At 39.0% G+C, this 230,686-nt stretch carries 223 protein-coding genes, 11 tRNA genes, 1 pseudogene and 1 riboswitch (1 of these 236 only partly in view); of the genes and pseudogenes, 85 read left to right on the plus strand and 150 right to left on the minus strand.

Translation table 11 applies throughout. From position 1 onward, the window contains the following. The first annotated feature begins 98 nt into the window (after nt 1-98). From nirB to cobA, 4 genes are all read left to right on the plus strand, one after another. Nucleotides 99-2,705 carry a nitrite reductase large subunit NirB gene (nirB, locus tag ACLKML_RS10160; protein ID WP_413285233.1) on the plus strand — a complete coding sequence of 869 codons (2,607 nt, stop codon included), beginning with the start codon at nt 99-101 and terminating at the stop codon, nt 2,703-2,705. A gap of 2 nt (nt 2,706-2,707) precedes the next feature. Then, nucleotides 2,708-3,031: a nitrite reductase small subunit NirD gene (gene nirD, locus ACLKML_RS10165; RefSeq protein ID WP_413285234.1), complete on the plus strand. Its 324-nt coding sequence runs from the start codon at nt 2,708-2,710 to the stop codon at nt 3,029-3,031. Between the two features lie 162 nt (nt 3,032-3,193). Next, on the plus strand, nt 3,194-4,003 hold the full coding sequence (gene nirC / locus ACLKML_RS10170) for a nitrite transporter NirC (RefSeq protein ID WP_413285235.1): 810 nt from the start codon (nt 3,194-3,196) through the stop codon (nt 4,001-4,003). A 112-nt stretch (nt 4,004-4,115) separates the two neighbouring features. Next, nucleotides 4,116-4,874, plus strand: coding sequence for a uroporphyrinogen-III C-methyltransferase (gene cobA, locus ACLKML_RS10175; RefSeq protein WP_413285236.1), 759 nt, complete (start codon nt 4,116-4,118; stop codon nt 4,872-4,874). A gap of 13 nt (nt 4,875-4,887) precedes the next feature. Here cobA and ACLKML_RS10180 read toward each other — a convergent pair whose 3' ends face one another. The 6 genes from ACLKML_RS10180 to ACLKML_RS10205 all read right to left on the minus strand — a co-directional run bounded on the left by ACLKML_RS10180 (nt 4,888) and on the right by ACLKML_RS10205 (nt 8,907). Continuing rightward, nucleotides 4,888-5,523, minus strand: coding sequence for a hypothetical protein (locus tag ACLKML_RS10180; RefSeq protein WP_413285237.1), 636 nt, complete (start codon nt 5,521-5,523; stop codon nt 4,888-4,890). Continuing rightward, on the minus strand, nt 5,520-6,617 hold the full coding sequence (locus tag ACLKML_RS10185; protein WP_413285238.1) for a class I SAM-dependent DNA methyltransferase: 1,098 nt from the start codon (nt 6,615-6,617) through the stop codon (nt 5,520-5,522). Before ACLKML_RS10185 ends, ACLKML_RS10180 begins: the two co-directional genes overlap by 4 nt. A gap of 152 nt (nt 6,618-6,769) precedes the next feature. Then, nucleotides 6,770-7,792, minus strand: coding sequence for an AI-2E family transporter (locus tag ACLKML_RS10190; RefSeq protein ID WP_413285239.1), 1,023 nt, complete (start codon nt 7,790-7,792; stop codon nt 6,770-6,772). Between the two features lie 85 nt (nt 7,793-7,877). Further along, nucleotides 7,878-8,126, minus strand: coding sequence for a hypothetical protein (locus ACLKML_RS10195; RefSeq protein ID WP_413285240.1), 249 nt, complete (start codon nt 8,124-8,126; stop codon nt 7,878-7,880). Beyond that, a complete protein-coding gene (locus tag ACLKML_RS10200) occupies nt 8,110-8,610 on the minus strand; it encodes a hypothetical protein (RefSeq protein ID WP_413285241.1) in 501 nt (166 codons plus the stop codon). Before ACLKML_RS10200 ends, ACLKML_RS10195 begins: the two co-directional genes overlap by 17 nt. A gap of 48 nt (nt 8,611-8,658) precedes the next feature. Then, a complete protein-coding gene (locus ACLKML_RS10205; RefSeq protein ID WP_413285242.1) occupies nt 8,659-8,907 on the minus strand; it encodes a hypothetical protein in 249 nt (82 codons plus the stop codon). A gap of 402 nt (nt 8,908-9,309) precedes the next feature. Here ACLKML_RS10205 and ACLKML_RS10210 point away from each other — a divergent pair, with 402 nt between their 5' ends. Continuing rightward, complete coding sequence (locus tag ACLKML_RS10210; RefSeq protein WP_317718257.1) at nt 9,310-9,723, plus strand: hypothetical protein; 414 nt, start codon at nt 9,310-9,312, stop codon at nt 9,721-9,723. A 66-nt stretch (nt 9,724-9,789) separates the two neighbouring features. Here ACLKML_RS10210 and ACLKML_RS10215 read toward each other — a convergent pair whose 3' ends face one another. From ACLKML_RS10215 to ACLKML_RS10240, 6 genes are all read right to left on the minus strand, one after another. Further along, nucleotides 9,790-10,698 carry a mechanosensitive ion channel family protein gene (locus ACLKML_RS10215; protein ID WP_413285243.1) on the minus strand — a complete coding sequence of 303 codons (909 nt, stop codon included), beginning with the start codon at nt 10,696-10,698 and terminating at the stop codon, nt 9,790-9,792. A 69-nt stretch (nt 10,699-10,767) separates the two neighbouring features. Further along, entirely contained in the window at nt 10,768-12,381 is a 1,614-nt protein-coding gene (locus tag ACLKML_RS10220) for a diacylglycerol kinase family protein (RefSeq protein ID WP_413285244.1), read from the minus strand. A gap of 127 nt (nt 12,382-12,508) precedes the next feature. Further along, a complete protein-coding gene (locus ACLKML_RS10225) occupies nt 12,509-12,937 on the minus strand; it encodes a hemerythrin domain-containing protein (RefSeq protein WP_413285245.1) in 429 nt (142 codons plus the stop codon). 87 nt (nt 12,938-13,024) lie between these two features. Then, on the minus strand, nt 13,025-13,222 hold the full coding sequence (locus tag ACLKML_RS10230) for a hypothetical protein (protein WP_317718253.1): 198 nt from the start codon (nt 13,220-13,222) through the stop codon (nt 13,025-13,027). A gap of 8 nt (nt 13,223-13,230) precedes the next feature. Further along, a complete protein-coding gene (locus tag ACLKML_RS10235; RefSeq protein ID WP_413285246.1) occupies nt 13,231-13,401 on the minus strand; it encodes a DUF1328 domain-containing protein in 171 nt (56 codons plus the stop codon). A gap of 76 nt (nt 13,402-13,477) precedes the next feature. Further along, complete coding sequence (locus ACLKML_RS10240) at nt 13,478-14,026, minus strand: BON domain-containing protein (RefSeq protein ID WP_317718251.1); 549 nt, start codon at nt 14,024-14,026, stop codon at nt 13,478-13,480. Nucleotides 14,027-14,413: 387 nt separating this feature from the next. On the opposite strand from ACLKML_RS10240, the gene ACLKML_RS10245 reads away from it, so the two are divergent. Further along, a complete protein-coding gene (locus tag ACLKML_RS10245; RefSeq protein ID WP_413285247.1) occupies nt 14,414-15,754 on the plus strand; it encodes a sigma-54 interaction domain-containing protein in 1,341 nt (446 codons plus the stop codon). Nucleotides 15,755-15,925: 171 nt separating this feature from the next. Here the strand turns inward: ACLKML_RS10245 and ACLKML_RS10250 are convergent, their stop codons facing one another. After that, complete coding sequence (locus ACLKML_RS10250) at nt 15,926-17,053, minus strand: zinc-binding dehydrogenase (RefSeq protein WP_413285248.1); 1,128 nt, start codon at nt 17,051-17,053, stop codon at nt 15,926-15,928. Between the two features lie 233 nt (nt 17,054-17,286). Between ACLKML_RS10250 and ACLKML_RS10255 the strand changes: the two genes are divergently transcribed. From ACLKML_RS10255 to ACLKML_RS10270, 4 genes are all read left to right on the plus strand, one after another. After that, entirely contained in the window at nt 17,287-18,186 is a 900-nt protein-coding gene (locus ACLKML_RS10255; RefSeq protein WP_413285249.1) for a LysR family transcriptional regulator, read from the plus strand. 56 nt (nt 18,187-18,242) lie between these two features. Further along, nucleotides 18,243-18,650: a GFA family protein gene (locus tag ACLKML_RS10260; RefSeq protein ID WP_413285250.1), complete on the plus strand. Its 408-nt coding sequence runs from the start codon at nt 18,243-18,245 to the stop codon at nt 18,648-18,650. Nucleotides 18,651-19,248: 598 nt separating this feature from the next. Next, nucleotides 19,249-20,271, plus strand: coding sequence for a Fic family protein (locus ACLKML_RS10265; RefSeq protein ID WP_413285251.1), 1,023 nt, complete (start codon nt 19,249-19,251; stop codon nt 20,269-20,271). 1,145 nt (nt 20,272-21,416) lie between these two features. Beyond that, nucleotides 21,417-21,698 carry a hypothetical protein gene (locus ACLKML_RS10270; RefSeq protein WP_413285252.1) on the plus strand — a complete coding sequence of 94 codons (282 nt, stop codon included), beginning with the start codon at nt 21,417-21,419 and terminating at the stop codon, nt 21,696-21,698. Between the two features lie 545 nt (nt 21,699-22,243). Here ACLKML_RS10270 and ACLKML_RS10275 read toward each other — a convergent pair. From ACLKML_RS10275 to ACLKML_RS10285, 3 genes are all read right to left on the minus strand, one after another. Continuing rightward, a tRNA-Leu gene (locus ACLKML_RS10275) sits at nt 22,244-22,328 on the minus strand. A gap of 184 nt (nt 22,329-22,512) precedes the next feature. Continuing rightward, nucleotides 22,513-22,932 carry a hypothetical protein gene (locus ACLKML_RS10280; RefSeq protein ID WP_413285253.1) on the minus strand — a complete coding sequence of 140 codons (420 nt, stop codon included), beginning with the start codon at nt 22,930-22,932 and terminating at the stop codon, nt 22,513-22,515. Then, complete coding sequence (locus tag ACLKML_RS10285) at nt 22,932-24,392, minus strand: methyl-accepting chemotaxis protein (RefSeq protein WP_413285254.1); 1,461 nt, start codon at nt 24,390-24,392, stop codon at nt 22,932-22,934. The genes ACLKML_RS10280 and ACLKML_RS10285 overlap by 1 nt, the downstream gene beginning before the upstream one ends. A 270-nt stretch (nt 24,393-24,662) precedes the next feature. Between ACLKML_RS10285 and ACLKML_RS10290 the strand changes: the two genes are divergently transcribed. Continuing rightward, a complete protein-coding gene (locus ACLKML_RS10290; protein WP_413285255.1) occupies nt 24,663-25,136 on the plus strand; it encodes an RDD family protein in 474 nt (157 codons plus the stop codon). A gap of 126 nt (nt 25,137-25,262) precedes the next feature. Here the strand turns inward: ACLKML_RS10290 and ACLKML_RS10295 are convergent, their stop codons facing one another. Genes ACLKML_RS10295 through ACLKML_RS10305 form a run of 3 tightly spaced genes read right to left on the minus strand, consistent with a single transcriptional unit; the run spans nt 25,263 to nt 30,338 of the window. Further along, nucleotides 25,263-28,364 carry an efflux RND transporter permease subunit gene (locus ACLKML_RS10295; protein WP_413285256.1) on the minus strand — a complete coding sequence of 1,034 codons (3,102 nt, stop codon included), beginning with the start codon at nt 28,362-28,364 and terminating at the stop codon, nt 25,263-25,265. Further along, nucleotides 28,361-29,686, minus strand: a complete 1,326-nt coding sequence (locus ACLKML_RS10300; RefSeq protein ID WP_413285257.1) for an efflux RND transporter periplasmic adaptor subunit — start codon at nt 29,684-29,686, stop codon at nt 28,361-28,363. Before ACLKML_RS10300 ends, ACLKML_RS10295 begins: the two co-directional genes overlap by 4 nt. Further along, the gene (locus ACLKML_RS10305; protein ID WP_413285258.1) at nt 29,676-30,338 is read right to left on the minus strand and encodes a TetR/AcrR family transcriptional regulator; all 663 of its coding nucleotides are present in this window, start codon (nt 30,336-30,338) and stop codon (nt 29,676-29,678) included. The genes ACLKML_RS10300 and ACLKML_RS10305 overlap by 11 nt, the downstream gene beginning before the upstream one ends. 478 nt (nt 30,339-30,816) lie before the next feature. Between ACLKML_RS10305 and leuA the strand changes: the two genes are divergently transcribed. From leuA to ACLKML_RS10330, 5 genes are all read left to right on the plus strand, one after another. Then, complete coding sequence (leuA, locus tag ACLKML_RS10310) at nt 30,817-32,370, plus strand: 2-isopropylmalate synthase (RefSeq protein WP_317718239.1); 1,554 nt, start codon at nt 30,817-30,819, stop codon at nt 32,368-32,370. A 43-nt stretch (nt 32,371-32,413) separates the two neighbouring features. Then, the gene (gene leuB / locus ACLKML_RS10315) at nt 32,414-33,502 is read left to right on the plus strand and encodes a 3-isopropylmalate dehydrogenase (protein WP_413285259.1); all 1,089 of its coding nucleotides are present in this window, start codon (nt 32,414-32,416) and stop codon (nt 33,500-33,502) included. Between the two features lie 73 nt (nt 33,503-33,575). Then, nucleotides 33,576-34,973, plus strand: coding sequence for a 3-isopropylmalate dehydratase large subunit (gene leuC, locus ACLKML_RS10320; protein WP_413285260.1), 1,398 nt, complete (start codon nt 33,576-33,578; stop codon nt 34,971-34,973). 11 nt (nt 34,974-34,984) lie between these two features. Further along, the gene (gene leuD / locus ACLKML_RS10325; RefSeq protein WP_413285261.1) at nt 34,985-35,587 is read left to right on the plus strand and encodes a 3-isopropylmalate dehydratase small subunit; all 603 of its coding nucleotides are present in this window, start codon (nt 34,985-34,987) and stop codon (nt 35,585-35,587) included. A gap of 175 nt (nt 35,588-35,762) precedes the next feature. Continuing rightward, nucleotides 35,763-36,551 carry a DUF547 domain-containing protein gene (locus ACLKML_RS10330; protein WP_413285262.1) on the plus strand — a complete coding sequence of 263 codons (789 nt, stop codon included), beginning with the start codon at nt 35,763-35,765 and terminating at the stop codon, nt 36,549-36,551. Between the two features lie 111 nt (nt 36,552-36,662). On the opposite strand, the gene djlA is transcribed toward ACLKML_RS10330, so the two are convergent. After that, on the minus strand, nt 36,663-37,526 hold the full coding sequence (djlA, locus tag ACLKML_RS10335) for a co-chaperone DjlA (RefSeq protein ID WP_413285263.1): 864 nt from the start codon (nt 37,524-37,526) through the stop codon (nt 36,663-36,665). 264 nt (nt 37,527-37,790) lie between these two features. Here djlA and lptD point away from each other — a divergent pair, with 264 nt between their 5' ends. From lptD to ACLKML_RS10365, 6 genes are read left to right on the plus strand one after another with little or no spacing between them, the layout of a single operon-like run. After that, the gene (lptD, locus tag ACLKML_RS10340) at nt 37,791-40,124 is read left to right on the plus strand and encodes an LPS assembly protein LptD (RefSeq protein WP_413285264.1); all 2,334 of its coding nucleotides are present in this window, start codon (nt 37,791-37,793) and stop codon (nt 40,122-40,124) included. Nucleotides 40,125-40,167: 43 nt separating this feature from the next. Continuing rightward, a complete protein-coding gene (gene surA / locus ACLKML_RS10345) occupies nt 40,168-41,463 on the plus strand; it encodes a peptidylprolyl isomerase SurA (RefSeq protein WP_413285265.1) in 1,296 nt (431 codons plus the stop codon). Continuing rightward, nucleotides 41,463-42,452 carry a 4-hydroxythreonine-4-phosphate dehydrogenase PdxA gene (gene pdxA, locus ACLKML_RS10350; RefSeq protein ID WP_413285266.1) on the plus strand — a complete coding sequence of 330 codons (990 nt, stop codon included), beginning with the start codon at nt 41,463-41,465 and terminating at the stop codon, nt 42,450-42,452. The genes surA and pdxA overlap by 1 nt, the downstream gene beginning before the upstream one ends. Further along, entirely contained in the window at nt 42,449-43,264 is an 816-nt protein-coding gene (gene rsmA / locus ACLKML_RS10355; protein ID WP_413285267.1) for a 16S rRNA (adenine(1518)-N(6)/adenine(1519)-N(6))-dimethyltransferase RsmA, read from the plus strand. The genes pdxA and rsmA overlap by 4 nt, the downstream gene beginning before the upstream one ends. A 59-nt stretch (nt 43,265-43,323) precedes the next feature. Then, the gene (gene apaG, locus ACLKML_RS10360) at nt 43,324-43,704 is read left to right on the plus strand and encodes a Co2+/Mg2+ efflux protein ApaG (RefSeq protein ID WP_413285268.1); all 381 of its coding nucleotides are present in this window, start codon (nt 43,324-43,326) and stop codon (nt 43,702-43,704) included. Between the two features lie 29 nt (nt 43,705-43,733). After that, nucleotides 43,734-44,546 carry a symmetrical bis(5'-nucleosyl)-tetraphosphatase gene (locus ACLKML_RS10365; RefSeq protein WP_413285269.1) on the plus strand — a complete coding sequence of 271 codons (813 nt, stop codon included), beginning with the start codon at nt 43,734-43,736 and terminating at the stop codon, nt 44,544-44,546. A 118-nt stretch (nt 44,547-44,664) separates the two neighbouring features. On the opposite strand, the gene folA is transcribed toward ACLKML_RS10365, so the two are convergent. From folA to rplU, 6 genes are all read right to left on the minus strand, one after another. Next, on the minus strand, nt 44,665-45,144 hold the full coding sequence (gene folA / locus ACLKML_RS10370) for a type 3 dihydrofolate reductase (protein WP_413285270.1): 480 nt from the start codon (nt 45,142-45,144) through the stop codon (nt 44,665-44,667). Nucleotides 45,145-45,167: 23 nt separating this feature from the next. Continuing rightward, nucleotides 45,168-45,632: a threonine/serine exporter family protein gene (locus ACLKML_RS10375; RefSeq protein ID WP_413285271.1), complete on the minus strand. Its 465-nt coding sequence runs from the start codon at nt 45,630-45,632 to the stop codon at nt 45,168-45,170. Next, nucleotides 45,632-46,399 (minus strand): threonine/serine ThrE exporter family protein, encoded by a 768-nt coding sequence (locus ACLKML_RS10380; protein WP_413285865.1) that lies wholly within the window; start codon nt 46,397-46,399, stop codon nt 45,632-45,634. The genes ACLKML_RS10375 and ACLKML_RS10380 overlap by 1 nt, the downstream gene beginning before the upstream one ends. A 207-nt stretch (nt 46,400-46,606) precedes the next feature. Further along, the gene (gene cgtA / locus ACLKML_RS10385; RefSeq protein ID WP_413285272.1) at nt 46,607-47,785 is read right to left on the minus strand and encodes an Obg family GTPase CgtA; all 1,179 of its coding nucleotides are present in this window, start codon (nt 47,783-47,785) and stop codon (nt 46,607-46,609) included. A 262-nt stretch (nt 47,786-48,047) separates the two neighbouring features. Next, the gene (rpmA, locus tag ACLKML_RS10390; RefSeq protein ID WP_317718224.1) at nt 48,048-48,305 is read right to left on the minus strand and encodes a 50S ribosomal protein L27; all 258 of its coding nucleotides are present in this window, start codon (nt 48,303-48,305) and stop codon (nt 48,048-48,050) included. 21 nt (nt 48,306-48,326) lie between these two features. After that, entirely contained in the window at nt 48,327-48,638 is a 312-nt protein-coding gene (gene rplU, locus ACLKML_RS10395) for a 50S ribosomal protein L21 (protein WP_317718223.1), read from the minus strand. Nucleotides 48,639-48,908: 270 nt separating this feature from the next. Here rplU and ispB point away from each other — a divergent pair, with 270 nt between their 5' ends. Then, a complete protein-coding gene (gene ispB / locus ACLKML_RS10400; protein WP_413285273.1) occupies nt 48,909-49,880 on the plus strand; it encodes an octaprenyl diphosphate synthase in 972 nt (323 codons plus the stop codon). 124 nt (nt 49,881-50,004) lie between these two features. Here ispB and ACLKML_RS10405 read toward each other — a convergent pair whose 3' ends face one another. Next, complete coding sequence (locus ACLKML_RS10405; protein ID WP_413285274.1) at nt 50,005-50,841, minus strand: MurR/RpiR family transcriptional regulator; 837 nt, start codon at nt 50,839-50,841, stop codon at nt 50,005-50,007. A gap of 168 nt (nt 50,842-51,009) precedes the next feature. Further along, nucleotides 51,010-51,945: a malate dehydrogenase gene (gene mdh / locus ACLKML_RS10410; protein ID WP_413285275.1), complete on the minus strand. Its 936-nt coding sequence runs from the start codon at nt 51,943-51,945 to the stop codon at nt 51,010-51,012. Between the two features lie 336 nt (nt 51,946-52,281). Here mdh and argR point away from each other — a divergent pair, with 336 nt between their 5' ends. The 4 genes from argR to ACLKML_RS10430 all read left to right on the plus strand — a co-directional run bounded on the left by argR (nt 52,282) and on the right by ACLKML_RS10430 (nt 57,472). Further along, complete coding sequence (argR, locus tag ACLKML_RS10415; protein WP_413285866.1) at nt 52,282-52,752, plus strand: transcriptional regulator ArgR; 471 nt, start codon at nt 52,282-52,284, stop codon at nt 52,750-52,752. A 380-nt stretch (nt 52,753-53,132) separates the two neighbouring features. After that, complete coding sequence (locus ACLKML_RS10420; RefSeq protein WP_413285276.1) at nt 53,133-54,095, plus strand: TAXI family TRAP transporter solute-binding subunit; 963 nt, start codon at nt 53,133-53,135, stop codon at nt 54,093-54,095. A gap of 195 nt (nt 54,096-54,290) precedes the next feature. Continuing rightward, nucleotides 54,291-56,870, plus strand: coding sequence for a TRAP transporter permease (locus tag ACLKML_RS10425; RefSeq protein WP_413285277.1), 2,580 nt, complete (start codon nt 54,291-54,293; stop codon nt 56,868-56,870). 164 nt (nt 56,871-57,034) lie between these two features. Next, complete coding sequence (locus ACLKML_RS10430) at nt 57,035-57,472, plus strand: universal stress protein (RefSeq protein WP_413285278.1); 438 nt, start codon at nt 57,035-57,037, stop codon at nt 57,470-57,472. Nucleotides 57,473-57,485: 13 nt separating this feature from the next. Here the strand turns inward: ACLKML_RS10430 and rluA are convergent, their stop codons facing one another. Both rluA and rapA read right to left on the minus strand, forming a co-directional pair. Then, complete coding sequence (gene rluA / locus ACLKML_RS10435) at nt 57,486-58,214, minus strand: bifunctional tRNA pseudouridine(32) synthase/23S rRNA pseudouridine(746) synthase RluA (RefSeq protein WP_413285279.1); 729 nt, start codon at nt 58,212-58,214, stop codon at nt 57,486-57,488. Nucleotides 58,215-58,318: 104 nt separating this feature from the next. After that, entirely contained in the window at nt 58,319-61,222 is a 2,904-nt protein-coding gene (gene rapA, locus ACLKML_RS10440; RefSeq protein ID WP_413285280.1) for an RNA polymerase-associated protein RapA, read from the minus strand. 439 nt (nt 61,223-61,661) lie between these two features. Between rapA and ACLKML_RS10445 the strand changes: the two genes are divergently transcribed. Continuing rightward, nucleotides 61,662-63,038 (plus strand): PhoH family protein, encoded by a 1,377-nt coding sequence (locus tag ACLKML_RS10445; protein WP_413285281.1) that lies wholly within the window; start codon nt 61,662-61,664, stop codon nt 63,036-63,038. A gap of 146 nt (nt 63,039-63,184) precedes the next feature. Here ACLKML_RS10445 and ACLKML_RS10450 read toward each other — a convergent pair whose 3' ends face one another. The 7 genes from ACLKML_RS10450 to mpl all read right to left on the minus strand — a co-directional run bounded on the left by ACLKML_RS10450 (nt 63,185) and on the right by mpl (nt 71,807). Continuing rightward, nucleotides 63,185-64,201: a class I mannose-6-phosphate isomerase gene (locus ACLKML_RS10450; protein ID WP_413285282.1), complete on the minus strand. Its 1,017-nt coding sequence runs from the start codon at nt 64,199-64,201 to the stop codon at nt 63,185-63,187. A 226-nt stretch (nt 64,202-64,427) separates the two neighbouring features. Continuing rightward, entirely contained in the window at nt 64,428-65,888 is a 1,461-nt protein-coding gene (locus tag ACLKML_RS10455; RefSeq protein ID WP_413285283.1) for a mannitol dehydrogenase family protein, read from the minus strand. A 276-nt stretch (nt 65,889-66,164) separates the two neighbouring features. Then, on the minus strand, nt 66,165-66,890 hold the full coding sequence (gene thiQ / locus ACLKML_RS10460; protein ID WP_413285284.1) for a thiamine ABC transporter ATP-binding protein: 726 nt from the start codon (nt 66,888-66,890) through the stop codon (nt 66,165-66,167). Next, nucleotides 66,877-68,466, minus strand: coding sequence for a thiamine/thiamine pyrophosphate ABC transporter permease ThiP (gene thiP, locus ACLKML_RS10465; RefSeq protein WP_413285285.1), 1,590 nt, complete (start codon nt 68,464-68,466; stop codon nt 66,877-66,879). Before thiP ends, thiQ begins: the two co-directional genes overlap by 14 nt. Before the next feature lie 4 nt (nt 68,467-68,470). After that, a complete protein-coding gene (gene thiB, locus ACLKML_RS10470) occupies nt 68,471-69,454 on the minus strand; it encodes a thiamine ABC transporter substrate binding subunit (RefSeq protein WP_413285286.1) in 984 nt (327 codons plus the stop codon). Between the two features lie 48 nt (nt 69,455-69,502). After that, nucleotides 69,503-69,633, minus strand: a riboswitch (TPP riboswitch). Between the two features lie 93 nt (nt 69,634-69,726). Further along, nucleotides 69,727-70,344: a flavin prenyltransferase UbiX gene (locus tag ACLKML_RS10475; RefSeq protein ID WP_413285287.1), complete on the minus strand. Its 618-nt coding sequence runs from the start codon at nt 70,342-70,344 to the stop codon at nt 69,727-69,729. A gap of 74 nt (nt 70,345-70,418) precedes the next feature. Further along, nucleotides 70,419-71,807: a UDP-N-acetylmuramate:L-alanyl-gamma-D-glutamyl-meso-diaminopimelate ligase gene (mpl, locus tag ACLKML_RS10480; RefSeq protein ID WP_413285288.1), complete on the minus strand. Its 1,389-nt coding sequence runs from the start codon at nt 71,805-71,807 to the stop codon at nt 70,419-70,421. A 393-nt stretch (nt 71,808-72,200) separates the two neighbouring features. Between mpl and fbp the strand changes: the two genes are divergently transcribed. After that, nucleotides 72,201-73,214, plus strand: coding sequence for a class 1 fructose-bisphosphatase (gene fbp / locus ACLKML_RS10485; protein WP_413285289.1), 1,014 nt, complete (start codon nt 72,201-72,203; stop codon nt 73,212-73,214). A gap of 159 nt (nt 73,215-73,373) precedes the next feature. Here fbp and ACLKML_RS10490 read toward each other — a convergent pair whose 3' ends face one another. Continuing rightward, nucleotides 73,374-77,147: a translocation/assembly module TamB domain-containing protein gene (locus ACLKML_RS10490; RefSeq protein WP_413285290.1), complete on the minus strand. Its 3,774-nt coding sequence runs from the start codon at nt 77,145-77,147 to the stop codon at nt 73,374-73,376. Further along, a complete protein-coding gene (locus tag ACLKML_RS10495; RefSeq protein ID WP_413285867.1) occupies nt 77,144-78,856 on the minus strand; it encodes an autotransporter assembly complex protein TamA in 1,713 nt (570 codons plus the stop codon). The genes ACLKML_RS10490 and ACLKML_RS10495 overlap by 4 nt, the downstream gene beginning before the upstream one ends. A gap of 447 nt (nt 78,857-79,303) precedes the next feature. On the opposite strand from ACLKML_RS10495, the gene msrA reads away from it, so the two are divergent. After that, on the plus strand, nt 79,304-79,936 hold the full coding sequence (gene msrA, locus ACLKML_RS10500; RefSeq protein WP_413285291.1) for a peptide-methionine (S)-S-oxide reductase MsrA: 633 nt from the start codon (nt 79,304-79,306) through the stop codon (nt 79,934-79,936). A gap of 40 nt (nt 79,937-79,976) precedes the next feature. On the opposite strand, the gene ACLKML_RS10505 is transcribed toward msrA, so the two are convergent. Continuing rightward, a complete protein-coding gene (locus ACLKML_RS10505) occupies nt 79,977-80,186 on the minus strand; it encodes a DUF1107 family protein (protein ID WP_413285292.1) in 210 nt (69 codons plus the stop codon). Between the two features lie 428 nt (nt 80,187-80,614). On the opposite strand from ACLKML_RS10505, the gene ACLKML_RS10510 reads away from it, so the two are divergent. The 8 genes from ACLKML_RS10510 to ACLKML_RS10545 all read left to right on the plus strand — a co-directional run bounded on the left by ACLKML_RS10510 (nt 80,615) and on the right by ACLKML_RS10545 (nt 88,466). Beyond that, on the plus strand, nt 80,615-80,926 hold the full coding sequence (locus ACLKML_RS10510) for a DUF2607 family protein (RefSeq protein WP_413285293.1): 312 nt from the start codon (nt 80,615-80,617) through the stop codon (nt 80,924-80,926). A gap of 30 nt (nt 80,927-80,956) precedes the next feature. Beyond that, a complete protein-coding gene (gene zrgA / locus ACLKML_RS10515) occupies nt 80,957-81,655 on the plus strand; it encodes a zinc uptake protein ZrgA (RefSeq protein ID WP_413285294.1) in 699 nt (232 codons plus the stop codon). A 191-nt stretch (nt 81,656-81,846) separates the two neighbouring features. Next, the gene (locus ACLKML_RS10520; protein WP_413285295.1) at nt 81,847-82,563 is read left to right on the plus strand and encodes an ABC transporter ATP-binding protein; all 717 of its coding nucleotides are present in this window, start codon (nt 81,847-81,849) and stop codon (nt 82,561-82,563) included. Continuing rightward, nucleotides 82,560-83,819: an ABC transporter permease gene (locus ACLKML_RS10525; RefSeq protein WP_413285296.1), complete on the plus strand. Its 1,260-nt coding sequence runs from the start codon at nt 82,560-82,562 to the stop codon at nt 83,817-83,819. The genes ACLKML_RS10520 and ACLKML_RS10525 overlap by 4 nt, the downstream gene beginning before the upstream one ends. Nucleotides 83,820-83,833: 14 nt before the next feature. After that, nucleotides 83,834-84,358 (plus strand): DUF3299 domain-containing protein, encoded by a 525-nt coding sequence (locus tag ACLKML_RS10530; RefSeq protein ID WP_413285868.1) that lies wholly within the window; start codon nt 83,834-83,836, stop codon nt 84,356-84,358. Between the two features lie 345 nt (nt 84,359-84,703). Beyond that, nucleotides 84,704-85,609, plus strand: a complete 906-nt coding sequence (locus ACLKML_RS10535; RefSeq protein WP_413285297.1) for a TIGR03899 family protein — start codon at nt 84,704-84,706, stop codon at nt 85,607-85,609. 314 nt (nt 85,610-85,923) lie between these two features. Further along, entirely contained in the window at nt 85,924-87,885 is a 1,962-nt protein-coding gene (gene cpdB, locus ACLKML_RS10540) for a 2',3'-cyclic-nucleotide 2'-phosphodiesterase (protein WP_413285298.1), read from the plus strand. A gap of 128 nt (nt 87,886-88,013) precedes the next feature. Beyond that, a complete protein-coding gene (locus tag ACLKML_RS10545) occupies nt 88,014-88,466 on the plus strand; it encodes a GNAT family N-acetyltransferase (protein ID WP_413285299.1) in 453 nt (150 codons plus the stop codon). Nucleotides 88,467-88,486: 20 nt separating this feature from the next. Here the strand turns inward: ACLKML_RS10545 and ACLKML_RS10550 are convergent, their stop codons facing one another. Beyond that, entirely contained in the window at nt 88,487-89,101 is a 615-nt protein-coding gene (locus ACLKML_RS10550) for a LysM-like peptidoglycan-binding domain-containing protein (RefSeq protein ID WP_413285300.1), read from the minus strand. Nucleotides 89,102-89,301: 200 nt separating this feature from the next. On the opposite strand from ACLKML_RS10550, the gene ACLKML_RS10555 reads away from it, so the two are divergent. From ACLKML_RS10555 to ACLKML_RS10565, 3 genes are all read left to right on the plus strand, one after another. Beyond that, nucleotides 89,302-89,922 carry an FKBP-type peptidyl-prolyl cis-trans isomerase gene (locus ACLKML_RS10555; RefSeq protein WP_413285301.1) on the plus strand — a complete coding sequence of 207 codons (621 nt, stop codon included), beginning with the start codon at nt 89,302-89,304 and terminating at the stop codon, nt 89,920-89,922. A gap of 266 nt (nt 89,923-90,188) precedes the next feature. Further along, complete coding sequence (locus ACLKML_RS10560) at nt 90,189-90,686, plus strand: DUF2780 domain-containing protein (protein WP_413285302.1); 498 nt, start codon at nt 90,189-90,191, stop codon at nt 90,684-90,686. Nucleotides 90,687-90,823: 137 nt separating this feature from the next. Beyond that, a complete protein-coding gene (locus tag ACLKML_RS10565; RefSeq protein WP_413285303.1) occupies nt 90,824-92,092 on the plus strand; it encodes an O-acetylhomoserine aminocarboxypropyltransferase/cysteine synthase family protein in 1,269 nt (422 codons plus the stop codon). 129 nt (nt 92,093-92,221) lie between these two features. Here ACLKML_RS10565 and rplQ read toward each other — a convergent pair whose 3' ends face one another. The 37 genes from rplQ to tsaE form a co-directional block, all read right to left on the minus strand. Beyond that, entirely contained in the window at nt 92,222-92,608 is a 387-nt protein-coding gene (gene rplQ, locus ACLKML_RS10570; protein ID WP_171754184.1) for a 50S ribosomal protein L17, read from the minus strand. 26 nt (nt 92,609-92,634) lie between these two features. Beyond that, nucleotides 92,635-93,627, minus strand: a complete 993-nt coding sequence (locus ACLKML_RS10575) for a DNA-directed RNA polymerase subunit alpha (protein ID WP_413285304.1) — start codon at nt 93,625-93,627, stop codon at nt 92,635-92,637. Nucleotides 93,628-93,650: 23 nt separating this feature from the next. Continuing rightward, on the minus strand, nt 93,651-94,271 hold the full coding sequence (gene rpsD / locus ACLKML_RS10580; protein WP_272131842.1) for a 30S ribosomal protein S4: 621 nt from the start codon (nt 94,269-94,271) through the stop codon (nt 93,651-93,653). A 32-nt stretch (nt 94,272-94,303) separates the two neighbouring features. After that, entirely contained in the window at nt 94,304-94,693 is a 390-nt protein-coding gene (rpsK, locus tag ACLKML_RS10585; RefSeq protein WP_171754181.1) for a 30S ribosomal protein S11, read from the minus strand. A gap of 21 nt (nt 94,694-94,714) precedes the next feature. Next, the gene (gene rpsM / locus ACLKML_RS10590) at nt 94,715-95,071 is read right to left on the minus strand and encodes a 30S ribosomal protein S13 (protein ID WP_272131843.1); all 357 of its coding nucleotides are present in this window, start codon (nt 95,069-95,071) and stop codon (nt 94,715-94,717) included. A 148-nt stretch (nt 95,072-95,219) separates the two neighbouring features. Continuing rightward, nucleotides 95,220-95,333, minus strand: a complete 114-nt coding sequence (gene rpmJ, locus ACLKML_RS10595; RefSeq protein WP_000868186.1) for a 50S ribosomal protein L36 — start codon at nt 95,331-95,333, stop codon at nt 95,220-95,222. Nucleotides 95,334-95,376: 43 nt separating this feature from the next. Beyond that, a complete protein-coding gene (gene secY, locus ACLKML_RS10600) occupies nt 95,377-96,711 on the minus strand; it encodes a preprotein translocase subunit SecY (protein ID WP_413285305.1) in 1,335 nt (444 codons plus the stop codon). 20 nt (nt 96,712-96,731) lie between these two features. After that, nucleotides 96,732-97,166, minus strand: coding sequence for a 50S ribosomal protein L15 (gene rplO, locus ACLKML_RS10605; RefSeq protein WP_413285306.1), 435 nt, complete (start codon nt 97,164-97,166; stop codon nt 96,732-96,734). Nucleotides 97,167-97,171: 5 nt separating this feature from the next. Then, nucleotides 97,172-97,348, minus strand: a complete 177-nt coding sequence (gene rpmD, locus ACLKML_RS10610) for a 50S ribosomal protein L30 (RefSeq protein WP_195706529.1) — start codon at nt 97,346-97,348, stop codon at nt 97,172-97,174. 7 nt (nt 97,349-97,355) lie between these two features. Then, complete coding sequence (gene rpsE / locus ACLKML_RS10615) at nt 97,356-97,862, minus strand: 30S ribosomal protein S5 (RefSeq protein ID WP_272131972.1); 507 nt, start codon at nt 97,860-97,862, stop codon at nt 97,356-97,358. Nucleotides 97,863-97,877: 15 nt separating this feature from the next. After that, entirely contained in the window at nt 97,878-98,231 is a 354-nt protein-coding gene (gene rplR / locus ACLKML_RS10620; RefSeq protein WP_317718093.1) for a 50S ribosomal protein L18, read from the minus strand. Between the two features lie 9 nt (nt 98,232-98,240). After that, nucleotides 98,241-98,774, minus strand: a complete 534-nt coding sequence (gene rplF, locus ACLKML_RS10625; RefSeq protein ID WP_413285307.1) for a 50S ribosomal protein L6 — start codon at nt 98,772-98,774, stop codon at nt 98,241-98,243. Between the two features lie 12 nt (nt 98,775-98,786). After that, nucleotides 98,787-99,179 (minus strand): 30S ribosomal protein S8, encoded by a 393-nt coding sequence (gene rpsH / locus ACLKML_RS10630; protein WP_317718095.1) that lies wholly within the window; start codon nt 99,177-99,179, stop codon nt 98,787-98,789. 29 nt (nt 99,180-99,208) lie between these two features. Then, nucleotides 99,209-99,514 (minus strand): 30S ribosomal protein S14, encoded by a 306-nt coding sequence (gene rpsN / locus ACLKML_RS10635; RefSeq protein WP_317718096.1) that lies wholly within the window; start codon nt 99,512-99,514, stop codon nt 99,209-99,211. A gap of 17 nt (nt 99,515-99,531) precedes the next feature. Then, the gene (gene rplE, locus ACLKML_RS10640) at nt 99,532-100,071 is read right to left on the minus strand and encodes a 50S ribosomal protein L5 (protein WP_317718097.1); all 540 of its coding nucleotides are present in this window, start codon (nt 100,069-100,071) and stop codon (nt 99,532-99,534) included. Nucleotides 100,072-100,094: 23 nt separating this feature from the next. After that, entirely contained in the window at nt 100,095-100,412 is a 318-nt protein-coding gene (gene rplX, locus ACLKML_RS10645; RefSeq protein WP_317718098.1) for a 50S ribosomal protein L24, read from the minus strand. 14 nt (nt 100,413-100,426) lie between these two features. After that, complete coding sequence (gene rplN / locus ACLKML_RS10650) at nt 100,427-100,798, minus strand: 50S ribosomal protein L14 (RefSeq protein ID WP_017036074.1); 372 nt, start codon at nt 100,796-100,798, stop codon at nt 100,427-100,429. A gap of 164 nt (nt 100,799-100,962) precedes the next feature. Then, nucleotides 100,963-101,220, minus strand: coding sequence for a 30S ribosomal protein S17 (gene rpsQ / locus ACLKML_RS10655; RefSeq protein WP_317718099.1), 258 nt, complete (start codon nt 101,218-101,220; stop codon nt 100,963-100,965). Continuing rightward, nucleotides 101,220-101,411, minus strand: a complete 192-nt coding sequence (gene rpmC, locus ACLKML_RS10660) for a 50S ribosomal protein L29 (protein ID WP_272131987.1) — start codon at nt 101,409-101,411, stop codon at nt 101,220-101,222. The genes rpsQ and rpmC overlap by 1 nt, the downstream gene beginning before the upstream one ends. Beyond that, nucleotides 101,411-101,821 carry a 50S ribosomal protein L16 gene (rplP, locus tag ACLKML_RS10665; protein ID WP_413285308.1) on the minus strand — a complete coding sequence of 137 codons (411 nt, stop codon included), beginning with the start codon at nt 101,819-101,821 and terminating at the stop codon, nt 101,411-101,413. Before rplP ends, rpmC begins: the two co-directional genes overlap by 1 nt. A gap of 11 nt (nt 101,822-101,832) precedes the next feature. Next, complete coding sequence (rpsC, locus tag ACLKML_RS10670) at nt 101,833-102,531, minus strand: 30S ribosomal protein S3 (protein WP_317718101.1); 699 nt, start codon at nt 102,529-102,531, stop codon at nt 101,833-101,835. A gap of 18 nt (nt 102,532-102,549) precedes the next feature. Continuing rightward, nucleotides 102,550-102,882 carry a 50S ribosomal protein L22 gene (gene rplV, locus ACLKML_RS10675; RefSeq protein ID WP_413285309.1) on the minus strand — a complete coding sequence of 111 codons (333 nt, stop codon included), beginning with the start codon at nt 102,880-102,882 and terminating at the stop codon, nt 102,550-102,552. Between the two features lie 10 nt (nt 102,883-102,892). Further along, nucleotides 102,893-103,171: a 30S ribosomal protein S19 gene (gene rpsS, locus ACLKML_RS10680; protein WP_001138114.1), complete on the minus strand. Its 279-nt coding sequence runs from the start codon at nt 103,169-103,171 to the stop codon at nt 102,893-102,895. Nucleotides 103,172-103,190: 19 nt separating this feature from the next. Further along, nucleotides 103,191-104,015 carry a 50S ribosomal protein L2 gene (gene rplB / locus ACLKML_RS10685; protein ID WP_317718103.1) on the minus strand — a complete coding sequence of 275 codons (825 nt, stop codon included), beginning with the start codon at nt 104,013-104,015 and terminating at the stop codon, nt 103,191-103,193. A 15-nt stretch (nt 104,016-104,030) separates the two neighbouring features. Continuing rightward, entirely contained in the window at nt 104,031-104,333 is a 303-nt protein-coding gene (gene rplW, locus ACLKML_RS10690; RefSeq protein ID WP_317718104.1) for a 50S ribosomal protein L23, read from the minus strand. After that, on the minus strand, nt 104,330-104,932 hold the full coding sequence (gene rplD / locus ACLKML_RS10695; protein ID WP_413285310.1) for a 50S ribosomal protein L4: 603 nt from the start codon (nt 104,930-104,932) through the stop codon (nt 104,330-104,332). The genes rplW and rplD overlap by 4 nt, the downstream gene beginning before the upstream one ends. Nucleotides 104,933-104,948: 16 nt before the next feature. Further along, complete coding sequence (rplC, locus tag ACLKML_RS10700) at nt 104,949-105,578, minus strand: 50S ribosomal protein L3 (protein WP_317718106.1); 630 nt, start codon at nt 105,576-105,578, stop codon at nt 104,949-104,951. 14 nt (nt 105,579-105,592) lie between these two features. Then, a complete protein-coding gene (rpsJ, locus tag ACLKML_RS10705) occupies nt 105,593-105,904 on the minus strand; it encodes a 30S ribosomal protein S10 (protein WP_017053625.1) in 312 nt (103 codons plus the stop codon). 488 nt (nt 105,905-106,392) lie between these two features. Further along, nucleotides 106,393-106,584: a DUF2065 domain-containing protein gene (locus ACLKML_RS10710; RefSeq protein ID WP_413285311.1), complete on the minus strand. Its 192-nt coding sequence runs from the start codon at nt 106,582-106,584 to the stop codon at nt 106,393-106,395. 97 nt (nt 106,585-106,681) lie between these two features. Continuing rightward, nucleotides 106,682-107,662: a protease modulator HflC gene (gene hflC / locus ACLKML_RS10715; protein WP_413285312.1), complete on the minus strand. Its 981-nt coding sequence runs from the start codon at nt 107,660-107,662 to the stop codon at nt 106,682-106,684. A 2-nt stretch (nt 107,663-107,664) separates the two neighbouring features. Beyond that, nucleotides 107,665-108,864, minus strand: a complete 1,200-nt coding sequence (gene hflK / locus ACLKML_RS10720) for an FtsH protease activity modulator HflK (RefSeq protein WP_413285313.1) — start codon at nt 108,862-108,864, stop codon at nt 107,665-107,667. Nucleotides 108,865-108,889: 25 nt separating this feature from the next. After that, on the minus strand, nt 108,890-110,197 hold the full coding sequence (hflX, locus tag ACLKML_RS10725; RefSeq protein ID WP_413285314.1) for a ribosome rescue GTPase HflX: 1,308 nt from the start codon (nt 110,195-110,197) through the stop codon (nt 108,890-108,892). Nucleotides 110,198-110,226: 29 nt separating this feature from the next. Beyond that, nucleotides 110,227-110,493 (minus strand): RNA chaperone Hfq, encoded by a 267-nt coding sequence (hfq, locus tag ACLKML_RS10730; protein WP_413285315.1) that lies wholly within the window; start codon nt 110,491-110,493, stop codon nt 110,227-110,229. A 168-nt stretch (nt 110,494-110,661) separates the two neighbouring features. Next, on the minus strand, nt 110,662-111,597 hold the full coding sequence (miaA, locus tag ACLKML_RS10735) for a tRNA (adenosine(37)-N6)-dimethylallyltransferase MiaA (protein WP_413285316.1): 936 nt from the start codon (nt 111,595-111,597) through the stop codon (nt 110,662-110,664). After that, nucleotides 111,590-113,557, minus strand: a complete 1,968-nt coding sequence (gene mutL, locus ACLKML_RS10740; RefSeq protein WP_413285317.1) for a DNA mismatch repair endonuclease MutL — start codon at nt 113,555-113,557, stop codon at nt 111,590-111,592. The genes miaA and mutL overlap by 8 nt, the downstream gene beginning before the upstream one ends. Continuing rightward, the gene (locus ACLKML_RS10745; protein WP_413285869.1) at nt 113,554-115,281 is read right to left on the minus strand and encodes an N-acetylmuramoyl-L-alanine amidase; all 1,728 of its coding nucleotides are present in this window, start codon (nt 115,279-115,281) and stop codon (nt 113,554-113,556) included. Before ACLKML_RS10745 ends, mutL begins: the two co-directional genes overlap by 4 nt. Continuing rightward, nucleotides 115,275-115,739, minus strand: coding sequence for a tRNA (adenosine(37)-N6)-threonylcarbamoyltransferase complex ATPase subunit type 1 TsaE (gene tsaE / locus ACLKML_RS10750; protein WP_413285318.1), 465 nt, complete (start codon nt 115,737-115,739; stop codon nt 115,275-115,277). Before tsaE ends, ACLKML_RS10745 begins: the two co-directional genes overlap by 7 nt. 323 nt (nt 115,740-116,062) lie before the next feature. On the opposite strand from tsaE, the gene queG reads away from it, so the two are divergent. After that, complete coding sequence (gene queG, locus ACLKML_RS10755; protein ID WP_413285319.1) at nt 116,063-117,205, plus strand: tRNA epoxyqueuosine(34) reductase QueG; 1,143 nt, start codon at nt 116,063-116,065, stop codon at nt 117,203-117,205. Nucleotides 117,206-117,720: 515 nt separating this feature from the next. Here queG and ACLKML_RS10760 read toward each other — a convergent pair. The 11 genes from ACLKML_RS10760 to orn all read right to left on the minus strand — a co-directional run bounded on the left by ACLKML_RS10760 (nt 117,721) and on the right by orn (nt 119,908). Beyond that, nucleotides 117,721-117,797 (minus strand) — tRNA-Met (locus ACLKML_RS10760). 66 nt (nt 117,798-117,863) lie between these two features. Further along, nucleotides 117,864-117,940 (minus strand) — tRNA-Met (locus ACLKML_RS10765). A 63-nt stretch (nt 117,941-118,003) separates the two neighbouring features. After that, nucleotides 118,004-118,094 (minus strand) — tRNA-Gly (locus tag ACLKML_RS10770). A 32-nt stretch (nt 118,095-118,126) separates the two neighbouring features. Then, nucleotides 118,127-118,202: transfer RNA gene (locus ACLKML_RS10775), tRNA-Gly, on the minus strand. Nucleotides 118,203-118,238: 36 nt separating this feature from the next. Then, nucleotides 118,239-118,315: transfer RNA gene (locus ACLKML_RS10780), tRNA-Met, on the minus strand. A 128-nt stretch (nt 118,316-118,443) separates the two neighbouring features. Continuing rightward, nucleotides 118,444-118,531 (minus strand) — tRNA-Gly (locus tag ACLKML_RS10785). Nucleotides 118,532-118,563: 32 nt separating this feature from the next. Beyond that, nucleotides 118,564-118,654, minus strand: a tRNA-Gly gene (locus ACLKML_RS10790). Between the two features lie 32 nt (nt 118,655-118,686). Continuing rightward, nucleotides 118,687-118,762 (minus strand) — tRNA-Gly (locus ACLKML_RS10795). A 36-nt stretch (nt 118,763-118,798) separates the two neighbouring features. Continuing rightward, nucleotides 118,799-118,875: transfer RNA gene (locus ACLKML_RS10800), tRNA-Met, on the minus strand. Between the two features lie 127 nt (nt 118,876-119,002). Beyond that, a tRNA-Gly gene (locus ACLKML_RS10805) sits at nt 119,003-119,078 on the minus strand. A 284-nt stretch (nt 119,079-119,362) separates the two neighbouring features. Then, nucleotides 119,363-119,908 (minus strand): oligoribonuclease, encoded by a 546-nt coding sequence (orn, locus tag ACLKML_RS10810; RefSeq protein ID WP_413285320.1) that lies wholly within the window; start codon nt 119,906-119,908, stop codon nt 119,363-119,365. Between the two features lie 85 nt (nt 119,909-119,993). On the opposite strand from orn, the gene rsgA reads away from it, so the two are divergent. The 4 genes from rsgA to ACLKML_RS10830 all read left to right on the plus strand — a co-directional run bounded on the left by rsgA (nt 119,994) and on the right by ACLKML_RS10830 (nt 125,066). Continuing rightward, nucleotides 119,994-121,043, plus strand: a complete 1,050-nt coding sequence (gene rsgA / locus ACLKML_RS10815; RefSeq protein WP_413285321.1) for a small ribosomal subunit biogenesis GTPase RsgA — start codon at nt 119,994-119,996, stop codon at nt 121,041-121,043. A gap of 241 nt (nt 121,044-121,284) precedes the next feature. Further along, nucleotides 121,285-122,163, plus strand: a complete 879-nt coding sequence (gene asd / locus ACLKML_RS10820; protein ID WP_413285322.1) for an archaetidylserine decarboxylase — start codon at nt 121,285-121,287, stop codon at nt 122,161-122,163. 495 nt (nt 122,164-122,658) lie between these two features. Beyond that, nucleotides 122,659-124,077, plus strand: coding sequence for an SLC13 family permease (locus tag ACLKML_RS10825; RefSeq protein WP_413285870.1), 1,419 nt, complete (start codon nt 122,659-122,661; stop codon nt 124,075-124,077). 101 nt (nt 124,078-124,178) lie between these two features. Beyond that, nucleotides 124,179-125,066 carry a DMT family transporter gene (locus ACLKML_RS10830; RefSeq protein ID WP_413285323.1) on the plus strand — a complete coding sequence of 296 codons (888 nt, stop codon included), beginning with the start codon at nt 124,179-124,181 and terminating at the stop codon, nt 125,064-125,066. Nucleotides 125,067-125,090: 24 nt separating this feature from the next. Here the strand turns inward: ACLKML_RS10830 and epmA are convergent, their stop codons facing one another. Further along, nucleotides 125,091-126,065 carry an elongation factor P--(R)-beta-lysine ligase gene (epmA, locus tag ACLKML_RS10835; RefSeq protein ID WP_413285324.1) on the minus strand — a complete coding sequence of 325 codons (975 nt, stop codon included), beginning with the start codon at nt 126,063-126,065 and terminating at the stop codon, nt 125,091-125,093. Between the two features lie 270 nt (nt 126,066-126,335). Between epmA and frdA the strand changes: the two genes are divergently transcribed. Genes frdA through frdD form a run of 4 tightly spaced genes read left to right on the plus strand, consistent with a single transcriptional unit; the run spans nt 126,336 to nt 129,648 of the window. Next, a complete protein-coding gene (frdA, locus tag ACLKML_RS10840) occupies nt 126,336-128,147 on the plus strand; it encodes a fumarate reductase (quinol) flavoprotein subunit (RefSeq protein ID WP_413285325.1) in 1,812 nt (603 codons plus the stop codon). Beyond that, a complete protein-coding gene (locus ACLKML_RS10845) occupies nt 128,147-128,887 on the plus strand; it encodes a succinate dehydrogenase/fumarate reductase iron-sulfur subunit (protein ID WP_413285326.1) in 741 nt (246 codons plus the stop codon). Before frdA ends, ACLKML_RS10845 begins: the two co-directional genes overlap by 1 nt. 4 nt (nt 128,888-128,891) lie before the next feature. Then, nucleotides 128,892-129,275, plus strand: coding sequence for a fumarate reductase subunit FrdC (gene frdC, locus ACLKML_RS10850; protein WP_413285327.1), 384 nt, complete (start codon nt 128,892-128,894; stop codon nt 129,273-129,275). 10 nt (nt 129,276-129,285) lie between these two features. Further along, the gene (gene frdD / locus ACLKML_RS10855; RefSeq protein WP_413285328.1) at nt 129,286-129,648 is read left to right on the plus strand and encodes a fumarate reductase subunit FrdD; all 363 of its coding nucleotides are present in this window, start codon (nt 129,286-129,288) and stop codon (nt 129,646-129,648) included. Between the two features lie 124 nt (nt 129,649-129,772). On the opposite strand, the gene efp is transcribed toward frdD, so the two are convergent. Then, a complete protein-coding gene (gene efp / locus ACLKML_RS10860; protein ID WP_317716599.1) occupies nt 129,773-130,339 on the minus strand; it encodes an elongation factor P in 567 nt (188 codons plus the stop codon). 35 nt (nt 130,340-130,374) lie between these two features. Between efp and epmB the strand changes: the two genes are divergently transcribed. Then, nucleotides 130,375-131,415: an EF-P beta-lysylation protein EpmB gene (gene epmB / locus ACLKML_RS10865; RefSeq protein WP_413285329.1), complete on the plus strand. Its 1,041-nt coding sequence runs from the start codon at nt 130,375-130,377 to the stop codon at nt 131,413-131,415. A gap of 124 nt (nt 131,416-131,539) precedes the next feature. On the opposite strand, the gene ACLKML_RS10870 is transcribed toward epmB, so the two are convergent. The 16 genes and pseudogenes from ACLKML_RS10870 to pilM form a co-directional block, all read right to left on the minus strand. Continuing rightward, nucleotides 131,540-132,334 carry a DUF1338 domain-containing protein gene (locus ACLKML_RS10870; RefSeq protein WP_413285330.1) on the minus strand — a complete coding sequence of 265 codons (795 nt, stop codon included), beginning with the start codon at nt 132,332-132,334 and terminating at the stop codon, nt 131,540-131,542. Nucleotides 132,335-132,407: 73 nt separating this feature from the next. Beyond that, nucleotides 132,408-133,880 carry a succinylglutamate-semialdehyde dehydrogenase gene (gene astD / locus ACLKML_RS10875; protein ID WP_413285331.1) on the minus strand — a complete coding sequence of 491 codons (1,473 nt, stop codon included), beginning with the start codon at nt 133,878-133,880 and terminating at the stop codon, nt 132,408-132,410. Nucleotides 133,881-133,975: 95 nt separating this feature from the next. Next, nucleotides 133,976-134,995, minus strand: coding sequence for an arginine N-succinyltransferase (gene astA, locus ACLKML_RS10880; RefSeq protein ID WP_413285332.1), 1,020 nt, complete (start codon nt 134,993-134,995; stop codon nt 133,976-133,978). A gap of 46 nt (nt 134,996-135,041) precedes the next feature. Then, a complete protein-coding gene (locus tag ACLKML_RS10885; RefSeq protein WP_413285333.1) occupies nt 135,042-136,253 on the minus strand; it encodes an aspartate aminotransferase family protein in 1,212 nt (403 codons plus the stop codon). 472 nt (nt 136,254-136,725) lie between these two features. Next, nucleotides 136,726-137,304: an aminodeoxychorismate/anthranilate synthase component II gene (locus ACLKML_RS10890; RefSeq protein WP_317716593.1), complete on the minus strand. Its 579-nt coding sequence runs from the start codon at nt 137,302-137,304 to the stop codon at nt 136,726-136,728. A gap of 144 nt (nt 137,305-137,448) precedes the next feature. After that, nucleotides 137,449-138,453 carry a tryptophan--tRNA ligase gene (gene trpS / locus ACLKML_RS10895; RefSeq protein ID WP_413285334.1) on the minus strand — a complete coding sequence of 335 codons (1,005 nt, stop codon included), beginning with the start codon at nt 138,451-138,453 and terminating at the stop codon, nt 137,449-137,451. Between the two features lie 89 nt (nt 138,454-138,542). Next, nucleotides 138,543-139,220 (minus strand): phosphoglycolate phosphatase, encoded by a 678-nt coding sequence (locus ACLKML_RS10900; RefSeq protein ID WP_413285335.1) that lies wholly within the window; start codon nt 139,218-139,220, stop codon nt 138,543-138,545. Nucleotides 139,221-139,300: 80 nt separating this feature from the next. Continuing rightward, nucleotides 139,301-139,975: a ribulose-phosphate 3-epimerase gene (rpe, locus tag ACLKML_RS10905; protein ID WP_413285336.1), complete on the minus strand. Its 675-nt coding sequence runs from the start codon at nt 139,973-139,975 to the stop codon at nt 139,301-139,303. Nucleotides 139,976-140,066: 91 nt separating this feature from the next. Next, entirely contained in the window at nt 140,067-140,927 is an 861-nt protein-coding gene (locus tag ACLKML_RS10910; RefSeq protein ID WP_413285337.1) for a Dam family site-specific DNA-(adenine-N6)-methyltransferase, read from the minus strand. A gap of 63 nt (nt 140,928-140,990) precedes the next feature. Beyond that, nucleotides 140,991-142,451, minus strand: coding sequence for an AAA family ATPase (locus ACLKML_RS10915; RefSeq protein WP_413285338.1), 1,461 nt, complete (start codon nt 142,449-142,451; stop codon nt 140,991-140,993). A gap of 44 nt (nt 142,452-142,495) precedes the next feature. Continuing rightward, nucleotides 142,496-143,581 carry a 3-dehydroquinate synthase gene (aroB, locus tag ACLKML_RS10920; protein ID WP_413285339.1) on the minus strand — a complete coding sequence of 362 codons (1,086 nt, stop codon included), beginning with the start codon at nt 143,579-143,581 and terminating at the stop codon, nt 142,496-142,498. Between the two features lie 22 nt (nt 143,582-143,603). Continuing rightward, nucleotides 143,604-144,122 carry a shikimate kinase AroK gene (aroK, locus tag ACLKML_RS10925; RefSeq protein WP_317716586.1) on the minus strand — a complete coding sequence of 173 codons (519 nt, stop codon included), beginning with the start codon at nt 144,120-144,122 and terminating at the stop codon, nt 143,604-143,606. 246 nt (nt 144,123-144,368) lie between these two features. Then, a pseudogene (gene pilQ / locus ACLKML_RS10930) lies at nt 144,369-145,349 on the minus strand (type IV pilus secretin PilQ); the annotation flags it as partial. 223 nt (nt 145,350-145,572) lie between these two features. Beyond that, entirely contained in the window at nt 145,573-146,205 is a 633-nt protein-coding gene (locus ACLKML_RS10935) for a type 4a pilus biogenesis protein PilO (RefSeq protein WP_413285340.1), read from the minus strand. A gap of 64 nt (nt 146,206-146,269) precedes the next feature. Next, nucleotides 146,270-146,815, minus strand: a complete 546-nt coding sequence (locus ACLKML_RS10940; RefSeq protein ID WP_413285341.1) for a PilN domain-containing protein — start codon at nt 146,813-146,815, stop codon at nt 146,270-146,272. Beyond that, nucleotides 146,815-147,807 (minus strand): pilus assembly protein PilM, encoded by a 993-nt coding sequence (gene pilM, locus ACLKML_RS10945; protein ID WP_413285342.1) that lies wholly within the window; start codon nt 147,805-147,807, stop codon nt 146,815-146,817. Before pilM ends, ACLKML_RS10940 begins: the two co-directional genes overlap by 1 nt. Before the next feature lie 139 nt (nt 147,808-147,946). Here pilM and ACLKML_RS10950 point away from each other — a divergent pair, with 139 nt between their 5' ends. From ACLKML_RS10950 to ACLKML_RS11025, 16 genes are all read left to right on the plus strand, one after another. Continuing rightward, nucleotides 147,947-150,577: a penicillin-binding protein 1A gene (locus tag ACLKML_RS10950; protein ID WP_413285343.1), complete on the plus strand. Its 2,631-nt coding sequence runs from the start codon at nt 147,947-147,949 to the stop codon at nt 150,575-150,577. Between the two features lie 560 nt (nt 150,578-151,137). After that, entirely contained in the window at nt 151,138-152,259 is a 1,122-nt protein-coding gene (hybO, locus tag ACLKML_RS10955) for a hydrogenase 2 small subunit (RefSeq protein WP_413285344.1), read from the plus strand. 2 nt (nt 152,260-152,261) lie between these two features. Further along, complete coding sequence (hybA, locus tag ACLKML_RS10960) at nt 152,262-153,272, plus strand: hydrogenase 2 operon protein HybA (RefSeq protein ID WP_413285345.1); 1,011 nt, start codon at nt 152,262-152,264, stop codon at nt 153,270-153,272. Continuing rightward, complete coding sequence (gene hybB / locus ACLKML_RS10965) at nt 153,272-154,534, plus strand: Ni/Fe-hydrogenase cytochrome b subunit (RefSeq protein WP_413285346.1); 1,263 nt, start codon at nt 153,272-153,274, stop codon at nt 154,532-154,534. The genes hybA and hybB overlap by 1 nt, the downstream gene beginning before the upstream one ends. Further along, nucleotides 154,531-156,231 carry a hydrogenase 2 large subunit gene (gene hybC, locus ACLKML_RS10970; protein ID WP_413285347.1) on the plus strand — a complete coding sequence of 567 codons (1,701 nt, stop codon included), beginning with the start codon at nt 154,531-154,533 and terminating at the stop codon, nt 156,229-156,231. The genes hybB and hybC overlap by 4 nt, the downstream gene beginning before the upstream one ends. A gap of 83 nt (nt 156,232-156,314) precedes the next feature. Further along, the gene (locus tag ACLKML_RS10975; protein ID WP_413285348.1) at nt 156,315-156,809 is read left to right on the plus strand and encodes a HyaD/HybD family hydrogenase maturation endopeptidase; all 495 of its coding nucleotides are present in this window, start codon (nt 156,315-156,317) and stop codon (nt 156,807-156,809) included. Next, the gene (locus tag ACLKML_RS10980; RefSeq protein WP_413285349.1) at nt 156,800-157,057 is read left to right on the plus strand and encodes a HypC/HybG/HupF family hydrogenase formation chaperone; all 258 of its coding nucleotides are present in this window, start codon (nt 156,800-156,802) and stop codon (nt 157,055-157,057) included. The genes ACLKML_RS10975 and ACLKML_RS10980 overlap by 10 nt, the downstream gene beginning before the upstream one ends. Beyond that, nucleotides 157,029-157,511, plus strand: a complete 483-nt coding sequence (gene hybE, locus ACLKML_RS10985) for a [NiFe]-hydrogenase assembly chaperone HybE (protein ID WP_413285350.1) — start codon at nt 157,029-157,031, stop codon at nt 157,509-157,511. The genes ACLKML_RS10980 and hybE overlap by 29 nt, the downstream gene beginning before the upstream one ends. Before the next feature lie 18 nt (nt 157,512-157,529). Continuing rightward, nucleotides 157,530-158,738: a hypothetical protein gene (locus tag ACLKML_RS10990; RefSeq protein ID WP_413285351.1), complete on the plus strand. Its 1,209-nt coding sequence runs from the start codon at nt 157,530-157,532 to the stop codon at nt 158,736-158,738. Continuing rightward, nucleotides 158,731-159,072, plus strand: coding sequence for a hydrogenase maturation nickel metallochaperone HypA (gene hypA, locus ACLKML_RS10995; protein WP_413285352.1), 342 nt, complete (start codon nt 158,731-158,733; stop codon nt 159,070-159,072). Before ACLKML_RS10990 ends, hypA begins: the two co-directional genes overlap by 8 nt. Beyond that, nucleotides 159,072-160,130 carry a hydrogenase nickel incorporation protein HypB gene (gene hypB / locus ACLKML_RS11000; RefSeq protein WP_413285353.1) on the plus strand — a complete coding sequence of 353 codons (1,059 nt, stop codon included), beginning with the start codon at nt 159,072-159,074 and terminating at the stop codon, nt 160,128-160,130. Before hypA ends, hypB begins: the two co-directional genes overlap by 1 nt. A 1-nt stretch (nt 160,131) precedes the next feature. After that, nucleotides 160,132-160,455, plus strand: coding sequence for a HypC/HybG/HupF family hydrogenase formation chaperone (locus ACLKML_RS11005; protein WP_413285354.1), 324 nt, complete (start codon nt 160,132-160,134; stop codon nt 160,453-160,455). Continuing rightward, nucleotides 160,455-161,711, plus strand: a complete 1,257-nt coding sequence (gene hypD, locus ACLKML_RS11010; protein ID WP_413285355.1) for a hydrogenase formation protein HypD — start codon at nt 160,455-160,457, stop codon at nt 161,709-161,711. The genes ACLKML_RS11005 and hypD overlap by 1 nt, the downstream gene beginning before the upstream one ends. Continuing rightward, nucleotides 161,708-162,721, plus strand: a complete 1,014-nt coding sequence (gene hypE, locus ACLKML_RS11015) for a hydrogenase expression/formation protein HypE (protein WP_413285356.1) — start codon at nt 161,708-161,710, stop codon at nt 162,719-162,721. Before hypD ends, hypE begins: the two co-directional genes overlap by 4 nt. A 2-nt stretch (nt 162,722-162,723) precedes the next feature. After that, nucleotides 162,724-165,138 (plus strand): carbamoyltransferase HypF, encoded by a 2,415-nt coding sequence (hypF, locus tag ACLKML_RS11020; protein ID WP_413285357.1) that lies wholly within the window; start codon nt 162,724-162,726, stop codon nt 165,136-165,138. Between the two features lie 10 nt (nt 165,139-165,148). Then, nucleotides 165,149-165,319 (plus strand): hypothetical protein, encoded by a 171-nt coding sequence (locus tag ACLKML_RS11025; RefSeq protein WP_413285358.1) that lies wholly within the window; start codon nt 165,149-165,151, stop codon nt 165,317-165,319. A gap of 108 nt (nt 165,320-165,427) precedes the next feature. Here the strand turns inward: ACLKML_RS11025 and oxyR are convergent, their stop codons facing one another. Continuing rightward, nucleotides 165,428-166,312, minus strand: coding sequence for a DNA-binding transcriptional regulator OxyR (oxyR, locus tag ACLKML_RS11030; RefSeq protein ID WP_317716581.1), 885 nt, complete (start codon nt 166,310-166,312; stop codon nt 165,428-165,430). Between the two features lie 172 nt (nt 166,313-166,484). On the opposite strand from oxyR, the gene ACLKML_RS11035 reads away from it, so the two are divergent. The 3 genes from ACLKML_RS11035 to ACLKML_RS11045 all read left to right on the plus strand — a co-directional run bounded on the left by ACLKML_RS11035 (nt 166,485) and on the right by ACLKML_RS11045 (nt 170,445). Next, nucleotides 166,485-167,213 carry a redoxin family protein gene (locus ACLKML_RS11035; RefSeq protein ID WP_413285359.1) on the plus strand — a complete coding sequence of 243 codons (729 nt, stop codon included), beginning with the start codon at nt 166,485-166,487 and terminating at the stop codon, nt 167,211-167,213. Between the two features lie 259 nt (nt 167,214-167,472). Continuing rightward, nucleotides 167,473-168,924 (plus strand): dihydrolipoyl dehydrogenase, encoded by a 1,452-nt coding sequence (locus ACLKML_RS11040; RefSeq protein ID WP_413285360.1) that lies wholly within the window; start codon nt 167,473-167,475, stop codon nt 168,922-168,924. A 186-nt stretch (nt 168,925-169,110) separates the two neighbouring features. After that, the gene (locus tag ACLKML_RS11045) at nt 169,111-170,445 is read left to right on the plus strand and encodes an MATE family efflux transporter (RefSeq protein WP_413285361.1); all 1,335 of its coding nucleotides are present in this window, start codon (nt 169,111-169,113) and stop codon (nt 170,443-170,445) included. Between the two features lie 70 nt (nt 170,446-170,515). Here the strand turns inward: ACLKML_RS11045 and cysE are convergent, their stop codons facing one another. The 4 genes from cysE to ACLKML_RS11065 form a co-directional block, all read right to left on the minus strand. Further along, entirely contained in the window at nt 170,516-171,337 is an 822-nt protein-coding gene (gene cysE, locus ACLKML_RS11050) for a serine O-acetyltransferase (RefSeq protein WP_413285362.1), read from the minus strand. Nucleotides 171,338-171,339: 2 nt separating this feature from the next. After that, nucleotides 171,340-172,371 (minus strand): NAD(P)H-dependent glycerol-3-phosphate dehydrogenase, encoded by a 1,032-nt coding sequence (gpsA, locus tag ACLKML_RS11055; protein ID WP_413285363.1) that lies wholly within the window; start codon nt 172,369-172,371, stop codon nt 171,340-171,342. A gap of 229 nt (nt 172,372-172,600) precedes the next feature. Continuing rightward, on the minus strand, nt 172,601-173,074 hold the full coding sequence (secB, locus tag ACLKML_RS11060; protein ID WP_317716575.1) for a protein-export chaperone SecB: 474 nt from the start codon (nt 173,072-173,074) through the stop codon (nt 172,601-172,603). Between the two features lie 111 nt (nt 173,075-173,185). Then, complete coding sequence (locus tag ACLKML_RS11065) at nt 173,186-173,620, minus strand: rhodanese-like domain-containing protein (protein ID WP_413285364.1); 435 nt, start codon at nt 173,618-173,620, stop codon at nt 173,186-173,188. Between the two features lie 386 nt (nt 173,621-174,006). Here ACLKML_RS11065 and gpmM point away from each other — a divergent pair, with 386 nt between their 5' ends. Both gpmM and ACLKML_RS11075 read left to right on the plus strand, forming a co-directional pair. Continuing rightward, on the plus strand, nt 174,007-175,536 hold the full coding sequence (gene gpmM / locus ACLKML_RS11070) for a 2,3-bisphosphoglycerate-independent phosphoglycerate mutase (protein WP_413285365.1): 1,530 nt from the start codon (nt 174,007-174,009) through the stop codon (nt 175,534-175,536). A gap of 394 nt (nt 175,537-175,930) precedes the next feature. Continuing rightward, nucleotides 175,931-177,007 (plus strand): murein hydrolase activator EnvC family protein, encoded by a 1,077-nt coding sequence (locus ACLKML_RS11075; protein ID WP_413285871.1) that lies wholly within the window; start codon nt 175,931-175,933, stop codon nt 177,005-177,007. A 123-nt stretch (nt 177,008-177,130) separates the two neighbouring features. Here the strand turns inward: ACLKML_RS11075 and ACLKML_RS11080 are convergent, their stop codons facing one another. From ACLKML_RS11080 to ACLKML_RS11100, 5 genes are all read right to left on the minus strand, one after another. Continuing rightward, nucleotides 177,131-178,084 (minus strand): DHH family phosphoesterase, encoded by a 954-nt coding sequence (locus ACLKML_RS11080; protein ID WP_413285366.1) that lies wholly within the window; start codon nt 178,082-178,084, stop codon nt 177,131-177,133. An 8-nt stretch (nt 178,085-178,092) separates the two neighbouring features. Next, nucleotides 178,093-178,728, minus strand: coding sequence for a TetR/AcrR family transcriptional regulator (locus tag ACLKML_RS11085; protein ID WP_413285367.1), 636 nt, complete (start codon nt 178,726-178,728; stop codon nt 178,093-178,095). Between the two features lie 401 nt (nt 178,729-179,129). Next, on the minus strand, nt 179,130-180,296 hold the full coding sequence (locus ACLKML_RS11090; protein ID WP_413285368.1) for a nucleotide sugar dehydrogenase: 1,167 nt from the start codon (nt 180,294-180,296) through the stop codon (nt 179,130-179,132). Between the two features lie 20 nt (nt 180,297-180,316). After that, nucleotides 180,317-180,868, minus strand: coding sequence for a sugar transferase (locus ACLKML_RS11095; protein WP_413285369.1), 552 nt, complete (start codon nt 180,866-180,868; stop codon nt 180,317-180,319). Nucleotides 180,869-180,977: 109 nt separating this feature from the next. Then, the gene (locus ACLKML_RS11100) at nt 180,978-181,931 is read right to left on the minus strand and encodes a UDP-glucose 4-epimerase family protein (protein WP_413285370.1); all 954 of its coding nucleotides are present in this window, start codon (nt 181,929-181,931) and stop codon (nt 180,978-180,980) included. Between the two features lie 162 nt (nt 181,932-182,093). On the opposite strand from ACLKML_RS11100, the gene ACLKML_RS11105 reads away from it, so the two are divergent. Together ACLKML_RS11105 and ACLKML_RS11110 are read left to right on the plus strand one after the other, a co-directional pair. Beyond that, complete coding sequence (locus ACLKML_RS11105; protein ID WP_413285371.1) at nt 182,094-183,965, plus strand: polysaccharide biosynthesis protein; 1,872 nt, start codon at nt 182,094-182,096, stop codon at nt 183,963-183,965. After that, nucleotides 183,966-185,069 (plus strand): glycosyltransferase, encoded by a 1,104-nt coding sequence (locus ACLKML_RS11110; RefSeq protein WP_413285372.1) that lies wholly within the window; start codon nt 183,966-183,968, stop codon nt 185,067-185,069. It abuts the gene before it with no gap. Nucleotides 185,070-185,071: 2 nt separating this feature from the next. Here ACLKML_RS11110 and ACLKML_RS11115 read toward each other — a convergent pair whose 3' ends face one another. The 18 genes from ACLKML_RS11115 to ACLKML_RS11200 all read right to left on the minus strand — a co-directional run bounded on the left by ACLKML_RS11115 (nt 185,072) and on the right by ACLKML_RS11200 (nt 204,712). Next, nucleotides 185,072-186,256 carry a glycosyltransferase family 4 protein gene (locus tag ACLKML_RS11115; protein ID WP_413285373.1) on the minus strand — a complete coding sequence of 395 codons (1,185 nt, stop codon included), beginning with the start codon at nt 186,254-186,256 and terminating at the stop codon, nt 185,072-185,074. Beyond that, nucleotides 186,246-187,130, minus strand: coding sequence for a GDP-mannose 4,6-dehydratase (locus ACLKML_RS11120; protein ID WP_413285374.1), 885 nt, complete (start codon nt 187,128-187,130; stop codon nt 186,246-186,248). Before ACLKML_RS11120 ends, ACLKML_RS11115 begins: the two co-directional genes overlap by 11 nt. 92 nt (nt 187,131-187,222) lie before the next feature. After that, nucleotides 187,223-188,257: a GDP-mannose 4,6-dehydratase gene (gmd, locus tag ACLKML_RS11125; protein ID WP_413285375.1), complete on the minus strand. Its 1,035-nt coding sequence runs from the start codon at nt 188,255-188,257 to the stop codon at nt 187,223-187,225. An 11-nt stretch (nt 188,258-188,268) separates the two neighbouring features. After that, entirely contained in the window at nt 188,269-189,369 is a 1,101-nt protein-coding gene (gene rffA, locus ACLKML_RS11130) for a dTDP-4-amino-4,6-dideoxygalactose transaminase (protein ID WP_413285376.1), read from the minus strand. Between the two features lie 35 nt (nt 189,370-189,404). Beyond that, nucleotides 189,405-189,947 (minus strand): acyltransferase, encoded by a 543-nt coding sequence (locus ACLKML_RS11135; protein WP_413285377.1) that lies wholly within the window; start codon nt 189,945-189,947, stop codon nt 189,405-189,407. 9 nt (nt 189,948-189,956) lie between these two features. After that, complete coding sequence (locus ACLKML_RS11140) at nt 189,957-190,262, minus strand: EamA family transporter (protein ID WP_413285378.1); 306 nt, start codon at nt 190,260-190,262, stop codon at nt 189,957-189,959. Continuing rightward, the gene (locus ACLKML_RS11145; protein WP_413285379.1) at nt 190,262-190,582 is read right to left on the minus strand and encodes a hypothetical protein; all 321 of its coding nucleotides are present in this window, start codon (nt 190,580-190,582) and stop codon (nt 190,262-190,264) included. Before ACLKML_RS11145 ends, ACLKML_RS11140 begins: the two co-directional genes overlap by 1 nt. Beyond that, on the minus strand, nt 190,583-191,323 hold the full coding sequence (locus ACLKML_RS11150) for a sulfotransferase family protein (protein WP_413285380.1): 741 nt from the start codon (nt 191,321-191,323) through the stop codon (nt 190,583-190,585). Beyond that, the gene (locus ACLKML_RS11155; RefSeq protein ID WP_413285381.1) at nt 191,320-192,237 is read right to left on the minus strand and encodes a glycosyltransferase family 2 protein; all 918 of its coding nucleotides are present in this window, start codon (nt 192,235-192,237) and stop codon (nt 191,320-191,322) included. The genes ACLKML_RS11150 and ACLKML_RS11155 overlap by 4 nt, the downstream gene beginning before the upstream one ends. Nucleotides 192,238-192,416: 179 nt before the next feature. Next, nucleotides 192,417-194,357, minus strand: a complete 1,941-nt coding sequence (locus ACLKML_RS11160) for a hypothetical protein (RefSeq protein WP_413285382.1) — start codon at nt 194,355-194,357, stop codon at nt 192,417-192,419. Between the two features lies 1 nt (nt 194,358). Then, the gene (locus ACLKML_RS11165; protein WP_413285383.1) at nt 194,359-195,990 is read right to left on the minus strand and encodes a glycosyltransferase family 4 protein; all 1,632 of its coding nucleotides are present in this window, start codon (nt 195,988-195,990) and stop codon (nt 194,359-194,361) included. Between the two features lies 1 nt (nt 195,991). Beyond that, on the minus strand, nt 195,992-197,428 hold the full coding sequence (locus ACLKML_RS11170; RefSeq protein WP_413285384.1) for a hypothetical protein: 1,437 nt from the start codon (nt 197,426-197,428) through the stop codon (nt 195,992-195,994). Continuing rightward, nucleotides 197,418-198,647 carry an ABC transporter ATP-binding protein gene (locus tag ACLKML_RS11175; RefSeq protein ID WP_413285385.1) on the minus strand — a complete coding sequence of 410 codons (1,230 nt, stop codon included), beginning with the start codon at nt 198,645-198,647 and terminating at the stop codon, nt 197,418-197,420. The genes ACLKML_RS11170 and ACLKML_RS11175 overlap by 11 nt, the downstream gene beginning before the upstream one ends. Beyond that, the gene (locus ACLKML_RS11180; RefSeq protein WP_413285386.1) at nt 198,647-199,441 is read right to left on the minus strand and encodes an ABC transporter permease; all 795 of its coding nucleotides are present in this window, start codon (nt 199,439-199,441) and stop codon (nt 198,647-198,649) included. The genes ACLKML_RS11175 and ACLKML_RS11180 overlap by 1 nt, the downstream gene beginning before the upstream one ends. Before the next feature lie 50 nt (nt 199,442-199,491). Continuing rightward, nucleotides 199,492-200,883 carry a mannose-1-phosphate guanylyltransferase/mannose-6-phosphate isomerase gene (locus tag ACLKML_RS11185; RefSeq protein ID WP_413285387.1) on the minus strand — a complete coding sequence of 464 codons (1,392 nt, stop codon included), beginning with the start codon at nt 200,881-200,883 and terminating at the stop codon, nt 199,492-199,494. 11 nt (nt 200,884-200,894) lie between these two features. Beyond that, complete coding sequence (gene rfbA, locus ACLKML_RS11190; RefSeq protein WP_413285388.1) at nt 200,895-201,767, minus strand: glucose-1-phosphate thymidylyltransferase RfbA; 873 nt, start codon at nt 201,765-201,767, stop codon at nt 200,895-200,897. Then, on the minus strand, nt 201,767-202,837 hold the full coding sequence (gene rfbB / locus ACLKML_RS11195) for a dTDP-glucose 4,6-dehydratase (protein ID WP_413285389.1): 1,071 nt from the start codon (nt 202,835-202,837) through the stop codon (nt 201,767-201,769). The genes rfbA and rfbB overlap by 1 nt, the downstream gene beginning before the upstream one ends. Nucleotides 202,838-202,996: 159 nt before the next feature. Further along, entirely contained in the window at nt 202,997-204,712 is a 1,716-nt protein-coding gene (locus ACLKML_RS11200; RefSeq protein ID WP_413285390.1) for an SLC13 family permease, read from the minus strand. A gap of 367 nt (nt 204,713-205,079) precedes the next feature. Here ACLKML_RS11200 and lpxM point away from each other — a divergent pair, with 367 nt between their 5' ends. The 3 genes from lpxM to ACLKML_RS11215 are packed head-to-tail and all read left to right on the plus strand — an operon-like array spanning nt 205,080 to nt 208,332. Then, nucleotides 205,080-206,033 carry a lauroyl-Kdo(2)-lipid IV(A) myristoyltransferase gene (lpxM, locus tag ACLKML_RS11205; RefSeq protein ID WP_413285391.1) on the plus strand — a complete coding sequence of 318 codons (954 nt, stop codon included), beginning with the start codon at nt 205,080-205,082 and terminating at the stop codon, nt 206,031-206,033. Between the two features lie 48 nt (nt 206,034-206,081). Beyond that, nucleotides 206,082-207,269: an O-antigen ligase family protein gene (locus ACLKML_RS11210; RefSeq protein WP_413285392.1), complete on the plus strand. Its 1,188-nt coding sequence runs from the start codon at nt 206,082-206,084 to the stop codon at nt 207,267-207,269. Next, nucleotides 207,259-208,332, plus strand: coding sequence for a glycosyltransferase (locus ACLKML_RS11215; protein WP_413285393.1), 1,074 nt, complete (start codon nt 207,259-207,261; stop codon nt 208,330-208,332). Before ACLKML_RS11210 ends, ACLKML_RS11215 begins: the two co-directional genes overlap by 11 nt. Here ACLKML_RS11215 and ACLKML_RS11220 read toward each other — a convergent pair. The 4 genes from ACLKML_RS11220 to ACLKML_RS11235 form a co-directional block, all read right to left on the minus strand. Next, a complete protein-coding gene (locus tag ACLKML_RS11220) occupies nt 208,329-208,805 on the minus strand; it encodes a serine O-acetyltransferase (RefSeq protein WP_413285394.1) in 477 nt (158 codons plus the stop codon). The genes ACLKML_RS11215 and ACLKML_RS11220 overlap by 4 nt on opposite strands. A gap of 30 nt (nt 208,806-208,835) precedes the next feature. After that, nucleotides 208,836-209,891: a glycosyltransferase family 52 gene (locus tag ACLKML_RS11225; RefSeq protein WP_413285395.1), complete on the minus strand. Its 1,056-nt coding sequence runs from the start codon at nt 209,889-209,891 to the stop codon at nt 208,836-208,838. 18 nt (nt 209,892-209,909) lie between these two features. Continuing rightward, nucleotides 209,910-211,010 (minus strand): glycosyltransferase, encoded by a 1,101-nt coding sequence (locus tag ACLKML_RS11230; RefSeq protein WP_413285396.1) that lies wholly within the window; start codon nt 211,008-211,010, stop codon nt 209,910-209,912. 169 nt (nt 211,011-211,179) lie between these two features. Then, the gene (locus tag ACLKML_RS11235) at nt 211,180-212,241 is read right to left on the minus strand and encodes a CDP-glycerol glycerophosphotransferase family protein (RefSeq protein ID WP_413285397.1); all 1,062 of its coding nucleotides are present in this window, start codon (nt 212,239-212,241) and stop codon (nt 211,180-211,182) included. Between the two features lie 128 nt (nt 212,242-212,369). Here ACLKML_RS11235 and waaA point away from each other — a divergent pair, with 128 nt between their 5' ends. Continuing rightward, nucleotides 212,370-213,626, plus strand: coding sequence for a lipid IV(A) 3-deoxy-D-manno-octulosonic acid transferase (gene waaA / locus ACLKML_RS11240; protein ID WP_413285398.1), 1,257 nt, complete (start codon nt 212,370-212,372; stop codon nt 213,624-213,626). A gap of 139 nt (nt 213,627-213,765) precedes the next feature. Here the strand turns inward: waaA and ACLKML_RS11245 are convergent, their stop codons facing one another. Next, a complete protein-coding gene (locus tag ACLKML_RS11245) occupies nt 213,766-214,470 on the minus strand; it encodes a 3-deoxy-D-manno-octulosonic acid kinase (RefSeq protein WP_413285872.1) in 705 nt (234 codons plus the stop codon). Nucleotides 214,471-214,744: 274 nt separating this feature from the next. On the opposite strand from ACLKML_RS11245, the gene ACLKML_RS11250 reads away from it, so the two are divergent. Both ACLKML_RS11250 and coaD read left to right on the plus strand, forming a co-directional pair. Beyond that, on the plus strand, nt 214,745-215,806 hold the full coding sequence (locus ACLKML_RS11250; RefSeq protein WP_413285399.1) for a glycosyltransferase family 9 protein: 1,062 nt from the start codon (nt 214,745-214,747) through the stop codon (nt 215,804-215,806). After that, entirely contained in the window at nt 215,799-216,281 is a 483-nt protein-coding gene (gene coaD, locus ACLKML_RS11255; protein WP_413285400.1) for a pantetheine-phosphate adenylyltransferase, read from the plus strand. Before ACLKML_RS11250 ends, coaD begins: the two co-directional genes overlap by 8 nt. Before the next feature lie 45 nt (nt 216,282-216,326). Here the strand turns inward: coaD and mutM are convergent, their stop codons facing one another. From mutM to rpmB, 4 genes are all read right to left on the minus strand, one after another. Next, complete coding sequence (mutM, locus tag ACLKML_RS11260; protein ID WP_413285401.1) at nt 216,327-217,142, minus strand: bifunctional DNA-formamidopyrimidine glycosylase/DNA-(apurinic or apyrimidinic site) lyase; 816 nt, start codon at nt 217,140-217,142, stop codon at nt 216,327-216,329. Nucleotides 217,143-217,299: 157 nt separating this feature from the next. Further along, nucleotides 217,300-217,776 carry a hypothetical protein gene (locus tag ACLKML_RS11265; protein WP_413285402.1) on the minus strand — a complete coding sequence of 159 codons (477 nt, stop codon included), beginning with the start codon at nt 217,774-217,776 and terminating at the stop codon, nt 217,300-217,302. A 279-nt stretch (nt 217,777-218,055) separates the two neighbouring features. Then, complete coding sequence (gene rpmG / locus ACLKML_RS11270) at nt 218,056-218,223, minus strand: 50S ribosomal protein L33 (RefSeq protein ID WP_317716538.1); 168 nt, start codon at nt 218,221-218,223, stop codon at nt 218,056-218,058. A 13-nt stretch (nt 218,224-218,236) separates the two neighbouring features. Continuing rightward, entirely contained in the window at nt 218,237-218,473 is a 237-nt protein-coding gene (rpmB, locus tag ACLKML_RS11275; RefSeq protein WP_004728407.1) for a 50S ribosomal protein L28, read from the minus strand. 438 nt (nt 218,474-218,911) lie between these two features. Here rpmB and hldE point away from each other — a divergent pair, with 438 nt between their 5' ends. Then, nucleotides 218,912-220,348 (plus strand): bifunctional D-glycero-beta-D-manno-heptose-7-phosphate kinase/D-glycero-beta-D-manno-heptose 1-phosphate adenylyltransferase HldE, encoded by a 1,437-nt coding sequence (gene hldE, locus ACLKML_RS11280; protein WP_413285403.1) that lies wholly within the window; start codon nt 218,912-218,914, stop codon nt 220,346-220,348. Between the two features lie 86 nt (nt 220,349-220,434). Here the strand turns inward: hldE and radC are convergent, their stop codons facing one another. Further along, nucleotides 220,435-221,079, minus strand: coding sequence for a RadC family protein (gene radC / locus ACLKML_RS11285; protein ID WP_413285404.1), 645 nt, complete (start codon nt 221,077-221,079; stop codon nt 220,435-220,437). 408 nt (nt 221,080-221,487) lie between these two features. Here radC and coaBC point away from each other — a divergent pair, with 408 nt between their 5' ends. From coaBC to lpxL, 3 genes are all read left to right on the plus strand, one after another. Beyond that, the gene (coaBC, locus tag ACLKML_RS11290; RefSeq protein WP_413285405.1) at nt 221,488-222,690 is read left to right on the plus strand and encodes a bifunctional phosphopantothenoylcysteine decarboxylase/phosphopantothenate--cysteine ligase CoaBC; all 1,203 of its coding nucleotides are present in this window, start codon (nt 221,488-221,490) and stop codon (nt 222,688-222,690) included. A gap of 259 nt (nt 222,691-222,949) precedes the next feature. Further along, nucleotides 222,950-223,540 (plus strand): nucleoid occlusion factor SlmA, encoded by a 591-nt coding sequence (slmA, locus tag ACLKML_RS11295; RefSeq protein ID WP_413285406.1) that lies wholly within the window; start codon nt 222,950-222,952, stop codon nt 223,538-223,540. A gap of 57 nt (nt 223,541-223,597) precedes the next feature. Further along, entirely contained in the window at nt 223,598-224,542 is a 945-nt protein-coding gene (gene lpxL, locus ACLKML_RS11300; RefSeq protein WP_413285407.1) for an LpxL/LpxP family Kdo(2)-lipid IV(A) lauroyl/palmitoleoyl acyltransferase, read from the plus strand. A gap of 136 nt (nt 224,543-224,678) precedes the next feature. Here lpxL and pyrE read toward each other — a convergent pair whose 3' ends face one another. Then, a complete protein-coding gene (pyrE, locus tag ACLKML_RS11305) occupies nt 224,679-225,320 on the minus strand; it encodes an orotate phosphoribosyltransferase (protein WP_317716531.1) in 642 nt (213 codons plus the stop codon). 141 nt (nt 225,321-225,461) lie between these two features. After that, complete coding sequence (gene rph, locus ACLKML_RS11310) at nt 225,462-226,178, minus strand: ribonuclease PH (protein ID WP_317716530.1); 717 nt, start codon at nt 226,176-226,178, stop codon at nt 225,462-225,464. A 255-nt stretch (nt 226,179-226,433) separates the two neighbouring features. Here rph and ACLKML_RS11315 point away from each other — a divergent pair, with 255 nt between their 5' ends. Continuing rightward, entirely contained in the window at nt 226,434-227,300 is an 867-nt protein-coding gene (locus ACLKML_RS11315; protein ID WP_413285408.1) for a YicC/YloC family endoribonuclease, read from the plus strand. A 378-nt stretch (nt 227,301-227,678) separates the two neighbouring features. Here ACLKML_RS11315 and ACLKML_RS11320 read toward each other — a convergent pair whose 3' ends face one another. From ACLKML_RS11320 to ACLKML_RS11330, 3 genes are all read right to left on the minus strand, one after another. Beyond that, on the minus strand, nt 227,679-229,022 hold the full coding sequence (locus ACLKML_RS11320; protein ID WP_413285409.1) for a type II toxin-antitoxin system HipA family toxin: 1,344 nt from the start codon (nt 229,020-229,022) through the stop codon (nt 227,679-227,681). Then, on the minus strand, nt 229,012-229,302 hold the full coding sequence (locus ACLKML_RS11325; protein ID WP_413285410.1) for a helix-turn-helix domain-containing protein: 291 nt from the start codon (nt 229,300-229,302) through the stop codon (nt 229,012-229,014). The genes ACLKML_RS11320 and ACLKML_RS11325 overlap by 11 nt, the downstream gene beginning before the upstream one ends. A gap of 592 nt (nt 229,303-229,894) precedes the next feature. After that, nucleotides 229,895-230,686: the end of a heparinase II/III family protein gene (locus ACLKML_RS11330; protein WP_413285411.1), read on the minus strand. 1,443 nt of this gene lie beyond the right edge of the window; the window shows 792 of its 2,235 coding nt (coding positions 1,444-2,235); the start codon falls outside the window, past its right edge; the stop codon is at nt 229,895-229,897.

A 230,686-nucleotide genomic window follows, 5' to 3' on the forward strand; every position in this document is an offset into this window, starting at 1 on the left:
TTAGGATAGTTTGATTTCGTAATTGATTTACATCATTTTTAAATTTTATTTCATGGCCAACAATACGCTCAAGATAAAATAAAACCTTAGGAAACCAAATGAGCAAGTTGAAGCTAGTTGTCATCGGCAATGGCATGGTTGGCCATCGATATATCGAAGATTTAATTGATAAAACAAATGCATCAGAGTTTGATATTACTGTTTTTTGTGAAGAACCTAGAGTTGCGTATGACCGAGTTCATCTTTCTTCTTATTTTTCACACCATACCGCAGACGAGCTATCACTGGTTAAAGAAGGCTTTTACCACAAACACAATATTACGGTTTTAATCGGTGAACGAGCGATCAACGTTAGTCGAGAAAACCAAACGGTATACTCAAGCTCTGGTCGAGAAATTCAATACGACAAACTCGTATTGGCAACCGGTTCTTATCCTTTTGTACCGCCAATCAAAGGTAACGATAATAAAGATTGTTTTGTTTATAGAACTATTGAAGATTTAAAAGCCATTGAAAATTGCGCAAGTAAAAGCAAAAACGGTGCTGTTATCGGGGGTGGTTTACTTGGTTTGGAAGCGGCTGGAGCTCTAAAAGCATTAGGTGTTGAAACTCATGTCGTAGAATTTGCACCAGTATTAATGGCTGAACAACTCGATCCTCAAGGTGGCAATCAGTTACGCAGTAAAATTGAACGTATGGGTGTAAAAGTCCACACCAGCAAAAATACACTTGAGATCCTTCCTACAGGGAGAAATGCCCGTAACACAATGAAATTTGCTGATGATACGGAGCTTGAAGTCGACTTTATTGTCTTTTCTGCGGGCATTCGCCCACAAGACAAATTGGCACGACAGATGGAACTGGATATCGCGTCACGTGGTGGCGTTGCTATTAACAATTATTGTCAAACCTCTGATCATAATATTTATGCTATCGGCGAGTGTGCTTCATGGAATGAAACGTTCTTTGGCCTAGTTGCTCCTGGCTATAAAATGGCAACAGTCGCCGTTGACCACTTAATTAACAGTCAAAGCAATTTAGCCAGTAACGAAAACCAAATAAACCCTGAAAGCCAATTTGAAGGCGCTGACATGAGCGCAAAACTTAAACTGTTAGGCGTAAAAGTTGGGTCTATTGGCGATGCCAATGGTCGTACTCCAGGATGCAAAAGCTATGTCTATCAAAATGAAGAACAAGATATATATAAACGTATTATCGTTTCCGAGGATGGTAAGCAGCTTTTAGGTGCAGTTTTAGTTGGTGATACTTCGGATTATGGTGATTTATTACAATTAAAACTCAACGCGATTGATCTTCCTGAACATCCAGATAGCCTAATCTTACCTGCACACGCAGGCGCAGAAAAACCAACACTTGGTGCAGATTCATTACCTGAAACCGCCGTAATTTGTTCATGTTTTGACGTCACCAAAGCAAAAATATCACAAGCGGTCGCCGACGGTCACCATACTCTGGCAGATATTAAAGCCGTCACGGGCGCTGGTACTGGCTGTGGTGGTTGTATACCTTTAGTTACTTCGGTACTAAATGCAGAATTGGTCAAATCAGGCGTAGAAGTCACTAACAACATTTGCGAGCACTTTGCTTATTCTCGTCAAGAGTTACTCCATTTAATCCGTATTGAAGAAATAAAAACATTCGATGAACTGATTAAAAAGTACGGAAAAGGTTACGGTTGTGAGGTTTGTAAACCACTGGTGGGTTCTATCCTAGCCTCTTGTTGGGGAGAGCATATTCTCAAGCCACAGCACGTAAAACTGCATGACACAAACGATAACTTTCTTGGCAATATCCAAAAAGATGGAACCTACTCTGTTATCCCACGTATGGCAGGAGGTGAAGTTACACCAAAAGCCTTAGCCGCCCTAGCCGCAGTGGCACAAGAATATAACCTTTATACCAAAATAACCGGGGCACAAAGAGTCGGCTTATTTGGTGCGCAAAAAGATGATCTACCAACAATTTGGGGCAAATTAATTCAAGCAGGATTTGAAACTGGTCAAGCCTACGCTAAAGCATTGCGTATGGCTAAAACCTGTGTTGGCTCAACATGGTGTCGCTACGGTGTGCAAGATTCTGTTGGCTTAGGCTCTTATTTGGAGAATCGATATAAAGGTATTCGTACTCCGCACAAAATGAAATTTGGTGTGTCGGGTTGTACTCGCGAATGTGCAGAAGCACAAGGTAAAGACCTTGGTATTATTGCAACGGATGCCGGGTGGAATATGTATGTTTGTGGCAATGGCGGAATGAAACCACGTCATGGTGATCTACTAGCAACAGATTTAGACAAAGAAACACTCACCAAGTACATCGACCGTTTTATGATGTTCTACATTCGAACAGCCGCGCCACTTCAAAGAACCTCTGTCTGGTTAGAAAACTTAGAAGGTGGCATCGATTATTTACGTGATGTCATTGTCAATGACAAGCTTGGTCTCAATGATCAACTAGAAACGCACATTGCTAACCTGATTGAACAGTATGCTTGTGAATGGACAGAAACTATCAATGACCAATCTCAACCAAATCCAACACAGCGCTTTGCTCACTTTATTAATAGCGAAAAACGAGATGACAATGTGGTGTTTGTACCAGAGCGTGACCAACATAGACCTGCAACCTTGGCTGAGAAAAAACCTTATGCCAAAGGCAACATTCTACATGTAGAGCTGGAGAAATAATTATGTCTTATCAACAAGTCTGTGACATCAATGACATCATCCCGGGAACAGGTGTATGTGCACTTATCGATGACCAACAAATCGCCATTTTCCGACCAACTGAAGTGGAAGAAGTTTTCGCCATCAGTAATACCGACCCATTTCTGCAATCGAATGTACTTTCGAGAGGCTTACTCGCTGAACATAATGGTGAACTTTGGGTTGCAAGTCCGCTTAAGAAGCAACGTTTCAATCTAAAAACGGGAGCGTGTATGGAAGATGAACGCTTTAATATCAAAGCTTACAAAGCTCGCGTAGCAACCGGTATTGTGGAAATTTCTGGCTAGAGTCGTCTTTTTATTTACCTAAAAATTCGAAGATAACTCAATTGACCAGTTCTAGTCTAAATAGCTAAGAAGTTCGAGATTAAATAGCTAAGAGGTTTCTCCAATGTATTTGGATATTAGGAGCCTCTCTCTATTTGATTTTAAATTTAAAGGAAAGACCAAATGTACGCAGAACCGATAAAAAAATGTGGTGACAACGCACTACGCATTAAAAATTTACTAAAAGACAATCCGTTAGGGTTTTGGATTAGCTCTGCAATGGCAGGAGCTTATGTTGGACTAGGTATTATATTAATTTTTACTTTGGGAAATTTAGTCGACCCATCAATACGTCCATTAGTCATGGGATCATTTTTTGGTATTGCTCTTACTCTAGTGATTATGGCGGGTTCTGAACTATACACTGGACACACTATGTTTCTGGCTTTTGGTGCTAAAACTGGACAAATAACCTGGACTGATAATGCTACTATTTTACCGATGACCTGGTTAGGGAATTTAATCGGCTCTGTTTTTGTTGCTTGGTTATATCTCTATGCTGGCGGTGGCAAATTGCTACCTGATGCAACAAGTTTAATTCATAAAGTCGCTTTAGCCAAAACGACTGCACCAGCAATGATACTGTTTTTCAAAGGTATTTTATGTAACTGGCTAGTATGTTTGGCTATTTGGATGTGCCAACGTGAAACTGGCGCAGGTCGTTTTATCGCAATTTGGTGGTGTTTAGTTGCGTTTATCGCCTCTGGCTACGAGCATTCCATTGCTAATATGACCATATTTGCTCTTTCATGGTTTGGTCATTCTGCCGAAGGCTATTCAATGTCTGGGATTGGACACAACTTATTGTGGGTATCTTTAGGTAATGCGGTATCTGGTGCTGTCTTTATGGGCTTGGGTTATTGGTATTCGACACCTAAGTCTGAACGCCCAGTGAAAGAGGCGCAAGTGGATTACCAACACGCTCAATCGTAGTAAATTAACGCTATTATATAATAGATTAACGCTATAAAATGCCTTATCTGTAAGAGCAGAAACACTGTAAGGGTTCTGCTCTTAAGCACATTACACGAAAACAGGTAATTCGATGGTATCTCAATTTAACGCATCAGGAATTAATGGACTAGTATCATTAGTTGGTGCTGGTCCTGGCGATCCAGATTTATTAACGGTTAAAGGTCTAAAAGTCATTCAAACGGCAGATGTGGTTGTTTATGATCGGTTGGTCTCTACCGATATTCTTTCGTTAGCCAATGACCACGCAGAAATGATTTACGTCGGAAAGAAACTGGATTTTCACTGTGTCCCTCAAGACGAGATCAATCAACTACTAGTGACAAAAGCTCAAGAAGGGAAACACGTGGTAAGGCTAAAAGGAGGGGATCCTTTTATCTTTGGTCGTGGAGGAGAAGAGTTAGAAACACTGGCCGAAAATGATGTGGCTTACCAAGTGGTACCGGGAATTACAGCCGCAGCGGGAGCAACAGCTTATGCCGGTATCCCACTGACACATCGAGACCATGCTCAAAGTATTCAATTTGTAACCGGCCACTTAAAACAAAATGGTCAGGATATCGATTGGCCTTCACTCGCTCAAACTAACCATACCTTAGTTTTTTATATGGGTTTGAAACAGTGTAAAAACATCCAAACTCGGCTTATCACAAATGGTTTATCAAGCGAAACCTCTTGTGCCATTATTGAAAACGGCACTAGAGATACACAAAAAGTGTACACGGGTACGTTAGAGAACTTACCTCAATTAGCGGAAAAAGCTCAAAGCCCTGCGCTTATAATCATTGGTTCGGTAACACAACTGCATGAGAAACTTGCTTGGTTTAGTTAATTAGCCCATTTAGCTAATTAACCAGATTTCGCATTGTCATCTGCGAATCTAAACTAGTATTTATGCACGTTACCACTTTATCATTCAACTGCTGTTTATTGTCGATATAATATGTAGGGATCCTTAAGCTCATTAATAAATCATCCCCAAAACGGGGATGATGTCCACCTACTGTCGCATCAGTAAAAATTTTCTGCACTGACTCACTCAGTAACCATGGTACTAAAAAAGCAATATCATCCCCTTTAACTTTAGGTTTTAATATATAAAACTCCGTTGAACAATACAGAGTATCAACGTCCAATCGTTGCTTTATACCATGTGGAATATAGGTTACTTGCATCAAATAAGAACGCAGTCTAGAGACTAGTACCACGCCTTCTTCTACCCTTTTTTTATAACTCTTACTTGTTTTACTGGTTGCAAATAAAAAAGGAGCAATATGCAGTAAACCTTTATCGGCGCATGAGGTATCTAATACTAAGCTTCGTTGTAAATCAGGTTTGCTGCCTTTTTTAACCAAACTAGCTATCTCTATTAATTCAGTCCCTTGCAAGCTCTCTGTTGCTGTTTTTTTTGAATACCAATACTCGGGAGACAAGTAGAAATGCTTACCTAAATCAGTACAATTAATCAGTGACTTCTTCATTTTTCCTCCCAAAGAGGAATAATATCGTCCCCAATTTCGCCTAAATCTTGCTGAATATTATCGTCTACCACAATAAACTCCCCAGAAGCATTTTTACCAGACTGAGAAGAGACATAAAAAGCGATGGTGTTTTGAGTGCTTTCTAATTTTTGTGCAAAAATCACTACCGCTTTTTGGCTGGTATAAGGTTTGAAGGTATTTGCGTCCAAACTCACCACCGCTTTGACTGCTAGATGGGATAAAAGCCATTGCCTAACATAGCTAAATCGTGATGAAGAGACTTTATTGTCTGGTAAGATAATCGCTAATTTCCCATTAGGCTTCAACAGATGCACACATCGCTCTAAAAACAGCACATCTCTTTCTACTCGCCCTTTAGACATAGCGGCCAATTCATAACTTTTAACATAACGGCTGTCTGTTACATCACCGGCAAAAGGTGGATTAGCAACAATCACATCATAGCGAGCCGTAATGTCATGATGGCTTTTTTCTAATGAATCTAGCTGATTGATATATAAAGCATTGTTACATAACAAATACGACATCAAATTAGATACTTTTACTGCTCGTGAGGAGATATCATAGCCAAAAAATGTTCCTACTCCATCGAGATAATCATAACTCGATTTCAAAAAAGAACCGCTGCCACAAGCAGGATCACACACCGAACTTCCTTTGCTAATATTTAACGATTGAATGCAGAAATCGACCACATTACGTGGCGTAAAATATTGCCCTTTATTCGACTTGTACTTATGTGATGTTAATTGTTCAAATACCGCGTCAAATGTATAGTAATCGAGTCGATTGGTGTCTTCATCACTTAACACTTGCCAGCAATCATCGAATACATCATGGCCCATTACGAATAAGACCGAGCCTTCTACAAAACCCGAAACCTTATTTTCATTCGCTTGTAGTAGCTGATTGGCATGAGAAAAATCAACCCACTTATTAGAACAAATACTTTTTATAAACAATATCTTAATAATTTCATATAAATCGTCTGCGCCACTTCGAGACATAATGAGCTCTTGGCAGCGAGATATTTTGGAAACAAAACTGATATTAATAGCATGACGTTTAGCCATTGCTCTAATTCCTGACAATTTGAATTGAGAACATTCTAAACGTTAGAACATAGTGGTCAATTGAATAGTCTCAATCTTCATCGACTAACACTATATTTTCAAAAGCTATATTTGCAAAAGCTATATTTTCAAAATCTGTATTTTCGAAGGCTCTATTTTCGAAAATAAGCTAATTGTTCGAACAGTACATTAATACACACTAATAATGGAACACCAATTAACATCCCCATCGCTCCCCATAACCAGCCCCAGAAGACTAACCAGATAAATAAAATCAATGGGTTTAAGCTAAAACGCTTGCCCAATAATATCGGTGTCACCATCTGGCTTTCAATTAAGTTTATGGCTAAAAAAATTGCCGCAACAGTTAGCGCGTAACTCAATGACTCAAACTGTAAAAATGAAACTAATGCAAAACATGTCACTGAAACCATAGGGCCAAGATATGGAATATAGTTCATCAAGCCTGCAAAAGCGCCCCACAAGAAAGGATCTTTGAGTCCCATAGCATAGAAAACACACCCAACAACAAACCCAAGCGCTATGTTAATTAGAGTGATCGAGCCGAGATACCGAGAAAGGTCTTTTTGCACGACTTTTACCAACTCAACCGCTTTTCGTTTATCTGAAAAATTCGTACATAACGTTAATGCTCGTGCGTATATTTGTCGGCCATAATTCATCATGAAATAAGCCATGAACAACGCTATCATCATCTGATAAACAATGGTTGGTGTAGTAGTAAGTACTGACTTCACTATTGAAAATGCGGTGTTATTTGTTAAGCCGTCGTTTGCAACCGAACTATTCACAAGCAGACTAGAGGCTGAATCTTCATTGCTATTTTGGGTAACTTCGTTCACTTCATTAGAAACGTTTTCTAAAAACAGAGGGAGTTTAGACCACCATTGTTGTGCTGGTTCACTCAAAATATTTAAACCAATTCCTATAACTGCCACCAAACCAAATAAAACCGCAATAACATTGATCATTCTAGGAATACCAAAGCGAACTAAATAGTTGACTAACGGGCCACATAATAAGGCAATAAAAGCCCCTACTATAATAGGTAGCAAAAGTGGTTTAGCGACATATAACGCCGTCACCAATATCATCAATATAGACGCTATCATGAATAGTGAACTGAGAGCACGGTGGTAAGACTTATTAATCATTGACGTTCCTAAAAATATGGCGTTCCTAAAAAGGATCAGAAGTATAGTTATCTATGAGCAGTGAATTTTTGAATGATGTAACGATTTAATTTTTTGTACTGTTTTTTAACTCGCTATTTTTTAATGCGCCGTTTTTAAGTGTGTTAGCAACCAAATTAATATGGTTAAGATTAATCAGAGATCCATTGAGTCGTTTAGTGTGACGACATACCATTCCACCTAATAACGCAATAGCCAATACATGTAATGGGTGTTTTTCAAAGTATGTTTTTCCTTTGAAGGCTACCAGACCAAGACAAAGAGCAACTTGTCTTGCTCTACTCTTCCCCTCCAACCTTTTCCTTAGGACTTTTTTTCGACGCGAACTGAGCGAGAACATCTATCCCCTCCTCAACCTGTTGTTTAGTATGATGAAAGCCAATGAATTGCATAACGTATTTTTGAAATAACACTAGGCCCACAAGAATGAGACCTAGTGATAAAATAAATCCACCGTAACTCACGGCAAGGTTAGAAGTGAAGGAGTAAATCATTACTCCAACACCGACCGAAGCACTAAATAAAAACATCATGAATAAACTAATGAAGATAAGCTGACAAGCAACCGCTCTTTTACAAGCGGCAACGCTGTTACTTAACTCTAAAAAAAACAGCTCGATCGTTGATTTAGACCATTGTTTAGAATGAACCTGTAACTTGAGCAATTCTTGCCAAAGTCCATCTAACTCCGCAACTGAGCGATTGAAATCATCCATCATTTTCTCATGCTGCTTGTCATTAACGGTTGTTGAACAATCATTCGTTTTATCTGTCGTCATGATGGTTGTCTCTTAGTCACCGGTTTTGGTAGACGTCATTGTTTACGACTATTTAATTAGTTTTGAAACAGCCCAGCCAGCTAAAAAGGCACAGCCAACACTAAGCAAAGGACGTTCCTTAATTAAATTCTCTGCCTGCTGCGTAGCATTTTTGACACTTTCTGAGCTTGCTTCTAATTTCTCTTGAACCTGATCTTTAATATTTTCTACTGTTTCTGCCGTAGCTTCTTCTGCTTTTTCATAAGCATCTTCTGCTTTTTTCTTCGCTGTCGATTGTTGAGTATTTGACCTAGGCATAACACTTCTCCTTTTGCAGTTAATATAAATTTAATATTCTTAATTTAATAACCAAATAATAAAAATGAATATTATTTATTAAACTCTCCATTACATATAAGCGAAGTTCGTGCCAAGTTATCACATGGTCTAAAAAGTACCAAAAATCAGTAAAAACAAAAGAATTCTAGGAACAAAAAACAACTTAACGACAACTTACTATGTAATATTTTCAAACTTACTAATGTAAAAATGTATTTTTTACATTAAATTAAAACCAAATATAAACATAAAGCTATAACTCGTTGTTTAAATAGAAACAAAACTGGCACAAAAGGTGCTTTTATATAAAAGAAAGTAAATATATTTAGTAATCAAGTACGGATAGAAAATATCAAATACGCTTAGAGAAGGAGTAATAATATGTTACTAAAAAAGAGGAATGACTCACCTGAAAAAATTCACTATAAAGGTGTCGGTGATGTTTTAATTAAGCTGAAAAGACATTATATCTCATGCATCAATTTAATCGAAAATCGAAGCAATGGAAATTTATTTAGAGCAGCGAGTCGATTCATGAAGATAGAGCATTCAATGATTGATGAAATTATTCGTACATTCAATATTAAAGAGACCAATATAAATTCAACGCACGTGATAGAAGAGGCCCCACCTGTAATATTAAATTATAATGATATGTATACAAGCAATCTCAACCTGATAGGCTTTCTTAAAAACACAATCAAAACATTTAACAACCAACATATGTCTTCATTTTTATCTTATTGGGTCGCCGCTTTACAAGTTGAAAATGACGAAATAGCAAAACACTTATAAACCAAAAACGTCAAGCTTTTACACTTGACGTTTTTCATTTATCCAGAGAAGACTAACCCGCAACGCCTAATCAGATGAATGATTAAGGCAACTAGATAACGTTTTGCCACCTTTCGCCGCAAAATCTAATGTTCGTATAGGGAATGGTATAGTAATACCTGCTTCAGAAAGGGTATTATGAATGGTAATGATACCATCATGTTGTACATCCATATAACCAAACTCACCTGGATATTCTATCCAAAACCAAACTAATAAATTAATACTACTATCTGCAAAACTGGATGCATAAACCGCAGTATCTTGTTTATTAACAATATATGGTTTTTTATTCAGTGCTTCTGTTATCACTTCAGCTGCTTTTTGTGGACTATCGGCATAAGAGATACCAACTGGAATTTCAATTTTTCTGACACCTTTACGGCTATAGTTAGTCAAAATATTACGAAATACCATCTTATTCGGAATCATCACATGTTGACCGGAAAAGGTTTCTACTAAGGTATTACGTAAATTAATTTTAACTATCGTCCCCATAACATCATTCGATTGTATAATATCGCCAATCTTAAACGGTTTACGAATGCTCATGGTTATCCCAGATATCAAGTTCTCTGTCATATCTTGAAAAGCAAAACCAATAGCGAGACCAAGAATACCGGCACCAGCAAGTAATGAAGTAACGGTCCCTTGTAAACCAATAAAATCTAGCGCAACAAAAAAACCGATTGCAACAATGGCTGCTTTAACAATGGATGACAGTAAATTATTCACTTGGTTAGAATCAACAACTTTATTACTCAAATTATTGAAAACTTTACTGCCTAAGTTAGCGATAAAAATGAAAAAAATAAGCGTTATAATAGCAACAATAAGATTCGGTATTAATTTTATTGCTTCAACTAACCAGGTTTCTAATTTCCCTTCTATTAATTGCGTGAATTTTTCAAGATCGAAAGAAATATCCAATTTCATTTCTACCCTCTCTTTTATATAAATTTTATTTTTCTACTCTCAGTTTCATCTAAATAAACATATGAATGATTAAGCAACACATACTGTTAAGGCTTGCTGCTGAATAGTAATGTTCAGTGAATCAGCCGAATAAGGTTCTCCATCAATGACATAATCGATAGGTTGATCTGAATCGATAGTTACTTGTTCTGCTGAAAGATAATCAAAATGGTCAGCCTGTTCTTTTGCACCAAAACTTGTGAACAGAATGTCGGACAAAGCCAGCACTCTATCCCCTAATGAATCAGTATTTTCCAAATAGGTCACGTGTAACCGACCATCATCAGGCTCAGGCGTATTTCCACCTTGAGCAAGAACGGTACTAAAAGGAGAGGTATTAGCGATAACTAAGCTTTGTAAATCATAATCTTGAGCGGGTTTTCCATTAACAGATAACTGAAAATTCTGAGATTTACCATCCGCCACCGCATTGAAAAAACCGGTTAAATAGGCGAATTGTCCCATTGAATTTTTTTGTTCTCGATGAGCATAATCGATCATCTGTTCCTCAAAGCCGATACCTAAAACAAGTAATATTAATTTGTCATTACAGTAGGCTACATCGATTTTTTTGGTATTTCCGGAAAGAATGGCTTCACAAGCTTTCTCAACTGGCGTTAATTTAGTTGCAAATCCGTATAGCACGTGACATAGCGCATTTGCTGTACCTAAAGGGATAATACCTAACTTAATATCGGTTGTTATTATTTGTTGCGCAACTTCGCTAACCGTTCCATCACCACCCGATACAATAATCTGAGTTGGATTTTCCTTCATCGCCTGTTTAGCTAACGTCGTGGCAGAAACTTCTTCACTTGTAAGCAAAATATCAAGATTATATTTCCGAGTTAATTGCCTGATCACGTCCTGTTCATTCTTTTGCCACTTTCCGCCACCAGAAACTGGATTAACAATCAAACTACTTTTAGATTGAAATCCGAGCTTCCCTTTCTCGCTAATGGCACGCAATGTTTCTAACTGGAGGTTATTTAGCCTAGCGGTACTTCGTACATCATTAATTTTCTTTAATGCCTGATCAACGGTTAGTGACGTATCTTTGGCAAGTAAATAAGCTGCCACTACAAATACAGAACGACCACGACCTAACGCACAGTGAACGACCACCGATTTTGATTGATTGATTTGGGTATCAATCCAATTCAACATATGTTTTAAGTGATGTGCTTTAGGAACTTTATGATCTAAAACGGGAATATTGAAATAATGAAATTTTTCATCTGCCATAGCACTTTCTAGCCCAGCAAACTCAGCGGTAACATCGACTATGCAATTAATATTTTGAGAATCAAGAAAGGCTAAATCAGATGGAAATAAACGCCGAGAAACATACAAGTTATCCGCTATTTTTTGTATAGGTTCAACTTTGTCTCTTTTTATTGCCTTGGCATTATATAATTTAGCACCAAGAAAAAAAGGAATAAATGCCCAGCGAATCCACCAAGATATTTTACCATCACTACTTTTTCTGAATATTGAAGGGATATCAAAAATATAAGCAGCACTGACTACTGACATAGATAATGAACACCATAAAAATAACATACTTAATAAAAAGTAAGGGCTAAGTATTGCTACAACACAACAAGCAACAGCGATAAATATATAATATTTAATAATAAACATAATATTTCTCTATGCATTAATTAAAGGGAGCATTTACGCTCCCCTAAATTTATCTACCTCAAGCTAGCGATTCACTGTTTAATACAACACACTTACGGCTAGATGTGGATGGTAAATAAATAAGAAACTAAGCCATCTCTGCTTCATATCGTCGAGCTAACTTTTCTTTCTGTTCATTATCTAAAACCTTTCCTGCCGTTTGAAAGAAACGCTGCTCTTCTTCTTCTAAATGATGATCCACTTTATGCTGCAAAGTTTTCATCAATGTGAGCCAAGCAGGCGAAGACATTTCAGTGTCATCAAGCTGAGCAATCACTTTGTCAATAACGTGATGCTCTGCAATACCATGTCGGGTCAGATCAATTGCTTGATCACTTGCAATGAGCGGTGCGTAAAAATGACGTTCTTCGGCCGCGGCATGATGAGTTAACTCTTGTTTAAGACTAGTATAAAACTCCCGTCTTGCCTGAGTATCTCCCGAGGTTTTCAGTAGTGCATCCATAAGTAACCTTTGTTTCTCATGGCTATCTTTAAGTACATCAAATATATTTTTCATTTCTACTTCCTACCTTATCTGGTCATCGTAAAATCTAAATTAACGTCTTATCAATCAAGCTGTTCTAATTGCATTTCAGTTTGATATCTAACAGTCTTGATCTTCTGCGCCCAGTTCTTCTTTTACGTTTTCGCAGCTATCTTCAATTGCATTACCTGCATCTTGTGCAAATTCATCTACTTCTTCGCCTGCTTTTTCCATTGAGCCTTCCCCACTACACGCCGCAAGGGCAAAAACAAGACCAATAACAGTCAAAAAACGATAAGTGATTAATTTGATATTCATATTTTCTCCTAGCGCTTATTTCTATTTATTAACATCATCACCATCGATATAACTAATGAGATAGCAAAGATATAAAATATTATTTTAGCTACTGTCGCTGCTGCACCTGCAATACCACCAAAGCCAAACAAAGCGGCAACTATTGCAACAACAAAAAATATTAAAGCCCAACGAATCATAATTTCATCTCGCTTATTTAATTAATGTAATAATTTTATTTATGCTAAATAACGATTCTAATAATCAATAAAGATATTAATAAGTCACTTTTATTTTATCGATTACATTATTAACATCTGAAGTGTTTTTCGCGATAGCTAAGGCGAGTTCATGCTCACTATTAGATGTTACCGTACCTTTTAATACGACGGTTTGATCCTTTGTTTCTACATCAATGTCAGTACCATTCACTTCAGAATTCATTAATAATCGAGTTTTAACGACTGTGGTAATTTTGGTATCGGTTAAAACATCCATGACTTCTTGTTCTTGTTGTTCATTTTTATTGATTACTGTTAATTGGTTATCAACTGATTTTACGTCATCTAAACTTGATACTAATTCCTGCGCTAGAGCTTTTTCTGTATTATTGTCAACCGATCCAGTTAAAGTAATAACTTGGTCTTCAACAACTGTATTGATATCAAAAGAATTTAAACTTGAATTCAACAATAAAGTGGTTTCTGCTTTTCCATCTATCCATGCATCTAACGTATCCTCTTTCCACATACTATCTGCGACAACAGTAGAAGATGCAGTTGTAACTAGAGTAATAAGAGCAACTTTACTTAAGATGTGTTTCATTATTTTTCTCCTTTTATTAATACAACACTTATAAGATAGCAACCAACGTGCCAAAACTTTAAGTTACTGTTTTAATTAAAAATAAAACAAAATAAGAACCAATATAATTTATTACTCATCTTAGAGTGTGTATAAATTACATAGGTAGATTGTAAAATTTATTACCCAGAGAAAAATATATTCATTAGTAATACTGAGTCACTATAAAAATAACATGACACATAAATAACAATTAGTAGTTCATTATTTCATCACTATTTTATGGGAACATTTATATTTTAAATATTTTAGTCATATTGCGTCATCACTAAATGATAGATTTGTATTTGAAAGGCTTCGTGCTATTCTCGATTCGGTTTATCTTCATATAATTAAGAGAGTTTAATCATGTCATTGCCGACACTGTTTATAGAATTAGTAGATGAGTCTCTGTTGGCTCAGATCAGCTCTCTGAATGAGTTAAAAAATTTCCAACCTGTTCAAAGTACAACAAAAGAGCATTGGATTGATAAACTAGAAAAACTCCAGCCAAATGCAGCCATTATTGAAGTATCTCATTTTACTAACCAAGATTTTACTCGACTATCTAATACAACTGAATTAGATGACATGGACTTGGTTATCATTAGTTCCGGCAAACCCAATGAAAATCTAGATATGATGATGAATCATGGTGCTATTTTTCACTACCGGACGCCTGTCGATATGCCAATTTTAGAAGATACTCTGGCGGATTTTAGTCAGTACTTCCTACAAAAGCAGGAAACGGGTCGCAAAGTATCAACTAGTGATCTTGATCAGTTTGGTATGTTGGTTGGTTCATCCAGACCAATGCATAAACTGTATCGGGTATTAAGAAGAGTTGCCAAAACAGAGGCAAACGTGTTAATTGTTGGTGAAAGTGGAGCAGGAAAAGAACTTGTAGCCCAAACCATTCATCTTGCTAGTGATAGAAAAAACCAACCTTTTATCGCCATCAACTGTGGAGCGATCAGCCCAGAATTAGTCGATAGTGAATTGTTTGGTCATGAAAAAGGCGCGTTTACTGGCGCGAACAGAGCTCACCAAGGGGTATTTAAGCAAGCAGAAGGCGGCACTCTATTTCTAGATGAAATCACCGAAATGCCGCTCGAACATCAAGTCAAATTATTGCGAGTATTAGAAACCGGTGAATATAGGCCCGTTGGCAGTAACGCTCTCAATATGGCCAATACTCGCATTATCGCTGCCACGAATAGAGACCCACAAATTGCTATTGAAGAACAATTTTTAAGAGAAGATCTGTATTTTAGACTGGCACACTTTCCTATTCTTATTCCACCGTTACGTGAAAGAAGCGATGATATCGTTGGTTTAGCTAAGCACTTTATTGCTCATCGCAACGCTAATGAAGCATCGGCAAAAAACATTCTTAACTCTGCCTTGCAAAAAATAGCCAATCATTCATGGCCAGGCAACGTAAGAGAATTAAAGCACTGTATTGAGAGAGCTTTTATATTGGCCGATGAAACAATCAAAGATGAGCACTTGATTTTTGATACTCCACCACTAGAAACTGGCACAAGTGTAGAAGACATGGTTCCTGCTGGCGTATCGTTAGAAAAGATTGAAAGAGCAGCCATTATAAATACGCTAGAAGAAAACGAAGGCAATAAAACAGAGACCGCTCAAGACTTAGGGATAAGTGTAAAAACGCTTTATAACAAACTAGATAAATACCAAGAATAGTGTTGTGCAGTAATATCTTATCTGAATGATATCATTACCATAATAATTCACTTGTTCAATAGAAAGACTGTACAAGAAGAAAAAGTAGCTTTGCTCTTTATTCGGCTTCGCTACTTTTTATCGTTCTAAAATCATCTCACGTCACTGTCAAAGCAATAACTTCCAAGATAATCACTTTTGAGGAGTAATAAGATATTTTTCACCAGTAGCCTGTTTAGAATAAGCTGCTATCGATTTTAACTGCAACGCTTCGGTTAATGACACTTCATGAGTGTAGTGACTAGCAAATGTTGTACTGATTTCTTCCGCAATACGTTTACGCATCGCAACAACCGTTTCAGTGCCTAATTTTCCTAGTGCATTGAATAACAAAAATCCGTTTATGCCCCATGCAAAACCAAAGTTACGATGTAAAGTAATTGGACCACGGTCTAATGCGCCATAAATATAAACTTGTTTGTACGTATCAGAGCCATACACGCTGTGCTCTTTCAAATCGCGTGCTGCAGCAACTTCCATACAATTTAAAATATCACTGGTTAATTGCCCACCACCAATAGGATCAAACGCTATGGTTGCTCCCGTTTCAGTAATTGCGGCCGTTAAATCAGTAAGAAACGTATCGCTACTAGAATTAACAACGTATTTAGCGCCCATCTCGCGCAGTAAAGTTTCTTGTTCTGGCTTACGTACAATGTTAATTAAATCCACACCATCAGCAAGACAGATACGGTTGAGCATTTGACCAAGATTAGAAGCAGCAGCAGCATGAATGAGTGCTTTGTGGCCCTCTGCACGCATAGTTTCAACCATAGCAAGTGCAGTCAATGGATTGACAAAAGAAGAAGCGCCTTCTTTAGCAGTTGTTCCTTCTTTTAACTCTAAGCAACTTTGTACATTCGCACAAATATATTGACGATACGTTCCACCACCAATAACGGCAACCATCTTACCTATTAACGCTTGTGCGGCAGGTGATGAACCCGCTGCAACCACAATACCAGCACCTTCATTACCCACAGGCGTTGCTTTATCTACTCGCGCTTTTACTGACGACATCAACTGAGCTGGAACATCAGCAGTGATAACAGGGCTTTTATCTGAGCCAGACTGCTTTGCTGTTGTCATATCTGCTGCGCCGAACAACACTGCCAAATCAGACGGATTTAATGGCGCAGCTTCAATACGGATCACCACTTCATCGGCAGAAGGTTGCGGCATCGGAATATCTTGCAAAGCCAATGTTAATGTATTGTCTTGATTAATGGTTGAAATCAGTTGGGTATTTGTCTCTGTCATCTGGATTTTCTCCTGAAAATAATTCAATTTTTAAATCAATCGCCTTATTGTCTCATTCTGTTGTCATTGAACTTTTGTTTTATCTAAGCTCAATTTTTACTAAGGCTAAGCATATTTTCCACATTATTACTTGTTTCAATCTAATGATATATAAAGCAGAATGTGAATCACTATTGCCTTTTAGACAATAATAAGACCGAGTTACATCAATATTCATAAAATGGAGATGCTCATTGGATCAACTACGTGCAATACGATATTTTAGCAAAGTCGTCGAAACAGGCAGTTTTACCAAAGCGGCAAACACTTTTAACGTACCGCCATCATCATTATCAAGACGGATTGCTGATTTAGAAAAAAGTTTAGGAGCAACGTTATTAAAACGTTCAACGCGAATAGTAAAACTAACCGAAGTAGGACAAATTTATTATAACGATGTCCAACAAATATTAAATCAACTAGAACAAAGCCATGAAACGGTTCGCAGTTATCAAACTACGCCTATGGGCCGTTTACGTATCAGTTCTATGGTCGATTTTGGTAGTAAGATATTGCTGCCTTTATTAGATGAATTCAGCGCCTTGTATCCTCAAATCATTTTAGATGTTAATTTAAATGACGAATTATCAACATTAGGGCGTGATGATGTCGATATTGCTATTCGCGGAGGGTATGCACCTAATGAACGTGTGCTAGCAATAAGATTAATGGATAATGGTTTTATTCCTGTGGCTTCGAAAAGTTATCTTCAGAAACATGGCATACCGAGTAATCCGATGGAGTTAAAACAGCATAATGGTTTGTATTTTAATACGCCAACAGGACCAACTCCGTGGTTATGTAATATGAATGGTCAATGGCATGACGTATCAGGCCCTGCGTTAGTCATTTCAAATAACGGCCAATGGCTCATACAAAAAGCCTGCGATGGCGAAGGCATTTTAATGTCAACTCGATGGGCACTAAGTTCGTATCTTGAATCTGGTCAATTACAAGAACTCCAATTCGAACATGAGTTAGCGATAAGTCAAAATGCTGATATGGCGGTCTATTTACTCTATCAAAAACAGCGCTACTTAGTGCCAAAAGTAAAAGCAGCCATAGATTTCTTAGTTGAAAGGCTAAAAGATTAATTAGTTGAACAGACGAAAAATTAAACAACAAAAAATAACAGATTTAGAGGTTAAAAATGAAGAAAGAAATTACAGGTGGATGTTGTTGTGGAAACGTATCTTTTAAGGTTAAAGACGACTTTAAAAATTTCTTCTTTTGCCATTGTGAGCAATGCAGAAAATTAACTGGTTCAGCTCATGCGGCCAACTTATTTACTGCACCCACTAATATTGAATGGACAAAAGGCGAAAATAAAATAAAACGCTATGATCATCCAACTCGATCTTTTTCAAAAGTATTCTGTATTGATTGTGGTTCAGGTTTGCCATATTTATCGCAAAATGGCACATCCTTAATTGTTCCTGCAGGCTCGATAAATGAAGAACCAAGTAAATCATTGGATGCTCAAATTTTCTGCTCAGAACAAACCGAATGGCATAAAGTTGGAGTAAACACTCAGAAAGTGGCTAATTTCCCAGAATAATCCGACATATGATTAAGGGAAAGTAAACTTCGAACCTTTACTGTCAATTATTCAATAATATTTGATATATAGATCAAAAAAGGACGTCCTAGGACGTCCTTTTTTTCAATATGGTACCGGTGGGCGGACTAATGAATCCACCCTATACATATGTTTTGTAACATTTTAATTGTTATTTCTACACGAAAGGGCTACATAAAGGGTTACATAAACAAAAAGTCACTCTTTCTGAAGTAACCCTCACTGCATCGAGAAATATTATTCTTTAGCTAGAAGTCCATTCTGTGAGATTCGTCATACAGAGATAAGATAAAGAACCAAACAAGGTATCAGTCCATATTAGCTTTAAATTAGGTTTGTACTCTGTTCTGAGAGATGGTATCTACAGACATGTAATAGCGCATGTCACGCTTTTTCAAATGCATGTGTAAACTCTACGGGGGCTGGCTTGTGTTGTATGGTAAAATCTAACGGTAACATTCTAATACTCAAATTCTAAATTGTGACATAGGCTATCAAATACAATTTTCTTTGAAAGTCTGACTTTGCTTTTTGATAACTTCTTTATGCAATAATCAGCGGAAAACTTAATACACCTATGAAAAAAACACCTGAGACCACCGAAAATCAAAGAGTGTTGAAGGTGGATGATGCTGAAAGTAGATTCGTCCACATAAAATCTTCTCGAAGAAATGAAAACTATTGTCGTGTCTATTGGAATAAAAGAAATAGCAGCATTTATACTCAAAAGTCAGTTTCTGGCGCTGTAGCTCGCTTAGATGAGCTGACGGTATATGAAGAGGATTTTCGAGATAAAATTAGAGAAGTGCAGGTTGGGGATTCGGTTTGCTACATCTTTGGTATCAAGCATATCCCTTTGTTCTTCTGCTCAATCACTGGAAAACAAATCCATACAGATGGTGAGGTGTACGTTTATTTAGAGCCAAATAGTTCACGTTCAACAGCCCTTCCAACGTGGAAGAAATTTGAGCCAGACAGGTTTATTTTTATCTCTGATAACCGCTTGGGGACTCTTAACGAAATGGTTAATGACCCTAATTTGGTATTCGCTGAATGTAGAGAAGAGCTCGATATCGCGGAAGAAATCTATGCTGAAAATAGAGTTCCTAAGTTCTTGCAAGAACACGTTGAAGATGACTCTTTACCTATAGGTGAAAGTACGTTTAAGCAGTGTCATAAAATTTTATTTGAAGGTATTTACGATTGGGCGGGAGTATACAGAAATGAGGAGCTTGTGGTTCAAAATGACCGACGACCAACACTAACCAGTGAAAAGGTAAGTGAAGCTTCAAAAGAGTTTTTCTCTTCACTTACAAGGAGCCAGCTCAGAAAGGTTACGGATAAAGACACGCTCATTAAAATGATTATTGACACACATAGGGAGCTCGCTTGGATACACCCATTTAAGGATGGGAATGGCAGGGCGATTCGGCTATTTCTTGAGCTATTGTGTCTTACTCGAGGATATAAATTTAACTTGGAAAGCTTCCTTGAAACCAGCAAGGGAAAGAAATCTTACTACTATGCCGTCCGACAATCTCTCGCAGGACAGCACGCAGTAATCAGGCGTTACTTTGAAAAAGCTACTAATGAACTTTAAATAATACCATCTAAGTATTTTGAAGCGTTTTTAATCTTTGTCCTGTTTCTAGCACTTGATTTTATGCCTTCAAGTTCGAAAGAAGCTTCAAGATTACTGCAAACCATGTCGTTAAATTCTTTGGTCGTCATACACTTAACAGTACCTTTTTTTTTGCCTCGCAATGCGATATTTACGGTGTTATTAGCCATATATACAACGAACCAACTCAGTTAACATACCAACATATTAGTATTAAGCGGGATCAAACTCAAGCTCGAACATCTCCCTAACATGCAGTAACTCTGAAAGAATTATTTTTCAGATAGTTACATATCCAGTCTACCTGGCCCTATTAGCGTTGCATGGGTATTGCATTCAATATGAGTATAAAAGGGTTTGTAGTACTCACGAACAAATTTGTAAATCGTGCTTTGCATTTAAGAAGAATAATTCCACATAAAATAATCATGACACTATGAGATAAATAATTCGATTTATCTTGATGTAAAACGATGAACTGGGCTTTAATCTGTACTAGACAGATGACTAAGTTGATTTTCTTAAAATATATATAACCAATTGTAAAATAAGTAAATATTATCACTTAGCGTTAAGTTAAAATCCCTATCCTTCCGCCAAATTAAGATTTAACTAACTGTTTACATTGATTTTTTATTTCTTACATTCTGCTTTTCCTTTATGTTTAGTTGTGTTGAGCTAACACTTATCAATTATTGCTTATTGATGAATTATATTAATTAATATAATTCAAGTAATTAGAATTTCAGATCAGCTGTTCAAACGTTTAGAAAAATATGCTCAAGGTTTCGACACTCCTGCAAAAGTGATAGAAAAAATCCTTAATGAATATGAAGGTATTGAATCAATAAATCCGAATTTGGATATAATTGAACCATCTAACCATTTAGATCTGTTTTTTGAAGATGGAGACGAAGAATCATTCAAAATTGCTTTTTTAAGTTGTGGCGTGCGTGGCAAGTGTTAAGATCTTCTACACCAACGGTTCGACCGAAAGCTACCAATGGAAAAAAATAATTTTACAGAAAAGTCATCCGCTAAAGGTAATTTGATGTCTGGTAGATTAAGAGGCAGGAAAGAAAAAGGCATTATTAAAGCAGTTGTTAAATCTGGAGAACATTAAAATGAGAATATTATCTTTATGTATCATTACATTACTAGTTGGAGGCTGTGCAACGACTACAACAGGCCCAACTCCAACAGGTAAAGAACAATATGTTATGTCTCGTCAAGAAGGGGCTTTTCCATCAGGAAGTGAGCCGCTTCTGCAAGAAGTAATAGAACAAGCAACAACCTTTTGTGTCAGCCTCGATAAAGAGTTAGAGCTTGTCGATTCATACGAAAATCAGGGGCCGTTCATTCTGGGAAATTACCCTAAGGCAACAATTCGATTTAAGTGCTTATGATATTTTGCTGTTATGCTGATTTTTTCATTCTCTTTTAAGAATATTTTTCAGCACTAAAAGGTACACTTGCAAAGAAAGACTTGTAGCCTAACAGCTTCAAGCCTTTCTTTGAGATTAGGAGAGGTGATCATATCGTGATAGATCTTAACTAATTCAAGATATACATTATTTAGCCTATAGATCTCGGTTGTTCGATTGATGCTTCCAGTCCATCCACGGCAAAACGGATTTCATCCAAACCAAAACTCATAACAGAATTCATTCACCGTAAAGTCACAATGATTCTCTGAGTCTACACCCCTGATGATACTGGCTTGCGAGATGACAGCTTTTAGCATTTGTTGAATTTACTAAGACTCCCTTGAGCACAGAAGCGGCATGTGATGAACCATATATGGACCATGGAAGAAAATTCAAGGCTGATAAAGAAGATCGATTGGAAGGGCAATTGTGCTGATAACAAGAAAAGAAAACTGAGCTAAGTATTTAATTACGCTAGAAACAAAAAAGAGTCTCAGCAGGACTGAGACTCTTCTTATATAAGATGGTACCGGTGGGCGGACTTGAACCGCCACGCCCGAAGGCAACGGATTTTGAATCCGTCGTGTATACCAATTTCACCACACCGGCATCTTGGGCTAAACCCTTAATGTGTTGAGCATTATACGGATGAAACTAAGTGGTGCAAGAATAAAAAGCGTATTTGTGCGTTAGTTGTTGATAAATTAACCACAGTAATGATTAGTAAGCTTCATTAGCGTCATCTCTGGTTAAACTCTACCTTTCAAAAGGGCTTTATGGGCAAAATAAAGTATCACTTAATTAATATCCTCGTTTGTCGTGCCTGATCAATAACAATAATATTCATCACAGGGTTACCGCAATAAGGGATAAGCGCTTGCCTAATATCAGAACCTCGCCTTTGCCATTGGCTGCGTATGGTGCCAAATTGGTTATCATCAGAAGTAATCAGAACTTCGGTTGTTACCGGGTGAGTATCATGTAACAACCTAAAGGAAGTTCGCTCTAGAATACCAAACCGGCCAACTAGAAATTGGAGTTGGTAACGATCGACAATGCAGTGATCATTGATGGTTTCACATTCAATAACTCGATACTGCTCTTCCGTTACGTTAACAAACTCCATTTTCTTATCTAGTTTTAATAAATCAGGTAATAGATATCCGACGACACTAACCAAAAACAAAACCCCTACAATACGGATTGCTTTCATTATAAAACGAACCGATCGCTCACTTTGGTTAACTTATCGATGCAAACGACTAATTCATTAATCGACGCTTTCTGATCTTCTGACTTTTCGGCAATAACGCTAGAAGACGTGTTTACGTCAGACATATTCTTATTGATTTGTTCAAGAGCACTATTCTGTTCAGTTACAGAAGAAGCCACTAGATACATCTCATCATTCACATTAGTAATATTGTGTGAAATCTCTTCTGTGACTTGAATAATACTATCCACCGCCTCAGACACATTATCTGAATAACTCATGGTATTAGAGATATTGTCTGTCGACAGTTTTATATTTTTATCCAAAATAGACAGCGATTTATTAATTTCATCCACGCTTGAACTGGTGCGATTAGCAAGCTGCCTTACTTCATCAGCCACAACCGCAAACCCTCTTCCTGCTTCTCCTGCTCGTGCGGCTTCAATCGAAGCATTCAATGCCAATAAATTGGTTTGTTCCGAAATACTGGTTATTGTGTCGAGAATATGGTGGATATTCTCGGTATCTTTCACTAAATTTTCAACATTTCCACGAGTATCAGTAACCACCCCTCGCAGATCACTAAGTGTCGACTGACAAGTAGACGAGCGACTTAATGCATCATGACTAAGTTGATGAGCTTGTTGAGTATTATCGTTACATCTTTGCGTAGTATCAGAGATAGTATTGAATGAACGACCGAGCTGTTCTATTGCGGTTGCTACCATTTCTGAGTTCAGAGAATTATGAGTAATTTCATCATCAACAATTTTTAGGTTGGCAACAAAATTTTCAGAGACGCTATCCAATTCAGATATGGCGTCTTTCTGCACTGATGCGGTACTTTGCAGCTGTAAGATAATTTGATTAAAACGAACAAAATGCTCATCGTCATCTCTAAGCTCTACCGCTAAATTTAATTTTTCATTTTGTACTATTTTGTCAACTAAACCATTCACATAGTTCATGCGCTTTAAGCCTTTATCCAAAACAACGCAACCATACATTAGCGCTGACGCTTGAAAAATAGCATACAAACAATGTTCAATAACCAAGATATAGCTGCTGTTAGGTGGGAAAATAAACACAGGCAAGCCAGATGATTGCATCCAGAAAAAGACAATATGATGTAATGCAGCTGCAATTAAACAATGTAAAACCATTAACCAATCATTGTACAGCGTCACTAATCCTAGCAGTATAAACACTTCAAAATGAAGCATAATGTCGCCATAGGCTTGATGAATATGCAGAGCAACAAATCCATATAAGAGGTAAGGGATCACGAATCTAAAAGAACGATGATTTAACAAAATAGTCAAGGCAACAAGAATAATGCCAGCAACTAAATCAGCCGTTGCGTACCCATAACGCATAAAATAAATCAATGTGAGCAGCATCATTGGAATACCAATAACATAGGTTTTCTGTTTAAAGGTCATCTCTTTATCAAACGTCATTTAATTACACACTCTCAATTTAAAACTGTTTTATTATTTATCGATACATTAAAGTATAGAAGAAACGTTACTTCTGTACATTATAAAGTGCTTATATAGTAGGCCTAAAACGCTACTCTCAAGGTTAAGCGTTCTCTTACATCGGACATTGAGCGGATTTCTTTAATAACAACTCAACGTTTTGCAAACAATGTCTCTTTTCAAAATGATTTCTTATCTATATGCTGACTCTCTTATAACTTGACTCAACATTCCAATTAATAAACTCAAATGACAAAAAAACACATATTTCCACCCGCATCTATGGTTAGACGACTTGCAGCACTGATGTATGACGGTTTAATTATTATTGCTCTTGAAATGCTTGCTGCTGGCCTGATCATTGCCATACTTGAAGCATTAGTTGCAGCGGGATGGATGAATTATGGATCTTATCAAGATGCGAGCGATTTGTTAACAACACACCCTGTTTGGAGTTATATTTTTACCGCTTATTTAGGCTTAATTTGGATTGGGTTTTTTACCTATTTTTGGACCAAAGCAGGACAAACTATTGGTATGCGTGCATGGAAAATGAGGGTACAAAACGCCGATGGAAGCTTGATTTCTATTCCTCAAGCATTGATTAGGATAGGCACCTCAGGATTTGGAGTGGCCAATCTATTGGTTCCTTTTAATTCGAAAAAACGCGGCTTACACGATATGTTGGCAAAAACAGATGTCATTGTCTTGCCAAGAGTATAGTTGTATTGCCAGAGGTATAGTTGTCTTACTAATACGATAATTGCTTTACCAAACGCGATGTAACCCATTTTATATTGAATCAATAAACCAACAATATTAAAACGGGTTACACTTGTTACCTAAAGCCTACAGCTCTTCATGCTTATGAATGAATCCCCAATCGGCCAAAATTGAATACGCTGCTGGGATCATAAACAGAACCAATATAGTCGAAGCAAAAATACCAAACACAATAGAAATAACCAGTGGTTGTATGACTTGCGCTTGTAAACTTGTTTCCGTTAATAAAGGTAACAGACCCGCTGCAGTGGTCATTGAAGTTAAAAAGACGGCTCTAAATCTTTCCCTACTGGCCTTCACCACCGAGTCATGAACATTATCCCCCTGATCGACATGATGACGAATATATTGCACCAATAATATTGAATCGTTCACCACAATTCCAGCTAAAGAAACAAAACCCATCAGACTAGGCATACTTAATGAGTGACCAAGTAAGAAGTGCCCCCATACGACACCAATAAAGGCTAATGGAATCGCTAACATAACCACAAATGGTTCTAAATAACTACGAAATTGATAACTAAGAATAACAAACACACCAAATAGGCCGAGTAAGAAGCCTTTACCCATGGAGGCGCCTGTTTTGGCCGAATCTTTAGACTGACCTTCAAAATCAAAACGTAATCCTGGGTATTTCTGACTAAGTCGTGGTGCTTCTTCTGTTTGAAATTGCCCAATAATGGACGCCGAACTGACGATGGAATTATCCACATCGCCATAGACACTTATGGTTCTTGACCCATCAATACGCTGAATACGGACATAATTCCTCTGAAAATCTAAGGTGGCCAGTGTTGCCAACGGTATTTGACTGCCATCATTCATCATAATTGGAAAATTGGCTAACTGTTGTAAATCGCCCGCTTCCACTTTGTCTAGCCGTACTTGAATAGAGATATTCTCGACGCCAATTTGAATTTCATCGGCGGTTTGCCCAAAAAACGCTGATCTCAGTTGATTAGAGATTATCTGTCCATTTACACCATATGTTTCTGCTCCAGGACGAAGTTTAACCAATACTTCTTCTTTCCCTAATCGCATATCATCCAGTACACCGTAAACGCCTTGAAATTCATTTAAATAGTTCTGAATATCAATGGACGCCTTTTTAAGCTCATCAAGATCATCATGTTTAACTCTTATTTCGATATCTCGACCACCCGGCCCCATGGTTGGCTGTTTAAAGACCAATGATATCGGCTCAGCAAGCTCTCCAACATCTTGTCGCCACGCATCAATAAATGCATCTAACTTGGTATTTCTGGTTTCTGCTGTTAATAAATCTAGCCGTACTGTTGCAATATGAGGACCAGATTCATCCGCATCTTTGTTTACATTGAATTGGCTGGTTATGTGCTGAATAAGAGGAACTCCACCTTCTACTTGCTCTGTCCATTCTTTATTTAAACGTTGTGCCGATTGCACCAATTTATCTACTACGCCTTCTGTTTGCGTAAGTGATGTGCCCGGTGGCAAAATTATTCTGGCTTCCGCTGTATCTCCATCTAATTCAGGAAAAGGGACAAACTTAACGCCACCGCCAACAATAAGTGCAACTGATGCTAATAACATAGCTAAAACACTACCGAGAAAGGCATAGCGATATTTCACTACTTTTTCGACTGCATTAATCAATGTGCTATTGCGAAAATTCTCGAATCGTTCTAATAACAGGCGTTTAAATTTGAGTGGTTGTCGCTCTTTTTGGGTTTTATGCAAAGAGTGGGAAAGATGATTGGGTAGAATCAAAAACGCTTCGACTAAACTTAAACAAAGGACCAATATGAGAACCTGTGGCACGGCTTTAAGCACCGCTCCCATTTCGCCATCCAGAAAGAGTAAACTACCAAAAATACACACCGTGGTTAAAAAAGAAGAAATAACACCGGGTAATACTTTTTTGACGCCATTAACCACCGCATCTTCTATTTTTTGTCCTCGTTCCAAATGAGAGGCGATTGACTCTGCAATAACAATAGCGTCATCCATCATGATCCCTATTGCCATTAATAACCCAACGAGCGACATGATGTTAATGGATAGACTCAATTGCGCCATTAAAAATAGTCCGCCTAAAAACGCAACCGGAAGACCAGCTGCAACCCAAAAAGAGTAGCGAAAACTAAAAAACAACCACATAGTCGCAAAGACTAAAACGATACCTTGCCAACCGTTACGTACCATCATAGTTAATCGATCCCAAAGTACAGACGAGAGATCATTGGTTAACTGTAGCGATACACCATCAGGAACATTTTTTTGCATGTCGGCCACAAATCGAGCCACATTTTCTTTTATACGTAACGCGTCATCTTGTTTATTTTTGCTAATTTTTAATACTGCTGATGGATGGCCATCAAACAACACTTTTTGTTCATCTAATTCAAATCTATCAGTAATAGTAGCGATATCTCTTAAACGAACAATCGAACCATTCGTCCCTGCGCCCACAACAATAGAACTCAACTGCTCTGGAGTAATGCGGCGCTCATCAAAACGAATTAAAAAGTTCTTATCTGGCGTTTCTATACTACCGCTTGGCAACTTAATATTTTGTTTACCTATTTGTGTTGCAATGTCGGCAACACTCAACCCTAATTGACGAATCGCTTGAGTATTGAGTTCGATCCGATATTGATGATCGGAAAAACCGCTCACATCAACCAGAGAAACGCCATAGTCCGTTTTTAAAATGCGCTTCAGATCTTCAGCATACGCTTTTAATTCTGGCCATGACGTATTAGCAGTAATGGCTACATCAACAACCGGTTCATTCCAATCTAATTCTTGAACAACAGGAGACTCTATCTCGGCTGGAAAATCATTAATGGAATCTATTTGAGTTTGTACATCCATTAACATTCTACCGATATCCGCTTTTTCATTCAGCTTTATAACTAGCCTTGCAGACCCCTCTACCGCTTCACAACGAGTTTCTTCAATGTTGGCCAATCCATCTACCGCATCTTCCATACGAATACACAGGCTCTCTTCAACCTCTTGTGGTGAGGCTCCGGGATAAACAACACCGGCCATAATGTAAGGAGGGCTAAATTCAGGAAAAGTCTCACGTTTAATGGTCGAAATTGAAACGATGCCTAATATCAACAAGGTCAACATTAACAAATTTGATGCCGTTGGATGTTTGGTAAAGAAACGAATCATGCTTCTTCTCCCTCGTTCAATTTGGCGTCAGTTTGTTTCATTTTTAATAGCATACCTTGCAAAGCCGGCAACAAATCATTGACGATAAGTCGTTCACCTTGCTGTAAGTTGCCATCCACTACTACTTGGTTATCTATACGATACAAAACAGTAACGGTCCTAATATCCAATCTCTTTTCCGCATCCATAATATACACCCGGTCACCATGGAGTGCTCGTTCGGGGATAAGCCAACTTAGGCTTTTCTGACCGGTTAATTCAGCACTGATAAACATGCCATTGACTAACGGCGGTGTCGTGCTTGTATTAAGCGAGGCATAATCTTGTTCAATTTCTAAAATAACACCCACAGTGGCTTGGGTCGCATCAACGGTTTCACTAATACGGGCTACTTTCGCTGGCCAACGAGCGGTTAAGTTACCACTAGATAACTCAATATCAGCAGTGACTTCACTCATATCAAGCTGAGAAACACCTGAAGCACTATTAATAAAATGTGGCAAACTTGAGGCAATTAATTGCATATCATGAATAGAAAATTGCGCTTCTACTTCCATCGTATTCATACCATGAGCAGTCAGCATGGTTTGCTGAAGGTTAACGACTTGATCTTTTTCCACATCAACTTGAGCAATACGTAAAGTTTGAGGCATTGCGATGGCTGTTTTTTCGAGTTGACGTTTCGCTTCTGAAACTTTGGATTCATTTACCTTAATAAGAGCCTCAGCAACTTTCCTTTCATCAGGATAAAGCGACAATTGGTTTTGCATATCTAACAATAATTTTTGCTGCGAAAGGTACGACTGATTTTGTTGATCAACATCAGACTGAGAGGTCAGCCCTCTTTTTTGCAGACTTACTTTTCTATCTAGCTCTTTTTTACTAATGGTTAATCGAGAGGTTTCTATCTCAAGCGTTCCTTTCAGGTTTTTTTCTTCCTGATCTAATTTGGCTAACTGAGTTTGACTCGAGCTCAAATCTGCTTCTGCTTGAGCTAATTTCAATTCATAATCGAGCGGATCTATCCGTAACACCTCGGTTCCGGCTTGCAGTATTCGACCTTTTTCAAGTTCAGGATTTTTATACACAACCTTACCTGATACCTCTGCAATCGCTTGCCACTCAAATTTAGGTGCAATCTTGCCAAAACCAATTACTCTGGGAGCAACGTCACTTTGCTCTAATTGCATTGTTTCCACCAATCTAGCTCTATCGCCTGCAGGCTTAACTGGCAGGTCAGGTTTCATCTTTATGGCAACAATAAGAATAACAATACCAACCGCTAAAGCAGGAAAGAAAAGAATTTTGCGATTAATTTTCATTGTTTTCTCCAAGTGAATGCAAATGTTCTGGGGATATGAACCCATGAATAATGATTTTAATATTATGTTCAAGTAACTGTTCTAAAAATGCTTTGTCAATACTAATACCGTGAATAGACAGCATTGCACGAGGTGCAATAAACGGAAAAACCATCATACTCATAAAGGTCATCCTGCACAGTTTAGGGTCTAAGTTCTCTCTTAAAACACCACTTTCCAGAAGTTTTTCAAACATCATTTCTTGTGCAGGCTTAGTTACTTCTCTAAAGATTTTTTCCAATAACTTACGCTGCATATCAGATTCTGACATGTTCATGATCTGTACAATAAGTCTAGGGAACTCAGGTGTATTAATCATGGTTTGATAATATGCTCGCATTAGATCAACCAAACTCTCTTGGTTCGCGCGTTTAACAAACATTTTCATCTGTTGACTAATGGGCTGCATGGTTTCTCTGATCATGGTTTCGAATAAACCTTGTTTATTGCCAAAATAATATCGAATCATGGCAATATTCACCCCTGCACGCTCAGCCACTAATCGAGTCGACACTTTGTCATATGGCATCGTCATATAAAGTTCTCTGGCATGGAAAATCAGTTTTTCCCTTGCTTGAGTACTTTCATTTGGCCTACCCGCTTTACGAGCCATTGTTACCTCCTATTAATCAATTGATTAATTATAAAGAATAAACCCTTATAAAATATATGAGTTTAATTCATCAATATTTAATCAAACGATTAATTAAGTAGTGAATCCTCTCTTCATCTAACTAGATTACCTGGCTTAATAAGCTCGATTTACAAAATTGAATGAAAAAACAACATAGGACTTGACGCCAGTTATAGAGTGCGGTACTAATTGAAGCATAATTTTTGTGGTCATCATTTTTAGATGCAGTAACAACTTTTGGATACAGCAATGAAATGTAATTTTTCGACACTACTCAACCTCCTCCTTATCGTGAAACAATCGCGCGGGTAGGCAGTGGACGAAAAACACCACATAGAAATTCTAAAAGCCCGCTAACTTAGCGGGCTTTTTTACAACTCAATAAATATAAAGCTCAACAAAAACTAACGACAACGCTAACTAAACAGTTAACAACGGACAGGAAGAGGAAGTAGGTATGAACGATCAAGTCATTATATTCGACACCACATTGCGTGATGGCGAACAAGCACTTTCAGCAAGCTTGACTGTAAAAGAAAAATTGCAGATCGCCTATGCCCTCGAGCGTCTTGGTGTTGATGTAATTGAAGCTGGTTTTCCTGTTTCTTCACCAGGTGATTTTGAATCAGTACAAACCATTGCTAAACACATAAAAAATAGCCGAATTTGTGGTCTATCTCGTGCGGTAGCCAAAGATATCGATGTTGCCGCCGAATCTCTAAAAGTTGCCGAAGCCTTTCGAATACATACCTTTATTTCAACATCAACCATTCATGTACAAGACAAATTACGCCGCGATTACAATGACGTAGTCGAAATGGGTGTACAAGCAGTTAAACGTGCACGCAAATATACTGATGATGTAGAGTTTTCTTGTGAAGATGCAGGCCGAACACCTATAGACAATTTATGTCGAATGGTTGAAGAAACCATCAAGGCAGGTGCAACAACTGTCAACATTCCGGATACCGTTGGCTATACAGTGCCGAGTGAGTTTGGTTATATTATTGAACAACTATTTAATCGTGTACCTAACATTGATAAAGCAGTGATATCGGTTCATTGTCATGATGATTTGGGCATGTCCGTCGCTAACTCTATTGCTGCGGTTCAAGCAGGTGCGCGACAAGTAGAAGGGACTATTAACGGTATAGGCGAACGAGCGGGTAACTGCTCTTTAGAAGAAATAGCTATGATCATCAAAACACGATCTGAGTTATTAGGCGTAGAAACCGGGCTAAAACATGATGAAATCCATCGCACTAGTCGACTTGTTAGCCAGTTATGCAATATGCCAATTCAAGACAACAAAGCCATTGTTGGCGCAAATGCATTTAGCCACTCGTCCGGTATTCACCAAGATGGTGTATTGAAAAATAAAAACACCTACGAGATCATGACACCTGAGTCGATCGGCCTTAAGAATCAATCGCTAAACTTGACCAGCCGCAGTGGTAGAGCCGCAGTTAAGAGCCATATGGATGAAATGGGCTATAAAGAAGAAGAATATAATCTCGATACACTTTATGATGACTTCTTAAAACTTGCCGATAATAAGGGCCAAGTTTTCAATTATGATCTAGAAGCACTCATGCATTTTGCATCGCTTCGTGATGAAGATGATTTCTACAAATTGAACTATTTGAGCGTGCAGTCTGGTAGTGTAATGGCAACAACATCAATCAAGTTACAATGTGGCGACGAAGAACATTGTGAAGCGGCGGTTGGTAATGGCCCTGTTGACGCACTCTACCAATGTATTTATCGCTTAACTGGTTATGACATTGTGTTAGATAAATTTGATCTTACCGCAAAAGGTGAAGGTGAGGATGGCTTAGGTCAAGCAGATATTATTGCCAATTATAAAGGCTGCAAATATCACGGTACTGGCTTAGCCACCGATATTGTTGAAGCTTCAGGCCAAGCGCTGTTACACGTCATTAATAGTATTCACCGTGCCGATAAAGTTGCAGAAATTAAGCAATCTAAAAAAATGACACAAACCGTTTAAAAAATACTAATTTTAATTTAACAAAGATAGGAAACACACGACCATGGCAGGCAAAGAGTACAAAATAGCCGTTTTACCGGGAGACGGCATCGGTCCAGAAGTAATGGAACAAGCTCATAAAGTATTAGATGCAATTGAAAAGAAACACGGAATCAGTTTCTCTAAAGAGCAATACGATGTGGGCGGTATTGCTATCGATAATCACGGTTGCCCTCTTCCAGAAAGCACGGTTAAAGGTTGCGAAGATGCCGATGCCGTTCTGTTTGGTTCTGTTGGCGGTCCTAAGTGGGAACACCTTCCACCAAATGACCAACCTGAACGTGGAGCTTTACTACCGTTACGCAAACACTTTCAGCTATTTTGTAACCTTCGTCCTGCCCAAATCCATAAAGGCTTAGAATCGTTTTCGCCTTTACGTGCTGATATTTCTGAAAATGGTTTTGATATTGTAGTAGTAAGGGAGCTGACCGGTGGTATCTACTTTGGTCAACCTAAAGGACGTGAAGGTGAAGGCGCAACTGAAAAAGCATTTGATACCGAAGTTTATCAACGCTTTGAAATAGAAAGAATCGCTAAAATCGCATTTGAATCGGCTCGTTTACGTAATAAAAAAGTCTGTTCGGTCGATAAAGCTAACGTCCTACAAAGTTCTATTTTGTGGCGTGAAGTCGTAGAAGAGATCGCTAAAGATTATCCAGATGTTGAGCTTTCTCATATCTATATCGACAACGCTACAATGCAATTAATCAAAGACCCATCTCAGTTTGATGTGATGCTTTGTTCTAATATCTTTGGCGATATAATCTCTGATGAGTGCGCAATGATAACTGGCTCGATGGGCATGCTTCCTTCTGCTAGTTTAAACGAAAGCAATTTTGGTCTATATGAACCTGCCGGTGGCTCAGCACCTGATATTGCAGGTAAAAATATCGCTAACCCTGTTGCTCAAATTTTATCCGCGGCATTAATGCTTCGTTATAGCCTAGGTGAAGACCAAGCTGCACAAGATATAGAAGCGGCCGTTTCTAAAGCATTAGAAGCCGGAGAGCTTACTGGCGACCTTGCCGGAAAAAAACCAGCACTATCAACCTCTGAAATGGGCGACAAAATCGCTGCTTACATTTTAAATTAGTTACTTTTAAAACGAATATGAATAGCTATTTTATAGACTTAGAGTAGCTATTATCTTCACCAAGGAAGAAGCAATGTCTAAAACCTTATACGAAAAAGTCTACGCAGCACACGTTGTTGTCGCTGCCGAGGGCGAGAACCCAATTTTATATATCGACCGCCACTTAGTGCACGAAGTAACCTCACCACAAGCCTTTGATGGTTTACGTGAAAAAGGTCGTAAAGTCCGTCAACTTGGTAAAACCTTTGCCACGATGGATCACAATGTATCCACCACCACCAAAGACATTAATGCCTCTGGTGAGATGGCGCGAATCCAAATGCAAACGCTATCGACTAACTGTGAAGAATTTGGCGTAACACTTTATGATCTTAACCATAAATACCAAGGTATTGTGCATGTAATGGGGCCAGAACTTGGCATTACTTTGCCCGGTATGACCATTGTTTGTGGTGATTCACATACCGCGACGCATGGTGCATTTGGTTCGATTGCTTTCGGTATTGGTACTTCAGAAGTGGAACACGTTTTAGCGACACAAACGTTAAAACAAGCTCGTGCTAAAACCATGAAGATCGAAGTAAAAGGCAAAGTAGCCGAAGGCATTACGGCAAAAGATATCGTGCTCGCCATTATTGGCAAAACAACTGCCGCTGGTGGTACAGGTTATGTGGTTGAGTTTTGTGGTGAAGCGATTCGTGATTTATCTATGGAAGGTCGCATGACCGTCTGTAATATGGCGATAGAACTTGGTGCAAAAGCCGGTTTAATTGCCCCAGACCAAACGACTTTTGATTACATTAAAGGCCGTGAATTTGCACCTAAGGGCGCAGATTGGGATGCCGCGGTTGAATATTGGTCATCACTAAAATCAGACGATGATGCTAGCTTTGATGCTGTAGTAACTCTTAATGCAGCTGACATTAAACCGCAGGTAACATGGGGTACTAATCCAGGCCAAGTTATTGCCGTTGACGAACCAATTCCAGCCCCGCAAAGCTTTAATGATCCAGTAGAAAAAGCTTCAGCTGAAAAAGCACTTGCTTATATGGGGTTAGAAGCGGGCAAAGCCTTGTCTGATTACAATGTAGATAAAGTTTTTGTTGGTTCATGCACAAACTCTCGCATTGAAGACATGCGCGCAGCGGCAGCGGTAGCAAAAGGACGCACAGTCGCTTCACACGTACAAGCACTTATTGTTCCTGGTTCAGAGCAAGTAAAAGCTCAAGCAGAACAAGAAGGCTTAGATAAAATATTCATCGAAGCTGGTTTTGAATGGCGTTTACCAGGATGCTCCATGTGCCTTGCAATGAATAACGACCGATTAGGACCACAAGAGCGCTGCGCTTCAACCAGTAATCGAAACTTTGAAGGTCGCCAAGGTCGAGATGGCCGAACTCATTTAGTTAGTCCAGCTATGGCAGCAGCAGCAGCTATCGCGGGTCATTTTGTTGATATTCGTGAACTATAAGGAGCAAAACAATGTCAGGTTTTAAAAATCACACCGGCTTAGTCGTTCCTTTAGACTTAGCTAATATTGATACAGATGCCATTATACCTAAGCAGTTTCTCCAAAAAGTAACGCGTTTAGGCTTTGGCCAACATCTTTTTAATGACTGGCGCTTTTTGGATGATGCAGGCCAACAGCCTAATCCAGATTTCGTTATGAATGAACCTCGCTATCAAGGTGCCTCTATCTTACTGGCTCGTGAAAATTTTGGCTGTGGTTCTTCGCGTGAACATGCCCCATGGGCACTAGCAGATTACGGTATAAAAGTAATGATAGCGCCTAGTTTTGCCGATATTTTCTATGGTAACTCTATTAACAACCAAATGGTGCCAGTGCGTTTATCTGAACAAGAAGTGGATGAAATATTCCAGTATGTTCAAGCGAATGAAGGTGCAGAAGTAAGCGTTGATTTAGAAGCGATGAAAGTAACGGCTAACGGTAAACACTATTCATTCGAAATAGATGAGTTCCGTCGTCATTGCTTACTTAATGGTTTAGACAACATAGGTTTGACTCTTCAACACGAAGAAAAAATAACCGAATACGAAAATAATATTCCTGCTTTTATGCAATAACTGCATAGAAAAAAGGAATACTTATAAGCGATAAATATTGTCGACATTATTGCTAGCTCTTAGACCAAAACACTCATGCTTTGGCTAAGAGCTAGAACTTATTCTACTTTGAGTGAAATTTAACACCGCTCTGCATGGTCTATCCTAAGTAACATCATTGTTAATGGGATTATCTATGAACTATTTTTTACTGATCGCTAGCCTACTGTTTTCCACTTTTTCGTTTGCCGCACCAAAAGCGGAACTTTGGGATTACTGGAACCAGAGTGACCCGCAAAACCAACAAACAATTTCTCATCAAAACTGGCAGCAATTTTTAGATCAATACGTAATTGAGCGAGGTACTAACACATTGGTCTCTTACGCTAACGTTTCTTCAGCCGATCAAAAAAACCTACAAAACTACATTAGTACAATGGCCCAACTCGATCCTCGTACTTATAATAAAGCACAGCAGTACGCTTACTGGGTCAATTTATATAACGCTATTACCGTCAATCTTATACTCGAAAATTACCCAACCAGTTCTATTACCAAGTTAGGGGGGTTATTTAGTTTTGGTCCATGGGAAAACGAAGTGGTAACTATTGCAGGTAAAGACCTGACATTGAACGATATAGAACATCGTATTCTTCGCCCGATCTGGCAAGACGCTCGTACTCACTACGCCGTTAACTGCGCGAGTTTAGGCTGCCCTAACCTACAAAATACAGCCTTTAGTGCCGATAATACTGAAATGCTATTAGAAAAAGCGGCCAAAGAATTTATCAACAGTGATAAAGGTGTACTTGTTGGCAATAATGCTAATAATGTAACGCTGTCTTCTATTTATGAGTGGTTTCTGGTCGATTTTTCCGGCAAAGAAGGACTTGAACAGCATTTAAAACACTACCGTTCAGACCTTTCAGTTAATTTGAACGACGTAAAATATGAATATGACTGGAGCTTGAATCAAGCCAATTAAAATGAAGTAATAACGAACTTATGACATTAACTACTAAGCTGATAAAATTAAAGCACTAAGCCAATAAAGAACAGGTTAAAGGCGTCACATAACGCCTTTAACCTGATAACACTATTTAAACCCTTTCTCTTTCTTAATTAGATCATAAGCAGCTTGAATATCTTGAGCTTTCTCTTTTGCCATATCCATCATTTCTGGCGGTAAACCTTTGGCGACCAATTTATCAGGATGATGCTCATTCATTAGTTTACGATAAGCTCTCTTCACTGCTTTTGCATCCGCATCACTATCTATTCCTAACACTTTATAAGCATCAGCTAATTGATCTGCACTCGTCGCTTGTTGCCAAGCTCCGCCACTTTGTTGGCCATTAGAGTGATGCCAACCACCCGCTCCACCTTCTCTTTGAAAACGAAAAGCAGCTTCTTGCATCTGCAGCCTTTGATCCAGTTGTTGCGCTGAGAAACCTAACCCTTTTGCTATTACGTGCAAAACATTGCGTTCTGCAGGATCTAAACTGCCGTCAGCAAAAGCTGACGAAATCTGCAGTTCTAAAAAAAACTGTAATAAATCATGTCGACCGGCTGACGAAATACGCACACGCTGCAGAACATCATTAAGAGGAAAATCGGCTGCTTTACCTTCACGAAAAGCATTTTGCGCCGCTTTTTTCTGTTCGCCTTGAAGTTGCATACGTTGCATCATTGTCGCAGCAAGTTGAATCTCTTCTTTTGTTACTTGGCCCTTTGCTTTTGCAACATGCCCCATTACAGAAAACGCTGCTTTAAAAAACTCAGCTTGTCTTTCTGCTTGATTTGGGCCACCAGAGAACGCGCTAGATGCTCTAAACCCAGCTTGACTTAGCCTTCTTGCTTTATCAAACTGATGGCCTAAGAATAGCCCAAAGATAGCGCCGAATGCTCCTCCAAACAGGAAACCAAAAAATAAACCTAAAATTTTTCCAAAAATGTGCATTATTGCGCTCTCAATTTTAATTTTTTGCTATTAATACTGTTCATATAGTATCTAAATTTACTCTAATATTGTACCGTTCTGGATAACGATAAAGCGACATCTCTCAATAGTTAACCTTGTTCTTACAGTTACCACTGTTTTTATTGATAACTGCGTTTTTAATGCCCATTATCGCAAGTTCAGGTTATCATAAGGAACGTTTTACATCAGAGCAGGTCTATTTGACCTCTGAATAAATCAAGTTACACAGGATAGTTAAACTAGATGCCATATTTTCCTCGCACTCTGCTAACGGTATCCATTAGTGCAGCCGTATTCGTGCCAACAACCCAAGCTGAAACTTTACAAGACTCTAGTACGCAGAGCTCTAGTGTGCAAGAAATGCCCTCTGCAGATCAATGTTTGATTGACGACACCTCAACCGAAGCTCTTCCTGTTACTGTTGAAGCTGATAGCGTTGAGGCTATCAATGGTGATAAAGCGACTTATCAAGGTGACGTGGTTATTACACAAGGCAATAAACGCATATCGGCAGATACTGTTACGTTACACCAACAAGATAGTATCGTTATTGCAGAAGGTAATGTGCAATCTTACGATGGTCAATTGAAAACCGTTTCCGATAAAGCGACGGCTCATCTAAATTCAGACATGGCAACGTTAGAAAACACCCAGTATGAATTTCTTTGCGAAGATGGCCGTGGCGATGCAAAAATCATTTATCAAAAAGATAAAACCTTCTATGAACTAGAAGATGGAACGATTACTTCTTGTCCTGAAGGTGATAATTCATGGCGTCTTCGCGCATCCTCTATAGAAATAAACCAAACCGATGAGGAAGCGACACTTTACAACCCAAGAGTTGAAATTCTTACCGTTCCCGTTTTCTACCTGCCCTATCTTACTATCCCTATTGGCGATACTCGAAAAACTGGTTTTCTCTACCCGAGCGTTTCATACGATAGCACGGACGGAATGGGCATATCGATCCCTATCTATTGGAACCTTGCACCTGAATACGATTTACAAACCGATATTAATTACATGTCCGAAAGAGGCACGCAACTTAATTCTAAATTTCGTTACTTAACTGGTATTGGCCAAGGCTCGATTGATACTGAATATCTGCCGGATGACGCTAAATATACAGACGAAGGAGACCGTTGGGGTTTCAACTGGAGCCATAGTGGCGTATTCCGAAATTCGTGGAAATTTGAAGTCGATTATTCAAAAGTCGGTGACATCAGTTACTTTACCGATGTTGACTCCAGTATAGGTAATCGTGAAGATGGCCAACTACTTCAATCAGGAGAAGCATCTTACCGGTCTGATTCTTGGGATACCACACTCAGCGTGAGAGATTTCCAAGTACTGTCAGAAAGCACTTATCCTTATAGAATCATGCCACAACTGGAGCATAACTATTACGCTCCCCATTTCTACTCAAAACTAGACTTTTCAATGAAAAGCCAAATAAGCCGCTTTGCAACCGATGATACTGATAGTCCAGATGCCGTTCGAGTGCATGTGGAACCGACATTAGCTCTACCTTTATCAACCTCTTGGGGCACATTTACTGCTGAAGCAAAACTGTTTCAAAGCTACTATGAGCAAGATCTAAAAGACATTAATGACGATGATTATGAAGAACAAGTATCAAGAACAGTACCTCAACTAAGACTTCATTCAGGCATCTATTTCGAACGTGATTCCAGTACGTTTGGTAACTTCACTCAAACTCTTGAACCACAAATTCAGTACCTTTACGTACCGGATGTTGATCAGTCTGGGATCTACTCAAGCTACGATACAACCAAATTGCAACTAGATTACGACGGCCTTTTTCGTAGCCAAAAATACAGTAGCATTGATTACATTGCTCCTGCGAACCAATTTAGTTACGGTGCTTCTACACGGTTCTTTGATGATGAATTCACGGAGCGAATGAACTTATCTTTTGGACAAATTATTTATCTAAACGAAACATACAATGACAGCAACTCTGACAGTTCAGATGAATCTTCCTATTTTTCTGCTTGGGCATTGGATGCAGAATTTAATTACGATGATTATCTATTCTACCAAGGCGGATTTCAGTACGATAGCGCATCCTCACAAGTTCAGTTAGCTGACAGCACTTTTGAATATCGCTACGCCTCTGGTTATAGTCAAATTAACTACCGATACGTGTCATATGATTATATTACCGATAACGTCGATTATATTGATGACGACGATAGCTATTCTTACACTCGTGAAGGGATCAGCCAATTAGGCTTCATTACCTCATACAGTTTAGGGCGTCATTGGAATGTAAGTGGACAATATTATTATGATACTAACGAAAAAGTGAACCTTGAGTGGTTAGCCGGGGTCAACTATACCAGTGACTGTTGGTATATTGGTTTTTCCTATAGTAACCAACTGTATGATTGGGATGAAATTGGTGTAGGCTCTCCAACTTACGAACAAAATTTCACTATAAACTTTGGTATCATAGGCTTTGGTCAAACACTATCCGGTGGTTCAGGGTTAGCAGGTGTAGATACTTCTAATAGCTCGTTGGGCTATAGTCGACCTTTCTATTTAAATAATTAATAGCATTGCAATTGCGCAATAATAATTTGTTGGTAACCATTACATGAAAATGTGGAAACACACTCTAATAGGCTTTATGTCTTTATTTACGGCGTCTAGTTTTGCTGCTCCAGTTGAGTTAGATAACATCGCTGTCATTGTCAATAACGGTGTTATTTTACAAAGTGATATTGACTCTGCACTACTAACGCTAAATAACAATGCGAAAAAAAATAACCAATCGTTGCCTTCTTTAGATGTATTACGAGAACAAGTCGTCGAAAAATTAATTGTTGATGCAATCCAATACCAAGAAGCCGAGCGTTTAGGGGTTAAAATTGATGACAATAATTTAAATCAAGCATTAATCGACGTAGCTAAAGATAGAGGAATGACACCTGACCAGTTGCGTATTTCACTTAGTAATGATGGCATAGATTATTCGACCTTTCGTGAGCAACTAAGAAAAGAAATTGCGATATCAGAAGCAAGAAATGCACTAGTTAGACGTCGAATTAATATACTTCCTGCTGAAGTAGAAAACCTGGCTAACCAACTAGCGAAAGAAACCAATACTTCTGTACAGTATCAAATTCAACATATTCAATTACGCTTTGAAGATAATATCGATAAACAGCAGTTAGAAAATGAAGCCAAAGATATTGTCAATAAGCTTAATGAAGGTGAAGATTTTTCTACTATGGCCATCACTTACTCAAAAGGTCCTAAAGCGTTAAGCGGTGGCGATTGGGGCTGGCTACGTAAAGAAGAAATGCCAACCATATTTGCCGATCAAATCACGACCCAAACAGCTGGTGCAATAATTGGACCTTTCCGCAGTGGTGTTGGCTTACATATCCTTAAAATTAGTGATACACGTGGTTTAGAAACCGTTTCGGTAACCGAAGTAAACTCTCGACATATTTTAATAAAACCGTCTGTGATCTTAAGCGATGACGGAGCTAAAAAGCAGTTACTAAATTTCATTGATCAAATAAAATCTGGTGAAACAACATTTGCTGAACTTGCTACACAGTACAGTCAAGATCCTGGTTCTGCGACCCAAAATGGTGAGTTAGGCTATCAAACACCTGATTTATATGTACCCGAATTTAAACATCAAGTCGAAATTCTGCCTCTTCACCAAATTAGCGAACCATTTAAAACCGTGCATGGCTGGCATATTGTGGAAGTTTTAGATAGACGTAACGTCGATAAAACCGATACGGCCTTAACCAACAGAGCTTACCGAATTCTATTCAACCGTAAGTTCAATGAAGAAGCCTCGGCTTGGATGCAAGAGATAAGAGCAAGCGCATTTGTCGAAGTGCTTGAAAATGAACAAGGTGAAGTACAGTAATGTCAACAAGACGAATAATCGTAACGGCAGGAGAACCTGCGGGTATAGGACCGGATTTAGTTTTAGCCTTATCCCAATCAGATTGGCAACATCAAATTATCGTTTGTGCAGATAAGACGATGCTTGCAGAAAGAGCGATAAAGCTTGGTATTACGGTTAAATTGGTCGACTATGACCCGACTTTGCCGACAGAACCACAGAAGGCAGGCTTATTGTTGGTAGAGCATGTCTCATTGAAACAGTCATGTGTTTCAGGTGAACTCAATCCCAGTAATGCCCATTATGTACTCGCTACTTTACAACGAGCTAATGATGGTTGCATGAGTGGCGAATTTGATGCAGTAGTAACAGGACCAGTGCATAAAGGCATAATAAACCGAGCCGGTGTACCATTTAGTGGCCATACGGAATTTTTTGCTGAAAAATCAAATACTCCTTTAGTTGTCATGATGTTAGCCACTGAAGGATTACGTGTTGCCTTGGTAACGACTCATTTACCGTTAAACTCTATATCAAAAGCCGTTACAGCCGAGCGACTAGAGAGTATAATCCGCATCCTTCATAAAGACTTGGTAACTAAATTCGCCATTGCAGCGCCTAAAATTTACGTTTGTGGGCTAAATCCACATGCAGGAGAGGATGGTTGCTTAGGTGATGAAGAGATAAAAACGATCACTCCTACGCTACAAAAGTTAGCAAAAGAATCGTCTTTTGATTTAATCGGGCCATTACCTGCCGATACCATCTTTAATGAAAAATATTTAGCACAAGCAGATACAGTACTTGGCATGTACCACGACCAAGTATTGCCTGTTTTAAAATATAAGGGTTTTGGACATTCAGTAAATATTACTCTTGGTCTACCCTATATAAGAACCTCTGTCGATCACGGTACGGCATTAGATCTGGCAGGTACAGGGCAAGCGGACACAGGAAGTTTCCATACCGCCCTCAAATACGCGATAGAATTAGTTGAGAATAAACAATGATAAATGATGTCCACTTAGGGCACAAAGCGAGAAAACGTTTTGGTCAAAACTTCCTAAATGATCCTTATGTTATAGATGGAATTGTTTCAGCAATAAACCCTCTTCCTGGGCAGAACTTAGTTGAAATAGGTCCCGGCTTAGGGGCACTTACCGAACCTGTCGGTAAAGAAGTGGATAAATTCACCGTTATCGAACTGGATAGAGATCTTGCTGAACGATTACGTAACCATCCTGATTTAGCGTCAAAACTGACCATTCATGAAGGTGATGCAATGAAATTCGACTTTACTCAACTGGTAAAGCCGAATAATAAATTACGCATTTTTGGTAACCTACCATACAACATATCTACACCATTAATGTTCCATCTTTTTGAGTTTCACAAAGAAATTAGTGACATGCACTTTATGTTACAAAAAGAAGTGGTGAACAGATTAGCCGCTGGGCCTGGTAGCAAAACATACGGCCGTCTTACGGTTATGGCTCAATACTACTGTAAAGTAGTACCAGTACTCGAAGTACCACCAAGTGCATTTATACCGCCACCAAAAGTAGACTCTGCTGTCGTACGCTTGATCCCGTATGAAAAACTGCCTTATCCTGCTAATAGCTTAAAATGGCTAGAAACAGTATGCAAAACTGGCTTTAATCAAAGGCGCAAAACGGTTCGAAATTGCTACAGAGGTTTATTAGATATAGAAATATTAGAGCAGTTAGGCGTTAATCCTGGTATGCGCCCAGAAAACCTAACGTTAAAACAATTTGTCGATATGGCAAATTGGTTAGATGCAAATCACGACGAATCACAATAATAACGTTAAGCGGCTAAAGTTATATTGTCATTATCTGCAATCCAACTTGTGAGGTAAACATGGACGTTATGCAACCTTGTATTAAATGCCAAGTACAGGCGAAATATATTGAAGAACAATCTCAACCAGAAAATAAACGCTATGTATTTGCCTATATAATTACCATTAAAAACTTAAGTAACCAAACCGTTCAACTTATTGGACGACGCTGGTTAATAACCGATTCTGATGGTAAACAGATGACTATTGAAGGCGAAGGTGTAGTTGGAAAACAACCATTTATCGCTAGTAACGATGAATATACTTACACTAGTGCAACAGCAATTGAAACACCAGTCGGTGTCATGCAAGGTCAATATATAATGCATGATTCAAACGAAAAAGAGTTCATTGTTGAAATTGAACCTTTTAGTTTGGCTATTCCCAATATTGTAAATTAATTCGTTGTGATTTTTTAAAGGTAAATGACGTGGCAAACTATATTGTTGGTGATATCCAAGGCTGTTTTGACGAATTACAATTGCTTTTAAACAAAGCAAACTTTGATCCAAAATTCGACACGATCTGGTTTGCTGGCGATCTCGTTGCAAGAGGCCCTAAATCTTTAGAAACATTGCGTTTTGTAAAGTCGCTTGGTTCGGCAGCCGTAACCGTTCTGGGTAACCATGATCTACATTTACTTGCTGTATCATTGGGTGTTCATCCAGCAAAGAAGAAAGATAAAACCTCGCCTATTTTAGCAGCCCCTGATAAAGAAGCATTACTAGACTGGCTAAGACAACAACCTTTACTGGCAGAGCATGAGGAATTTGTCGTCTGCCACGCTGGTATATCGCCTCAATGGGATCTAAATCAAGCCAGAGCAGCTTCAGGAGAAATCGCCGCCTTGCTCAAAGAGGATAAATGGGCGTTACTTATAAAACAGATGTACGACAACTCACCCGATTACTGGGATAACAAGCTGCAAGGCATTGAACGTTATAGGTACATTATTAACGCATTCACTCGTATGCGCTACTGCTTCACCGATGGCCGACTCGATATGCTATGTAAGCTCCCCCCAAACGAAGTTTCTTCTAAAAAATTAGTTCCTTGGTTCAAGCTAAAACAGAGAACAAAGCTAGAAAAGACGGTTCTATTTGGTCATTGGGCCGCACTGTCTGGTTTTCAAAATAAGCACGTGGTCGGCTTAGACACAGGCTGTGTTTGGGGAGGAACGTTGACCATGCTTCGTTGGGAAGATAAAACCTTCTTTAGTCAAAAAAGCCTATCTCACTTTTAAATAGGCACTATTTATAATACTGGCATGTTAACTGTTTTATTCCAGATATTTAACCATTTACGAGGCATGGGACGCTTTAGCTATTGTGTATTCTCTATGCTTTATTTTAGAAAGACTATTATCTTTCTAAAATAACAAATCGCATATTGTGAGCATTTTTTCCGTCAGCGCTATATGTCTCTGAGTAAGTTTCCGTCCAATCGTCACCTAACTCAGGGAACTGAGTATCGCCATCAACATGCAGATCAATGTAAGTTAAATATAAGCTGTTAGCTAGAGGTAAACACTCGTGGTAAATCGAACCTCCACCAATAATCATTACTTCTTTTTGATCATCAACCAATTCAATTGCTTTCTCTATGGAAGTAACACAATCTACCCCTTGTATATTTAACGATTTATCGCGGCTAACCACTATATTTTTTCGACCAGGTAAAGGGCGTCCAATCGACTCATAAGTCTTGCGCCCCATAATAATTGGCTTTGCCATTGTACAACGTTTAAACCATGCAAAATCAGCAGGTAGGTGCCAAGGCATCTGATTATCTTTACCAATTACTCTATTATCTGCCATAGCGGCTATCATGCTAATTTTCATTATCTACTGCTTCTATAATTCGTTTAAATAACTGAGCGACGTCGATAAAACAATAATCCAGGCATAGCCAACCCTATCGCAAGCCCTGCAATAATGAACATCGCTTTTAAAAAGTTCTCCATTAAAACAGACACAAGCTCAGGCGTATAGCCTAAATGATTTATTTCTACTAACGCTATCATCGCTTTGTAAGCAAACACACCAGGAACCATTGGGATCAAAGCTGCCACAGTAAAAACTTTTGGGTGTGCTAAAAATTTACGCGACCAGTAAACGCCAATCATACCAACCGTAGTTGCAGCAAAGAACGTAGCCCATTCAATTGGTATTCCATATTGCAGCATAAGATAACGAGAACCATGACCAATAGCACCACCAATAGCACAGTATTTTAGTGCTTTTTGCGGCACATTAAACACTAAGGCGAAACCGACCGCAGGTATAGATGCAAAAAACATATCATTTAAAAGTCCAAGTAATAAATCCATTATTCGATCCATCCCCATACACCAACTACTGTCATCGCACCAACAATACCTAAACAAGTCGCCAACGTTAATAAACTCCCCATAACAAAGCGCGCAATACCAATATTTATATAACCTTTAACCATATCAGCAACCGAGTTAATCAAAGGAAAACCCGGTACTAGCATCAATACAGACGATGCCATTGAGATAAATGGTTGATTTCCTATATTTAGAACCATAGCTTGTGCAGAGATTAACGTTGTGACAAATGCCGTAACCGCAAAGTTAATTAACGGATTAAAATGTCGATGTCCTATCTCCTGTCTTACTATCATGCCTACAGCGGAGGCTAAAAATGTCATGGCAAAAATAGCCCAATCGCCACCGGCTAAATGACTAAAAGAAGCACAAGATAAACCGATCATGACAACTACTATCCAGCGGTTATATCTCGCAGGACTGATCTTATTTAATCTGTCCTGAGCAAAAGCGTAATTTAAAATACCCTTTTCCATCATAATGCAAATACGTTGAATTTGAGTAACTACACGCATATTAATACCACGATCAGGCGCACGGCGTGTGGTTGTCATACAGCGATTGTGAATAAATGTGGTCACGACAATCGCATTAGCAGATAAAGAAACTTCCACTTCATCAGCACCACTTGCCAACCCCATACGCCTAATGATGTCACCTACCAGAGTGCTTTCTGCTCCATGTGCGAGTAACATTTGTCCAGCTTGTGCAATCAGCCGAGAAATCGCACGTTGCCTTTCTTCTATATTAGAATCAGATTTTTTCTCTATATCCGAACTTTTCTCTACACTTGATATCGTTTCCACCAATAGTCCTTTTTCATTATCGAGTTATAACCGTTAGCATTCTGTAACAGCTATATTGCATTAAAATCGATCGCTATAAAATGATTTGAATATAAAAAAACCGCAACAAATGCTGCGGTTTTATTGATAATAATCATTTAATGATCATTATTCACGTACATAGATAACGTGGCCATCGTCTTCATCGTCATCCCAGTCATCATCATCATCGTCCCAACCATCTTCAGTGATAACGTCTTTTCCAGATAAAGCATCTTTGTGGTAATCATCCCACATGAAATCCACTTTCTCTTCTTCGCTAATCTCAATTTTTTCTTTAGGTAAAGAATCCATAAAATCAGCCAGCTTATAACAAAGTTCTTTTGTTCCACTTTTATTTACAGCTGATATCTTGAAAAATTGTTCTTCCCAGCCAAGGGCACCTAAGATCTCTTGGATCTTTTCATCCGCTTCATCTTCAGGAAGAAGATCCACCTTATTAAAGATCAACCAACGAGGTTTTTGAGAAACTTTATCGCTATATTGTTCAAGTTCATCGATAATCGTCAATGCATTTTGCACTGGGTCACTGCCATCTATCGGCATAATGTCGACCATATGCAATAGAACTCGACATCGTTCTAAATGCTTAAGGAAACGAATACCTAATCCAGCACCCTCAGCAGCACCTTCAATCAGACCTGGAATATCAGCAACCACAAAACTCTTACCAGAAACAACGCTTACAACGCCTAAACTAGGAATCAAAGTGGTAAATGGATAATCAGCGACTTTTGGCTTCGCTGCGGAAACAGAACGGATAAAAGTAGACTTACCTGCATTAGGCAATCCTAACATACCCACATCAGCTAAAAGAAGAAGCTCTAAGCGTAATTCTCTCACTTCTCCCTTGGTCCCCATCGTCTTTTGACGAGGCGCTCTATTGACTGAAGATTTAAAGCGAGTGTTGCCCAACCCATGCCAGCCGCCTTTGGCTATCATAACTTTTTTACCATGCTCTGCGACTTCACCAACTACTTCATTTGTATGAATATCAACAGCACGGGTACCAACAGGTACACGTAATATTTTATCTTTACCACGCTTCCCCGTACAATTACCGCCACGGCCATTTTCACCACGTTCGCCAGCGTAAAAACGCTGAAAACGATAATCAATAAGAGTATTTAAATTTTCATCAGCAACAAGGTATACATCGCCACCATCGCCGCCATCGCCGCCATCAGGGCCGCCTTTGGTTATAAATTTTTCTCGCCAGAAACTAACAATACCGTTACCACCATCACCAGCTTCTACTTTTACAACCGCTTCATCTACGAACTTCATCTCTTAACTCCGCATTGGGTGCAATATCATCTTAATAGATTGATACTATTCTAGCAGATCCAAATTAATCTGATCGATCACCCAAGATCTAATACTATCTATTCAATAGAACATAAAGAAAGCCCCTTTCCTAAACAATAAAGGAAAGCTCCGTTCTTTATGCTCTTCTATAAGTACTCAGCTTTCTTATAAGTACTCCATTTTCTATAAATAAAAAGCCCCGCCGAATTGGCAGGGCTTTTAAATTCAGCTTGAAACTAAATTACTCAGTTTCGATGCTTACGAACTTACGGTTTTTAGCACCTTTTACTTCAAACTTCACTTTACCTTCCGATAAAGCAAAAAGAGTATGGTCTTTACCGATACCAACGTTTGTGCCCGCGTGGAACTTAGTACCACGTTGACGAACGATGATATTACCCGCTAGAACTGATTCGCCACCAAAACGCTTAACGCCAAGACGTTTGCTTTCTGAATCGCGACCGTTACGAGTAGAACCGCCAGCTTTTTTGTGTGCCATTGTATATCTCTCCTAACTAAATTAAGCGCTGATGCCAGTGATTTTCACTTCAGTGAACCACTGACGATGGCCTTGTTGTTTACGAGAGTGCTTACGACGACGGAACTTAACGATTTTAACTTTATCGCCACGACCGTGTTGAACCACTTCCGCAGTTACTTTACCGCCCTCAACAAGAGGTGCGCCAACAGCAATTTCTTCACCATTAGCAACCATAAGAACAGTATCGAACTCAACTGTTGCGCCAGTTTCAACGTCTAATTTCTCTAAACGAAGGGTTTGACCTTCGCTTACTCGGTGTTGTTTACCACCAGATTGGAAAACAGCGTACATTTTTTACTCCGCTTTTTCCGCACAGCCTATGCAATTGTACGAGCATTTGGGGTGTGCGCTAAACTAATCATCAATAGGGCGCAGATTCTACGTGAATGTACTTCCTATGACAAGCCATATTTGTAAATAAATGGCGAAAACATAATCGCCAAACAAAAGTGAGAGAATCATGCCTCTAGAACGTACATTTTACAATGATTTTTAGTGTATTATTACACAATAATTAGAAACAGCTCCCCTTTATCGGGCCTAAACTTAGCCGGAATGAACATGGATTTTAAAGCTATCCAAACACTGACTGCCAATGATATGGCAAAAGTGAACGAAATAATTCAAGCACAATTAAACTCAGAAGTGACATTAATCAATCAACTTGGTTTTTATATTATAAGTGGAGGAGGCAAACGCATTCGACCTCTTTTGGCATTGTTGACTGCAAGGGCACTGGGATACAAAGGGCAAGATCATCAGATGGCGGCCGCTTTTATCGAATTTATTCATACCGCCACTCTCCTGCATGATGACGTTGTCGATGAGTCTGACATGCGTAGAGGAAAAGAAACCGCAAACATCGCGTTTGGTAATGCTTCAAGCATCCTAGTTGGCGATTATATGTATACACGAGCCTTCCAAATGATGACTAGCCTAGGATCATTAAGGATCCTTTCTTTAATGAGTGAAGCAGTAAATGTGATTTCTGAAGGTGAAGTTCAGCAATTGATCAATTGCAACGATCCTGATACTTCCGAAGAGAGTTATATGCAAGTTATCTATTCAAAAACAGCTCGACTGTTCGAATCGGCTACTCAAATAGGGGCGATATTAAATGATGCCCCAGAGAGCATCGAACTTGCCATGCAAAACTATGGTAAATATTTAGGTACTGCTTTTCAATTAATCGATGATGTTCTCGACTACACAGCAGACGGAAAAGAAATGGGCAAAAATGTCGGTGATGATTTAGCCGAAGGAAAACCAACACTGCCACTACTTTACGCAATGAAACATGGTAATGAACAGCAAAGAATGATGATTCGCGAAGCGATTGAAAAAGCAAATGGAATGGAAAAATTAGACGACATTCTTGCTGCTTTACATGAAACAGGCGCTTTAGAATACACTACTCAAGTCGCTTACAATGAAGCAGATAAAGCCATTAATGAGTTGAGTGCGATACCTGAATCTGAATATAAAGATGCGTTAATTTCACTTGCACATTTAAGTGTAAAACGAAATAAATAGTATTGAGATACAAATATAGCGGTATAGAGGTGTTGTTTTTATCTCTATACCGAATTATCTCTAAACCTATTGAACTCTAAAACAAGTGCTCTCTAAAACAAATGCTCCCTACAACAAAGTGCTTCTAAACTAAATTAGCTTTGATGACAGCTTGCTTTCTTTGTGCAGCTAAATGAGGGTTCGTTTCAGCCTCGATTGCAACAAGCCGATTAAACACAACATCAAATAATGCAAGTTGAGAGATCTGCACAATACTGCTTATGGTCTCTGCATTGCCTTCATCATAGATAAAAGGCAAAACTACGTCAGACAGTTCATGCAACTTTGAATGTTTCGCTTGAGTTATTGATACAATCTTACAACCACAGGCTTTAGCGGTAGCGATTTTACTGTTTATTTGTTCCGTTCCTCCTGCAACACTAAGTGCCAACACAACATCATTGCCAGTAAACTGCAACAAATACTGTTCTTGTATAATGGCATCAGCTTGAAATATGACCGCTTTATTAAGCAGCATCAGTTTTTGACTAATAGCGTTGGCCACAATAGAAGACGTTCCTAATGCTAGAATGACAACACGACTTGATTGATGTAAAGCCTTCGATGCTACCTCTATCGTTTTGTCAGACACATGCTCAAAGGTACTGTGCAAATGTTGCTGTAATAAATTCGCAGAACTTTCAATAATCGTCTTGCTTGAACCATTATGATCAAAGTGAGTAAAAATTTGCGAGCTATTATGGTTTTTTTGCGCAGCAACAAAATCGAATTTAAAAACCGAATAGCCTTTATAACCTAAGCTCTGAGCAAAACGTACTATTGAAGCATTACTCACTCCACATAAACGACCAAGTGCAATCGCACTCATCTCAGAGATATCAATATCAGGATTGAGAAGTTGTTTAGCTATCCTCATCTCCGCATCGCTGCTCGATTCAGATAGCGATATCAGCTTTTTCATTAATCTTGCCATGCCAATCCCACTACATTATCAATTTTAGGGCTAAAAACCCCGGTACATTCGTTTTACGCATAAAATATTATAACAAAAAAAGGCAGCGTAAAAACGCTGCCTTCAATCACTGGGCTTGTTGCTATTTACATCGAATCATTTCGACAGACATTCGCTTTATTTAGCGAATTCTTCACCGATAGTAATATCGCCATTTAATGTATCTAACATTCCATCAAGTGCTTGCTGTTCAAATGCACTTAATTCACCATAGCTTAATACTTCTTCAACCCCTTCTTTACCTAATTTAATAGGTTGAGCGAAGAAACGTGTATGTTCACCGCCCCCTTCTACATAAGCGCATTCAATAACGTTCTCTTCGCCATTTAAAGCGTTAACAAGAGCGATACCAAAACGACAAGCGGCTTGGCCCATAGACAAGGTTGCTGAACCACCGCCAGCTTTTGCTTCAACAACTTCTGTTCCTGCATTTTGAATACGAGTTGTTAATGCCGCCACTTCTTCTTGCGTAAATTCAACCCCTTCAACTTGAGACAATAGAGGTAGAATGGTGACACCTGAGTGGCCGCCAATAACAGGAACACGAACATCGCTAGGATCTTTATCTTTCAATGCGGCAACAAAGGTTTCAGAGCGAATGACATCCAAAGTCGTTACACCAAATAAACGACGTTTATCGTAAACCCCTGCCTTTTTAAGTACATCAGCCGCAATAGCAACGGTTGTATTTACTGGGTTAGTGATAATACCTACTAGGGCTTTAGGGCAAGTCACGGCAATTTTTTCAGCTAAAGATTTAACAATGCCAGCATTAACATTAAACAAATCGGCACGGTCCATACCCGGCTTACGGGCAACACCTGCAGAGATAAGCACTACATCTGCGCCTTCTAAGGCTGGAGTTGGATCTTCACCTGCATAACCTTTTACCGAAACAGGTGTAGGGATATGGCTTAAGTCTGCAGCAACACCCGGTGTAACTGGAGCGATATCATATAGGGCTAAATCAGTACCTGCAGGAAGGCGGTTTTTCAGTAATAAAGCAAGAGCTTGGCCTATTCCACCAGCGGCACCAATAACGGCTACTTTCATAGTAGTTCTCCTTGAGAAAGTTAATTTTAATTTTGAATCACGTATTTTTTTATTAAAAGTAAGGTCTATAAAGAAATTAAAGGAATCACTAATCGAATACAATTAATTAACGTCAGCTTTGCGACTTCGCGCAATTCACAGACAACGTGCTACAAAAGTTGCATTGAAATCTTCAACTTATCCAATATAGCATTTGTTAACCAAGTGTTGCCAATATGTTTACTCTTGGTTTTAACATTCAGTGATAAAAACGACAAATATCAGGCGATTATTTGATGATTGTAGAAAAAATATGAGAAGATGTAGCTATCGAATGGTATGAGACGAATAAACATCATGCGCAATACAGAAAAACAAGATCATTTAGTAAAAGCCTTTAAAGCTATTTTGAAAGAAGAAAGATTTGGCTCCCAAGGCGAAATTGTTGATGCTCTTCGGGTAGAAGGCTTTGACAATATTAATCAGTCTAAGGTATCTCGAATGCTCACCAAGTTTGGAGCAGTGAGAACTAGAAATGCTAAAATGGAAATGGTGTACTGTTTGCCAGCGGAGCTAGGGGTTCCAACTACGTCGAGCCCATTGCGTGAACTGGTTTTAGATATTGATTATAACAATGCTATTGTCGTCATTCATACAGGGCCAGGAGCAGCACAACTTATCGCTCGATTACTTGATTCACTAGGAAAATCAGAAGGCATACTTGGTGTAGTGGCTGGTGATGATACAATATTCATTACTCCAACTATTACGGTCACAACCAAGCAATTATTTAATTCTGTCTGCTCTTTATTTGAATACTCAGGATAAAGCCAGTTTAAATACTCTGAAGAAAGTGATAATTAAACAGTTTTGCTGTCAATATGCGTTTGATCTGCCTCTTTATTTTAGGATGGTTATTTTGCAGGGTATGTTGACCACTGATTTAGCCAAATAGAGAGAAAGAAAATAACCCACTGATTTTTTTTTAAAAAATGAAATAGAAAAACCAAGTCACAATCACTTCAATTACGCCTTGGATATTTTGTAATAATGATGATTATTATAATTAAATCTGTTTTTTTGGTATTATACGCCCGCTTTTTCGAGATATATCTTGGAAAAATGCCTTTTCCAAAAGGAAAAACCTGTAAATAGCGACATAAGTTATGCTAATTACAGGGAACATAATGAATAAAAAAGGAACATTCATGGCATTTAAAAAATTTATTCAATTTGGCGCTGTTGCCATCACTGTATTAGGCGTACACGCCGCGAATGCTCAGTCATTCATCACGATTGGTACTGGTTCGGTTACTGGCGTTTATTACCCTACAGGTGGTGCGATCTGTAAGTTGGTCAATAAAGGCCGAAAAACACATAATATTCGTTGTTCTGTTGAATCAACTGGTGGTTCGATCTACAACATTAATACGATGAAAGCAGGCGAACTCGATTTCGGTATAGTTCAATCTGATGCTCAATATAATGGCTATAATGGCAGCGACAAATTCCAAAATGAATTTAAACAATTGCGAGCCATATTCTCTCTACATACTGAACCTTTTAATATTATCGCTCGTGCTGACTCAGATATAAATAATGTCGCCGACCTAGAAGGAAAGCGAGTGAATATTGGTAATCCTGGCTCAGGTGATCGCTCAACTATGAGTGTGGTGATGGACGCATTTGGCTGGACTAGAGACAATTTCAAACTAGCTTCAGAACTTAAAGGCTCGGAACGTTCACAAGCACTGTGTGATAATAAAATCGATGCCTTTATCTACATGGTTGGCCACCCGAATGGTTCAATCAAAGAAGCCACCACATCTTGTGATGCTAAACTGGTTTCCGCTACTGGACCAGAAATAGATAAAATTGTTGCTGAACATCCATATTATGCACATACCAATCTACCTGCGGGAACTTACCGTGGGACAGAGAATGACATTAATAGCTTTGGTGTAGCCGCGACAATGGTTACCACGACTAACGTGTCAGACGATATCGCCTATAATGTAACCAAAGCTGTATTTGAAAACTTTGATACATTTAAGCGTTTACATCCTGCTTTTGCTCATCTTCAAAAAGAACAAATGGTGCACGCAGGTATTTCTATTCCTCTTCATCCCGGAGCGGAAAGATACTACAAAGAAATTGGCCTCCTTAAATAACTGTTCATAAGCCAATTAAAACAATTAAGGGGGCAAACGCCTCCTTAATAATTTTAGTACTGAATATTTCACTAAGTACTCATTTGTTTAACTAATCACTTTGCTACACTAGATCAAACTAACTTATTAAATTAACTGTAAGTCGCTCTAGCTTTGATCTGTAACAATAGACCATCACTATAAGGAAAAAAGTACATGACGCAGGCAACCAAACCGTCTCAAGATGTGCAAGAAATGGTGGCTCAAGTCGATACTGGTGCCCGAAACCCAAAAGGCTTCCCAGGACGTATTTTATGGCTTGTACCACTTTGCTGGTCACTATTTCAACTTTGGTACGCATCTCCACTACCGTTTATTTTTAATTTTGGCGTACTTAACGATACTGAAGCTCGCTCTATTCATTTAACGTTTGCTATTTTCTTAGCCTTTACCGCTTATCCAGCACTGACGAATTCTCCGCGAGATAGAGTCCCGTTGATCGATTGGATACTAGCATTAGCAGGCAGTTTTGCAGCTTGCTACATCTACCTTTTTTATGCTCAACTTGCCGAACGATCTGGTGCACCAACCACTTTTGATATTGTTGCGGCGGTCATTGGTATGGTGTTGCTTTTAGAAGCAACTCGACGCGCCTTAGGCCCTCCATTGATGGTAGTTGCAGCAGTTTTCCTACTTTATACCTTTGCTGGGCCACATATGCCCGATGTTATTGCCCATAAAGGAGCGAGCTTAAACAAAGCGATGTCTCATTTGTGGTTAACAACAGAAGGTGTATTTGGAGTTGCGTTAGGTGTTTCTACTTCTTTTGTCTTTTTGTTCGTTCTGTTTGGAGCGATGCTTGATCGAGCAGGTGCAGGTGCTTACTTTATAAAAGTCGCTTTCTCTTTACTTGGTCATATGCGCGGTGGCCCGGCAAAAGCAGCGGTTGTGGCTTCGGGGTTATCAGGCCTAGTCTCCGGCTCTTCAATAGCAAACGTAGTGACAACCGGAACCTTCACGATTCCTTTGATGAAAAGAGTCGGATTCCCGGGAACAAAAGCCGGTGCAGTAGAGGTTGCAGCTTCGACTAATGGGCAGCTAACGCCTCCAATTATGGGCGCAGCTGCTTTTCTCATGGTTGAATACGTTGGTATCTCATATGTGGAAGTCATTAGAGCTGCTCTTTTACCTGCGCTGATTTCTTACATTGCTTTACTGTACATTGTTCACTTAGAAGCGTGTAAAGCGGGTATGACTGGTTTACCACGTCGCCACACACCAAAACTGTTACATAGCATGCTCTCTTTTGTTGGAACCATCTTAGGTTTATGCATTATCAGTGCTGCGGTTTATTATGGTGTAGGTTGGACAAAAGATGTATTTGGTGACGCTGCCACTCCTATTGTCACGGTCGTATTGCTTATTGCTTATGTTGGTTTAGTGAGTATTTCTGCTCGCTATAGAGAGCATGCTCTTATGTCAATAGATGAAGAACTACTCGAGGTGCCAGAAGCCGGCCCTACCATTAAATCTGGACTGCACTTCTTGTTACCGATTGTTGTGTTGGTGTGGTGTTTAACGGTAGAGCGTTTTTCTCCAGGCTTGTCGGCATTCTGGGCAACGGTGTTTATGATCTTTATTTTATTAACACAACGACCTCTTATGACCTTATTTGCTAAAGAAGGGGATATTAAGCAAAGTGTTAAAGAAGGCTTTATCGATCTTTCCGAAAGCTTAGTTTCTGGTGCTCGCAACATGATAGGTATTGGCGTAGCAACAGCCGCGGCCGGTACGGTAGTTGGTGTAGTAACCTTAACAGGCATCGGCTTAGTAATGACCGACTTTGTTGAGTTTATCTCAGGCGGTAGCATTATTTTAATGTTGTTATTCACTGCCGTTATTAGTTTAGTACTCGGCATGGGACTTCCAACAACCGCCAACTATATTGTTGTTTCTACCCTTATGGCTCCAGTTATCGTCACACTTGGGGCAGCTCATGGGCTGATTATTCCATTGATTGCGGTCCACTTGTTCGTGTTCTATTTTGGTATTCTTGCCGATGATACTCCTCCGGTTGGTCTGGCGGCATTTGCTGCAGCAGCGATCGCAAAATCCGATCCTATTCGAACGGGTATTCAAGGCTTTACCTATGACATTCGAACCGCAATATTGCCATTTATGTTTATATTCAACACCCAACTATTACTTATGGGTGTGGATACTTGGTGGCATCTATTCCTCACGATAATGTCTTCAATCACAGCAATGCTTATTTTTTCCGCTGCGACTCAAGGCTGGTGGTTTACTAAAAATAAATGGTGGGAAACACTGCTCCTTCTCGTCTTAACCTTTACCTTCTTCAGACCAGGGTTTTGGTGGGATATGATTTATCCAGCGAAAGATCATTACCCAGGAGTTGAGATAGCTCAAGTAACCGAAAATCTCGCTGTGGGACAATCACTTGAGTTAAGAGTTGCTGGTGAAACACTAGAAGGTAAAGCGACTGAGAGAACGGTTATATTACCATTTGAAGATGATGCAAAAGGTTCAGAAGAGCGTATTGCATCGATGGGTCTAATGTTAATTGAAAAAGATAACAAGATGATCGTTGATATGATCGAATTTGGTAGTCCAGCAGAAGCGGCTGGTATCGACTTCGATTGGGAAATACAATCGGTAATCTTACAAGCTGATAGACCAATGAAAGAGTGGGTTTTTGTCCCTGCTTTGTTGATATTGTTTGGTCTAGGTTTTAACCAGAAACGCCGTGCTCGTAAGGATGAACTGAGCGCATAGTACGTTTAATCGCATAGTATGGTTTCTATCGTACTATGCGAAGTACATACGATATTAACAAACTATTTAATTAGCATTATTTTCAGCTGCTATTGTGGTTAATATCGTAACGTAATGAATAGGGATAACTTGGGTAACCCCCTTCCTAATGTAGAGATAACGAAATGTATAAACAAATCCTTGTTCCTGTCGACTTAAATGATAAAGGCTTTTCTGATAGGGCAATTGAGCTCGCGGTATGGCACGCTAAAACATCTAATGCAGAGGTGCACCTGTTAACCGTTCTTCCCGGCATTCATATGTCGATGGTTGCTACTTATTTCCCCAAAGATGCCGCCAATAAAATGAAGCAAGACGTAAAGCATCAACTGCAAAAGTTTGCCATAGCACATATAGATGAGGATATCGTTTATAAGACCCACGTAGCAGAAGGAAAGCCTTACGCTACGATTTTAGAGTACGCGAGTAAATTGGGTGCAGATTTGATTGTTATGCCTAGCCATAAACGCTCTAAAGTTGATAAAGTCGTATTAGGTTCAGTGGCAAGTAAAGTCGTTCAAAACTCACCAATTAACGTTTTAGTCGTCAAGCCTCAGGGCTAAGCTAACCACGAGATTAACTGCTGGTTAATAGCTTATAATCGGGCAGCATTTTAGCCGCACTAAAATGCTGCCAAATTTGTTCTTGCGCGGCTTGATAAAAATCACACGCCACAAAAGCACTGGTTAATTCATTATTGCTTGGATGATAGTAACTCAACTCCGTTGAATGAAGTTGCAATCGGTCTGAATACGCTTTCGCTGCTGGGTGTGCATAAAATTCATCGCCAACAATCGGATGACCAAGTTCCATCATATGAACTCGAAGTTGATGCGAGCGTCCTGAAATAGGTAATAGACGAACCAGCGTGGTTTCTTTCTCTCTTTCAACCACCTGATAGTTAGTTTGAGATGGCTTACCATGTTCGTAACAGACTTTTTGTCTCGGTCGATTTGGCCAATCACAAATAAGCGGTAAATCTACACAACCTTCATCTTGCTCTACCTGTCCCCATACTCTTGCATAGTAAATCTTATGCGTTAAACGATATTGAAACTGCTTTTTGATGTGTCGTTCAGCTTGTTTGGTCAATGCAAACAACATCAAACCTGATGTTGCCATATCCAAACGATGTACGACTTGAATATCAGGATAATCCACCACCAACCGGCTCCATAAACTATCGTAATGTTGTGCTAGTCTTCCGGGAACAGACAGCAACCCGGCAGGTTTATTTGCGACCAAAATATGTTCATCTTGGAATGTTATTTCAATGGGTTGCTGTGAAGGGGAGTAGTCGATCATAGGTAATGATTATCTTATTAAAATAGAGGGGGAAATAAGCCGCAAGCAAGTACTCTTAATACCTTGCTTGCGGTTTATTGACTACATAATGAATATACTAAATATTAATTATGTGAAACCACAATAAGTCGCAATGAATCCAATTGGATTTGTGCCTGAGAAATGTAGCCCGTCAATTGTTGAATTTGCTTCTCGATTGCTTGTAGTTCTTCATCACGAATATTCGGGTTCACAGCTTTTAGCGCTTGTAACCGCTCTAATTCTGCATTTAACGAACTCGACATTTCGTTTTGAGCTTGCTCTCGTACCGCCTTCAATTTACTGTCAATACACTTCTCTCCAGCTTCAATCAGTTTATGGATATCTGCCTGAACACTCGACACAAGCTTATTGGCTAGATGACGATTGACTGGGCTTAGTTGACGATTAAAACTGTCAAATTCAACTTGCTCGGAAAGATCATTGCCTTTGCCATCCATCATTAACCGAATCGGAGTTTTAGGTAGGTATCCGCTAATACCACTGCGTTTAGGTGCTTGAGCATCTACTAAATAAATCAGCTCCAGCAACATGGTTCCCACCGGTAACGCTTTATTCTTTAGCAAAGATACCGCCGTTGTTCCTACCCCTTCACTCAACAGAAGATCTATCCCTCCTTGAATCATAGGGTGTTCCCAGCTCATAAAGTTCATGTCTTCACGAGAAAGCGCCGTTTCGCGATCAAATGTTATGGTCGCACCATCGTATGGAAGCCCTGGATAACTCGGTACCATCATATGTTCCGACGGTGTTACAACTAACGCTTTGTCACCTTTGTCATCTTGATTTAAACCAATAGTGTCAAACAAACTCAACGCGAAGGAAACCAAATTGGTGTCTCCATCAGTGCTAGCAATTTTTTCTACTATCTCTAATGCTTGCTCACCGCCATTAGAATGCATCTCTAGTAAACGATCTCGTCCACTTTCCAGTTGAACTTTGAGAGTTTGATTTAACTTATTCGACTCTTCTATGAGTTGCTCTAAATCGTGCTCTTTTCCACCAGCTAATAAATCGATCAAATCATCTGAATATTGATCATAAACCGCTCTACCGGTTGGACAAGTTTCGGAAAAAGCTTGCAACCCTTCTTCAAACCAACGGGCAAGAATTCCTTGAGAGGAACCTTCTAAATACGGAACAAAAATATCAATATCACGTAATTGGCCGATTCTATCAAGGCGACCAATACGTTGTTCTAGCAAATCTGGATTAAACGGTAAATCAAACATAACCAACTGATTTGCAAACTGGAAATTACGTCCTTCTGAACCAATTTCAGAACAAATAAGTACCTGAGCGCCCCCTTCTTCTTGGGCAAAATACGCAGCGGCTTTATCTCGCTCAATAATCGACATTCCTTCATGGAATACCGTTGCACGAATACCTTCACGTTCTCTCAACGCTTGTTCTAATTGCAATGCGGTGGTCGATCTAGAAGCTATCACCAATATTTTTTCTGAACGTTTTTCTTTTACTTTATCAATCAACCAATTAACACGTGAGTCAAATTGCCACCATGACCCACCTTCTAGATCCTGGAAAATCTCTTCAGGATACAGTTTTCTCATAGCTTGCGCTTCGGGCAATAAATCTTTATCTAACATATTGGAAACACGGATCGCACGCGCATATTGATCGGGCATTTCCATCGGTAGAAGGTGTACGTTTCTTTGTGGAAACCCTTTAATCGCAGAACGAGTATTTCTAAACAGGACTCGTCCTGTGCCGTGGCGATCCATCAAGTTTTCAATTAGCTCATGACGTGCATTAGCTTTGTCTTGTTCAGAAGCATCGGATTCAATTATTCTAAACAGAGGTTCTACATCTTGTTCTGAAAGCAACTCTGTTATCTGATTTTTAGCGCTATTTTCCAGTGTTAAACCAGAAAATAAGTTACTCACCGCATCAGCAACCGGTTCATATTGTTTTTCTTCTTGCACAAACGCTTGATAATCATAAAAACGATCTGGATCTAACAAACGCAAACGAGCAAAATGACTCTCGTGGCCTAATTGCTCTGGCGTGGCGGTTAACAATAATACGGATTCGGTATTATTAGCTAAACCTTCTACCACTTGATACTCACGGCTAGGCGCATCAACACTCCATTCCAAGTGGTGTGCTTCATCGACAACTAAAAGATCCCAATTGCCATCAACAATCTGCTCAAAGCGCTTTTGGTTTTTAGTTAAGAAGCCTAACGAACATAGTACATACTGAGCCGTGTCGAAAGGATTAGCCGCCTCAAAACAAGCTTCTATACAGCGTTCTTCATCAAAGATAGAAAAATGTAAATTAAAACGGCGCATCATCTCAACCAACCACTGATGCTGCAATGTTTCCGGTACAACAATCAACACTCGTTCAGCTCGACCTGATAATACTTGTTGATGAATAATCATCCCTGCTTCAATCGTTTTACCTAGCCCTACTTCATCGGCCAATAAAACACGAGGCGCATGCCTACGTCCGACTTCGTGGGCAATAAATAACTGATGTGGGATAAGCCCAGCTCTCATACCACAAAGACCACGCATTGGGCTTTTATGCTGCTGATATTGATTGTGTAACGCGTTATAACGCAATACAAAATTATCCATACGGTCTATTTGACCAGCGAACAACTTATCTTGTGGTTTATTAAAACGAATTTGATTGCTAAGAAAAATCTCACGAAGAGCAATATCGCTTTCTTGGTTATCTTGTCTGGTACCTACATAGGTAAGCAAGCCTTTATCTTCTCGAACTTCTTCAACTAAAAGAGACCAACCTTCTTGGCTTTCAATTGTATCTCCAACATGGAAAATAACTCGTGTTATTGGGGCGTCTTTTTGGGCGTAGACTCGGTTTTCTTCTGACGCAGCAAACATCAATGTTACGGTTCTTGCATCTTGTTCTACGATGGTACCTAAACCCAAATCGCTTTCTGTATCACTGATCCAGCGCTGACCCAAAGCAAATGCCATATATCTGATTACCTCTATGTTGGAGTAGACCAGTTTAAGTATCTCTATTCTGGTCTATCTATTCTGTTATACCTATCTATACACATTATTATAGGCTGATAAAAACAACGATTCTGCATTTTATTCGCAAAGAAAAGTCGAGAATTTTTAAGGTCGCCAATATTACTTCAAGCCGTGATGTAGGTCACGACTAAAAAAGAATAAACTGACAATTATCAAATCGAATAGATATTTACATAAAACCGTCATGTATCTATGAGAAATCTAAATACCAAGTTCACATTTATTACATATACTTATAATGGATGTACCATCAATATCGGTGCATCGAATTGGATAAATTTTGGCCAAAACTGGTTTATGACTAACGAATACAATGAATCATTAGTCATAAATGTGTTAATTAAGCTAACCGCAATGCGCGGTAAAGGAGATGCTTATGGGCGATACCGATAGGAAAATTTTTGTTTTAGATACCAATATTCTTCTGCATGAACCTTTCGCAATCTATTCCTTTCAAGAACACGACGTAATTATTCCCATGACTGTCCTCGAAGAATTGGACAGAATTAAAGACAGCAAACGAGATGTAGCACGTGATGCTCGAGTCGCTATTCGCGCTTTAGAAGACATATTTCGCGATGCAACTCCAGAACAAATTTCCGAAGGCATTCCATACTCAAAAGAGATCAGCGCAACAGGAAGTATTGCCATTCTGGCAGATTTTGGCTTACAAGAAACCGTTAAAGCATTCGCCGATAAAGCAGGTGATAATCGTATATTAAACGCCGTATTATCTCTCCAAAATAAGAAGTCATCACGAGATGTTGTATTAGTAACCAAAGATATCAACATGCGCTTGCGAGCGAAAGGAGCTGGAGTCCGTTTTGTTGAAGATTACCGTTCTGACCAATTAATCGATGATGTGCAATACTTAACCAAAGGTTTTTATAATTACACAGGTAACTTTTGGCAAAATTTAGACAATGTCGATAGCTATACCGTTGAAGGCCGTACTTATCATTCAATCGATAAAGCGGCGTTACAACCAACCTATATAAACCAATATTTGATCGATGAAGAAACAGATTTTGCAGGGAGAGTAGAATCAATAAAAGATGAGAAAGTCACAATAAAGGATCTCAGTAGAGAAAGAATGATGCATAGAAAAATCTGGGATATTACGCCGAAAAACATCTATCAATCAATGGCATTTGACGCTTTAATGGACCCAGAAATCGATCTTGTTATCTTAACTGGCGCAGCAGGTAGTGGAAAAACTTTGCTAGCAATGGCTGCTGCATTGGAACTTTCTATCGAAAAATTTCAATTTGATAAAATAATCGTTACCCGCAACACTCCCGATATTGGCGAATCTATAGGCTTTTTACCAGGAACAGAAGAAGAGAAAATGCTGCCCTGGTTAGCAGCAGTGACCGACACACTTGAAGCATTACACAAGCACGATCATTGTAGTGAAGGCTCACTCAAGTATATTTGTGAGAAAGCGAATATTCAATTTAAATCGATTAACTTCATGCGCGGTCGTTCTATTCAAAACGCCTTTGTTTTGTTAGATGAATGCCAAAATCTAACCGCTTCACAAATTAAAACCATTATCACCCGTTGCGGAGAAGGCACCAAAATCGTTTGTTCCGGTAACTTAGCACAAATCGATTCACCTTATTTAACCCCCGTAACCTCTGGGCTTACTTATATGGTGGAACGCTTTAAAAACTTTGAAGGCAGTGCCAATGTGCACTTGAATGGAGTAGTAAGAAGCCGCTTGGCGGAATTTGCAGAGGAAAATTTGTAATTAACCGTCTCACGATAAGTTATTAAACGCTATTCTGAGATGCCTTACGGTATACTCAGAGTAGCGTTGTTGTTTTATCAATAATAGAAGTAATGAAGATCAGGCAGCGAACAAAAATACATCATCAGCATAACGGTTACACAATATTACTCTGCGAGTGGAGGATAACATTCTAAAATTTCTACACCGTCACTCGATTCTATAGTAATAGAGTCGATACCATGTGGGCAGAAAAATTTATCGAATCGAGTTAAATGCGTTTGTTCACCACCACAAGTAATCGTGCATTCACCATTAACGATTAAACCAATATAGAAATCTGGTTCCGATTTGTCCACCACACCTTTAATCACCGATTTACATACACGAAAGCTTTTGGTTGCTCTGGAATCCACCAGTGATTCTTTATGTGATTGCTCATTATACTGAGTCAAAAATAACGGTGTTTGTTGGTATCTTTGGTAAACGTCTTGTTTGGATACCTGTTCAAAGTTAAACACATCTAAACAAAAATCCAGATCGCGACTCATAAATCGAGCTTCTTCAGGCATAACATAGCCTGACTTTTCAAATTCAAAACGCACAGCAAGATCAGAAGGTTCCATTATCTCAATAATGAGTAGCCCTTCTCCAATGGCATGAGGAACCCCACCAGGAATATAAAAACTATCTCCCGGTTTTACCTCTATTTTCTCAAAACAATCGCTAATCGCATCAATATCCTGTACTTCGATCATTGATTTCAACTTGTCCCTTTCAGGTGGGTGTTGAAAACCTAGATAAATATAAGGTTGCTCAACCTCCTCTCTAGCTTGCAGAACATAATAAGCTTCGGCTTTACCACAAGGCGAATTCAAACTTTCCTGAGCAAACTCTGCGGTAGGGTGAACCTGAAAATGCAATCGAACGGATGAATCTAGATACTTAACCAGCAACATAGGATTGTTGCCAAATTTGTCTACATGATGAGCGCCTAAAAAATAATTAGGATCAGAATCTATTAAACAATCAAACTTAACCGGTTCACCACCAATAATAACCGAGGAAACACCTTCAGAAAGATGCTCTCTTCCTTTATTGGTTGCTTGTGTTGTAGAACCGATCCAATCTTCAGGAAAATGATTATCTTCAGGGGAAGCAACATTAGCAATCTGGTCTAACATTCGTCCACCTGTATACGTTCTCCAGACTCTATTTTGGGTAAAAGTTAGTACTTTTCCTTCATAATTCATTTGTAACTCACTTATTTCTAATGCCAAAAACCTAAGTCACTTTTGCTGATACAAAAAGCTTTATAAATTCAAATAAGAACGATAAACAAGAGCGATTTTTATAAAGATAAACAGCCCAAACAATACCAAAAACATCAATAACTTAAGTAAGGTTAAATTAATCAGACAACAACTGCTTAATCGTTCGTTTCGCCCCGTTAGTGTTTAACAATTCATATTGTTTAATAATTAATGATACAAACGGCTTATCTTTAACTAAGTCCACACTAAAAATAGAACTTATTGCCAGTAGATTAAGTACAATATCGTGGTTGTCTGGGTATTTTTTATAAACGCTGTCAAACTGTTGAATTAATGGATCAACAACATCAATAGATCTACCAAGATCGTCACAGCGTCCTACATATTTCATCCACGCAGCAACGCCTAAGCTCAACCATTTAATTGATTTATGCTTAGCTTGCAAAATGGCGATCGATTCGCAAAATCTAGGTGGCACTTTTTGACTACCATCCATAGCTATTTGCCACGTTCGATGTTTTAAGCTTGGGTTAGAAAAACGTTCAATTAGCATATTGGCATACGCATTTAAATCGATATCTGGTGGCGTATTTAAAGATTCAGCTTGCTCATTCATCATTAGTTCATGCACTGCAAATCGAAAGTCTGGATCGGAAATTACTTCTGAAATGTAGTCATAACCAGCTAGATAACCCATATAAGCCATAAATGAATGGCTACCATTGAGCATGCGTAACTTCATCTCTTCAAATGGCGCGACGTCGGCAACAAACTGAGCGCCTACTTTATTCCACTCCGGTCTTCCATTAACGAAATTATCTTCAATCACCCATTGTCTGAACGGTTCACAAACAACCGCACAAGGATCGTTATAGCCTAAGATAGTCGCAATATCTTTTTCATCTTCAGCTGTAACTGCTGGTGTAATTCGGTCAACCATGGTGCATGGAAATGTGACATGCTGGTCTATCCAAAGACCTAGAGCTGGGTCAATCAGGTTGGCGTAATCTAAGATCACCGCTTTCGCTACGTGCCCATTACTATTGATATTATCGCAAGACATGACGGTAAACGGTTTTACACCACGCTCTTTTCTGAGCCTTAACCCTTCCACTATATATCCAACAACTGAACAAGGCTGTTGAGGATTAGCCAGATCTTTTTTGATCAAACTATTATTAACATCTAACCTCCCACTAAGAAAATCGGCGCAGTAGCCTTTTTCGGTAATCGTCATAGAAACGATAGCAACTTGTTGTTCTATCAATTTAGATATAATGGCGGCAGAACCATCAAGATGGGCATGTAGGGATTCATTAATTGAACTGGAAAGTTTTAATGTATTGGATTCAGAGCCTTTTTCTAAAACATGATAACGATGATCTTGTTGACGTAACTGCTCGATATTTTGTTGACCGAATAAGTCAACTTCACAGATCCCCCAATCTCCACCAGTCAAACTAAGTAACTCACTAGTATAAAGAGCTTGATGAGAACGGTGAAAAGCACCAAAACCAAAATGAACAATGCGACTCTTTAGTAAAGAACGTTGATATATGGGATCTTGTTTCTCTTGTTGATAGTCTTTGTCTAGCATAGTTAAATTGCCTTAGCGATTATTTATTGTCTGATGATATTAATAAAGAAAATATCTCACCACGAAAATTGGTCAACCCAAATTGAATGCAAACGTGATTTTCATCAACCAATTTACTTTTATTTTGTCTAAATGAATAATTATACCGAATAAAAGCACAATAAATAATTACAGGACGCGAATCGGTCGACCAATTCGCATCCTGTAAGTTCTGAAGATTCTGAAGGCTATAACGCTAATAGGCAAATGTTGTAAGGCATAACGCAAGTTAAATGATTATGTTGAAGTAGCTTTATCTGACAATCCAAATTTCACGAAAGCTCGCAGCTTTTCATTTTCATGCTTATCGCTCAATAATGATAATGGCTCATGGACCAATGCTTTTAATTCATCAACAAAGACAAAATCGGTAGCGATCGCCTTTGCATCGCTAACATGATGCGTCACCATGACAACCGTAATGCCTCGTTCTTCCGCCAGTTGTTTCACCAACAACAGCATTTCATTTCTTAAAATAGGATCTAAAGCAGAAAACGGTTCGTCTAGCAACCAAATGGGGTGAGGCTGAACAAAGCAACGCGCTAACGCTACACGTTGTTTCTGACCGCCAGATAGTTTTTCTGGTGTGCGATCTAGCATTTCCTCAATTCCAACCTGTTTTGCAGCAGAGATAACCTGTATTTTTTGTGCGTTTGTTAACTTTAAGCCAGGATGTAAACCCAATCCGATATTTTCTCGAACTGTCAAATGACTAAATAAATTGTGCTCTTGAAATAACATAGAAAAAGGTCTTTCATGCGGTGCCATACCAAGTAGTGACTGATTATTGACTTGTATATCTCCTTTTTCTGGCAATATAAAACCCGCAATCAACGCCAATAATGTCGACTTGCCAGCACCACTCGGTCCCATAAGCGCCACGATACTTTCATCATTTATCGATAAATCGAACTGAAAAATATCTTTATGATAACGATATTGAATACCATCAATTCTGAGCATGCGATCTCCCAAATAAGGTTTCTACCAACGTAAAACTTCCAACACTCAATAAAAGAAGAACAAGCGATACTACAGCTGCCGCTTCCATCTGGTAACTGCCTAATAATTGGTACAAATATAGTGGTAAGGTTTTAAAATCTTGGCTACCAAATAAAGCGATAGCACTTAGATCCCCCATGGAAAGCATAAAACTTATCGTAAAAGCTTGTGCAATGGGTTTTTGTAGCGCTCTCCATTCTATCAATAAAAACCGACGCCATCCTTGCATGCCTAAGCTTGTCGTCAACATCTGGTACTGTTGTATTATTTGAAAAAAAGGTTCCGCTAACGTTTTAATCACATAGGGCAATGCCATCAAACTGTTCACCACCACAACAATGAAGAATGCAAGGCTGTAGACATCAGCTGTTTTTCTTAACAATAAAAATAACCCTGTGCTAATGACTAATCCGGGAGTAACCAGAATAATGGTTCCGATAAGCTCGATGCCATTTGCTAAATGAAACTGACCTTTTATTCGCCATATTCGACTGGTTTGTAATATACCGATGCCAATACACAAAGCCGATATACTGGCAATAAACGCAATACTTAACGACGCTTCTACAGCTTGCCAAAAGCGATTATCTTGTAATACTTGCCATAATTTTGAATTAAAGCCACTAATTACCACCATTACTAATGGTGGTAAAACAACCAATGAAGAAAATAAAATCCAAAAACTATCCCAGCACTGTGCTGCTTTACTTTCGTGAATAAAGCGTATTGGGCGTAAACTTGGTTCAAGCGTTAATATATTTTTCTTACTTACTTTTTGTATTGCTAAAGATAATCCACCACACAACAACATCTGCCATATGGCCAACAACGCGCCGGCTTGTAGATCAAAGTCAAATTTGATCGCCTGGTATATCGCCAACTCGATCGTCGTTGATTTCGGGCCACCACCTAGCGCCATGACTGTAGCAAAACTGGTAAAGCACAGCATAAACACCAAACCACAAACGTGAGGAAGTTGCTGGCGTAGTCTTGGCCATTCAATCCATTTAAACTTATACCAATACCCCATACCGAGATGAGCGCAAAGCTTATGTTGCTCTGCGGGGATCCCTTCTAATGAAAGTAATAGTAAACGACTAGCATAAGGTAAATTAAAGAAGACATGAGCCAATAAAATACCGTTTAACCCATAAATTGAAAAAGGTAATTCATTGTCAAACCAATTGAACAATTTTGCTATCAATCCACTATTGCCATAAATTGCCAATAGACCAAAAACACCAACTAATACTGGTAACACCAATGTGCTAGAAAATAACTTAAGCAATAGAGCTTTACCCATAAACTGTCTTCGCGACAAAGAGTGAGCAACGGGGATGGCTAATCCAACACTAAACATAGTCGATAATAAAGCTTGATAAAAACTAAACTTGGTTACATGCAGATAGTAAGGATCAGAGACAATTTGACTTAGATTGAGGTTAGGAGCGTAGGAAATCAACGCTCCTAACGCCGAAAGCACAAATAAAGCAATACATACCGCAATAATCAGTCCTAATTTCGGCGTTTGATTCATAGGGTTATTTCACTAACGCAGACTGCCATTCACGGATCCACGTTTTACGCATTTTTGCTACTTCCTCTGCAGAATAAGACAACGCTTTTTGTGGGGTAGTCAGAGTTTCAAATCCTTTTGGTAAGGAAACATTTGTAACAGGATACATCCAATTTCCTGTTGGCATTACCGTTTGGAATTCATCACTTAAAATGAAACTCATAAACTGATCGGCAAGTTTAGAGTGACTAGAGTTTTTCACTTTAGCCGCGACTTCCGTTTGCATGTAATGCCCTTCACTAAAGTTAGCGGCAGCATATTTATCGTCATTTTCTGCAATCAAGTGATAGGCAGGTGATGTGGTATAAGACAAGACTAAATCCGATTCTCCCTCTAAAAACATAGAGTAAGCTTCTGACCAACCTTTGGTAACAGTAACTGTCTTTTTCGCTAACAGATTCCACGCTTGGCTTGAATCATCACCATAAATCGACTTCATCCACAGCATTAAACCTTGGCCAGGAGTCGATGTTCGCGGATCTTGATAAATAACCTTCAAGTCATCACGTTTTTCAACCAATTCTTTTAGGCTCGTTGGTGGATTTTTTAAGGTTTCTTTGTTGTAGACAAAAGCAAAGTAACCAAAATCGAAAGGCACAAAGGTGTTATCAGACCAACCATTTGGTAAAATAGTTGCAGAGGTATCAACACTGTGTTCAGCTAACAAACCGGTATTTTTTGCTTCTGCCATCAAATTAGTGTCTAAACCTAAAATAACATCCGCTTTGCTATTGCTGTCTTCTAAACGAAGACGATTTAAAATTGAAACACCATCATCTAAGGCAACAAACTCTAAGTCACAGCCACACTGAGCTTCAAACGCTTTTTCTATTTTAGGCCCTGGGCCCCAATCAGAAGCAAATGAATCGTAAGTATAAACCGTTAATTTATCGGCGGCGAAAGTAGAAAATGAAAGGGTTATTGCTAAAGCTGAAATTGTGTATTTCACTGGGCGCTCTCCATGTCTATGAGCGGCACAGGCTTGAGGGAGGATGTTGATAGATCCTAGCTCAATTCCTACGCCAGTATTATCTGGTTCAGGTGTACGGGTTCTAAGAAAACTTAATCTCAGCCCAATAGTTAGTGATTAATGAAAGCAAATAACCTTGAGCACCCCGATGAGTCGTAGTGATTGTAACCGTAAAGCCATAAAGTTGCTAGCAAGCAAAAAACGACAATAAAGGTAAGATATAACCTATAAAGAGTTAATGAATCATTTGGTTACCGATTATCATATCCCCAGCGCGCGACCAGTTTTTGCTCTATTTCAAGATGGTCTAATATTCTTGCTACCATAAAATCAACCAGATCATCAATGCTGGTTGGTTGATGATAAAAGCCCGGTGCAGCTGGCATAATGGTCACGCCCATTTGCGATAATTTATGCATATTACCTAAATGTAAAGTAGAAAATGGCGTTTCTCTGACAACCAATAAAAGCTGGCCTCGCTCTTTCATAACAACATCGGCAGCTCGTTCAATTAAGTTATCCGACATTCCATGAGCAATTGCTGCCACCGTCCCTACTGAGCAAGGACAAACAATCATTTTCTTTGGCGCAGCACTTCCTGACGCAACAGGAGAAAACCAATCTTCTTTACCGCATACTGTTAATAATTCTGGTTTGCATTTTAAATGCTTCACCAATGCTTGTTTTGCCGCATCGGGACCACTAGGTAACTTTAAGCCATGTTCTGTCGCTAATACCACTCGAGCTGCGGACGAAATTAACAAATACACGCTGTAATCAGCTGCAAGTAAACATTCTAATAAACGCAGTCCATACGGCGCGCCAGACGCACCAGTAAATGCTAACGTAATTGTTTTTTTTGTACTCATGACCATTCTCTATTTATTTTAATCACATTATTCACGACGCAAAATTACAATAAACGTCACCTTGCTATTCCGGTTTATTCCATTAACGTAAGGCCATCAATAATTTTATTGTGTATGCCTTCAAATCCACCGTTGCTCATGACCACTATTTGATCCCCTTTCGAGGCTTCTTTGAGGATCTCAGACACAAATAAATCAATATCATCACTAACAAAGCTCTTCTGTGGTCCGTTATTTGATTGTTTATCTTGTAAACACAACTTAGCGACCTCTTCTACTGACCAATCTATATTATGAGGCTGAAATAAATACACCGAATCGGCCACTGATAATGAATCGGCTAATGTCACTTTATGGACGCCCATTTTCATCGTCGCTGATCTTGGTTCTAAAACCGCGATAATTTTTTTATCTCCCACTTTATTACGCAAGCCTTCTAGAGTTAACCTTATAGCAGTAGGATGATGAGCAAAGTCGTCATACAACGTCACTCCTGCCACCTCACCTTTCAGCTCTAAACGTCTTTTAGTATTGATAAACCGAGACAGGGATTCACAAGCTAAATCCACCGTTACTCCAACATGTCTTGCTGCGGCAATCGCCATTAATGCATTATTTACATTATGATCCCCCACCAAATCCCACGTCACCGTACCAGCTAATTGGTTATGTAAAAACACACCAAACTCACTACCATCTTTGTTGGTTTTTTCTACAGACCAGTCACAGGTCTGGTCACCAATTAATTCTTGTTCACTCCAACAACCTCTTTGTAAAACATTTTGCACCGCAGTATCAAATTTAGGTGAGAAAATACGTCCATTACTAGGCACGGTACGAACTAAGTGATGAAACTGTTTTTTAATGGCTTCAAGATCATCAAAAATATCCGCATGATCAAATTCGAGATTATTGATTACTAACGTTCTTGGATGGTAATGAACAAACTTAGAACGCTTATCAAAAAAAGCACTATCGTATTCATCGGCTTCGACCACAAAAAATGGGCTATTACCAAGACGTGCTGAAACGCCAAAATTACCTAACACTCCCCCGACTAGAAAGCCTGGCTCATAACCACAATCTTCTAAAATCCACGCCAGCATACTTGAGGTAGTGGTTTTACCATGCGTTCCAGACACAGCGAGAACCCACCTCTCGTGGAGAAGAAACTCCTGTAACCATTGAGGCCCCGAGGTATATTTAAGATTATTATTTAATAGATATTCTACACATGGGTTGCCACGACTAAGTGCATTACCAATAACGACTAAATCTGGTCGAGGCTCTAATTGTGATGGATCAAACCCTTCTATAATCTCGATTCCTTGTGACTCAAGTAACGTGCTCATTGGCGGATAAACGTTAGCATCACTGCCCGTCACTTTATGTCCCAACTGCCGAGCTAATACTGCAGCCCCGCCCATAAAAGTCCCACAAATTCCCAATATATGAATGTGCATTAACTGTGTATCCTAAATTTATTCATTGCTGATTATTGTTATTAGTCATTAACCGTTTTCTTGATTATGAATTCAGTCATTCCATATCTATTTACCTATGTACCCATCCACAAATGCACCAACACATTAGCTACTGATTTCTTGTTTAGTTCACAATAATCATTACGGCTTATACAAAATAGTGAATAATGTCTCATAAATAAGTAACCGTGAAACATTTTTACAAAATTTCTGTGATGGAAATTAAAAACAATTTACATATCATTAAGTTACTTCATTACTCATAAAAAGTTTTTTGTCATACAATTGATACTGTTACTAATAATGACTAGAGCTATCAGCCATTGTAACTAAAAAGTCTCCTAAATAATCAGAAAACGTAAAGGATATAACATGTCTGAATTTCGCACGCTGGGCGAATTTATCGTAGAGAAACAACATGACTTCCCTCACGCAAGTGGAGAGCTATCTTCATTATTAGCTTCTATCCGTCTTGCTGCAAAAATCGTAAACCGTGAGATTAACAAGGCAGGACTCGTTGATATTACCGGTTCGGTTGGCGCTGAAAATATACAAGGTGAAGAACAACAAAAATTAGATTTATACGCAAACGATAAATTCAAAGCAGCACTAGAAGCCCGTGATCAAGTTTGTGGTGTAGCAAGTGAAGAAGAAGATGAAACTGTTGCATTTAATAAAGAGCTCAACAAAAATGCTAAATATGTTTTGTTAATGGATCCATTGGATGGCTCTAGTAACATAGATGTTAACGTATCTGTCGGCACAATTTTTTCTATTTACCGTCGAGTTTCTCCAGTTGGAACACCACCAACACAAGAAGATTTCTTACAACCAGGAGAAAAACAAGTCGCCGCTGGATATGTGATTTATGGTTCATCAACTATGTTGGTTTATACCACCGGTAATGGTGTCCATGGCTTCACATATGACCCTTCTATCGGCTCATTTTGCCTCTCTCATGAAAAGTTGGTAACACCAGAAACAGGGAATATTTACTCTATTAATGAAGGAAACTATATTCGTTTTCCTTTAGGTGTTAAAAAATACATTAAATATTGCCAAGAGAGTGTCCCAGAAGATAACCGCCCGTATACTTCTCGTTACATTGGCTCTCTTGTTGCTGACTTCCATAGAAACTTATTGAAAGGTGGTATTTATCTATACCCAAGTACAGAAAGCCACCCGAATGGTAAACTTCGCCTTTTGTATGAATGTAATCCAATGGCCTTTTTAATTGAACAAGCCGGTGGCATAGCTTCAGATGGAAAACAACGAATTATGGAATTAAAACCAACCGAATTGCATGAACGCGTGCCTTTCTTTGTTGGTTCTAAAGCCATGGTAAAGAAAGTAGAAGAGTTTATTGCGAAATACCCTAATGAATAAGTGCTTAACGCATATCTCATAACGAATAATAGTTACGTATTTTTCTACCCTACTGTTTTACATAAACTATTTACACATTAAAGCCGTTCGTTTCACTAGAAATAAACGGCTTTTTATTATTAACATGTTATATCGCTAAGATAGGCTTAAACAAAACAACTAATCAAATTCAAATTGATATAGCAGATCCACCGCACTATCAACTCCAGATACGGCTTCCAAATATAGATCAGTCAACAGCTTATATCTAACGGTAAACTCACCAAAGGAATCAAAAATACCCACACCATATTTCAGCTGAAGCTCTGGAGTAATATAGCCACTGACCGTTACTTGAGAATCATCACCAGAACCAGCAGTATCCAGCTGTAAATCAGAGACACCAAACGTTTCACCTATTTGCCCAACTAGGCGTCCACTCTTAGCTATACTTAAGCCAATCAATGCTGTCGTCATACTATTGCCACCCGAAGTTGCATCTAAATCTTGACCTCTCAATAGGTAAGACAATGCATTTTGTTGAGGCATAGAAGGTTCAGAATACACCTCTATCGACGGTTCATTCGCCGGACCAGTAACCCGGATCCCTGCCACCACGTCATCTTGTGTATTATCTGGGTTTCGTACTGCTTCGATGGCTAAATATGGTTGATCCGCTGGCCCATTCATTAAAACTTTACCTTCTTCAATAATCAAATCTTGACCAAAAGAACGATAAGTCCCATTAACAATTTCAATTTCTCCGACAATAAAAGGGCCTTTATCTTTTTGTGTCACATTTAATTGCCCGACTAACTCACCTTCTAACCCAAAAGCAGCAAGTGTGAACTCGTCACCAATATGAATATTGACATCGGTTTCTATCGCCATAGGGATCGGATTCTCGGCTTCTATCGGCTTTAAATTTTTATCTAAGATAACTTCATCAGAAGAAACAGAAACCGCACTTGGAGGCAACTCTTCCACAACAATTTCACCCCATGGTAAATAAATATCCCCTTCAATTTTGGCTAATTTAGGATTTACCATTATTGTCATATCTGGGCTAACTTTTACATTAACCATTGGCGGTAATTCAACATTAAGTTCTTCAGCAAAAACACGAACCTTGCTGTTCCATGCCTCTAAATCGCGCCAATTGGCATCACCATCAAGTTTTAATACGCCATCAGGAGTTTCAATATCGGCATTAAGTAACGCATCATAACCAGAAAAATCAATCTGAAGTTTGCCCAACAGAACTTCTATTGGTGTAATGTCGCCTTGAGCAACAATTTTATCTAGCGTAAATTGCCCATTAACACTTGGATGCTTAACAGGACCCGACACTTTTATGTCAGAATGAATCTCGGCATTGACGTTACTGTACTCACCAAGCAAAGGCTGAATCATATTCAAATTGATATTGTCTAAAATTAATTGCGCATCTAACTCCTCATCAACAGATTGCACATCTTCAATAGCAAGATTACCTTTGATATCACCGTTATCTGTAATATCTAGCTGCCAATCGGCGAGCAATTTATCGTTATGTAACTGAGCATTAACGGCAATGGATTGCCAACCGAGCGTTAAAGGTTGTTCAGCGGCATACTGAACCTTCCCTTGAGGTAATTGAATCGAGACATCAGCAGTCGGACTTTCATTTGGTGACCAACTAGCAGAGGCTGTTATTGCTACTGAACCATCAACGTCAATATCCGGCGGAATAAACATCTTCAACTGGTTAAATGAAAAGTTATCTACGGCTAAGTGTGCATCACCTGATTGACCAGCACTAAGATCCTCGGTTAAACAAATTTTTGAGTTTGACTGCAACCAACAATGAGCCTGAACATAGAGTAATTGACTATCCACAACAAAACCTAAATCGACTTGTTGGTCAATTCGCCATGAACCTTGTTGAGTTGAAAGGTTTGCCTTATCAAGTACCCCTCTCCAGGCCAATTCTGGCTCTTGTTGCAAACCACCTTCAATATGAATATCGGTCGTTAACAAATCCGATAATAAATCCAGATTCAATTGATGATCGGTTTGCGTGCCAGATAAGGATAACTTAACGCTATCGATTTTTTTATCTTGATAAAGAACATCGCTAATGTCGATGTCAAGATCGCCATCTGGAGAAGGCAATGGCGTTAAGTTACTCGAAAGCCTCAAACTGGCTACGTTAACCAAATCTAAGTATTCAATCTCTGTTGCTGATATATCAGTAATAACTTGAGGGGTATCCAGGCTACCTCGTAAAGAAATGGTACCGACTATACTGCCTTTAACATCAGCAATAGATTTTTCAATATCAGGAAAATTAACTTGCGTATCTATAGCTAACGTTTTATCCAGTTTTCCTGAGATTTGAATACCATTAGGACCATGTTTTATACCTAACTCTTCTGTTGCTAACTTTATGTCCCCTTTGCCGGATGGATCACTTGCCGACAACTGTCCTTCTATTTTTAATGGGTAGTCTCTTATGTTTCCATCAATATCTAACAAAGGTAAATCAACCAACCAGCCACCAGAATCTAATAACTTACCGGTTGTTGATAATGAGCCATTAATGATACCTTCAGCCTGCTCCCATTCCATGCCTGGCTGAATATCCTTCAACCCTAACGTCGCTTGCCAGTTAACAGGACTTTGCCAATTGGCCATGACTTGACCTGAAACTTCCCCACCTAATGTTTTAATTAATAGCGATTCCAGTGTAATTTCATTTAAATTACCATCACCTTGAATTGCAAGATCTAATTTAGGGATGGCTTCTCCGTCAACAATAGTCGCAACGTTTAGATTGTAACCATCTAATGAACCTTCAACCTTTATTTTCTCAACATCAACAACGTAATCCGCCTGCCCAGAAAATGGCCACTGTATCGCTCCATTAGAAAGTACAATATCAAAAGGTAAATTGGCTTTTAACGGTTCTAATTGTCCATCCACAGTCAACTCAATGACTTCAGAAAGAGTAGCATCAAGTTGTATGTCTGCCACACTACCCGAAGCTGAAAGTTGTAATTTTTGTCCTTTCAACTCGGTTTGTTTTACGAAAGTTTTCGCATCGAGAGTAAGAGGATAATTGCCTTTAAGATCGATGTTTGAACTTAGCTCTACATCTGCTTGAGGTACATCCAAAACTAAGTGGTTAACATTAACGTTGTGAGCATTTAAATTGGCCGATAATCCCAAGTGATTAACGACTACAGGTGTCTCTCCTTTTAAAGTGAAATTTTTCAAATCAAACTGTTGTATATCGATTTCTAGAGGGATCAGTACATCCGGCAACACAATATCTTGTTTACTTTGCTGAGTGGTCGCCGTAGTTTGTTCTATCTCAGTTTGATTGTTGTCATTCGTCGATTTTGCTAACTCTACATTGACCTGTTGCAACAAAGTTGGATAAAGCGTTAATGTGCTGTCAACCATAGCTATTTTGCTAGAAAAAGTTTGCCAATCGACAGTATTACCTAGCACGTTAAGATTGATATTGGTTAGTCTTAACTCGTTAATATAAATGGGAAAAGGTACCTTAATTTCTTTTAAGGGCTCAGAAGAAGGGGCCGGCTCAGCTTCGGTTGACGGAGGTAGCTCTGAAAAAACCACATCCAGCCCATCAATTTGAATTAATTCAACACATAAAGAAGGCGTTAAAAAGCATTCTGGATTAATACCTAAAGTCAGCTCTTTACTTACAACGGATAAGTTCAAATCATCATTTTTGTATTCAACATCATAAAGGCTGAATTGCGAGAAAAAAGCCCCTTTAGAATCGGCTATTTTTAATTCTGGTAATACTTTCTCTAAACTCCAAATAACGCTATTTAAGCCACTATTGGTCGAGAGACCAGCGACTAAAAGTATTAATATCAATAATATTAATACTAGCAAAGCCAATACAGATCTTAACAACCACTTAATTAGTATGCGACTCATAATTCAGGTCCTAAAGCAAAATGAATCCGAAATTGATCACTACTTTCTAGCGCTAGTCCCCAAGCAAAATCAAGCCTAACTGGTCCAACAGGAGAAGCCCAACGAATCCCAAAACCCGTACCTACTTTCATATCAACAGAGGATGTCCATGCGTCACCGGCATCAACAAAAGTAGCAAGCCACCAATTCCCTACCAACCGATATTGGTACTCTAGAGAACTGGTTGCCATATATTTAGCACCAATTAAAGAATCCGTATCATCCGTCGGAGAGATCGATTCATAATCATAGCCACGCAAACTATTATCGCCACCAGCAAAAAAACGAATAGAAGGAGGAACGTCTAAAATATTGTCGACGATATTGGCCGACAAATCGATACGCGCAATCCCTCGATGATTACTGCCAAGGCTATTTATCCACGAAGATCGAGTTTGGATCCTATACATTCTTGCCCTAGAAACTACATTATCATCGGATAGTTCAAAGCTAATCGAGTATTTGTTACCGGACGTAGGCATCGCCCCACCTGACGTTCTTGTCCTAGAGAAACGAATTCCTGGTATGATCATTTTTATATCGTCGTCTTGAGATCCTTGAGTAAAATCTTCATGTAGATATCTTAAAAATAAATTCCTATGCCAACCATTGTCTAATTGCCAATGTCTTTCTATCACCGCATTCGCTTCTAAACTATCGGTATCTAGGTTGTCTTCATACTTCATACCATATTGAAGTCGATAATATTCATTCAAGACATCTTCTAACGGAATAGTGTAACCCGCAACGATCGTTTGCTCTGGTTGTGAAAGCGACAAACTGGAATCAAAGCTATGCCCGTACCGATTCACCCACGGCTTATTCCACTTTAACGTGCCTCTAATCCCTACATCCGTTGAATAACCAATCCCGGTTTCTATTTGATTCTTTGACTGTGGAGCCAACGATGCCACCATAGGTAATACTTGATCTGACTGAACATTTTGCATATCAGGTTTAACAAAAACCGATGAAAACCATTCAGTATTAGACAAATTCTGATTAAATAACCCCACATCTGAAGCTAAATAAGGGTCGCCTTGTTTATAAGGAACAAGTGATAATACTTTTTCTTGTTCAATTTGACTGCCAACAATTTCGGTTTGCCCAAAACGGTATCTAGCGCCACTGTTATAATGTAAATGAACAAAAGCTTGATTCAATTCAGGGACAACTTCTAAGGCCGTCTTAGTAAAATCGCCATCAAAATACCCTTTAGATAAAGCCAAGTTTCGAATTGCAGATTTAAGCCCATCATATTGACTGTGATTTAATATCGATTGTTGCTTTAAGCCTGATTGATTGATTAAGGCTAAAAATTCCTCATCATCCTTAGCTTCGCCAATTAACTGAATATCCAAAATATCAATAAGAACAGGTTCACCTTCGGCAACATTGACCGTCAAAGTTTCTTGATCATCTGAAATAATAAAATCAATGGTGGGTTGGTAGTAACCTAATGCCTTGAGCGCGGTGATAATATTATCTCGTAATCGAGATTGAAAACGCAGTGACGTTGAATAATCGTCTTCAGGAATAGCCGAAAGATATACGTCCACATTGTCACTCAGAGCACCTTTCAGCCCTTCAACTTTCAGTGACATACTTGCCCACGTTTCCATGCTACACGATAGAAATAGCAGCAATATACAGGTGATTTTTTTCATTATTTCGACATATTGGTACACAGACTTAACTCTTACCCATAACCATTAAACAAATGACCTTGAACAACTTACCTTGAAAAATAACCTAAACAACTCACATTACAGTTAGGCTAACCTCGTTGCACAAAGCTTACCCGATAACGAGACAAGGTTATAGCAAAGTGTTTTAAAGATGCTAGCACTATGATAAAAATACGATCAATTCAATTATAACCAAACGAATTGACTTCGCTTCGAAAAGTAAATAGCCATTACTTATCGGCATAAACTTGCGATATAGTAAGATTTGATTACGCCAACCTATACAGTTACAACTAAAAATAGATAGGTTATATACGTATTAATTTGTTTTTATCCTATTTTGATATAAGGAAATTAACATAGCTCCTTCTATACTGCTTTTCTAATGGGAACAACACATCTTGTAATACGCAAAATATGGATAAAATAATGTCAGTTGAACACACTAAGATTACAAAAGAAACGGCAATAGCAGGCCGTAAAACAGCAATATCACTCAATCAGCCTCACTTTGTAAATGGAACAGATTTATCTGCTGCGCCAACAAGTAGCCAACAAGAAATTATATTTGGTCTCGGCTGCTTTTGGGGAGCTGAAAGATTATTTTGGTCACTAGAGGGCGTTGAATCAACGTCGGTTGGATACAGTGGCGGCTATACTGAAAACCCAACTTACGAACAAGTTTGTACTGGTAATACAGGGCATGCCGAAGTAGTACGTGTTATCTTCGATCCTAGCAAAATAACCTTATCTCAATTACTCAACTATTTTTGGGAAAATCACGATCCAACTCAAGGAATGCGACAAGGTAATGATATTGGCACACAATATCGCTCCGCTATCTATTATTTTAATGAAGCACAATTAAACAATATAAAAGAGAGCCGTGAGATCTATCAAGCAGCGTTAACAACTGAAAATAAAGGCACTATTACGACCGAAGTTGCTCCTGTTGAACACTATTATTCTGCAGAAGAGTACCACCAACAATACTTAGCAAAAAATCCTGAAGGGTATTGTGGGCTCGGTGGAACAGGTATTTGTTTCCCACCAAACCTATAGTTGCTTATCTTATGAACGTTCTATTCCATGAGCGTTCTGTTTATGCGGTAGTCATTGTAAGGTTATCAATAGTGTCATTTACCTCTTTCATTATCGATAACTTTGCCTTCTCTGATAAATCTGGAAGTAACACTTTCCCACTATCAAAATAGAACATACCAATACCTTCTATAATAAATTCCCCCTTAAAAAGTGTTTTGACAAAACGGGCAACTTGAACTGGACGATAAATAGAAAATACTCGCGACATAATAGCCTCATTCTCTTTAATTATTTTTAATTTCAATTATTATTTTTTATTTCAGCGTACTTTATGCAAAATTCAAGCCAGACAAACGAAACTATATTAACTAAAAAACCTATAGACCTTAATAGTAATGAAAATAATCCACTTTACCCAAAACAAGTAAAAAAATAAAAGTGGAATCGAATATGAAAGCTATATTGCACTGCATCAGTACTGTGCATTTCACCATTATTGGGCTTTAGTCAGCACATTAATAGCCACTTTTTAGATCATCGTTCAATACTCAATAAGGTTTATTGGCTGAATAATGGATCATTAGCTTAGGCACGATTTTCTTACCCAGCATTTTCTTGTAAACAATTACCTTGCAGAATAATTGTTATATTATTACATTAACGACTGAACATTCATCAGAACGCAAACAAGACTTCATGCCAATCGATACAAATCGCTCCTCGATACAATGGCTACCTTCAATCGTCCTAGTACTTGTACTTTGGACCGGCTTTGCGTTTCTTGATCATATGGTCGATATCGATTCATCTCATCATGAGCATCATCATTGCCAACTTTTTGCACAAGCCTTACATGGCATAACTTCGCCTTTTACGATATTACCTCTAATACGCCAAAAACCGATTGAACATAAACCTAAAATAATTGCCGAATTATTCAAACCATTACCAAACAAAAAAGCACGTTCACCACCACAAATATCAAATCAATTACTACTTTTTACTTAGATATTAATTTTTTAAATTGAGGTTTACCTTATGCAACGTGTCATCAAATATTCTTTATTAACCACTCTTATTTTAGCCGCATCTAGCCAAGCTGAAGAAGGTTTTCGACAACATAGTGCCCATGTTCATGGCCATGTTGAGTTTAATATAGCTCAAGACGGCAATGAGTTATTAGTTGAAATAACGGCTCCTGGAGCAGATGTAGTCGGATTTGAACATGCGCCAACCAATGAACAGCAACATTTAATGTTCGACAAAGCAAAACAGACTTTAGGCGATTCCAGTCAACTTTTACGTCTATCTCAGCAAGCTGGCTGTCAAGTTGAGCACACCAGTGTTACAAGCACACTAGATCACGATGACCATGAACACGAAGAACATGCCGATCATGACGACCATGAGCACGAAGAACATGCCGATCATGATGACCATGAGCACGAAGAGCATGCCGATCATGATGACCATGAGCACGAAGAACATGCCGATCATGATGACCATGAGCACGAAGAACATGCCGATCACGATGACCATGATCACGAAGGTTCAACTCATAGTGAGTTCACTGTTGAATACCATTTCGAGTGTAATGATATGAGCAAATTACAAAACATTGAAACAACTTGGTTTGAACACTTTCCTTCAACTGACAACATCGCAGTAAACCTGTTGACTGATACTGAGCAAAAAGCATTAAAACTGAATAAAGATGACCATGTAATTACGTTCTAGTTTATATTTCTTATCAAGACACTCTTGAAGTCAACAAGGCTTAAATGACCAGTTTTTTGGTAATCAAGCTTTTGCTAATCAAGCTTTAGATAAATGGGCTTCAAGTAAGAATGTTATAGAAAACCTCTGTGGCTACCTACTTATAATTAAACAGAAGTAAGTGGCCACTACCTTCACATTGGAAATAGGCCATGAACACAGCCAAAAAAGTAGTGTCTTTGTCTGACATTGAGTTCAGTTGGGCAGAGCAACAGACTCCCACTCTCAAATTCAATTTGCTAGAGATAAACCGAAATGAGCATGTATTTATAAAAGGTCCCAGTGGTAGCGGAAAGTCTACATTACTTGGATTGTTAACCGGAATTATTTCTCCTCAACAAGGAGAAGTACAAATACTAGAAACCGATATTTCATTACTTAAACAAAATCAACGAGATAAGTTTAGAGCCGATCACATTGGCTATATTTTTCAACAATTCAATTTGTTGCCTTATTTATCGGTTATTGACAACGTCATTTTGCCCTGTCATTTTTCTAAAATTCGCAAGCAAAATGTGGCAGGAGATCTAAAAGTAAAGGCTATGCATTTATTAGATCGCTTACATTTGGATACAAATCTACTCCATAAACCAATTATTGAACTTAGTATTGGTCAGCAACAACGGGTTGCCGCAGCTAGAGCACTAATTGGCCAACCAGAACTGTTAATAGCAGATGAACCTACTTCTGCTTTAGATTTTGACAATCGTAGCGCATTTATCGAATTATTAATGGAAGAGGCCAAGCAAGCTAATTCAACCCTCATTTTTGTAAGCCATGATCCCACCTTAGAACCTTTGTTTAATAAAAGTATCCATCTCAACCAGTTAAACAAACAAGCGCGAGCGCTTGCTAAGGAGACCAAATGAAGACCATGGCACTGTTAGCATGGAAAAGCCTAGCAAACAGAAAAGCAACCGCCCTACTCACCATTTTAACCGTCGCAATTTCCGTTATATTATTGATGGGCGTTGAAAGAATACGAACTCAGGCTAAAAGTAGTTTCGCCAATACCATCTCTAGCACAGATTTGATTGTTGGAGCTCGTTCTGGCTCAGTTAACTTATTATTGTATTCGGTATTCCGTATTGGTAATGCCACGGCAAATATTGATTGGAAGAGCTTTGAAGAATTAAGCCAACAACGTTCCGTCGACTGGGCAATACCGATTTCTCTGGGAGATTCTCACAAGGGTTTCAGAGTAATGGGTACTAACCAAGATTATTTTGAGCACTTTCGATATGGTAGTAAGCAGCCACTAACCCTACAACAGGGAAGACCATTTAATCACCTGTTTGAAACCGTACTAGGATCAGATGTAGCCAAAGAATTGGGCTACGAAATAGGTTCAGAAATTATCATCGCACATGGTATTAGCGATGTAGCCTTTAGCCGTCATGATAATTTGCCTTTTAAAGTCGTCGGTATATTCGAACCAACAGGTACTCCTGTAGATAAAACAGTACATGTTTCCTTAGAAGCCATAGAGGCAATACATGTTGGCTGGGAGTCTGGTGCCAACTTAGGCAACACACCAGATGCTGAAATTTTGCAACAACAAACTTTTCAACCCAAGCAAATCACCGCTGTTCTGCTCGGGTTAAAATCAAAAATTCATACATTTACTTTACAACGACAGATAAATACCTATAAAAAAGAACCTCTCAGCGCTATTTTGCCTGGTATCGCTCTTCAAGAGTTGTGGGGAATGATGTCGATAGCCGAAAAAGCATTAATGGCAGTATCTGGATTTGTTGTCGTTGCGGGATTATTAGGTATGCTAAGTAGTTTACTTACCAGCTTACAAGAACGACGCAGAGAAATGGCTATTTTACGAGCAATGGGGGCTAGACCAAAACACATATTTATCCTGTTAATCAGTGAAGCCAGTGCATTAACGTTTGTTGGAATACTTGCTGGTATACTTGGATTGTATTCTTTGCTTGCACTTGCTCAGCCTATTATTCAACAGATGTATGGTATAAATATTGAATTATCAATATTGAGCAGCCACGAATGGATGTTACTCGCGCTTGTTCAACTCGCGGGAATAATCATTGGTTTTATTCCTGCATTCAGTGCATATCGAAAATCACTCTCTGATGGCATGACCATTAGGATATAAACATGGCGGAAAAAATGTCTAAATTAATGTTACTTATATGTTGCTTGGGTATGTTATCGCTACCAATCCAAGCGAGTTCAAATAGTCAGTCAGAGCAAATAGATCCATCGGAGATACTGCAATTAGAATGGATCGATCTTATTCCTGAAAACGAAAGAAACTTAGTTGACAGCGTAGGAATGCCTTTACAACTCGATCATACTCAAGATGCTCCAGCACAATCAACCTTAGGCGGAGTCAGACAAGAACTCAACGGGAGTATGGTTAAAATACCAGGATTTGTCATTCCGTTGGAAGGGGATGATAAAATGGTCACTGAATTCTTATTAGTTCCCTTTTTAGGTGCTTGTATTCATGTACCACCACCGCCACCAAATCAATTAATCTACGTCCGTTTTAAAGAAGGTGCACCTATTCAAGAGCTTTGGGATGTGGTTTACATTGTTGGGACATTAAAGACAGAAACAGTTAATCATGAGCTAGCCGAAGTTGGTTACGTTATCGATGGAATGGCTCTAGAAGCCTATGACGATCAGTAGCCTCTAAGTTTTTTATACTAAAAAATTAGATAGGTAGGCCAAGACTGCGACATAAACAACAAAAAGTAATGTCGTAGACAATTGTCTTTTAAACTTACTATTGTGTGGTTGCGCCACTGCGACCTCCAATCATTTAACAAATTTAACATTTCATTATCAAATAGTAGCAGAATAATCCAATAAAACGAATAATTCAGCGGTATTTATACCGCTAAATTTTCAATCCTAATGAAAGCGAAACAGATGCCTAGTTAACAAAACAACCCGATAATGACTAAATCAGTGGCATATAACGCCATAACACGTTACATTTTTGATGATTATATTTAAATAGGACTACGTGGTATGGCTGGACACAAAACATCCGTGACGATTCATCAAAATCATTCCGATCCACAAAATAGCCATTCCAATAAAAAATCCACTTACATCAAAGACAGTGGCAGTAGAATAAAAAGTATTGCTGAAATTTATGGGTTAGACGCAAAGTTAAAATCGACTAAACCTGAAAAATCAACGTTAGAAAGAGCGTTGAATAGAGACAAACAAAGAAGAGAACAAAGACAAAACAACCTAGAAAAAATAATTCAATACTCTCATACCTTTTGTAATGACGAAGCCTCTGGTGATCCGGACCAAGACTGGCTTAATCGATTTTTTGATATGGCACAAGACATCCATAATACTTCAATGCAGAAATTGTGGGCCCAAATACTTAAACTTGAAGTCACTAATCCTGGTTCAACGTCCGTTAAAGCGCTCAAGGTATTGAAAGACATGACGCCTAAAGAAGCGCAATTCTTGCAAAAAGCAGCATCATTATCCTGTAGTTTTGGCAATGGGGATAACAATAAAAAACTACTCATTGGATATAGAACTCAAACCGGATTATTTTCGCTGACCAAGCGTGATATTGAAGAAACAATAAACCTAGGTAGTTATCATCTGCCCTATTCTAGTATTCTACTATTAGTTGAATTAGGTCTAGTCATTGGCACTGAATTGGAATCAGGCGAAATCGAGTTCGATCCTGCCTTAACATTGAACTATCAAGGAAAAATAATCTCACTGCAACCAACAGGAAAAGGTAGCCGACTACTGTATTATCGGTTGAGTCCGGTTGGCAATGAGTTGTGTAAATTATTAGGCAATAAACCTAACATGAAATATTTTGATCAACTGGTTAGTTTGCTGGCCCAAAAGTTCACCATTCAAACCGAAGTAAAAAACACTATAAACCAAGTGGTTTAACGCCATAGACTAAGTGGTTTAATGCCATTAAAATCCATTTTCTATCCATCCGTCTTACTCTTTAGAAGAACTTTACTCAAAATAACTAATCCTGATTTAAATTGAATCTAGATTGTTGAAAAAGAGATAAAGTGTACAAAAACACAACATTTATCCAACCAACATCACATTTTGTGAGTTAATGACAACAAATGTTTCATGAAAATCTGATAAGTTCGACATATCAACGATGGATGAACTATATAATCTAATAGCCCTAACCAATTAGGCTTATACACCAGCATCCCAAATTCAATACGAAATGGAGTTATTCGATGAGCATTAAACCACTCTCTCTTGCGGTCTTATCTGGCATATTAACTTTGTCCGGTTCTGCTTATGCACAAACAATTAACCTACGAATAATAGAAACAACTGACATTCATGGTAACGCTTATGCCTTTGATTATTATAAAGGCAAGGCCTCTGAAAAAATTGGTTTGTCACGCGCAGCAACACTCGTTAAACAAGCAAGAAGTGAAGTCAAAAATAGCGTTCTTGTCGATAATGGTGACCTTATTCAAGGTAGCCCAATGGCCGACTATATGGCTTCAAAAGGCATTATTCCGGGTGAAATTCATCCTGTATATAAAGCAATGAACCAACTAGGTTATGAGGTTGGTAACCTCGGTAATCACGAATTTAATTATGGTTTAGATTTTCTTGCCGAATCAGTAAACGACGCAAATTTTCCGTATATAAATGCAAATGTTTATGACAGTTCAACCGGCCAAAACTATTTCACACCATACATTATCAAAGACTATTCCTTTAGAGATTCAGACGGATTCCCTCGCTCTATTCGCATTGGTTACATTGGTTTTACCCCACCACAAATACTTACTTGGGATAAAAAAAACCTTAGTGGTAAGGTTATTGCTAAAGATATAAAACAGACTGCTGAAAAATTTGTCCCAGAAATGAAAGCACAAGGCGCAGATATAATCGTAGCAATTCCGCACTCCGGTATATCTAAAGACCCTTACAGAAAAGGGGCTGAAAACTCAGTAATCTACTTATCAGAAGTAGAAGGCATTGATGCTATTGCGTTTGGTCACTCCCATTCAGTATTTCCAGGTAAGGGGTTTGATGGAATTCAAGGCGTAGATAATAAAAAAGGAACCGTTAACGGTGTTAGTGCCGTCATGCCGGGTCGTTGGGGAAGCCACGTTGGGATAATGGATCTTGAACTTAACTTCGATAAAAATAACGGTGAATGGAACGTTGTAGATAGTCAATCTGAAGCTCGTGCAATTTACGACAATAAAGCAAAAACATCTCTTGCTGCCAATGATCCATCAATCGTCAAAGCACTAGAAGCCGATCACTCCGCCACTCTCGAATTTGTTAATCAACCGATTGGTCAGGCTAATGATGTAATGTATAGCTATTTGGCACTCGTACAAGACGATCCAACCATTCAAATCGTCAATGCCGCACAAAAAGCCTACGTAGAAAAATTTATCCAAGGCGACCCAGATTTAGATGGCCTTCCAGTGTTATCTGCCGCTGCACCGTTTAAAGCAGGCGGACGTAAAAATGATCCGTCTGGTTATACCGAAGTTGAATCTGGCCAATTAACATTCCGTAATGCTGCGGATTTATATTTATATCCAAATACATTGGTTGCACTTAAAGTGACAGGCAAAGAAGTAAAAGAGTGGTTGGAATGTTCTGCTGGACAATTTAACCAAATAGATGCAACTAGCTCAGCCCCACAATCATTAATTAACTGGGATGACTTCCGCACATATAACTTTGATGTCATTGATGGCGTAAATTATCAAGTCGACCTCACTCAACCAGCAAAATATGACGGCAGTTGTAAAGTGATTAACCCTAACTCTCAACGGATTGTAAACCTAACTTATCAAGGTAAAGCCGTGGATATGTCAAAAGAGTTTATCATTGCCAGTAACAACTACCGAGCATATGGTGCCAAATTCGCCGGAACTGGGGCAGAGTTTGTTGCGTTTGACTCTCCAGACGAAAACCGTAGTATTCTAGCGGCTTATATTAGTGAGGTAAGCAAAGAAAAAGGTGAAGTAACACCAAGTGCTGACAACAATTGGTCTTTTGCTCCAATAGTGAGCGAGCAAACATTGGATATTCGCTTTGAAACATCACCAACAGAAAAAGCGACCGAATTTGTGCAACAAAAAGGTCAGTACCCAATGGAAAGAGTAGCGACAGATGATGTAGGCTTTGCTGTGTACCGTATTAATTTACAAAAATAACCATGGTCCTATAAAGCCACTATTGTTCTACCAATAGTACCGAGAACTGAGCAGGTTTTGACTTTTCAAGACCTGCTCTCTTTAATAAACTAAAGCATTTTATTATCTAACCATTCAGAGAGCACCGTATGATAACTTGGCAAAGACTCCCTTTAGAACAATTAAGTACCAAACAGTTATATGAAATACTAAAGGTTAGAGTTGATGTGTTTATCGTTGAACAAAACTGCCCTTACCCAGATCTAGACGGTATAGACCTGCTCACAGGTGTGTATCAACTAATAGGATACGAAGATGATGAAATAGTTGCCGTAGCCAGATTAATGAAACCTGGCCTACATTTTAACAATGTTTCAATTGGAAGAATCGCAGTAAAAGCAACTGCCAGAAAGAAAAATTTAGGCCACATGTTGGTGAAACGAGCATTAGAAGAGTGCCATCTTTTATGGCCAGAACACGACATTGACATTCAAGCCCAAGAATATTTACTAAATTTTTATCAACAACATGGGTTTAAAAGCTATAGCGATTCTTATCTTGAAGATGGAATTCCTCATGTGGATATGAGATTAGAAAGATAAACAACGGTTAAACTTATTTACTATTTACTTCTACCATATCCACCATCAGATAAACGGAAGAACATAACCGACGTGCCAGATTTTTCTAACTGTAAAATATCCAAGTGACCTTCAGGCGCTAACTTAAAACGAATCAGTTGGCCTTCGCGAATTTTACTTAATGGCTTGTCTAATCCTTCTATATCTACTAATGCGTTTAGATCTGCCATCGGTAGGTTGTTTGCTCGAAAAACTTTGGCTAACGTATCACCACTTTGCACCACGTACTCTCGCCATTGCTCTGTTTTAGTCACTCTTGGTTTGTTATTCCCTTCTTCACTCAATGATACGGTTTCTATTGCAACTTCTTTACGAGTCGAATCAACTTCAACCACTGAGGTTTGAGTAGGTGAAGAGTTCATATTCGGGACAGGCAATAAGATAAGAACTATTACGATAGGAAACAAGATCATCAATGCTCGTTGATGAAACTTAGGCAAGTTAGCCCAGAATTTTATTCCTGAGCGTGGCTGAGATTGCTCTACATTATCTGAACCAATGTCTGCAGATTCAGAATTAGTGCGAAATTGAGTAACCTTTTTTTGAATACGATCAAACAGGCTAGTTTTATTTTTGTTCCTATTTCGACGATTCATTGAACTGGCTCCCTATACGTTTCAACACAACAATATAATGATTATTAACAACATAAAAATCAATTTCGATTATTCAATTATAGATTTTTCAACCAATACAAGATAGTCATTAATCGCATGCCGTTCGATAGTTTCTTATGTAGGCTATTACTGGTATCCTGTCGAACTTATTTACCTCAAACATAATTAAGAGAGAAGAGATGTCTGACATCAAATTGGAAACAGTAGAACAAAAAGCAAGCTATGGTATTGGTTTGCAAATGGGTCAACAACTTGCTGGAAGTGGCTTGGAAGGTCTTAACGTTGATGCTATTGCCAAAGGCATTGCAACATCACTTACTGGTGACATGCCAGAAATCGAAGTTGACGACATTAACGCTGCGCTTCAAGAAATCCACACTCGCGCTGAAACCGCGCGTGCTGAAGTATCAAAAGCCGCAGCCGCTGACGGTGAAGCGTTTCTAAAAGACAATGCTCTTCGTTCAGAAGTAACCGTTCTTGAATCAGGTCTTCAATACGAAGTCATTACTCAAGGTACTGGCGAAATTCCGTCATCGGACAAACAAGTGCGTGTTCACTATCACGGCCAATTAACTGATGGTACTGTCTTCGACAGCTCAGTTTCACGTGGTCAACCTGCGGAATTCCCTGTAACTGGTGTTATTCAAGGTTGGGTAGAAGCATTACAACTTATGCCTGTAGGTTCTAAGTGGAAACTATATATCCCACAAGATCTGGCCTACGGTGAACGCGGCGCAGGAGCAGCAATCCCTCCTTATGCAGCATTAGTATTTGAAGTTGAATTACTTGCTATACTTTAAGTTATTTAAATTATGATTAGTTAGCGGTATTTGCACCGCTAACTATAAATTTTGAAACAAAAAATCAAACTGCACTCTTTTCCTTCAACGATATCAATATCTAACCAGTTACGACTTATAACTTAAGTCACTTGCATTTTTAAATGCTATAAATTAACTAAAAGTCTTATATATAACTCATCTTGCTAATAACTTTTTGTTACTACCCAGCTATACTATTGAACTTCAAATTATTGGTATAATAATTTTTTTAATGGAGATAAAACGTGAATAAAATCAAATTAATCACGGTAGCAGCAACACTACTAATATCAATGCCAAGCCATGCTCTGTTTGGGCTCGGTTCGGATTCGGATACAAAAATCGATACGGACGCAGCAAAATCACTTGCTTCTGGCCTTATAGGAGAAGCCACTCAGCAAGACAGTTCATCGATAATTAGTACGCTCACGAATCAATTAAATGTATCACCTGAACAAGCAACAGGTGGAGCCGGTGCATTATTGGCGTTAGCATCAAACTCACTATCTAGTAGCGAATCGAGCGAACTCAGTAGTTTAATTCCAGGAATGAGTAGCCTAACTGGTTCTGCTACGGGTTTACTTGGTATGGCTAACAATATGAGTGCGGTCACCGACATGTTCGCTAAACTCGGTTTAGATGCGTCTATGGTAACGGAATATGCACCAGTGTTACTTGAATATTTGACACAACAAGGTGCATCAAGTGGGCTGTTAAGTTCATTAGGTTCACTCTGGCAGTAATTTCAATTGACTAAATTCGTCTACTAGGCGAATTTAGCTCACACAAAATATCAATCACCTACCTAATCACTTGTTTATTACTTTCTATTTATGCGATTCTGTTGTTCCTATATCAAGGAAGAACAAGAGAGAATAAAATGAGAGATGAAACATTATCTATCCACTTTGGTTACGACACAGACCCTACAACTAAATCTGTTGCGACCCCTATTTATCAAACCGTTGCTTATGAATTCGACAATGCACAACATGGCGCAGATCTATTTAATTTAGATGTTCCGGGTAATATATATACACGGATCATGAACCCAACTAACGATGTGCTGGAAAAGCGTATGGCCGCACTTGAAGGCGGTATTGCTGGTTTAGCGGTAAGCTCGGGCAGTTCAGCAATTCATTACGCCATTCTAACACTAGCCAAAATTGGCGATAATATTGTTTCAACACCGCAACTATATGGCGGCACCTATACATTATTTGCTCATATGCTGCCAAACATGGGCATTGAAGTTCGTTTTGCTAAAGATGATAAACCTGAAAGCTTAGCTGAGTTGATAGATGACAACACTAAAGCTGTGTATTGTGAATCGATTGGTAATCCTGCTGGCAATATTATTGATTTAGAGAAGCTCTCTGAACTAGCCCATGCCCAAGGAGTTCCTGTTATTGTTGACAATACAGTCGCAACACCAGCGGTTTGCAAACCTATCCAATTTGGTGCAGATATAGTGGTTCACTCATTAACTAAATATGTTGGCGGACACGGAACAACGCTAGGTGGAATAATTATCGACTCAGGCAAATTCCCATGGGCTGAACACAAAGATCGTTTCCCACAGTTAAATGAGCCCGAGCCTTCTTATCACGGGGTTGTTTACGCCGATGCATTTGGACCAGCAGCCTTTATTGGTCGAGCAAGAACGGTTCCACTGCGTAATACTGGTTCAGCACTTTCACCAATGAATGCCTTTATGCTTATGCAAGGTTTAGAAACATTATCATTACGTATGGAAAGACACTGTGAAAACGCTATAAAAGTCGCACAATTTTTACAAAAGCATGAAAAGGTGAGCTGGGTAAGCTACGCGGGTCTCGCTGATTCACCATACAATCAACTTAGCACCAAATACATGCAAGGTAAGCCTTCGGGGATTCTCTCATTTGGCTTAAAAGATGGTTATGATGCTGGCGTACGATTTTATGATGCATTACAAATATTTAAACGATTAGTTAATATTGGTGATGCTAAATCTTTAGCGTGTCATCCAGCGTCAACAACCCATAGACAACTTGATGAAGCAGAACAAAAACAAGCAGGCGTCAGTCCTGAAATGATCCGGCTATCGGTTGGTATTGAACATATCGACGATATTGTTGCTGATTTGGAGCAAGCATTAAGTGCTTAAACTCAGCAATATCTAGGAGGGAGGTGCTAAGTAATGGCACCTTCGAATCGTATATTCATCAGATCCTAGTAGCCATAGTAGAAAGTAAAAAGCCGAGCATTACGCTCGGCTTTTTATTTTTTTAACAACTTATTCAGCAGCCGCTTCTTCAGAAGCTTCTGGGCGATCTACAAGCTCAATGTATGCCATTGGAGCTTTATCACCTGTACGGAAACCACATTTTAAAATGCGAGTATATCCGCCCTGACGACTCGCGAAACGCGGGCCTAGTTCATTAAATAATTTTGCTACAACTTCGTTATCACGAGTGCGAGCAAATGCTAGACGACGGTTAGCAACACTGTCTGTCTTAGCTAATGTAATCAAAGGCTCAATTACGCGACGTAGTTCTTTTGCTTTAGGCACGGTAGTTTTAATAACTTCGTGACGAACAAGAGAGCTAGCCATGTTGCTGAACATCGCTTTGCGATGACTGCTGTTGCGGTTGAGTTGACGACCACTCTTACGATGGCGCATGACCTAATCCTTCTAACTAGTATCGATTAATCTTCAGCGATTGACGCTGGCGGCCAGTTCTCTAGGCGCATGCCAAGAGAAAGACCACGTGAAGCAAGTACGTCTTTAATCTCTGTAAGAGATTTTTTACCAAGGTTTGGCGTTTTAAGTAGCTCAACCTCAGTGCGCTGTACTAGATCACCGATGTAGTGAATCGCTTCTGCTTTCAAACAGTTAGCAGAGCGAACTGTTAGTTCAAGATCGTCTACAGGACGCAGTAGGATCGGATCGAATTCTGGCTTCTCTTCCTTCTCCTCAGGTACACGTACATCACGAAGATCTACGAACGCATCCAATTGTTCAGCTAGGATTGTAGCTGCACGACGGATAGCTTCCTCAGGTTCTAGAGTACCATTCGTTTCCATATCGATAACAAGCTTATCCAAATCGGTACGTTGTTCTACACGTGCAGCTTCTACAGAATAGGCGATTTTATCGACTGGGCTGTAAGTAGCGTCAACAAGCAGACGACCAATAGGACGCTCATCTTCTTCAGTATGAATACGAGCAGAAGACGGAACATAACCACGACCACGTTCTACTTTAATACGCATAGCGATTTCAGCATTGTCATCCGTTAGGTGACAAATAACGTGCTCAGGGTTAGCGATCTCTACATCACCATCGTGGGTGATGTCACCTGCAACAACAGGGCCTGAGCCTGACTTGTTCAGTGTAATAAACACTTCATCTTTGCCTTCGGCAACGCGTACAGCCAAACCTTTAAGGTTTAAAAGAATTTCAAGAACATCTTCTTGAACGCCTTCTTTAGTACTGTACTCATGCAAAACGCCTTCGATTTCTACTTCAGTCACGGCACAACCCGGCATTGAAGATAGTAATATACGGCGAAGCGCATTACCTAGAGTATGGCCAAAGCCACGCTCTAATGGCTCAAGAGTTACTTTCGCATGTGTCGTGTTAATCTGTTCGATGTCAACAAGACGTGGCTTAAGAAATTCTGTTACAGAACCCTGCATTGTGTCCTCTCTTTAGTTTAACCTTACTTAGAGTAAAGTTCGACGATCAAGTGTTCGTTGATGTCAGCTGACAGATCTGAACGTTCAGGCATACGCTTGAATGTTCCTTCCATTTTGCCACCATCGACTTCAATCCAAGTTGGTTTTTCGCGTTGTTCAGCAACTTCAATAGCTGCTTTTATGCGAGATTGCTGTTTAGCTTTCTCACGAATTGAAACAACATCGTTAACCGCAACTTTGAAAGAAGGAACGTTTACAACTTTACCGTTAACTAGAATAGCTTTGTGGCTAACTAATTGACGTGCTTCTGCGCGAGTTGCGCCAAAGCCCATGCGGTAAACTACGTTATCAAGACGACCTTCAAGAAGCTGAAGCAGGTTTTCACCTGTGTTGCCTTTAAGGCGTGCAGCATCTTTGTAGTAGTTACGGAATTGTTTTTCTAGAACGCCATACATACGACGAACTTTTTGCTTCTCACGAAGCTGAACGCCATATTCAGATAGACGGCCTTTACGAGCACCGTGCACACCTGGTGCGTTATCAATTTTACACTTGGTATCTATCGCACGGACACCAGACTTAAGAAATAAGTCAGTACCTTCGCGACGGCTAAGCTTTAGCTTAGGACCCAAATATCTTGCCATGATTCTTCTCCAATATTCCTAGAAACGTAACGTTATACGCGACGTTTTTTAGGTGGACGACAACCGTTATGAGGGATCGGAGTTGCATCAACAATATTAGTGATGCGATATCCAGCTGCGTTTAACGCGCGGATAGTTGACTCACGACCAGGACCTGGGCCCTTAACCATAACTTCCAAGTTCTTAAGGCCATATTCTTTGGCCGCTTCGCCTGCTCTTTCTGCTGCAACCTGTGCTGCGAAAGGAGTAGACTTACGAGAACCACGGAAACCTGACCCGCCAGCAGTAGCCCAAGCTAATGCATTACCTTGACGGTCGGTAATCGTAACGATTGTATTATTGAAAGAAGCATGAATGTGCGCTACGCCATCAGCTACTTGCTTGCGTACGCGCTTACGAGCGCGTGTTGGTTGTTTTGCCATTGTACTCTCTACCTTATCCGATTATTTTTTGATCGGCTTGCGCGGACCCTTACGGGTGCGAGCGTTGGTTTTAGTACGCTGTCCACGTAGTGGTAGACTGCGACGATGACGAAGACCGCGATAACAGCCAAGGTCCATAAGACGCTTGATGTTCATCGAGACTTCACGACGTAGATCACCTTCTACAGTGTACTTGGCGACACCATCACGCAGTTGATCAATCTGCTCTTCAGTTAGTTCACTGATCTTGACATTTTCAGCAATACCTACGCCAGCTAGAATAGCCTGTGCGCGAGTTTTACCAACGCCGTAAATCGCAGTAAGCGCGATTACAGCATGCTTTTGATCAGGAATGTTAATGCCAGCTATACGGGCCACTATTCACTCCTAGTACTTATATAAGAAATTATCCGCAACAAAGCCCGTAGAGGATACGTTGCGGTTTACTACTTCTTTTGCACGCAAAAGGTAGGCCGAGCAATATACTCGACCAACCTTTACATTTCAAGTAAAAATTTCTGTCAAATTAACCTTGGCGTTGTTTATGCTTTGGTTCGCTGCAAATTACACGCACAACACCGTTGCGCTTTATAACTTTACAGTTTCGACAGATTTTTTTAACGGAAGCACGAACTTTCATTGCTAAACTCCGTAAATGGGAATCTAAAGATGTAATCGCTAAACTAGCGACCGTAACCTTTAAGATTCGCTTTTTTCAACACAGAATCATACTGTTGTGACATCAGATGAGTCTGTACCTGTGCCATAAAGTCCATGATGACAACAACTACAATTAGTAGTGATGTACCGCCAAAGTAGAAACGTACGTTCCACATGACCATCATAAACTCGGGAATCAGACAGATAAAGGTAATATATAGAGCACCAGCTAAGGTTAATCTAGTCATTACTTTATCGATATATTTCGCTGTCTGCTCACCTGGGCGGATGCCTGGTACGAAAGCGCCAGACTTCTTCAAGTTATCTGCTGTTTCTCTCGGGTTAAATACTAACGCCGTATAGAAGAAACAGAAGAAAATAATCGCTGATGCATAAAGCATTACATATAACGGTTGACCTGGGCTTAAAGCTAGCGACACATCAGTTAACCAACCGAAGGTTGCGCTTTCACCATTTTGGCCTAACCATTGAGCTAATGTTCCTGGGAACAAAATAATGCTCGATGCAAATATTGCAGGAATAACACCAGCCATGTTTATCTTAAGTGGCAAGTGTGTGCTTTGCGCTGCGAAAACTTTACGACCTTGTTGACGTTTTGCGTAATTAACGACGATACGACGTTGACCACGCTCCATGAAAACAACGAAATAAATCACAGCGAAAGATAATACTGCAATAAACAACAGAAGAAGTACGTGCAATTCACCTTGACGCGCTTGCTCGATTGTTTGTCCAATTGCCGAAGGCAATCCAGCCACGATACCCGAGAAAATAATTAACGAAATACCGTTGCCAATTCCACGCTCAGTAATTTGTTCACCTAACCACATCAAAAACATGGTACCAGTTACTAAACTTACAGTTGCAATCAGGGTAAACATGGTTTGGTCGATAACGACCAGATTGTCGACCATGTTTGGTAAGCCTGTTGCGATACCTAAAGCTTGGAATGTAGCTAAAACAAGCGTGCCATAACGTGTATATTGGCTAATCTTACGACGCCCTGCTTCACCCTCTTTCTTGAGTTCAGCTAACGCTGGATGTACTACAGTTAGCAACTGGATAACAATTGATGCCGAAATATACGGCATGATACCCAGTGCTAATATAGATGCACGCTCTAAAGCACCACCGGAGAACATGTTAAACATTTCTACGATAGTACCCTTTTGCTGTTCGAACAAATCGGCAAGTACAGTTGCGTCAATTCCAGGTAGCGGTACAAAAGAACCGGCTCTGAATACTAATAACGCTATTACTACGAATAGTAAGCGCGACTTCAGTTCAGCTAAGCCGCTCTGAGTACTACGAAAATCTTGTCCTGGTTTCTTAGCCATCTGTACCTCAACCTTCGAGATTATTCCTCGATTTTACCGCCTGCAGCTTCGATAGCAGCTTTAGCGCCTTTAGTCACGCGTAGACCTTTAACAGTTACCGCTTTGCTTAATTCACCAGAAAGAACAACTTTAACAAATTCGATGTTCTTAGTGATGACGTTAGCCGCTTTAAGACTGTTTAAATCTACAACATCACCCGTTACTTTCGCTAGTTCACCTAGACGAACTTCAGCACTCACTAGGCTCTTACGAGAAGTGAAACCGAATTTTGGTAGACGTTGTTTTAAAGGCATTTGACCGCCTTCAAAACCTGGACGAACAGTGCCGCCAGAACGTGACTTTTGACCTTTGTGACCACGGCCACCTGTTTTACCAAGGCCTGAACCGATACCGCGACCTACGCGCTTCTTAGAAGGCTTAGAACCCGCGGCCGGTTGTAGAGTATTCAAACGCATTCTGATTACTCCTCAACTTTAACCATATAGCGAACTTTATTGACCATACCACGAATACATGGAGTGTCTTCAAGTTCAACCGTATGGTTGATGCGACGAAGGCCTAAACCTTTCAAGCACAATTTGTGCTTAGGTAAACGACCGATTGAGCTTTTAGTTTGAGTTACTTTAATAGTTGCCATCGTGTTCTTACTCCGAAATAGATTCAACAGTTAGACCACGTTTGGCTGCAACCATTTCTGGTGACTTCATGCCGCTCAAACCATCAATAGTCGCGCGTACAACGTTGATCGGGTTCGTAGAACCGTATGCTTTCGCAAGAACGTTGTGAACGCCAACAACTTCTAGTACTGCACGCATCGCACCACCGGCGATGATACCTGTACCTTCTGCTGCTGGCTGCATGTAAACTTTAGAGCCAGTATGACGACCTTTCACCGCGTGGTGTAATGTGCCGTCGTTTAGCGCGATCGTAACCATATTACGACGTGCTTTTTCCATTGCTTTTTGAATCGCAGCTGGTACTTCACGAGCTTTGCCGTAACCGAAACCAACACGACCATTACCGTCACCAACTACTGTTAGCGCAGTAAAGCTAAAGATTCGACCACCTTTAACCGTTTTTGAAACACGGTTAACAGCGATTAACTTTTCGTTAAAATCTGTAGCTTGAGCTTGTTGTTGTTCTTTAGCCATCTTCCAAACCCTACCTTAGAATTTAAGACCAGCTTCGCGAGCAGAATCTGCTAGCGCCGCCACTCTGCCGTGGTATTGGAAACCAGAACGATCGAATGCAACACCAGAGATGCCTTTTTCGATAGCACGCTCTGCAATAGCTTTACCTACTGCTTTAGCGGCGTCTACGTTACCAGTATTCTTCACTTGCTCACGGATTGACTTCTCTACAGTAGAAGCTGAGGCAATAACCTCAGAGCCATTCGCGGCAATTACCTGCGCATACACATGACGTGGAGTACGGTGTACAACTAAGCGAGTTACGCGAAGTTCTGCAATCTTACGACGTGCACGTGTAGCACGACGGATGCGAGATGCTTTCTTATCCATAGTGTTACCTTACTTCTTCTTAGCTTCTTTAGTACGCACATATTCATCTGCGTAACGAACACCTTTACCTTTATAAGGTTCAGGTTCACGGTAAGAACGAATGTCAGCTGCAACTTGACCAACAAGTTGTTTATCACAACCAGTTAGGACAATTTCAGTTTGGCTTGGACATTCAGCCTTAATACCTTCAGGTAGAGCATGCTCTACAGGGTGTGAGAAGCCAAGAGTTAGGTTTACGTTGTTGCCTTTAATAGCAGCACGATAACCGACACCTTTAAGAACTAACTTCTTAGTAAAGCCTGCAGTAACACCAACAACCATGTTATTTACTAGTGCACGAGCAGTACCTGCTTGTGCATTCGCTTTAAACACACCTTCAACTGGGTTGAAAGTTAAGTTGCCGTCTTCCTGTGCGACTATTACTGCGTTATTAATAACGCGAGATAGTTCACCCTTACCACCTTTTACAGTGATTTCTTGGCCGTTCAATTTCACCTCTACGCCTGCTGGAATAGAGACTGGTGCTTTTGCGACACGAGACATGATCTACTCCTATTAAGCTACGTAGCAGAGAATTTCACCACCAAGACCTGCCTTGCGAGCAGCACGGTCGGTCATAAGACCCTTGGAAGTGGACACTACAGCAATACCCAAACCGCCCATCACAGATGGTAGCGAGTCTTTATTTTTATAGACGCGCAGACCAGGACGTGAAACACGTTGGATTTGCTCAATTACAGGGTTAGCTTGGAAGTACTTAAGAGTAACTTCTAGCTCTGGTTTCACTTCGCCTTCAACAGCGAAGTCAACAATATAACCTTCAGCTTTTAATAAAGTAGCAATTGCAACTTTAAGCTTTGAAGAAGGCATTTTAACAGCAACTTTATTTGCTGATTGACCGTTACGAATGCGGGTCAGCATATCCGAAATCGGATCTTGCATGCTCATAATATTTACTCCAAATGATTAAGTGGCAATTACCAGCTAGCCTTACGAAGTCCAGGAATCTCGCCTTTCATACAAGCTTCACGAACCTTGATGCGACTAAGACCGAACTTACGTAGGTAACCGTGTGGACGACCAGTTTGGTTGCAACGGTTGCGCTGACGAGATGCACTCGAATCACGTGGAAGAGACTGCAATTTAAGAACTGCATTCCAACGATCTTCTTCAGATGCGTTAATATCGCTGATAATAACTTTAAGCTCAGAACGCTTTTCAGCAAACTTAGCTACAAGCTTTGCACGTTTTACTTCACGTGCCTTCATTGATTGTTTAGCCATAACAGTAACCCTTCACCTTACTTGCGGAATGGGAAGTTAAAGGCAGCCAGCAGAGCACGGCCTTCCTCGTCGCTTGCAGCGGTTGTCGTGATAGTAATATCAAGACCGCGCACACGATCGACTTTATCGTAGTCGATTTCCGGAAAGATGATTTGCTCGCGAACGCCCATGCTGTAGTTACCGCGTCCGTCAAAAGACTTAGCGCTAACACCACGGAAATCACGTACACGTGGAAGAGCGATAGAAATCAAACGCTCGAAAAAATCCCACATACGTTCGCCACGCAAGGTTACTTTACAACCAATTGGGTAGCCTTCACGAATTTTAAAACCTGCAACAGATTTACGCGCTTTAGTGATAAGTGGCTTTTGACCAGAAATGATCGCCATATCAGAAGCTGCGTTTTCCAGCAGTTTTTTATCGTTGATTGCTTCACCAACGCCCATATTTAGGGTGATTTTATCAATCCTAGGGACTTGCATGACGCTTGAGTAGCTGAATTCTTTGGTCAATTCAGCGACTACAGACGACTTGTAGTAATCATGCAGTTTCGCCATAGTAGAACTCCAAATTACTTCTATTAGTTAGAAACGATTTCGTCATTAGATTTAAAGAAACGAACTTTCTTACCATCTTCAATACGGAAACCGATACGGTCTGCTTTACCAGTTGTAGCGTTAAAGACTGCAACGTTAGAAGCATCAATAGCTGCTTCTTGTTCAACGATGCCACCTTGTTGACCTAGAGCCGGAACCGGCTTTTGGTGTTTCTTAACAAGGTTGATTCCTTCAACAATTACTTTACCAGTAGTTAGAACCTTAGTTACTTTACCTTTCTTGCCTTTGTCTTTACCAGCAAGAACGATTACTTCGTCATTACGACGGATTTTAGCTGCCATTTTGTTGCCGCTCCTTACAGAACTTCTGGTGCCAGAGAGACTATTTTCATAAATTTCGCATTGCGAAGTTCACGAGTCACTGGACCAAAGATACGTGTACCGACTGGTTGCTCAGTAGTGTCATTTAACAATACACAAGCATTACGGTCGAAGCGAATGACAGAACCGTCAGGGCGACGTACGCCTTTACGGGTGCGAACTACCACCGCCTTCAGAACATCACCTTTTTTTACTTTACCGCGAGGAATTGCTTCCTTAACAGTAACTTTGATGACGTCTCCGATATGTGCATAACGGCGGTGAGAGCCACCCAGAACCTTAATACACATTACTCTACGAGCGCCGGAGTTGTCCGCAGCGTCGAGTGTACTTTGCATTTGGATCATGTTAGTGCTCCGCTAAAAATTAATACTAGACCCTCTCGGGTCGGGCTGCCCCTTTTACAAGGGCTGCGAATTGTACCACCCTTTTTTGCAATTGGGTAGACAAAAAACAAGCGGCCCCAAAAATAATTTGGAGCCGCTGTATTAGTTAAAGAAAGTAACGAAAATTAGATTGTTTTCGCTTTTTCTAAAACTTTAACCAAAGTCCAAGACTTAGTCTTAGACAATGGACGACATTCAGAAATTTCAACAGTATCGCCTAGGCCACACTCGTTGTTTTCATCATGTGCGTGCAGTTTGGTCGTGCGTTTTACGAACTTGCCGTAAATTGGGTGTTTCACCATACGCTCGATAGCAACAGTAATAGACTTGTCCATTTTGTCGCTAACTACACGGCCTTGCATAGTACGGATTTTGTCGCTCATTATGCGCCTGCCTTCTCAGTCAAAACAGTTTTCACACGTGCGATATCACGACGTACAGCTTTCAGAGTATGAGTTTGCTGTAGCTGACCAGTTGCTGCTTGCATACGCAAGTTAAACTGTTCGCGAAGCAATTCCAATAGCTCTGCATTAAGCTCTTCAGCGTTTTTTTCGCGTAGATCTTGTGCTTTCATCACATCACCTGCTTAGTTACAAATGTTGTTTTGATTGGCAGTTTACGAGCCGCTAGGCGGAACGCTTCACGTGCCAACTCTTCAGGTACACCGCCCATTTCGTACATTACTTTTCCAGGTTGGATTTGGGCAACCCAATATTCTACGTTACCCTTACCTTTACCTTGACGAACTTCAAGCGGTTTTTCAGTGATAGGTTTGTCTGGGAAAATACGAATCCAGATTTGACCTTGACGCTTAACGTGACGCGTCATCGCACGACGTGCTGCTTCGATCTGACGAGCAGTTAATCGACCACGGCCGACTGCTTTAAGACCGAATGTGCCGAAGCTTACATCAGTACCTTTAGCTAGACCACGGTTGCGACCAGTCTGAACCTTACGGAATTTAGTACGTTTAGGTTGTAACATCAGTCGTCTCCTTATTTACGGCCTTTACGCTGCTTCTTAGGCTTGTCAGCCTTTGGCTCTACTGCGTTAGCAGCTGGCATTCCGCCTAGAATTTCACCTTTGAAAATCCAAACTTTAATACCAATCACACCGTATTGGGTGTGAGCCGAAGAAGTTGCGTAATCAATATCAGCACGTAGTGTATGTAGTGGCACACGGCCTTCACGGTACCATTCAGTACGCGCGATTTCAGCGCCGCCTAAACGACCGCTTACTTCAACCTTGATACCCTTCGCACCTAGGCGCATTGCGTTTTGTACAGCGCGCTTCATAGCACGACGGAACATTACACGACGCTCTAGCTGAGACGCGATGCTATCAGCCACTAATTGACCGTCTAGCTCTGGCTTGCGTACTTCTGCAATATTAATTTGCGCCGGTACACCTGCAATTTTAGCTACTGCTGCGCGTAGCTTCTCTACGTCTTCACCTTTTTTACCGATAACTACGCCTGGACGAGCAGTGTGAATAGTCACACGGATGCTCTTAGCAGGACGTTCGATAACGATACGTGATAAAGATGCTTTTTGTAGTTCCTTAGTTAGGAACTGACGTACCTTGAAGTCGCCGTCTAGGTTGTCAGCGAACTCTTTGGTATTAGCAAACCATGTAGCATTCCAAGGCTTAACGATGCCAAGACGAATACCATTTGGATGTACTTTCTGACCCATTGCTTACTCTCCTAGTCTCTAGCGCTCTGCTACAACAACAGTGATGTGGCTTGAACGCTTCAAGATACGATCGGCACGACCTTTAGCACGAGGCATAATACGCTTCATGATAGGGCCTTCATCTACGAAGATTTTTGCGACATTAAGATCGTCAATGTCCGCACCTTCGTTGTGTTCCGCATTTGCGATTGCTGACTCTAGAACTTTCTTAACTAATACAGCCGCTTTTTTGTTGCTGAATGTTAGAATTTCTAAAGCTTGGTCAACAGATTTACCGCGAATTTGGTCTGCAACTAAGCGAGCCTTTTGAGGCGAAATACGAGCAAAGTTATGTTTAGCTAAAGCTTCCATTATCTACTCCTTATTTCTTTTTCGCTTTCTTATCAGCAGCGTGGCCGCGATAAGTACGAGTAGGTGCAAATTCACCCAGTTTGTGACCGATCATTTCATCAGTTACAAATACTGGAACGTGCTGACGACCATTATGGACAGCGATGGTCAAACCGATCATAGTTGGTATGATCATTGAGCGACGGGACCAAGTCTTAATAGGCTTTTTGTCTCCGCTTTCCACCGCTTTCTCTACCTTCTTCAGCAAGTGTAGGTCAATAAAAGGACCTTTCTTGAGAGAACGTGGCATGGCGATTCCTCTTTATAGATTATTTATTACGACGACGTACAATGTACTTGTCAGTGCGCTTGTTCTTACGAGTCTTAAAGCCTTTAGTAGGCATACCCCAAGGTGATACAGGATGACGGCCACCAGAAGTACGGCCTTCACCACCACCATGTGGGTGATCGACTGGGTTCATTACCACACCGCGAACGGTCGGACGAACACCACGCCAGCGACTAGCACCAGCTTTACCAAGTTCACGTAGCATATGCTCAGAGTTACCAACTTCACCAACCGTTGCACGGCCTTCAGAAAGTACTTTGCGCATTTCACCTGAACGTAGGCGTAGAGTTACATATGCACCGTCGCGAGCGACGATTTGTGCGTATGCACCTGCAGAACGAGCAATTTGTGCACCTTTACCAGGTTTTAGTTCAACACAGTGAACAGTAGAACCTACTGGGATGTTGCGCATTGGCAGAGTGTTACCTGCTTTAATAGGCGCATCAACACCAGATTGTAATTGGTCACCCGCTTGGATGCCTTTTGGTGCAATGATGTAGCGACGCTCACCGTCTGCGTACAGAACTAGAGCAATGTTTGCGCTACGGTTTGGATCGTATTCGATACGCTCAACTTTCGCTGGGATACCGTCTTTAGTACGTTTGAAGTCAATCAAACGGTAATGATGTTTATGACCACCACCGATGTGACGTACAGTAATACGACCGTTGTTGTTACGACCACCGTTTTTAGAGTTTTTCTCTAAAAGTGGCGCGTATGGCTTACCCTTGTGTAGGTCAGCGTTAACAACTTTAACTACGTGACGACGACCAGGGGAAGTCGGCTTACATTTAACAATAGCCATTCTAAACTACTCCTGTTATTCCGCACCGCCAACGAAGTCAAGATCTTGACCTTCTTTCAAAGTAACGTAGGCTTTTTTCACGTCTGAACGACGGCCTTCACGTTGACCTTGACGCTTGGTCTTACCCTTAAGAATAAGAGTATTTACAGTCTTAACTTCAACTTCAAATAGCTTTTCTACAGCTGCTTTGATCTCTTTTTTAGTTGCATCTTTTGCTACTTTGAAAACGATAGTGTTCGCTTTCTCTGCAGCCATCGTTGCTTTTTCAGAGATATGTGGAGCACGTAGAACTTTTAGTAGACGCTCTTCGTTAATCATGCCAGCATCTCCTCAACTTGCTTAACTGCTTCAGCAGTTATAAGAACCTTGTCAAATGCAATCAGACTTACTGGATCAATCGCAGTAACGTCACGTGCATCAACTTTATAAAGGTTACGAGCAGCTAAGAATAGATTTTCATCTACTTCGCCAGTTACGATTAGAACATCATTAAGCTTAAGTTCTTCAAGCTTAGCTACTAGCTCTTTAGTTTTTGGTGCTTCTACTGAGAAGTTATCAACAACGATTAAACGCTCCTGACGAACAAGCTCAGAAAGAATGCTTTTCATAGCACCACGGTACATTTTTTTGTTAACTTTTTGGCTGTGATCTTGTGGTTTCGCAGCAAAAGTAACACCACCTGTACGCCAGATTGGGCTACGAATTGTACCGGCACGTGCACGGCCAGTACCTTTTTGACGCCAAGGCTTAGCACCGCCGCCAGATACTTCAGAACGAGTTTTTTGAGCACGAGTACCTTGACGAGCACCTGCTGCATAAGCAACAACTACTTGATGTACTAGAGATTCATTAAACTCACGTCCGAAGGTAGTCTCGGAAACAGTTAGTGCATCAGCACCTTTAACTATCAATTCCATTACTTACTCCTAGACGTTATGCTTTAACAGCTGGTTTTACGATCACGTTGCCACCTGTTGAGCCTGGTACCGCACCTTTAATAAGGAGCAGATTGCGCTCAGCGTCAACACGTACGATCTCAAGGTTTTGAGTCGTAACACGCTCAGCACCCATGTGACCTGCCATTTTTTTGCCTTTAAACACACGACCTGGAGTTTGACATTGGCCAATTGAACCCGGTGCGCGGTGAGACAAAGAGTTACCGTGAGTCATATCTTGGGTACTGAAGTTCCAACGCTTAATTGCGCCTTGGAAGCCTTTACCTTTAGATGTACCAGTAACGTCTACTTTTTTAATTTCATTGAATAGTTCTACATTTAGCTCAGCGCCAATTTCAAACTCTTCTCCGTTTTCTAAACGGAATTCCCAAAGACCGCGTCCAGCTTCAACACCTGCTTTCGCAAAGTGACCTGCTTCTGGTTTTGATACACGGTTAGCTTTCTTAGCACCAGCAGTAATTTGGATAGCTGCATAGCCGTCGTTTTCAAGAGTTTTAACTTGAGCAACACGGTTAGCTTCTACTTCAACAACTGTAACTGGGATAGAAACGCCTTCTTCGGTAAATACGCGGGTCATACCCACTTTACGTCCGACTAGACCAATCATTCTACTAATCTCCCTTAACCTAAGCTGATTTGAACATCAACACCAGCTGCAAGATCTAAACGCATTAATGCGTCTACAGTCTTATCAGTTGGCTCAACGATGTCGATCAGACGCTTGTGAGTACGAATTTCATACTGGTCACGCGCATCTTTGTTAACGTGTGGAGAGACTAGAATAGTGAAACGCTCTTTACGTGTAGGTAGTGGAATAGGACCACGAACCTGCGCGCCGGTACGTTTTGCTGTTTCTACGATTTCCGCTGTAGACTGATCGATTAGTTTATAATCAAACGCTTTAAGACGGATACGAATACGTTGGTTCTGCATGAGACAGAGCTCCAATAATAAATAAATTACACAAACAATATCGCCACTCAAACCTATTAAATTAGGTGAATGCCGATTGATTCATGTGAAACCGTAGTTTCCAAGATTAGGAAACATTGTCAGCTAAATTTGAACTAGCACTTAGACCAGTATTTTATTAACTGCGAACATAAGCTGAGTATACGTTACTAGGTAATTTCTAATTAGAAACCCTACTCCTCAATGCTCATTGGTTCACAACTGACTTAAGCCAGTGGGCGGTATTATACAGATCACAAAGTGCTATGCAAGCAGTGATTACTATTTAATCGCAAGTTATTGCCTGTTGTCGACTAATCGTCCGCTTATAGATGCCGTTTATCCACTTACATAGCTTACTTGCTTATTCTTATCTCAACGACACATCGCTAATAGCAAACTAATTACTATCGGGTTATAGCACTAATAAATAGTGTCGCCGAGACGATATCTTTAATCGACTTTAACTATTAAAATTTTGCTAACGAGATGGCTATTACCATCCCTGCAACCACTAGGCACCCCCCAATCCTGCGTAGATTGTTGTCTGGCTGTTCACTTAATTGAGCCACCATAGATCGCCAACCTCTCGGGCTTATAAGTGGTCCAAGTCCTTCTACAATCAAGACCAGACCTATCGCTAACCATATTGAATTACTCATCTTTATAACCTTCTCTGAGTAAAGAACACACAAAAACAAAAGGCTCCCTTAGGAGCCTTGATGATACATTAAACCAATTGGATTCTAAAAAAAGAGCTTACTCTTTTATTACACCATTTGAATCGTTCATGTATTTAAAGAAATCACTTTTAGGATCTAAGACCAATATATCGCTCTTATCTGCAAAGGATTTTTTGTACGCACTTAGAGAACGTATGAAGCTATAAAACTCAGGATCTTTACTATAAGCTCCAGAATAAATAGAGGCAGCTTCCGCATCTGCTGAACCACGTGTTACTCGTGCTGTTTTATCGGCTTCCGCTAGCACTGTTGCTACTTCTAACTCAGCTTGTGCGCGAATAATTTCAGCTTTTTCTCTACCTTGTGAGCGGTGTTTACGAGCAACTGATTCACGTTCTGCACGCATACGACGGTATATTGACTCGCTAATTTCATCAGGAAGATTAATTTTCTTCATTCTGAAGTCAACGATATAAACACCCAAGTCGTTTTGCGCACTTGGACGTGTATCTGCCAATACTTCGGCCATAATCATGTCTCGCTCACCGTCCACTTCTAAAGCTTCCAAAGCAGAAACAGGAACAGGCTCTGACCCTTCACCAACTTCAGCAGCGATTAAATCACTGCGTGGACCCGATACAATTTGTTTAATTTCACGAGAACCAATTTCTGAACGAAGAATATCTGTCACTTTACGCTCTAGAAGGGCTTTTGCAGTGAGTAAATTACCACCGCCCGTTGCTAGATAGTATTGACCGAAATCTTCAATTCGCCACTTAACATAGGTATCAATGATCACGTCTTTTTTCTCAGCGGTAACAAAGCGGTCAGAACGTCCATCCATAGTAAGGATTTTTGCATCTAGCTTTTTCACCGTATCAAACAAAGGCATCTTGAAGTGCAAACCAGGTTCGTAGATACGAGAAATTTCGTTATTATCTTTTAAGATCCTGCCGAATCGAACTACGATTCCACGTTCGCCTTCCGGAATAACAAACAGTGACATTAGCATTAACGCTAGCGCAGCAAAAATTACAGGGATTATTAACTTACGCATTCTTAGTATCTCCCTTGACGTGTGCTAGTTGAACGGCTATCCGTTGTTTGTTCTGAAACATCTGAACGTTGCGGTTCTAAATCTAAATCATCATAAGTTGATGTTGATTCGCGTTTAGCGGTTGAATCTTTTGAAGTTTGTCCAAGCTTATCCATTGGCAAGTACAACAAGTTGCCACTTGATTCAGAATCAATTAACACTTTCGATGTTGAAGTATAAACATCTTCCATTGTATCGAGATACAAGCGATTACGTGTTACTTCAGGGGCAGCATTGTATTCTGGAAGTAGTTTTTCAAACTGAGCGACCTGACCAAGTGCCTCGTTAACTGTTCGTTCAGTATAACCTTGTGCTTCTTTTTTCAAACGCTCTGCACGACCGGTTGCTTTAGGAAGTATTTCATTCTTATAAGCTTCTGCTTCACGAATAAAGCGCTCTTCATCTTCTCGAGCGGCAATCGCATCATCAAAAGCATCTTTTACCTGCTCTGGTGGGCGAGCTGATTGGAAGTTGACATCAACGATAACTAAACCCATGTCGTATTTATCTATAATACGGTTTAATGTTTCTCGCGTATTCTGACGAATTTGTTGACGACCACTCGTTAGAATCGCATCCATTAAGGAGTCACCAATAACCGCACGCAAAGCAGAATCAGTTGCTTGGCGTAAACTATCGTCGGCACTCGTTACACGGAACAGGTATTTATACGGGTCAGAAACACGATATTGCACACCCATTTCTACTGTCACCACATTTTCATCTTTAGTTAACATGGTTCCAGAGGCGCGTAAGGCTCTAATCGCTTGTACGTTTACCGGTGTAACTTCATCGATGAATCGTGGACGCCAGTTCAAACCAGGTTCAACCACGTGATCATATTTACCTAAGCGTAATACAACACCTCTTTCGGCTTCGCCTATGGTGTAAAATCCAGAAAATACCCAAATTGCAATAGCTACGACAGCAATAAGGCCAAACCCTATCGCGCCACCAGAACCACCACCAATTGAAGGCATACCGCCTTTTTTACCAAACTTACCGCCTAATTTTTGACTCAGTTTGTTAAACACTTCATCTAAATCTGGTGGACCTTGATCTCGGCCACCGGATTGCTTACCACGATCATCTTTATTACCCCAAGGGTCATTATCGCGGCCATTATTGTTGCCATTATTATTTCCAGGCTCATTCCACGCCATTAGAAAGCTCCATCATGATATGACGTTATACTGTAGCAGTCCTTGAGTGAACGATAAAGTCACTGAGTACTGCCCCTTCTTTTTTCTCAAGTCTAGACCAATCTACTTGTTGCATCCGGATATCGATCAATAAGTTACCATCTGGTTCATATTCTTCACGCTGAATACTATTCATTGCAAAAAACATACTACGAATTCGACCTTGATACTCTGGCGGGATCCGTAATTGGTATTGAACCATTTGACTTGCTAAACGCTCTGTCAATGCCTCAAATAAAAGATCGATTCCTATACCTTCCATTGCAGAAACCCAAACACGTTGGGGAACACCTTCCTCATCTCGCTCAATGCGAGGGTTTTGGCCTTCAAGATTATCAATTTTGTTCATGACGATTAGAGAAGGTACTTCATTCGCATCAATCTCTTCTAATACTACATCAACCGCATGTATATTCTCACGAAAACGGTCATCACTAGCATCAACAACATGTAACAAAATGTCAGCTTCTTGTGTTTCTTGTAACGTTGCTTTAAAAGCTGCTACTAGATCATGGGGTAGATGTCGGATAAAACCAACCGTATCAGCTAAAATAGCTGGTCCAACATCCATTAATTCGACTTTGCGCAAGGTTGGGTCTAATGTTGCAAACAATTGATCTGCAGCATAAACATTTGCATCAGTGATCTGATTAAATAAAGTCGACTTCCCTGCATTGGTATAACCTACAAGTGAAATTGTAGGTATTTCTGCTCGGTTTCTGGCACGCCGTCCTTGTTCACGCTGTTTAGAAACTTTAGCTAAACGCCTTAGTATTGCTTTAATTCTATCTCGTAATAAGCGTCTATCCGTCTCTAATTGGGTTTCACCTGGTCCACGTAAACCTATACCGCCTTTTTGTCTCTCAAGGTGGGTCCAACCACGAATAAGTCGGGTAGAAAGGTGGCGAAGCTGCGCCAATTCAACCTGCATTTTACCTTCATGGGTACGGGCTCGTTGAGCAAAAATGTCAAGTATTAGACCCGTTCGGTCTATTACTCGACATTGACAAAGCTGTTCAAGGTTTCTCTCTTGGGCAGGTGAAAGGGCATGATTAAAAATCACGATTTCAGCTCCAGTTAATTGCACCGCCTGTGCAATTTCTTGGGCTTTACCCTCACCAACATAATATTTAGAGTGTGGAGCCTGTCGACTACCAGTAATCACTTGTAGTGTATTGACTCCTGCAGAGGAAACTAGCAATTCACATTCGCTAAGATCATCCCACTCACCTTCTTGCGTGAAGTTTATATGAACAAGAATAGCCTGTTCACCGGCTTCATAACGGTCAAACAAGCAACTAACTCCTTACTTTAAAATTATTATTAATCTTCTGACTTCTCTTGTGGACGATCGCCTTGTGGACGTTCGGTATTAGTATGATGCGTTACTGCTCGTGCAGGAACAACCGTAGAAATTGCATGCTTATAAACCATTTGGTTTACTGTGTTTTTCAGCAAAATCACAAATTGGTCAAAAGATTCGATCTGACCTTGAAGTTTAATACCATTTACTAAGTAAATTGAAACCGGTACACGTTCACGACGAAGTGCGTTTAAGAACGGGTCTTGTAAAGATTGCCCCTTAGCCATTTTTATTTTCCTTATTAGTTTGTTGTAATTATTTAGCTATTGGTGCTGTTTTTGCCTCTGAGCTAAATGAATCAAATAGGCCTTACTTTTTTATCTATTTAAACTTTTTAAAGCTTAAATATGACCAAGTAAAACTTTTACGCAAAAACGGTCACATTATACATTGCATTACTCATTTGAAACTATTTCGTTAGAGATAATCTCAAATGCTTCGTTAATGTTCTCGCTATCTAACCAAGTTAAATTATCCCAGCTGCGTAACCAGGTGATTTGTCGCTTGGCCAATTGACGAGTCGCACAGACACCGCGGAAAACCGCTTCATTCAAAGTGCAATTCCCGTCCAAATAATCCCACATTTGTCGATAACCAACACATCGAATGGATGGTAAATCTACATGTAGGTCTTTTCGAGCATAGAGTGCTTTCATCTCTTGTTCAAATCCAGCGTCGATCATTTTTTCAAATCGAACTTCTATGCGATGATGCAATTCTGCCCTTTCCTTGGGAGATATTGCAAACTGCTTGACATTATAAGGAAGTGGTTCTCCTTTTATTTTTGTCAGTTCAGTTATTGTTTTACCTGAAATTCTATAAACTTCCAATGCCCTTGATAGTCTTTGAGGATCATTTGGATGAATTCTCTCTGCTGATACAGGATCTACATCTTCTAATTGCTTATGCATTGCATTCCACCCTAACTTATCAGCTTCGATTTCTATTTGTCGTCGAATCTCTGTATCAGCTGCAGGTAGGGGGGATAGCCCTTCTAATAGAGCTTTATAATAGAGCATAGTTCCCCCAACAAGCAGAGGAATTTTACCTTTAGCGACGATTGAAGCCATTTCGGCTAATGCATCACGCCTAAAGTCAGCAGCAGAATACGATTCGCTAGGATCTAAAATATTAATAAGTCGATGTGGGGCGGCGGCCAATTCCGTTTCATCTGGTTTAGCTGTGCCTATATCCATACCTTTATAAATCAGCGCCGAATCAACGCTAATAATTTCAATCGGATACTTTTGTGTTAGTTTAATTGCTAGCTCTGTTTTACCAGATGCTGTTGGCCCCATTAAAAAAAGGGCCTGTGGTAATTTTTTATTCATTTAAAGTGCTACTTTTTTCAAACATCGCGATGGTCTGTTCAAAGCGAACTGCTTGGATAAATGCGGTGTCTTGCAAAGGTAAATCACCTTCCCATAACTGTTCCAGTTCTGATATTAATTTTATCCCGTCAGATAAAGCGTAATCACTTTTAACTTGAGTGATATTATCGGCAAACCATCGAGCAAGACAGCCACTGTCGATATCATTTTTTTCTGCTGCTAAATAAGATAACAGTTCCGGTATGATATGTTGTAAATTTTGTTGCCGTAAAGGCTGTGGAACCGTCATTACCAATATCTGTTCTCTATTTTTCTCTTTAAATTGTATAGCAAATTGAGTTAAGAGTTGTTGATATTTACGAAAAGCACTTAAATCTTGCTGGGATATTTTAATCGACAACGGAATCAACAATGGTTGAGGAGTCAGTTGGTATTTATCTGCCTGAAGTTGACCTACTATTCTATACCATTCGGCTTGTGCTAATGAAATAAGAACTTCACCTTGATCAGACTGCATCAAAATATACTGTTGGTGAACAATTGAAAATGCTTTACCCACAGAACGGATTAAATTGACACTATTGGTTCGAATCGTTGACGGAGAGCATAACGCTTCCGTGTTATTCATTCGGTCCAATTCTGGAGTTTCTAGCAACGATTTATAAGCTCTAAGTTCTTGTTGGCTCGGATTAGCAACTGGTTTTCTAGTCTCTGCTCGTTGAGCAACCGATTTATTGCGAGACTCTTTTTCAGTGACATGATTTACCTTGTTCCAAGAATAATCCGTCTTAGAACCATTGCTTTGTTCAACTTGATCATTTTGAACTAATTGACTTTTTGTATAATCTTGTCTTCCGGGGTAAGCAGGCGTGTTCTCAATCGCTTCTCGGGCATTAGTTTGAGCCGATTCGGTTAGCGTCGTATGGTAAGCTGCTTGTGAAGTTTTAGGTTCACTAATATGTGAGCTTTGGGCTAACGCATCCGAAAGTGCTTGATAAATAAAATCATGGACCAAACGACTTTGATGAAAACGCACTTCATGTTTGGCAGGATGCACGTTCACGTCAACCTGATGCGGATCGATCTCAATAAAAAGAACATAACTAGCAAATTGGTCGGGACGCAAACTACTGGCATAACTTTGACGAATGGCATGATTTATTAATTTATCACGCATCATTCGGCCATTAACATAACAGTACTGTAGGTCACTTTGCTGACGCGCTCCTTCTGGAGAAGTGATCCAACCGTATAAACGCAAACCTGTATGCTCTAATTCAATACTCAACATATGTCGAACAAAACTCGACCCACATGCCGCTGAAATCCTCTTTTCTATTTGAACTGTGTTATTAGCGGCGCGATATTGACGTACAATTTTACCATTATTTTTCAAGTTGATACTGACATCAAATCGACTCAGTGCGATACGTTTTAACAGTTCATCAATGTGAGTAAATTCGGTTTTATCTGTACGTAAGAACTTACGTCTCGCTGGGGTATTGAAGAATAAATCGAGAACTTCAACCGTTGTTCCTATAGGATGTGCAGTTGGTTGGAGTTTTACCTCCATATCTCGGCCTTCGCTATAAGCCGACCAAGCTTGTTGCTGAGTTGCCGTTCTTGAAGTCAGCGTTAATCGAGATACTGAACTTATACTGGCTAAAGCTTCACCACGAAACCCCAAACTCATTATTGCTTCTAAATCATCCAGAGTATGTATTTTTGAGGTAGCATGACGACTCAATGCCAACGATAACTCTTCTTTGACTATCCCTTTGCCATTATCACGAACCCGAATAAGTTTACTGCCACCCTTTTCTATATCAATATCAATTCGAGTTGCCCCTGAATCAATACTATTTTCAACTAGTTCTTTAACAACCGAAGCTGGTCTTTCAACCACTTCTCCTGCCGCTATTTGGTTCGCCAGTCTGGCGGGTAAGATTTTTATAGTCATTTATTTGGTATTATCAGAATCTGTCCTACGGCTAATTTATCTGAGCGTAGCTTGTTCGCTCGCCTTACACTGTCTACTGTCACACCATACTTCGTTGCTATTTTCCCTAAAAACTCACCACGAACAACTTTGTGTTTACGAATAGGGACATCTTCTAGTTTTACGGTAATTTTAAGTTTTTGTCCTACCCATAATGTGTTTCGCTGCAACTTGTTTTGCTTTTTAATACTTGCTACAGACACCTTGTACTTATTCGCTATCAGCCCTAAATACTCTCCAGCTTGAACGGCATGTGTAATGACTTCAGTTTCAACTAAGTTACTTGTTTTGGTAATAACGACAGGTCTATTACTTGCAGGTATAACCAAAACTTGTCCAATTTTTAATCCTGACGATTTTAGATTATTGGCTTTCATTATCGCTTGAGTCGTCAAACCATACCTTTGTGCAATAACAGATAGCGAATCCCCTTTAACCACTTTATGTTTATGGGCTGTTTTCTTCTGAGCAAATAAGGTCCCTTCTGGTGGATTTTGTTCAAAATACTGCACAATCGCTTTGGTTAAAGCACGAGCTAATTTATCTTGGTGGCTAGTCTGAAATAATAACTTCTCTTCAGTTGGGTTAGAAATAAATCCTGTTTCAACCAAAACTGATGGTATATCTGGAGATTTTAGCACCGCCAAACTAGCGTGAACCGGTTGTTTTTTATGTAAACGGATAATTTTACCCATTTCTGCCAAAATATTGGTAGCGACTTTGTAGCCTTCTTTTTGTGAGTGACTAAATTGCAAATCAAGTAATGTTTGGCTTACGTTTTTATCTGCCTGATTTTTTGCTAATACTTGACCCGCGCCACCTAATAATTCAGATTGCTGTTCGTGCTTTTCTACCCAACGTGAAATTTCCGTATTGGCCCTGCGAGTATTCAGGACAAAAACAGATCCACCTCGTGGTTTAGGAGAACTAAAACTATCTGCATGAACCGATACCAATAAATGCGCTTTACTTCTTCTGGCAATATCAGATCGCTTGTTTAAATTAACAAAATAATCGCCATTTCTGGTCAACACTGCTTTTATTCCCGCAACACTATTCAACTGTTGGGCAATTTTTTGTGAAATACTTAATGTCGCATGTTTTTCATATTTATTACTTGGTCCAATTGAACCAGGATCTTCTCCTCCATGCCCAGCATCAATAGCTACAACAATATCTGCATTACCAGAAAATTGAGAAGCATCCTTACTGGGAGAAGGGGTTGATGACGTATTTTTAATTACCGGCGTTTCGACAGTGGATTTACTTGAATGCGGTAAATCAACAACCAAGCGATGCCCATACTGCCCACCGGGGGTCGGTTTAAGTTTAAAGAGCTCTGCGGTTACTTTTTCTTTAAGCACAAAAACTAGCCGGTATGTGCCTTTGCTTGGAGCACCACTACTTCTAATTTTGCTAAGAATTTTACTATCATTTATATCAATTGGTAATTTAGCATTCAGCTCGGTATTTTTTAAATCAATAACCAGCCTACTCGGTGATGATAAAGTGAAATAGCTATAATCCACCTCTGATGTCAGATCTATAACGACTCTTGTCTCATCCGGCGACGGCCAAATACGCAAGCTTTCCAATTCATTAGCATTAACACTAGTGATAGAAAATAGTATCAAAATATTAATAAAAAGCGCACTAAAGGCTCTTAAATACTTACCAATCAAAATAGCTCCAAACTATTTAACAACGTATTTCCATAATCACTATTAGCCGATAAAAAAGCGGTTCTTTGTTCGTTCATATAGCGTATTTCAATATCAAGATCAGCCTTAGGTAATAGCCCTTCGCCTTTCTCTGGCCATTCCACCAAGCATATGGCATCGGTGGTAAAGTAATCTCGTATTCCCATGAACTCCAACTCTTCAGGGTCAGCTAAGCGATATAAGTCAAAATGGTAGACTTGCCAATTTGCCAGCTCATATGGTTCAACCAATGTATATGTAGGGCTTTTTACATTACCTTTGTGCCCTAAAGCCTTTACAAATCCGCGACTAAATGTCGTCTTGCCTGCACCTAAATCTCCATGTAGATAAATAGTCGTCTGTTGTGTACAGAGTACCGCCAATTTTTGCCCCATATTGATGGTAGCTTGTTCATCCATTAAATTAAATTGTTTTGTATTCATATTACACATTAGCTCAATTATCATAATAGTGGGAAAGTTGGATCTGGCGACTGTTATTATTTTCTGTTGCAACTTAGAGTTTAAAATTATGCTCAGTTTTAAACTTGTGCCCTTTATATAACAATTATTGTTCACTATATAAAGAGTTAAAGAGTCAGGATAGTAAATCGTGTTTGAATAAAGACACAATACCTACGCGAAAAACCATTCTCTCATCCTCACTCTTATAGGCTTTCATCACTTCACTTTCATAGCTCTACACGGTTATTTCAGGTAAAATCCCCTTCTTACTGACTTAGATTCTTATCTACCACTATATTTCTATGAATTACCAAGCATTAGCACAAAAAATAAAGTTATGGGGTAAAGATCTTGGATTCCAACAAGTTGGAATTTGTGATGTTGACTTATCTCAACATGAAGAAGCAATGCTTAGCTGGTTAAAATCTGGATATCATGGAGAGATGGAATGGATGTCACGCCATGGTACTATGCGCTCTCGTCCTGATGAGCTGCTTCCGGGCACAATTCGAGTCATTAGTGTTCGCATCGATTATCTTCCTCCTGAAGCACAATTCGCAAGTAATTTAAGTCAACCAAACCATGCTTATATTAGTCGATACTCCTTAGGCCGTGATTATCACAAATTAGTTCGAAATAAATTAAATCGACTAGGCAAATTAATAGAACAAGAAGTAACAACATTGGGCTATCGACCTTTTGTTGATTCCGCACCTATCCTAGAAAGACCTCTAGCCGAAAAAGCAGGAATTGGATGGACTGGAAAACATTCATTAATAATCAACCGCAATGCCGGCTCTTGGTTTTTCTTAGGTGAACTTCTTGTTGATATACCACTGCCAGTTGACGATGTGGTAAGCAATGAATGTGGTAAATGCAGCGCTTGTATTACCTCTTGTCCAACTCAAGCTATTATTCAAGATGGTGTTGTTGATGCGAGAAAATGCATCTCATACCTTACAATAGAATATGATGGAATTATTCCGTTAGAATTTAGAAAAGCGATAGGGAATAGAATTTATGGTTGCGATGATTGTCAACTCGTCTGTCCATGGAATCGATTTGCTGACTTAACTCAACAACCTGATTTTCATCGCCGCTCTTTTTTTGAATCTCCTGATCTAGTTACTCTATTTTCTTGGAGTGAAAAAGAATTTTTAAAAAACCTAGAAGGTTCTGCTATTCGTAGAATAGGCCATATTCAATGGCTAAGAAATATCTCTATTGCTTTAGGTAATGCGCCATATTCGCAAAAAATTATAACCGCCCTAGAGCAAAAATTAGGACTATCCACGTTACTAGATGAACACATAACTTGGGCACTAGAGCAACAACTCGCCCAAGTACCGGGAATGCACTCATATCAGAATCAGGACATAAAACTAAAAAATAAAACACAGCGATTAATTAGAATCGTTGAAAAAGGCTTAAAACGAGACGCTTAAGGTTAACGACAATACAACTTTTTCTTTGACACATACCACAAAATTCTAAATGTGGAAAAAACTTATCTGCTTCACCAAAAACATTTCTATTTAAAAAGTTAAACACAATACTAATAAATGACAAAGATCAATAACTTCTGATTTAATGATCTTTTTTTTATATGAAGCAGTGAGACGAAAAACACAAAAACTCTTTAAAAACATAGCGTTATTAAAAATGGTTGTTTTAAACAAAAAAAACAGTCCAGACGATCTTATAAGTAAATAAGAAAATTTCAGACAATTCTATTTTTATTCACTAGGTTATCCACAGATAAAAAAATGTGGATAAGTCTGTAGACTATTTTTATTTATTGGCACGAAAGAGCCACAGCTATTGAGATCTAGCAGTGGAAAAACTGGCATACGCAAGTTAGATTTAATTTTTGAAGGGATAATACTTCACAGCATTAAAGAAAAGAGCAGTTAAGATGATAATTGTATACATAAGTATAAAATTATCAAAATAAGTAAAATGGTTGCGGGGGCTGGATTTGAACCAACGACCTTCGGGTTATGAGCCCGACGAGCTACCAAGCTGCTCCACCCCGCGTCCGAGTTTTTACTTTCAAAGAAAATCTGGCTGACAATATTAATCTATGGCCAAACTATCTGTAATTGGTTGCGGGGGCTGGATTTGAACCAACGACCTTCGGGTTATGAGCCCGACGAGCTACCAAGCTGCTCCACCCCGCGTCCGTGTTCTTTCTGAAACTTTTTTGAAGCAAGTTAATCTTGAAAAGAATAACTTTTAAAAACTGGAGCGACACACGAGGTTCGCTTTCTCTTGAACTAAAAGCGTGACCTCAACCTTGGCAAGGTTGCGCTCTACCAACTGAGCTAGTGTCGCTATCATTGACTCTACAAATCAATAATTTAATTTGGAGCGACACACGAGGTTCGAACTCGTGACCTCAACCTTGGCAAGGTTGCGCTCTACCAACTGAGCTAGTGTCGCATTGATTACTTGAACAGCATTCAAATAATCGAAATTTGGTTGCGGGGGCTGGATTTGAACCAACGACCTTCGGGTTATGAGCCCGACGAGCTACCAAGCTGCTCCACCCCGCGTCCATGTTGTTATTAGTAATATAAGCATGTTTGAAAACAACGGCTATTTATTAATAACTATCACCGTTAAGTACCGTGAGAACTTTTCCTAAATAAGCTGTAATTACAACCAAATTTAGGGAAATTGTAGCGACACACGAGGTTCGCTTTCTCTTGAACTAAAAACGTGACCTCAACCTTGGCAAGCTTGCGCTCTATCAATTGAGCTAGTGTCGCTATCATTGACTCTACAAGTCAATAATTTAATTTGGAGCGACACACGAGGTTCGCTTTCTCTTGAACTAAAAGCGTGACCTCAACCTTGGCAAGGTTGCGCTCTATCAATTGAGCTAATGTCGCTACCATTGACTCTACAAGTCAATAATTTAATTTGGAGCGACACACGAGGTTCGAACTCGTGACCTCAACCTTGGCAAGGTTGCGCTCTACCAACTGAGCTAGTGTCGCATTGATTACTTGAACAGCATTCAAATAATCGAAATTTGGTTGCGGGGGCTGGATTTGAACCAACGACCTTCGGGTTATGAGCCCGACGAGCTACCAAGCTGCTCCACCCCGCGTCCATGTTGTTATTAGTAATATAAGCATGTTTGAAAACAACGGCTATTTATTAATAACTATCACCGTTAAGTACTGTGAGAACTTTTCCTGAAGCAAGCTATTTCAAAAAAATCAGCTTTGAAAAACTGGAGCGACACACGAGGTTCGAACTCGTGACCTCAACCTTGGCAAGGTTGCGCTCTACCAACTGAGCTAGTGTCGCAATCTGTACGTCTTTCGTTGTTCAGGGCTGCGAATTATAAGAGCATTTTTTTGTGATGCAAGTCCTTATTACAAAAAAATTTAATTTTCTTTCTGATCGGTGAAAAATAAAGCAACTAAAGTCCTCCGTTAAGGAAATCACTTAAATAACTTATAAAAATTCATGTGAGCCAGAAAACACATAATACTGCCTTTCAGCTCAAAGCAAAACTGTAGCCTAAGTAACTAATAGTTAAATATATTACTGCGATAATTTTAAATATTATGCCGATAACACTTACTCCATCAAATCGAAAAGATAGTGCCTCTATAATATTTCAGCTCAGCAATTGACTCTCTAATATCGTCCAAAGCTAAATGACTACCAGTTTTCTCAAATCCATCTAATATCTCTGGTTTCCAACGGCGAGTTAGCTCTTTTAATGTACTTACATCAACATACCTATAATGGAAATACTCTTCTAATAATGGCATGTGTTTATATAAAAAGCGTCTATCTTGACCAATGCTATTTCCACAAATTGGCGATTTTCCTTTTGGAACCCATTGCTCTAAGAAAGCGATGGTCTGTTTTATCGCTTCATCTTCATCTATCTGACTCGATTTAACTCGAGCGACTAAGCCACTATTAGTGTGGGTATTGGTGCACCAATCGTCCATTTTATCTAATTCTACATCAGATTGGTGGATGGCAAGTACAGGGCCTTCAGCTAAAATATTTAACTCACTATCGGTAACAATGGTTGCGATTTCAATGATCTTGTGTTGCTCCGGGTCTAAGCCCGTCATTTCAAGATCGACCCAAATTAAGTTTTGCTCACTGAATGACATAGATGAATTGCCTATTTTGCCTGTAAAAGAGGTATCATACTCGTCCAATTGATAGTGATAAAGCTCAAATGAGCTAAAGGTAAACGTGGCAAAGAAGAAAAAACTAACCAAAGGTCAGGTTCGACGCGTTCGTTCCAACCAAAGTAAGCGACTAAAAAAAGAAGATTCTGTCCAATGGGACGAAGAAATGCTGGGCGGTACAAAAACAGGTTTAGTAATCACTCGCTTTGGTCAACACGCGGATGTAGAAGATCTAGAAAGCAAAACTATCCATCGATGTAATTTACGCCGAGGAATAGAAAGTTTGGTTTCTGGAGATAAAGTTATTTGGCGTGCAGGATTAGAATCCATGGCGGGCATTTCTGGCGTGGTTGAAGCAGTTGAACCTAGAACGTCGGTTTTAACTCGTCCAGATTATTATGATGGCCTTAAACCAGTCGCAGCAAATGTTGATCAAATGGTTATTGTCTCTTCTGTATTACCTGAATTATCACTCAATATTATAGACAGATACCTAATTGCTTCTGAAACTCTCAAAATTGCACCAATTATTGTCTTGAATAAGATCGATCTATTGACTGACGAGCAGATACAACAGTATCGAACACAACTTAAAATTTATGAAAAAATCGGCTACAAAGTGTTGTTTGTTAGTAAGGAAACAGGCGTTGGTATTGAAGCCTTTGAGGCAGAACTAACCGACCGAATCAACGTATTTGTTGGTCAATCTGGTGTAGGTAAATCAAGTTTAGTCAATGCATTAATGCCCGAAGTTGATATTGAAGAAGGTGCAGTATCATCTACCTCTGGCTTAGGTCAACACACAACCACCGCTGCACGTCTGTACCATATCACCACAGGTGGCGATCTTATCGATTCTCCTGGCATACGAGAATTTGGTTTATGGCATTTAAACCCTGACGAAGTCACCGAAGCATTTGTTGAGTTTCGACCACATTTAGGAGGATGTAAATTTAGAGATTGTAAACACCTTGATGACCCAGGTTGCATCCTGAAGAAAGCGGTCGAATCAGGAGAAATTAGCCATGAACGCTTTAGCAGTTATCACCGAATTCTAGAAAGCATGGGCGAAAATAAAGCAAATCGTCAGTTCTCGAGAAACAAAAAGCTATAAAAACAGAGAGTGTTAAAAAAACAATAATTCTAAAAAAAAACAATAGAGCTAGAAAAGTAACAATACCTAAACATGAATACTAAATAAAACGAATACGTTTAACGTGGTTATTCCCATCAATGAGAAAAAAGATGGGCATTAATGTTAACTATTTGCATCTTAACTAGACTAACTTAAACTTCGATAGTTATTCATGTTTTAATCGGTGGCTATGGCCTAAACAACGAGTTTTAAATTAGATATGACTTTATCAAACAAAATCAAAATTTACTTTCAATTATGGGCACCAAAACACGCTATCACTCGCTTAGTAGGCAAACTAGCGTCAGCACAACTCGGTAGTGTCACCACAGCCTTAATCAAAATTTTCATCAAGCAATACAATATAAATATGGCCGAAGCATTACACTCCGATCCTAGTTATTTTAAGTCATTTAACGAGTTTTTTGTACGTGAACTAAAACAAGATGCTCGTTACATTACTGAAGATTCAACGGTAATTACGCATCCAGCTGATGCTTGTGTCAGCCAGTTTGGTCCAATTAATAATGGGCAGCTCATTCAAGCGAAAAACCATGACTATTCGGCCCAAGAGTTGCTCGGTGGTGATCCAGAACTTTACCAAGAGTTTGTTGATGGTTGTTTTGCAACACTTTATTTATCGCCAAGTGACTACCATCGAGTCCATATGCCATGTGATGGTGTCTTGCGCAAAATGATTTATGTACCTGGTGATCTCTATTCAGTGAACCCTTTAACCGCAGAAAATATCCCCAACCTATTTGCTAGAAACGAACGTGTTGTTTGCATTTTTGATACTGAATTTGGGCCAATGGCACAAATACTGGTTGGTGCAACCATTGTCGGTAGCATCGAGCTAATTTGGGCAGGTACCGTCACGCCACCGAGAGGCAACACCGTGTACCAATGGGATTACCCTGCCGAAGGAACAAGCTGTATAGAGCTCAAGAAAGGTCAAGAGATGGGCCGCTTTAAACTTGGCTCAACTGTTATTAATTTATTTGCGAAAGATACCATCGAATTTGATTCAAGTATGGCCAATGGCACCAGTACCAAACTAGGTACACCATACGCGAGCATTAATAACCAGTTGATGTAAAAGTCATTTAGAAAAACTTATAGTCAACAAGAGTTTATCAAAACAAATAACCACTTGAATAAAATGCATAATAAGAGATATACCTATAACAACATATTTCTTATTATGCGAATCTCTTCATAACTTGACCAAAAACAATTCTGCTACGAAAAAAATAACTTCCTCTCCAAAATACCAAGCGGATCTTAGTAAGCAAAAACCGCTTACTTTATACTCGCTTATAACGATTTTTTAATTCTTTTTACTTTAGCTGATTTCATAACCCAAAAACGAGAACACTAGGCCGTTAAATCTCTAGGTAATGACATTTTTAGTTAACGATACATATAGATAGAGAATAAATATAAGCGAGAGAAATATCAGCAGAGACACTTATATCCCACACCATTGAAACTGTATTGAGGCGATGCATAGGACAACGCAATCAATACAAAACAGATTCAAGGATAACGGGTATAACACAATAGATTAACAGATGAGGTTGCGCGCCAAATGATGAAGAAAAATATTAATATTGGAATTATTATCAAACTGTTTATTTGCTTCGTTATTCCTTTACTTGTCTTGATGCTACCGATAGATTTAATTCCTATTGATGATTTAACGCTTATTCAACACCGATTACTCGCCATATTTTTATTAGCGGCTTTACTTTGGGTGTTAGAACCGGTCCCTGTTTTTGCCACCTCGATATTAATTATCGCTTTAGAATTGGTGATGATCTCCGATAAAGGCCTACATTTATTCAGGCAACCTCCCGCAGGGCACGAACTTGGCGAATTGATGAAATATACCGATATATTCAGTGCTTTTTCCTCGCCTATTATTATCCTTTTTATGGGTGGATTTGCCCTCGCGATAGCCGCTTCTAAATACGAACTAGACAACAACTTAGCTCGAGTTCTGTTAAAACCATTTGGTAACGAACCACGATTTATTATGTTGGGTTTGATGTTAATTACCGCCGTTTTTTCTATGTTCATGTCTAACACTGCAACCACGGTTATGATGCTAGCCTTACTTGGTCCCATTGTTGCTTCAGCGACCACAGGTGATTTAGGCATAAAAGCGTTGGTATTATGTATCCCGATTGCTGCCAACACAGGTGGTATTGCCACACCAATAGGTACACCTCCCAATGCTATTGCTCTGCAATACTTAACAGGAGAGAACAGTATTGATTTCCTTTCTTGGATGATGATGGGCTTGCCGTTTGTTATCGTTCAGCTAACTTTGGCTTGGTTTCTACTACAAAAACTGTTTCCTTCTGCTCAAAAAACCATGACATTGAAATTAGACGGAGAATTTAAAAAAAGTTGGCGTGCAATAGTCGTTTATGCCACATTTGCTATCACCATTTTATTATGGATGACCACCAAAGTTCATGGCATGAATACTTACGTAGTTTCCATTATTCCTTTGGCGGTCTTTACCTTGACAGGAATCATGGGCAAAGAGGAGCTAAAACAGATTAACTGGGACGTACTCTGGCTTGTTGCTGGTGGTATTGCAATTGGTATTGGTTTAGATAAAACAGGACTTGCCGTGGCGTTAGCGCACGCTATCGATTACAGCGTGCTATCTCCTGTTGCCGTGGTAATTACACTCTCTATTGTCTGCTGGTTAATGGCCAATTTTATGTCGAATACAGCAACAGCTAACTTATTAATGCCGATTGCAGCAGCCATAGGCGCATCAATGGAAAGCTTATCGTCCATAGGAGGCATGCAAGGATTATTGGTTGTGGTCGCTTTCTCTGCTTCACTCGGTATGATATTACCCGTCTCGACTCCTCCCAACTCTTTGGCCTATTCAACTGGTCTCATCGAAAGTAAAGACATGGCGAAGATGGGGCTTATTATGGGCATTATAGGATTACTTATTGTTTATGCAGCTACCTTAATTATTACCTAGGCAAGCAAATAAACTATATAAAATCAAGTCAGTATATCTTCCCTACTGGCTTTTTTTACGGCATAGTTACGCCCATTCCGATTAACCTATAGAAACTAACTATGTCTTATGAGTGGCTAGCCTTAGCTGCCGCATTTTTGTGGGCTATTTCCAGTGTTATTTCCGTCACTCCTGCTCGGCATCTTGGTGCTTTTGCTTATAGTCGTTGGAGAATGGGCTGTACCGCTGCCATTTTAACAACCATGGCATTTATTTCTGGTGGCTGGCCAAGTGTATCTAGCGAACATATTACGCCAATGGCTTTATCTGGATTGATTGGAATATTTATTGGTGATACTGCGTTATTTGCTTGTATGAATAGGATGGGACCAAGACAAGCCGGATTATTATTTGCTTGCCATGCGGTCTTCTCAACTATTCTTGGTTATTTCTTATTTAGCGAAACAATGACTAGCCTTGAATTTTTCGGCTCTAGTCTCGTTTTTTGTGGTGTTTTAACGGCCATATTCTTTGGCAAGAAGAAACAAGGTCAGCATGACTGGGAAGCAATTAAAGGCAACCTCTGGTTTGGTTTATCACTTGGGCTTTTGGCGGCGCTTTGTCAGGCTTTAGGTGGCATAATCGCAAAACCCGTCATGCAAACCAGCATCGATCCTATTGCAGCGTCAGCTATCAGAATGATTACCGCTTTTATTGCTCATCTACTATTTAGAGCAACAGGTTCTAAAATAGCCAAACCAATAAAAGCGATAAACTTAACCATATTTTCCATCACCGCATTGAATGGCTTTTTAGCCATGGCGGTAGGAATGACCCTCATTCTCTATGCTCTAAGAGAAGGAAATGTCGGCATGGTTGCTCTGCTCTCTTCCACTACACCGATAATGATTTTACCTATTCTTTGGCTATACCTAAAACAAAGACCCAATCGATATGCTTGGATAGGTGCACTCATCGCTGTAGTCGGAACCGGAATACTGGTGAGTTAATAAAATACTCGTTTTGTCGAATCATTACGCTCTAGAAAATGAAAACGCTGTGACGTGATCAATATGATCGACACCAATAGCGAGCATGATTAACCGATCAATCCCCATAGCAACACCTGCACAAGCAGGCAGCCCAGCTTTTAACGCATCAATAAGATGATAATCAATAGGTTGGGCTTCTAAACCTAGGCTAGCCCGCTTTTGGTTATCCGCTACAAATCGAGACAGTTGCTCTTGCGCGTCATCTAATTCATGAAAGCCATTTGCTAATTCTATCCCTTTAAAGTACACCTCAAATCGTTGTGCGACTCTCGGATCCTCAGGGTTAATTTTAGCTAAAGCCGCCTGAGATGCAGGAAAATCAAAAACGAAAGCAGGGGCTTCTATACCAATTTTAGGTTCAATACCGACACTAAATAATAGTTGCAATAAAGTATCTCTATCAGTTTCAGGCTCAGCTATATCACTTAACCCCAAGGTTACGGCAACCTTCTTTAATTCACTCATCGGTGCTTCTAATGGACATACATTCAGTACACTTAAAAAAGCGTGTTGGTAAGTCATCCTTTGCCCCGATCCCGATTGTAAGATCAGTTGCAAAAGCTCATCCATTTCATCCATCAAATCATGATGGTCAAACCCTACTTGGTACCACTCAAGCATAGTGAATTCTGGATTATGATAGCGACCATTCTCTTCATTACGGAACGATTTACAAATCTGATATATTGAACCACTTCCAGCCGCGAGTAATCTTTTCATATGAAATTCTGGACTCGTCATTAGATATAAAGATTGCCCTTTTGCATAATCAGGCCCAATAAAATGGGTCTTAAAGGTATGCAAATGAATATCTGTCACCGTCGCATGACTAATTGCAGGTGTATCTACTTCCATTACCTTTCTTTCCGAAAAAAAATGTCGAATTTTGCTGATTAGTTCGGCTCTTAAAGTCAGTAATTCTATACTGGCATTTGGTTGCCAATTATTATTGTTCATATATTTAAACCGATGTAACCCATTGGTGTGTATTGAAAATAAAACGCATAAAATCCATCTAAGTGACCCAGGTCACACATTCAATAAATGCTATGCTTTCCAATATCTTTGTACGGTAAATAACCTTCAATATCAATTTTTTCATAACACGTCTGCCGTACACTGCTTAACAGGCAGAAAATAATTTAAAACTAAATACGCATCGTATACAGGATGTGCTTTCTCTAGTTCACCCTCTATAACTTTGCGAATACACACTGGAGGATAACTGTGCAAATAATTACCACAGATATCGCAGTGATCGGCGCCGGCGGCGCTGGTCTTCGTACTGCAATAGCGGCGGCTGAAGCCAATCCAGAGCTAGAAGTAGCTCTGATATCAAAAGTCTACCCGATGCGTTCACATACTGTAGCAGCAGAAGGAGGGTCGGCTGCAGTAATCAAAGATGAAGATTCTCTCGATAACCACTTCAACGATACTGTTGGCGGCGGTGATTGGTTATGTGAGCAAAATGTTGTTGAATACTTTGTTGAAAATTCAACCAAAGAAATGATCCAAATGGAGCAATGGGGTTGCCCATGGAGCCGTAAAGAAAACGGTGAAGTAAACGTTCGCCGTTTTGGTGGAATGAAAGTTGAACGCACTTGGTTTGCGGCAGATAAAACTGGCTTTCATATGTTGCACACTCTTTTCCAAACCTCAATGAAGTACAACCAAATTAAGCGTTTTGATGAGTACTTTGTTGTTGATCTTCTAGTTGAAGACGATGAAATTCAAGGTTTAATCGCGATTCATATGTCGGAAGGTGAACTCGTTACAATTAAAGCTAAATCGGTTGTACTTGCAACCGGAGGCGCTGGACGTGTTTACAATACCAACACCAATGGTGGCATTGTCACTGGTGATGGTATGGCTCTCGCGTATCGTCACGGTGTTCCATTGCGTGATATGGAATTTGTCCAATATCATCCAACTGGCTTACCTGGAACCGGCATTTTAATGACCGAAGGTTGCCGTGGTGAAGGTGGTATCATTGTCAATAAAAACGGCTATCGTTACCTGCAAGATTATGGAATGGGACCGGAAACACCAGTTGGTGAACCTAAAAACAAATACATGGAATTAGGTCCACGAGATAAGGTGTCACAAGCATTCTGGCATGAGCAACAAAAAGGTAATACCATTGATCACCCACTCGGTGATGTCGTGCATCTTGATTTAAGACATTTAGGCGAAGAATATCTTCAAGAGCGACTACCGTTTATTTGTGAATTATCCAAAGCATACGTAAACGTCGATCCAGCCAAAGAGCCAATTCCAATCAGACCAACCGTTCACTACACTATGGGCGGTATCGAAACCGATCCACATTGTGAAACCAAGATCAAAGGGTTGTTTGCCGTTGGTGAATGTGCCTCTTCTGGGTTGCATGGTGCCAACCGATTAGGTTCCAATTCCCTAGCCGAGTTTGTTGTATTTGGTCGAGTGGCAGGTGAAAGTGCAGTGAAACATGCTGAAACTTTCAAAGGTTGGAATGATCAATCCATCGACAAACAAGTAAAAGCTGTCGAAGATCGCATTCAAGCATTAATGAACCAAGAAGGTGACGAAAGTTGGTCAGATATTCGTACGGAAATGGGTCATTCAATGGAAGCTGGCTGTGGTATATATCGTCGTGAAGATCTACTGCAACAAACTATAGCTAAACTGGCAGAATTGAAAGAACGTTATAAAAAAATCAGTATCAAAGATAAAGGTAAAGTATTTAACACTGATCTTCTTTATGCCATCGAAATCGGTTACGGCTTAGAAGTCGCGGAAACAATGGCACACTCAGCCATTCTTCGTCGTGAATCTCGTGGTGCGCATCAACGCCTTGATGAAGGTTGCACAGAACGTGATGATGATAACTACCTAAAACATTCATTGGCGCTGTACAACAACGGTGAAGAACCAATCATCAAATATAGTGACGTAACCATCACTAAATCTCAACCTAAAGCTCGCTTATATGGCGCAGCAGCAGAAGAAGCCGCAGCACAAGAAGCAGCTGATGCTAAAGCAGCAGAGGAGCAGAAATAATGGCTGATACTAGAATTCAAAAAGTCGATATTCTGCGTTATGACCCAGAAAAAGACGCCGAACCGTATAAACAAACTTTCGAAGTTCCGTTTGATGACACAATGTCGGTACTAGACGCACTTGGCTATATTAAAGATAATCTAGATAAAGATCTTTCTTATCGTTGGTCTTGTCGCATGGCTATCTGTGGCTCTTGTGGCATGATGGTTAATAACTATCCGAAGCTCGCCTGTAAAACTTTCTTGCGTGATTATCCAAACGGCTTGCTTATCGAACCATTGGCTAATTTCCCAATCGAAAAAGATTTAATCGTAGATATGACACCGTTTATTGAACGTCTTGAAGCGCTTAAACCTTATATATTAGGTAATGATCGTAAACCTGAGGATGGCCCAAACAACCAAACTCCAGCACAAATGGCAAAATACAAACAGTTTGCTGCTTGTATTAACTGCGGCCTCTGTTATGCAGCTTGTCCTCAGTTTGGCTTGAATCCAGAGTTTCTTGGTCCAGCAGCCATCACACTTGCTCATCGTTATAATTTAGACAGTCGCGACAACGGTAAAGCTGAACGTATGGAATTGCTTAACGGAGAAAATGGAGTATGGGGCTGTACATTCGTTGGCTTTTGTTCTGAAGTTTGTCCAAAAAGCGTTGATCCTGCAGCAGCAGTAAACCAAGGTAAAGTTGAGTCTTCTAAAGACTTTGTGATTGCTATGCTAAAACCTCAGGAGGGCTAAAGGGATGAGTAACCGTAAACCTTATGTTCGCGAAATGAAAGCAACATGGTGGCAAAAAAGTAACTTCTATCGCATGTATATGTTACGTGAAGCGACGGTACTGCCACTAATATTCTTCACGTTATGCTTAACTTGTGGCTTAGCGAGTTTAGTTAAAGGGGCTGAATCTTGGGAAGCTTGGTTAGAATTCATGGCCAACCCTGTCGTTGTAGCGATTAATATCGTCTCACTCGCAGGAAGCCTTTTCCACGCGCAAACCTTTTTTAATATGTTTCCTCAAGTTATGCCGGTACGCTTAAAAGGCAAACTTGTTGACAGCAAGATTTTAGTTCTTGGTCAGTGGGCAGCAGTAGCCGCTATATCATTAATTATACTCATCATTGTGTAAGGAGCTCATTGTGGTTAATAAACATCCAAAACGTTCAGACGAGCCCGTATGGTGGGGATTATTCGGTGCTGGAGGAACATGGTTTGCCATGATTACTCCTATCACTATTTTGGTACTCGGTATTCTTGTTCCGCTCGGAGTTATTGATGCCGAAGCGATGAGTTATGAAAGAGTAGCCGATTTTGCTACCAGCTTTATTGGTGCTCTTTTTGTTATTGCCAGCCTAGCGTTACCAATGTGGCACGCAATGCACAGGCTTCATCATGGTATGCACGATCTAAAATTGCATACTGGTGTGGTAGGTAAAATTGTTTGTTACTTTGTTGCTGGTTTAATTTCAGCGCTCAGCGTTATTTTTATCTATATGATTTAACTTTATATCAAATAATAGCCAACTAACGACTATTATTGGTCGAGTTAACACATTAAGCAAAACACCATTAAAAAAGCCCGTACAAGTACGGGCTTTCATCATTATTAGCAACGTTAATTCGTTATTACTTAACACGACCAACGTATTCAGCGGAACGAGTATCCACTTTAATAACTTCACCAATTTGGATAAATAGAGGAACACGAACCACAGCACCAGTAGAAAGGGTTGCTGGTTTGCCACCTGTACCTGCCGTATCGCCTTTCAGTCCTGGATCTGTATCAGTAACCTCTAGTTCAACAAAGTTTGGCGGTGTTACTGAAATAGGGTTATCATTCCACAGCGTAATCATGCAGGAGTTGTTTTCAACTAACCATTTCGCACTATCACCAACGGCTTTAACATCAGCAGCAATTTGTTCGAATGTTTCTGCATTCATAAAGTGATAGAATTCGCCATCTGAGTAAAGATAATCTAGATCGATATCCATTACGTCTGCTTGTTCAAAGCTTTCACCAGACTTAAATGTTTTCTCTAGCACTTTACCAGAAAGTAGTTTGCGCAGCTTTACGCGGTTAAATGCTTGGCCTTTACCCGGCTTTACGTATTCATTATCAAGAATTACGCAAGGCTCGTTATCAAGCATAAACTTAAGACCGCCTTTAAATTCATTAGTGCTAACTGTAGCCATTTTGTCCTCTTAAATTTTCTTCGAGTTAAATTTTAATGTCGCATATCATACCCCGAAAACCTGTCTCTGTTGAGCAAAACTGGCTCAATGCATTAACGAATGCGATCTCCGATCCTGAAACCCTATTAAAAATACTACAAATTCCGCAATCTGACTGGCCAAAAGATAAAACTGGCCAAATAAATTTTTTGGCAAAGAAGCAATTTTCTCAACGTGTTCCTATCGATTTCATCAATAAAATGGAAAAAGGTAATATTAACGATCCATTACTTTTGCAAGTTTTACCACTAAATGCTGAACTAGATATTCATCCAGGTTACTCAAGCGATCCGTTGCAAGAACAAGATAATCCACAACCAAGCCTTTTGCACAAATACAAAAATAGAGCACTTCTTATCCTTAAAGGAGGTTGTGCTATCAATTGTCGCTACTGTTTTAGGCGTCACTTTCCATACAATGAAAATAAGGGTAGCAAGGTCGTTTGGCAGCAAAATATCAACTACATCAGCCAACATACCGAGCTCAATGAAGTGATTCTATCTGGCGGTGATCCATTAATGGCAAAAGATCAGGAATTAGAGTGGCTGATCGAAAAACTTAGCCAAATAAATCACATTAAGCGTTTGAGAATTCATTCTCGTCTACCGGTAGTTATCCCATCAAGAATCACAGATAATCTATGCGCGACCTTACATGAAACCAGGCTACAGGTTGTGTTTGTTTCTCATATTAATCACGCCAATGAAATAGATGATAAGCTTACAAGAGCGTTGCATAAGCTAAAATTAGCGGGTGTTCATTTACTGAATCAAGCTGTTTTGCTAAAAGGAATTAATGACAACGCCAATGCACAAGTGGATTTAAATGAAGCATTATTTGATGCTGGTGTGCAACCTTACTATCTGCATGTATTAGACAAAGTTCAAGGCGCCGCCCATTTTTACATTAGTGATCAAGAAGCTAAAAATATAATGGCTGAGGTGATGACTCGAGTTTCAGGCTACCTCGTTCCTAAACTGACCAGAGAAATAGGCGGCAGGCCAAGTAAAACCCCATTAGATTTAGGGCTAGAGTAAGCGAACAATAAACAATAAGTGGGGCTGAATATAATCATCAGTCCCACTTATTGCGAGATCTATTTTATCGCTTAGCCATACGGGGTTTCTCACAGCGTAAGAGCGAGGAAATTGATAAACTAAGTTATGACTCATTAGTACTTTCAAAGATTTTATCCGCTGAAGCGGCAACAAACCCTTGATATAATTCACCATTATTCATCGGATATCTTAGAGCAAATTCATAAAACCCACCCGGAATTGTCTCTACGCCATCAGAAAATTGAACCGATACTTTATCCGCCATCGTCGATGATTGTTCTAATAAGACTTGCGCTGAACCTTTTACTTCACCACCCGCCTCATTAATAGCAAAACCATTTACTCTTAAATGATCATTCACTGACTTCACGTTATCAAATTCAGCCAATTGATTAACACTAACGGTAAAGTGATTCGCTCCGTAACCATGAGCCGCTAACCAAGCTGCATATTCACTCTCTTTTGCAAGCTGTTGATACTCTTGATAACTGCAATCCCATAACCTTCCGCCATAAAGAAAATTAGCGTGGGTTAATTTTTCTTTATCAATTTGAGTAATCATTTTTTTGACTATTTTTTGCACTAAAGGCGAACACAAATCGACTTCTAGCTGACTGATAAATACTTTCGGTTTAGTTCGATCAGGGTGCTCATAATGCTTAGCAGTGAGGTGTTTTTTTTCGAAAAGATAATCACCACATTCTTTATAGCCAAGTGCTAAAAACGGTTTAGCCAGAGAAGCAATGCCACACGTTGATAAAGAGAATGTTCTCAAAGCAATGTGATCGTTAATTAGCGCCTCATTTTCTTCGAGTAAATCATGAACTTTTTTTGCCGATGGACAAAGACGTTCAATATAGTCATTCCATAAATTTTGAAATAAGCCATCTAGTGACATGCTCGCTCCTTAGTTAACTTAAACTCTGGATAGTTGCCGTTAGGTAAACGACCGATCGAGTGTTATTCGCTTTTTACAACGTTATTCCCGGGTTCAATGTGGCGGGAAGCAACGTTTCGCTCCCTTCCATTGACGCCATAGGATAAGCACAATAATCAGCCGCATAATAAGCACTTGGTCGTAAGTTCCCAGAGGCTCCCGGCCCACCAAATGGTGCATCACCACTAGCGCCCGTTAACTGACGATTACGATTAACTATTCCGGCACGAATATGGTCGACAAAATATTGCCACTCATTATCATCGGTTGAAATGAGCCCAGCGGATAAACCAAAGCGGGTATCGTTGGCTAATTCTATCGCGTGAGAAAAATCTTGATAACGAATAACTTGTAACAGAGGTCCGAAATACTCTTCATCTGGTAGTGACGCTACCGCGGTCACATCAATTAATCCAGGCGAAACAAATGCAGCTTTTGTCTGCTTTGCTTCTACTATCGAGCAAGCACCCAATTCCAATAGTTTTGTTTGCGCATTGATAATAAACTCTGCGGCAGCTATTGATATTTGTGGCCCCATAAATGGTTGAGGATCAGCAAATGGTTCATCTATAACGATATGCTTAATAGCGGTGGTCAATTGTTCAATTAACAGATCGCCTTTGTCGCCTGTCGGAACATAAAGGCGTCGTGCACAAGTACAACGCTGACCGGCACTTATAAACGCCGATTGAATAATCGTGTATACCGTGGCATTAAGTTCGCCATATTGTTCAGAAATAACCATGGGATTATTTCCTCCCATTTCTAGAGCCAACATTTTACCGGGTTGACCAGCAAATTGACGATGCAGCAAATTGCCCGTATTGGCACTACCAGTAAATAATAAACCGTCAATGCCCTTTGATTCAGCCAAAGCGATTCCGGTATCTTTGCCGCCTTGTACTAAGTTAATCACGCCAGCTGGCAAACCGACTTTATGCCATAATTTCATGATAAATTCGGCCGTTGCTGGTGTCTGTTCAGATGGTTTATAAACCACTGTGTTACCAGCCAAAAGTGCCGGAACCATATGCCCATTAGGCAAATGAGCAGGAAAGTTATAAGGACCAAATATAGCCATAACACCGAGTGGTTTATGACGAAGCACCACTTGGTTATCACCCACTTCGCGGTGCGTTTCCCCAGTTCGATCATGATAAGCTCGAATAGAAATCGCAATTTTTCCTGCTACGGCAGCCGCTTCTGTACGTGTTTCCCAAAGAGGTTTTCCGGTTTCTTCAGCAATAATTCGAGCAATACCTTCACTGCTGGCTTTTACTTCTTCAGCAAACGCAAGCAATACGGCTTCTCTTTCGGCAAAACTACGCTTTTTCCATTCAATTAAAGCGCCACGAGCTGCTTTTACGGCTTGCTCAACTTGAGTTGACGTTGCACTATTACCTTGCCATATTACGTTGCCGTTATACGGTGAAGTCGATTCCATCGCAACACCTTGACCCTTTATCCATTGGCCATCTATCCATTGAACCGTGAAATCCTGCTCCATTGTTTATTCCTTATTAGGTACGGTTGTGTATTGCTCATTGGCAGTCGCTATTATGAGCTAACTAATAACAAACTAGCAGCCGACTAATCAATGAGTTATTGAGCGAGTAGGCGAACATAATCACCATTTTGAACGTTTAATGCCGTAGCAACCTCTAACGATAACAATACCCGACCTGTTTCTTGGTCATAGGCTGCTTTAGCTGCGGTAGCACGAAAGTTTTCAAAACAAGTATTGATCATCAAATAGCTTTGAGAACTGGCATGGTCGCTGATTTCCACTTTGGCTTTGAAGGAGTCTCTAACCGAGGCAATATTATTTAAATCACACTCTACTGTTGGGCCTGCATCAAAAATATCGACATAATCTCGACAGACAAACCCTTCTCTTTCGAGTAATTTTAATGCCGGCACCGTATTGTCATGAACTTGCCCAATAACGGCTTGAGCCTCTTTACTTAGTAGATTGACATAAATAGGGAGTTTCGGCATTAAATCGGCAATGAAACCTTTTTTGCCGATGCCGGTTAAATAATCAGCTAAGGTGAAATCAATAGAAAAAAAGTGTTCTTGTAGCCACTGCCAAAAAGGAGAGTTTCCGTGTTGATCAGATACCCCTCGCATTTCGGCAAAAACAGTTTTAGCGAATCGCTGTGGATGCTCGGCCATCATTAAAAAACGACATTTAGACATTAACCGTCCATTAAGGCCACCGCGAAATGTTGGTCTCAAAAACAGGGTACACACTTCAGAGCAACCGGTGTAGTTGTTTCCAAAAGTGAGCAGTTTTACCACATTGTTTACCCCTAGCTTAGCGGATGAATGCACGACTTTACTTATGTGATAAGTATAAAAAGGTACATCCCAACCAATAGCGGCTTCTATTCCCGTGGTGCCACCTATCTCGCCAGTTTCAGAATCGAAACCGACCATCAAGTAGCCTTCGTCTCCCGCCTTGGTGACGTTAGGTTTATTAAAACTATCAACGGAATGGTTAATCCTATTGGTTAACAATTCTTCGTTTACAGGCAAAGAAGTAAAACCATGCCCTGATTCTTCTGCGCATACGCGCAAAGCATCATAATCTGTTTTTTGTATAGGCCTAACAACCAACATTTGCTGTACTCCTTGCAGGTTATGGTTCCTAAAATTCCCTTTAGGGTTAATCGTTTACCAACGAGGCGATGGCTTTTTCTAACTTCACTAAGCCTTGCTCAATATCGTTCTTGTCGATAACAAGAGAAGGAGCAAAACGAACAACATTAGCACCAGCAACCAAAAGCATTAAGCCTTCTTTACCTGCTGCGACCAAAACGTCTCGAGCGCGACCTTGCCACTCTTCGTTTAGTGCTGCGCCGAGTAATAACCCTTTCCCACGAATTTCGGTAAAAATAGGGTATTTTTGGTTTATAGCCTGTAAACCGTCGCGGAACATTATCTCGCGTTCTTTTACACCAGCTAATGTTTCCGGTTGGCTGATTAAGTCAACTACCGCTTCTGCCACAGCACACGCTAATGGATTACCACCATAAGTCGAACCATGGGTACCAACTTTTAAATGAGGCGCAAACTCATCAGTCGTCAACATGGCACCAATTGGAATACCGCCACCAAGTGATTTGGCTGTACTCAAAATATCAGGCGTCACACCTAATCCTTCATAAGCATAAAAAGTTCCGGTACGGCCATTACCTGTTTGTACTTCATCGAAAATCAACAGAGCATTGTGTTTATCACACAATTCCCGCACTGCTTGAGCAAATTCGTTACTTGGAAGAACAATTCCGCCTTCACCTTGCAAAGGTTCCATCATAACGGCACAAGTTTTGTCAGATATTTGCGCTTTAAACGCCTCTAAATCGTTGTAATCTAGGTGAGTGACATTGCCCGGCTTAGGTCCAAATCCATCAGAATAAGTAGATTGTCCGCCAACAGTAACTGTGAAGAAAGTTCGACCATGAAACCCTTGTTTAAAGGCAATGATTTCTGATTTTTCTTCACCATATTTATCAGCCGCAACACGACGAGCCAGTTTTAACGCGGCTTCATTTGCTTCTGCACCAGAATTGGCGAAAAAGACTTTGTCGGCAAATGAAAGTTGAGTAAGTTTTTTGGCTAAGCGCAACGCAGGCTCATTGGTCATCACATTACTTAAATGCCAAAGTTTATTGGCTTGCTCAGTAATTGCTTTTACCATCACAGGGTGACAGTGACCTAAGCAACTCACTGCAATACCACCAGCAAAATCAATATATTCATTGCCTTGCTGATCCCATACTCGAGCACCTTGACCTTTTACTGGGATCATATCCATTGGGTTGTAACAAGGTACCATGACTTCATCAAATAGCTGACGGTCGACTTTATTATCCATTGCCTTCATTCTCCATATCGAAATCAATTGGCTATATTTAGTTGAATATCAACCAATCGATTATTTGTCCTACTTTCACACGGCATTACGATGTAATTTATTTATTCGCGAAAGAGTCCCATTATTGACCATTTACTCATGAGTTAGTCGCTGTATTTAAAAATAATTCAAAAAGTTTTACTGAAAAAATGACTAAATACAGCAAATTCATCGAGTTTATATTTGTGACGTTTGAATAAACCATTCTAGAGAAAAAAAACGTGATGAAAAGCAATCTTTAATTAAAGCTGTCATTCGCTTTATTCAATAATAGATAAAGTATGCAAGGGACAAAATTTAAACGTGTTTTTTTGGAAGATAACAACTTAACAACTAAAGACCCTAAACAGAGTAGCAAATAAATTACTCGCAAAACTAAACTGGTCAGGGAGCGGGGGAGTTAACTGTTAGGCACTCTGTATCATTAAAACATTTAACGACTCAAAAAATTGGCGAGAAGCTGATGACCTTGTTCAGTTTTTATCGATTCAGGGTGAAATTGAACCGCATCAATAGGCAAGGTTTTATGCTGAAAGCCCATAATTTCATTCATTAGACCATTTTGTTTCTCTGTCCAAGCCGTCAATTCAAACGCTTTAGGTAATGAAGCCTGTTTAACGATCAATGAATGGTAACGCGTTACAGTAAGCGGGTTATTAACACCAGCAAAAACACTTTTGCCATTATGTTGAATCTTGGAGGTTTTACCATGCATCACTTTTTCGGCTCGAATAATGTCACCACCAAACGCTTGCGCAATAGCTTGATGCCCTAAACAAACGCCAAATATAGGCAGTTTACCGGCAAAATATTTTATAGCCGATAATGAAATACCTGCTTCGTTCGGTGTGCAAGGGCCGGGAGAAATAACCAAATGGCTGGGATTTAGTGCTTTAATTCCTTGAATATCAATATCATCATTCCTAATCACTTTTACCTCTACACCCAATTCGCAGAAATACTGGTATAAGTTGTAAGTAAAGGAATCATAGTTATCAATAATAAGTAACATAAGGCTCGATAAAAGGCTGTTTGGCTAACGCGACATTGTGCTATAGAGAATAAGAAAGGCAAGAAAAAACTGACAAATGACACAACTAAAAATCCACCTTTAACAAGGTGGATTTATCGTCATCTTCGCTTCAATAATCTGTCACTAAGGACGAGTAACAAAGCCTACTGCTTCATAAACTTTTTTCAATGTGACTGCGGCACGTTCAGATGCTTTTTCTGCGCCCATCTTCATCACTGAATCTAAATATGCTCTATCATTTCTAATACGTTTATATTCCGCTTGTACTGGTTCAAGCATAGCTACCACCGCTTCCGCAACATCACCTTTTAAATGGCCATACATTTTGCCTTGGTAATCCGCTTCAATTTCAGCGTAAGTCTTTCCCGTTGCTGCAGACATTAAGCCCATCAAGTTAGCAATACCTGGTTTATTCTCTATATCGTAAATAACACGAGGTGGATCTTCTGGGTCTGTTACTGCACTTTTAATCTTTTTAGTGATCGATTTTGGATCTTCTAAAAGAGTAATAACATTCTTACGATTATCATCCGATTTAGACATTTTTTTAGTTGCGTCTTGCAAGCTCATAACCCGGGCACCAACTTCTGGGATATAAGCTTTTGGTACTACAAACGTTTCGCCATATAGGTTATTAAATCGAGTGGCAATATCACGCGCTAACTCTAAATGTTGCATTTGATCGCTGCCCACCGGAACTTGCTCGGCTTGATAAATCAAAATATCGGCAGCCATTAATACTGGATAGTCGTACAAACCAACATTAATATCATTAGCATAACGCTTAGATTTATCTTTAAATTGAGTCATACGATTCAATTCGCCCATTTGGGTATAACAGTTTAAAACCCATCCAAGTTGCGCATGTTCAGGCACATGTGATTGCACAAACAAAGTACTTTTTTCTGGCGTCACGCCAACCGCAAGACAAATTGACAACGCATCTAATGTTGCTTCGTAAAGTTTCTTTGCTTCTTGGCGTACCGTAATCGCATGCAGATCAACAACACAATATTGGCAATCATAATCGTCTTGCATCTGTTGCCACTGACGTAGAGCACCTAAGTAATTACCAATACTTAGTTCACCTGATGGTTGAACACCACTTAATACGATAGGTTTGCTCATTTTATGATTTCCTTCACTTACTTAATATTTATGTAGCTAATAATTTAAAGACTTGCCCCTGAATGATATCTATTGGTCGAGTTTACAACCTAAGACAAAATATCCAGCAATTCAGAGAGTTGGTCGGCGACAAAGTCTGGATTCGAATCTGATATTGACTCGCCATGATTGTAACCATAGGTTAAACCAAATGAAAGACAGCCTGCGTTCTTTGCTGCCAAAATATCATTTTTTGAATCCCCTACCATCAACATTTGCTCCGCAGAAAAACCGTGCTTTTCAAGTAACCAATTAAGAGCAATCGGATCAGGTTTTCGCTTTGGAAAATCTTCACCACCAATTGTATCGCTAAAAAAATGACTTAATTTATGCTGCTGTAGAATTTCAGGAACAAACTTAGAGGGTTTATTGGTCACTAACGCCATAACATACCCTCGTTGCTGTAATTGTTTTAACGTATCAACAACGGTTGGATATAAGTGACTTAATTTATGACCACTTGCCGCATAAAATTCATCAAACATCTTACGCGCTGTTTTAATATCAGTTGAGCTTAGGCTTTCATCTACATGAATATTTCGACTTAAACCTCGTGCAATAAGCACATCTGCACCATTACCAACCCAATCTCGTACTTCAACTTCGGCAATAGGCGCATGCCCTAAAGCTTGCACGGTTTGATCCACCGCCCAAGCCAAATCAGGAACACTGTCCAATAACGTTCCATCTAAATCAAAGGCTATGAACTTTACTTTCTCAAATGACATTTTGTTCTCCGTCACAAAATTATTAATTTTATCTATTCATCGCCAACAAGGATAATTTTTATACTATGTTGGCTAAAGCTCTAACGAGTCACTTTGGCCAACTCAGCACGCATTTGATCAATCACAGCCTTATAGTCTGGTTGATTAAAAATAGCGGACCCGGCAACAAACATATCCGCACCTGCTTGGGCTATTTCAGCAATATTATCGACTTTTACGCCACCATCGATTTCTAAACGAATATCTCGACCTGAAGCATCAATTCGTTGACGAATATCTTGTAGTTTATCTAAAGAACTAGGTATAAATGACTGACCACCAAAACCCGGATTAACCGACATAAGCAAAATCATATCAACTTTATCAATTAAATAATCAAGATAACTTAAGGGTGTGGCAGGGTTAAAAACAATACCGGCTTGGCATCCGCATTCTTTTATTAATTGAATACTTCTGTCTAAATGGTCTGAAGCTTCAGCGTGAATGGTAATCATGGTTGCACCCGCTTCAGCAAAATCAGGAATAATTCTATCGACAGGCTTAACCATCAAATGCACATCAATCGGTGCGGTAATACCGTAGTCACGCAAAGCTTTACAAATTGGAGCACCAAAAGTGAGGTTTGGAACAAAGTGATTATCCATCACATCAAAATGAACCACATCTGCACCAGCAGCAAGAACACGTTCTACATCTTCTCCTAAGCGAGCAAAATCGGCAGATAAAATGGAAGGTGCAATGAGAAAGTCTTTCATACTAAGTCTCTTAAATAGAATCGGGTGAAATGTGCTGCTAATTCTACCGAAGGAAACTAACCGTTGATAGTATAAAGTAACGAAAACAGATTTATACCAAGCTTATTTTAATACGCTCATCTTCGATTTCTTCATCGGGTTTAAACAAAGCAAACAGTTCGTTCACTTTATTCCTTGTACCACCGTTTCGGCTAATCGTTCGCTTGACCTGAATAGCGTCTAACTCCGCGCCTTTGTACAGGCGACGAGTATGAACTGTATCATGATTAGAAATCAACACTGGTATGCCACGCTTCTTGGCCGTTCGCTCAGAGACTTCGGCCAAATTAGCCTGATCATCCAAGGTAAAACCATTCCCAGCGTAAGAGGTGAAATTGGCTGTATTAGAGAGTGGTGCGTAAGGAGGGTCACAATATATAACACTGCCTTTTCGCGCTCGTGAAAAAGTATCAATATAATTTTCACATACGAACGTGGCTTTTTTAGCTTTCTCTGCAAAAAAAATCAGTTCTTTTTCTGGGAAGTAAGGCTTTTTATAAGAACCAAATGGAACATTAAACCCACCCTTTTTGTTATACCGGCACAAGCCATTGAAACCAAATCGATTCATATATAAAAAGGCGGTGGAACGAAACCAAAGATCATCCGTGGCATTAAACTGCGCGCGAGTGTCTAAATAAAACTCTCGTTTATTGCTTTCTGGTTTAAAAAAGCGTCTGGATTCTTCAATATATTTTTCAGGCTCGGTTTTGAGCAAGTTGTAGATATTAATCAAATCCTGATTAATATCCGCAAGTAGGTATTCTTCATAGTCGGTATTCAAAAAAACAGACCCTGCACCAACAAATGGTTCGATCAGTTTTTTTGCAGGCGGAAGATGGCTTTGTATATTTTCCACCAGCCCATATTTTCCGCCAGCCCATTTAAGGAATGCACGTTGCTTCTTTTTCATCTACCGCTCAAGCCACCCACTATTTTTCGAGGTTGCGGACTGTAACACATTTTGAAGCCAGCGTTAATTTGCACGCTCAATTTCTCTATGTACTTGTAACATTGACTTAGCCCAAGGCTCAAGATCTTGGACCGCTTGAGGTAACTCTGATCTTGCATCACGAGCGTCTTGGATGGTTGAAAAATCTTTATAGGTAACAATAAACCACTGAGCATTATCTCGACGAGTGGGATAAATCCGAACATCATTTTCTATACCATGCTGAGTGATAAAGCTTTGAGTTTCACTTAGCGAATTTAACGCTGCTATTTGTAGGGTATAACTACGATCAGATATTGCCATTAACTCTTGTTTAGAAAAAGAGAAGGTAATTAGAGGGGGGGCATCTTTATCTCTTTCAAAATCTGTTTCTGCTACAGGTGGTGCTTTTTCTAATTGAGCTTGTAAAACAGCATCGTCAATAGTTTGAGTATCTGCAGTACCACCATCTAATAAAGCATCAACAACATTAGATGGAACAACCAATCGTTTTCCATCATCGGAATGACCAACCGTTGCTGTGCTATCAATGACCTGTGGAGGTAGAGCAGCTGAATCATCCACAGCAGTCGATTTATCCACTAACTCTATCGTTTGCGAGCTATCTCCAGTTTGGCTACTATCTAACTGTACGGTTGGAATAACTGTTTGTTCAACAAACTGTCGATCTTCACTGCTTTTATTGTTTATCGATGGCCCAGAATGATTGAAAAACCAGAAATAACCACCAATAATAAGCAACAGTAAAATAGCAACGAGTATGGCTATTTTTATTGGTGAGCCGATTATCGAGCGAATAATGATTCGTTTTTCCACTTTAGTCTCTCCTAATGCCATTAGAGCACCTGGTAGCGGTGGTGTATTTTTTACTTTATTACGAACTTTTCTTTTTTCATCTTCTCCCGATACATATTTCAGTACCAAGAGTTCCATAAACATCTCAACTTCGGAGGCGGTAAGCCGTTCAATCTCCAATGATAAAGGTTTACTCTCTTGCCCATAACTTAAACGCGACAGCACATTATCTAAACCATTCCCTGTCGTGAATAAAACAACATTGATGTTCCATTGAGGGGTAACTTGAGCTTGTAAAACCAGAGTCCAAAGTTCGGCTAATATTGCTTCACTCAATAATTGAGCATCATCAATAACAAAAACAACGTCGCAACTATTATCTTCCAACATACGGCTAAAGCTATCGGCTATAGGATCATTTTCATTAAACAACGGATTGGAAACAATTTGATTTAATAGGATCGTTCTTTTTTGTGCGTCAGTTTGATTAGGATGACACATTAGGAGAGATTGATTTTTATCTTGAGCCCAAGCCTCTAAATAACGTTGTGCTATCCAAGACTTACCGGAGTTTTTCTCTCCGGTAATATTGGTTAAATTGGAACCAAATCGCGTAAGAAGTCGTAATCGATCAAGCAGTTCTATTTGCGACTCTATGTCTAAAACTCGCAACTCATGGGCCAAACTCATTACATTGTTCCTATTGAATTCAAGTTATTAAAAGGTTTTACCTGTTAACGTCGACAATAGTCTATTGCTTGCTTGATTTTTTCACTAGGAACATCAGATACAACGTCAGCACAACCAATACCTGTCGGTAAAACAAGGCGTAATTGACCAGACAATACTTTTTTATCTCGCATCATATGCTGCATAAAATCATCGAAGGACATAGTCTCAGGCGTATGAACTGGTAACTTAGCTTTCACTAGTATAGCTATTATTCGTTCAAGTTGCTGTTGTGTAATTAAATTTTGCAGTTGAGCTGTTTTCGCAGCCATTGCTGTACCCGCAGAAACAGCTTCACCATGCAACCAATTACCATAGCCTAACTCAGCTTCAATCGCATGACCAAAAGTGTGTCCAAGATTAAGCAGAGCTCGAATACCCGCTTCTTTTTCATCTTGTTCCACCACTTCCGCTTTAATTGCACAACAACGAGCAATAGCATAAGTAAGTGCTTGCTCATCCTGTGAATAGAGTCGATCCATATTATCTTCTAACCAAATAAAGAAATCTTGATCATAGATAATGCCGTACTTGATCACTTCAGCCATGCCAGCTGCAAACTCTCGCTCAGGAAGCGTAGCTAAACAATTAGTATCAATTATGACCGACTGAGGTTGATAAAATGCACCAATCATATTCTTGCCAAGAGGATGATTAACAGCTGTTTTACCACCAACTGAAGAATCAACTTGAGACAATAGTGTTGTTGGCACTTGAACAAAGTCCACGCCACGTTGGTAACTCGCAGCCACAAAGCCAACCAAATCTCCAATCACACCACCACCTAAAGCAATAAGAGTGACATCTCTTGCAAAATTACCTTCTAATAGAAAACCCATTACGGTTTCAAACGTCTGTAACGTTTTGTATTTTTCACCATCAGGTAATTCAAGAATTGACACTTCACAGCCTTGTTTTTCTATCAGAGAAACCAATTTATCTGCATAGAGAGGCGCAACGGTCACATTGCTAATTACGACAACTTTTTTCTTGGCGGATAAAAAAGAAAAGTACGCCGAGTCATTAAATAACTCGGCGCCGATAGAAATAGGGTAGCTTCGTTCACCAAGATCAACTGTGATCTTTTCCATGGTTTGCTCTCCGTAATTGAACTTAACGTTCTTCTAGCATTTTTACGATTTGATTTGCTACTACTTTAGCACTTTGATCATCGGTGCGAACAGTATAATCCGCGACTTCTTCATACAAAGCGTTACGCTCATCTGCCAGTGATTCCAAAACTTCCTTTGGATCATCTGTTTGTAATAGTGGGCGTTTTTTATCTCTGTTAGTACGTGCTAATTGTTTTTCGATTGTTGTTTCAAGATATACAACAATACCTCGGGCAGAGAGTCGATTACGGTTATCTTTACTTTTAACCGAACCACCTCCTGTTGCTAGAACAATACCTTGTTGTTCAGTCAGGTCATTAATAACCGTTTCTTCGCGTTTGCGGAAACCATCTTCACCTTCAACATCAAATACCCAAGCGATATCTGCGCCTGTGCGTTCTTCAATAACTGTATCTGAGTCCAAAAACTCCATATGCAGTTGCGATGCTAGGTGTCTACCTATTGTACTTTTGCCAGCACCCATCGGGCCGACAAGAAAAATATTACGTTTTTCAGCCATGTTCAGCATTAATTTACAGCGTTAATTCAATGACATTGCCACACATTCAGTTGCTATTAATCGTTCAGCTAACTTCATTGGTGACACCGATTCCTCACAGTACTGTCGTGATAAGACCCGAAATTATCTAGATCTGCTGACAGTAATGCAACCTAATTTTACTTTGTTTTATTAATTTAAATAATAAAGGGGCAGCGTTGAGCTTACAATAAAACCATAAAGTCATTTTAAATCAATCAAATAAACCTATTCCACTATAATTTGGGGCGTGACAAATATAAGTAATTCTCTTTTGGTTTCATTTTCATAAGTACGCTTAAACAAGTTCCCTAACACTGGAATATCCGCTAAAAGCGGCACTTTATCTACCGAACTGATCATAGAATGCTCAAAAATCCCACCAAGAACGATAGTTTCACCATCATCAACTATAACTTGAGTGTCTATTCGTTGTGTATCAATTGCTATTGCCTCTCCTGTACCTGTTTGTACTATTTGACCCGGCCTATCTTGAGTAACGAGCAGATCTAACATGATCTTATTATCAGGCATAATTTGAGGTGTCGCTTCTAAGCTAAGTACCGCTTTTCTAAATTTAACCGTAGCCGCCCCACTCTCACTCGATTCAAGATACGGAATTTCTGTACCTTGTTCGATATAAGCAGGTTTCTTGTTGATTGTTAACAATTTAGGGCTAGATATGACCTCAGCTTTCGATTCTGCCTGTAGAGCCGATAGTTCTAAATCCAATAGAGCAGAAGAACCAAATGTCCCGATTTGAAAAGCAATGCTGGATGCATTGACTGACGAACTGGCTAAATTTACATTCAAATAATCTGCAATATCAATAGCGGCATCATCAGATAATAAATCATTATTAATGCCTTCTATTGAACCGCTAATATTGTCCGATCGCATTCCCCATCGAACCCCTAACTCTTGTAAATTACCTTCATTTATAATCACTATTCTGGCTTCTATTTGCACTTGTTTACCAGGGGAATCAAGCACGTCAATAATTTGTGATATTTGTTCTAGGTACTCTTTTTGATCTTTCACTATGAGGATATTAGTTCGCTCATCAAACCCAATAGTTCCTCTTTCACTAAGCATATTTTGGCTCAACAATTGAACCAAAGACTCCGCTTCAGCATATTTGATCGCTATAAACCTCAAATCCACAGGCGGTTCAGGTAACAATTCTTTTTCTACCTTTGGCTTTGGCTTTTTTATCGTCTTGCCAGAATTGACTGAAACTAAAGGCTTCTTGTTGAGCGTTGAAATATCAGCAAAAGGGTCTCGGTTATTGACCGCCTGATAAGTTTTACTTGGTGATTCAGATTTGATTACTTGTTGCTCAGGAACGATGACAACTTCGTCAGCCTCAGCACCACTGACAAAAATAAGTGCAACAAAGAAAAACATCACCAAATATAAGTAAATGTGTAATTTATTCATGGTTGTCATCCAAATTTGCTACTTGATATGTCAGCGCAGTCATGTGTATGTCTAATCGTTGATCGGCTGTTTGGCTATTTTTTAGACTTAGTTGTTCAATCACAACTAAGCTAACAAACGTTGCAATATCTTCAGAAAAATATCCGACATCATGATATTTTCCTCTTAACTCAATATTAATAGGCAGCTGGTAAAGAAAGTCATTCTCTATTTTTTGCCCCCAACTCAAATCAATCACTTCTAATTTATTCTCTCGTGCTTTTTGGCTGATAGAAGTCAAGATAGTGGTTAAGTGCTCATTGTTAGGTAAAGCTTGAAAAAATGCGGAAATTTGTGCTTTTTTGTCCGCATTTTTCTGCTTTAACGCAGCGCGACTGGTTACTCGCTCTTTGTTATTGAATTTATCACGGTTAATTTGATAATTTATTTGAGCTTCTGATTGCAAAGTATGAAGGTGCTTCTGTTCATCTATTTTTGGATAGACAAAAATAATAAACAATAGCAGTTGAAAAGTAGTGGCCAATACTAGAATTAGCATCGCTTGAATATGAATTGGCCAGTATACCACATCACCTACTTGCAACTGAGACAATGTTATTTTCGCTTCTTGCCAAGAGCTCATCATGCACTCCTTTATTGTTAACTGGTTATCTCAATATCTAAGTGGCTAAGACTAATCGTTTACTCATTCACAGCGCTTTTTTAATACTAAATAACAGAGCAAAGTAATGAGACACGGGGTGTGTATCACGAGTGAACATAGACTGAATTTCCACATTGGATAATTGATGACTATGTTTCAAGTTATTGACTAGTTCATCGATCAAATCGGCCTGATAAGAAAAACCAGATAAATAAACCCTATCGCTATTTTTTGAAACACTATCCAATACAAGGCCTTCAGGGAGCAGTATTCCCAGTAAATTAAACACTAACATCATAGAATACTTATTATTTTCTAGAGATCTTATGCGAGTCAGTTGTTCATCTAACACGGCTTGTTCCGCCTGCAATTGAACCGTCAAAGCACGCTGCTTATCAACCGAAACGCCCATTGTTTCGAGCTCAACAATAGAACGTTGAATATGAACGCTTTGTTGAGAAACGTTGTGATGCAACCAACCTTGAACCAATGCAGAAAATATCAGGCTAATAACGCTCAACAGATATAATCGTCTTTTTCGGTAGTGTAAATTGGTCTCGCGCCAAGGAAGAAAGTTAATATTGGTCAACATTACTGTTCTCCTTTCCATACAAGACCACTAATTGCAACTCCAATCGTCTTTGCAAAACCATTCAAACAGTTTGAATCCAACGCTCCAATAAACAAATCTGATAAAACCAAACGATCTATTTTGATTGCTTGGTTCATGGGCATAACTTGCTTGAGTTCAGATACTATTTTTTCCTCATTATCTCGCTCCGCTACCCCATCATTACTTAACCAAACTTGATGAGATTGAATCGCAGTTTTTGATGTAAGTAATACTTGAATAATCGGCTGGATAAATATTTTTAACTGCTTAATGAATTCATCCATCCCTAATTCATTAAGTTGTAAAACACCAAATTCTATCGTTTTACAGTGGGGCATCTGCGTAGCATCGACAAAACAAAACACGCTGCTGCTCTGTTCAATATGTAGCAAACTATGATTCAACTCATATTGGCTTGCTTCATTGCTCCAATAATCCGTAATAAATAACAATAATTGCATCAGCGCCATATTTTCGCTCTGTATTAACCAAGGAGTGAAACCCGCATTTTTAACAACGTTGACTCTATCTTCTATCACTTGACGATAGGTTGCATAAACATGAACATCACAGGTAGATGAAACCTCTTCATTGGTGTCTTCTATTGGTACAAAATCGAGACTTAGGTTTTCTAATGGGATGGAAGATTCAAGAGAAAGGGCTTGTTGTATAGCAAATTGAACCTCAAAAGTATTTGAGCCCGATTCTACAGGGACAATTTGATCAAAAACGACTTGTTCAGGAATCGACAAAGCGACTTTAGAACTAAATATCGGTAACGCTTTATTCAACTGTTGAAACTTCTTAACAACTTCTTGGTGATTAAACAAAAAATCAACCGAGTACAAAGACGTTTCGGCAGATAGCTCCACATAATATTTTATAGTATAGCGTCCCTTTTTCGGGCGAATAACAACCGCTTTTATAGAGTACTCACCAACATCAATGCCAGTAATCAAGGGCTCTCTCATATTTATCACACTCCATTAACTGTTACAGAGTACGCAAGTGAATAAATTTTAAGCTCAGAGCTTTATCCATATGCTAAACTGTTGCCTTAATGTACTCGGATTCATAACCAAACAACCTCAATCAATCAGGGAATTTTCGGTGAAGTTCATAAAGCGTCTACTTATTCTTTCAGTGATTTGCATCATTCTTGGAGTCACAACAATAGTTGCCTTCTATTTTTATTTGAAACCACAACTTCCAGACGTAGCGACGTTAAAGGATGTTGAACTGCAGACTCCCATGCAGGTGTATAGCCAAGATAATAAGCTGATCGCTCAATTTGGTGAGAAACGCAGGATCCCACTGCGAATAGATGAAATGCCTAAAGAGTTGCTAGAGGCAATCATTGCCACTGAAGATAGTCGTTTTTACTCCCACTATGGTATAGACCCCATAGGTATTACTCGTGCGGCTATAGTGGTGATTATGTCAGGTTCGGCAAAACAAGGCGCAAGCACCATTACCCAGCAATTAGCTCGAAATTTCTTCTTATCAAACGAAAAAAAATTGATTCGAAAAATAAAAGAGATGTTCATTGCTTTTCATATCGAGCAACTGTTGACCAAAGATGAAATTTTAGAGCTATATCTAAACAAAATTTATTTAGGTCATCGTTCTTATGGCGTAGGTGCCGCTGCTCAAGTTTACTTTGGTAAAGAGGTAAAAGACTTATCACTTGGTGAACTGGCTTTGATAGCAGGCTTGCCAAAAGCACCTTCGACGATGAACCCGATTTATTCCATAGACCGTGCGACTACACGTCGAAATGTGGTTCTCGCTCGTATGTTAGATGAAAAATACATCAGCCAAGAACAATATGAAAACGCGAAAAACGAAGTACTGCTCGGTAAATCATTTAGTACTGAAATTGAAGTGAATGCACCTTACATTGCAGAAATCGCGCGTTCTTGGATGGTTGAAAAATATGGAGAGCAAGCCTACACCTCAGGTATGAAGGTGTTTACGACTGTTGATTCTAAATTACAACAAGCAGCCCAAACTGCAGCTATCAGCAATCTTCTTAACTATGATGAAAGGCATGGCTACAGAGGCGCAGAACAACAAGTTTGGCAAAAAGAAGAAGATGCATTAAGTGAAGAAGAATTAATCGCACACCTTAAAAAGCAACCAACTTATGGTCAATTAAGTCCAGCAGTGGTGCTCTCTGTCGAAACTAAAAGTGCTCAAGTTTATATAAAAAATCAAGGGTATGCTGAGCTCTCTTGGGATGCGATGAAATGGGCTAGAAAATTTATTACCGATGAAAGACAAGGGACTGCGCCAAAAACGGCAAACGACATTCTTGCTCAAGGAGAACAAATTTGGGTCAGACCTAACACAGCAAAATCTAGCGATGAAGAAAATGATAGCGATGAAAATACGATAGAAACCACATGGAGACTAAGCCAAGTTCCGAATGCCAACACCGCCTTTGTTGCCATCGATCCCAACAACGGGGCTGTGATCTCTCTGGTAGGTGGGTTTAATTTTATCCACAGTAAATTCAACCGAGCAACTCAATCAATTCGTCAAGTTGGTTCGGGTATAAAACCATTCATCTACTCAGCAGCCATAAATAAAGGCATGTCATTAGCTAGTTTAATTAATGACGCACCTATTAACAGTTGGGATGAACAAGCGGGAACTGCATGGCGTCCGAAAAACTCACCTCCAACGTATATCGGACCAACAAGAATGCGCATTGGTCTAGCTCAATCTAAAAACGTAATGGCAGTAAGAGTTCTTAGGTCTGTAGGCTTAGAGGACACACGCAATTACTTAACTCGTTTCGGTTTTGAACTCGATAAATTGCCAAAATCGGAAACCATTGCACTTGGTGCTGGTAGTTTAACGCCGGTAAAACTGGCTCAAGGATATTCAGTATTTGCCAATGGTGGCTATTATGTTGAACCTTACTATATTTCAAAAGTAGAAGGGCCATTTGGTGATTTAGAATTTCAAGCTGAACCTACTTTAATTTGCAAAACGAATTGCGATACCACTTCCATAGCAATGGAAGATAACAACGAACAAAACGACCAACTGAACCAGAGCACTCAGTTAGGCGAAAGTGATTCGTTTGCGCAAAGCAATAGTGACGATTTTAACGAGGTAGATGTTAACGAAACGGAACAACAATACGCACCACAAGTCATTACCGAACAAAATGCTTTCCTAGTAAGAGAGTTACTCTATAGCAATATTTGGGGCGGTGGTAATTGGTCAAAAGGAACGGGCTGGAATGGAACTGGCTTCAGAGCCCAGAAATTAGGTAGACGAGATGTTGGAGGAAAAACAGGTACCACCAATGACTCAAAAGATGCTTGGTATAATGGTTACGGTCCGAATGTTGTCGCCGTTTCTTGGGTTGGATTCGATAATCATAATCGAAAATTAGGTAGAACCAGTAGAAACTCTAATTTAGCCAGAAACGAACAGGCCACAGGTGGGGAGGCAGGTGCAAAAACCGCTCAACCAGCCTGGATTGATTTCATGAAAGTCGCCTTAGCGGATGCACCAAAAACTGAAAAAGTTATTCCTGCAGGAATTGTACGAATTAGAATAGATAGAGAATCAGGTTTACGTACTAACAAATCTGACTCAAGCTCAATGTTTGAGTACTTCGAACGAGGCACTGAACCGACTCGGTTCGTTGAAGACGCTAATCATGACAAACTTGATATCTACTCCACTCAAAGCGAAACAGGTGGAGAAGAATCCCTATTCTAAGTTTTTAACCGTAATATAAAACAGGAAGAAAAAGTGAATGACTTTTTCTTCCTGTTTTACTGCCTTACCTTGTTTCACTATCCTTTTCTTCACCACCCATCCTCACTATCCATCTTCACGACCCAACATACTATTTGACTATTAAGCTAACCAATCACTCTTAACACCCCAACTAATTCAATAAAGAAAAAACATTACAAAGAACAATATAAATTAACATTCACGCAACAAAATCACCCTAAATAACCAAATTACCAATTAGGAGTATTCGCAACACTAGCACTGCCTAACCCTAGGTTTACACACACAAACCCTCTACCTATTTAGGGTTACAGCAAACACAATAAAACCCTACTCCTACCAAGGTTTTTAATTTGACTTATCTATATAGCCTTACAAGTTGACTCAGATCAAACTTGAGTATTAGCAATATAATTACATTTTACTAACTTTTGGTGAATTAGAAAAAACTAATAAAAGCCAATTTTTAATACGTGAAAATGTAAAGTTACACACAAAAAATACCCCTACAAATACAATAACGAAGGATGGTCTGAAAAATGGATGGCTACGATCTACTCGAACAAAATGATGTATCCCGTCGTTCCTTTATGAAATTTTGCGCAGGTCTTGCGGCAACGATGGGAATAACGCAAGCCAATGCAGCCAATACTATTGCCGACGCGATTACTCAATCTAAACGGCCACCCGTTATTTGGATTGGAGCACAAGAATGTACAGGATGTACCGAATCCTTATTGCGCTCTACTCATCCTACTATCGAAAACCTAATTTTAAATATGATCTCTTTGGAGTACCACGAAGTACTCTCAGCCGCGGCAGGTCACAAGGTTGAAGAAAATAAACATCATGCAATAGAACAGTACAAAGGTGAGTACGTTTTGGTGGTAGACGGCTCAATTCCTATCAAAGATGGCGGCGTATACTGTATGGTTGCTGGTAAACCTATCGTGGAGCATATAAAGGAAGCCGCTGAGCATGCCGCCGTCATTATCGCTATTGGCTCTTGTTCCTGTTGGGGTGGAGTTGCAGCAGCTGGTGGCAACCCTACTAATGCTCGATCTCTGCAAGATATTCTGCCAGGAAAAAGTATTATCAATATTCCAGGCTGCCCTCCTAATCCTCATAATTTTTTAGCAACAGTTGCCCATTATCTTACTTTTGGTAAAGCACCTGCGCTGGATCAAAAAGGTCGGCCTAAATTTGCTTATGACCGCCTGATTCATGAACACTGTGAACGCCGCCCTCATTTTGATGCAGGTCGTTTTGCCAACGAATTTGGTGATGTTGGCCATCGTAATGGTTGGTGCTTATACAAACTAGGATGCAAGGGACCCGAGACATACGGTAACTGTTCTACCCTAGAATTTTGTGACGTTGGCGGAGGAATTTGGCCAGTAGGCATAGGCCATCCATGCATCGGTTGCAACGAAGAAAACGTCGGATTTACTAAAAGCATTCATGAATTAGCCAATGTTCAACGTCAAACGCCTTCATCCATTCATCCCAATGTTGATGCACAGATCGGTAATGAAAAATCCAGCTCTGCTGTCGCTATATTAAGTGCTTCAGCTGGTCTTGTTGCCGGTATAAGTTTGATGACTATTAAAGAACTAGGTAAACAACAAAAACAAAAAGACTCAAATTCAAATGAGGGTTAACCATGGATCGTCGTAATTTCTTAAAAACCGCGGTTGGTTCATCCTTGGCACTTGGAACTGGAAGTGTACAAGCTCGGCCAAATCATGAACCGCCACCAGAAGCCATTGGTATGCTATATGATTCAACTTTATGTATAGGTTGCCAAGCGTGTGTTTATAAATGCCAAGAAGTCAATCAACTAGACACTAACCCTCAAGCCGATACGTTCTCAGTCAATAGCAAACTATCTATCTACACACATAATATTATTCAAGTATGGGAAGATGGCACAGGTAGTGAAAAAGATCAGCTCGACAATGGTTACGCTTATACAAAGCGACAATGTATGCACTGCATTGATCCTGATTGTGTTTCCGCCTGCCCTGTATCAGCAATGACTAAAGATCCAATAACAGGCATTGTCAGTTACGATAAAAAATACTGTGTTGCCTGTCGCTACTGCATGGTTGCTTGTCCATATAACGTACCACAATACGAATATGATGATATTTATGGCCAAATTCAAAAGTGTCAATTCTGTAACCAAAAAGGCGTTGAACGCATCGACAAAGGTTTACTACCTGGCTGTGTCGAAGTCTGCCCTACTGGCGCAGTCATCTACGGTAAACGTGACCAATTGTTAGCTGAAGCAAAAAAACGTATCGCCTCAAAACCAGGTCAAGAATATGACTACCCACGTGCAACACTAGAAAGTGAAGATTATCAAACCAAAACCGCCGCAGTTTACCAAGATTATATCTTTGGCGAGTTTGATGGCGGCGGAACCCAATCTCTAGTGATCTCAGGCGTTCCTTATCAAAAACTCGGTTTACCTACACTAGATACTCGCGCTGTTGGTGCCAGAGCAGAAACAATGCAACACGGAATATATACAGGCATGTTGTTACCAATTGCCTTATTCGGTGGGTTTATTCTACGTACCCGTTCAAACATAAAAAAACAAGACCAACAAGCAAAGGAACAACACCAGCAAATAGATACAACAAACACAACAAATAAGGAAGAGGATTAATGGCACACATTAAATCAAAAGCATTAGGAGGAACGCTTTTTTCTTGGCGCGTTATTGCATTCTCTACCCTAGTTGTAATCAGTATGATATTAATCGTTTACCGCCTATTTTACGGTATCGGTTCAATATCTAACCTAAACGCAGGTTACGCATGGGGGCTACTAAAAAGCTTTAATTTACTGGTAGGTACAGGGCTTGCCAGTGGTGGTTGGGTTCTCGCTTGGGCAGTGTATTTCTTCAACAAAGGAGACTATCACCCATTAGTACGCCCAGCTTTGCTAGCGAGTTTGTTTGGTTATGCTTTAGGCGGGCTCTCTATTACTATCGATCTAGGTCGTTATTTTGCCATTCCTTACTTCTTTGTTCCGGGTCAATTCAATATAAATTCAGTTCTATTTGAAACCGCCGTTTGTATGACTATTTACATTGGCGTTCTGTTCATTGAATTTGCACCCTCCATTTTTGAAAAATTCGGAGCAAAAGCGACATTAAAAAAATTAAACAAAGTAATGTATATCGCCATCGCCCTAGGACTTTTATTGCCGATGATGCACCAGTCTTCGATGGGGTCTTTGTTTATTTTATCGGGACATAAAATTCATCCATTATGGCAAAGCTATGAAATGTTACCGATTTTCTCATTGTTCACCGCTGCTATTATGGGCTTTTCTATTGTTGTCTACCAAGGTGCATTAACGCAGGCTGGCTTACGCAACGAAAGTGTGGCGGATGAAACTCATCTATTTTACCGCTTAACCCAAGTTGCTCACCTATTTTTAATCGGATTTGTGGTTTTGAGATTTGCCGAGTTGGTTTTCACCGATAAAGTAAATTACTTAGCCAATTTTGATTTTTATGCTCTGATGTTTTGGATAGAAATGGGACTCTTTTGTTTTCCTTTGGTCATTTTCCATTGGGATGCGTTAAGAAAAGATTCACGAATGTTATTTATTGGTGCCCTTTCTATGATGCTAGCAGCATCAATGTGGCGGATGAATTTATCTACCATCGGCTATATGCCTGGAGATGGTTATCATTATTTCCCCAGCACTTTAGAACTGATTATTTCAGTCGGCTTAATCGCTGTTGAAGTAGCAACCTATCTTATCATTATCCGCTTTTTACCTGTAATGCCCGCTTTGGAACGTGTTCACTCTCAATCCAAAACTCAAGGTCCGTCGGCGATAGATAACACTGACAATTCAAATAATTATAATCATTCACACAATTCTAATAACGATACTAAAGGAGGTGATGCGTGAGTCAACGTATTACAATTGATCCAGTAACCCGCATCGAAGGCCACTTACGTATCGATTGCGAAATTGATAATGGCATCGTCACAAATGCTTGGTCTTCTGGGACGATGTGGCGAGGAATGGAAGAAATATTGAAAGGTAAAGATCCTCTTGATGCATGGGTTTTTACTCAACGAATTTGTGGCGTTTGCACCACTGTACATGCTATTGCATCGGTGCGTTCAGTAGAAAGTGCCTTGAAGCTTGATATCCCTAAAAACGCCCAGTACATTCGTAATCTAATCGTTGCTGCACATGGTATCCACGATAACGTCGTGCATTTTTATCAACTGTCCGCTCTTGATTGGGTAGATGTAGTCTCCGCATTAGCAGCAGACCCGCTTAAATGTGAAGAGATATGTCGTCCATTGTCAACTTGGTCATTAAATTCAGCAGCCGAATTCCAGAAAGTAAAAAACAAGCTGAAAAAATTAGTAGATAGCGGTCAATTAGGCATCTTTGCCAATGGCTACTGGGGGCACAGAGAAATGAAATTGCCTCCTGAAATCAACCTTATCGCTGTCGCTCATTATCTACAGGCTCTTGAATATCAACGTAATGCTAACCGTATTGTTGCCATTCTTGGTGGTAAATCACCACACATTCAAAACCTTGCCGTGGGAGGTGTAGCCAATCCAATCAATCTAGATGCGCAAAGTGTATTAAACAAAGAACGCTTAATGTACATCAAATCCTTTATAGACGAACTGGATGAATTTATAGAGCAAGTATACAAACTCGACGTGGCAATAGTCGCCGCTCATTATCCTGAATGGCTCGCCATCGGTGAAGGTGTGACAAATTACCTTTCTATACCTGATATGCCTACCGATGACAAAGGAGGTAGCTTCTTGATGCCTGGTGGTTATATTGAGAACGGTGATTTATCAACGTTTAAACCAATAACCAGCCATGATGATCAATATTTAATTGACGGCATTGCTGAAAGTAGCAAGCATTCTTGGTATCAAGACGATGGTCCATTCCATCCTTGGCAAGGAAAAACGGACCCAAATTACACCGGCTTCGAAGATAACGGTAAATATTCTTGGGTTAAAGCGCCTACTTTTTATGGCAAAGCAACACAAGTCGGTCCGCTTGCACAAGTTCTATGTGCTGTGGCCTCTGGTGATAAAAATACAACTAAGCACCTTAATGACGTACTTGGCGCTTTTGAAATGCTAACTGGAATTAAACCAGAGATAAAACATCTGCACTCTACTTTGGGCAGACATGCCACTCGTGCGGTACGTTGCGCTGTTCTCAAAGATACCATGCAACATCAGTATCAAGCCTTAATAGATAATATTGCATCAGGTGATACCACCACGTACATCAAACCGCATTTTCCAGATGGCATAATTAAAGGAGTTGGTTTCCACGAAGCTCCGCGTGGAATGCTTTCTCACTGGATTGTTATTAATAATGGCAAGATAGAGAACTATCAAGCGGTCGTTCCGTCAACTTGGAACTCTGGTCCTAGAAATGATACAGATGAACTCGGCCCTTATGAACAATCACTTATTGGCACGCCAATCGCCGATGCAGAAAACCCATTAGAAGTGATTAGAACCATTCACTCTTTCGATCCTTGCATGTCTTGTGCTGTACACATTGTCGATACCCGAGGTAATGACATTACTCAAGTAAAAGTGCTTTAACACACTGTCTTATCTCCCTTTTTGGAAAAAAAACCATAAAGGGAGACACTTAAAGATTAGGTAAACATGCTTTAGGAGAAAACATGAATGTTTTAGTTTTAGGAGTCGGAAACTTACTTCTAAGAGATGAATCGGTTGGTGTACACATTATTAATCAGTTAGAAAATGAGTATCAATTCCCTGATGGTATAGATGTGGTCGATGGTGGCACTGCCGGTATGGAACTATTGGAGTTTATTGCTAATCGAGAGCACGTAATCATCGTTGATGCCGTTCTAACCGGAGCGAAACCAGGCACCGTCATCAATCTAAAAGATGATCAAGTTCCTGCTCTTTTCCACAATAAAGTGTCTCCACATCAATTAGGTATTTCCGATCTTTTGGGAGCATTAAAACTCACTGAGGAATCTCCTAAAAACATTTTCCTTGTCGGTATTGTTCCCAACGATATCACACCAGGCCTTGAAATGAGCGACACAGTTAAATCTCAAATAGGCTTAATGAAAACACAAATTATAGACCATTTAGCCAAAATCGGAGTGCCACTAAAAAGCAAACAGGAATCAGTATGTGTATAGGGATTCCCGCATTAGTTCAGCATGTCGATGAAAATACGCAATCAGCAATGATAGGAGAAAAAAGCAACTTAACAAAAGTTAGCTTAATCATGTTAGATGATGATGTAAAAGCAGGTGACTATTTATTAATTCAAGTAGGTAATTTTGCCGTAGAAAAAATAGACAAACAGCGAGCACTTAAAGCAATCGAGCTACAACAAGCGCTCGCGACAGGAGACTATGAACGTGCTGCAAAACTTTACTCATAATCCATGCGATACGCTAGAAAGCGTATTCGAGCATATTAATACCCATCAAATGGCCGACTTACCTTTTAACAATAAAAAATTAACGGTTAAAGCGGTGGGATTTTCTCTCTATGAAAACGATTGGTTAGGGGTATTACTGACACCTTGGATGCTGAGCATCTTATTAATTCCTGGACCCAATCGAGTTTGGCAAGCACAAACGGTCGGTAATAAAGTTGGGCTATGTTTACCTGCAGGCAATTTCTCATTTACCTATGGAAGTCATAAGCAACTAGGCACCTATTTAGCCTGTTCTGTCATGTCACCACTACAAAATATAACGAGTCAAGTCAGTGCGTTGCAACTAGCCAAAGATGTACGCCAGTTAATTACCGCGATTCCGACAGAACAAATACAAGTAAAAGATCAGTCTCGTCGAGCTTTGTTCGGTTTGCAAAATAAAGCAACCAGTTAGTATTAGAGCGTATTTATCATGATTAATAGCCATCAACATGCTGACATCTCTGACAAACTCAATACCAGTATTGGTCAGATCACGATCATATTAACCGTAGATCAAACAACTAAAATCACTGCGGTAAAGATAAAAAATAGCCGTCCAAAAAATATCGGGCAGATATTAGTCGGTAAAACGCCAATGCAAGCTCTATTGACACTCCCGAACCTATTCTTACTCTGCGCCCAAGCTCAACAAACCGCAGCAATTAAGGCTATTGCCAACTTAAATCAGCACACCATTTCACAAAAACAGCAGCAAAATCTGACACGTCGTGGTTCATTAGAATGGCTAAAAGAACATAATTGGCAACTTTGGCAGATGGAACGAGAGCTTTTCGGTAACAACTTTGCAATGCAGCCAAGTTTATCGCTGGCTAAATTGTTGCTTAATTTAATCAACAATGTCGCTCCCATACCAACATCCAATATTGTTAGCGATACAAGTAGTAATGACAACACTGCTAAGCAGAATACTGGTGACGATACGCTTTCTGGCGACAACAACAATAATGCGCTAAATGACGAATATTACCAATTGATCAATCCACACCTTTCCTCTCTTTTTGGTTGTGAACCATCTGATTTTCTCGAATTTACTTGGTCGGAATTTTTACTGTGGACTCAAGGAAAAGCACCTTACTCTCAACTACTGAAAACCTTGCAGCAACAGCAATTAACTGATTTAGGAACATTTGAGCATTGGAATATATCTCAAGAGAACAGTTCATTAAGCCGACAAAAAAATCATCCTTTAGTGCTGTCTTCTTTACAACGATGGGGAGCAAATGTGGCAACAAGGACGTTAGCCAGAATGATTGAAATGGTAGTGGTGAATCACGATCCAAATCTAAGTCAAACCTCTCTTAATAATTCAGCGCTCACTTCAAGAGGTATTTTACGACATGACCTGTCAATTGATAATAAAGGATTAATCACTCGCTACAGTATTGATGCACCAACAGACCGTCTATTCGCTTCTGGTGGACTGATGGAAAAGGCATTACTAGGGCAAAAAATACCAGAAATGAATCTCAAATGGATTAGACAACTGGTTTGGGCTATCGACCCTTGTGTTGAGTTTTCACTTTCTATTTCAAAAAATAGCGAGCCGAAAGACAGTCCTAGTAGCAATAGCACTCATGACAATAGAACGAATAGCGAAAGGAAAACGAACCATGCATGAAATGTCCCTCTGTGAAAGCTTAGTTCAAGTGATAGAAGAGCAAGCAAAAACACAAGGTTTCAACAAAGTAAAAACCGTTTTTGTCCAAATCGGCACGTTCGCAGGTATCGAAGTTGATGCATTGAGATTTTGTTTTGAAGTGGTATGTAAAGGAACTCTAGCTGAATCAGCAACATTAGAAATTATTTTATCACCAGGCATTGCCTGGTGTTTTAACTGTGAAAAAGAAATTCATTTGCTCACACGCTTAGCTCCTTGCCCTGAATGCAATGGACATAGCATACGAACCAAGAACACTAGTGACATGCGAATTAAACAATTGGAGGTTATATAATGTGTACAACATGCGGCTGCGGAGCAGGCAACGTAACCATAGAAAACACACAAGGCTATTCTCACCAACACGATAATAACTCTGAGCATCCTCATCAACACGAGCATAACCACCTTCCCCCTCATTCCCACCAGCATAAAACTGAGGCGCAAGTCGTTCATCATCATTATTTTGGACCAGTACATATTCACTACCATGCGACAGCTGACATTGATAGGTCGTCGACTAATATACCTAATACAGAGACATCACATCAGCATGCACACGACCACAAGCATAGTCATCACAAACCTAGTCATCACAAACCTAGCCATCACCATCAAGAAGAAATTCAAGACGTATTTTATGCTCAAAAAAATGGTGACGACCTACATTTTGGTAAAGGGGCAGCACATTCTCATGCACCAGGTATGACTCAAAGCAGAATGGTACAAATTGAAACCGATATATTGGCCAAAAATGATGCAATTGCACACCACAACCGAGATTTTTTAAATACACAAAATATCAAGGCACTTAATCTTGTTTCTAGTCCCGGTTCTGGAAAAACCACATTATTAGTCGAAACCTTAAAACGTCTTGATACTGATAAGTGTGCCGTAATTGAAGGCGATCAACAAACTAGCAATGACGCAGATAGAATTCGTCAAACTGGGGTCAAAGCCATTCAAATTAATACAGGGAAAGGCTGTCATTTAGATGCTCAAATGGTCTCTCAAGCGATTGATCATTTAAAGCCACAACCAGACAACCTGTTATTTATAGAAAACGTTGGAAACCTTGTCTGCCCGGCGGCATTTGATTTAGGAGAACACTTTAAAGTTGCGGTTTTATCCGTCACAGAAGGTGAAGATAAACCTTTAAAATACCCCGATATTTTTTCTAATGCAGACCTCATGTTAATCAATAAAACAGATTTACTTCCCCACCTTAATTTTGATTTAGAAACCTGTATAGCGCATGCCAAACGTATCAATCCTGATCTGCAAATTATGCTTATCTCAGCCACAACAGGAGAAGGTATGCAAGCATGGCTAGATTGGTTACAGGAGAAATAATATGTGTCTTGGTATTCCCGGAAAAATAGTCGAAATAACCGATGCACATGCCATGTTAGCCAAGGTAGAAATAAGTGGGATTAAAAGAGAAATCAATATCGCTTGTGTCATCGATACGGCAGTCGATAAAAAAAACATAGTTAATCAGCAAACTCTAGTGAACCAACTGCTAGACAAGTGGGTACTGGTTCATGTTGGATTTGCGATGTGCATCATTGATGAAAGCCAAGCAAAAGAAACACTGAGTGCGTTAGAGTCAATGCAAGCTTTACAACATGAACTGAATGATTTCAGTGCTATTGGGCAAGTAACTGAGGAATCATAATGGATTATGTCGATGAATATAGAGACCCAACCCTGGCGAAAGCCATCATTGATAACATTAACAATGCGTTACTAGCCATTCCTGACAACAAAAAACCATTACAAATTATGGAAGTATGCGGCGGGCATACCCATACTTTATTTAAATTTGGCCTGATTCAACTTCTGCCCAAAGATATCGAATTTGTTCATGGGCCCGGCTGCCCTGTTTGTGTTTTACCAAAATCAAGATTAGATCAATGCATTGCCATTGCTGAAATAGACAATACCATCCTCTGTACTTTCGGTGATGCCATGCGCGTACCTGGATCCAACGGTTCACTGCTTGATGCAAAATCTCGTGGTTGTGATGTGCGTATTGTTTATTCACCAATGGATGCCCTGCTGTTAGCTGAAAAAAATCCACACAAACAAATCATCTTCTTCGGCTTAGGTTTTGAGACAACCATGCCAGCAACAGCGATGACGGTATTACAGGCAGAACAAAAACAAATCAATAATTTTAAGCTGTTCTGCCAACACATAACGTTAATGCCGACTTTACAAGCTCTACTAAATCAAAAAGAGATTCGCATTGACGGTTTTCTTTTGCCCGGCCATCTTTCGATGATCATCGGCACTCAGCCTTATCAACCGCTTGTAGATACTTATTCAAAGCCTTCTGTAGTGACCGGTTTTGAACCATTAGATATGTTGCAGGCAATATTGATGCTCGTTACTCAATTTAAGCAATCACGGTGTGAAATAGAGAATCAATATTCCAGAGTGGTTAAAAAACAAGGTAATACTCAAGCATTGAAAGCCATGGCACAAGTATTCAAGACAAAGCAATCTAGCGAATGGCGTGGTCTAGGAATGATTAAAAAGTCAGGCATTAAATTAAGCAAAAACTTCATTCACTTTGATGCAGAACACTACTTCCAACCCAAAACTTACACCGCAAGTGATCCACAAGGTAGTCGTTGTGGCGAAGTTCTGTCTGGTTTATGCAAACCAACAGATTGCCCGCTATTTGCCGACAACTGTATTCCAGAAAATGCAATTGGCGCCCTCATGGTTTCTTCAGAAGGAGCCTGCGCTGCCTACTATAATTATAGCTATAACTGTAGCCAAAATAACACGACCGATCATTATCCAAACGGTAAGCCTAACCAAAAGCACAATATCGATCATAATCCAAGCCATTCGCCAGCAACCATAGCGGATAAAATTGCAATATCCGATATAAAACCAACCACGACAAAGAGGTCGGAATGAACAGCAGAATAACAATGGCGCATGGCAGTGGCGGTAAAGCCATGCAAAATCTAATACAAACGATGTTTGTTAAGCACTTTTGCAATGCACAGCTTGAGCAACAAGAAGATCAGGCGAGGCTTGCATTAACCCAGTTTTCCGATGCAGGAAACACACTTGCTTATTCAACCGACTCATTTGTCATAGACCCTATTTTTTTCCCCGGCGGCGATATTGGAAAACTAGCGGTATATGGCACAGCTAATGATGTGGCAATGAGTGGCGCAAAACCTCAATTTCTCTCTAGTGCCTTTATTTTAGAAGAAGGGTTACTTCTTTCTGACCTAGAAAAAATTGTCGTCTCCATGGCGAAAGCGGCATCAGAAGCCGGCATTAAAATCGTTACAGGCGACACAAAAGTCGTCCCAAAAGGCGCAGCGGATAAAATTTTCATTAATACCAGTGGACTAGGCGTTATACCTAAATCCGTTGATTGGGCAGCAAATAAAATTCAACCTGGTGACAAAATTATTGTATCTGGAACTTTGGGTGATCATGGCGCAACCATATTAAATCTAAGAGAAAAACTAGGATTAGATGGGCAATTAGCCAGTGATTGCCAACACTTGTACCCTCTTGTTGAAACCATGTTACCTATTGCAGGAATTCGTTGTCTACGTGACGCAACTCGTGGCGGTGTCAATGCGGTACTACACGAGTTTATGGCCAGTTCTGGTTGTGGCTTTCAACTCGATGAAGTAACCATTCCTGTCAGCCCTGAAGTGCGTGGAATCTGTGAATTACTCGGATTAGAAGCGATCAATTTTGCCAATGAAGGCAAACTCGTTGCTATTGTTGCCCAAGAGCACTCACAACAAGCGTTACAGGCTTTAAAACAGACCATAGCAGGAAAAGAAGCCGCTATCATCGGTGAGGTAAACTCGGCAAATCAAGTTACTATAAAAAGTCCTTTTGGAGGCAGTCGTTGGCTAGATTTGCCTAATAGCGAACCTATGCCAAGAATTTGTTAAATATGTTGATTAAAGGGATCGAACTTAGAGTAAAAGGCAAAGTACAAGGCGTCGGTTTTCGACCGTTTGTATGGCAACTTGCTGAACAACTATCACTAAAAGGTCATGTACTCAATGACGGACAAGGTGTGCTAATTTGTTTGCTACAACACCCGAATATTGAGCAATTTAAGCAAAAACTTTACTGTGAACTGCCACCTTTGGCACAAATAGAGACATTACTTGAACGTGAAATAATTTGGCAAACGCTGCCTAATCATTTCAGCATTAATCAATCAAGCACAACCAACATCGACACTCAAGTCGTCCCCGATGCAGCAACCTGTCCTGAATGTTTAGCAGAATTATTTTCAACTCACGATCATCGTTACCACTACCCTTTTATTAATTGCACACACTGCGGACCACGCTTTACCATCATTAAGCAAATGCCCTACGATAGACCTAAAACGGTTATGGCTGATTTCCCACTTTGTCCAACATGCCACCACCAATACATCAGCCCCTCGAATAGACGTTACCACGCACAACCCATTGCTTGTCCAGCTTGTGGCCCACAAATCCAAGTGGTTTCAGCAGATGGTCGTACCTTACAAAATAAAAGCAAATTCACAGAGAGAGCTAAATTAATCAATGGGGCTCAATTAACAGATGAGACTAACGACTCAGAAAATTGGCTTACATTGGCGATTCAAGCTTTGAAACACGGTAAAATAATCGCCATTAAATCGGTAGGTGGATTTCATTTAGCTTGCGATGCCACCAATCAACACGCTATTGCAACACTACGAAACAGAAAACATCGCCAATACAAACCTCTGGCCGTTATGGTCAGTAACATTTGCTCAGCTCATTCGTTTGCCTATATCGACCAACATGAAAAAAAAGCACTCCAAAGTCACACGGCACCTATTGTGTTACTCAAGAAAAAAAATGTGTTACTCAAGAAAAAAAAGGGATCTATCCTAGCCCAAAATATCGCGCCACAATTGAATGAAATCGGCTTAATGCTGCCATCAAATCCAATACAACACTTACTTTGCCGCTATTTCAACAAGCCATTGGTCATGACATCGGCCAACAAAAGCGGACTTCCTCCTGTCCTAGATAATCAACAAGCTTTAAATACACTCAATGGCATTGCAGATCTGTTTATCCTGCACAACCGCGATATTACTCAACGCTGCGACGACTCATTAATTAGAATTAATAAGCAAGGACAACAGGAAACACTAAGGCGTTCTAGAGGCCTTGTTCCTAACGCGATAACGTTGCCATCAGACTTCCCCAATGCAGATGGTTACCTCGCTTATGGTGGTGATTTGAAAAATGCCTTCGCCATAGGAAAAAGCAAAAAGATCATAGTAAGCCAATACCTTGGTGATCTGACTAACATTGAAACTCAACAGCAGTATAAACAAGCAATCGAGCATTTTATTTCGCTTTATCAAAGCAAGCCAATTCATCATATTGCCGATTTACATCCAGGTTACTTCAGTCATCAATACGCCCTAGCTCAACAAGGTCACCACCACTTAGTGCAGCATCATCATGCTCATGTGGCGAGTTGTTTAGTAGAAAATAAGTGGGCAGCGAAGGATGGAAAAGTGTTAGCTCTAGCCATGGATGGCCTTGGTTTTAGTGAAGATGGTACAATTTGGGGAGCAGAATTATTATTAGCCGATTATCAACATTCTCAACAAATAGGTGGCTTACCAGCTATTAATTTGCTTGGTGGCGATAAAGCAGTCAAAGAGCCTTGGCGTTCACTATACGCTCACTTAAAAGCCTTTTATCCCACTTTTAATTTTGCTGAATTAACGACAACAAATTCGTTATCTCAGAACCATTCACTGAAGCAGAACTTTGCAAGTAAGCCATTGTTATTATTGACCAAAGCAATGCAACGCAACATTAATAGTCACCAAGTAAGATCAGCAGGACGTTTGTTTGACGCCGTCGCAGCATCGTTAAATATTGCTTTTGACCATTCTGAATATGAAGGCTTGAGTGCCTGTCAACTCGAGGCTTTAGCTCAAAACTGTACCAATAAAACAAATATAAAACCGATAAAAATAGGCCATCGTCAGTTGGAAATCGACTTAACCGAATTCTGGCCAAAATTCATCACAAACACTAATACTCGCGCAGACAAAGCGTACTTATTCCATTTATCTTTCGCTACAGCATTAGCCAACCTTGTCATCGCGGCAAAAGAACAATATCACTCACACAATATTAGCCATTTAGTGCTTACTGGTGGCGTTTTTCACAATGCTCTGTTAACTCAATTATTAACAAAAGCACTAAATGACAAGATATCCATCTTGCAACATAGTCAATTTTCTTGTGGTGATGGCGGGCTAGCATTAGGCCAACTAGCAATTGCACTACTGAAACACAACTCAAAACAATAAGGATTTAGCAATGAAAAAAAGATTAACAGCGTTACTGTTTATACCTACGTTACTATTTATACCAACATCAGCCATAGCACACCCTGGCGGTGCTCATAGTCACCCAGAAGAAATAGTAGGTGGCCTCATTCTGCTTATTGTCGCTGTGAGCGCTTATTATCTGTGGAAGAAAAGGAAGTAAGTTCTGCGGAATGATCAATGGAGAACATAACGACAACCATCTGCGCAAGCATGAGTTAATCTCATACCTGCGCGGATAAAATAACCATCGAAAAACCGACTCAAAACGCTATTGCAAATAACTAGAAATAGACTGAGCCAAAGCTTCAAAACGGTGTCGCAAAGGTGAACCAGCTCTGTAAGCTAATACGATTTTGCGAGTTGGGATCGGGTCTTTGGCTTTTAAGTACTTAACTCCATCTTGAACTTTACTCGCTGGCACAGAAAGCTCAGGTAATAAAGTAATCCCTCCCCCTGCTGCAACCATATTCCTAAGTGTTTCTAAGCTGGTTGCCTTAAATCGTTCATCATCTTTTGCTCCAGCTGCAAAACAAAAACCTAATGCTTGGTCTCTTAAACAGTGTCCGTCACCTAAAGAGAGAACCGTATGTCCATTAAGTTGCTGCATGTCGAGTTCGTTCAAACTGGCCCATTCATGCTCGCAAGGTACCGCGACGTATAACGGTTCGACATAGAGATCCAACTCTTTGAATGGTTCCGTTTCTGCTACAGAAGCCAATACTAAACAATCTAGTCGCCCTTCTTCTAACTGGCTAACCAATTGATTGGTCTGGGCCTCATGTAAAAAAAGCTCTAAATCTGGAAAATCCTTCTTTAAATGCGGAATAATCTTCGGCATTAAATACGGACCAACCGTAGGAATAAAGCCAATATGCAATGGTCCACTCATTTCATTACCTTGCAAACTGGCCATATCAACAAAGGTTTTAACTTCGTTGAGAATTTTTTTAGCTTGATTAACAAGCTGCAAACCCGATTCAGTGAACAACACTCGACGGCTACTTCGTTCTAAAAGTGCAGTACCGAGTTCATCCTCTAATTTGCGAATTTGGCCACTTAACGTAGGTTGGCTCACAAAACAAGCTTCTGCGGCTTTGCGAAAATGCTTATGTTCAGCTAAAGCTACAAGGTACTCAAAGTCTCTTATATTCATGCTTACCTTAAAGATAGAATTAAACTATCGGTACTATAGTATTAAACGATTAGAACTATCAACGAAAATATCTAATAATTAACTCAACAAAACGGAAACCCGTTACACAATTTAAAATCAGTTCTGCTAAATTAAGCTAGGAACTTACCATTTAAACCCGAGGAAATTTATTATGTTAACATCTAAAGAAGGTCAAAACGTCCCACAAGTTACTTTCCCTGCTCGTCAAGGTGATGCATGGGTTAACTTAACTACAGATGAGTTGTTTAAAGATAAAACTGTGATTGTATTCAGTCTACCGGGCGCGTTTACACCGACTTGTTCTTCTAGTCACCTACCTCGTTATAACGAATTGTATTCTGTATTTAAAGATCACGGTGTCGATGACATTCTTTGCGTATCAGTAAACGACACGTTCGTAATGAATGCTTGGAAAAATGACCAAGAAGCCGAAAACATTACCTTCATCCCAGATGGTAACGGCGATTTCACTGACGGCATGGGCATGTTAGTCGACAAAAACGAAATTGGTTTTGGCAAGCGTTCATGGCGTTACAGCATGCTAGTAAAAAATGGCGTAGTTGAAAAAATGTTCATCGAACCAAATGAACCAGGCGACCCGTTCAAAGTTTCTGATGCTGACACAATGTTGAACTACATTGCTCCTGAATATAAAACGCAAGAATCCGTAACGGTATTTACTAAACCTGGTTGTCCTTTCTGTGCAAAAGCAAAACAGAATCTAATCGATAAAGGACTTCAGTATGAAGAAGTTGTTTTGGGTAAAGATGCAACAACCGTAACTTTACGTGCAATAACAGGTAAAACAACGGTTCCACAAGTTTACATTGGCGGTAAACACATTGGTGGTAGTGAAGAGTTAGAAGCTTATCTTGGCTAATCAGTGACAATTAATAGACCTTATTCGTTACTTATTAATCACGATTAAATGGCGATAATGGCTATTTGAAGGAAACCAGAGCGCAGCACACGCTCACTCTGATTTCCTTCTTTCAAAGCACCAATTAATTATAACGGCTACTTAACAACGGTTACTAACATCAAATATTAGTAAAACCGGCTATGACTAAAATTAACGGTTTGCAAAACCAGCTATTGCTAAAACCAACAACAGCTTAAATATCAAAAAGAGATTTCCCATGAAAAAAATAAATGTAGATGTGGCCGTTATTGGCGGTGGCACAGCGGGTCTTGGCGCCTATCGCGCAGCAAAAGCGCATAATAAAAACGTCGTTATGATTGAAGGTGGTCCTTACGGCACAACCTGTGCTCGAGTAGGTTGCATGCCATCAAAATTACTTATTGCCGCAGCAGAAAGCGTTCATCAGATAGAAAAAGCCCCTGCATTTGGTGTTTACCCTCAAGGTGAAACGGTTATCAATGGCAGAGAAGTGATGGACCGAGTAAAACGAGAACGAGACCGATTTGTAGGTTTTGTACTTGAAGGTGTTGACGAAATTCCAGCTGAAGACAAAATCTCTGGCTATGCTAAATTCGTTGATAACACAACGTTAATTGTTGATGACCATACCGAAATACAGGCAGAACGCATTGTTATTGCAACGGGTTCACGACCTGCTTACCCTGGAGTTTGGAATGATCTTGGCGACAGACTAGTTATTAATGATGACGTTTTTGAATGGGATGATTTACCAGAATCTGTGGCGGTATTTGGCCCTGGTGTGATTGGTTTAGAACTGGGACAGGCACTACATCGCTTAGGTGTTAACGTAAAATTATTTGGTGTTGGTGGACAAGTAGGCCCTATCTCTGATCCAGAAGTCATGGCATACGCAGATAAAGCGTTTAAAGAAGAATTTTACCTAGATGCAGACGTAAAAGTTGAGAAAATGGAGCGTATAGGTGACAAAGTAGAAATCGTATTTATCAACCAAGATCAGCAACCTGAAACCTTTATAGTCGATTACGTTTTGGCTGCAACGGGTCGTAGAGCAAACGTTGATAAATTAGCGATTGAAAATACCGATGTGCAACTGGATGATCGTGGTGTGCCAACGGCCGATTATTTCACTTTGCAAACCTCAGTCAGCAGTATTTTCATTGCTGGTGATGCAAGCAATCAAATACCTCTGTTACATGAAGCGGCGGATCAAGGTCGTATTGCTGGTGATAACGCTGGCCGATACCCTGATATCCGAGCAGGACTGCGTCGTTCATCTATTTCTGCAGTATTTACTGACCCACAAATTGCAATGGTGGGTGAAACATACAAACAGATAACCGACAGACTAGGCAGTTGTGGCTGCTTTGCAACAGGTGAAGTATCATTTGAAGGACAAGGTCGCTCTAGAGTCATGTTGAGAAACAAAGGGTTACTGCATGTTTATGGCGAACAAGGTACCGGTCGCTTCTTAGGTGCGGAAATGATGGGACCAAATGCAGAACATCTTGCTCATTTACTTGCTTGGGCGCATCAGAACAAAATGACTATTTCTGAAATGCTCGACATGCCTTTCTATCATCCGGTCATTGAAGAAGGCGTTCGTACTGCATTACGAGATTTGAATGCGAAACTGCACCTTGGACCAGAAATGATTAAAAACTGCCTCGATTGCGGCCCAGGTTGTTAATCAATACCAAATATCAATCAGCTACTCGACTCCTGTTGAGTAGCCGACTTGCCATTCAACTATTCACTTAACCTATTTGTAGAAACAAATTCGATAAAAAACACCAAACCACTCAACAACACAAATCTATGAGAAATAGAAAAAAAACGGTATCCTAATCGCCTGTTTCTCCGATACGACGCCACTATGCAAGACAAACACGGGCTCCTAACAGCGCCGATACCTCAAGTTCTTCGTACTATGACAATCCCAATGGTGTTTGGCTTGATTGCAATCTTGATGTTTAATCTTGTTGATACTTTTTTTATCTCGCTACTGGGTACGGATTCACTCGCCGCCATCAGTTTTACTTTTCCAGTGACCTTTGGAGTCAATTGCATCACCATGGGCATAGGCATTGGCCTATCCACTAACATTGCCAGATTATTAGGCCAAGGCAACAACAAAGATGCCGCTCGTTTTACCTCTCATGGATTACTTCTTGCCATACTGCTCATTTCCATCGCCTCTATGTTCGGCATATTTACCATTGAACCTCTGTTTCAATTTTTAGGCGCAGAAGACAAACTGATCTTGCTCATCAAAGATTATATGTTTGTCTGGTATCTCACTATACCGTTATTGGTTATTCCAATGGCGGGCAATAGCGCAATTAGAGCAACAGGAGACACCAAAACACCAGCCAAAATAATGATTGTGTCTGGTGGTCTAAACGGTATTCTAGATCCATTACTTATTTTTGGTTATGGCCCTTTTCCAGAGCTAGGAATAAAAGGTGCGGCAATCGCCAGTGCACTAAGTTGGTTGGGCGCTTTAGCTTGCTCGCTGTATCTATTAATCAAACGAGAAAATTTACTGGCACTGCCTAATTTTTCTTACCTGATGTCTGACTGGAAACAAGTGTTAAAAATAGGCACTCCTGCCGGTATATCCAATGCAATGACGCCCATTTCAGGCGCAGTTCTGATGATAATATTGGCCAGTCATGGTACCGCTGCTGTCGCGGCTTACGGAGCCGCCCAACGTATCGAATCCATTTTATTATTGGTTCTGATGTCGCTAACATCAGCTCTCACCCCTTTTATGGCGCAAAATTTGGGCGCAAAAAACTATGAACGTAGTTTTAAGGCTATGTTTCTTTCCATGCGCTTTTCTATTGGGTTTCAATTCATTTTGTTTATTATGATGGTGCCATTAAGTATCCCACTCGCAGCCTTATTTGGCCGAGAAGAAAGTGTTAATAATTTAATCTGGCTTTATCTTGTTATTGTGCCTTTTAGCTATGGATTTCAAGGCATTATTATGTTGTTAGTTAGTAGCTTAAATGCAATGCATAAACCGCTACAGGCTTTCTATTGGAGTTTCATGCGGTTGTTTGTATTTACTGTACCCGCAGCATGGATAGGAAGTTGGCTATACCAAGTTCAAGGACTGTTTGTTGGTATAGCATTAGGCAACATTTTAGGTGGGATATGTGGCTATATTTATGCTGTTCATCTAAAAAACCTAAGCTCTAGATAAAGAAAAAGATAAGTACTTCACAGCTCAATATTAATAACGAAAATGAAAATCAAATAGTGAGCGAAAAGTACTAAATTCCAGCGCCGTCAATATAACCATGCTGCTTACCATTGAACCTTTGATCCATATCTTCAGAAGGCTTATCAGTCATCGGTCTTCCAACTATTTTAGCCGGCACTCCAGCGACAGTAGTATGTTCCGGAACAGCTTGAAGCACTACCGAGCCAGAACCAATTTTGGCACCAACTCCCACTTCAATGTTACCGAGAATCTTAGAACCCGCTCCAATCATTACCCCTTCACGGATCTTAGGATGTCGGTCACCACACTCTTTACCTGTACCGCCTAGCGTAACGTTTTGCAGTATTGATACATCATTTTCAACTACCGCTGTTTCACCAATAACAATACCAGTAGCATGGTCAAGCATAATACCTCGACCAATCGTTGCAGCTGGATGAGCATCAACCTGACAAGCAACAGAAATTTGATTTTGCAAATACGTCGCCAATGCGACTCGTCCTTGTTTCCATAAATAATTTGCGACTCTGTATCCCTGCAAAGCATGAAACCCTTTAAGGTAAAGCAATGGAATAGAATACAAACTTACCGCAGGATCTCGGCTAACAGTGGCACAAATATCCGCGGCCGCAGATTCGGTGATCTCCGGGTCGGCGGCTAATGCCTCTTCCACCACTTCACGCACTGCCATAGCGGGCATAGAAGCGGTTTTGAATTTATTGGCTAGTATGTAGCTCAAAGAAGCACAAAGACTATCATGATTAATAATCGTTGCATGATAAAAGCTCGCTAACATAGGCTCTTGAACAGATTGTTCTCTCGCTTCCTTTACAATCGTCTGCCATACATTACTTGGCTTACAGTGCTTCATACTTATCCTTCCGATTTCTTATCTCTGGCCAACAGATCTTGCGCGGCTAATCGCGCGTCTTTGCCTTGATATAATACTTGATATATTTGCTCAACTATTGGCATTTCAACACCCATACGAGCACAAAGCAACCACACTTCTTTAGTATTTCGATATCCCTCAACAACTTGACCTATTTCTTGTTGTGCAACATCCACACCTTTACCTTGTCCTAACGCCAAACCAAAACGGCGATTACGTGATTGATTGTCAGTACACGTCAGCACTAAATCACCCAAACCCGCCATTCCCATAAAGGTCTCTTGTTGAGCGCCTAAGGCTGTTCCTAAACGCGTCATTTCAGCCAGTCCACGTGTAATCAAAGCCGTTCTTGCATTGGCACCAAAACCTATTCCATCAGACATTCCTGCTCCAATAGCGATCACATTTTTCACCGCACCGCCGAGTTGCATTCCGATAAAATCGTTATTGGCATAAACACGAAAGGTCTTATCACAATGAATTTTATCTTGCAGTTGCTCTAGAAACTCAGCGTCAGGAGAGGCAACCGCAATCGCGGTAGGCATACCAGCGGCTAACTCTTTCGCAAACGTTGGACCAGATAACACAGCTAGGGGATAGTCATCACCAACAATATCGTGAGCCACATCTTGCAGTAATCGTCCTGTTTCTGGTTCTAGCCCTTTGGTTGCCCAACAAATACGGCTATCACTTCTTAAGTGCGGTTTAAGGCTCTTAAGAACCGTACCAAACACATGACTTGGCACAACAATCAACAGATCTCGGCTTGCTTGTACAGCTTTCGCTAAGTCAGACTCAACCAGCAAAGTGTCAGGAAAGGCAATCTCTGGCAAGAAGGCATGATTAGCACGATCATTTTGCAACGTATTCATATGCTCAGGGTCATGTCCCCATAAAACAATATTATCCCCGTTTCGAGCCAATGAGATTGCCAGCGATGTTCCATATGAACCGGCTCCGATCACTGTCATTGCAATCTCTTTTCCATAGGCATTATTTTGTTTAGTAGACATGAGCACTTCCTGAATCTATATGTAAACACTTGTCGTTAGCTAATATACCGAACCTAACGAATATCTCTGCAATTAACTAAGATTAAGATAAAAAATGCACAAGCGCGTAGCATTGTGCATTTTTTATCTTCATGACTTTCTCTTGATACTTTGCTCACCGTTTTATTGTTTAAATAACTAAACCATCATTTAAACAACGAAACAGCGATGCATAGAAAGTTTTTAACTATTATGCGTCAGCTTCTGATTTATCTTCAGTTTTCGCTTGGTTCTGTAGGTAGTTCATAAACAGAGCGTCAAAGTTAACTGGTGCTAAGTTAAGTTGTGGGAAAGTTCCTTTAACCACTAAGCTTGAGATAGTTTCACGTGCATATGGGAAAAGGATGTTAGGGCAGAAAGCACCTAAGCAATGAGCAAGTTGGCCTGCTTCCATTTTTTCAGCAGTGAAGATACCACCTTGCTGAACTTCACAAAGGAAACCTGTTTCTTCTTGGTTCTTAACGGTAACCGTTAAACGTAAAACCACTTCGTAAACACCTTCACCTAATTCTCTACTTTGAGTATCTAGATCCAATTTAACATCTGGATTCCACTCTTGTTGAAAGATGGTTGGAGAGTTAGGTGCTTCAAAAGAAACATCTTTTAAAAAGATACGTTGGATAGTGAAGTTCTGTTGGTTTTCTTGAGGTGCTGCTTCAGCCATTTTTAATTTTCCTTAATTTTGAATCTGTTATAAAAATTCTGTTGGTCCATTTTTAGGACGATATTTGAGTTAGCATTGAGGCAAATGTTACCAAGCGACTCAGTGATCTCGTTATTTTTTACCACGAATAAGCGGCATTTTCGCCTCGCTCCAAGCAAGAATGCCACCTTTAAGCAGATGAACATTCTCAAAACCCGCTTTTGCTAACAGGTTTGCACTTTCGCTAGCGGTTTGACCCGTCTTACATACCACTGTAATTGGGTTTGGTTTGTATTTTTCAAGGTTTGCCAACGATCCTGATTTAATATCAGACGGTAAAACGTGAACTGAACCAGTAATATGCCCTTGTTTGAATTCATCTTTAGTGCGGAGATCAATAACTACGCCTTCATCTTTATTGATGAATTGAGTCAGCTGTGCAGGAGAGATGTCTTTGTATTTAGCTGTAGAGGTTTTATAGATGTTCAATATAAGCGCCACAACGATACCAACAAAGGCCATAGCGAGCAGCATGTTGCCTTGTATAAAATCAATATATTCTTGCATTTCTAATACTCTTACAAATTGTGGGCTAAGCCCCGATTACAAATTTAAAGCGTGAGTATAACGAGGATACGAGTTATAGGCGAGAGTGGATCGCAATTCAAACCTAGAAATGGGGATATGATCTTTGATTTTTTAGCAATACCTATTAGATCAATAGTAATAACCTACTTTCATTATTGCGAATAATTCGCAACAATACTCCTATATTAAGCAGCGGCTTCTATACTTGTTAGATAATCAGAACTTATTTAGATAATAAGACTGAAAGCAAGCAACAACATATACCGATCATTATTTGATCTTAGACTACAGTTTTAGGTTAAAAGTGTAGTAAAGTTACGCTAATTTATTTTTAAAGTTACTATGAATTTGACGAGGTTATAACTATGTCAGCTAAGAAGCCAATGGCTCTAGTCATTCTTGATGGTTGGGGATACCGTGAAGATAACGAAAGCAACGCAATCAATAATGCAAATACACCATTTATGGATAGCTTATTTGCAAATCAACCAAATACCCTTATCTCAGCTTCTGGCTTAGATGTTGGCTTACCTGACGGTCAAATGGGTAACTCAGAAGTTGGTCACACCAATATCGGCGCTGGTCGTGTTGTTTATCAAGATCTTACTCGCATCACAAAATCTATCGCTGATGGTGAATTCCAACACAATGAAACCCTTGTAGCCGCTATAGACAAAGCAGTAAAAGCAGACAAAGCCGTTCACATTATGGGCTTAATGTCTCCTGGTGGCGTACATAGCCACGAAGACCATATCTATGCCGCAATTGAAATGGCAGCAGGACGTGGCGCAGAAAAAATCTATCTGCATTGCTTCCTAGACGGACGTGATACACCACCACGTAGCGCCAATAATTCTCTACAACGTTTCCAAGATCTGTTTACTAAATTAGGTAAAGGACGCGTTGCTTCTCTAGTCGGCCGTTACTACGCTATGGATCGTGATAACAACTGGGACCGAGTAGAAAAAGCCTACAACTTATTAGCAGAAGCGAAAGCAGAATTCAGCTATGACTCTGCTGCTGCAGGGCTTGAAGCCGCTTATGCTCGTGATGAAAACGATGAATTTGTTCAGCCAACCGAGTTAAAAGCGGCAGGCGAAGAATCAGCAGCAATCGAAGATGGTGATGCGGTTATCTTTATGAACTATCGTGCTGACCGTGCGCGTGAAATTACTCGTACATTTGTACCTGCATTTGATGGTTTCGAGCGTTCTAAGTTCCCTGCAGTTGATTTTGTTATGCTCACTCAATATGCAGCTGATATTCCTTTACTTTGTGCTTTCCCACCAGCATCACTAGAAAACACTTTTGGTGAGTGGTTATCTAAAGCAGGAAGAACTCAACTTCGTATTTCTGAAACAGAAAAATACGCGCATGTGACTTTCTTCTTCAATGGCGGTAAAGAAAACGAATTTGCAGGTGAAGAGCGTAGCTTAGTTGCTTCACCAAAAGTAGCAACTTACGATCTACAACCAGAAATGAGCTCGGAAGAACTGACAGATAAACTTGTTGCTGCAATCAAATCAGGTAAATACGACAACATTATCTGTAACTACCCTAACCCAGATATGGTTGGCCATACTGGCGTTTATGAAGCAGCAAAACAAGCCATCGAAGCAATTGATGTTTGTATCGCAAGAGTGGTTGCAGCAATAAAAGAGGCCGACGGTCAATTACTGATCACTGCCGACCATGGTAATGCAGAAATGATGGTAGACCCAAAAACAGGTGGCACACATACTGCCCATACCAATCTACCTGTACCACTTATCTATGTAGGTAACAAAGATGTACAATTTATCGAAGGTGGCAAACTGTCAGATTTAGCACCAACGATGCTTAAATTAACCGATATGGATATTCCAGCAGAAATGAGTGGCCAAGTGCTAGTTTAATTTAGAGTTTAAACCATAAGCTTCAAATTGAAGCTAAAAGCTCAAAAAACACTGAAAAGCTCAGCGAAACAATTCGCTGGGCTTTTTTATTTACTATGTCTTGTCCTGAAATGTGTTTATACATTGAGGGCTTTAAAATGAACAATTCAAGCCATTTAACACCAATTATAAGTATTGAATTCAACAAAATAAATTTAACTTGCAGAAACACGTTAGCCAGCAAAATGAACACATCTCGACCCTATCATCAATAGAACGTATACTGGCTTTTTAATGACGTTTTTTTCATGATAATTTCAGAATGACACTATTACATAAAGACCAAAATTTACGTAAATACAAAAACGCATTATTGGCGTTTTTCAGAACCAGCAGAAATCTCCCTCTTTGCTGTATGATCGTGTTATTTTCAACTCTAAGTTTTGCCAATCAAGACGAATTGAATGGCGTAAAAAATGAAATTTCTCGTCAGAAAAATGCGGTTACATCACAACAAAAAGAACTAAATAAGCTACAGCAGTCATTAAAAAAGCAAGAACTATCTATCTCATCATTGGGTAAAGACATTACCAAGACACAAACACTGCTTGATCAAGCCAATAAAAATCTAGCCCAATTTACTCAACAAAAATCCGACTTAGAACAAACTAAAAAAGAGCAACAACAAACGCTAGAACAGCTGATAAGAACGTATTACGTCATAAAAAGAAATAATGATACGACAGGCATTATTAAACACGGTCAAGATGAACAACAAGATAGAATCAGTCAATACTTTCAACATTTAGCCAAAGCAAGAGCAGAAACGATACAAGCTCTAGATTTGACCAGTAAGCAATTGGATGAAAAAAATAAGCAATTGCTGCAAGAACAACAACAAATCCAAGCACTATTGGCACAGAAAACCAAAAAACGTGATGCTTTAGCCCAATCACAAAGCGAACGTAAAAAGACCGTAACAAAAATCCAAAGTAATATTTCTAGCGACAAGCATTACCTTGCTGAACTACAACGCAACGAGTCTCGCTTAAGATCGGAAATAGCCAAAGCAGCCAAACGAAACACGGTACCAATGGATGGATTGGCCAAGCAAAAAGGCAAACTACCTTGGCCACTAAAAGGCAAAGTATTGCATAGCTACGGGACCAAGCAAAGTGGCCAAATTAATTGGAAAGGTTTGGTTATAGATGCGCAATATGAACAACCAGTGAAAGCCGTCTATTCTGGTACCGTGGTCTTTGCAGAGTATTTGAGAGGCTATGGATTAGTGGTGTTATTAGACCATGGTAAAGGCGACATGACCCTTTATGGCTACAATCAAACCTTGTTAAAAATAGAGGGTGATAAAGTCAAAGCGGGAGAAACCATCGCACTCGCCGGTAATACTGGCGGACAGCCTCAGGCATCACTTTATTTCGAAATTAGAAGAAACAGTAAAACACAAAATCCTAAAAGCTGGCTAGTCAGATAAAAATAAGCTATATCGCCTTTGATAATAAAGATTTTAATAACAAAGAGCTTGTCTAGCAATAAACAAGCTCTGTAATCTCGTCTTTCACCTAATAACAGAGCCCACTTAATAAAAAGAGTTCGCCTAATAAAAGGCTTCTATTTTTTCAATCAGGCTATTAATTTCATTGGCAGGTAAAGCGTTAATTCCTGCAGCGGCCTCTCTGCCTCCACCGGTCGCAAACTGAGAACAAACTTCACCTGCACCTTGTTTATTATTTAAAGGCGCACGTAAAGACACGGTATAAGTACCATCACTATTTTGCGTAAGTACGGCATGAGCAGAATCCGCATTTTGATTGGCCAGTAAATTACCGTAAACACCGCTAATTCTTCGAGAAGCCGGTGTATCTGGCAGTTCAAATACACTTAATTTGCTACTGCTATGTAATGCTTGAATGGCGAGCACTTTATCTAAATCTTGTTGATATGCAGACTGCAATTTATAAAAAGGTGAGCTTTTATCGGCTATGACATCCAAAGGCGAAGCATATTGCAATAAAGCAGTATATAAATCGGCTGGATGATAATGTAGATCGTCTACTTTAGCACCATAACCATTGTAATTTATCAATGTACCGAGTTCTTTTAAAGCGCTGCTTTGTTCTACCGATAAACCCGCCGCGACAGCAAGTTGATCGGCTTTTGCTATCAAGTTGTCACCGTATGCGGCAGTAATAGCCCATAAATGAAATTGCCCTTGTAATAGCTTGTCTATAATGAGAGCAGTACAAGTATTGGCATCCAAATCGATGTGAGCATCCAGATTTTCATTCGATGGAATATCACCTGATTGATGATGGTCGGCATAAAAAACGTTCGCGCCACTTTCCAATGCAGATAGCAAGGCTGCACTATTTTTTGCCATGGAAATATCGAGCACCGTTAAATTATCTTCAGGTGTAGCCTGAACCTTCGCAACAAGATTAATATCGCGCTTAACACCAGTAATCAAAGTTGACTGTATCGGATTAGCCAACCTAAGTTGTAATAATGCGATAATGCCGTCGGCATCACCATTAAAAATATCGTAATTCATTCTTGTTCCTAATCGTTCATTGCTCTAATGCCATCTTCTAAAAGTTGGATTTGCTCTCTTCCCATTTGCGTTGTATGCGGTTTTACCACCGCTATCATTTGTAACACGCCTTCATGGATGATTTTTTCTGTTATCTCCGTCTTCAAAGACATAGCAGAACGATATCCAAGCCAACTAGAAGCAACCAAATGAAGTGTTGTCACTAAAGATATCGCTTCTTGCTTATCTACATCAAGTAGCTTTAGTTCGACAAATCCATCAAATATAGCCTCTAAATTATTATGTAACTTATCTTGCACGCTCAAATAGCGCTCATGAAGAATTTCATCTCTTTGCAAGATTTCTGGCAAATTAGCGTAAAAAAAACGGTACTTCCACATTAACGTGAAAATAGAATCTAAGTAACGTTTTAACAATACTAAACTCTCTTCACCAGACTCTACCGGAGAAAAACGCTCTAATAACTCGGTTGAATAGCACTCAAAGATATCTCGTACAATTTCCTGCTTATTTCTAAAATGATAATAGAGATTACCTGGACTGATCTCGATGTGAGCCGCAATATGGTTGGTGGTAATGTTACGTTCACCATGGTCATTAAATAGTTCTAGGCTGGCTAAAACAATCTTATCTCTTGTTTTCATTTTTATTATCCATATTATTTTTATTATTTCAGTCGCAAATAATGAGGAACACCAACTCTACCAAGTATAAGCAGAAATCATTGATTCTTAAAGCCAACCTAGACCATTACGTGTCAGCAGAATAACCATATATACCCAAAACCACATATATACCCTAAACCATTGAGGTTGCATTAAGGCGACAAGCGAGTGAAGCCCCATGAGCATAGATAAACTATGCAATTGAAATGAACGAACGCAGTCAACAAAGATGCAGCTTCAAGGATAACGGGTATACAGTATTAATTTAAATATTAACGGTAATAGTTCAGCAATAATAGAAATACTAAAAATAAAAATAGAGCTCTCTCCGCTTTAATACGAAAAGAGCTCTATTAAAAGAATGGTAGAATTAAACAAAATTAATCAGATCCGAACAGATCTCGTGTATAAACTTTATCGGCCACATCGGAAATTTCATCCATCATGCGGTTTGACACTATCACATCAGACATTTGTTTAAACGATTCTAAATCAGCAATCACTTTCGAATGGAAAAAGTGTTCTTCTTTAAGTACTGGCTCATAAACCACAACTTCAATGCCTTTGGCTTTCAAACGCTTCATTATCCCTTGAATCGAAGAAGCACGGAAATTATCCGAACCTGCTTTCATTATCAAACGATAAATCCCAACCACTTTAGGTTGACGGCTAATGATAGAATCCGCAACAAAATCTTTTCGTGTTCTATTCGCATCGACTATCGCACCAATAATATTATTAGGCACATTTTGGTAATTAGCTAAAAGCTGTTTGGTATCTTTCGGTAAGCAGTAACCACCATAACCGAAAGATGGGTTATTGTAATGGTCACCAATACGTGGGTCTAAGCCAACACCTTGAATAATTTGACGAGAATCTAACCCTTGAGCCTCCGCATAAGAATCCAACTCGTTGAAATAAGCAACACGTAACGCTAGATAAGTATTGGAGAATAACTTAACTGCTTCAGCTTCGGTTGAGTCAGTAAATAACACCGGCACATCTTGTTTTTCTGCCCCTTCAAGCAACAAGTCAGCAAATACTTTTGCCCGTTCGCTTTGTTCACCAACAATAATACGAGAGGGATGCAAGTTATCGAACAGAGCTCGCCCTTCACGTAGAAACTCTGGTGAAAAAATCAGGTTATCACAGCCAAGTTCTTGCTTGGTTTGTTCGGTATATCCAACAGGGACGGTAGATTTAATCACCATGACCGCATTAGGATTAATAGACGAAACCTGCTTAATAACTGCTTCAACGGAAGAGGTATTAAAGTAATTAGTTTGAGGATCGTAATCGGTCGGCGTGGCAATAATAACGTAATCTGCATCTTGGTAAGCAAGTTCCGCATCCAGTGTAGCCGTGAAATTAAGTTGTTTATTTAGTAAAAAATCTTCAATCTCCGCATCTACAATCGGCGATTGCTTTTTATTTAACATTGCTACTTTTTCAGCAATAATATCAACAGCGACAACCTGATGATTTTGTGCCAGTAACATTGCGTTTGATAGGCCAACATAGCCCGTACCTGCTATTGCAATTTTCATTATAAACCTTCTAGTTCAGACTATTTTACTCTGTCGCCAGAGCCTTTACCGGTTACCGTTTGAATAATATAAATAAAATAACTCGACAGGGTCAACGAATAGATCATTTTTTCATCCCAGATTGCGAGTTTTTCAGGAGTAGACATGTCAATTTCGTTTACTTGTGCTAATCCAGTAATTCCAGGACGCACATCAAATACGCCTCGTTGATCTCTTTCGGTAATCAATTCTGTTTGATTAAATAGGCAAGGTCTTGGCCCTACCAAACTCATATCGCCTTTTAATACATTAATCAACTGGGGTAGTTCATCTAATTTGGTTTTTCGTAACACAGCACCCAATTTAGTTACCGAGCTACCACTAGCCAAATGAGTAGCAACGGATGCTGTATTCACACCCATTGTTCTAAATTTTATCAAGATAAATGGCTTTTTATGTCTACCCACTCTTTGTTGAAAAAAAATCGGTGAACCGGTATCAAAATAGCCTAACAAGGTTACAACAATTAGTACTGGCCATAAAAATAACAGGCCAAAGAATGAAAACACTAAGTCCAACGATCGTAAAAGCATTAATAAGTCACTGTTTAATTTATATAAAAACGAATAATTTTATTCGAGTAAATAAGCGCGAGATTCTACCTTATTTATTGTATTAAGAGTGTTACTCGATACAATATTTTTAGTTCAATAAGAAATCATCAACTGTTTTTTGTATACCTTGCGTAAAATCAACCGGAGGCGTCCAGTTTAGTCTATGTTTAGTTTGACTAATATCAACCTGTAAACTGTCACATAGCCGTTGACCTATAGTCGCTTTACCAATCATTTTTGTTGCAAACATGATCCAGCTGCCGGGAACAGGCAACAAAACACTTCTTTTATCCATCGAGCTAGCTATCGCTCTTAATAACTCAGTGACCGACACATCATTATCATCCGAAACAAGAAACGTACAGCCCGGCGCATTATCGTGTTCACATGCAGTTAAAATTACATCAACAAGATTATCTAAAAAAATCAAACTTCTTTGATTATTAATCGCACCTAAAGGTAATGGCAACCCTTTATAAACCAGGTTCATCATAGAATGAAAATTGGCTTTCACTCCTGGCCCATAAACTAATGGCGGACGAATAATTACCACTTCTAAACCTGTTGCGTGAGCGATGTCCTGTAAACCTATTTCCGCATTATATTTACTCAAACCATACGGATCAGTTGGAACAGTTTGCAAAATAGGTTGAAACGGTTGGCCAACTTGAGTTGATTCGCCATTCACTTTAATTGAGCTAATAAAAACAAAGCGCTTAACACCCGCTTGAGCGGCTTGCCTAGCCAAATGCAAAGTTGCAAGAGTATTGACCTGATGATAAGCCAATTTTGCATCGGCTTCCAATTCATTCATTTGATGAACACGAGCAGCACAATGAACCACACAATCAACGTCAACAAAAGCGCCAGACCAATCCGTATATTCGGATAACTCTGCAACCTCAAAATATGCCTTATTGGTGGCTTTTTTATCAATAGAAACTTGACGTCGAACCTCAATACAATCCCACCCTCGTTCAAAGGCAAGTTGAACAAACCGACTGCCGACAAAACCAGTACCACCAGTAACTAAAAGTTTCACTTCTCTGCTCACTACCTACTATTTTGAACAAATAATAACATTTACTTATAACTCCTGTCGTCTTTAAGCATTGCTTTATTAGGACTTCTCTGGCTTAAAGCGCTCAAGCAGATTACAATACGGCCGCTATATAAAAATAATTACAACCGTTAGGCTTTGTTGATGTTTACACCAATTCGAAATTTACTGAATGCCAACCGAAAAAATAAGCGATTTGTCAGTATGTCATATGACATACTTGCGATTATTTTTTCGTTATATTTGTCTATTGCACTTAGGCTTGGTGTCGTCACTTTTCCAATACAACCAGACGAAATTTATAGTCTGTTACTGACATTAGTTGTGACGCTTTTTTGCTTCATTAAGCTTGGTATGTATAGAGCGGTATTACGTTATATGACCTTTCCTGCTCTAGGAAATATTTTTTTAGCCGTCATAATATCGGCTTTAACATTAGCTCTGAGCGGTTTTTTCTTTCAATCTTTCATTCCTCGCAGTGTACCTTTCATTTATGCCGGTTTAGCCGTTATTACTCTAGGTGGACCACGAGTATTTATTCGCAGTATTTATTACCATTATTACAAAAGACAAAAACCAAATGTCTTTGTTTATGGCGCTGGCGCAACCGGTAGAGACTTAACCTACGCTTTAATTCAAGGCGATGAATATCATCCAGTGATCCTATTAGATGATGATAAAAGCAAAGCTGGACAAATTATGTTCGGTATTCGAGTTCATCACAGCTCAGATTTTGAAAGCCTGCAAGCGCTTTATCAACCAGTCAAACTGCTGCTTGCGATCAATAACATTGAAAAAAACAAACGCCTAAAATTGGTAGAAAAACTGTCTGCTTTACCTATTGAAATACAATCTGTGCCATCGGTAGAAGATATTGCCACAGGCAAAGCTAAGTCAACAGAAGTTAGAGATCTGGATGTAGCTGACCTTTTAGGTCGAGCTCCAGTAGAACCAAATAGTGATTTATTGAGTAAAAACATTACTAATAAAAACGTAATGGTTACTGGTGGAGGCGGCTCTATTGGCTCAGAGTTATGCAGACAAATTCTTAAGCAAAACCCTAAAACATTGGTACTGCTCGAACTCAATGAATACAACTTATATAAAATTGACCAAGAACTTCAAGCGGTAAAAAATACGCTAAAACTCGATACCATCATTGTGGCGGCACTCGGAACGGTCCAACGCCAGAATCGAGTACAAAAGCTGATGGAGTCTTATCAAATAGAAACGGTTTATCATGCTGCTGCTTATAAGCATGTTCCTTTAGTGGAAAATAATATAGTAGAAGGTATTCGCAATAATGTTTTTGGTACATTAGCCGCCGCCCAAGCCGCCATTGAAGCCAAGGTAACGAATTTCACTTTAATCTCCACAGATAAAGCGGTTCGTTCCACCAATGTGATGGGCGCAAGTAAGCGTATGGCAGAGCTGGTTCTGCAAGCTTTAGCCAGTAAATCTACCGCTACTACCTTTACCATGGTTCGGTTTGGTAACGTTCTGGGTTCATCAGGCTCAGTTGTACCACTATTCAAACAACAAATTAAACAAGGTGGACCAGTTACCGTTACTCATCCAGATATTATTCGCTATTTCATGCTTATTCCAGAAGCGGCTCAATTAGTGATACAAGCAGGCGCAATAGGCAACAACGGCCAAGTTTTTGTATTAGATATGGGTGAACCAGTTAAAATATTGGATCTAGCTAAACGAATGATTCATCTGATGGGTTATAAGGAAAATATTAACGGCCAACCTGAAGAAGATGAAATGGAGATCAAATTTGTTGGTCTTCGCCCAGGGGAAAAACTATATGAAGAGTTGCTTATAGGCGATAACGTAGCAGGCACTGACCATTCTAAAATATTAACCGCAGATGAAGAAAAACTGAGTTGGGAAGAGATGGAGCCAATATTGGCTCAATTAGATGTATGTTGTCATGAATTTGATGTCGATTGCATCAAAAGAATTTTGCTTGAAGTACCAACTGGTTATGCACCAAAAGAAGAAAATTAAATGAAAGTATTACACTTGTATAGAACATGTTACCCAGAAACAAAGGGAGGCCTTGAGCAAGCTATACGTTATATTTGTAAAGGTACTGCCGAGTTAGGAGTAGAGAATACTATTCTAACCTTAGGAGATTCTAACAAAGATTACCTATATGAAAACTATCGAATAATTGTTATTAAAAAAGACCTAGAAATATCATCTAATGGTTTTTCCCTTAGACTCATATCTACTTTCATCAAATTAAGTCGTACTCACGACATTATTCATTACCAATATCCTTGGCCTACAGGTGATCTTCTTAGTTTATTCGCTCCCAAAAAACCGTCTTTGGTAAGCTATCAATCGGATATTGTAAAACAAAAAATTCTAAAAAAATTATACTGGCCGCTTGAGCAACGCTTTCTATCTAAAGTTGACCGAATTATGGCTAGTTCACCGCAATATGCAAAAACCAGTCATAATCTAATAAAATTTAAAGATAAGGTCGAGATAATACCACTAGCGATAGATGAGAGCAGTTACCCTGCAGTATCGAATGACAATTTAGAAAAATGGCAACACAAAGTCGGAGAAGGCTTTTTCTTATTTATAGGCGTATTGCGATATTACAAAGGGCTGCATTATCTGTTAGAAGCTGCAAATATAAATAAACTTCCAGTTGTTATTGCCGGCGATGGTCCAGAACGTAAAGCACTACAAGATTATATCGACAGACATAATTTGACTAATATAAAAATGGTTGGATTTATAAGTGAAGAAGATAAAGCATCTCTTCACACGTTATCGAAAGCATTTGTATTCCCATCTCACCTTCGTTCGGAAGCCTTTGGGATATCTCTAGTCGAAGCACAGATGTATGGTAAACCTGTAGTTAGTTGTGATATAGGCACAGGATCATCGTATGTAAATATCAATAACCAAACAGGCTATACAGTAGAGCCTGAAAATGCCATGGCATTTTCCAATGCTATGATAAAAATAAATGACAACATAACTATATGTACAGAACTTGGACAAAACTCAAGAAAACGCTTCGAAAATAACTTCACTTCAAAGCGTTATGCCAAAAATTATATCGATAGCTATAATTCACTATTAAATAAATAGGTCTATTGTTGAATATCGGTCGCTATATCTAATATTTCTTTAGCTGTATTTTCCCAAGAAAACTGTTCAGCTCTCGCCAAACCATCAGCAACCAACTTTTCTCTCAATTGTTGATTGCTGATTACCTTCTGAATTGCCGCGTTAATTTCGGACACATTATTAGGATCTACCAACATCGCACTATTATTAGCAACTTCCGCCGTGGCTCCTATATTTGAAGTAATAACAGCGACACCGGAAGCCATAGCTTCAATAACAGGAAGTCCAAATCCTTCATACAATGATGGATAAACAAATAACTTCGCAGAAGCATAAAGCAGCCTAAGTTCTGAATCCGAAACATAACCAGTAAATATTATTTGCTGTTTATCTATTAAATTTTTCGCTTCGTCAAATAACTCTGAATTTTTCCAACCTTGATCTCCCACAAGAACCAGAGGAGTACTTTGGCGGATTTCATCAGGTAATAGTTTATAGGCTCTGACCAATTGCTGTAAATTTTTTCTTGGTTCTAAAGTTGCCACGCTTAAAATGAATTCTTTATAATCAATCTTATGAGAAGATAAAAATAAGCCACAGTCTTGTGCAGGGTAATGTTTAAAAGTATTAGCTACACCCAAATAAACACAAGAAGAATTAGATTTTGTTGTAGAGTAAAGAGAGTTAAGCTCCGTGAGTATAAAATGAGAATCAACAATAATATGATCTGATTTATCTATCGACTCCTTTATTTTATCTGTCAAGAACTCTACTCGTGTAGCAGGATGAAACTCAGGGTGTGATATAAATGACAAATCATGAATAGTTGTAATGGTTTTACCATTATAATCAAAAGGAATAAAACTAGGCTCAAAATAAACATAACCTTGGTCAGCCAAAAACTTTAAATTTCTTTTAGACCGAATCGAGAGTAATTTATTTTTAAGACTATATACCCCTGGAATATTTCTTAATACTTCAATACATGATCTTTTAATTTTTGATGTTTTCTGAATTACAGGTTCAGGATTAGAGAAAGTTTCAACTAACTCTTCGAGTTGAACTTTGTCTAACATAGAACCATTCTTTACCCCTACAATTTCAATATTTTTTGATAAAAACTCTATTAAAATATTTAAAGTGTAGTACCCGATTCCAGTGAGTGGTCGGCGTATAGGTGAAACATTAATTAATAATTTATTTTGCATAGAACATATCTGATAAAGTTTTGTCGATATTTATAGTAGGAGAAAACCCAGTCAATGACTGTAATTTTTCATTATTACCACCAAGGACTTTTATTTCATTCTGTCGAACAAAGTCAGGATTAATTTCCACATTTATCTTATAGCCTGCTATTTCTTCAACTTTAGATATAATTTCATTTAAAGTAATCACTTCACCAGAACAAAGATTGACTATCTCTGAATTCGCGTCAGATTCTAACAAAGATACATAAGCTTTTGATATATCCCTAACATCACTAAAATCACGAGCAACATCTATATTCCCTAACTCGATAGTCGTTGCGCCTTTTTTAAAATGTGACATGATTTTTGGTATTAAAAAGTTTTCCGCTTGACCAGGACCTGTGTAATTGAAAGGTCTGGTAATTAAAATAGGGTAAGTATCGAACCATAACTTAGCCATATATTCCATCGACAATTTACTCATTGCATAATGGTTAACTGGAGAAGGCAGAGTAGATTCATCTATTTTTTCTATGTTTTCAGGATTCCCGTAGATATTGGCACTACTCGCTAAAATTATTTTTTTTACGGGGAGTTGTAATTCTTTAGCCGACTCAAGTAGATTAAGCGCACCAAACACATTTACATTATAAAATGCAGTTTGATCACTATGTCCTACAAATGAAATAGCCGCTAAATGAATAATATAATCTGGCTTAACCTTCGTAAGACAATTTAAAACGGCTTGCTTATCGGTCAAATCACAGTCAACTTGATCATTTATCGCACCCGAATGAACTAAGCCTATAACTTCGTACCCTTTGTTTACAAGCTCTTGTGCAACATATTTTCCAGTAAAGCCATCAACACCTGTTAGCAAAACTTTATTCATACAAATAACCTCTGATAAAAAAATAGTGGCTTACAGAATACTCCGTAGCCACTATTAAATGTAAATAAATTAATCTAGATAAAAAGCTTTGTTTAAAAAGAAAAGCCCTGCTCGTTACGACGTAGATCTGCTTCAACCATCATAGCACAAAGCTCTTCTAGGTTTGTTTTAGGCTTCCAACCTAGCTCTTTTAATGCTTTTTCTGGGTTACCTATAAGTAGCTCTACTTCTGCTGGACGATAGAATTTAGGGTTAACTTTGACAACTATGTCCCCTGTTGCTTTATTTACTGCCGTTTCGTTTTCTTCAGAACCGCTCCATTCTAAATCAATATCAGCAGCCTTAAATGCCATGGTTACAAAATCTCTTACTGTTTCTGTGCGGTTTGTTGCAAGTACATAAGTATCTGGCTTCTCAGCTTGTAACATACGCCACATACCTTCAACATAATCTTTCGCAAAACCCCAATCACGTTTAGCATCCATATTACCTAATTCAAGTACATCGAGTTTACCAAGCTTTATTTTTGCTACTGAATCGGTAATTTTACGAGTTACGAACTCTTGACCACGTAATGGAGATTCATGGTTAAATAAAATACCGCTTGTAGCAAAAATATCGTAAGACTCACGATAGTTGATTACCATCCAATGCGCATACAGCTTAGCAACACCGTATGGACTACGTGGATAAAATGGTGTGCTTTCTTTTTGTGGAATCTCTTGAACCTTACCAAACATCTCAGATGTAGATGCTTGATAAAACTTAATTTTTGAATTTACAATACGGATGGCTTCAAGAAGATTTACTGGGCCAATACCCGTTATTTCTGCAGTTGTTAAAGGCTGATCAAACGATACCCCAACAAAACTTTGCGCTGCCAGGTTGTACACCTCAGTTGCATTACTCTCTTGAAGTAAACGAATACTCGAAGATAGATCGGTTAAGTCGTATTCTACCAATTCTAAATTTGGATTATTTTTGATTCCAAGCTCTTCAATACGCCAAAAGTTTACCGAACTTGTTCGACGATACGTACCGTATACTTTATAACCTTTGTCTAGTAACAATTCAGCTAAATAAGCTGCATCTTGGCCTGTAATACCTGTAATAACTGCTGTTTTCATAAATAAACTCGTTAATTTCTTGCTTTATAAAATTGATAGATATTACCACAAATATTGTCCACATCTTCAATTGTTAGATCGTAAAAAAGTGGCAATCTCATCAGTTTCTCGCTCTCAGAGGTTGTAAAATTATCAATTCCACGGAATTCACTGATTTCCATGCCTTTAGGAGAAGTGTGTAAAGGAACATAATGAAAAGTGGATTGAATATCGCTGTCTTTTAAATATTTAATCAATGCGGTTCTTTCTTGTAAATTATTACATTTTACAAAAAACATATGTCCATTATTCGTCGCGTAATCAGGAATCGAACCAAACCGGATAGTGCCTTGCTCAACTAAATTAGCTAGCGAATTTTTATATTTTTCATAAAGAGTAATACGTTTCTCATTAATAAGTTTCATTGATTTAAGTTGTTCAAACAGATAAGCAGCCTGTATTTCCGAAGGCAAAAAGCTCGACCCTATATCGACCCATGAGTATTTATCAACCGAACCTCTCATAAACTGCTTTCTATTAGTACCTTTTTCTCTGAAAATTTCTGCACGATCTATTAAATTTTTATCATTAATCAACAGAGCGCCGCCTTCGCCGCCGCTAGTAATATTCTTAGTTGCATGATAACTAAATGCGCCAAAGTGTCCAATAGTACCTAGGGCTTGTCCTCGATAATAACTACCCACAGCCTGAGCAGCATCTTCAATCACATATAAATTGTATCTCTTTGCTATCGCCATTATTTTATCCATATCACAAGCTACACCTGCATAATGAACAACGATAATTGCCTTAGTTTTGTCTGTAATAGCGTTCTCGATACATAGCGGATCAATATTCATCGTATTAGGTTCAATATCAACAAATATTGGTTTGCCCCCTCGGAGAACAAACGCGTTAACTGTAGAGACAAAAGTGTAACTTGGAAGAATAATTTCGTCACCACTCTGTATATCAATCAATACAGCGGATAGTTCCAGTGCAGCCGTACAGGATGGAGTAAGTAGTGCCTTTAAGGTACCCGTCTGTTCTTCAATGAGTTTTTCACACGATTTACTATAAAATCCATCACCACATTGATTCCCGTTTTCAATAGCATCTTTAATACTATTCATTTCTGTACCTAAAACCGTCGGTTTAGTAAACGGAATCATATTATTTCCTTTTTTCTTAGTTCTCTATTCTTTATAAATTTAGCAGGCACACCACCGACTATAGTGTACGGTGCTATATCTTTAGTTACTACGCTACCAGCAGCTACAATAGCTCCCTCACCAATCGTCACTCCTTGAAGTATAGTACTATTACCGCCAATCCAAACATGATCTTTAACGGTAATAGTGGAGGAGTTATCCGCAAGTTCAATGTCAAAAGTGTCGTGACCCGCTGCGAAAAATTTCGTTGATGGGCCAATCCGAACGTTATTGCCAATAGCAATTATTGTCTCTCGATCGTTCCAAGATGGATAAAATTCGCAGCCCCTGTTTATTGAAACTAAGTTCCCAATATAAACTTTTTTTGGATACCGGAAATATACGTGAGCATCAATAAAAACGGAGTGACCTTTCTTAGCTAACAGTAGGGACCATATACCTGAAGATAAAAAAGGAGGTATTATAAAAATCAAGAAATGCAATATTTCCATAACATAAGAATATTGCAAAAATAAAAATCTCAATGTATTTTTTTTCATAAAAACTCGTCAAACCATATATAAAATCACACCTAGTGCAATTAAAAGACATCCGGAATATTGGTACACATTGACTTTTTCCTTAAGAAAAAAATAAGACCCAATAATAATAATAAAACTGTTAAGACTAGTTGCCATATAAACAACATCGACTGAGAGCCCTTTAAGGGACAAAAAACTCAGACCTGGAGTTAACAAAAATAAAACTAGTGTCACAAAAAAATACACCTTTTTTTTTGTGATAAAAAATAACTTATAAAAAATCATACCAATAGATGTTGAAAAAATGGCCAAGCATAAATATAAATAACTCATTATTTTTTTATTTCCGTCATAAAGATACCTGACATGATAATAATTAATGCAAAAAGCTTAATAAGTTCAAAATCAACCCCTCTAAATACTATCGCATAAATAAATATTAACGGATAAAATAATGTTGTTAATGGATATGTTTTAGAAAGATCATAATATTGATTAAGTTTACCCCAAATAACAAATTTTAATGCATTAATAAGTACAACAACACAAATAACAACTAAGACACTTCCACTATTTAACTTGGTCGAAGCATCTAATAAAATTGATGTAGACAAAGTCAGAAAAACTGTGAACATCACACCAAGTATTCTCATCTATCTCATCCAACTTGATATATCTATAAATTTTGATACGTACTCATAAGTAGGTTCATAGTACCCCTTAAGTTCAGAATAAAGAGACGAAATTATGATACTATCACTTGGACTTTCCGCTTTATTATGGATGGTTTCATATCTTTCAGGCTCAAAATGACTATCCACGGATAGATAACGATATACTGATTGCAAATCGTCAATATTTTTAGTAATGCTTTCTTGACAAAAAATACCAATATTTTCTTTACTGAACAAAGAAAAATACATTTCTAAATATTTTTCATACTTACCTCTTTGTAAATAATTAAATGGATCTGTAGAAAATGTATGTTCTAAGGTAGGTTTATCTTTTCTTTCTAGGATAGCGTCAAGACAAGATCTTGTTTCTAAGCCATTATCGATAGAAAATTTAAAATTGGACAATGCTCGTTTTACAGGATCCCTCAACAAAACTACAATCTTAGCTGTAGGGAACGTTTTCTTAATTCTAACCGCTGCATCATATGATTCTATATAAGAAGTACTTTTTTCTCCATAGATCATACTGCGACTTAAAATTTGAAATGGAAATACTGACTCAAAATAACTACTCGCACAATCAACTGAATCCTGATTTAAAAAGTACTTTGGTTCTGGTCTAACTTGAGGGTTCATCTGTATTTCAGGATGCGCATTTAACATTTCATAAAGCCAAGTAGTGCTGCATCTTTGAGCCCCAACGATAAAGAAATTTCTCATTTTACAATCCTAGATATGTGATACGGTCGCTCATGAGATATAGTCTTAGTCAAACGAATTACATATTCACCTAAAACTCCCAACATTAGAATAATAAACCCATTCAAAAACGATAAAAGAACAACTAAAGTGGTCCATCCCTGAACGCTTGAGCCAGAAATTAATTGATTCATCAATGCAAATATCCCTCCTAAAAAACTAAATAGTGAGATCGCGCCACCAATAAAAGATAGAGCTTTTAATGGTACTGATGAATAATTAAAAAGAAGCCTAGAAACTAATTTAAGAATTTTGGAAATAGTGTAATTAGAACCGCCTACAGTTCGTTCACGATGTTCAGTTTCAACATTAGCAATACTGCTAGCGTGCATCAGTAACAAACCTGGAATATAAGGTTCATTTACGCGGTAAGCTACAATTCTTTCTGCTAAATTTTTTGTAAAAATTCGATAATTTGTTAATGTAATATCTTTAGGCTTATTAAAAATCTTATCATTTAAATATCCTATGATTTTTGTTCCTAACTTTCGATAACTGGCATGCTTTTTTTGTTTAAACTTTGCAAAAACCAAATCATACCCTTGTTCAATCTTATTCAAAAGAATAGGGATATCTTCAGGTGGATTTTGCAAATCATCATCCATAGTAATAATAAAATCACCTGCCGCATTTTCTATACCACAAAGAACGGCTGTATGTTGTCCATAATTTTTCACAAGCTTAATCGATTTAACTTCTTTATATTCCTTTGCAAGTACTTCAATAACATGCCAACTGCCATCAGGACTACCATCATCGACTAATATTATTTCAAATAAACTTTCAAATTTACTTATTTCCTCACGGACTTTTTCAACGGTCAAACGTACAAACTTTTCACTTCGAAAAACTGGAATTACTATAGATAATTTCATTGTTATTAATCACTTATACTTACTAAATATATATTTAAAACTAGTTATTTTCTACACGCATGTAAAACAAAAGGTATTGTTTTTTTGAATTTATAGAAATTTACGAAATAATTATCGTTTAACCTCAACTCCAGTTTATCAAATCTAAGAAAATATAAATAACCAAGGAAAAAACTATCTTACTGCAATTTACAAGATATAGGCTTGTTCAAATCACTATATTCAACTTTGACATTTGCATCGATAAAAAACGATAAATTTCTAGGGTCTCCTGCTACTTGTGTAGTATTTTTTCCTTCTAAAGAAAAAATTACATCTAGATCATCGTTTTCCCTTAAATCGTAAGTAAAGCAAAATCGAGTAATTGATTGTTTATCAAGATGGATATCACCGATTTCCAAGTTACTACCTGAACTAATGGATATATCATTATCTACAATAGAAAATAAGTTCCCACTTACTTTCATATTTGTATGAGAAATATTTTTAGCATTTGTAATTTCTATGGTTAACTTACTATTAGCCCAGTAAAAATCTCTCTCTTTATTTGACTCTTTTTTATACATACTATTTATATGAATTTTATCTAAATATTGTAACTTTTCTAAAGGAAGCACTTTAATATTCGCAGCATCAAATGCATTAAATATATGTATATTATTTTCTTTCACATTAAATAGTGATATATTTTTATGTTTAAAATGTATGTAATTGTTAAAATAAAAATATAAAACCTGATCTATTGATCTATATTGCAAATATTCATCTGTATATTGACTGTAGCCTACCTTGAACTCAGAAGTTTTACCCTTATATTTATAATCTGATGAAAAAACATATAAATTGCTATCATCTTTGTCTTTCCAAGAGTGTAATGCCCGATCATGATATCCCAAATGCAATCCATGCAATAGGTCTTCATCGACAAGAATAATATTGAAGCTATTTTTAATATTAAATTTAGCATTCATATCAAAAGTTCTTCTTGCAATATTTTTTAACGTACTTATTTTATCTGCTTGTTCAACACGAAACTGCCTATATGGTGTCGACTCTCTGTACCCGAATAGATTAAAAGTGATAGCAAAAATCAAAAAAATAGTTTTTGGATATTTTATCTCGTAAATTAACAATGCACAAGTTAAGATAAAACCAAAGTATGGAATATAAAGAAAGTATGGATTAGGGAACTCAAATCTTGATGTCAGTGCAAAAACAATTATATAACTAAATAAAAGAGAAAATGAAAATAAAAAATTTAGAAATAATTTTCTATTTTTAATAGTGCTAAACAAAGAAAATAAAAAAATAATAGCCAGAAAAACCAAGTCGATAGTTTTACTAAAAGGAATTAGTCTACTAATGATCTCTGATAAGTTACTAACTATATGTTCAAAGCTAAAATTAGGTCTAGTTCCAATATAACTTGTATCTGGAGAAAACTTAATGATAAAAACATTAATTAAAATAGGTATAGATAATAATAGTGTTCTTATAATACTGCTTTTAAAATTAGAACCTATTATTAATTGAAATATAAAATATGCCGGTAACATCACAATTAAAGAATAATTACCTAGTGCAAGGACAAAAAAGACACAAACTATCAACTTGGAAATTAAGCTATTTCTTCCACTAGATAATAATAATAATAAAAAAACAGTCAAAAGATTTACATAAAATGAACCTATATAAATCCCTATTGCATATAACGGTCCTCGAATACTTACAACTAATGAAAAGGCGACAGCAGATATAAATGAAAAACGACGTTCTAGTTGCAATGGTCCTTTCATCAAAAAAAACAAAAGTACTGAATTCGCACCATGAAACAAAACATTAAAGATGTAATGATATGATGTTTCAAATGATATAGCACCGTCAACAGCCCGAATAAAAGGAATTACACCAGGAAATCTTCCTTGTTTCTGCCAACTTAGATCATAAGCATATTTCACATTTTCAATGAAACTATCAAAGCTATATGACTCTAAATAGTTATCACTTTTTATCCAAGAATCATCCATGGTATTCTGATAAAAGAACAAATACCAACCACTAAGTACACTCACTAGAAATATTACTATTGAAAATATTTTATCTTTGTTATTTATTATCATTTCAATTTTCGCCTAAAATCAAATGTATCAATTGATTTGTTGATTTATTCCAAGTTAAAAACGGAATATTTTTTGAATCTAAATAAGCATCTTCACTAACAAATAATAACCTCTCTAATTTTTCTTCTTTTCGTTCTGAAAAATACAGCGCATGCTCACCAGCAACTTCTCTAAACACAGGAATATCTCTAGCTATAATAGGCAAACCATATTGCGCTGCTTCTATAAGCGGTAGACCAAACCCTTCGCCCTCACTTGCAGCAATTAAACAGCTCGCATTTCTATATAAGTAATCTAAATATCCATCACTGAGCCCTTGTAACCAGAATAGTTTGCGATCTCGTTCAGGGTGAGTTTTTAAACGGCTAATTAGCTCTTCATTACGCCAACCTTCCTTACCAACAATAATGAGCACATTACTGGAACCATTTGACCAGGCCGCTTCAAATGCCTCTAATACATCTTTATGTCCTTTTCTAGGCTCAACTGTTCCTACCATTAAATAAGTTTTTGTCGTGTCACAACTTAACAATGGTTCGATCAATGTATGTTGAGGTGGTTCATCGTTACTATTTATTATTGATGTATTAAAATCGGCACCTAAATGAAAATATTCGCTTCTAAATTCTGGATATTTATTAATACTATTAACTTCAATCCAGTTATTGAGTTTATCTCTCACATCATTAGAAATACACATTGCGCCGTTTGACATCGCTACAGTTGCTAACCACTGTTCAAAATCATTTACTAATTCTTGCACAAAGCAATGAGGGTGAGAAATAGGTAATAAATCATACACAACAAAGTATGATTTAACTCCAATATGTTGAAGTTGTTTAATAATTTCATTTTTTGTATAGGCATTTGATGGATGTAAATCAAGAAAAAGAAGAATATCGCCATCATGAAAATCTACAATATCATCCTCTATTGTATAAGGATCGCCAGCTCTTCCGCTATCAGTTGCATTATAAAAATGGGTATGATTTGGATACGAATACACTAACTTACTATTCATTGGAAGTTCACTTTCTAGCAAGCGATTTGACAACTCTTTAACTACTCTTTGTATGCCAGTAGCGTGATCAAAATGAATAAGAGTACTTATATCAATATGCAGTGTATTTTTTTGTACTGGATCAATCTTAGCCAGCAAATTGGCAATATCAATAGGATCGAAATCGATATTAAGGTTTCTAATTCGTTCGATTACCTCATCAAGTTCTATAGATGAAGATAAAGTTAATACATTAACATTTAGTCCCAACTCAGAACTTAAGTCATGTGATGTTTTTTGATTATTATTAAAATCACCTAATTCAAATACGTCAATTGACGTTTCGTCTTCCGTAAAACAAATAGCATTATCAATATTATAACTAGAAGCAATAAACCAACACAATTCAGTTTTTAGTTCTGTAGTTGATGGCAAAAAATAAAATCGACATCTATCTAATGTGATTATTTTACTTATTTCATTTTTCGCCAAATCAATGCTATCTAGACTATCTAGTAAAATAAAAAAACAAGGATGATTTCCTTTTAATACATTATGCAAAACTGATTGATTAATAGTTTTAAAAGTAGCCGATTGAATATATTTCAAGCTACAAAACATAGCAGCATTCATGTTAGTTTTTCCGAGTTAGTTCATTAAAAATATTTTTTTGATTAGGTGTCATTTTTTTATTTAACTCTTCCCAAGGTATAGTTTTCTCCGATAAAAAACCATACTTGGTGAATAACATCCGAATTAGGGGTGAACCTTGTATTATTTTCCTTAAGAAAATATGTAATTTTGGAAATCGAGTTATTTTATTTCTTACAAATACTTTAAAGTGCTGTTTATCTCTAAAAATCAATAGTAATTTATCTTTAAAATGCAAGAAAGCTCTCACAGGCTTAGTTAATTTCCATGAAAGACTGTTAACAATATCTGAATTTATCTTCTCTATGCGTTTATAGTTTGATTCAATTTCAATATTTCTAGCTTCCATGTTACGCAATTCTTTCGATAAGCACTTAGCGTAGTATGATTCAGTATCTAGTGTGTGGAGAAAATCTTTTCTAATTTTCGCTACTACTTGTTGTGCACTTTGATTTAACTCTGACATTGTTGATAGTTGTTCGCGCTGTTTTAATTTCAGCTCAATTATTTTTTGAAGCACTTCTTGATTAACATCTGAATTTAAAAGGACTTCTTCAACTTCACATTCGAGTTTTAAATATTCATTTTTTTCATCACTCCCCATCGGAGTTAGTGGAGAGTTACAATCTTTAAAATCAAGATTTTCATAACCCCACATAGCAAGCGCATCAGTTATTTCATGTTGGTAATGTGAAGATATCGAGAGATCATCGATATTTATAAGTAAATCGGCATGTTCAAAAGCTTCTAGTAACCCTAGTATCCATAAAGAATAAAATGCTAAATAGCTACTACGAAAATCCATTGGCTCACAATGATATCGGTGAAACTCTTTCAATAAATTATCAGACCGATATGCTTCGCTGCCGATTAGTGCTTTCAGTTTACACACTTCTTCAGATTGTTCTTTATTCGATCCAAAGATTAATTGACTAGTCGTATCAAAATACCTGTCTACACGATAGGACCACCACTGATCCAATGGATTCCTATATAAATAGACATGTTTTCCACTAAACTTATTTTTAATGATACCGATTCGATTTGAAGTTCTGCATTCTTGAATCGCAATTTTATCTTTTGTGCTTGTAATTAGATGGAAAATATATTTTTCTAAACTTGGATTCAATTGTTTCGAGAAGTAATCAGCATAAATATCATCTTCTCCAAGTATATCTAGCACACTTTCTTCTAAGTCAGATAACTCTGTATAATACTCATTCACTAAGTTTTCATGTCTTAGGGAACCAATATTTTTATCATTATTCTCTAATGTTTTTATTTTCTGTTGAACCTGAATAACTATCTCATGTATCGGTTCTTGAAACGACCTAACACCACTATTTTTTAATTTAGAGTAAAAATAAGTGCTACCGGTTCTAAAAAGACTGTGTACAAACAGTAGCTCTTCATCCTTCATCGTCGACTCTCATTATGTTTGATTCAAATCTTGCATTTATCAATCCATGTTTTACAAAAACATCAGACTCTTCAATTATATTTAAAATACCGCAATCTAAACGTCTATGGAGATATTCATCACTATCGGAGTGCTCTCTAATACCACAATTTAAATAATATGTTCCAGGTGAAAATTTATTTTCTATGCTTATTTTTATTTTATAACATCCGCGTTCGAAAGAGTTTACATTAAAAATTTCCACATTAGATGTATCTATACCATAAACAGATATACCATCTTTTGTTTTCAGCATCATAGAAAAACATAGCGAATTTAAGTCAGATTTAATCTCAATATAAAAAACAAATCTCAAATCATTATTATTCGACACATGAAATATTTTTTGGTCGATCATTTCATTTATAGAAATATTTTTAATTATAGTTTTAAATGTTCCGTAATTCGTTTCTTCACCTTTATCGAGAGCTGGAACTTTTTCGATATTGCTCACAACACTTTGTTCTTTTTCATAAATATTACAAACTTCTTTTGCTTTACCCATCGCAAATATTTCACCATTTTTGATCAAAATAGCTTTGTTACATATTCGCTTTACCGTTTCTATATCATGGGTAACAAATAAAAGTGTTGTTCCTTTCTGCCTAAAATCTTCGATTCTCTGAAAGCATTTTCGTTGAAATGCAACATCCCCAACAGATAAAGCTTCATCTACAATTAGAACGTCGGGTCTTCTGGCCGTTGCAACAGCAAATGCTAATCTAACTTGCATACCACTAGAGTAAACTCGCACAGGTTTATCTATATATTCTCCCACTTCGGAAAACGCTATAATAGACTCCATCATGTTCGATATATCTTGCGAATTAAGACCTAGAAGTTGACCAGCCATGTAAACATTTTGTCTTCCAGAGAAATCAGGATGAAAACCCATCCCCAATTCAAGTAAAGCAGATACACTACCTTCTATTTTAACCTGACCATGTGTTGGAGCAGAAGTCCCAGTGATAATCTTCAACAGAGTACTCTTACCAGCCCCATTAACGCCTAAGATCGCAACAGAATCAGCTGATTCAACGTCAAAAGTCACACCTTTTAAAACAGGTATTAGCGTATGGCAAACTTTACGCCCAAGACTCATCCATTCAATCAATCGACTAAATCTATTAGGGTATTGTTTGTAAGACTTTTCTATATTGCTAACTGTTATTTTACTCATTATATTTCGTCTGCAATTTCATTAACATGTTTTCTAAAAAACATTAAACTGAATAACATCAAGGCTATACTCACTACAAACACTATAGTCAAAGCAGACCAGTTTAATATTAAGTCATCAATAAAAACAGCTTGCATAGAACTGACTATAATTGTCATCGGATTAAATGATAATAACAACCCAATATTTTCAGGTAATATATTCATTGGATATATTATAGGTGTCCCCCAAAACCAAAATTGTATCAGCACTTTAGTAAATTGACCTATATCTCTAAAAAATACATTTAACACACCAAGAAATATACCAAGTCCAACGGCAAAAATCGTTAATACCATAAGTATTGGAAAAACGAAAAACAATTCAAATGAAGGTAAATTATTTGATATTAATAAGAAAAATAAAAATATTATAAATATAATTAAAAAGTTAATGAAAGCGCCTAAAACTATGGTGGCAGGTATACATATTTTAGGAAAGTTGACTTTTTTTATTAAAGAAGCATTATCAATAAAACAATCTACACATCTAGTCAATATTTCTGAAAACAACCCCCAAATTATTATACCTGAACACAAATAAATGCTATAGGCAAAAACACCTTCTACCCCTGGTATGCGTGCTTTCATTAACTGCGAAAATATTACTGTATAAACAAATATCATTGAAAGTGGATTGATAACACTCCAAGTAGCACCTAAAATTGACGCTTGATATTTGAGTTGAAACTCTCTTTTTACATTACTAACAATAAACTCTCTATATTTTAAGAGATTTTTAATTAATGAAAGCAAAATACAATTCCTTTTCTCTACTATCTTAATATGGAATAAAAATAAATGTATTACTCTATATTTATTCCATCATTTTCTTGCAAATAAATCCCCGATTGAATTTCTATTAGTTCCAAAGGAATAAAGCCTGGGTTCTCTATCATATGGCTGACTCCTACAGGCATGTAAATAGACTGGTTTTCAGTAACAATATGTATAGAATTATCTTTAGTTACTTTTGCTGTACCGGATACAACAACCCAATGCTCAGCTCGATGATAGTGTACTTGTAGAGGCCTGCTTTCTCCGGGTAATATAGTAATTCGATTCACTTTATAGCGGTCACCACTATCAATTGCATCTGATTTACCCCAAGGCTTATATGATTCTCTATGCTCTTTGAATTCTGAACGGTTATTCATTTTAAGTTGTTGAACTATTTTTTTGACTTCTTGTACCTTGTCTTTATCTGCAACTAAAACGGCATCTTTCGTCTCTATCACTACAATATTTTCAAGTCCCACCGTAGTAACAAGTTTATTAGGAGCGTAGATATAACAATTTCTAGTCTCTTTTAAAATTGTATCCCCTTGGTGAACATTTCCATTTGAGTCTTTCTCTGAAATATCCCAAAGAGCCGACCAAGAACCAACATCACTCCAACCTGCATCTAAAGGGACCACTATGGCTTTATCTGTATGCTCCATTACTGCGTAATCAATGGAGTTATCGGGACATTTAATAAACTCGTTTTCATCAACCCGAAAAAAATCCGTATCATTTTTGATGTTTTCAGAAGCTTTTTGACATACGGAAAAAATTTCTGTTGAAAACCGCTTTAGCTCTTCAATATACACACTAGCTTTAAACATGAAGCAACCACTATTCCAATAGTGCTCCCCCCCGGCAAAGTATTCAGTCGCTAACTTTAATTCAGGCTTTTCAACAAATCGTTTTACTGCATAAGCCCCTTCACTGACATTTTCACCTCGTTGAATATATCCATAACCAATTTCTGCAGAGGTTGGCACAATACCAAAGGTCACAAGATTACCTTTCTCTGCTTCATGCATCGCCTTTAAAACAGATCGTTGAAATGCTGAAGTATCTTGTATTACATGATCAGCAGCCAATACTAACAAAATAGGATCTTGTCCATTTTTCAATGATTGAATAGCGGCTAAGGCAATCGCAGGGGCTGTATTCCTACCAACCGGTTCTAAAATAATTTCTGCTTTTGCGCCATAGCTTCTAACTTGTTCGGCTACAATGAAACGATGTTCTTCATTTGAAATAATGATCGCATCTAATGAGTTCATACCTTCAATTCTATCTAATGTAGCTTGAAGCATCGTATGTGAATTTTTACCATCTAAGGCTAAAAATTGTTTAGGAAAGGATGAACGTGAAAGTGGCCAAAGGCGTGAGCCTGAACCACCAGCCATTATGACAGGTAAAAACATTATTGTTCCTATTAACTGAGTTGCGTTGTTAAGTTTAGTAAATATTGGCCGTACTCATTTTTAGCCATTGGTCTTGCTATATTATCCAACTGATTCTTACTCAACCAGCCTTGGTTAAATGCAATTTCCTCTAAACAAGCAATTTTAAATCCCTGTCTCTTTTCTATCGTCTCTACAAAATGAGCTGCTTCTAACAAACTTTCATGCGTACCTGTATCTAACCAAGCAAAGCCACGACCAAGAAGTTCAACATTAAGTTGACCTTGCTGCATGTAAACCTGGTTAATACTAGTAATTTCTAACTCACCACGTTCGGACGGCTTAATAGTTTTAGCAATGTTAACAACCTGATTATCATAGAAGTATAAACCCGTCACAGCAAAATTTGATTTAGGGTTGCTCGGCTTCTCTTCGATTGAAATTGCTTGTTTATTCTTATTGAATTCAACCACACCAAATCTTTGTGGATCTTTTACTTGATAGCCAAATACCGTTGCTCCAGATACTAACTGGACAGCTTCTTTTAACTTTGGAGAAAACCCTTGGCCATAAAATATATTGTCACCAAGAACTAAACAAACATTCGATTTTCCAATAAATTCTTCGCCTATAATAAAAGCTTGAGCTAAACCATCTGGCCGAGATTGGACTGCATATTCTAAATTTAGGCCAAATTGCTTACCATCACCTAACAGTCTTTGAAACCCTGCTTGATCTTCTTCGGTTGTTATAATTAAAACATCTCTTATTCCGGCTAACATTAATACGGAGAGAGGATAATAGATCATTGGTTTATCGTATACTGGCAATAGTTGCTTAGAGACGCCTCTAGTGATCGGATACAAACGGGTTCCTGAACCACCAGCTAATATAATTCCTTTCATTACCGACGATCTCCTGTGCCTAAACGCTCAAGGCTATAAGAACCATCTAATACTCTACGCCACCAAGTTTTATTATTTAGATACCACTCAACGGTTTTACGAATACCTGATTCAAACGATTCTTCTGGTTTCCAACCTAGTTCACGTTCAATTTTTGATGCATCAATCGCATAACGAGCATCATGTCCAGGACGGTCTGTTACATAAGTGATTAAGTCTTGATAGTAGTGAACATCTTCAGGCTTATTTGGAACTAACTCTTCTAACAATGAACAAATCGTTTTTACAACCTCAATATTGGCTTTCTCATTGTGGCCACCTATATTATAGGTTTCACCTACAATTCCTTCGGTTACCACTTTATATAGCGCTCTTGCATGATCTTCAACAAACAACCAGTCCCTAACTTGCATTCCATTACCATATACAGGTAAAGACTTACCATCTATGGCGTTAAGAATAATTAATGGGATGAGTTTTTCAGGAAAATGATAAGGTCCATAGTTATTAGAACAATTTGTTACAATAGTTGGTAAACCGTAGGTACGTAACCACGATCTAACAAGATGATCACTTGAGGCTTTAGAGGCTGAATATGGACTTGAGGGCTCATAGGATGTGTCTTCTGTAAACAGATCATCTGTGCCTTCCAAATCCCCATACACTTCATCTGTCGAGATGTGATGAAAACGAAATTTCGTTTTCTGATCTTTATTCAAATCATTCCAATATGTACGAGTTGCTTCTAATAGTGTATAGGTACCAACAATATTAGTTTCAATAAACGCGGCTGGACCATCTATAGAGCGGTCAACATGTGATTCAGCCGCTAAATGCATCACCGCATCTGGCTTATGTATAGAAAACACTCTTTCTAAGGCTTCTGCATCACAAATATCAACTTGCTCAAATTGATATCGTTCATTAGAGTTAATTTCATCTAGCGATTCTAAATTGCCCGCATAGGTTAATTTATCTAAGTTCACAACTTCATCTTCAGTATTATTGATAATATGCCTAATCACAGCAGAACCAATAAACCCTGCGCCACCTGTTATTAAAACTTTCATATTTTCCTATTTATATTGTCAAGCAACCCTACTTAGAGGTATCAGTAATAAATCTATTATATTTATTACTTGTTGGCTCCTCGCTAGCTTGGACGCTTTTTTATTAGTACACAAAAACTTATCAATCACGATTGTGTTTTCGATTTATTTTTTCTTACATCAAAAAGGAAAAAACAGCGGTATAAAAAATAACGAAACCGCAGTATAAACCAACGAAACCTTCCAACCTGTTTTGATAAAATCCATGACTTTATAGCCACCCGCGTTCATAACCATTAAATTGGTTTGGTACCCAAAAGGGCTAATAAAGCTGGCACTTGCTGCATAAGCAACTGCCATAATAAATGGCAATGTACTGACGTTATAAGCCGTTGCGAGAGATAAACCTATCGGCAACGTTATTGCGGCTGCTGCAGTATTGGTAATTGTCTCAGTTAGTAGCACAGTTACAATAAATAGGATAACTAATGCAAAGTACGGATTTTGAGATCCAACAAAAGAGAATACCGCATCGGATAGAAAGTCGGCTAAACCTGATTCTCTAAACGCTTGAGCAATAGACAACGCACAAACCAGTATTAACCAAAGTTCAAATGGGAAACGTCGTCTTAATGTGGTGCCATCTAATATACTGCTCGCGACCATAAAAATAAGATACAGCGCCATCATTTCAAGCAGTGATACCGAACTAATAACCGAAGCTAATATGGCAGTAATAAAACCGCCAATAGCAAAAAAATTAGCTTTTAGACTCAATGGTTGATGTAACGATTTACCGGTAAGTATAAAAAAATTGCGACTTAAGTTTTGTCTTTTACTAAAATCTTTACCGACAGCCAAAACCAGTTTGTCTCCGGCAAAAATAGATTGTTCGCCTAACTTACCAGATAATTTTTGACCTTGACGTTTAATAGCCACAACCGCGGCGTCAAACCTTGAGCGAAATTCCGTATTCTTAAGAGTGCGTCCTATTAATATCGATTCAGGACTAACAATGACTTCGATTAAGTTTTCCGATAACAATTTACTGCTGTCGGCAAAGACTTCCACTCCATCCAACATATTTAATTGCTTCACTTGGCTAACATCACCAGTGAAGATAAGTTTATCGCCCTGTTGGATTACCATATTAGGAGCAACCGGTGACAGTAATTCATCACCTCTTACTATCTCGGCTAAAAACAAACCATCCAGTGCTCTCAGGCGGTTTTCAATAACACTTTTTCCTATCAGTTTACTATTGGGCAGCACCTCTGCATCAATAAAATAAGCGTCGGTATTCACTGTTGCCGAATCTGAGCTTTTTAGTCGATAGCTAGAAAACGCAATCACACAACCGACTAGAGTAAACAATAATAAGCCAACCGGTAAAAAGCTGAAGAAGGTCAGAGAAGGCAGCCCTTGCTCAACAATTAAAGCATTAACAATTAAATTGGTTGATGTCCCGATTAGAGTGATGGTACCTCCAACAATAGCAAAATATGAAAGAGGCATAAGAAGACGAGAAGCAGAATGCTCTTGATTTCGTTGTATCCCACTCATCATGGTTGCCACTACTGCAGTATTGTTCAATAACGCAGAAGAAATAGCCGTTCCAATACCTAATCTAAAGATAGTTTTTCTATAACTAGGATGAAAAATTTTGCTCGAAATCCAAGTTAACAACTGGGTTTTTTCTAAAGCTAAAGAAGCCAGCATCAAGCTAATTAAAGTTAATACCGATGTATTAACAATATTACCTAGCACATCTTGTTGCGATACATTGTCTGTAATATAAAGAACAATCACTGCACAAATAAACAGCAGAGAAGGCCGCACATTGGAAAAAACCAGTGCTGCTAAAAGTGAGATAATAACGATAGAAGTAATAAGCATATTTAAACCAACATCACAGAAAAATGGTTCTCGAAGTTTGCCTCACTATTTCCCTTTTTTAGCTATAAAAAAAGATTTAGGCACGCTACCGCCCTTAGGTAAGCCCCCTAAATGGCGATAATGTTCAAATTATTTTATCGTACACACGAACAAACCGCGTTAACGGGTTGTTGATTGTACAGCAGTGCTGGGGTATCTTCTACTCGAAACCAGCAGCAATACTAAGAGAAACCGAAGATATTATCTCACTAAGCAATAAGCGTCTGGTTTTTAGCCAATGAGGACTAAACTGCGAAGGTACAATCTTTGTCCAAAATAGTAGTTTATTATATTAACTAGCATTCACTTTTATAAGTAATTTCATTCTATGAATAAACGCAATGATTTTGACATAAACGCTTACAATCCACAGTTTGATAAGTCCTTTCTGTTGCCTAAATATTGGGGGACTTGGATTGCTGTATTTTTTGCCTCCATGCTGAGTTTTACTCCTGTTAGTTTCCGATATTGGACGGCAAAAATTTTCGCTAAACAAGCGGTGAAAATTAACAATAAAGCCAATAAAAGAGCGCGAGTAAACTTAAAAATGTGCTTTCCAGATAAAAGCACTGAACAAAGGGAACATATTCTAGTTGCTTCTTATGTTACATCCATTTCGTTTCTATTAAGTTTTGCTTCGCTAACATTACGCAATAAAAAATGGCTAGATACCAACACCACTATAAATGGGCTGGAGCACTTAACTTCTATTACCGACAAAGGTGAAAGTGTTATTTTACTCGTGCCACATACTTGGGCAATTGACATTCCTGCTGTTTTACTTGCGTCTAGAGGTTTACCTGTATCGGCAATGGCAAAAGCACAAAAGAATCCAGTTTCAGACTGGCTAATGCATAAACAACGTGTGCAGTACGGTGGAAGAATTTATGATCGAAGTGGTGGTATAAAACCATTCATCAAATCAGTTCGTGATGGTTACTTGGGCTATTACCTACCGGATGAAGATTTAGGGCCAGAACATAGTGTATTCGTTGATTTTTTTGCGACCAAAAAAGCGACCATTTCAGGATTAGGGCGATTATCTAAACTCAGCCGAGCAAAAATTGTCCCTTTATTTGCTATGTATAATTCCTCAACTGGACAATATCAGTTAGACTTTTATCCCGCATTACCGTTTCCTACCGGTGACGAACAGCAAGATGCTAGAATGATGAACCAATGCATTGAAGAATATGTGGGTGATAAGCCGGAGCAATATATGTGGATTCTTAGATTATTAAAAACGCGTCCAGATACTAATGTAAACCCATATCGACTTTAATTAAAGTACGAGACGAATCAATTCTGTCGGATAATTACGAATAAAAACATGAATAATATGAAATTTTTTGACCACATAATTTGCGCACCCATCTACTTACTTTTTACAAGTACCTTTTTTATAGAAAATGCAGATAAAAAGCTCGTCATATTTGTACTAGTCTCACTCATTGTCTCCATCGCTAAATATGGAAAAAAGCCGATTACAACAAACATTAAAAAACCGTTAAATATTCTATTGATAATAACCATCATCTATTTAAGTGTTTTTTACTATATTTACGGTGGTTCAAGTCAAGAAATAAGGGTATTTCTTGTCATGTTAGTACTATTCATCTATTTCCCACAACATTTATTAACAAAGGGAGTTATCGACCGGTTACTTATTATTGGATCTTTCTGTTCTATTGGGTTTGTATTATATAATAAATATGCTTTGGGATTAGATAGAGGAATACCTATCACTGGTGGAGGTTTTAATCCTATCCCTTATGCCTCCGCTGCATCTATTGTTGGATTAATATCTATTTATCGTTTTATAGAAACAAAGAACAGCCTATTATTGATTCCAATAATTTTTTACTCAGCAGTTATTATATTTACTCAGACTAGAGGTGTCATTCTTCCATTTCTTGTCATCTTTCCACTATTTTTTCTTCTTTCAAAATTTAGCCTTAATAAGAAAGGTATAGCAATTGCTACAATTATTTTACTAGGCATTGCATATATAGGTCATGAGCCAATTGAAAGTCGGATTAAAAGTACGATACAAGAAATAAATGCAATTCAAGAAGGTAATTTACAATCATCCATAGGACTCAGACTACAGTTCTGGGATGCAGCTGTACAACTAATAAAAGAGAGGCCTGTGTTTGGTTTTGGCGACCAACATTCTGAACGATACCAGCAGCTATACCATCAAGGGAAGATTAGCAAAGCCGCCGCAGAATACTCTCCCACTAACTATCATAATCAATATTTAGACACAGGAGTAAAGAAAGGTATCGTAGGCCTAATCCTATTACTGAGTTTACAATCAATACCTATTGTTTATTTGTGTAAATATCAAGCCTCTCGTGTCAGTATGTCATTCGCTTTCTGTTTATTTACTCTTTTCATTGGTATTTCTATGACCGCGACACCTTTTAGGCAAGCACTACCAATGATGCCTATTCTATTTTCTATCTATTATGTCACCATTATTTTTGCTAATAAGGAAGAATTAAATGTCAAATAAGAATATTGTTTTTTTACTTCCGGACATCAAAGGAGGGGGGGCAGAAAAATCAGTAATTAACTTATGCCTATCAATACAAGAACATAGTAACTATACCTGCCATCTTCTGGTATTGGGTAACGTGGCAGAATATGATATCAATGACATTAATGTTCATTTTCTTGATATCAAAAATAAGATAAAAAAATCCGGTATTCATAGATTTACCTACAGAGATAAAGCAGCAAAGTACATTGATGGTTTTATCATAGATAACTTTGGTAAAGAGACTAAAGTATTTTCTAATATGATTTTGTGCGACAAAATCATGTCTAAAAGCCGACTCAATGTTCATCACATTATAAGAAATTCTTATGGTAGCTCTTTATTAAAAGGGAAGTCTTGGTTCAAAAAGAAAATGGAAGTTAGTAATATCTCTAAGACTTACAGCAACCATCCTCTCATTTTTGTTTCTCAAGGAGCCATGGATAGTTTTTGCACTCACTTTCATTCAAATGTGCCAAAACAAGTTATATATAATGCTATTGACGCCGATAGGATCAAGTTATTCGCTAGCGACTATACTCCTGATGAATCGAATTATATTTTACACATTGGTCGGTTTAATCATCAAAAAAGACATGATAATTTAATAAAAATATATGCCAAGTCCGCTATCGATAATCCATTACTTATCATGGGAAAAGGTGAGTTAAGAGATAATATTGAAAACAAAATAATAAGTCATGGCATTGATGATAAGGTTAAACTAATTGATTTTAAGTCTAACCCTTATCCTTATATCAAACATTCTCAACTAGTTCTTCTCACCTCTGACTTCGAAGGATTACCAAGAGTTATGATGGAAGCTGTTGCTTTAGAAAAACCAGTTATCGCCTTCGATAGTGTTGGAGGAATCAGAGAGGTCATAACGAACCCTAATTCACTAGTCCCAATGGAAGACTTTGATGGCTTTGTTACAAAAATGCATGACGCAATAAACCACCCTCAACGCTACATATCTTCACCTCGGAAAGAATTTATGCCTAAGTTCATTTGTGAACAGTTTATAAAACTGATCTAGTGAATATCATTCACTTTATCTATTCGTTTCGCTGGTATACCTGCTACTGTTGAATTAGCAGGTACATCTTGATTCACAACTGAATTTGCACCAATTACCGAATTGTCTCCAATATGAATAGGCCCAATGATGACTGCATTCGCATAAATAGTTACATTGTTTCCCAATGTTGGCTGAGGTGCTTTAGTTGTGACACTCCCTATAGTAACATTCTGATAAATTGTACATCCCATACCTAATTTAACATCATGTCCAATAACAATACCTATTGGATGGGGAAACTTTGTTTTCCTTTTGTAATAGTATTGGATCTGAGTCCCTTCAGCTGACTTGGTACTAAAGTCATTAGCTAACAACAACTTATAAGAGCGGTATCGAAAAACTGCATAATAAAAATTCTTCAATTCTCTGAATTTCAACGGCCGAATAACTAAACAGTCAATCGGATGTAATATTTTCTTAATTATATTCATGTTAATTATCTTATCGTGACTTATGTGAGCTTAATTTATATTAAGGCGGTTCAATCTTACTCTTAAATCAGCTAGCCCTTGTTGCCAATTTTCGTATATCTGTTCTTGTTTTTCTGCTTCACTATCGTTAATAAGGGTAACTCTATTACAAAATCTCTCAAACCCCATTCCTGCGGAAGAATAAATAGAAACAATATCGATTTTTTCTTCATTTGAAAATAAAAACAGTTCAAGTGGAGTTTTACTATCTACAAACGAAGCCTGAGAAAAGTAATTAGTATACTTCTCTTCGTTTTCTCTAGGATGAACTTTTATTTGATAAGAGAGCCCTTTTTCATCCAAGTACTTAATTAGTTCTTCATAAACCTTTAAATCACATCCAGTCGAGTCCATGTTCGCCAATGAAATAGGCTGAGTAGCTATAAGGACTTTAGGAAATTCATTTAAACTCGATAAATCCAGTTTAAAAATAGGAAATAAGTACTTACTGACAATATCAGTGTCAATGAAATCTATAGCATGAACCTTATGCTTTATTGTGTTTGGTGCAAACTCTTTATTTAATAAAAGAATACTTCGACAACGGTGATCATCACCTATATATCTACGGTGTTTTTTTCTCTGGATCAATCGTTCTATATTATTTAACGCATTACCACTATAGTTTGATAAACCATCTTCAATAACTTGATAGGTTTCGACTGTCAGCCTTAATAGCCTAGCTAAACGATTTCTATCGTTAAAGAGAAATAGGTTTATTTTCCTACTGTTATCAATATTGAACTGCCTCTCAAATACATACTTTCTCGTTCGGTTTTTAAAATAAGCGCTGGCTACGAGCGCCGTTGCACATAACTTATGTGTAAAACCGATCGGTCCTTTATAAGTTTCACCTAATAAGTTTTTTCTTTTTACAAACTTTACGGACACCCAACTAGGCAAAACGGTTAAGTCAAACTGTTGTTCACTTAAATCTTGCTGATCAAGAATCATAATAATTAAACTATCTTGTTCAGAGTCTCTGATTGCTCTTAATAAAGCAAACATAAAGTGGCGCAGAGTAGAGCATAAATACAAATCCATCATTTTTATTCTTCTTTACCGTTATTTTGATAAGCCACGATATATATCAAGTGTCGCTTCAACACCCTGCTCTACATTAAACTTATTGATAACTCGTTGCTTTGCGGCAACACCAAACTGTTTACACAATGAACGATTATGATAGAGTTTTAGAATAGCATCAGCCAATGCAGCAACATCACCAGGTGGGACAACTAACCCAGTTTCACCATCTGCGACTAATTCTGCATTACCACCAGTATCAGAAACAATCGCAGGTACACCATAAGAGTTTGCTTCTAATACTGCTCGACATAACCCTTCTCGCTTGGTTGTCGGTAAAATGGTTAAATCTGAAGCCGCCGCAACTTCTGGAGCATCAGTTCGATAACCTAAAGCATGTATTCTTTCTGGTTTACCGCTTCGCGCGATCATCTCCTGAATTTTTTCTGATTTAGGATCCGCTCCTACTAATAATACATCGAGATTAATATCAGCAGGAAGCAACTTAACGGCGTCAATCAACACACTTAAGCCTTTTCTTGGTCTTAAGTTAGCCACTAGTGAAAGTTTAAATGAATCTGCATTTAAACTTAACTCTTCCAAACTAGCTTGAGGCTTTTGGTACCATGATTGATCATGCCCTTTATAAACTGTGATCGGTTTATTTTTATCACCCCATACATGCTGCTTCAAGTCGTCACGCACGGCATTTGCCACACAAATGATTTTATCTAATCGAGGATGCAGCATCGTCAGGTAGCTAGCAGGATCCAAACGGCTGATATTGCCTGTTTGTCCACGATAAGCAATAACTTTAGCCTTAGTACCAATTGCTGCTGTCGCGCCATTACTACAAGCTATATTATTGAATAAGTGCAAAATATCGATATCTTTAGATTTAATTAAAGAACGTATTTTGGAAATGGTTGTTAATGAGATTTTTTTATCTAGAGGATCAGTTAACACCTCGATTCCATGCTGCTCAAAATAAGGAATCAGCCCTGAGTTAGGATTACAGAGGACAGTAACATCAACTTGCCCTGATTTATGTAAGCCAATAATTTGCGAAGCTTCCGGTCGAATTGGGTTGATGTTGCTACGGCTATGATGTGTAACCGCAAGTAGCTTAATTTTTTTCATATTTAATGACTATCAGTATGCAGTGAGATTGAAAGATCAGTAAGTATAGTATTTTACTAATCCAAGTCCTTATCTATTACGTCTACAATGTGTATAAAACCTTATCAAAAACTTATTTAATCACAGCTCACGATTCGAGATTATGATTTTTCTTGTGACTAAACTAGTATTAAAACTTCCAGTAACCTAGTGACTTACGAATTTTAAAGTTCCTGAACCAATTTTTAGGTTTATTATTCTTCCAATTTGATTGTAACATTTCTATTACTGCATCTAGTATCCTCGGTGCAGATTCTCCATCTAAATATGGCGTAATGTTAGAACCGTACTTATTAATTTCTGTCATCAATTTTTCAGTAGGAGATAAAGCCATTTCAATTGCAGGCTTCAATTTTTCTGGATTAGTAATATTTATAAAGCTCGCTTGTACATCTCTATTATTAACCGTTACAACTGGTTTATTAAGTAATAAAAATTCTTGAAAAATAGATGAATTATCACAAACCATTACATCGGCTAAGTGCATCATATCAATAACTTTATCATTATAAAAAAACGTCAAATTTTCAGATTCAAGTTGGCGATATTTCACAACTGTTTCTTTAATCATCTTTGGATGTAACGTGACTAACCAATGCCATTCTCCAGTTTGACTTAGTTGTTTTATCTGTTCATAAACAAGCTCTGCGCAAGATAAACTAGGAGAAAAAGTCGATGCAAATAAAATATGCGGTTTTGTTTTACTCTGTTTTTCTACTAACAGATGGTTTGTCTGTGCAAATAAACTGTCAAGTTTTACCCACCCAGTTTCAACAACTTTAAAATACTCTTTATTTTTTGCTAATGACTGCAAAGAGCTGGTTCTTCCTGGCCCTTCCGTACAATAAAGATCAAATAATCCTCTTTCAGGATAGACGTTACCTCGTTTACTTTGGTTTAGTCCGTGAAAAACTTGAACTTTTATCCCTGAAATAAATGCAGGCACTTTATTTCCAGGTACAAACACAGCGTCTGGTTCAAATTTTACTGCGCTCTCTATACTTGTACATAATACCTCATCATCTAAAAGAAAATGACTAGACACATCCTTGCCAACCAATAACCAACGAATATCATGACCTAACAATTTTGCATGTTTCTGTATTGGCCTTAATATGTCAAAAGAGTAATTTTGTTCTACATAAAGTAGAAAACGGTACTTTTTTGATTCAGGCTCATGAAGCAAGGGCATTTATACTCTCCAAAGGACAAAAAGTGGCAATTTATAGTAACAGAGTCAACTTACATGCTTTATAGTTTACTGGTTATTGTTTATAAAAACACGTTACCATAAATTAATTTATTGAGATTAATCTAGGCATGCTTATTCGTTTACTTTACACATTGGTTCTTTTTCTCGCCTGCCCTGTTCTTTTAGTTGGCTTATATAAGAAAAAAACCGGTAAACCAACCTTTGGCTCTCGCTGGAAAGAACATTGGGGGATAACGCCTACAACTCAGGCAAAAAATCCTATTTGGATTCATGCTGTCTCTGTTGGTGAAACCATTGCTGTTACGCCGATTATTAAAGCGATAAAAAAGCAAAACCCACAACAAGCCATTGTATTAACCACCACAACGAGCACTGGCGCACAACAAGCAGAAAAGTTAGCCGATCTTGTTGAGCACAGATATATGCCGATTGATTTTGCGTGGTGTGTGAAAGGTTTTCTGCGTTCGGTAAAACCCACACAGCTGTTAATTATGGAAACGGAATTATGGCCTAATACACTATATACCGTCGCAAAATCTAATATTCCGATCACCGTGCTAAATGCTCGCTTGTCAGAAAAGTCTTGTTTACGCTACGCAAAATTTCAATCTATATTTAACTTATTAGCAAAAAATATATCTCAAATACTTTGCCAACATGAAGACGATGCAATGCGTTTCAAACGACTCGGATTTGCTAGTGAAAACCTTCATGTTACGGGTTCGATTAAATTTGATATCAGCATTCCCTCTCATATTATGCAGTCTAGCCAAAAATTGAGAATCGAGCTAGGTAGCGAGAGACCAACCTGGATTGCCGCAAGCACTCATCAAGGTGAAGATGAAATATTATTGCAAGCGCATAAGCGATTATTAAAATTACAGCCTAATGCGTTGATGATTCTCGTCCCTAGGCATCCTGAACGATTTACTGCTGTGAGTGAATTAGTACAGCTGCAAAAATTAAAAGCCATTACTCGGACAAGCCAACATCCACCACAAGACGATACCCAAGTTTATATTGGCGATACAATGGGCGAAATGTTGTTATTAATTGGTGCTGCTGATATTTGTTTCATGGCGGGAAGCTTATTGGGAAATAAAGTAGGCGGGCACAATCTTCTTGAGCCAGCTGCATTGGCTAAGCCACTTATAAATGGCCCAAGCTATTATAATTTTAGCGATATTACTCAACAATTATTAACGGATAATGCATTAGTGATTGCGAGTACACCTGACGAGATAGCAGAACAACTGAACCTGATTTTTACAGATACCATACTGTCGCAATCAATGGGCCAGGCAGCATTAAAGGTGGTAGAAAGAAACCGAGGCGCACTAGAGAAAACACTGCGTTATTTATAGTCTAATTAAACGTTTTCTATATCTACACAGTTCTAATTTATACTGAAATACGTGCTACCTATTTTAAAATGTACTGCCTATTTGAAATATAGAATAGGTCTTGAAAACTCACTGTCCTTTTGTAAGGTAGCTTGTTCGATTAACCAGAGTAGCCTGCAAGCAATAGCTGCCATTCATTTTCATTCCAATGAATATTTCGCTTACCCTGTTCTTTAAAAAATGAACGTTTTAACCGGTCTAAATTAGATGACTTCCAAGCGTCACCCGATTGAACAGTGCATTTATCAAAATCGATAATCCACACATTTTGTTCATCATCTAGCAATATATTATGGATATTAAGATCGGTATGATTCACGCTTACATCGTGCATTTTGCGAATTTGCTGGCCAATATTATAGTAGTTTTGTTTCGTCAAAGGCTGACGTTGCAATATATCCACTAAGTCATGCGCATTAGGCACTTTCTCACTCAATAAATCAGCACGATAAATTAACCCTGTTTTCACTGCCCGAGCCGCAATAGGCCGTGGTACATTAACACCAGCTGTTCGCAATGTGGTTAGCAATAAAAATTCTTGATAGCTTCTCGTTTTTTGCCAACCTTGAAAGCAGTACTGATCACTCACTAGTTTGCCGAATAAACCGCCTCGACGATAATGCCTTAGCGCCCCTTGCAGATTAGCCAATTGAACAAACCAAGTCGTTCCTCGCCCTTTAGCTACACCAACAACCTTATTGTGTACATACCAATAAGGCGCATTAGTGCACATCTCTACTGGAACAGATAGAAGATCTGAATCATACCAAATAGTCTCATTTCCACTTTTATAAGTTTGCACCAGTGCCTCTGTTTGAACTTGGTTATTTTGAATATAAGCGTGACGGATTATATTCGAGTTTGGTTTTTTGTTTTTTGTTCTTTGTTCTTTGTTCTTTGTTCTTTGTTCTTTGTTCTTTGTTCTTTAATTAAACGTAACAGCCCGCTATTTTATACAACCGACTTTTATCTTGAATAAACTCGTCTTTATTTTTGAGTGTAACCACTTATAACGATAGTTTACATTTAACCATGGCAACTGCATAATTCGCATTACCTACTTTACGAGTAAAGATGTTATGGCTTTATTTTCTTCTGCTCCAAAATCGCTTTGTATATTAAGGCTTTCCGCTATTGGTGATGTTTGTCATGCTATCGCAGTAGTTCAGGCAATTCAAAAATATTGGCCTGAAACCAAAATAACGTGGATAACAGGAAAAATAGAAGCACAGTTAATTAACCAACTGCCTAATATCAATGTGGTTATCTTTGATAAAAAACAAGGCTTTGCTGGCATGAAGAAAGTATGGCGACAGCTTCCTGAGCAACGTTTCGATGCACTTTTACACATGCAAGCAGCGATTCGTGCTAGTGCTCTTTCTTTTGGTATTAAAGCAAAATATAAAATAGGTTTTGGTAAAAATAGAACCCGTGAAGGACAACAATTTTTCACCAACAAACATCTTGCTAATACTGATAGTTTTCATGTACTAGATAACTTTGCTGAGTTTGCCAAGTATATTGGCGTACCATTTGAATTACCTAGTTGGGATATTCCTATTAGCCAAAGTGATGTTGAATTTGCAAAGAAAAAACTACCTCAACAACCAACGTTAGTCATTTCACCCGCGGCGAGTAAAGACGAACGAAACTGGTTAACGGAACGATATGCTCAACTAGCAGATTACGCCTATGAGCAAGGGTTACACATTGTTTTATGTGGTTCCCCTGCACCAAGAGAAGTAAAGCTAGGTCAACAAATAGAAGCTCTGTGTCAGTGCCCTGTGACCAACTTAATTGGCCAAACCAATTTAATGCAACTAACGTCTGTACTTAAACAAGCCGATATAGTTCTGGCGCCAGACACTGGACCTGCTCATCTCGCCACCACTCAGAATACACCGGTTATTGGTTTGTATGCGCACAGTAACCCAGTACGAACTGGGCCATATTATAGCCAACAATATGTGGCTAGTGTGTATCAACAACATGTGGAGCAGCAACAAGGAAAACCGCTAGAACAATTAAGCTGGGGCACAAGAGCCAAAGGGGAAAACCTAATGCAGGATATTAGTCTAGAAATGGTAAAACAGCGCTTAAATCAGTGGTTAGCCAGCAAAAAGGAACAATGTAATGGATAATCATGTACTCTACCCTGGCACATTTGACCCCGTCACAAATGGTCATATGGATATCATTACTCGAGCAGCAAAAATGTTTGATCAGGTTACTGTTGCGATCGCGTATAGCCCGAGTAAACAAACCATGTTTTCGCTGCAAGAGCGAGTCGATATGCTGCAAGAATCGGTAAAAATGCTTGATAATGTGTCGGTTGAAGGATTTTCAGGGTTGTTAGTTGACTTTGCTAAACAAAAAAATGTCAATTTACTGATCCGAGGCTTAAGAACCACTGTCGATTTCGAATACGAATTTGGCTTAACCAATATGTATAAAAAATTGATGCCTAATTTAGAAAGTATCTTTTTAACCCCAGCAGAAGAGTATGCTTTCCTATCTTCAACGATTGTAAGAGAAGTCGCGATTCATGGCGGTGAAATCGATCAATTTGTGCCTATTCCTGTGGCGATTAAGCTAAAAGAAAAAGCACAAAAATAGCGCTTCAGCAGCATGGTATTTAAGCTGTAATTGAGTCGAACTGGATTACTGTTCCGGCTGACAAGTTAAACAAAAATAACTATTTCGTTGTCCTATTTTCAACTGGTGAATTCTTTCACCACAGATAGGACAACCTTCATTTGCTTTACCGTAAACTCTAAGTTCTTGAGCAAAATAACCCGGCTTACCATCCGCTTGATTAAAATCTTTAAGCGTTGTACCCCCCTGCTCTATGGCCGTAGCGAGTACTTGCTTAATTTGTTGAACCAACTCTTGCCATTGCTCAAGCTGCAAAGTACCTGCCGGTGTTAAAGGGTGTATTTTTGCTAAAAATAAAGCTTCATTAGCATAAATATTCCCAACACCAACCACGGTTTTGTTATCCATAATAAACTGCTTTATTGCCACTCGCTTTTTATCCGCTTTTTGCACAATATAATCAGCGTGGAAATCCTCTTCTAGCGGTTCTGGGCCTAAATTTTTAAACAGCGTATGCTCTTGATCTCTATCTTGCCATAACCAAGCACCAAAACGTCGTGGATCATTATAACGAAGCAGCGTTCCATCAGTTAACACCAGATCAACGTGATCATGCTTTTTCACTGGATGATTTTCTTTTAATACTCGTAGAGAACCGGACATACCTAAATGAACAATAATGCTGCCTTTTTCTGTTTTTAAAAGCAGGTATTTTGCTCTACGTCGAATAGTTAAAATAACTTGCCCACTAAGTTGACTTAATTCTTCAGGAATCATCCATCGTAACTTAGGTTGGCGAATAACAATATGCTTGATGGTTTTGCCAGAAAGGTGTGGCGTAATGCCCATTCGGCTAACTTCAACTTCTGGTAGTTCAGGCATAGTGAATTTTACTCCGTGAGATTAGTTTGTATTACGTACTATCTATTTTTATTACGTACTATCTATGTTTATTACGCGCTATCTGTGTTTATTCATCATCTTTCTTGGTTATTTCTATTCCGTACTTAGAAATGCAGTCAATAGAGATAACGAATCGCTAATTTGAGATTGGAAATAAGTAGCTTTCATCAACTGAAACAGCTATCCAATGCTGTTGCCAACCTTTCATTAACCAAAAATTAGGTGTTTGATAGTAAGTGACTCTTTGCGGTTCTTCCGTATCTAGATACCATACTTCTAGTGTATTCGCTTTAGGTAATTGAGCTTTAAGTTGCGAAAATGTATCACTATCAATCTGTGTACCCGCAAGCGCGTGCCAACGTTGCACAAGTTCTAAAGCCGAAATGGTGAGTTTTTTATTCGCCACCCAATCGGTTGCATCTCTTTGGATAGAAAGTCGCGAAAAATGCATTTCGTTGATATCAGCTTCAGGATTAAGCACATAAGGATAGGTTGTTTGCTCCGGTTGCATAAAGTTTTCTTTAATAATCGTCGGCAGATTAAGAATTAACATAAACGCGATAACAGCAAAAATAAGAACATTGTTCCAACCGCGACGGGAGATTTTTTTCATGCAGTAGTACCTTAGCACTGGAGTAATTAAACTGAGGACTAATCTAACAAGGAATGACTGAAACTGCTAGGTTGTCGGTTAAGGAGCAGAAAAGAAGAAGTAAGAAGTAAGAAGTAAGAAGTAAGAAGTAAGAAGTAAGAAGTAAGAAGTAAGAAGTAAGAAGTAAGAAGTATAATAGCGATAAAGGTTATCGAATCAAATAAAGCTTAATCAAAATACCTATTTAGAAAACAAAAAACCCAGCTATTTAAGCTGGGTTTTTATTGAAACTGTCATCAATTACTTGATTTTTGCTTCTTTGTACATAACGTGCTTGCGAACTACAGGATCAAATTTCTTGATCTCAAATTTACTTGGCATGTTACGCTTGTTTTTATCAGTGGTATAGAAATGTCCTGTACCAGCAGATGAAACAAGTTTAATCTTTTCACGAATGCCTTTAGCCATCGTTCAATTCCTCTTAAACGTTCTCGCCACGAGCACGAATATCAACAAGAACAGCATCAATGCCTTTCTTATCAATAATACGCATACCCTTAGCAGTTAGACGTAGTTTAACAAAGCGTTTTTCGCTCTCTACCCAGAAACGATGCGTTTGTAGGTTCGGCAGAAAACGACGCTTAGTAGCATTTCGTGCGTGTGAACGGTTATTACCCGTTACTGGACGCTTACCAGTTACTTGGCATACTCGGGACATTAAAGTCTCTCCAAAATCGTTTCAGCTCGATATCAACCTTGGTGGCCGAACCTCTCTATCTACTCAATAAGTAAAAACGATTACCTACTCAATAAGTAAAAACTACTACTAAATAGTACGACTACTAAATAAGTAAAGATTTGAGGTTAAAAACCGCTATGGAAACCCATACAAGGCTATCAAAGGTCGCGCATTATACTAACTTGACGTACATTGCTCAAGACCTGAATAGATCCTTTTACAAGATTTCGTGATCTTTTTTTGAGCAGAGCTGATTAGTGTTCAAAAAATAGTGCGCGAATAATAGCAGAAAATTTGAAAAAGATAAGTGTTTTTTTGATTTTACAGAAATAAGATAGAATTTGATGCTTATGGCAAGTTTAGCGCGCAACTGGCTTATGCTAAACTTCCTTCCAGTCATCATTTTTGGAATATTGTATGAAACCTATTTTGCCTGAATATAACCAATCGAATGTTTTAGTTATTGGCGATGTTATGCTCGATCGTTATTGGTATGGTCCAACTGGACGTATTTCACCAGAAGCGCCAGTGCCAATAGTCAAAGTAGACAACAATGAAGAGCGTCCCGGAGGAGCAGCCAACGTTGCAATGAATATTGCTTCTTTACGCGGTAACGCTCACATCATCGGCTTAACAGGTGACGATGAACCGGCAAAAGTTTTATCCGATACTTTACATAGCCTTAATATTGATTGTGATTTTGTCACTCTTCCACAATATCCAACGATAACCAAATTACGCATAATCAGCCGAGGACAACAACTCATTCGGTTAGATTTCGAAGAAAAATTTAAAGATGTCGATCCGCAGTTAATTTTATCCCGTATTGATGCCGTACTGCCTAAAATGAATGCGATTATTTTATCTGACTATGCTAAAGGCGCATTGGAGCACGCTCAATTAATTATTCAAAAAGCACGAGCAGCCAATATTCCAGTATTCATTGACCCTAAAGAAGTCGATTTTGAACGCTACCGAGGTGCAACGCTATTAACACCTAACATGGCTGAATTTGAGTTAAAGGTCGGAAAAGTTCATTCCGATGAAGAGCTGGTCGAAAAAGGGTTAGCGTTAGTCGAAGAATTCGATTTAGAAGCGTTACTTGTTACACGTGGTGAACACGGTATGACCTTATTGCGTAAAGATTGCGAACCACTGCATCTTCCTACCGAAGCAAAAGAAGTGTATGACGTAACAGGAGCTGGTGATACTGTGATTTCAGTATTGGCAGCTTCTGTTGCTGCAGGAAAACCGTTAGATGAAGCGTGTGCTCTCGCTAATGCAGCTGCTGGTGTCGTGGTTGGGAAACTGGGCACGTCAACCTTATCCGAAATTGAATTAGCCGAAGCCATTCATGGCAGTCAAGATACAGATTTTGGTGTAATTGCTGAAGACGCACTAGTCGAAGCCGTAAAAAAAGCCAAAGCCAAAGGCGAAACCGTCGTGATGACCAACGGCTGTTTTGATATTTTGCATGCGGGCCATGTCTCTTATCTAAATCAAGCTGCAAAACTGGGTGACCGCTTAATTGTTGCTGTTAATACCGATGAGTCGGTTCGAGGTTTAAAGGGTCCAGGACGTCCTGTTAATCCAACCAACCGACGCATGGCAGTATTAGCAGCTTTGGGTTCAGTTGATTGGGTTGTCCCTTTTAGTGAAGAAACGCCGCAACGTTTAATCTCAGAAGTATTACCTTCAATGCTGGTTAAAGGTGGCGATTATAAGCCAGAACAAATTGCAGGTGGCACCGAAGTTATCGCAGCCGGCGGTAAAGTACGCGTTCTAAACTTTGAAGATGGCTGTTCAACGACAGAAATAATTGAAGCGATAAAATCAGGCAGTAAGTCGCGTTAATCTCGTGACTGACAACAGTGCTGAGTAAAAAGTACGCCTGTAAGAAATAGTAAAGCCTAACTCTAATATCGAGTGAATAGCGTTATTCACTCGATATAGCAAGTACAGCAGGTGACCAATAAACGTATATCGACTAAAGCCAACCCATCTGCAATTCTGCCGGTTATATTTTTATCTGCCGAGCTTGGTTCAGTAAGGCCGGAAGGATGATTATGCGCTACGATAATCGCAGTAGCATTATGAAACAACGCCCGCTTTACCACTTCACGAGGGTAAACCGACGCAGAATCAATGGTGCCTTCAAATAATATCTCATCGGTAATAATATGATGCTGGCTATCTAAATAAAGAATAAGAAAAACTTCTCTTTCCTTATCTCTCAATCGACTGGACAAGTACATCTTAGTGTCTTGTGGGCTAGAAATAGCCTCACCTTTACTGATGGTTTCTGCAAGGTAACGTTTAGACATTTCTAACACCGCTTGTAGCTGAACAAATTTGGCTTGGCCTAAACCTTTATGGTGGCAAAATTCATCTTGATTACAACTGAATAGTTTTCGCAACGAACCAAAATCAGCAAGAAGATAGTCGGCAAGCTCTATCACGTTCATACCTTTAATACCCGTTCTGAGGAAAATCGCCAACAACTCCGCATCCGATAAAGAATTAGGGCCGCGACAAAGTAATTTTTCTCTTGGGCGAGATTCCATTGGTATTCGTTTTATATTCATCTCTGCTCCTTTATGATTATGTTGTACGCCGACTTCATCATCTGCTAACTAAATAACCAGCCAGATAACTTAAGTAAATAGATAACAGATAACTTGTTGTGTGGGTACATCAAGCGCTCAATATGCGAGTGAGATAGAGAAACATGGTACTTATCCTCATTCATTCAAGTCCTGTTTTAACCAAACAGCTCTGTTTCCTCTCTGATTCTTCTATATTTAAGCTTTTATTTATATGACTTATGCCATTTCTCGTTTCATACAGAATAAATTATTGACCAAGAAAAAAGCCATTTAACAGAACATCAGTTGCCGCTGATAGAACCATTCTGTGTTAGCAGTGTTTCGCCTCGATACAGAGGATTTTTCAAATTTTTATGATATGGTTTACCGATCAAATGGAGAATTAACATGCAATCTTTAGCTGGAAGAAAAATCCTTCTCGGAATCAGTGGCGGTATTGCTGCCTATAAATGTGCCGAATTAACAAGACGCTTAACCGAACGTGGTGCCGATGTTCGAGTGGTCATGACCAAAGCAGCACAAGAATTTATTACCCCTTTAACTATGCAAGCTGTATCTGGCAATCCAGTATCCAGCAGCTTACTTGACCCAGCAGCAGAAGCGTCAATGGGACATATTGAATTAGGCAAATGGGCAGATTTAGTGTTACTCGCCCCTGCTACAGCGGATTTAATTGCTCGAGTAGCGGCTGGAATGGGTAACGACCTAGTTTCTACTCTTGTGCTTGCAACGGATGCTCCGGTCGTTGTTGCTCCGGCAATGAACCAGCAAATGTATGCCAACCTTGCAACTCAAGAAAACATTGCGACCTTGAAAAAAAGATCGGTTCATATTTGGGGGCCTGCTGCCGGCGAACAAGCTTGTGGCGATGTAGGATACGGAAGAATGCTCGAGCCAATGCAAATAGTTGAGCGTTGCGAAGTGTTTTTTCAACCTAAGTCTCTTGAAGGGAAATCGGTCCTGATAACCGCTGGCCCTACTCGTGAAGCCATTGATCCTGTACGCTTTATTTCTAATCACAGCTCAGGAAAAATGGGTTATGCGCTTGCTCGAGCAGCGTCTTTATTAGGGGCAAAAGTAACACTGGTAAGCGGGCCTGTTGCGCTCGATACGCCCAATAATGTACAAAAAATCAGTGTCGAAAGTGCTGAGAATATGCATCAACAAGTTATGGCCAATGCTGAAAGCCATGATATTTTCATTGCCTGTGCCGCGGTAGCAGATTATCGACCTGTTCATGTCGCTGATCAGAAAATCAAAAAAACAGATAAGACCGATGAAATGACGATAAGCATGACAAAGAACCCAGATATTGTTGCTAGCGTAGCTCAATTAAAAAACAATCGTCCTTTTACCGTTGGTTTTGCTGCTGAAACTCAAGACGTAGAAGCCTATGCACGAGCAAAATTGAGCAGAAAAAATCTTGATTTAATTTGTGCAAACGATGTATCCATCCAAGGGCAAGGGTTTAATTCTAATGATAATGCATTAACTCTTTTTTGGCCTGAAGGTGAACAACAGCTGCCTTTAAACTCAAAAGAACAACTTGCCACAGAAATTCTATTAAGAATTAACGCGTTAATGAGCTAGGTTTTCACCAAGATAAATATTTTAAACAAATTGGCGATAACCACAGTAGATTTGGCCATTAAGGTGAGTAATAATAACTAAGCAGTCCGTAGTAAGCACCAACTTCAGCAATGTTGGTGCTTAAATCAAGTCTATTCAACGAAAGATTACAGCGGTAAAAATACACCAAATAATATAACGCCACTGATAATCACCATGTTACGGAATAACAGATAAACATTTCAACCAATAACATGGAATAAGATAAGGAATCGGATCCATGACAGGAACCAGAAAATCCAATCGAAGAGAAGAAATTCTGCAAGCTTTAGCTCATATGTTAGAAACGGCAGATGGCGCATCAAGAATAACCACCGCTAAATTAGCCAAACAAGTTGGGGTTTCTGAAGCGGCTCTCTATCGACATTTCCCGAGTAAAGCTCGAATGTTTGAAGGATTAATCGAGTTTATTGAAGATTCTCTCATGTCTAGAATCAACCGAATTTTAAACGATGAAAAAGATACCTTACAGCGAATAAGATTGGTTCTACAATTGATTTTAGTCTTTGCCGAAAGGAATCCCGGCTTAACAAGAATAATGTCAGGTCACGCATTAATGTTTGAGAACGAGCGACTTCGCAGCCGTATTAATCAATTATATGAAAGAATAGAAGCGCAATTAAGACAGATTTTACGTGAACGCCAGATAAGAGAAAATAAATCGTTTCCAGTATCTGAATCGATTTTAGCAGCTCAATTACTCGGACAAGTCGAAGGTAGTTTGAATCGTTTTGTTCGGTCGGATTTTAAATATCAACCTACTGAAAATTTTGAAGAGTATTGGGCGCTACTCAGTGCACAACTTCAGTGAACACCTAGAAGTAATAGAAAAAGAGACGCTGAATAATGAAAACAGAAAGAGGCAACAATGAGTAAGAGTATTGAACCCAAATTTACTTGGTCACTCATACAACCTAAATATTGGTTGGTGTGGGTAAATTTTGGTCTATTAGCTGTTTTTGTTAATTTATTGCCTTACAAAGCTCTATACTTTTTAGGAACCAAGCTAGGCCAAATAAGCATGAGATTTGGTAAAGCTCGAGTTAAAGTAGCGACAAGAAACCTAGAACTCGCTTTTCCTGATAAATCCGCCAAAGCAATCGAACATTTTGTTGAAGAAAATTTCAGAAACACAGGGTTAGCTCTAATTGAAACAGGGATCAGTTGGTTTTGGCCTACATGGCGGTTTAAACGATTATTGATTGCTGGTGACTTCAGCGAAATGCAGCAACTAGAACAAGCAAAAAAAGGGGTTCTGTTGTGCTGCGCCCATGCACTTAATCTGGAAATCACAGCCCGAGCCTTTGCTGTACTAGGCGTTGGGGGTTACGGCGTTTATCGACCACATAATAACCCTGCCTATAACTTTATCCAATATCATGGCAGAAGCCACAATGGTAATAAGCTGGTAGACAGAAAAGATGTAAAAGGCATGATTCGTATCTTAAAAAATGGCCAGCGCCTTTTCTATTTACCCGATCATGACTATGGTCGGAATAAATCGGTTTTCGTTCCTTTTTTTGCCGTTAAAGATGCTTGTACCACCACAGGAACCAGTATTCTAGCCTACACCAGCCATTGTGCCATTATCACTGGATCTGGATTTAGAAACGCAGATGGTAAATACCAAATACAAGTTGAACCGTCCATTCACGACATCTATCCGAAAAAAGATGCCAAAGCCGCTGCTGCCTTCATGAATAAACAAATCGAAAAGATAATAATGAAAGCACCAGATCAGTGGATGTGGTTACATAAACGCTTTAAAACAATGGAAGATGAGTCGGTAACGCGTGGTATTCGATATAAGTAGTGTCTGGTATTAGATATAAATAGTGTCTGGTATTAGATATAAATAGAACTGGGCTCTGGTTTGCCTAATTCTATTTATATCCGGTTCTATTTATATCCGGTTTTATTTCTACTTAGCTAAATGATAAGAAGGGGCTTTAAACACCGTACAGAGCTTTGTACTCTTTGACTTTTTGTAGATGTTCCGAACTCATTCCCTTCTCTTCGAGATAAGAAATAAGGTCCGAAAGGCTAACAATAGACACAATCTGACATTGGAAATCGCGTTCAACTTCCTGAATAGCAGAAAGCTCTCCTTTGCCTTTTTCTTGTCTATCAATCGCTACTAGCACACCTGCCAATTCTGCCCCATTAGACTGGATAATTTCCATTGATTCACGAATAGCGGTGCCTGCAGTAATCACGTCATCCACCAACATGATTCGACCCTCTAGAGCACTACCAACCAAGTTGCCACCTTCGCCATGATCTTTGGCTTCTTTACGATTAAAACTATAGGGCGTATCAACATCATGGTGATCCGCTAGGGCAACAGCAGTTGTGGTAGCAATAGGAATGCCTTTATAAGCAGGACCAAATAACACATCATAAGCGATACCTGAATCCATCAGTGCAGCGGCATAAAAACGACCTAAGCGAGCGAGATCTCTACCTGTATTAAATAAACCTGCATTAAAAAAGTACGGGCTAATACGCCCAGATTTTAGTGTGAATTGTCCAAACTTCAGAACTTCTTTTTCTAGCGCAAATTCAATAAATTCACGTTGGTATGCTTTCATTATTTTCCCCTAAAATAAAAGGTGGTTTTTATCCTACACTCGCTAGAAAGCTCATTGCTTACCCTCGACACTTTACGGTAACCAATGAGCCTATAAAACGTTTCTTGTTAACTTATAGCCGCTCGTCAACGGACAAAGTTATTAGTCCACTAACGCGGCTTTTTGCACTTCAATAATATCGGCAATACCTTGTTTCGCTAAGGCCAATAAATCCATGAGTTCATCATGCGAGAAGGGTTCACCTTCTGCTGTCCCTTGGATTTCTATCATTTTGCCTTCTTCTGTCATCACAACATTCATATCGGTATCTGCTGCAGAGTCTTCCACATATTCAAGGTCACATAAAGCTTCACCGTTCACAATACCAACAGAAACGGCTGCAACATGGCCTTTCATAGGGTTTTGTTTAAGTTTTCCTTTACTGACCAAATGCTCAAACGCATCCGCCATTGCAACACTCGCACCAGAAATAGAAGCCGTTCTTGTTCCGCCATCCGCTTGAATAACATCACAATCGACCGTCACCATAAATTCACCCATACCTTCTAAATCAACTACAGCACGTAAACTACGAGCAATAAGACGCTGAATTTCCATTGTGCGTCCGCCTTGCTTACCGCTAGACGCTTCACGACGGTTACGAGTGTGGGTGGCTCTTGGCAACATACCATACTCAGCGGTTACCCAACCTCGACCTTGACCTTTTAACCAACGCGGCACATTTTCTTCTACTGTGGCATTGCACAGAACTTTAGTATTACCAAATTCAACTAAGACAGAGCCTTCAGCATACGCCGTATAATTACGAGTCATTTTAATTGGACGAACTTGTACCGCACTTCTATCGTTTGGACGCATGGAACATTACCTGTTATCTATGAATTTTAATTGGGCGCGATTATAGCGGAAATAACCATCAGTTCCTAGACAGCACAATGTTACAAAGCATAATGATGCTAATTGATGCGACAATAAGATAACGATAAGCAACTAACCTTAAGTTTTGAACTAAATTCAAACCTTGAGTTAAATTGAAAAATAGAGATAAAGGTCATTTCCATGCTAACATCTTGCAAAATTTAATGATGCATCTCGACCATTAAGGAAATATCAATGATCTACAGCATGACGGCATACGCTCGCAAAGAAGTAAAAGGCGAATGGGGAAGCGCAGTATGGGAAATTCGCAGCGTAAACCAACGCTATTTGGAAACCTACTTTCGCCTACCTGAACAATTTCGTGGTTTAGAACCAATTTTACGTGAGCGCTTTCGTAAACGTCTTGCTCGAGGGAAAGTCGAATGTCATTTACGTTTCGAAGCTAACCCGGCAGCAAAAGGTGAACTCGCTATTAATGAGTCACTAGCCAAACAAGTGATAAACGCAGCCAATCAAATTTCATCACTTGTGGGTGAAAGCAATCGAATTAATCCATTTCAAGTAATGCAATGGCCAGGTGTTATGGAAACATCTGAACAAGATATGGATTCAATAAACAAAGCACTATTGAATGCTTTCGATGAAGGGGTCAAAGAGTTTATTGAAGCCCGTGGTCGTGAAGGCGAAAACATGAAAAACCTTATCACCACTCGTCTTGATGCGATTACCGAAGAAGCGATTAAAGTGCGATCTCGCATGCCAGAAATTTTAGAATGGCAACGAGAACGATTGGTTAAGAAATTCGAAGAAGCAAAAATAGAGTTGGAAGCCACACGCGTAGAACAAGAGCTAATCTTGCTTGCGCAAAAAGTAGATGTAGCTGAAGAGATTGATCGCCTAGATTCTCACGTAAAAGAAACCTTTAATATTTTGAATAAAGGTGGAGCATGTGGTCGTAAGCTTGACTTTATGATGCAAGAGTTTAATCGCGAAGCTAATACCTTAGCATCTAAATCAATCAGCACCGACATCACCGCGTCAGGCGTTGAACTTAAAGTATTAATTGAACAAATGCGAGAGCAGATCCAGAACATTGAATAACAGCTAAAATTGTATTCTTCCGTTATAAAATAATTAAAATACAACAAGTTACCTTAAAATTACTTCCACCACCGTATTGCTTAATACGCTATTAACCACCACCAACTGGTGGTTAATATGGTGGGTAAAACAATTCTGAAAGCTTGCAATAATTTTACCAAAAATTACTTTTGTAAATAACTAATAAAAAATATATAGCCAGCACAGGCTTGTTATGCTTATTACTTTATGCAAACGAAGCAAGCGTTCATTTTGATACTTCATGGTTTCCATAATTATTCCTGATGATTAGTTAATCCAGGAAGATGAAATATACCTGTATCTATTTAGCTTATTGGCTAGATGAATATGTTGAAGTATTCGCCTAATATGGCGTTCCTAGATAAGTAGAGCTGCGTTCTCTTGTTTTCGCTGGGCGAGTGTCTCTACAATTGCTAGTACAGTTGTTTTACTAACCGCTTGTTGTGTTGCCAGAGATGCAAAGTTATCAATCGCATCAACCACTTCTTGAATACATTGTTGGGCCCCTTTCCAATTAGCAAAACCTGCACTTGCTGCCAACTTTTGCATTACTTTGAGTGGGGGCGCCTTTCCATGCCCTGCAAAGGCTGTTGCATGCTCATTAAAGGGATGAGGACTAAATGTAACGTCGTAAAAAGGGGCGAGTTGCCAGTTACCATCATCGCTTTGTAAAAAGCCCCAGTTTTTACTGTGGTCATCCTGATTTGCAGCAAATAAATTAAAGATCGCGCGACGAAACTGGAGTTGACCTGCCGCAGGAGACTTACACAGCTGACGACTGGCTTTAATAAGGTCACTATAATCTAGGCTAGGGGTTCGAAAGTCTGCATCTAATAAGCCGCAAGCACTATGCATATGCAAACGCCCTGCATGATGTTCACCATCGGCTTTATTTGCCTGTAACCCTTGTTCTTTGGGTAAATAGTCAAAACGTTTAAGTGCTAGCCAAGCCTTGGCACCACTACTTGGTGGTGCATCAATTAACTGCCAAACTGGTGGCTGACATTTTGCCTGCTCAGCCATTTTCAGATACACGGCTTCACACAAACCTTCTTCATGGCCCAATGCTAAGTTCTTCGAAGTAAATTTAACTAACCATGCTTCATCGCCAGGCTGTGCATAGGTTCGGCATTGCGTCACGTCGCCAGCAGGCATATAAATTTGCGCTTTAGGTCGAGCACCGCCGGAGCTACCGACGGCTACCAAGGTTGCTAAAACTTGTTGGGTCTTACCATCTAACTCTTCAGATAAAGATTGATCAAACAAGGTTTGCGCTTCTAGCCCAAGTGTTGCTATATCAATATTTTGATGTTGTTCAGGTAAAAACGCTGATACAGGCGTAAAAGACAATGCCCCCATTCCTTGCTGGCCAACAAAAGCCAGTCTATCCATTGCTGTTACTTGCGCTGGTAAAATTCCTTGTTGGCGAAACACACGATCTTGCAACAACAACCCCCAACCATCGGGAAGGCTATCACCAAATACGCCGTGAATTCCTTGGTGAGGTTCTTTCGGTGCTTGCTGTAATCGCGCATCACCTTGAAGCGTAAAAGGGGATAAGTTGCCAAACTTGCTTAGATAACTTTCATCGTACTGAAAGAAAACACCTTGGCGGTTTTGCGCTAATATACCCACCGATACCGTTTCGCCCGTTGTGAGAGTGCGCTCTACATTCAACTTTTGAATGGATTTAAAGCTCATCTTTAAGCACCTCTTCTATACTGGTCGGTAGAGCAGCACGGTCAGCAACTGTTTTTGTCAATTGATAAAGCCTGTCTAGTGAGTCCAGCGACTGCCACAAAAGCAGCAACTGACGAAATGAAATTTGCCCGGTGAGTTCAAACTTTTTTATGGTTGAAGCAGGTACACAACTACGCTGGGCCAATGCCTCTCGCGATAGCTTCTCTTGTTTGCGTAAGCCCCGCAGATGAGTAGCAAAAGCTTGGCTTACATCGGTATCATCTAAAAGTGAAAAGTTCATACGCAGCCTTAGTGGTTACAATAGTGTCTATTATAGCGTTATTTTTTTATTTATAGATACTATAACACCCATAAAGATCTGGATAACTATCACGTAACTGGAGAAGGAAACTCAAAGCTGATACTTTGCGTCAGGCAAGAGGTTGAGTTAAGGTAATTCATAGCCTAATAGGCTCGCACCTAGGAAGTGGACCACTGGTGGTTAAATTGGTGGTCAACAATTAAAAATGAAGCCAAAATTAACCGCATCCAGTTGATTTTTAATGAGTTTAATATTTTAACCCATATTCAGATCCAAAATATTGAATAGTTTTTATAAGTGACAACTTATTTCGATAAAATGATAAGCCACTAATTATAGTGGCTTTTTAATTACCATTATATTTAAGGTATTTAGATTCCAAGTACTACTCACACTATAGTTTGTTTTAAGATATCTTCACGATCTACAACAAATAAGAAATCCATCTATATGATGGTCTACAGATTGTAACTTTATTGGTGACAACCTGTAGACTTAGTAAGTCAGAAAGACTCTCACTTATTTATCTTGAACACTCTGCCCGTGGCTTTAACATAATCTGGTGATGGCTTTAAACATAATTTGTCAAAAAGGATTGTGTTCCTTCTTTTATAATTAACTGCTCATCATTATGTTTCATTACAATACCTTCTCCTGCCAAGTATTGACAATCAATCGGACTATTTACACAAGTTAATACCACATGGTGCTGTGTATTGGATTTAATTTGCCACTCTATATGCTTAACGTCTCTTTGCGCATCCGATTCAATTTCACCGTAATAACCGTCGGCATCATTCACTTCACTCACCAGCTCTGGTAAGTTGGCATTATTAGAGAGCATTTCTATTTGGTATAGTGTTTTACAGGATGGACTCTGTATCGAATGATCACCAAACATGGTGTGAACTTGCTTGCCAAGTATGATTTTTAAAGGAGTATGTAACCGCCACTGTAATGGTGCGGCCTCGTTTAAGGTTATTTGGTCATACACAACTAAGCCTTTGTCTACTACATGAACCAATACTCGAGTATAGTTTTCACAGCCATCGTAAGCGTTAGTGAGGTCTAATATCACACCGTTAAAACACTCACCTTCGATATGATCAAGTACTGATGCTGTCGCCTTAGGACAATCAAGCCTTTGACCTAATCCATTGATTAAAGGTAAGTTATGCGCAAGGGTTGTTCTGGTCCATTGACTATGATGACGACTACCAAAACGATACCCATAACTACCACTAGGAGTAAGTACATTGGTACCCGAATCGACAAATGCAAAGTTACCTTGATCTGCGTGCCTGTGTGAACTATTGCCAAATTGACTGGCGCGATAGTAAATAGAAGATGAACCTTTAGATAG

Source organism: Vibrio sp. MA40-2, from assembly GCF_047302445.1.
Lineage (GTDB): Bacteria > Pseudomonadota > Gammaproteobacteria > Enterobacterales > Vibrionaceae > Vibrio.

What these genes read in the sequence shown, in the direction of transcription:
- nirB (WP_413285233.1), top strand. Translation starts at nt 99, where the DNA reads ATGAGCAAGTTGAAGCTAGTTGTCATCGGCAATGGCATGGTTGGCCAT.
- nirD (WP_413285234.1), top strand. Translation starts at nt 2,708, where the DNA reads ATGTCTTATCAACAAGTCTGTGACATCAATGACATCATCCCGGGAACA.
- nirC (WP_413285235.1), top strand. Translation starts at nt 3,194, where the DNA reads ATGTACGCAGAACCGATAAAAAAATGTGGTGACAACGCACTACGCATT.
- cobA (WP_413285236.1), top strand. Translation starts at nt 4,116, where the DNA reads ATGGTATCTCAATTTAACGCATCAGGAATTAATGGACTAGTATCATTA.
- ACLKML_RS10180 (WP_413285237.1), bottom strand. Translation starts at nt 5,523, where the DNA reads ATGAAGAAGTCACTGATTAATTGTACTGATTTAGGTAAGCATTTCTAC.
- ACLKML_RS10185 (WP_413285238.1), bottom strand. Translation starts at nt 6,617, where the DNA reads ATGGCTAAACGTCATGCTATTAATATCAGTTTTGTTTCCAAAATATCT.
- ACLKML_RS10190 (WP_413285239.1), bottom strand. Translation starts at nt 7,792, where the DNA reads ATGATTAATAAGTCTTACCACCGTGCTCTCAGTTCACTATTCATGATA.
- ACLKML_RS10200 (WP_413285241.1), bottom strand. Translation starts at nt 8,610, where the DNA reads ATGACGACAGATAAAACGAATGATTGTTCAACAACCGTTAATGACAAG.
- ACLKML_RS10205 (WP_413285242.1), bottom strand. Translation starts at nt 8,907, where the DNA reads ATGCCTAGGTCAAATACTCAACAATCGACAGCGAAGAAAAAAGCAGAA.
- ACLKML_RS10210 (WP_317718257.1), top strand. Translation starts at nt 9,310, where the DNA reads ATGTTACTAAAAAAGAGGAATGACTCACCTGAAAAAATTCACTATAAA.
- ACLKML_RS10215 (WP_413285243.1), bottom strand. Translation starts at nt 10,698, where the DNA reads ATGAAATTGGATATTTCTTTCGATCTTGAAAAATTCACGCAATTAATA.
- ACLKML_RS10220 (WP_413285244.1), bottom strand. Translation starts at nt 12,381, where the DNA reads ATGTTTATTATTAAATATTATATATTTATCGCTGTTGCTTGTTGTGTT.
- ACLKML_RS10225 (WP_413285245.1), bottom strand. Translation starts at nt 12,937, where the DNA reads ATGAAAAATATATTTGATGTACTTAAAGATAGCCATGAGAAACAAAGG.
- ACLKML_RS10230 (WP_317718253.1), bottom strand. Translation starts at nt 13,222, where the DNA reads ATGAATATCAAATTAATCACTTATCGTTTTTTGACTGTTATTGGTCTT.
- ACLKML_RS10235 (WP_413285246.1), bottom strand. Translation starts at nt 13,401, where the DNA reads ATGATTCGTTGGGCTTTAATATTTTTTGTTGTTGCAATAGTTGCCGCT.
- ACLKML_RS10240 (WP_317718251.1), bottom strand. Translation starts at nt 14,026, where the DNA reads ATGAAACACATCTTAAGTAAAGTTGCTCTTATTACTCTAGTTACAACT.
- ACLKML_RS10245 (WP_413285247.1), top strand. Translation starts at nt 14,414, where the DNA reads ATGTCATTGCCGACACTGTTTATAGAATTAGTAGATGAGTCTCTGTTG.
- ACLKML_RS10250 (WP_413285248.1), bottom strand. Translation starts at nt 17,053, where the DNA reads ATGACAGAGACAAATACCCAACTGATTTCAACCATTAATCAAGACAAT.
- ACLKML_RS10260 (WP_413285250.1), top strand. Translation starts at nt 18,243, where the DNA reads ATGAAGAAAGAAATTACAGGTGGATGTTGTTGTGGAAACGTATCTTTT.
- ACLKML_RS10265 (WP_413285251.1), top strand. Translation starts at nt 19,249, where the DNA reads ATGAAAAAAACACCTGAGACCACCGAAAATCAAAGAGTGTTGAAGGTG.
- ACLKML_RS10270 (WP_413285252.1), top strand. Translation starts at nt 21,417, where the DNA reads ATGAGAATATTATCTTTATGTATCATTACATTACTAGTTGGAGGCTGT.
- ACLKML_RS10280 (WP_413285253.1), bottom strand. Translation starts at nt 22,932, where the DNA reads ATGAAAGCAATCCGTATTGTAGGGGTTTTGTTTTTGGTTAGTGTCGTC.
- ACLKML_RS10285 (WP_413285254.1), bottom strand. Translation starts at nt 24,392, where the DNA reads ATGACGTTTGATAAAGAGATGACCTTTAAACAGAAAACCTATGTTATT.
- ACLKML_RS10290 (WP_413285255.1), top strand. Translation starts at nt 24,663, where the DNA reads ATGACAAAAAAACACATATTTCCACCCGCATCTATGGTTAGACGACTT.
- ACLKML_RS10295 (WP_413285256.1), bottom strand. Translation starts at nt 28,364, where the DNA reads ATGATTCGTTTCTTTACCAAACATCCAACGGCATCAAATTTGTTAATG.
- ACLKML_RS10300 (WP_413285257.1), bottom strand. Translation starts at nt 29,686, where the DNA reads ATGAAAATTAATCGCAAAATTCTTTTCTTTCCTGCTTTAGCGGTTGGT.
- ACLKML_RS10305 (WP_413285258.1), bottom strand. Translation starts at nt 30,338, where the DNA reads ATGGCTCGTAAAGCGGGTAGGCCAAATGAAAGTACTCAAGCAAGGGAA.
- leuA (WP_317718239.1), top strand. Translation starts at nt 30,817, where the DNA reads ATGAACGATCAAGTCATTATATTCGACACCACATTGCGTGATGGCGAA.
- leuB (WP_413285259.1), top strand. Translation starts at nt 32,414, where the DNA reads ATGGCAGGCAAAGAGTACAAAATAGCCGTTTTACCGGGAGACGGCATC.
- leuC (WP_413285260.1), top strand. Translation starts at nt 33,576, where the DNA reads ATGTCTAAAACCTTATACGAAAAAGTCTACGCAGCACACGTTGTTGTC.
- leuD (WP_413285261.1), top strand. Translation starts at nt 34,985, where the DNA reads ATGTCAGGTTTTAAAAATCACACCGGCTTAGTCGTTCCTTTAGACTTA.
- ACLKML_RS10330 (WP_413285262.1), top strand. Translation starts at nt 35,763, where the DNA reads ATGAACTATTTTTTACTGATCGCTAGCCTACTGTTTTCCACTTTTTCG.
- djlA (WP_413285263.1), bottom strand. Translation starts at nt 37,526, where the DNA reads ATGCACATTTTTGGAAAAATTTTAGGTTTATTTTTTGGTTTCCTGTTT.
- lptD (WP_413285264.1), top strand. Translation starts at nt 37,791, where the DNA reads ATGCCATATTTTCCTCGCACTCTGCTAACGGTATCCATTAGTGCAGCC.
- surA (WP_413285265.1), top strand. Translation starts at nt 40,168, where the DNA reads ATGAAAATGTGGAAACACACTCTAATAGGCTTTATGTCTTTATTTACG.
- pdxA (WP_413285266.1), top strand. Translation starts at nt 41,463, where the DNA reads ATGTCAACAAGACGAATAATCGTAACGGCAGGAGAACCTGCGGGTATA.
- rsmA (WP_413285267.1), top strand. Translation starts at nt 42,449, where the DNA reads ATGATAAATGATGTCCACTTAGGGCACAAAGCGAGAAAACGTTTTGGT.
- apaG (WP_413285268.1), top strand. Translation starts at nt 43,324, where the DNA reads ATGGACGTTATGCAACCTTGTATTAAATGCCAAGTACAGGCGAAATAT.
- folA (WP_413285270.1), bottom strand. Translation starts at nt 45,144, where the DNA reads ATGAAAATTAGCATGATAGCCGCTATGGCAGATAATAGAGTAATTGGT.
- ACLKML_RS10375 (WP_413285271.1), bottom strand. Translation starts at nt 45,632, where the DNA reads ATGGATTTATTACTTGGACTTTTAAATGATATGTTTTTTGCATCTATA.
- cgtA (WP_413285272.1), bottom strand. Translation starts at nt 47,785, where the DNA reads ATGAAGTTCGTAGATGAAGCGGTTGTAAAAGTAGAAGCTGGTGATGGT.
- rpmA (WP_317718224.1), bottom strand. Translation starts at nt 48,305, where the DNA reads ATGGCACACAAAAAAGCTGGCGGTTCTACTCGTAACGGTCGCGATTCA.
- rplU (WP_317718223.1), bottom strand. Translation starts at nt 48,638, where the DNA reads ATGTACGCTGTTTTCCAATCTGGTGGTAAACAACACCGAGTAAGCGAA.
- ispB (WP_413285273.1), top strand. Translation starts at nt 48,909, where the DNA reads ATGGATTTTAAAGCTATCCAAACACTGACTGCCAATGATATGGCAAAA.
- ACLKML_RS10405 (WP_413285274.1), bottom strand. Translation starts at nt 50,841, where the DNA reads ATGAAAAAGCTGATATCGCTATCTGAATCGAGCAGCGATGCGGAGATG.
- mdh (WP_413285275.1), bottom strand. Translation starts at nt 51,945, where the DNA reads ATGAAAGTAGCCGTTATTGGTGCCGCTGGTGGAATAGGCCAAGCTCTT.
- argR (WP_413285866.1), top strand. Translation starts at nt 52,282, where the DNA reads ATGCGCAATACAGAAAAACAAGATCATTTAGTAAAAGCCTTTAAAGCT.
- ACLKML_RS10420 (WP_413285276.1), top strand. Translation starts at nt 53,133, where the DNA reads ATGGCATTTAAAAAATTTATTCAATTTGGCGCTGTTGCCATCACTGTA.
- ACLKML_RS10425 (WP_413285277.1), top strand. Translation starts at nt 54,291, where the DNA reads ATGACGCAGGCAACCAAACCGTCTCAAGATGTGCAAGAAATGGTGGCT.
- ACLKML_RS10430 (WP_413285278.1), top strand. Translation starts at nt 57,035, where the DNA reads ATGTATAAACAAATCCTTGTTCCTGTCGACTTAAATGATAAAGGCTTT.
- rluA (WP_413285279.1), bottom strand. Translation starts at nt 58,214, where the DNA reads ATGATCGACTACTCCCCTTCACAGCAACCCATTGAAATAACATTCCAA.
- rapA (WP_413285280.1), bottom strand. Translation starts at nt 61,222, where the DNA reads ATGGCATTTGCTTTGGGTCAGCGCTGGATCAGTGATACAGAAAGCGAT.
- ACLKML_RS10445 (WP_413285281.1), top strand. Translation starts at nt 61,662, where the DNA reads ATGGGCGATACCGATAGGAAAATTTTTGTTTTAGATACCAATATTCTT.
- ACLKML_RS10450 (WP_413285282.1), bottom strand. Translation starts at nt 64,201, where the DNA reads ATGTTAGACCAGATTGCTAATGTTGCTTCCCCTGAAGATAATCATTTT.
- ACLKML_RS10455 (WP_413285283.1), bottom strand. Translation starts at nt 65,888, where the DNA reads ATGCTAGACAAAGACTATCAACAAGAGAAACAAGATCCCATATATCAA.
- thiQ (WP_413285284.1), bottom strand. Translation starts at nt 66,890, where the DNA reads ATGCTCAGAATTGATGGTATTCAATATCGTTATCATAAAGATATTTTT.
- thiP (WP_413285285.1), bottom strand. Translation starts at nt 68,466, where the DNA reads ATGAATCAAACGCCGAAATTAGGACTGATTATTGCGGTATGTATTGCT.
- ACLKML_RS10475 (WP_413285287.1), bottom strand. Translation starts at nt 70,344, where the DNA reads ATGAGTACAAAAAAAACAATTACGTTAGCATTTACTGGTGCGTCTGGC.
- mpl (WP_413285288.1), bottom strand. Translation starts at nt 71,807, where the DNA reads ATGCACATTCATATATTGGGAATTTGTGGGACTTTTATGGGCGGGGCT.
- fbp (WP_413285289.1), top strand. Translation starts at nt 72,201, where the DNA reads ATGTCTGAATTTCGCACGCTGGGCGAATTTATCGTAGAGAAACAACAT.
- ACLKML_RS10490 (WP_413285290.1), bottom strand. Translation starts at nt 77,147, where the DNA reads ATGAGTCGCATACTAATTAAGTGGTTGTTAAGATCTGTATTGGCTTTG.
- msrA (WP_413285291.1), top strand. Translation starts at nt 79,304, where the DNA reads ATGTCAGTTGAACACACTAAGATTACAAAAGAAACGGCAATAGCAGGC.
- ACLKML_RS10505 (WP_413285292.1), bottom strand. Translation starts at nt 80,186, where the DNA reads ATGTCGCGAGTATTTTCTATTTATCGTCCAGTTCAAGTTGCCCGTTTT.
- ACLKML_RS10510 (WP_413285293.1), top strand. Translation starts at nt 80,615, where the DNA reads ATGCCAATCGATACAAATCGCTCCTCGATACAATGGCTACCTTCAATC.
- zrgA (WP_413285294.1), top strand. Translation starts at nt 80,957, where the DNA reads ATGCAACGTGTCATCAAATATTCTTTATTAACCACTCTTATTTTAGCC.
- ACLKML_RS10520 (WP_413285295.1), top strand. Translation starts at nt 81,847, where the DNA reads ATGAACACAGCCAAAAAAGTAGTGTCTTTGTCTGACATTGAGTTCAGT.
- ACLKML_RS10525 (WP_413285296.1), top strand. Translation starts at nt 82,560, where the DNA reads ATGAAGACCATGGCACTGTTAGCATGGAAAAGCCTAGCAAACAGAAAA.
- ACLKML_RS10530 (WP_413285868.1), top strand. Translation starts at nt 83,834, where the DNA reads ATGTCTAAATTAATGTTACTTATATGTTGCTTGGGTATGTTATCGCTA.
- ACLKML_RS10535 (WP_413285297.1), top strand. Translation starts at nt 84,704, where the DNA reads ATGGCTGGACACAAAACATCCGTGACGATTCATCAAAATCATTCCGAT.
- cpdB (WP_413285298.1), top strand. Translation starts at nt 85,924, where the DNA reads ATGAGCATTAAACCACTCTCTCTTGCGGTCTTATCTGGCATATTAACT.
- ACLKML_RS10545 (WP_413285299.1), top strand. Translation starts at nt 88,014, where the DNA reads ATGATAACTTGGCAAAGACTCCCTTTAGAACAATTAAGTACCAAACAG.
- ACLKML_RS10550 (WP_413285300.1), bottom strand. Translation starts at nt 89,101, where the DNA reads ATGAATCGTCGAAATAGGAACAAAAATAAAACTAGCCTGTTTGATCGT.
- ACLKML_RS10555 (WP_413285301.1), top strand. Translation starts at nt 89,302, where the DNA reads ATGTCTGACATCAAATTGGAAACAGTAGAACAAAAAGCAAGCTATGGT.
- ACLKML_RS10565 (WP_413285303.1), top strand. Translation starts at nt 90,824, where the DNA reads ATGAGAGATGAAACATTATCTATCCACTTTGGTTACGACACAGACCCT.
- rplQ (WP_171754184.1), bottom strand. Translation starts at nt 92,608, where the DNA reads ATGCGCCATCGTAAGAGTGGTCGTCAACTCAACCGCAACAGCAGTCAT.
- ACLKML_RS10575 (WP_413285304.1), bottom strand. Translation starts at nt 93,627, where the DNA reads ATGCAGGGTTCTGTAACAGAATTTCTTAAGCCACGTCTTGTTGACATC.
- rpsD (WP_272131842.1), bottom strand. Translation starts at nt 94,271, where the DNA reads ATGGCAAGATATTTGGGTCCTAAGCTAAAGCTTAGCCGTCGCGAAGGT.
- rpsK (WP_171754181.1), bottom strand. Translation starts at nt 94,693, where the DNA reads ATGGCAAAACAACCAACACGCGCTCGTAAGCGCGTACGCAAGCAAGTA.
- rpmJ (WP_000868186.1), bottom strand. Translation starts at nt 95,333, where the DNA reads ATGAAAGTTCGTGCTTCCGTTAAAAAAATCTGTCGAAACTGTAAAGTT.
- secY (WP_413285305.1), bottom strand. Translation starts at nt 96,711, where the DNA reads ATGGCTAAGAAACCAGGACAAGATTTTCGTAGTACTCAGAGCGGCTTA.
- rplO (WP_413285306.1), bottom strand. Translation starts at nt 97,166, where the DNA reads ATGCGTTTGAATACTCTACAACCGGCCGCGGGTTCTAAGCCTTCTAAG.
- rpmD (WP_195706529.1), bottom strand. Translation starts at nt 97,348, where the DNA reads ATGGCAACTATTAAAGTAACTCAAACTAAAAGCTCAATCGGTCGTTTA.
- rpsE (WP_272131972.1), bottom strand. Translation starts at nt 97,862, where the DNA reads ATGGCTAAAGAACAACAACAAGCTCAAGCTACAGATTTTAACGAAAAG.
- rplR (WP_317718093.1), bottom strand. Translation starts at nt 98,231, where the DNA reads ATGGATAAGAAAGCATCTCGCATCCGTCGTGCTACACGTGCACGTCGT.
- rplF (WP_413285307.1), bottom strand. Translation starts at nt 98,774, where the DNA reads ATGTCTCGTGTCGCAAAAGCACCAGTCTCTATTCCAGCAGGCGTAGAG.
- rpsH (WP_317718095.1), bottom strand. Translation starts at nt 99,179, where the DNA reads ATGAGCATGCAAGATCCGATTTCGGATATGCTGACCCGCATTCGTAAC.
- rpsN (WP_317718096.1), bottom strand. Translation starts at nt 99,514, where the DNA reads ATGGCTAAACAATCAATGAAGGCACGTGAAGTAAAACGTGCAAAGCTT.
- rplE (WP_317718097.1), bottom strand. Translation starts at nt 100,071, where the DNA reads ATGGCGAAACTGCATGATTACTACAAGTCGTCTGTAGTCGCTGAATTG.
- rplX (WP_317718098.1), bottom strand. Translation starts at nt 100,412, where the DNA reads ATGGCAGCTAAAATCCGTCGTAATGACGAAGTAATCGTTCTTGCTGGT.
- rplN (WP_017036074.1), bottom strand. Translation starts at nt 100,798, where the DNA reads ATGATCCAAATGCAAAGTACACTCGACGCTGCGGACAACTCCGGCGCT.
- rpsQ (WP_317718099.1), bottom strand. Translation starts at nt 101,220, where the DNA reads ATGAGCGACAAAATCCGTACTATGCAAGGCCGTGTAGTTAGCGACAAA.
- rpmC (WP_272131987.1), bottom strand. Translation starts at nt 101,411, where the DNA reads ATGAAAGCACAAGATCTACGCGAAAAAAACGCTGAAGAGCTTAATGCA.
- rplP (WP_413285308.1), bottom strand. Translation starts at nt 101,821, where the DNA reads ATGTTACAACCTAAACGTACTAAATTCCGTAAGGTTCAGACTGGTCGC.
- rpsC (WP_317718101.1), bottom strand. Translation starts at nt 102,531, where the DNA reads ATGGGTCAGAAAGTACATCCAAATGGTATTCGTCTTGGCATCGTTAAG.
- rplV (WP_413285309.1), bottom strand. Translation starts at nt 102,882, where the DNA reads ATGGAAGCTTTAGCTAAACATAACTTTGCTCGTATTTCGCCTCAAAAG.
- rpsS (WP_001138114.1), bottom strand. Translation starts at nt 103,171, where the DNA reads ATGCCACGTTCTCTCAAGAAAGGTCCTTTTATTGACCTACACTTGCTG.
- rplB (WP_317718103.1), bottom strand. Translation starts at nt 104,015, where the DNA reads ATGGCTATTGTTAAATGTAAGCCGACTTCCCCTGGTCGTCGTCACGTA.
- rplW (WP_317718104.1), bottom strand. Translation starts at nt 104,333, where the DNA reads ATGATTAACGAAGAGCGTCTACTAAAAGTTCTACGTGCTCCACATATC.
- rplD (WP_413285310.1), bottom strand. Translation starts at nt 104,932, where the DNA reads ATGGAATTGATAGTTAAAGGTGCTGATGCACTAACTGTTTCCGAGACT.
- rplC (WP_317718106.1), bottom strand. Translation starts at nt 105,578, where the DNA reads ATGATTGGTCTAGTCGGACGTAAAGTGGGTATGACCCGCGTATTTACC.
- rpsJ (WP_017053625.1), bottom strand. Translation starts at nt 105,904, where the DNA reads ATGCAGAACCAACGTATTCGTATCCGTCTTAAAGCGTTTGATTATAAA.
- ACLKML_RS10710 (WP_413285311.1), bottom strand. Translation starts at nt 106,584, where the DNA reads ATGAGTAATTCAATATGGTTAGCGATAGGTCTGGTCTTGATTGTAGAA.
- hflC (WP_413285312.1), bottom strand. Translation starts at nt 107,662, where the DNA reads ATGCGTAAGTTAATAATCCCTGTAATTTTTGCTGCGCTAGCGTTAATG.
- hflK (WP_413285313.1), bottom strand. Translation starts at nt 108,864, where the DNA reads ATGGCGTGGAATGAGCCTGGAAATAATAATGGCAACAATAATGGCCGC.
- hfq (WP_413285315.1), bottom strand. Translation starts at nt 110,493, where the DNA reads ATGGCTAAGGGGCAATCTTTACAAGACCCGTTCTTAAACGCACTTCGT.
- miaA (WP_413285316.1), bottom strand. Translation starts at nt 111,597, where the DNA reads ATGAATAAAAAATTACCACAGGCCCTTTTTTTAATGGGGCCAACAGCA.
- mutL (WP_413285317.1), bottom strand. Translation starts at nt 113,557, where the DNA reads ATGACTATAAAAATCTTACCCGCCAGACTGGCGAACCAAATAGCGGCA.
- tsaE (WP_413285318.1), bottom strand. Translation starts at nt 115,739, where the DNA reads ATGAATACAAAACAATTTAATTTAATGGATGAACAAGCTACCATCAAT.
- queG (WP_413285319.1), top strand. Translation starts at nt 116,063, where the DNA reads ATGAATTACCAAGCATTAGCACAAAAAATAAAGTTATGGGGTAAAGAT.
- orn (WP_413285320.1), bottom strand. Translation starts at nt 119,908, where the DNA reads ATGTCATTCAGTGAGCAAAACTTAATTTGGGTCGATCTTGAAATGACG.
- asd (WP_413285322.1), top strand. Translation starts at nt 121,285, where the DNA reads ATGACTTTATCAAACAAAATCAAAATTTACTTTCAATTATGGGCACCA.
- ACLKML_RS10825 (WP_413285870.1), top strand. Translation starts at nt 122,659, where the DNA reads ATGAAGAAAAATATTAATATTGGAATTATTATCAAACTGTTTATTTGC.
- ACLKML_RS10830 (WP_413285323.1), top strand. Translation starts at nt 124,179, where the DNA reads ATGTCTTATGAGTGGCTAGCCTTAGCTGCCGCATTTTTGTGGGCTATT.
- epmA (WP_413285324.1), bottom strand. Translation starts at nt 126,065, where the DNA reads ATGAACAATAATAATTGGCAACCAAATGCCAGTATAGAATTACTGACT.
- ACLKML_RS10845 (WP_413285326.1), top strand. Translation starts at nt 128,147, where the DNA reads ATGGCTGATACTAGAATTCAAAAAGTCGATATTCTGCGTTATGACCCA.
- frdC (WP_413285327.1), top strand. Translation starts at nt 128,892, where the DNA reads ATGAGTAACCGTAAACCTTATGTTCGCGAAATGAAAGCAACATGGTGG.
- efp (WP_317716599.1), bottom strand. Translation starts at nt 130,339, where the DNA reads ATGGCTACAGTTAGCACTAATGAATTTAAAGGCGGTCTTAAGTTTATG.
- epmB (WP_413285329.1), top strand. Translation starts at nt 130,375, where the DNA reads ATGTCGCATATCATACCCCGAAAACCTGTCTCTGTTGAGCAAAACTGG.
- ACLKML_RS10870 (WP_413285330.1), bottom strand. Translation starts at nt 132,334, where the DNA reads ATGTCACTAGATGGCTTATTTCAAAATTTATGGAATGACTATATTGAA.
- astD (WP_413285331.1), bottom strand. Translation starts at nt 133,880, where the DNA reads ATGGAGCAGGATTTCACGGTTCAATGGATAGATGGCCAATGGATAAAG.
- astA (WP_413285332.1), bottom strand. Translation starts at nt 134,995, where the DNA reads ATGTTGGTTGTTAGGCCTATACAAAAAACAGATTATGATGCTTTGCGC.
- ACLKML_RS10885 (WP_413285333.1), bottom strand. Translation starts at nt 136,253, where the DNA reads ATGGATAATAAAGTCGACCGTCAGCTATTTGATGAAGTCATGGTACCT.
- ACLKML_RS10890 (WP_317716593.1), bottom strand. Translation starts at nt 137,304, where the DNA reads ATGTTACTTATTATTGATAACTATGATTCCTTTACTTACAACTTATAC.
- trpS (WP_413285334.1), bottom strand. Translation starts at nt 138,453, where the DNA reads ATGAGCAAACCTATCGTATTAAGTGGTGTTCAACCATCAGGTGAACTA.
- ACLKML_RS10900 (WP_413285335.1), bottom strand. Translation starts at nt 139,220, where the DNA reads ATGTCATTTGAGAAAGTAAAGTTCATAGCCTTTGATTTAGATGGAACG.
- rpe (WP_413285336.1), bottom strand. Translation starts at nt 139,975, where the DNA reads ATGAAAGACTTTCTCATTGCACCTTCCATTTTATCTGCCGATTTTGCT.
- ACLKML_RS10910 (WP_413285337.1), bottom strand. Translation starts at nt 140,927, where the DNA reads ATGAAAAAGAAGCAACGTGCATTCCTTAAATGGGCTGGCGGAAAATAT.
- ACLKML_RS10915 (WP_413285338.1), bottom strand. Translation starts at nt 142,451, where the DNA reads ATGAGTTTGGCCCATGAGTTGCGAGTTTTAGACATAGAGTCGCAAATA.
- aroB (WP_413285339.1), bottom strand. Translation starts at nt 143,581, where the DNA reads ATGGAAAAGATCACAGTTGATCTTGGTGAACGAAGCTACCCTATTTCT.
- aroK (WP_317716586.1), bottom strand. Translation starts at nt 144,122, where the DNA reads ATGGCTGAAAAACGTAATATTTTTCTTGTCGGCCCGATGGGTGCTGGC.
- ACLKML_RS10935 (WP_413285340.1), bottom strand. Translation starts at nt 146,205, where the DNA reads ATGATGAGCTCTTGGCAAGAAGCGAAAATAACATTGTCTCAGTTGCAA.
- ACLKML_RS10940 (WP_413285341.1), bottom strand. Translation starts at nt 146,815, where the DNA reads ATGTTGACCAATATTAACTTTCTTCCTTGGCGCGAGACCAATTTACAC.
- pilM (WP_413285342.1), bottom strand. Translation starts at nt 147,807, where the DNA reads ATGAGAGAGCCCTTGATTACTGGCATTGATGTTGGTGAGTACTCTATA.
- hybO (WP_413285344.1), top strand. Translation starts at nt 151,138, where the DNA reads ATGGATGGCTACGATCTACTCGAACAAAATGATGTATCCCGTCGTTCC.
- hybA (WP_413285345.1), top strand. Translation starts at nt 152,262, where the DNA reads ATGGATCGTCGTAATTTCTTAAAAACCGCGGTTGGTTCATCCTTGGCA.
- hybB (WP_413285346.1), top strand. Translation starts at nt 153,272, where the DNA reads ATGGCACACATTAAATCAAAAGCATTAGGAGGAACGCTTTTTTCTTGG.
- ACLKML_RS10975 (WP_413285348.1), top strand. Translation starts at nt 156,315, where the DNA reads ATGAATGTTTTAGTTTTAGGAGTCGGAAACTTACTTCTAAGAGATGAA.
- ACLKML_RS10980 (WP_413285349.1), top strand. Translation starts at nt 156,800, where the DNA reads ATGTGTATAGGGATTCCCGCATTAGTTCAGCATGTCGATGAAAATACG.
- hybE (WP_413285350.1), top strand. Translation starts at nt 157,029, where the DNA reads ATGAACGTGCTGCAAAACTTTACTCATAATCCATGCGATACGCTAGAA.
- ACLKML_RS10990 (WP_413285351.1), top strand. Translation starts at nt 157,530, where the DNA reads ATGATTAATAGCCATCAACATGCTGACATCTCTGACAAACTCAATACC.
- hypA (WP_413285352.1), top strand. Translation starts at nt 158,731, where the DNA reads ATGCATGAAATGTCCCTCTGTGAAAGCTTAGTTCAAGTGATAGAAGAG.
- hypB (WP_413285353.1), top strand. Translation starts at nt 159,072, where the DNA reads ATGTGTACAACATGCGGCTGCGGAGCAGGCAACGTAACCATAGAAAAC.
- ACLKML_RS11005 (WP_413285354.1), top strand. Translation starts at nt 160,132, where the DNA reads ATGTGTCTTGGTATTCCCGGAAAAATAGTCGAAATAACCGATGCACAT.
- hypD (WP_413285355.1), top strand. Translation starts at nt 160,455, where the DNA reads ATGGATTATGTCGATGAATATAGAGACCCAACCCTGGCGAAAGCCATC.
- hypE (WP_413285356.1), top strand. Translation starts at nt 161,708, where the DNA reads ATGAACAGCAGAATAACAATGGCGCATGGCAGTGGCGGTAAAGCCATG.
- hypF (WP_413285357.1), top strand. Translation starts at nt 162,724, where the DNA reads ATGTTGATTAAAGGGATCGAACTTAGAGTAAAAGGCAAAGTACAAGGC.
- ACLKML_RS11025 (WP_413285358.1), top strand. Translation starts at nt 165,149, where the DNA reads ATGAAAAAAAGATTAACAGCGTTACTGTTTATACCTACGTTACTATTT.
- oxyR (WP_317716581.1), bottom strand. Translation starts at nt 166,312, where the DNA reads ATGAATATAAGAGACTTTGAGTACCTTGTAGCTTTAGCTGAACATAAG.
- ACLKML_RS11035 (WP_413285359.1), top strand. Translation starts at nt 166,485, where the DNA reads ATGTTAACATCTAAAGAAGGTCAAAACGTCCCACAAGTTACTTTCCCT.
- ACLKML_RS11040 (WP_413285360.1), top strand. Translation starts at nt 167,473, where the DNA reads ATGAAAAAAATAAATGTAGATGTGGCCGTTATTGGCGGTGGCACAGCG.
- ACLKML_RS11045 (WP_413285361.1), top strand. Translation starts at nt 169,111, where the DNA reads ATGCAAGACAAACACGGGCTCCTAACAGCGCCGATACCTCAAGTTCTT.
- cysE (WP_413285362.1), bottom strand. Translation starts at nt 171,337, where the DNA reads ATGAAGCACTGTAAGCCAAGTAATGTATGGCAGACGATTGTAAAGGAA.
- gpsA (WP_413285363.1), bottom strand. Translation starts at nt 172,371, where the DNA reads ATGTCTACTAAACAAAATAATGCCTATGGAAAAGAGATTGCAATGACA.
- secB (WP_317716575.1), bottom strand. Translation starts at nt 173,074, where the DNA reads ATGGCTGAAGCAGCACCTCAAGAAAACCAACAGAACTTCACTATCCAA.
- ACLKML_RS11065 (WP_413285364.1), bottom strand. Translation starts at nt 173,620, where the DNA reads ATGCAAGAATATATTGATTTTATACAAGGCAACATGCTGCTCGCTATG.
- gpmM (WP_413285365.1), top strand. Translation starts at nt 174,007, where the DNA reads ATGTCAGCTAAGAAGCCAATGGCTCTAGTCATTCTTGATGGTTGGGGA.
- ACLKML_RS11075 (WP_413285871.1), top strand. Translation starts at nt 175,931, where the DNA reads ATGATCGTGTTATTTTCAACTCTAAGTTTTGCCAATCAAGACGAATTG.
- ACLKML_RS11080 (WP_413285366.1), bottom strand. Translation starts at nt 178,084, where the DNA reads ATGAATTACGATATTTTTAATGGTGATGCCGACGGCATTATCGCATTA.
- ACLKML_RS11085 (WP_413285367.1), bottom strand. Translation starts at nt 178,728, where the DNA reads ATGAAAACAAGAGATAAGATTGTTTTAGCCAGCCTAGAACTATTTAAT.
- ACLKML_RS11090 (WP_413285368.1), bottom strand. Translation starts at nt 180,296, where the DNA reads ATGAAAATTGCAATAGCAGGTACGGGCTATGTTGGCCTATCAAACGCA.
- ACLKML_RS11095 (WP_413285369.1), bottom strand. Translation starts at nt 180,868, where the DNA reads ATGCTTTTACGATCGTTGGACTTAGTGTTTTCATTCTTTGGCCTGTTA.
- ACLKML_RS11105 (WP_413285371.1), top strand. Translation starts at nt 182,094, where the DNA reads ATGTTTACACCAATTCGAAATTTACTGAATGCCAACCGAAAAAATAAG.
- ACLKML_RS11110 (WP_413285372.1), top strand. Translation starts at nt 183,966, where the DNA reads ATGAAAGTATTACACTTGTATAGAACATGTTACCCAGAAACAAAGGGA.
- ACLKML_RS11115 (WP_413285373.1), bottom strand. Translation starts at nt 186,256, where the DNA reads ATGCAAAATAAATTATTAATTAATGTTTCACCTATACGCCGACCACTC.
- ACLKML_RS11120 (WP_413285374.1), bottom strand. Translation starts at nt 187,130, where the DNA reads ATGAATAAAGTTTTGCTAACAGGTGTTGATGGCTTTACTGGAAAATAT.
- gmd (WP_413285375.1), bottom strand. Translation starts at nt 188,257, where the DNA reads ATGAAAACAGCAGTTATTACAGGTATTACAGGCCAAGATGCAGCTTAT.
- rffA (WP_413285376.1), bottom strand. Translation starts at nt 189,369, where the DNA reads ATGAATAGTATTAAAGATGCTATTGAAAACGGGAATCAATGTGGTGAT.
- ACLKML_RS11135 (WP_413285377.1), bottom strand. Translation starts at nt 189,947, where the DNA reads ATGAAAAAAAATACATTGAGATTTTTATTTTTGCAATATTCTTATGTT.
- ACLKML_RS11140 (WP_413285378.1), bottom strand. Translation starts at nt 190,262, where the DNA reads ATGAGTTATTTATATTTATGCTTGGCCATTTTTTCAACATCTATTGGT.
- ACLKML_RS11145 (WP_413285379.1), bottom strand. Translation starts at nt 190,582, where the DNA reads ATGAGAATACTTGGTGTGATGTTCACAGTTTTTCTGACTTTGTCTACA.
- ACLKML_RS11150 (WP_413285380.1), bottom strand. Translation starts at nt 191,323, where the DNA reads ATGAGAAATTTCTTTATCGTTGGGGCTCAAAGATGCAGCACTACTTGG.
- ACLKML_RS11155 (WP_413285381.1), bottom strand. Translation starts at nt 192,237, where the DNA reads ATGAAATTATCTATAGTAATTCCAGTTTTTCGAAGTGAAAAGTTTGTA.
- ACLKML_RS11160 (WP_413285382.1), bottom strand. Translation starts at nt 194,357, where the DNA reads ATGATAATAAATAACAAAGATAAAATATTTTCAATAGTAATATTTCTA.
- ACLKML_RS11165 (WP_413285383.1), bottom strand. Translation starts at nt 195,990, where the DNA reads ATGAATGCTGCTATGTTTTGTAGCTTGAAATATATTCAATCGGCTACT.
- ACLKML_RS11170 (WP_413285384.1), bottom strand. Translation starts at nt 197,428, where the DNA reads ATGAAGGATGAAGAGCTACTGTTTGTACACAGTCTTTTTAGAACCGGT.
- ACLKML_RS11175 (WP_413285385.1), bottom strand. Translation starts at nt 198,647, where the DNA reads ATGAGTAAAATAACAGTTAGCAATATAGAAAAGTCTTACAAACAATAC.
- ACLKML_RS11185 (WP_413285387.1), bottom strand. Translation starts at nt 200,883, where the DNA reads ATGTTTTTACCTGTCATAATGGCTGGTGGTTCAGGCTCACGCCTTTGG.
- rfbA (WP_413285388.1), bottom strand. Translation starts at nt 201,767, where the DNA reads ATGAAAGGAATTATATTAGCTGGTGGTTCAGGAACCCGTTTGTATCCG.
- rfbB (WP_413285389.1), bottom strand. Translation starts at nt 202,837, where the DNA reads ATGAAAGTTTTAATAACAGGTGGCGCAGGGTTTATTGGTTCTGCTGTG.
- ACLKML_RS11200 (WP_413285390.1), bottom strand. Translation starts at nt 204,712, where the DNA reads ATGCTTATTACTTCTATCGTTATTATCTCACTTTTAGCAGCACTGGTT.
- lpxM (WP_413285391.1), top strand. Translation starts at nt 205,080, where the DNA reads ATGAATAAACGCAATGATTTTGACATAAACGCTTACAATCCACAGTTT.
- ACLKML_RS11210 (WP_413285392.1), top strand. Translation starts at nt 206,082, where the DNA reads ATGAATAATATGAAATTTTTTGACCACATAATTTGCGCACCCATCTAC.
- ACLKML_RS11215 (WP_413285393.1), top strand. Translation starts at nt 207,259, where the DNA reads ATGTCAAATAAGAATATTGTTTTTTTACTTCCGGACATCAAAGGAGGG.
- ACLKML_RS11220 (WP_413285394.1), bottom strand. Translation starts at nt 208,805, where the DNA reads ATGAATATAATTAAGAAAATATTACATCCGATTGACTGTTTAGTTATT.
- ACLKML_RS11225 (WP_413285395.1), bottom strand. Translation starts at nt 209,891, where the DNA reads ATGATGGATTTGTATTTATGCTCTACTCTGCGCCACTTTATGTTTGCT.
- ACLKML_RS11230 (WP_413285396.1), bottom strand. Translation starts at nt 211,010, where the DNA reads ATGAAAAAAATTAAGCTACTTGCGGTTACACATCATAGCCGTAGCAAC.
- ACLKML_RS11235 (WP_413285397.1), bottom strand. Translation starts at nt 212,241, where the DNA reads ATGCCCTTGCTTCATGAGCCTGAATCAAAAAAGTACCGTTTTCTACTT.
- waaA (WP_413285398.1), top strand. Translation starts at nt 212,370, where the DNA reads ATGCTTATTCGTTTACTTTACACATTGGTTCTTTTTCTCGCCTGCCCT.
- ACLKML_RS11250 (WP_413285399.1), top strand. Translation starts at nt 214,745, where the DNA reads ATGGCTTTATTTTCTTCTGCTCCAAAATCGCTTTGTATATTAAGGCTT.
- coaD (WP_413285400.1), top strand. Translation starts at nt 215,799, where the DNA reads ATGGATAATCATGTACTCTACCCTGGCACATTTGACCCCGTCACAAAT.
- mutM (WP_413285401.1), bottom strand. Translation starts at nt 217,142, where the DNA reads ATGCCTGAACTACCAGAAGTTGAAGTTAGCCGAATGGGCATTACGCCA.
- ACLKML_RS11265 (WP_413285402.1), bottom strand. Translation starts at nt 217,776, where the DNA reads ATGAAAAAAATCTCCCGTCGCGGTTGGAACAATGTTCTTATTTTTGCT.
- rpmG (WP_317716538.1), bottom strand. Translation starts at nt 218,223, where the DNA reads ATGGCTAAAGGCATTCGTGAAAAGATTAAACTTGTTTCATCTGCTGGT.
- rpmB (WP_004728407.1), bottom strand. Translation starts at nt 218,473, where the DNA reads ATGTCCCGAGTATGCCAAGTAACTGGTAAGCGTCCAGTAACGGGTAAT.
- hldE (WP_413285403.1), top strand. Translation starts at nt 218,912, where the DNA reads ATGAAACCTATTTTGCCTGAATATAACCAATCGAATGTTTTAGTTATT.
- radC (WP_413285404.1), bottom strand. Translation starts at nt 221,079, where the DNA reads ATGAATATAAAACGAATACCAATGGAATCTCGCCCAAGAGAAAAATTA.
- coaBC (WP_413285405.1), top strand. Translation starts at nt 221,488, where the DNA reads ATGCAATCTTTAGCTGGAAGAAAAATCCTTCTCGGAATCAGTGGCGGT.
- slmA (WP_413285406.1), top strand. Translation starts at nt 222,950, where the DNA reads ATGACAGGAACCAGAAAATCCAATCGAAGAGAAGAAATTCTGCAAGCT.
- lpxL (WP_413285407.1), top strand. Translation starts at nt 223,598, where the DNA reads ATGAGTAAGAGTATTGAACCCAAATTTACTTGGTCACTCATACAACCT.
- pyrE (WP_317716531.1), bottom strand. Translation starts at nt 225,320, where the DNA reads ATGAAAGCATACCAACGTGAATTTATTGAATTTGCGCTAGAAAAAGAA.
- rph (WP_317716530.1), bottom strand. Translation starts at nt 226,178, where the DNA reads ATGCGTCCAAACGATAGAAGTGCGGTACAAGTTCGTCCAATTAAAATG.
- ACLKML_RS11315 (WP_413285408.1), top strand. Translation starts at nt 226,434, where the DNA reads ATGATCTACAGCATGACGGCATACGCTCGCAAAGAAGTAAAAGGCGAA.
- ACLKML_RS11320 (WP_413285409.1), bottom strand. Translation starts at nt 229,022, where the DNA reads ATGAGCTTTAAATCCATTCAAAAGTTGAATGTAGAGCGCACTCTCACA.
- ACLKML_RS11325 (WP_413285410.1), bottom strand. Translation starts at nt 229,302, where the DNA reads ATGAACTTTTCACTTTTAGATGATACCGATGTAAGCCAAGCTTTTGCT.